General features: G+C 71.4%; 163 protein-coding genes, 5 tRNA genes, 3 pseudogenes and 2 riboswitches (1 of these 173 cut by a window edge). Of the genes and pseudogenes, 89 read left to right on the forward strand and 82 right to left on the reverse strand.

All coding sequences use genetic code 11. From position 1 onward, the window contains the following. A riboswitch (adenosylcobalamin (AdoCbl) riboswitch) is annotated at positions 1 to 73 on the forward strand (it extends 77 nt beyond the left edge of the window). 8 nt (positions 74 to 81) lie between these two features. The 6 genes from IE136_RS19690 to IE136_RS19710 all read left to right on the forward strand — a co-directional run bounded on the left by IE136_RS19690 (position 82) and on the right by IE136_RS19710 (position 4,444). Beyond that, positions 82 to 1,050 (forward strand): ABC transporter substrate-binding protein, encoded by a 969-nt coding sequence (locus tag IE136_RS19690; protein ID WP_189600971.1) that lies wholly within the window; start codon positions 82 to 84, stop codon positions 1,048 to 1,050. Then, positions 1,047 to 2,135, forward strand: coding sequence for a FecCD family ABC transporter permease (locus tag IE136_RS19695; protein WP_189600972.1), 1,089 nt, complete (start codon positions 1,047 to 1,049; stop codon positions 2,133 to 2,135). Before IE136_RS19690 ends, IE136_RS19695 begins: the two co-directional genes overlap by 4 nt. Further along, positions 2,132 to 2,926 carry an ABC transporter ATP-binding protein gene (locus IE136_RS19700; protein ID WP_158987695.1) on the forward strand — a complete coding sequence of 265 codons (795 nt, stop codon included), beginning with the start codon at positions 2,132 to 2,134 and terminating at the stop codon, positions 2,924 to 2,926. Before IE136_RS19695 ends, IE136_RS19700 begins: the two co-directional genes overlap by 4 nt. A gap of 44 nt (positions 2,927 to 2,970) precedes the next feature. Beyond that, positions 2,971 to 3,087: a putative leader peptide gene (locus tag IE136_RS36760; RefSeq protein ID WP_332836496.1), complete on the forward strand. Its 117-nt coding sequence runs from the start codon at positions 2,971 to 2,973 to the stop codon at positions 3,085 to 3,087. 122 nt (positions 3,088 to 3,209) lie between these two features. Then, positions 3,210 to 3,488 carry a MoaD/ThiS family protein gene (locus IE136_RS19705; protein ID WP_158987693.1) on the forward strand — a complete coding sequence of 93 codons (279 nt, stop codon included), beginning with the start codon at positions 3,210 to 3,212 and terminating at the stop codon, positions 3,486 to 3,488. 5 nt (positions 3,489 to 3,493) lie between these two features. Next, the gene (locus IE136_RS19710) at positions 3,494 to 4,444 is read left to right on the forward strand and encodes a PLP-dependent cysteine synthase family protein (protein ID WP_158987691.1); all 951 of its coding nucleotides are present in this window, start codon (positions 3,494 to 3,496) and stop codon (positions 4,442 to 4,444) included. A 39-nt stretch (positions 4,445 to 4,483) separates the two neighbouring features. Here the strand turns inward: IE136_RS19710 and IE136_RS19715 are convergent, their stop codons facing one another. Beyond that, entirely contained in the window at positions 4,484 to 4,966 is a 483-nt protein-coding gene (locus IE136_RS19715; RefSeq protein WP_189600973.1) for a type II toxin-antitoxin system PemK/MazF family toxin, read from the reverse strand. 242 nt (positions 4,967 to 5,208) lie between these two features. Here IE136_RS19715 and IE136_RS19720 point away from each other — a divergent pair, with 242 nt between their 5' ends. After that, on the forward strand, positions 5,209 to 5,961 hold the full coding sequence (locus tag IE136_RS19720; RefSeq protein ID WP_189600974.1) for an MBL fold metallo-hydrolase: 753 nt from the start codon (positions 5,209 to 5,211) through the stop codon (positions 5,959 to 5,961). Between the two features lie 79 nt (positions 5,962 to 6,040). On the opposite strand, the gene IE136_RS19725 is transcribed toward IE136_RS19720, so the two are convergent. Both IE136_RS19725 and IE136_RS19730 read right to left on the reverse strand, forming a co-directional pair. Beyond that, on the reverse strand, positions 6,041 to 7,306 hold the full coding sequence (locus IE136_RS19725) for a PTS transporter subunit EIIC (protein WP_158987685.1): 1,266 nt from the start codon (positions 7,304 to 7,306) through the stop codon (positions 6,041 to 6,043). Between the two features lie 245 nt (positions 7,307 to 7,551). Continuing rightward, entirely contained in the window at positions 7,552 to 8,817 is a 1,266-nt protein-coding gene (locus tag IE136_RS19730) for a PTS transporter subunit EIIC (RefSeq protein WP_189600975.1), read from the reverse strand. 238 nt (positions 8,818 to 9,055) lie between these two features. On the opposite strand from IE136_RS19730, the gene IE136_RS19735 reads away from it, so the two are divergent. From IE136_RS19735 to rdgB, 4 genes are all read left to right on the forward strand, one after another. Continuing rightward, the gene (locus tag IE136_RS19735; RefSeq protein ID WP_093660495.1) at positions 9,056 to 9,289 is read left to right on the forward strand and encodes a PTS sugar transporter subunit IIB; all 234 of its coding nucleotides are present in this window, start codon (positions 9,056 to 9,058) and stop codon (positions 9,287 to 9,289) included. Positions 9,290 to 9,388: 99 nt separating this feature from the next. Next, entirely contained in the window at positions 9,389 to 10,120 is a 732-nt protein-coding gene (gene rph / locus IE136_RS19740) for a ribonuclease PH (RefSeq protein WP_189600976.1), read from the forward strand. A gap of 123 nt (positions 10,121 to 10,243) precedes the next feature. Then, positions 10,244 to 10,621: a hypothetical protein gene (locus IE136_RS19745; RefSeq protein WP_158987679.1), complete on the forward strand. Its 378-nt coding sequence runs from the start codon at positions 10,244 to 10,246 to the stop codon at positions 10,619 to 10,621. A gap of 112 nt (positions 10,622 to 10,733) precedes the next feature. After that, positions 10,734 to 11,336, forward strand: coding sequence for an RdgB/HAM1 family non-canonical purine NTP pyrophosphatase (rdgB, locus tag IE136_RS19750; protein ID WP_158987677.1), 603 nt, complete (start codon positions 10,734 to 10,736; stop codon positions 11,334 to 11,336). Positions 11,337 to 11,416: 80 nt separating this feature from the next. Here the strand turns inward: rdgB and IE136_RS19755 are convergent. The 3 genes from IE136_RS19755 to bcp form a co-directional block, all read right to left on the reverse strand. After that, positions 11,417 to 11,500: transfer RNA gene (locus tag IE136_RS19755), tRNA-Leu, on the reverse strand. 46 nt (positions 11,501 to 11,546) lie between these two features. Further along, positions 11,547 to 13,043 carry a glycine betaine/L-proline transporter ProP gene (gene proP / locus IE136_RS19760; RefSeq protein WP_189600977.1) on the reverse strand — a complete coding sequence of 499 codons (1,497 nt, stop codon included), beginning with the start codon at positions 13,041 to 13,043 and terminating at the stop codon, positions 11,547 to 11,549. Positions 13,044 to 13,154: 111 nt separating this feature from the next. Then, positions 13,155 to 13,628 carry a thioredoxin-dependent thiol peroxidase gene (gene bcp / locus IE136_RS19765; protein ID WP_158987675.1) on the reverse strand — a complete coding sequence of 158 codons (474 nt, stop codon included), beginning with the start codon at positions 13,626 to 13,628 and terminating at the stop codon, positions 13,155 to 13,157. A 122-nt stretch (positions 13,629 to 13,750) separates the two neighbouring features. On the opposite strand from bcp, the gene IE136_RS19770 reads away from it, so the two are divergent. From IE136_RS19770 to IE136_RS19780, 3 genes are all read left to right on the forward strand, one after another. Next, entirely contained in the window at positions 13,751 to 14,071 is a 321-nt protein-coding gene (locus IE136_RS19770; protein ID WP_158987674.1) for a DUF3618 domain-containing protein, read from the forward strand. Positions 14,072 to 14,117: 46 nt separating this feature from the next. Then, positions 14,118 to 14,456 carry a GroES family chaperonin gene (locus IE136_RS19775; protein WP_189600978.1) on the forward strand — a complete coding sequence of 113 codons (339 nt, stop codon included), beginning with the start codon at positions 14,118 to 14,120 and terminating at the stop codon, positions 14,454 to 14,456. Positions 14,457 to 14,528: 72 nt separating this feature from the next. Beyond that, positions 14,529 to 14,610, forward strand: a riboswitch (guanidine-III (ykkC-III) riboswitch). A 33-nt stretch (positions 14,611 to 14,643) separates the two neighbouring features. After that, complete coding sequence (locus tag IE136_RS19780; protein ID WP_158987673.1) at positions 14,644 to 14,964, forward strand: DMT family transporter; 321 nt, start codon at positions 14,644 to 14,646, stop codon at positions 14,962 to 14,964. Between the two features lie 60 nt (positions 14,965 to 15,024). Here the strand turns inward: IE136_RS19780 and IE136_RS19785 are convergent, their stop codons facing one another. After that, the gene (locus tag IE136_RS19785) at positions 15,025 to 17,163 is read right to left on the reverse strand and encodes a transglycosylase domain-containing protein (protein WP_189600979.1); all 2,139 of its coding nucleotides are present in this window, start codon (positions 17,161 to 17,163) and stop codon (positions 15,025 to 15,027) included. Between the two features lie 154 nt (positions 17,164 to 17,317). On the opposite strand from IE136_RS19785, the gene IE136_RS19790 reads away from it, so the two are divergent. The 4 genes from IE136_RS19790 to IE136_RS19805 are packed head-to-tail and all read left to right on the forward strand — an operon-like array spanning position 17,318 to position 21,456. Then, entirely contained in the window at positions 17,318 to 18,118 is an 801-nt protein-coding gene (locus IE136_RS19790) for an ABC transporter permease (protein WP_189601079.1), read from the forward strand. Then, the gene (locus IE136_RS19795; RefSeq protein ID WP_373309096.1) at positions 18,111 to 19,034 is read left to right on the forward strand and encodes an ABC transporter permease; all 924 of its coding nucleotides are present in this window, start codon (positions 18,111 to 18,113) and stop codon (positions 19,032 to 19,034) included. Before IE136_RS19790 ends, IE136_RS19795 begins: the two co-directional genes overlap by 8 nt. 2 nt (positions 19,035 to 19,036) lie before the next feature. Continuing rightward, positions 19,037 to 20,062, forward strand: a complete 1,026-nt coding sequence (locus IE136_RS19800; protein WP_189600980.1) for an ABC transporter ATP-binding protein — start codon at positions 19,037 to 19,039, stop codon at positions 20,060 to 20,062. A gap of 17 nt (positions 20,063 to 20,079) precedes the next feature. Continuing rightward, entirely contained in the window at positions 20,080 to 21,456 is a 1,377-nt protein-coding gene (locus IE136_RS19805; protein WP_158987670.1) for a DUF445 domain-containing protein, read from the forward strand. Between the two features lie 139 nt (positions 21,457 to 21,595). Here the strand turns inward: IE136_RS19805 and IE136_RS19810 are convergent, their stop codons facing one another. The 11 genes and pseudogenes from IE136_RS19810 to IE136_RS19860 form a co-directional block, all read right to left on the reverse strand. Beyond that, a complete protein-coding gene (locus tag IE136_RS19810) occupies positions 21,596 to 21,898 on the reverse strand; it encodes a hypothetical protein (protein ID WP_158987669.1) in 303 nt (100 codons plus the stop codon). Positions 21,899 to 21,949: 51 nt separating this feature from the next. After that, positions 21,950 to 22,687 carry an excalibur calcium-binding domain-containing protein gene (locus tag IE136_RS19815; protein ID WP_229818969.1) on the reverse strand — a complete coding sequence of 246 codons (738 nt, stop codon included), beginning with the start codon at positions 22,685 to 22,687 and terminating at the stop codon, positions 21,950 to 21,952. Positions 22,688 to 22,913: 226 nt separating this feature from the next. Further along, a pseudogene (locus IE136_RS19820) lies at positions 22,914 to 23,243 on the reverse strand (adenylyl cyclase); the annotation flags it as partial. A 96-nt stretch (positions 23,244 to 23,339) separates the two neighbouring features. Continuing rightward, positions 23,340 to 24,692, reverse strand: a complete 1,353-nt coding sequence (locus IE136_RS19825; protein WP_189600981.1) for a DNA cytosine methyltransferase — start codon at positions 24,690 to 24,692, stop codon at positions 23,340 to 23,342. 9 nt (positions 24,693 to 24,701) lie between these two features. Further along, positions 24,702 to 26,420, reverse strand: coding sequence for a DNA cytosine methyltransferase (locus tag IE136_RS36600; RefSeq protein WP_308432432.1), 1,719 nt, complete (start codon positions 26,418 to 26,420; stop codon positions 24,702 to 24,704). Further along, on the reverse strand, positions 26,420 to 27,223 hold the full coding sequence (locus tag IE136_RS35825; RefSeq protein ID WP_229818970.1) for a hypothetical protein: 804 nt from the start codon (positions 27,221 to 27,223) through the stop codon (positions 26,420 to 26,422). Before IE136_RS35825 ends, IE136_RS36600 begins: the two co-directional genes overlap by 1 nt. An 89-nt stretch (positions 27,224 to 27,312) precedes the next feature. Next, positions 27,313 to 29,070, reverse strand: coding sequence for a hypothetical protein (locus IE136_RS19840; protein WP_189600982.1), 1,758 nt, complete (start codon positions 29,068 to 29,070; stop codon positions 27,313 to 27,315). Between the two features lie 206 nt (positions 29,071 to 29,276). After that, on the reverse strand, positions 29,277 to 30,305 hold the full coding sequence (locus tag IE136_RS19845) for a PD-(D/E)XK motif protein (RefSeq protein ID WP_189600983.1): 1,029 nt from the start codon (positions 30,303 to 30,305) through the stop codon (positions 29,277 to 29,279). Further along, positions 30,302 to 32,857, reverse strand: coding sequence for a Z1 domain-containing protein (locus IE136_RS19850; protein ID WP_189600984.1), 2,556 nt, complete (start codon positions 32,855 to 32,857; stop codon positions 30,302 to 30,304). The genes IE136_RS19845 and IE136_RS19850 overlap by 4 nt, the downstream gene beginning before the upstream one ends. Before the next feature lie 210 nt (positions 32,858 to 33,067). Beyond that, the gene (locus tag IE136_RS19855; RefSeq protein ID WP_308432433.1) at positions 33,068 to 33,574 is read right to left on the reverse strand and encodes a very short patch repair endonuclease; all 507 of its coding nucleotides are present in this window, start codon (positions 33,572 to 33,574) and stop codon (positions 33,068 to 33,070) included. A gap of 28 nt (positions 33,575 to 33,602) precedes the next feature. After that, entirely contained in the window at positions 33,603 to 34,613 is a 1,011-nt protein-coding gene (locus IE136_RS19860; RefSeq protein ID WP_189600986.1) for an SEC-C domain-containing protein, read from the reverse strand. A 63-nt stretch (positions 34,614 to 34,676) separates the two neighbouring features. On the opposite strand from IE136_RS19860, the gene IE136_RS19865 reads away from it, so the two are divergent. From IE136_RS19865 to IE136_RS19880, 4 genes are all read left to right on the forward strand, one after another. After that, positions 34,677 to 35,477 carry a class E sortase gene (locus tag IE136_RS19865; RefSeq protein WP_189600987.1) on the forward strand — a complete coding sequence of 267 codons (801 nt, stop codon included), beginning with the start codon at positions 34,677 to 34,679 and terminating at the stop codon, positions 35,475 to 35,477. 49 nt (positions 35,478 to 35,526) lie between these two features. Then, complete coding sequence (locus IE136_RS19870) at positions 35,527 to 35,835, forward strand: DUF6412 domain-containing protein (protein WP_229818972.1); 309 nt, start codon at positions 35,527 to 35,529, stop codon at positions 35,833 to 35,835. A gap of 82 nt (positions 35,836 to 35,917) precedes the next feature. Beyond that, on the forward strand, positions 35,918 to 36,595 hold the full coding sequence (locus tag IE136_RS19875; protein WP_158987665.1) for a YidC/Oxa1 family membrane protein insertase: 678 nt from the start codon (positions 35,918 to 35,920) through the stop codon (positions 36,593 to 36,595). 225 nt (positions 36,596 to 36,820) lie between these two features. Further along, the gene (locus IE136_RS19880; RefSeq protein ID WP_189600988.1) at positions 36,821 to 37,678 is read left to right on the forward strand and encodes a fumarylacetoacetate hydrolase family protein; all 858 of its coding nucleotides are present in this window, start codon (positions 36,821 to 36,823) and stop codon (positions 37,676 to 37,678) included. 74 nt (positions 37,679 to 37,752) lie between these two features. Here the strand turns inward: IE136_RS19880 and IE136_RS19885 are convergent, their stop codons facing one another. Both IE136_RS19885 and IE136_RS19890 read right to left on the reverse strand, forming a co-directional pair. Next, positions 37,753 to 38,241, reverse strand: a complete 489-nt coding sequence (locus IE136_RS19885) for a heme-degrading domain-containing protein (RefSeq protein ID WP_189600989.1) — start codon at positions 38,239 to 38,241, stop codon at positions 37,753 to 37,755. Then, complete coding sequence (locus IE136_RS19890) at positions 38,238 to 39,320, reverse strand: Gfo/Idh/MocA family protein (protein ID WP_158987662.1); 1,083 nt, start codon at positions 39,318 to 39,320, stop codon at positions 38,238 to 38,240. The genes IE136_RS19885 and IE136_RS19890 overlap by 4 nt, the downstream gene beginning before the upstream one ends. Positions 39,321 to 39,404: 84 nt before the next feature. On the opposite strand from IE136_RS19890, the gene IE136_RS19895 reads away from it, so the two are divergent. From IE136_RS19895 to IE136_RS19915, 5 genes are all read left to right on the forward strand, one after another. Next, a complete protein-coding gene (locus IE136_RS19895; protein ID WP_373309097.1) occupies positions 39,405 to 40,586 on the forward strand; it encodes an ROK family transcriptional regulator in 1,182 nt (393 codons plus the stop codon). A 122-nt stretch (positions 40,587 to 40,708) separates the two neighbouring features. Further along, positions 40,709 to 41,770: a hypothetical protein gene (locus IE136_RS19900; protein WP_189600991.1), complete on the forward strand. Its 1,062-nt coding sequence runs from the start codon at positions 40,709 to 40,711 to the stop codon at positions 41,768 to 41,770. 563 nt (positions 41,771 to 42,333) lie between these two features. Next, on the forward strand, positions 42,334 to 43,113 hold the full coding sequence (locus tag IE136_RS19905; RefSeq protein WP_158987658.1) for an HAD-IIA family hydrolase: 780 nt from the start codon (positions 42,334 to 42,336) through the stop codon (positions 43,111 to 43,113). 95 nt (positions 43,114 to 43,208) lie between these two features. Then, the gene (locus IE136_RS19910) at positions 43,209 to 43,883 is read left to right on the forward strand and encodes a hypothetical protein (protein ID WP_189600992.1); all 675 of its coding nucleotides are present in this window, start codon (positions 43,209 to 43,211) and stop codon (positions 43,881 to 43,883) included. Between the two features lie 2 nt (positions 43,884 to 43,885). Next, positions 43,886 to 44,554 carry a class F sortase gene (locus IE136_RS19915; RefSeq protein ID WP_158987654.1) on the forward strand — a complete coding sequence of 223 codons (669 nt, stop codon included), beginning with the start codon at positions 43,886 to 43,888 and terminating at the stop codon, positions 44,552 to 44,554. Between the two features lie 59 nt (positions 44,555 to 44,613). Here IE136_RS19915 and IE136_RS19920 read toward each other — a convergent pair. Next, positions 44,614 to 44,687 (reverse strand) — tRNA-Lys (locus IE136_RS19920). 182 nt (positions 44,688 to 44,869) lie between these two features. On the opposite strand from IE136_RS19920, the gene IE136_RS19925 reads away from it, so the two are divergent. The 8 genes and pseudogenes from IE136_RS19925 (at position 44,870) to IE136_RS19955 (ending at position 55,208) form a co-directional block, all read left to right on the forward strand. Beyond that, positions 44,870 to 46,288 carry a peptidoglycan-binding protein gene (locus IE136_RS19925; protein ID WP_189600993.1) on the forward strand — a complete coding sequence of 473 codons (1,419 nt, stop codon included), beginning with the start codon at positions 44,870 to 44,872 and terminating at the stop codon, positions 46,286 to 46,288. A 1,068-nt stretch (positions 46,289 to 47,356) separates the two neighbouring features. Next, positions 47,357 to 49,222, forward strand: coding sequence for an SPFH domain-containing protein (locus IE136_RS35835; RefSeq protein WP_189600994.1), 1,866 nt, complete (start codon positions 47,357 to 47,359; stop codon positions 49,220 to 49,222). A gap of 148 nt (positions 49,223 to 49,370) precedes the next feature. Next, complete coding sequence (locus IE136_RS19935; protein ID WP_189600995.1) at positions 49,371 to 49,961, forward strand: lytic polysaccharide monooxygenase auxiliary activity family 9 protein; 591 nt, start codon at positions 49,371 to 49,373, stop codon at positions 49,959 to 49,961. 102 nt (positions 49,962 to 50,063) lie between these two features. Further along, positions 50,064 to 50,283 (forward strand): annotated as a pseudogene (locus IE136_RS35840) (acyl-CoA synthetase); the annotation flags it as partial. Between the two features lie 723 nt (positions 50,284 to 51,006). After that, positions 51,007 to 51,588: a carbonic anhydrase gene (locus IE136_RS19940; RefSeq protein ID WP_189600996.1), complete on the forward strand. Its 582-nt coding sequence runs from the start codon at positions 51,007 to 51,009 to the stop codon at positions 51,586 to 51,588. An 11-nt stretch (positions 51,589 to 51,599) separates the two neighbouring features. Continuing rightward, on the forward strand, positions 51,600 to 53,081 hold the full coding sequence (locus IE136_RS19945) for a SulP family inorganic anion transporter (protein ID WP_189600997.1): 1,482 nt from the start codon (positions 51,600 to 51,602) through the stop codon (positions 53,079 to 53,081). A gap of 232 nt (positions 53,082 to 53,313) precedes the next feature. Beyond that, positions 53,314 to 54,615, forward strand: coding sequence for a sensor histidine kinase (locus tag IE136_RS19950; RefSeq protein WP_189600998.1), 1,302 nt, complete (start codon positions 53,314 to 53,316; stop codon positions 54,613 to 54,615). Further along, positions 54,546 to 55,208, forward strand: a complete 663-nt coding sequence (locus IE136_RS19955; protein WP_158987640.1) for a response regulator — start codon at positions 54,546 to 54,548, stop codon at positions 55,206 to 55,208. Before IE136_RS19950 ends, IE136_RS19955 begins: the two co-directional genes overlap by 70 nt. A 69-nt stretch (positions 55,209 to 55,277) precedes the next feature. On the opposite strand, the gene IE136_RS19960 is transcribed toward IE136_RS19955, so the two are convergent. The 6 genes from IE136_RS19960 to ehuB all read right to left on the reverse strand — a co-directional run bounded on the left by IE136_RS19960 (position 55,278) and on the right by ehuB (position 59,305). Then, positions 55,278 to 55,351 (reverse strand) — tRNA-Lys (locus tag IE136_RS19960). Positions 55,352 to 55,491: 140 nt separating this feature from the next. Then, complete coding sequence (locus tag IE136_RS19965) at positions 55,492 to 56,250, reverse strand: IclR family transcriptional regulator domain-containing protein (RefSeq protein ID WP_158987638.1); 759 nt, start codon at positions 56,248 to 56,250, stop codon at positions 55,492 to 55,494. A gap of 167 nt (positions 56,251 to 56,417) precedes the next feature. Next, positions 56,418 to 57,158 carry an ectoine/hydroxyectoine ABC transporter ATP-binding protein EhuA gene (gene ehuA / locus IE136_RS19970; RefSeq protein WP_229818975.1) on the reverse strand — a complete coding sequence of 247 codons (741 nt, stop codon included), beginning with the start codon at positions 57,156 to 57,158 and terminating at the stop codon, positions 56,418 to 56,420. Continuing rightward, complete coding sequence (gene ehuD / locus IE136_RS19975) at positions 57,151 to 57,798, reverse strand: ectoine/hydroxyectoine ABC transporter permease subunit EhuD (RefSeq protein WP_158987636.1); 648 nt, start codon at positions 57,796 to 57,798, stop codon at positions 57,151 to 57,153. The genes ehuA and ehuD overlap by 8 nt, the downstream gene beginning before the upstream one ends. Beyond that, positions 57,795 to 58,454, reverse strand: coding sequence for an ectoine/hydroxyectoine ABC transporter permease subunit EhuC (ehuC, locus tag IE136_RS19980; RefSeq protein ID WP_158987634.1), 660 nt, complete (start codon positions 58,452 to 58,454; stop codon positions 57,795 to 57,797). Before ehuC ends, ehuD begins: the two co-directional genes overlap by 4 nt. Continuing rightward, complete coding sequence (gene ehuB / locus IE136_RS19985; RefSeq protein ID WP_158987632.1) at positions 58,451 to 59,305, reverse strand: ectoine/hydroxyectoine ABC transporter substrate-binding protein EhuB; 855 nt, start codon at positions 59,303 to 59,305, stop codon at positions 58,451 to 58,453. Before ehuB ends, ehuC begins: the two co-directional genes overlap by 4 nt. Before the next feature lie 153 nt (positions 59,306 to 59,458). On the opposite strand from ehuB, the gene IE136_RS19990 reads away from it, so the two are divergent. After that, positions 59,459 to 60,538 carry an LLM class flavin-dependent oxidoreductase gene (locus tag IE136_RS19990; RefSeq protein ID WP_189600999.1) on the forward strand — a complete coding sequence of 360 codons (1,080 nt, stop codon included), beginning with the start codon at positions 59,459 to 59,461 and terminating at the stop codon, positions 60,536 to 60,538. 246 nt (positions 60,539 to 60,784) lie between these two features. Further along, entirely contained in the window at positions 60,785 to 62,473 is a 1,689-nt protein-coding gene (locus IE136_RS19995; RefSeq protein ID WP_158987628.1) for a glycosyl hydrolase family 18 protein, read from the forward strand. On the opposite strand, the gene IE136_RS20000 is transcribed toward IE136_RS19995, so the two are convergent. Continuing rightward, positions 62,470 to 64,479 (reverse strand): putative bifunctional diguanylate cyclase/phosphodiesterase, encoded by a 2,010-nt coding sequence (locus IE136_RS20000; protein ID WP_268247943.1) that lies wholly within the window; start codon positions 64,477 to 64,479, stop codon positions 62,470 to 62,472. The two genes, IE136_RS19995 and IE136_RS20000, sit on opposite strands and share 4 nt — an antisense overlap. Before the next feature lie 406 nt (positions 64,480 to 64,885). Here IE136_RS20000 and IE136_RS20005 point away from each other — a divergent pair, with 406 nt between their 5' ends. Next, positions 64,886 to 66,112, forward strand: a complete 1,227-nt coding sequence (locus tag IE136_RS20005; protein ID WP_229818988.1) for a M6 family metalloprotease domain-containing protein — start codon at positions 64,886 to 64,888, stop codon at positions 66,110 to 66,112. A 129-nt stretch (positions 66,113 to 66,241) separates the two neighbouring features. On the opposite strand, the gene IE136_RS20010 is transcribed toward IE136_RS20005, so the two are convergent. The 4 genes from IE136_RS20010 to IE136_RS20025 all read right to left on the reverse strand — a co-directional run bounded on the left by IE136_RS20010 (position 66,242) and on the right by IE136_RS20025 (position 68,261). Next, positions 66,242 to 66,315, reverse strand: a tRNA-Lys gene (locus IE136_RS20010). Then, positions 66,306 to 66,977 (reverse strand): bifunctional DNA primase/polymerase, encoded by a 672-nt coding sequence (locus IE136_RS20015; protein WP_189601001.1) that lies wholly within the window; start codon positions 66,975 to 66,977, stop codon positions 66,306 to 66,308. Before IE136_RS20015 ends, IE136_RS20010 begins: the two co-directional genes overlap by 10 nt. 218 nt (positions 66,978 to 67,195) lie before the next feature. Beyond that, positions 67,196 to 67,552, reverse strand: a complete 357-nt coding sequence (locus IE136_RS20020; protein ID WP_158987622.1) for a DUF8844 domain-containing protein — start codon at positions 67,550 to 67,552, stop codon at positions 67,196 to 67,198. 94 nt (positions 67,553 to 67,646) lie between these two features. Beyond that, entirely contained in the window at positions 67,647 to 68,261 is a 615-nt protein-coding gene (locus IE136_RS20025; RefSeq protein WP_189601002.1) for a TetR/AcrR family transcriptional regulator, read from the reverse strand. A gap of 71 nt (positions 68,262 to 68,332) precedes the next feature. On the opposite strand from IE136_RS20025, the gene IE136_RS20030 reads away from it, so the two are divergent. Further along, entirely contained in the window at positions 68,333 to 68,947 is a 615-nt protein-coding gene (locus IE136_RS20030) for a peroxiredoxin-like family protein (RefSeq protein ID WP_189601003.1), read from the forward strand. Positions 68,948 to 69,132: 185 nt separating this feature from the next. Here IE136_RS20030 and IE136_RS20035 read toward each other — a convergent pair whose 3' ends face one another. From IE136_RS20035 to IE136_RS20050, 4 genes are read right to left on the reverse strand one after another with little or no spacing between them, the layout of a single operon-like run. Next, positions 69,133 to 70,461 carry an AAA domain-containing protein gene (locus IE136_RS20035; RefSeq protein WP_158987616.1) on the reverse strand — a complete coding sequence of 443 codons (1,329 nt, stop codon included), beginning with the start codon at positions 70,459 to 70,461 and terminating at the stop codon, positions 69,133 to 69,135. Continuing rightward, on the reverse strand, positions 70,458 to 72,053 hold the full coding sequence (locus IE136_RS20040) for a hypothetical protein (RefSeq protein WP_158987614.1): 1,596 nt from the start codon (positions 72,051 to 72,053) through the stop codon (positions 70,458 to 70,460). The genes IE136_RS20035 and IE136_RS20040 overlap by 4 nt, the downstream gene beginning before the upstream one ends. After that, the gene (locus IE136_RS20045; protein ID WP_158987612.1) at positions 72,044 to 73,156 is read right to left on the reverse strand and encodes a hypothetical protein; all 1,113 of its coding nucleotides are present in this window, start codon (positions 73,154 to 73,156) and stop codon (positions 72,044 to 72,046) included. Before IE136_RS20045 ends, IE136_RS20040 begins: the two co-directional genes overlap by 10 nt. Beyond that, positions 73,089 to 73,958, reverse strand: coding sequence for a phosphatase PAP2 family protein (locus IE136_RS20050; RefSeq protein ID WP_158987610.1), 870 nt, complete (start codon positions 73,956 to 73,958; stop codon positions 73,089 to 73,091). The genes IE136_RS20045 and IE136_RS20050 overlap by 68 nt, the downstream gene beginning before the upstream one ends. Before the next feature lie 148 nt (positions 73,959 to 74,106). On the opposite strand from IE136_RS20050, the gene IE136_RS20055 reads away from it, so the two are divergent. Then, positions 74,107 to 74,700 (forward strand): histidine phosphatase family protein, encoded by a 594-nt coding sequence (locus IE136_RS20055; protein ID WP_158987608.1) that lies wholly within the window; start codon positions 74,107 to 74,109, stop codon positions 74,698 to 74,700. Between the two features lie 43 nt (positions 74,701 to 74,743). Here the strand turns inward: IE136_RS20055 and IE136_RS20060 are convergent, their stop codons facing one another. After that, a complete protein-coding gene (locus IE136_RS20060) occupies positions 74,744 to 76,030 on the reverse strand; it encodes an NsdA family TPR-like regulatory protein (protein ID WP_158987606.1) in 1,287 nt (428 codons plus the stop codon). Between the two features lie 176 nt (positions 76,031 to 76,206). On the opposite strand from IE136_RS20060, the gene IE136_RS20065 reads away from it, so the two are divergent. Next, a complete protein-coding gene (locus IE136_RS20065) occupies positions 76,207 to 76,692 on the forward strand; it encodes a hypothetical protein (RefSeq protein WP_373309098.1) in 486 nt (161 codons plus the stop codon). A gap of 295 nt (positions 76,693 to 76,987) precedes the next feature. Next, the gene (locus IE136_RS20070; protein ID WP_158987602.1) at positions 76,988 to 77,851 is read left to right on the forward strand and encodes a spermidine synthase; all 864 of its coding nucleotides are present in this window, start codon (positions 76,988 to 76,990) and stop codon (positions 77,849 to 77,851) included. An 18-nt stretch (positions 77,852 to 77,869) separates the two neighbouring features. Here the strand turns inward: IE136_RS20070 and IE136_RS20075 are convergent, their stop codons facing one another. Beyond that, the gene (locus IE136_RS20075) at positions 77,870 to 78,439 is read right to left on the reverse strand and encodes a hypothetical protein (RefSeq protein ID WP_189601004.1); all 570 of its coding nucleotides are present in this window, start codon (positions 78,437 to 78,439) and stop codon (positions 77,870 to 77,872) included. A gap of 78 nt (positions 78,440 to 78,517) precedes the next feature. Here IE136_RS20075 and IE136_RS20080 point away from each other — a divergent pair, with 78 nt between their 5' ends. The 5 genes from IE136_RS20080 (at position 78,518) to IE136_RS20100 (ending at position 86,642) form a co-directional block, all read left to right on the forward strand. After that, positions 78,518 to 79,258, forward strand: a complete 741-nt coding sequence (locus IE136_RS20080) for a response regulator transcription factor (protein WP_189601005.1) — start codon at positions 78,518 to 78,520, stop codon at positions 79,256 to 79,258. Continuing rightward, on the forward strand, positions 79,255 to 80,667 hold the full coding sequence (locus tag IE136_RS20085; protein ID WP_158987596.1) for a sensor histidine kinase: 1,413 nt from the start codon (positions 79,255 to 79,257) through the stop codon (positions 80,665 to 80,667). Before IE136_RS20080 ends, IE136_RS20085 begins: the two co-directional genes overlap by 4 nt. 174 nt (positions 80,668 to 80,841) lie before the next feature. Then, on the forward strand, positions 80,842 to 82,326 hold the full coding sequence (locus IE136_RS20090) for a glycoside hydrolase family 18 protein (protein ID WP_189601006.1): 1,485 nt from the start codon (positions 80,842 to 80,844) through the stop codon (positions 82,324 to 82,326). A 282-nt stretch (positions 82,327 to 82,608) separates the two neighbouring features. Further along, positions 82,609 to 85,299, forward strand: a complete 2,691-nt coding sequence (locus IE136_RS20095) for a cellulose binding domain-containing protein (protein WP_189601007.1) — start codon at positions 82,609 to 82,611, stop codon at positions 85,297 to 85,299. Then, positions 85,284 to 86,642, forward strand: coding sequence for a glycoside hydrolase family 10 protein (locus tag IE136_RS20100; protein ID WP_158987590.1), 1,359 nt, complete (start codon positions 85,284 to 85,286; stop codon positions 86,640 to 86,642). Before IE136_RS20095 ends, IE136_RS20100 begins: the two co-directional genes overlap by 16 nt. Here IE136_RS20100 and IE136_RS20105 read toward each other — a convergent pair. The 6 genes and pseudogenes from IE136_RS20105 to IE136_RS20130 all read right to left on the reverse strand — a co-directional run. After that, positions 86,629 to 86,895 (reverse strand): annotated as a pseudogene (locus IE136_RS20105) (rhamnogalacturonan lyase family protein); the annotation flags it as partial. The gene IE136_RS20100 and the pseudogene IE136_RS20105 overlap by 14 nt on opposite strands. 13 nt (positions 86,896 to 86,908) lie before the next feature. Continuing rightward, the gene (locus IE136_RS20110) at positions 86,909 to 87,052 is read right to left on the reverse strand and encodes a hypothetical protein (RefSeq protein ID WP_189601008.1); all 144 of its coding nucleotides are present in this window, start codon (positions 87,050 to 87,052) and stop codon (positions 86,909 to 86,911) included. Positions 87,053 to 87,200: 148 nt separating this feature from the next. Continuing rightward, positions 87,201 to 87,273: transfer RNA gene (locus IE136_RS20115), tRNA-His, on the reverse strand. Positions 87,274 to 87,378: 105 nt separating this feature from the next. Continuing rightward, positions 87,379 to 87,981, reverse strand: a complete 603-nt coding sequence (orn, locus tag IE136_RS20120; protein WP_158987586.1) for an oligoribonuclease — start codon at positions 87,979 to 87,981, stop codon at positions 87,379 to 87,381. A 123-nt stretch (positions 87,982 to 88,104) separates the two neighbouring features. Then, positions 88,105 to 89,265: a helix-turn-helix domain-containing protein gene (locus IE136_RS20125; RefSeq protein WP_158987584.1), complete on the reverse strand. Its 1,161-nt coding sequence runs from the start codon at positions 89,263 to 89,265 to the stop codon at positions 88,105 to 88,107. A gap of 397 nt (positions 89,266 to 89,662) precedes the next feature. Continuing rightward, positions 89,663 to 90,118, reverse strand: a complete 456-nt coding sequence (locus IE136_RS20130) for a hypothetical protein (protein WP_158987582.1) — start codon at positions 90,116 to 90,118, stop codon at positions 89,663 to 89,665. Between the two features lie 322 nt (positions 90,119 to 90,440). Between IE136_RS20130 and IE136_RS20135 the strand changes: the two genes are divergently transcribed. After that, entirely contained in the window at positions 90,441 to 90,962 is a 522-nt protein-coding gene (locus IE136_RS20135; RefSeq protein WP_158987580.1) for a universal stress protein, read from the forward strand. Positions 90,963 to 91,122: 160 nt separating this feature from the next. Next, positions 91,123 to 91,689: a GPR1/FUN34/YaaH family transporter gene (locus IE136_RS20140; RefSeq protein WP_189601009.1), complete on the forward strand. Its 567-nt coding sequence runs from the start codon at positions 91,123 to 91,125 to the stop codon at positions 91,687 to 91,689. A 124-nt stretch (positions 91,690 to 91,813) separates the two neighbouring features. Here the strand turns inward: IE136_RS20140 and glmS are convergent, their stop codons facing one another. Continuing rightward, positions 91,814 to 93,631, reverse strand: a complete 1,818-nt coding sequence (gene glmS / locus IE136_RS20145) for a glutamine--fructose-6-phosphate transaminase (isomerizing) (RefSeq protein ID WP_158987576.1) — start codon at positions 93,629 to 93,631, stop codon at positions 91,814 to 91,816. Between the two features lie 33 nt (positions 93,632 to 93,664). Then, positions 93,665 to 93,940, reverse strand: coding sequence for a hypothetical protein (locus IE136_RS20150; RefSeq protein WP_158987574.1), 276 nt, complete (start codon positions 93,938 to 93,940; stop codon positions 93,665 to 93,667). A 187-nt stretch (positions 93,941 to 94,127) separates the two neighbouring features. Between IE136_RS20150 and IE136_RS20155 the strand changes: the two genes are divergently transcribed. Further along, on the forward strand, positions 94,128 to 95,762 hold the full coding sequence (locus tag IE136_RS20155; protein ID WP_158987572.1) for a beta-N-acetylhexosaminidase: 1,635 nt from the start codon (positions 94,128 to 94,130) through the stop codon (positions 95,760 to 95,762). A 273-nt stretch (positions 95,763 to 96,035) separates the two neighbouring features. Here the strand turns inward: IE136_RS20155 and IE136_RS20160 are convergent, their stop codons facing one another. The 6 genes from IE136_RS20160 to IE136_RS20185 form a co-directional block, all read right to left on the reverse strand. Continuing rightward, entirely contained in the window at positions 96,036 to 97,808 is a 1,773-nt protein-coding gene (locus IE136_RS20160; protein ID WP_158987570.1) for an IucA/IucC family protein, read from the reverse strand. After that, positions 97,805 to 98,344: a GNAT family N-acetyltransferase gene (locus IE136_RS20165; protein ID WP_189601010.1), complete on the reverse strand. Its 540-nt coding sequence runs from the start codon at positions 98,342 to 98,344 to the stop codon at positions 97,805 to 97,807. Before IE136_RS20165 ends, IE136_RS20160 begins: the two co-directional genes overlap by 4 nt. Then, entirely contained in the window at positions 98,341 to 99,624 is a 1,284-nt protein-coding gene (locus IE136_RS20170; RefSeq protein WP_158987566.1) for a lysine N(6)-hydroxylase/L-ornithine N(5)-oxygenase family protein, read from the reverse strand. The genes IE136_RS20165 and IE136_RS20170 overlap by 4 nt, the downstream gene beginning before the upstream one ends. Further along, positions 99,611 to 101,083 carry a pyridoxal phosphate-dependent decarboxylase family protein gene (locus tag IE136_RS20175; RefSeq protein WP_189601011.1) on the reverse strand — a complete coding sequence of 491 codons (1,473 nt, stop codon included), beginning with the start codon at positions 101,081 to 101,083 and terminating at the stop codon, positions 99,611 to 99,613. Before IE136_RS20175 ends, IE136_RS20170 begins: the two co-directional genes overlap by 14 nt. 148 nt (positions 101,084 to 101,231) lie before the next feature. Further along, a complete protein-coding gene (locus IE136_RS20180; protein ID WP_189601012.1) occupies positions 101,232 to 102,074 on the reverse strand; it encodes a siderophore-interacting protein in 843 nt (280 codons plus the stop codon). Between the two features lie 4 nt (positions 102,075 to 102,078). Continuing rightward, positions 102,079 to 103,131: an ABC transporter substrate-binding protein gene (locus IE136_RS20185; RefSeq protein WP_189601013.1), complete on the reverse strand. Its 1,053-nt coding sequence runs from the start codon at positions 103,129 to 103,131 to the stop codon at positions 102,079 to 102,081. 222 nt (positions 103,132 to 103,353) lie between these two features. On the opposite strand from IE136_RS20185, the gene IE136_RS20190 reads away from it, so the two are divergent. Beyond that, complete coding sequence (locus IE136_RS20190; RefSeq protein WP_189601014.1) at positions 103,354 to 104,202, forward strand: helix-turn-helix domain-containing protein; 849 nt, start codon at positions 103,354 to 103,356, stop codon at positions 104,200 to 104,202. Continuing rightward, positions 104,162 to 104,440, forward strand: coding sequence for a DUF397 domain-containing protein (locus IE136_RS20195; RefSeq protein ID WP_189601015.1), 279 nt, complete (start codon positions 104,162 to 104,164; stop codon positions 104,438 to 104,440). Before IE136_RS20190 ends, IE136_RS20195 begins: the two co-directional genes overlap by 41 nt. Positions 104,441 to 104,589: 149 nt before the next feature. Here IE136_RS20195 and IE136_RS20200 read toward each other — a convergent pair whose 3' ends face one another. From IE136_RS20200 to IE136_RS20215, 4 genes are read right to left on the reverse strand one after another with little or no spacing between them, the layout of a single operon-like run. Continuing rightward, positions 104,590 to 105,750, reverse strand: a complete 1,161-nt coding sequence (locus IE136_RS20200) for an acyl-CoA dehydrogenase family protein (protein ID WP_158987554.1) — start codon at positions 105,748 to 105,750, stop codon at positions 104,590 to 104,592. An 8-nt stretch (positions 105,751 to 105,758) separates the two neighbouring features. After that, complete coding sequence (locus tag IE136_RS20205) at positions 105,759 to 106,694, reverse strand: hydroxymethylglutaryl-CoA lyase (RefSeq protein WP_189601016.1); 936 nt, start codon at positions 106,692 to 106,694, stop codon at positions 105,759 to 105,761. 20 nt (positions 106,695 to 106,714) lie between these two features. Then, the gene (locus IE136_RS20210; RefSeq protein ID WP_158987550.1) at positions 106,715 to 108,640 is read right to left on the reverse strand and encodes an acetyl/propionyl/methylcrotonyl-CoA carboxylase subunit alpha; all 1,926 of its coding nucleotides are present in this window, start codon (positions 108,638 to 108,640) and stop codon (positions 106,715 to 106,717) included. 7 nt (positions 108,641 to 108,647) lie between these two features. Continuing rightward, positions 108,648 to 110,255, reverse strand: coding sequence for a carboxyl transferase domain-containing protein (locus IE136_RS20215; RefSeq protein WP_189601017.1), 1,608 nt, complete (start codon positions 110,253 to 110,255; stop codon positions 108,648 to 108,650). Positions 110,256 to 110,342: 87 nt separating this feature from the next. Here IE136_RS20215 and IE136_RS20220 point away from each other — a divergent pair, with 87 nt between their 5' ends. From IE136_RS20220 to IE136_RS20235, 4 genes are all read left to right on the forward strand, one after another. Continuing rightward, positions 110,343 to 110,939 (forward strand): SACE_7040 family transcriptional regulator, encoded by a 597-nt coding sequence (locus tag IE136_RS20220; protein ID WP_158987546.1) that lies wholly within the window; start codon positions 110,343 to 110,345, stop codon positions 110,937 to 110,939. A 193-nt stretch (positions 110,940 to 111,132) separates the two neighbouring features. Then, a complete protein-coding gene (locus IE136_RS20225) occupies positions 111,133 to 111,585 on the forward strand; it encodes a hypothetical protein (RefSeq protein ID WP_189601018.1) in 453 nt (150 codons plus the stop codon). Between the two features lie 71 nt (positions 111,586 to 111,656). Beyond that, entirely contained in the window at positions 111,657 to 111,995 is a 339-nt protein-coding gene (locus IE136_RS20230) for a hypothetical protein (RefSeq protein WP_158987542.1), read from the forward strand. 151 nt (positions 111,996 to 112,146) lie between these two features. Beyond that, on the forward strand, positions 112,147 to 112,920 hold the full coding sequence (locus IE136_RS20235) for a phosphatase (protein ID WP_158987540.1): 774 nt from the start codon (positions 112,147 to 112,149) through the stop codon (positions 112,918 to 112,920). A 324-nt stretch (positions 112,921 to 113,244) separates the two neighbouring features. On the opposite strand, the gene tesB is transcribed toward IE136_RS20235, so the two are convergent. The 3 genes from tesB to IE136_RS20250 form a co-directional block, all read right to left on the reverse strand. Then, entirely contained in the window at positions 113,245 to 114,111 is an 867-nt protein-coding gene (tesB, locus tag IE136_RS20240; protein ID WP_158987538.1) for an acyl-CoA thioesterase II, read from the reverse strand. Further along, positions 114,112 to 115,269, reverse strand: a complete 1,158-nt coding sequence (locus IE136_RS20245; protein ID WP_189601019.1) for an acyl-CoA dehydrogenase family protein — start codon at positions 115,267 to 115,269, stop codon at positions 114,112 to 114,114. A gap of 142 nt (positions 115,270 to 115,411) precedes the next feature. Continuing rightward, a complete protein-coding gene (locus IE136_RS20250) occupies positions 115,412 to 116,560 on the reverse strand; it encodes a helix-turn-helix domain-containing protein (protein ID WP_189601020.1) in 1,149 nt (382 codons plus the stop codon). Positions 116,561 to 116,723: 163 nt separating this feature from the next. On the opposite strand from IE136_RS20250, the gene IE136_RS20255 reads away from it, so the two are divergent. Then, positions 116,724 to 117,332 (forward strand): hypothetical protein, encoded by a 609-nt coding sequence (locus tag IE136_RS20255; RefSeq protein WP_158987532.1) that lies wholly within the window; start codon positions 116,724 to 116,726, stop codon positions 117,330 to 117,332. A gap of 648 nt (positions 117,333 to 117,980) precedes the next feature. Here the strand turns inward: IE136_RS20255 and IE136_RS20265 are convergent. Together IE136_RS20265 and IE136_RS20270 are read right to left on the reverse strand one after the other, a co-directional pair. Beyond that, on the reverse strand, positions 117,981 to 118,193 hold the full coding sequence (locus tag IE136_RS20265) for a DUF397 domain-containing protein (RefSeq protein WP_189601022.1): 213 nt from the start codon (positions 118,191 to 118,193) through the stop codon (positions 117,981 to 117,983). Beyond that, a complete protein-coding gene (locus IE136_RS20270) occupies positions 118,186 to 118,980 on the reverse strand; it encodes a helix-turn-helix domain-containing protein (protein ID WP_189601023.1) in 795 nt (264 codons plus the stop codon). The genes IE136_RS20265 and IE136_RS20270 overlap by 8 nt, the downstream gene beginning before the upstream one ends. Positions 118,981 to 119,181: 201 nt before the next feature. Between IE136_RS20270 and IE136_RS20275 the strand changes: the two genes are divergently transcribed. Then, positions 119,182 to 119,499 carry a hypothetical protein gene (locus tag IE136_RS20275; protein WP_189601024.1) on the forward strand — a complete coding sequence of 106 codons (318 nt, stop codon included), beginning with the start codon at positions 119,182 to 119,184 and terminating at the stop codon, positions 119,497 to 119,499. After that, positions 119,496 to 119,810: a hypothetical protein gene (locus IE136_RS20280; protein ID WP_189601025.1), complete on the forward strand. Its 315-nt coding sequence runs from the start codon at positions 119,496 to 119,498 to the stop codon at positions 119,808 to 119,810. Before IE136_RS20275 ends, IE136_RS20280 begins: the two co-directional genes overlap by 4 nt. Positions 119,811 to 119,832: 22 nt before the next feature. Here IE136_RS20280 and IE136_RS20285 read toward each other — a convergent pair whose 3' ends face one another. Further along, positions 119,833 to 121,284: a PucR family transcriptional regulator gene (locus IE136_RS20285; protein ID WP_158987522.1), complete on the reverse strand. Its 1,452-nt coding sequence runs from the start codon at positions 121,282 to 121,284 to the stop codon at positions 119,833 to 119,835. Between the two features lie 162 nt (positions 121,285 to 121,446). Here IE136_RS20285 and IE136_RS20290 point away from each other — a divergent pair, with 162 nt between their 5' ends. The 3 genes from IE136_RS20290 (at position 121,447) to IE136_RS20300 (ending at position 126,077) form a co-directional block, all read left to right on the forward strand. Further along, positions 121,447 to 122,940 (forward strand): sodium:solute symporter family protein, encoded by a 1,494-nt coding sequence (locus tag IE136_RS20290; protein ID WP_189601026.1) that lies wholly within the window; start codon positions 121,447 to 121,449, stop codon positions 122,938 to 122,940. 83 nt (positions 122,941 to 123,023) lie between these two features. Further along, positions 123,024 to 124,019, forward strand: coding sequence for an agmatinase (speB, locus tag IE136_RS20295; protein WP_158987518.1), 996 nt, complete (start codon positions 123,024 to 123,026; stop codon positions 124,017 to 124,019). Between the two features lie 375 nt (positions 124,020 to 124,394). Further along, positions 124,395 to 126,077, forward strand: coding sequence for a thiamine pyrophosphate-binding protein (locus tag IE136_RS20300; RefSeq protein WP_189601027.1), 1,683 nt, complete (start codon positions 124,395 to 124,397; stop codon positions 126,075 to 126,077). Between the two features lie 49 nt (positions 126,078 to 126,126). Here IE136_RS20300 and IE136_RS20305 read toward each other — a convergent pair whose 3' ends face one another. Next, on the reverse strand, positions 126,127 to 126,498 hold the full coding sequence (locus IE136_RS20305) for a hypothetical protein (RefSeq protein ID WP_158987514.1): 372 nt from the start codon (positions 126,496 to 126,498) through the stop codon (positions 126,127 to 126,129). Positions 126,499 to 126,720: 222 nt separating this feature from the next. On the opposite strand from IE136_RS20305, the gene IE136_RS20310 reads away from it, so the two are divergent. From IE136_RS20310 to IE136_RS20325, 4 genes are all read left to right on the forward strand, one after another. Beyond that, a complete protein-coding gene (locus tag IE136_RS20310; protein ID WP_189601028.1) occupies positions 126,721 to 130,512 on the forward strand; it encodes an ABC transporter ATP-binding protein in 3,792 nt (1,263 codons plus the stop codon). Between the two features lie 71 nt (positions 130,513 to 130,583). Beyond that, the gene (locus IE136_RS20315; RefSeq protein ID WP_189601029.1) at positions 130,584 to 130,964 is read left to right on the forward strand and encodes a hypothetical protein; all 381 of its coding nucleotides are present in this window, start codon (positions 130,584 to 130,586) and stop codon (positions 130,962 to 130,964) included. A 65-nt stretch (positions 130,965 to 131,029) separates the two neighbouring features. Beyond that, complete coding sequence (locus IE136_RS20320; protein ID WP_158987510.1) at positions 131,030 to 131,434, forward strand: hypothetical protein; 405 nt, start codon at positions 131,030 to 131,032, stop codon at positions 131,432 to 131,434. A gap of 98 nt (positions 131,435 to 131,532) precedes the next feature. Beyond that, on the forward strand, positions 131,533 to 132,999 hold the full coding sequence (locus IE136_RS20325; RefSeq protein ID WP_189601030.1) for a serine protease: 1,467 nt from the start codon (positions 131,533 to 131,535) through the stop codon (positions 132,997 to 132,999). A 65-nt stretch (positions 133,000 to 133,064) separates the two neighbouring features. On the opposite strand, the gene IE136_RS20330 is transcribed toward IE136_RS20325, so the two are convergent. Then, positions 133,065 to 134,900 (reverse strand): glycoside hydrolase family 3 protein, encoded by a 1,836-nt coding sequence (locus IE136_RS20330; RefSeq protein WP_189601031.1) that lies wholly within the window; start codon positions 134,898 to 134,900, stop codon positions 133,065 to 133,067. A gap of 126 nt (positions 134,901 to 135,026) precedes the next feature. Next, positions 135,027 to 135,938, reverse strand: coding sequence for a LysR family transcriptional regulator (locus IE136_RS20335; RefSeq protein ID WP_189601032.1), 912 nt, complete (start codon positions 135,936 to 135,938; stop codon positions 135,027 to 135,029). A 106-nt stretch (positions 135,939 to 136,044) separates the two neighbouring features. Between IE136_RS20335 and IE136_RS20340 the strand changes: the two genes are divergently transcribed. Next, positions 136,045 to 137,025: an EamA family transporter gene (locus IE136_RS20340; RefSeq protein ID WP_229818976.1), complete on the forward strand. Its 981-nt coding sequence runs from the start codon at positions 136,045 to 136,047 to the stop codon at positions 137,023 to 137,025. A gap of 29 nt (positions 137,026 to 137,054) precedes the next feature. On the opposite strand, the gene IE136_RS20345 is transcribed toward IE136_RS20340, so the two are convergent. After that, positions 137,055 to 138,110: a LacI family DNA-binding transcriptional regulator gene (locus IE136_RS20345; protein WP_189601033.1), complete on the reverse strand. Its 1,056-nt coding sequence runs from the start codon at positions 138,108 to 138,110 to the stop codon at positions 137,055 to 137,057. Between the two features lie 128 nt (positions 138,111 to 138,238). Between IE136_RS20345 and IE136_RS20350 the strand changes: the two genes are divergently transcribed. The 3 genes from IE136_RS20350 to IE136_RS20360 are packed head-to-tail and all read left to right on the forward strand — an operon-like array spanning position 138,239 to position 141,356. Beyond that, positions 138,239 to 139,390 (forward strand): Gfo/Idh/MocA family protein, encoded by a 1,152-nt coding sequence (locus IE136_RS20350; protein WP_158987500.1) that lies wholly within the window; start codon positions 138,239 to 138,241, stop codon positions 139,388 to 139,390. After that, positions 139,387 to 140,553, forward strand: coding sequence for a dihydrodipicolinate synthase family protein (locus IE136_RS20355; RefSeq protein WP_158987498.1), 1,167 nt, complete (start codon positions 139,387 to 139,389; stop codon positions 140,551 to 140,553). Before IE136_RS20350 ends, IE136_RS20355 begins: the two co-directional genes overlap by 4 nt. Further along, positions 140,550 to 141,356, forward strand: coding sequence for a sugar phosphate isomerase/epimerase family protein (locus tag IE136_RS20360; protein ID WP_229818977.1), 807 nt, complete (start codon positions 140,550 to 140,552; stop codon positions 141,354 to 141,356). Before IE136_RS20355 ends, IE136_RS20360 begins: the two co-directional genes overlap by 4 nt. Before the next feature lie 56 nt (positions 141,357 to 141,412). Here IE136_RS20360 and IE136_RS20365 read toward each other — a convergent pair whose 3' ends face one another. Further along, complete coding sequence (locus IE136_RS20365) at positions 141,413 to 141,877, reverse strand: DUF937 domain-containing protein (protein ID WP_158987496.1); 465 nt, start codon at positions 141,875 to 141,877, stop codon at positions 141,413 to 141,415. Positions 141,878 to 141,999: 122 nt separating this feature from the next. On the opposite strand from IE136_RS20365, the gene recD2 reads away from it, so the two are divergent. Both recD2 and IE136_RS20375 read left to right on the forward strand, forming a co-directional pair. Continuing rightward, positions 142,000 to 144,282, forward strand: a complete 2,283-nt coding sequence (recD2, locus tag IE136_RS20370) for an SF1B family DNA helicase RecD2 (protein WP_229818978.1) — start codon at positions 142,000 to 142,002, stop codon at positions 144,280 to 144,282. A 179-nt stretch (positions 144,283 to 144,461) separates the two neighbouring features. Further along, a complete protein-coding gene (locus tag IE136_RS20375) occupies positions 144,462 to 145,751 on the forward strand; it encodes a citrate synthase (protein WP_158987494.1) in 1,290 nt (429 codons plus the stop codon). A gap of 420 nt (positions 145,752 to 146,171) precedes the next feature. Here IE136_RS20375 and IE136_RS20380 read toward each other — a convergent pair whose 3' ends face one another. The 3 genes from IE136_RS20380 to IE136_RS20390 all read right to left on the reverse strand — a co-directional run bounded on the left by IE136_RS20380 (position 146,172) and on the right by IE136_RS20390 (position 149,677). Then, positions 146,172 to 148,463, reverse strand: coding sequence for a heavy metal translocating P-type ATPase (locus IE136_RS20380; protein WP_158987492.1), 2,292 nt, complete (start codon positions 148,461 to 148,463; stop codon positions 146,172 to 146,174). A gap of 73 nt (positions 148,464 to 148,536) precedes the next feature. After that, a complete protein-coding gene (locus IE136_RS20385; protein ID WP_158987490.1) occupies positions 148,537 to 148,848 on the reverse strand; it encodes a heavy-metal-associated domain-containing protein in 312 nt (103 codons plus the stop codon). 169 nt (positions 148,849 to 149,017) lie between these two features. After that, the gene (locus IE136_RS20390) at positions 149,018 to 149,677 is read right to left on the reverse strand and encodes a TetR/AcrR family transcriptional regulator (RefSeq protein ID WP_189601034.1); all 660 of its coding nucleotides are present in this window, start codon (positions 149,675 to 149,677) and stop codon (positions 149,018 to 149,020) included. 164 nt (positions 149,678 to 149,841) lie between these two features. Here IE136_RS20390 and IE136_RS20395 point away from each other — a divergent pair, with 164 nt between their 5' ends. Together IE136_RS20395 and IE136_RS20400 are read left to right on the forward strand one after the other, a co-directional pair. Further along, positions 149,842 to 152,151, forward strand: a complete 2,310-nt coding sequence (locus tag IE136_RS20395; RefSeq protein WP_189601035.1) for an MMPL family transporter — start codon at positions 149,842 to 149,844, stop codon at positions 152,149 to 152,151. 41 nt (positions 152,152 to 152,192) lie between these two features. Then, on the forward strand, positions 152,193 to 153,248 hold the full coding sequence (locus tag IE136_RS20400; RefSeq protein ID WP_158987484.1) for a zinc-dependent alcohol dehydrogenase family protein: 1,056 nt from the start codon (positions 152,193 to 152,195) through the stop codon (positions 153,246 to 153,248). Positions 153,249 to 153,368: 120 nt separating this feature from the next. On the opposite strand, the gene IE136_RS20405 is transcribed toward IE136_RS20400, so the two are convergent. Both IE136_RS20405 and IE136_RS20410 read right to left on the reverse strand, forming a co-directional pair. Beyond that, on the reverse strand, positions 153,369 to 153,566 hold the full coding sequence (locus IE136_RS20405; RefSeq protein WP_158987482.1) for a helix-turn-helix transcriptional regulator: 198 nt from the start codon (positions 153,564 to 153,566) through the stop codon (positions 153,369 to 153,371). A gap of 237 nt (positions 153,567 to 153,803) precedes the next feature. Next, positions 153,804 to 154,712 (reverse strand): sugar phosphate isomerase/epimerase family protein, encoded by a 909-nt coding sequence (locus IE136_RS20410; RefSeq protein ID WP_158987480.1) that lies wholly within the window; start codon positions 154,710 to 154,712, stop codon positions 153,804 to 153,806. 136 nt (positions 154,713 to 154,848) lie between these two features. On the opposite strand from IE136_RS20410, the gene iolC reads away from it, so the two are divergent. From iolC to mmsA, 5 genes are all read left to right on the forward strand, one after another. Continuing rightward, positions 154,849 to 155,838, forward strand: a complete 990-nt coding sequence (gene iolC, locus IE136_RS20415; RefSeq protein WP_158987478.1) for a 5-dehydro-2-deoxygluconokinase — start codon at positions 154,849 to 154,851, stop codon at positions 155,836 to 155,838. A 239-nt stretch (positions 155,839 to 156,077) separates the two neighbouring features. Beyond that, positions 156,078 to 156,956 (forward strand): Cgl0159 family (beta/alpha)8-fold protein, encoded by an 879-nt coding sequence (locus tag IE136_RS20420; RefSeq protein ID WP_158994302.1) that lies wholly within the window; start codon positions 156,078 to 156,080, stop codon positions 156,954 to 156,956. A gap of 20 nt (positions 156,957 to 156,976) precedes the next feature. Beyond that, positions 156,977 to 157,783, forward strand: a complete 807-nt coding sequence (iolB, locus tag IE136_RS20425; RefSeq protein ID WP_189601036.1) for a 5-deoxy-glucuronate isomerase — start codon at positions 156,977 to 156,979, stop codon at positions 157,781 to 157,783. Further along, entirely contained in the window at positions 157,780 to 159,651 is a 1,872-nt protein-coding gene (gene iolD, locus IE136_RS20430; RefSeq protein ID WP_189601037.1) for a 3D-(3,5/4)-trihydroxycyclohexane-1,2-dione acylhydrolase (decyclizing), read from the forward strand. Before iolB ends, iolD begins: the two co-directional genes overlap by 4 nt. A gap of 22 nt (positions 159,652 to 159,673) precedes the next feature. Continuing rightward, on the forward strand, positions 159,674 to 161,176 hold the full coding sequence (gene mmsA, locus IE136_RS20435) for a CoA-acylating methylmalonate-semialdehyde dehydrogenase (RefSeq protein WP_158987472.1): 1,503 nt from the start codon (positions 159,674 to 159,676) through the stop codon (positions 161,174 to 161,176). 52 nt (positions 161,177 to 161,228) lie between these two features. On the opposite strand, the gene IE136_RS20440 is transcribed toward mmsA, so the two are convergent. Then, the gene (locus IE136_RS20440; protein WP_189601038.1) at positions 161,229 to 162,245 is read right to left on the reverse strand and encodes a VOC family protein; all 1,017 of its coding nucleotides are present in this window, start codon (positions 162,243 to 162,245) and stop codon (positions 161,229 to 161,231) included. Positions 162,246 to 162,351: 106 nt separating this feature from the next. Here IE136_RS20440 and IE136_RS20445 point away from each other — a divergent pair, with 106 nt between their 5' ends. Beyond that, complete coding sequence (locus tag IE136_RS20445; protein ID WP_158987468.1) at positions 162,352 to 162,957, forward strand: DUF4291 domain-containing protein; 606 nt, start codon at positions 162,352 to 162,354, stop codon at positions 162,955 to 162,957. Positions 162,958 to 162,974: 17 nt separating this feature from the next. On the opposite strand, the gene IE136_RS20450 is transcribed toward IE136_RS20445, so the two are convergent. Together IE136_RS20450 and IE136_RS20455 are read right to left on the reverse strand one after the other, a co-directional pair. After that, positions 162,975 to 164,174, reverse strand: a complete 1,200-nt coding sequence (locus IE136_RS20450; protein WP_189601039.1) for a S8 family peptidase — start codon at positions 164,172 to 164,174, stop codon at positions 162,975 to 162,977. A 111-nt stretch (positions 164,175 to 164,285) separates the two neighbouring features. Next, positions 164,286 to 164,723, reverse strand: a complete 438-nt coding sequence (locus IE136_RS20455) for a GNAT family N-acetyltransferase (protein WP_158987466.1) — start codon at positions 164,721 to 164,723, stop codon at positions 164,286 to 164,288. A gap of 297 nt (positions 164,724 to 165,020) precedes the next feature. Here IE136_RS20455 and IE136_RS20460 point away from each other — a divergent pair, with 297 nt between their 5' ends. Beyond that, the gene (locus IE136_RS20460) at positions 165,021 to 167,663 is read left to right on the forward strand and encodes an alpha/beta fold hydrolase (RefSeq protein WP_189601040.1); all 2,643 of its coding nucleotides are present in this window, start codon (positions 165,021 to 165,023) and stop codon (positions 167,661 to 167,663) included. Further along, positions 167,660 to 168,526: an ABC transporter permease gene (locus IE136_RS20465; protein WP_158987462.1), complete on the forward strand. Its 867-nt coding sequence runs from the start codon at positions 167,660 to 167,662 to the stop codon at positions 168,524 to 168,526. The genes IE136_RS20460 and IE136_RS20465 overlap by 4 nt, the downstream gene beginning before the upstream one ends. 24 nt (positions 168,527 to 168,550) lie before the next feature. On the opposite strand, the gene IE136_RS20470 is transcribed toward IE136_RS20465, so the two are convergent. Next, positions 168,551 to 169,264: a helix-turn-helix domain-containing protein gene (locus IE136_RS20470; RefSeq protein ID WP_189601041.1), complete on the reverse strand. Its 714-nt coding sequence runs from the start codon at positions 169,262 to 169,264 to the stop codon at positions 168,551 to 168,553. A 266-nt stretch (positions 169,265 to 169,530) separates the two neighbouring features. Here IE136_RS20470 and IE136_RS20475 point away from each other — a divergent pair, with 266 nt between their 5' ends. Together IE136_RS20475 and IE136_RS20480 are read left to right on the forward strand one after the other, a co-directional pair. Next, positions 169,531 to 171,072: a vWA domain-containing protein gene (locus IE136_RS20475; protein WP_189601085.1), complete on the forward strand. Its 1,542-nt coding sequence runs from the start codon at positions 169,531 to 169,533 to the stop codon at positions 171,070 to 171,072. Positions 171,073 to 171,117: 45 nt separating this feature from the next. Further along, a complete protein-coding gene (locus tag IE136_RS20480; protein WP_189601042.1) occupies positions 171,118 to 171,585 on the forward strand; it encodes an anthrone oxygenase family protein in 468 nt (155 codons plus the stop codon). 5 nt (positions 171,586 to 171,590) lie between these two features. Here the strand turns inward: IE136_RS20480 and IE136_RS20485 are convergent, their stop codons facing one another. Then, complete coding sequence (locus IE136_RS20485; RefSeq protein ID WP_189601043.1) at positions 171,591 to 172,547, reverse strand: ScbA/BarX family gamma-butyrolactone biosynthesis protein; 957 nt, start codon at positions 172,545 to 172,547, stop codon at positions 171,591 to 171,593. A gap of 365 nt (positions 172,548 to 172,912) precedes the next feature. On the opposite strand from IE136_RS20485, the gene IE136_RS20490 reads away from it, so the two are divergent. The 4 genes from IE136_RS20490 to IE136_RS20505 all read left to right on the forward strand — a co-directional run bounded on the left by IE136_RS20490 (position 172,913) and on the right by IE136_RS20505 (position 176,513). Further along, complete coding sequence (locus IE136_RS20490) at positions 172,913 to 173,608, forward strand: HAD family phosphatase (RefSeq protein WP_229818979.1); 696 nt, start codon at positions 172,913 to 172,915, stop codon at positions 173,606 to 173,608. Positions 173,609 to 173,731: 123 nt separating this feature from the next. Next, complete coding sequence (locus IE136_RS20495; protein WP_158987454.1) at positions 173,732 to 174,502, forward strand: glucose 1-dehydrogenase; 771 nt, start codon at positions 173,732 to 173,734, stop codon at positions 174,500 to 174,502. Between the two features lie 158 nt (positions 174,503 to 174,660). Then, entirely contained in the window at positions 174,661 to 175,320 is a 660-nt protein-coding gene (locus IE136_RS20500) for a ScbR family autoregulator-binding transcription factor (RefSeq protein ID WP_162467829.1), read from the forward strand. Between the two features lie 329 nt (positions 175,321 to 175,649). Continuing rightward, positions 175,650 to 176,513 (forward strand): AfsR/SARP family transcriptional regulator, encoded by an 864-nt coding sequence (locus IE136_RS20505; RefSeq protein WP_189601044.1) that lies wholly within the window; start codon positions 175,650 to 175,652, stop codon positions 176,511 to 176,513. A gap of 94 nt (positions 176,514 to 176,607) precedes the next feature. On the opposite strand, the gene wrbA is transcribed toward IE136_RS20505, so the two are convergent. The 5 genes from wrbA to IE136_RS20530 form a co-directional block, all read right to left on the reverse strand. Next, on the reverse strand, positions 176,608 to 177,225 hold the full coding sequence (gene wrbA, locus IE136_RS20510) for an NAD(P)H:quinone oxidoreductase (protein ID WP_158987450.1): 618 nt from the start codon (positions 177,223 to 177,225) through the stop codon (positions 176,608 to 176,610). A gap of 140 nt (positions 177,226 to 177,365) precedes the next feature. Next, positions 177,366 to 178,226, reverse strand: a complete 861-nt coding sequence (locus IE136_RS20515; RefSeq protein ID WP_189601045.1) for an arylamine N-acetyltransferase family protein — start codon at positions 178,224 to 178,226, stop codon at positions 177,366 to 177,368. A 31-nt stretch (positions 178,227 to 178,257) separates the two neighbouring features. Continuing rightward, positions 178,258 to 179,127 carry an MIP/aquaporin family protein gene (locus tag IE136_RS20520; protein WP_158987446.1) on the reverse strand — a complete coding sequence of 290 codons (870 nt, stop codon included), beginning with the start codon at positions 179,125 to 179,127 and terminating at the stop codon, positions 178,258 to 178,260. A gap of 130 nt (positions 179,128 to 179,257) precedes the next feature. Continuing rightward, positions 179,258 to 181,114 (reverse strand): asparagine synthase (glutamine-hydrolyzing), encoded by a 1,857-nt coding sequence (asnB, locus tag IE136_RS20525; RefSeq protein ID WP_158987444.1) that lies wholly within the window; start codon positions 181,112 to 181,114, stop codon positions 179,258 to 179,260. Positions 181,115 to 181,176: 62 nt separating this feature from the next. Then, entirely contained in the window at positions 181,177 to 182,907 is a 1,731-nt protein-coding gene (locus IE136_RS20530; RefSeq protein ID WP_189601046.1) for a carboxylesterase family protein, read from the reverse strand. 259 nt (positions 182,908 to 183,166) lie between these two features. On the opposite strand from IE136_RS20530, the gene IE136_RS20535 reads away from it, so the two are divergent. Continuing rightward, positions 183,167 to 183,709, forward strand: coding sequence for an SRPBCC family protein (locus IE136_RS20535; protein WP_158987440.1), 543 nt, complete (start codon positions 183,167 to 183,169; stop codon positions 183,707 to 183,709). Positions 183,710 to 183,831 lie beyond the last annotated feature (122 nt).

The following is a 183,831-nucleotide window of genomic DNA, read 5'->3' on the forward strand; positions in this document are numbered from 1 at the left end:
GGGACGGAAGCCAGGAACTGACCTGCCGCCTCTCACCACCGACCGGGGACGTGGAAATCCCCGTCAGGAGGCCCGTCCGTCATGATCTGGCGCCGCCGTTCCGTGCTGCCCGCCGCCGTCCTCGTCCCGCTGCTCGGCGCCTGCGCGGCCCCGGCCCCCGCTCCCTCCGGGAAGGCCGCACCGGGATTTCCGTACACCGTCGCCAACTGCGGTGTGACCACCACCTACCAGGCCCCGCCCCAGCGGGCGGTGACCATGAACCAGCACGTCACCGAGGTCATGCTGGCGCTCGGCCTGGAGAAGTCCCTGGTCGGCACGGCCTACCTGGACGACCGGATCCTCCCCGCGTACAAGAAGGCGTACGACACGGTGCCGGTGCTCGCGAAGGAGTACCCCTCCAAGGAGGCGCTGCTCGCCGTGAACCCGGACTTCGTCTACGGGGGCTACGGCTCCGCGTTCGACGCGAAGGCCGGCCGGAGCCGGGACGACCTGAAGGCCGCCGGCGTCGACACCCGCCTCAACATGGAGTACTGCCCCTCCGGCGCCTCCTCGCTCGTCGACCTCTACCGGGAGGTCGACGAGGTCGCCCGGACCTTCGGCGTCCCGGAGCGCGCCGCGACCTGGACGACGCGGGCGAGGGAGACGGTCGCGCGGACGGAACGCACGGTGCGCGGCGAGCGGCCGGTCTCCGTCTTCGTCTACGACAGCGGCGACAAGACCGCGTTCACGGCCGGCGGCAAGGGCATCGGCAACGAGCTGATCAGCCGCGCCGGCGGCCGCAACGTCTTCGCCGACCTCGACAAGCCCTTCGGCGACGCGACCTGGGAGCAGGTCGTCGCCCGCGCGCCCGAGGTGATCGTCATCTACGACTACGGCGCCACGACCGTCGAGCAGAAGAAGAAGCGCCTCCTGGAGGACCCGGCCCTCAAGGACGTCCCGGCGGTCAGGAACCGGCGGTTCGCCGTCCTGCCCCTCTCCGACGCTGTCCTCGGCGTCCGCGTCCCGGCCGCCGTCCAGAAGCTGGCCGCCCAGCTCCACCCGGCACGGTGAAGGCGCCCGCCGCCGGGTCCTCCGCCACCCGGTCACCGGCCACCCGGCCCTCCGCCGGCCGGTCACCGGCCACCCGGTACGGCCTCGTCGTCACCGGCCTCCTCGTCGCCCTGGCGGTCGCGGTCGTCGCCGGCGTCGCCCTCGGGTCCGTACGGATACCCGTGGGCGAGGTCGTCCCGATCCTCACCGGCCGCGCCGCCCCCTCCCCGTACCGCACGATCGTCCTCGACGTCCGGCTGCCCCGGGTCCTGCTCGGCGCGGTCGTGGGCGGCGGACTCGCCGTCGTCGGCGCCGTCCTGCAGGCCCTGGTCCGCAACCGCCTCGCCGACCCCTTCCTGCTGGGGATCTCCTCCGGGGCCTCCGCCGGAGCCGTCCTCGTCCTGGTCCTCGGCGTCGGTGGCGGCGTCGGGATCACCTCGGCCGTCGCCCTGCCGGCCGGGGCCTTCGCCGGGGCCCTGCTCGCCCTGGTCCTCGTCTACGCCCTGGCCCGCAGGGGCGCCACGATGACCGGCGCCGGGCTCGTCCTGGCCGGCGTCGCCGTCTCGTACATCCTGGCCGCCCTCACCACCCTGCTCCTCGTGCTCGCCGGGCGGCCCGAGCACTTCCAGGAGGCGATGTTCTGGTCCCTCGGCGGCCTCGGCAGCGCCCGCTGGGACACCCTCGCCCTGCCGGCGGTCGTCCTCGCCCTGGGCATCGCGGCCCTGCTCACCCTCGCCCGCCCCCTCGACCTGCTCCTCGTCGGAGAGGAGGGCGCGACCGTCCTCGGCCTGGACACCGCACGTTTCCGCGCCGCCGTCTTCGTCCTCGCGTCGCTGGTCACCGCCGTCATGGTCGCGGCCAGCGGGGCCGTCGGCTTCGTCGGCCTGATGGTCCTGCACGCCGCCCGGATGGCCGTCGGCGCCCCGCACCGCCGCCTGCTGCCGGTCGCCGCTCTCGGCGGCGCGCTCGCCCTGGTCCTCGCCGACCTCGCGGCCCGTACGGTCGCCGCGCCGCAGGACATCCCCGTCGGCGTCCTCACCGCACTGACCGGCGGCCCGTTCTTCCTCTGGCTCATGCGCCGCCGCGCCGAAGGGAGCCCGGTATGACCGAACTGCGCCTCGAGGCCCTCTCGTACGGGACCAGGCTGCGCGAGGTCGATCTCACCGCGCGTCCGGGCGAGACCGTCGGGCTCGTTGGCCCCAACGGCAGCGGCAAGACGACCCTGCTGCGCTGCGTCCAGGGAATCCTCACCCCCACCTCCGGCCGGGCCCTCCTCGACGGGGACGACCTGCACACCCTCACCCCCAAGGCGCGCGCCCGGCGGATCGCCGGCGTGCCGCAGGACAGCTCGTCCGAGTTCGAACTGACCGTCCGCGAAGTGGTGGCCCTCGGCCGCTCCCCGCACAAACGCTTCTGGGAGACGGACACCGCAGAGGACCGGGCGCGGGTCGAGCGGGCGCTGACCCGCGTCGGCGTCGCCGAGCTCGCCGACCGCCCGTACCCCACCCTCTCCGGCGGCGAGCGCCAGCGCGCCCTGGTGGCCCGGGCCCTCGTCCAGGACCCGGCCCTGCTGGTCCTCGACGAGCCGACCAACCACCTCGACATCCGCCACCAGCTGGACGTCCTCGGCCTCGCCCGCCGACTGGGCGCACGGGGCACCACTAACATCCTCGCCCTGCACGACCTCAACCTCGCCGCCGCCCACTGCGACCGTCTCTACGTCCTGGAACGCGGCCGGGTCGTCGCCGAGGGGCCGCCCGGGGAGGTCCTCACCCCGGCCCTGCTCGCGGCCGTCTACGGGGTCGCGGCCGAGGTCATCCCCCATCCGACGACCGGCACACCGACCGTCCTCTACCTGCCCGGTCCGCCTGTCGAGCACGATCTGTCCGCCATGTGAGATCACATTCCGGAACCCGGACCGGGAATCGATACGATGACCGCATGGTTTCCCATGACGTGAGCGAACAGACGCCGGGCACACCCCTGCTCGTGGCCCGTCTGCACGTCGACCTGTGCCGCCTCGCCAGCGCGATGTGTACGTCCCGCGCTGCGCTCTGAGCACCGATCGAAGCACCGAAGCACCGATCCGCCGGCCCGAGCGCATTTCCCAGTACGACCCCCCTCGCGCGGGGGCCCACGCCGCGCCCCCCACCACGCCACTCCCGACAGGAGCCCACGCCATGGCCATCGAGGTCCGCATCCCGACCATCCTCCGCACCTACACCGACGGTGAGAAGGCCGTCGAGGGCAGCGGGGAGACCCTCGCCAAGCTCTTCACCGACCTGGAGACGCGCCACCCCGGCATCGAGGCCCGCATCGTGGACGACGGCAAGCTGCGCCGCTTCGTCAACGTCTACCTCAACGACGAGGACGTGCGCTTCCTGAACGGCATCGACACCGAGCTCACCGACGGCGACAGCGTCACGATCCTGCCGGCCGTCGCCGGCGGCATGGTCTGATCCAGATGCGTTACGACTCCCCGCTGGCGGCGGTCGGCAACACGCCCCTGGTCCGCCTGCCCCGGCTCTCGCCCTCGGACGACGTCCGCATCTGGGCGAAGCTGGAGGACCGCAACCCCACCGGCTCCGTCAAGGACCGGCCCGCGCTCCACATGATCGAGCAGGCGGAGAAGGACGGCCGGCTCACCCCCGGCTGCACGATCCTGGAGCCCACCAGCGGCAACACCGGCATCTCGCTGGCCATGGCCGCCCGGCTCAAGGGCTACAAGATCGTCTGCGTGATGCCGGAGAACACCAGCGAGGAGCGCCGCCAGCTGCTCGCCATGTGGGGCGCGGAGATCATCTCGTCCCCGGCGGCGGGCGGGTCGAACACGGCGGTACGGGTCGCCAAGGAGCTGGCGGCGGAGAACCCCACGTGGGTGATGCTCTACCAGTACGGCAACCCGGACAACGCGGGCGCCCACTACGCCACCACCGGCCCCGAGATCCTCGCCGACCTGCCCTCGATCACCCACTTCGTGGCGGGTCTGGGCACCACCGGCACGCTCATGGGCGTCGGCCGCTACCTGCGCGAGCACAAGCCGGGCGTCAAGATCGTCGCCGCCGAACCGCGCTACGACGACCTGGTGTACGGGCTGCGGAACCTGGACGAGGGCTTCGTCCCCGAGCTCTACGACGCCTCGGTCCTCACCACCCGCTTCTCGGTCGGCTCGGCCGACGCCGTGACCCGTACCCGGGAACTCCTCCAGCAGGAGGGCATCTTCGCGGGCGTCTCGACGGGCGCGGCGCTGCACGCGGCGATCGGGGTCGGCAACAAGGCCGTGAAGGCGGGCGAGAGCGCGGACATCGCCTTCCTCGTCGCGGACGGCGGCTGGAAGTACCTGTCGACCGGCGTCTACACGGCGGCCACGACGGAAGAGGCCATCGAGACGCTCCAGGGCCAGCTCTGGGCGTAGCGCCCGACCTGTCCCCGTCCCTCTCCCTGTTCGAGGGATCTACGACAGATGGCGGACCTGGTCCCACACGACCGGGTCCGCCGTTCCCACTCTCCGGCGGAACTCGCCCACCGGTACCTCCCGCAGCTCGTCCGTCTCCAGGAAGCTCGGCCGTCCGTGCGCGTCCCCGACGGAGCCCGGCGGCAGCGCGATCACTCCCGGCCGCTCGTCGTGGTACTTGCTGGTGATCTTCGCGACCAGCGCGTGGTCACCCCGCAGCGAGAGGACCAGGCACGGCCGGTCCTTGGAGCCGGGGCCGTCCTCGTAGGGCACGTCCGCCCACCAGATCTCGCCCGACCGGGGGAGCCGCGCGGGCGCCCGCCCCGGCGTCCGGGTCGGAGTCCGTCCCGGGGCGGCGGGCCGTCCGGGCGGCCGGGTCCGGTCCCGGGGGCGCCGTCGCGAGCGCTGCCGGCTGTCCGCGAGCGCGACGACCAGCGCGAGCACCACGACCGCGAGCACGGCCGGCCACCATGACGTGTCCATACCCCATGACGTTACCGGCGGGCCGCACCCCGCGCCCACCCGCCCCAGGTCCATCCGAACCGGTGACAGAGCCCGTGAGTTCGCCCACAACGGGCCGATGCGGAGGAGCGACGGAGCCCCCCGCGCCTTACGCTCGTCAGATCGCACGACCTCCCTCTCAGGACCCCTCAGGACCCCTCAGCGTCTCCCCAGCGACTGTCCCGCACCGTCCACGGACACCCTTCCACGGAGGTTCACGCTCCATGAAGCTCACCGTCGTCGGCTGCTCCGGGTCGTTCCCGTCCGCGGAATCGGCCTGCTCGAGCTACCTCGTAGAGGCCGACGGCTTCCGGCTGCTCCTCGACATGGGCAACGGCGCCCTGGGCGAGCTGCAGCGCCACATCGGTCTGTACGACCTCGACGCCATCTTCCTCAGCCACCTCCACGCCGACCACTGCATCGACATGTGCGGATATTTCGTCGCGCGCTACTACCGCCACGAGGGCGGTCGTTGCGAGGCGATCCCGGTCTTCGCCCCCGAGGGCGCGGAGCAGCGGCTGACCACGGCCTACGCGGACTCGCCGTCGGACAAGGCGATGAGCGAGGTCTTCGACTTCCGGACGCTGAAGTCGGGCTCCTTCCAGGTCGGCCCGTTCTCCGTCCGTACGGAGAAGGTCTGCCATCCGGTGGAGGCGTACGGCATCCGGATCGAGCACGGCGGCCGTTCGCTCACGTACTCCGGCGACACGGGAGTCTGCGACGCGCTGCACGAACTCGCGGTCGGCGCCGATCTGTTCCTGTGCGAGGCCTCCTTCACCCACGGCAAGGAGGACATCCCGGCGCTCCACCTCAACGGCCGCGAGGCGGGGGCCGAGGCGGCCCGCTCCAGGGTGGGCCGCCTGGTCCTGACCCACATCCCCCCGTGGACGGACGGCGCCCAGAACCTGGCGGACGCCCGGGCGGTGTACGACGGCCCCGCGGAGCTGGCACGGCCGGGCGCGGTCTACGAGATCTGACGACGGACGGCCGAAGCCCCTGCCCTCGGTGAAGGGCAGGGGCTTCGGTCTAACGGCGTCGGCCTTACGGCGTCCGGGCTTACTTCGCCTCGGCCTTCTGCAGCTCGGCGAGTTCCTCGTCGGACTCGCGGCCCGGCGTCGGCAGGTTGAACTTGATGATCGCGAAACGGAAGACGGCGTAGTAGACCGCCGCGAAGCACAGGCCGACCAGTGCCAGGCCCCACGGGTTGGACGCGATGCCCAGGTTGAGCAGGAAGTCCACCGCGCCGGCGGAGAAGCCGAAGCCGTCCCGCATGCCCAGAGCCCAGGTCAGCGCCATGGAGACACCGGTCAGGACCGCGTGGATCGCGTAGAGCACCGGCGCGATGAACATGAAGGTGAACTCGATGGGCTCGGTCACGCCGGTGACGAAGGAGGTCAGCGCGAGGGAGAACATCATGCCGCCGACGACCTTGCGGCGCTCCGGCCGGGCGCAGTGCACGATCGCGAGGCAGGCCGCCGGGAGGGCGAACATCATGATCGGGAAGAAGCCGGTCATGAACTGTCCGGCGGTCGGGTCACCGGCGAGGAAGCGGGCGATGTCGCCGCTCTTGCCCTCGTACGAGCCGGCCTGGAACCAGGGGAAGGAGTTCAGCAGGTGGTGCATGCCGACCGGGATCAGCGCGCGGTTGGCGACACCGAAGATGCCCGCGCCGACGGCGCCGGAGTTGACCAGGCTCTCACCGAACCAGTGCAGGCCCGAGCCGAGCCACGGCCAGATCAGCCCGAAGACGATGCCGGCGAGCAGACCGGCGAAGGCGGACAGGATCGGGACGAGACGGCGGCCGCCGAAGAAGCCCGCCCAGTCGGGCAGCTTGGTGCGGTAGAAGCGCTGGTAGAGCAGCGCCACGATGATGCCCATGACCACGCCGCCGAGCACCTTGGCGTCGACCGCCTGCTCCACCATGACGATCTTGCCGTCGACTATGGCTTCCTTCTTGGGCAGGCTGCTGTCCGTGAAGGTGCCGAGAACGGCCTTGAAGACCAGGTAGCCGACGACGGCGGCCAGCGCGGTGGAGCCGTCGGACTTCTTGGCGAAACCGATCGCGATGCCGACGGCGAAGAGCAGCGCCATGTTGTCGAGCAGGGCGCCGCCACCGGCGGCCATGTAGCCGGCGATCTTGGTGACGAAGGTCGGGAACGACTCCCTGCCGAGCATGTCGGGCTGGCCGAAACGCACCAGGAGCGCGGCGGCGGGCAGCACCGCGACCGGCAGCATGAGGCTGCGGCCGATGCGCTGCATGACAGCCATCGCGCCCGCGCCCTTCTTCTTGTCGGCCGCGGGAGCGGCGCTAGCCGTGGACACAACTTCCTCCAGTGGGCACGGCGCCGCCAGAGGACAGGAAAACGGGGGTGACGGCGGCGTCAGGGAACGCGGTGGACTGGACCGCGTGGTCTACACCAATGAGTGGTGTAGACCAGTTTTAGCACGTGAGACTTAGATAAGGAACCTGCGAATTCTGCGTGCCCGCGCCATAGCGGAATGTGAACGACGAAGGCCCCGGGACCTGAGGTCCGGGGGCCTTGTCGACCTTCGAAGCGGGGGCGCGGTCACGGCTTCGTGGTGTCCCGCTCCATCTCCTCCTCGACTTCCTTCGGCTCCCGCCCCGGAGTCGGGATGTCGAACTTCGTGATCGCGAAGCGGAAGACCACGTAGTAGACGACGGCGAAGCCGAGCCCGATGGGAATGATCAGCCAGGGCTTGGTGTCGAGGTGCCAGTTGACGACGTAGTCGATCAGTCCGGCCGAGAAGCTGAAGCCCGCGTGCACCCCGAGCGCCCAGGTGATCGCCATCGACGCGCCCGTGAGCAGCGCGTGCACGCCGTACAGCAGTGGCGCGGCGAACATGAAGGAGAACTCCAGCGGCTCGGTCACGCCGGTGACGAACGACGTGAGGGCGACGGAGATCATCAGGCCCGTCACCTCCTTGCGGCGCTCGGGGCGGGCGGTGTGCGCGATGGCCAGCGCGGCGGCCGGAAGGCCGAACATCATGATCGGGAAGAAGCCCGACATGAACTGGCCCGCGGTCGGGTCCTCGGCGAAGAAGCGGGTCAGGTCGCCCTGGACGACGGTGCCGTCCGGCTTCGTGAACTCGCCGGCCTGGAACCAGAAGAACGTGTTCAGGAACTGGTGCATGCCGATCGGGATCAGCAGCCGGTTGGCGACACCGAAGATGGCCGCGCCCCATGCCCCGAGGTCGATCAGCTGCTTCGCGAACCAGGTCAGGGCGTCGCCGACCGGTTCCCAGAGCAGCCCGAACAGCACGCCGAGTACGACGCAGAGGAACGCCATCATGATCGGGACGAGGCGGCGGCCGTTGAAGAAGCCCAGCCAGTCGACCAGCTTGGTCCGGTGGAAGCGCTGCCAGATGACCGCGGTGAGCAGGCCGATCAGGATGCCGCCGAGCACGCCCGGGTTCTGCGGCACGCCTTCCGGAACGTCCGCCGTCACCGTGCCTTCGCGCGGGAAGGCCTTCAGGACGTTGAAGTAGACGAGGAAGCCGACCACCGCGGCGAGCGCCGTGGAGCCGTCCGCCTTCTTGGCGAAGCCGATCGCGACACCGATGCAGAAGAGAAGGGGCAGGCCGAAGGAACCGTCCAGGATCGCAGTGCCGCCCTGGAGCAGCACCGCGGAGGTCTTGTCCCAGAAGGCGCCGTGCAGATAGGCGGAGAAGAGATTGCCCAGACTGACGAGCAGGCCGGCCGCCGGCAGCACGGCGACGGGGAGCTGGAGGCTGCGGCCGACCTTCTGGAGCCCTTGGAAGAGGCTGTTCCGCCGGTTCCCGCGCGGCGCGGCGGCGGCGCTGTCGCTACTCATCGGCTTCCTCCCTGCCCCGGAACAAGCCGGGCCCGGCTTACGTTGCACACTGGTGTAGACCAGTTGCGATAGGCTCCCCGGGGCCCGTTGAGGGCAGGGCGCCGGTGATCGTCATCCTTCGGCAGAACCAGGGCACCCGCTCGCGAAGTTGGGCCAACCGTGGGTTACCGTGACAAAGCGGACCTTCGGTGCGCCGGGACTCACGTTCTCCAAACGGAACGGACAGGGAGAGACACACATGGCCAGCAAGGCTGAGAAGATCGTCGCCGGGCTCGGCGGCATCGACAACATCGAAGAGGTCGAGGGCTGCATCACCCGCCTGCGCACCGAGGTCGTCGACCCCTCCAAGGTGGACGAAGCCGCGCTCAAGGCCGCCGGCGCCCATGGCGTCGTGAAGATGGGCACCGCGATCCAGGTCGTCATCGGCACCGACGCCGACCCGATCGCCGCCGACATCGAAGACATGATGTGAGAGTGCCGTGAGGCATGGTGTGAGCCCCGCGCTCACCTGAGGCAGGGCCCGTTCCGGCAGGGGAACGGGCCCTCCTCCATGTACGGATAGGCTCGATACATGTCTCGTATCGACGGCCGTACCCCCGAACAGCTCCGCCCCGTCACCATCGAACGCGGATGGAGCAAGCACGCCGAGGGCTCCGTCCTCGTCTCCTTCGGCGACACCAAGGTCTTCTGCACCGCCTCTGTGACCGAGGGCGTCCCTCGCTGGCGCAAGGGCAGTGGAGAGGGCTGGGTCACCGGCGAGTACTCGATGCTGCCGCGCTCCACCAACACCCGCGGCGACCGGGAGTCCGTCCGCGGCAAGATCGGCGGCCGCACCCACGAGATCTCCCGCCTCATCGGCCGCTCCCTGCGCGCCGTCATCGACTACAAGGCGCTCGGCGAGAACACCATCGTGCTCGACTGCGACGTCCTCCAGGCCGACGGCGGCACGCGCACGGCCGCCATCACCGGCGCGTACGTCGCCCTCGCCGACGCCGTCGCCTGGGCCCAGGCCAAGAAGCTCGTCAAGGCCGGCCGCAAGCCCCTCACCGGCACCGTCGCCGCCGTCTCCGTCGGCATCGTCGACGGCGTCCCCCTCCTCGACCTCTGCTACGAGGAGGACGTCCGCGCCGAGACCGACATGAACGTCGTCTGCACCGGCGACGGCCGCTTCGTCGAGGTCCAGGGCACCGCCGAGGCCGAGCCCTTCGACCGCAAGGAGCTCAACGCGCTCCTCGACCTGGCCTCCGGTGGCTGCGCGGAGCTGGCCGACATCCAGCGCAAGGCCCTCGAAGGCACGCTCTGACGCTCCGTCGCCCGGCGCCCTGACGCGCCGGGCAACCGGGGGCGCCCCGCGCGGCGTCCTCGACAACACGGGCGCACGGTCCGAACCGTGCGCCCGTTCCGTACACCAGGGGAGGACCCGACCTTGAAGAGCCGTCTCGCACTCGCCGTGGCCACGGCCGCCGCGCTCACCACCCTCGTCGGCTGCGGAGCCCTCGACAAGGCGATGGACTGCGTCGCCACCGCCGACGCGATAGCCACCAGCGTCGACAGGCTCCAGCAGGCCGCGTCCAGCGCCTCCAACGACCCGACGCAGCTCAACGAGGCCCTGAACGACATCTCCACCGAGCTCGACAAGCTCCAGGACACCACCGACAACGCCGACCTCTCCAAGGCCGTCGACGACCTCACCAAGGGCGTCGAATCCGTCCGTACGGCCGTCAAGGAGGGCGACACCACCCCGGACATCAAGCCGATCACCGACGCCGCCACCGAGATCGGCAAGGTCTGCACCCCCGGTTAGGCGGCTTGTGGATCTTGCTTGCCGGGCTCCGGCCTGATCCACAAGACACCCCCAGCAGCTGCCCGGCACCGGTCACCTCCGGCCGCCCCGTCGGCCACGGATAATCGGACCCATGACCCGTCTGATCCTCGCCACCCGCAACGCCGGAAAGATCACCGAGCTCCGCGCGATCCTCGCCGACGCAGGCCTGCCCCACGACCTCGTCGGCGCGGACGCCTACCCGGAGGTCCCCGACGTCAAGGAGACCGGCGTCACCTTCGCCGAGAACGCCCTCCTCAAGGCGCACGCCCTGGCCCGGGCCACCGGCCTCCCCGCCGTCGCCGACGACTCCGGCCTCTGCGTCGACGTCCTCGGCGGCGCCCCCGGCATCTTCTCGGCCCGCTGGTCCGGCACCCACGGCGACGACCGCGCGAACCTGGAGCTCCTCCTGGCCCAGCTCGCCGACATCGACGACACCCACCGCGCCGCCCAGTTCGCCTGCGCGGCGGCCCTCGCCCTCCCCGACGGCACGGAACGCGTCGTCGAGGGCCGCATGCCCGGCATCCTCCGCCACGAGCCGATCGGCACGAACGGCTTCGGCTACGACCCGATCCTCCAGCCGGACGGATACGAGGTGACGTGCGCCCAGCTCTCCCCGGAGGAGAAGAACGCGATCAGCCACCGCGGAAAGGCCTTCAGGGCCCTGGTCCCTGTCGTACGGGAGCTCCTGGGCTGAGCGACCCCGCCGGAAGCCCCGCCCCCCGCACGCGAGAAGGGCCGCACCCCGTCCAGAGAGTGCGGCCCTTCCGCATGCCGTGCGGCCGGAGGGACTCGAACCCTCACGGGTGTTACCCCACTGGGACCTAAACCCAGCGTGACTGCCAGTTCCACCACGGCCGCGTGCGCGCCCATCGTAGTAGGCGGCCCCGGGGGGCGGGCGGGAGCCTCAGAACTTCGGCTCCGGCGTCTGGGCCAGCACCAGCTCCGCCGCCTCCTCCGGCGTCTCCACAGAGGGCGGCGAGCCCTCCAGGGGACGCTGCGCGGTCTCCTTCATGCAGGCCACCGCGACCACCCCGACGAGCGCCGCGCCCATCGCGTAGTACGCGGGCATCAGATTGCTGCCGGTCGCGCCGATCAGGGCGGTGATGACGAGCGGCGTCGTGCCGCCGAAGAGCGAGGTCGAGAGGTTGTAGCCGACCGAGAGGGAGCCGTAGCGGACATCGGTCGGGAAGAGCGCCGGGAGCGCCGCCGACATGGTGCCGAGCATGCAGACCAGCGACAGGCCGAGCATCAGTGTGCCCGCCGTGATCGCCGGAACGCCGCCCTGGCCGATCAGCAGGAACGCCGGCAGCGAGAGGAAGAGGAACCCGAGCATGCCCGCCATCAGCACCGGCTTGCGCCCGAACCGGTCGTTCAGCCGCCCCACCTGAGTGACGATCAGCATCAGGAAGACCATCACGAGCAGCAGGACGAGCAGACCGTGCGTCTCGCTGTAGCCGAGTTCGTCGGAGAGGTACGTCGGCATGTACGACAGCAGCATGTAGTCGGTGATGTTGTACGCGCCCACCAGCGCGACGCACAGGATCAGCGTCGGCCACTGCTGCCGGAAGATCCTGGCCAGATCCCCCTTCGCCGAGGTCTCCACCGCGTCCGCGGCCTCCGAGGCGCGCGCCGACTCGTTCTCCAGCTTCCGGAAGGCGGGCGTCTCGTCGAGCCGCATCCGCAGATAGAGGCCGACCAGGCCCAGCGGACCGGCCACCAAGAACGGCACACGCCAGCCCCAGGCCTCCATCGCGTCGGAGCCGAGCCAGGCGGTGAGGGCCGTGACCAGTCCGGCCGCGCCGACGTAGCCGGCGAGGGTGCCGAGCTCCAGGAAGCTCCCGAAGAAGCCGCGGCGCCGGTCGGGCGCGTACTCGGCGATGAAGGTCGAGGCGCCGCCGTACTCGCCGCCCGTGGAGAACCCCTGGAGCATCCGGAAGAAGACCAGCAGGACCGGCGCCCAGAAGCCGATCGAGGCGTACGACGGGATCAGGCCGATCGCGAAGGTGCCCACCGCCATGAGGATCATGGTCAGTGCCAGGACCTTCTTGCGGCCGATCCGGTCTCCCATCGGGCCGAAGACCATGCCGCCCAGGGGGCGGATCAGGAACGCGACCGCGAAGGTGGCGAACGAGGACAGCAGCTGGACCGTGTCGTTCCCGGACGGGAAGAAGACATGGCCGAGGGTGACGGCGAGATATGCGTAGATGCCGAAGTCGAACCACTCCATGGCATTGCCGAGAGAGGCCGCCTTCACGGCCCGCCTGACCGCCGCCTCGTCGGTCACCGTGATGTCCGATCGCCGCAGCCTGGGCTGTTGCCGCCGGGTGATGGCCCTGAACAGCCGCGGGTGGCGCCTGCGGGCATCGGGGTCGGCCGCGTTGTCGCGGTCGGTGGCCGACATGACCGTACGTCCTTTCTCGGGGCTGAACTCCAAGAGGAACATCTGCACGGTCATGCCGTTCGCAAACGAAAGTCCCCGGACGTGGGACCGTCGTCACGTGCGGGAAGGACCTCAGTCCTGGATCTTCAGGTCCTTGAGGATCTTGGCGACGTGGCCGGTCGCCTTCACGTTGTAGAGGGCGCGCTCGACCTTGCCGTCCTCGTCGACGATCACGGTCGAGCGGATCACGCCCGTCACGGTCTTGCCGTACAGCTTCTTCTCGCCGAAGGCGCCGTAGGCCTCCAGGACCTCCTTCGACGGGTCCCCGACCAGAGTGACCTTCAGCGACTCCTTCTCACGGAACTTCGCCAGCTTCTCCGGCTTGTCCGGCGACACGCCGATCACGTCGTAACCGGCGCCGGCCAGCACGTCCAGGTTGTCGGTGAAGTCGCAGGCCTGCTTCGTGCAGCCCGGGGTCAGCGCCGCCGGGTAGAAGTAGACGATGACCTTGCGGCCCTTGTGGTCGGCGAGCGAGACCTCGTTGCCGTCCGCGTCGGGCAGGGTGAAGGCGGGGGCGGTGTCACCGGGCTGAAGTCGCTCGCTCATGGCTCTCCTCGGAGGATGTGTGCGTACGCCAGAAGAGCCTAATGGGGGTCGGGGACGACCTGCGGACCGCGAAGCTGAGAGACTGACCGTCAACGACCGATTACGACTACGGAGGCAGCGCGGTGTCGGACGCCAGGACCCCTGCGCAGATCGAGGCGGACATCGTCCGCCGGCGCGAGCAGCTCGCCGTCACTCTCGACGAGATCGGCATTCGAGTACACCCCAAGACGATCGTCGGGGACGCCAAGGCGAGGGTCGCCTCCACGGTCGACCAGACCGCCGGGCGCGCCTTCGTCGCCGTCAACCGGACCGTGTCCGACGTGAAGGCCCGCTTCACGACCGAGGACGGCGCGCCGCGTCTGGAGAGGGTGGTCCCGGTGGCACTCGTCGCCGTGGCCCTCGTCGGGCTGCTCGCGGTCTCGGCCCGCAAGCGCAGGGGATGACCCCTCCCGGGTACGGGCGACGCGCCCGGGCAGGTAGGTTCGAGTCGTGAGCGAGAACACCCACGACAAGCTGCCCATCCGGATGCTCCACGACCGTGTCCTGGTCCGGACCGACTCCCCCGAGGGGGAGCGGCGTTCGGGCGGCGGCATCCTGATCCCGGCGACGGCCGCGGTCGGCCGCCGACTGGCCTGGGCCGAGGTCGTCGCGGTCGGTCAGAACGTCCGTACCGTCGAGACCGGGGACCGGGTTCTGTACGACCCCGAGGACCGGGCGGAGGTCGAGGTGCGGGGTGTCGCGTACGTCCTGATGCGGGAGCGCGACCTGCACGCGGTGGCCGCGGACCGGTTCGAGGGCTCCAAGGACACCACCGGCTTGTACCTCTAGGGCCCGTGGGGCGACGGCCCCGTTCCACGGAAAGACCTGGTGACCGGTGTCACCAGGTCTTTCGCATGTCCTGAATGTCTTTTGTTAGCCTGGAGAAACCCGACGAGACGCGCCGTACCGGGCCCACTGCGGTGGTAGGCAAAGACGACGCACCCCTGTTGATCCGTCTCGCGGAGGTGTCGTCGTCATGGCCTGGGTTCTTCTGATCATCGCCGGTCTGCTCGAGGTCGGCTGGTCGATCGGTATGAAGTACACCGACGGCTTCACCCGCCTCTGGCCCAGTGTCTTCACGGGCGCCGGGATCGTCGCCTCCATGATGCTGCTGTCGCACGCCGCGAAGACGCTGCCGATCGGTACGGCGTACGGCGTCTGGGTCGGTATCGGCGCGGCCGGTGCGGCGGTGCTCGGCATGGTGGTGCTCGGTGAGCCGGCGACGGCCGCCCGGATCTTCTTCGTCTGTCTGCTGCTGGTGGCGGTGGTCGGGCTGAAGGCGACCTCCGGCCACTAGGCCGTGTCCGTGCGGTCCCGCCTGCCCTGCGGGCAGACGGCGCTACCTTCCGGACCGGACCTAGCGGTCCTCTCCCCCTCCCTCGCTTCCTTCTCCCTCTCCTTCTCGTCCTACTTCCTCCGCCGGCTGCCGCTGCCAGGGTGCGTCGGGCGGCGACGGCTCCATGGGGTCGAGCGGCTCCTCCATCCCTTCCGGCAGCTGGAGTTCGAACTCCCGCGCCTCCGTGCCTGCCAGCGCCTCACGCGTGAACTGGCCCCAGATCTCCGCCGGCGTCCCGCCTCCGTTGATCCGGGGACGGCCGAGCGCCCCGTACAGCGGCTTCTGTTCGCCCGTCCCCGGGTCCTGGCCCATCATCGCGACCACCGTCGCCAGGTCCGGGGTGTAGCCCGCGAACCAGGCCGCCTTGTCGTCCTCGGCCGTGCCCGTCTTGCCCGCCGCCGGCCTGCCCGCGGACAGCGCCGCCGTACCCGTACCGCTCTGCACCACACCGCGCAGGACCGACGTCACCGTGTCGGCGGCCTCCCGTCGGACCACCTGCCTGCTCTCCGAGGTCGGCAGCGCCAGCTCCTCGCCGTCCTTGCTGATCGAGTCGACGAGGGAGTACGTCCCGTGCCTGCCGTGGTTGGCGAGGGTGGCGTACGCCTCCGCCATGTCCAGAACGCTCGCGGTGGCGGGGCCCAGGGCGATCGAGGGGGAAGGATTGAGGTCGGGAGTGTTCGCGGGCAGTCCCAGCGCGACGGCGATGTCCCTGACCTTGGCGGGGCCGACGTCCACCGCCATCTGGGCGTACACCGTGTTGACCGAGCTGTCGGTGGCGTTGCGGACGGAGATGTCGCCGTACGACATGTCGTCCTCGTTGGCCGGGTCGTACACGGCGCCGGTCCAGCCCTGCACCGGACGCTTGTTGCTGCCGTCGTAGTAGGTGTTCGGGGTGATCGGCTCGCCCTCCTGCGTCTGCGCGGCGCTCTCGACGGCCGCCGTGAGGACGAAGGGCTTGAAGGTGGAGCCGACCTGGTAGTCGCGACGGGTGGCGTTGTTGACGTACTGCTTGGTGTAGTCGACGCCGCCGTAGAGGGCGAGGACCCGGCCGGTCGCCGGGTCGATCGCCGCGCCTCCGACCCGTACGAAGCGGTCGGCCGGATGCCGTGCCGGGTCGAGCTTCGACATCACCTGGTCCTCGACGGCGGTGACGAAGGCGTCTTGCTTGGCCTTCTCCAGGGTGGTGGTGATCCGGTGGCCGCCGCCGGCCAGGGTCTTCTCGTCGAGGAGCCCGTTGCCGATGAGGTACTGCTCGACGGCCTGCACGATGTAGCCGCGCTGCCCGGAAAGCCCGGTCGAGGGCCGGGCGGGCTCGGGGGTGGGGAAGCGGGCGACGGCCCGGTCGGCGCGGGAGAGCCACTTCTCCTTGACCATGCCGTTCAGGACGTAGTGCCAGCGGGCGACGGCCCTGGCGCGGTTCTCCGGGCGGGTGGCCACGTCGTAGGCGCTGGGCGCGTTGAGCAGCGAGGCGAGGTACGCGCCCTCGGTGACGTCGAGCTCACCGGCGTCCTTGCCGTAGTAAGCGCGGGCGGCGGCCTGGATGCCGTAGGCGTTGCGGCCGAAGTAGCTGGTGTTGAGGTATCCCTCGAAGATCTCGTCCTTGCTCTTCTCGCGGTTGAGCTTGATGGCGATGAAGAACTCCTTCACCTTGCGGGTGACGGTCTGCTCCTGGACCAGGTAGTAGTTCTTGACGTACTGCTGGGTGATGGTGGAGCCGGACTGCTTGCCCTTGCCGGTGACGGTGTTCCAGGCGGCGCGGACCATGGCCTTGGGGTCGACGGCCCGGTCGGAGTAGAAGTTCCGGTCCTCGGCAGCGAGAACGGCGTGCTGGACGGGGGCGGGGACGCGCGCGAGGCGGATGTTCTCGCGGTCGATCTCGCCGTCGCGGGCGATCTGGGTGCCGTCCTGGTAGAGGTACACGTTGCTCTGCGCGGTCGCGGTGGCGTTGGCGGGCGGAATGTCGACCAGCAGGTATCCGGCGATGAATCCGCCGGTCAGGAGCAGGGCGGTGAGCAGGAACGTGCCGAGCAGCCACCGCAGGACGCGTCGCCTGGGCCGCTTCCTGTCATTGGTCCAGACTTTGGAGGGGGCGGGCGGTGCGGCGGGGAGGGTGGGGTCCCTCGGCTCCCAGCCGGGCCGCGCTGGCTGACCGTCGCTCATGGGCGGAGCTCCCGTACCGGATGAAGGAGGCATGGAAACCCATATTGCACGTAGCAGGACAGAAGCCTGGATTACGACTCGAAATCCACTCGCGATGGCGGTACGAGCCCCGCTAGGGTCGTGGGCTTTGGTGTCGACCGGAGGGGGCGGGATGCTGCGGCTCTACATGACTGTTGCCGCGGGTGGGTTCCGACGCCATGCCACGTACCGCATGGCCACCGCCGCGGGGGTGTTCACCAACACCGTCTTCGGCTTCATCCTGTCGTACACCTATATCGCCCTGTGGGACGAGCGGCCGCACCTGGGCGGGTACGACCAGGCGGACGCGCTCGCCTACGTGTGGATCGGTCAGGCGCTACTGGCCACCTGCGCGCTGATGGGTGGTGGGTTCCAGGAAGAGGTGATGGAGCGGATCCGGACGGGCGACATCGCGGTCGATCTCTACCGCCCCGCCGACCTCCAGACCTGGTGGTTCTCGGACAACCTGGGCCGGTCCGCGTTCCACCTGCTCGGCCGTGGGGTGGTGCCGATGACGGTCGGAGCGATCGCCTTCGACATCACCCTGCCCTCGCGCCCCTCGACATGGCCGGCGTTCCTGCTGGCGGTGGCGCTCGGCTCGATCGTCAGCTTCTCCATCTGGTACCTGGTCGCGATGAGCGCGTTCTGGCTCCTCGACGGTCAGGGCGTGGCGCAGGTGGCCTGGCTGGGCGGGCTGTTCTTCTCCGGGATGCTGCTGCCGCTCAACGTCTTCCCGGGCGCGCTGGGGGAGGTGGCGCGGGTGCTCCCGTGGGCGTCGATGCTCCAGGTCCCGGCGGATGTGTACCTGGAGAAGTACGAGGGGTGGGGGCTGCTCGGGGCGTTCGCGTTCCAGGGCTGCTGGGCGGTGGTGCTGCTGGCGGCGGGGCGGGTGGCGCAGACGCTGGCGACGCGGAAGGTGGTGGTGCAGGGTGGCTGAACACCCGGTGGACGCGGGGACGGTCCAGACCGAGGGAGCGGTCGAGGGGCCGGCCGAGGGGCGGGGCGACGGACCGGTCGAGGAGTTCGCGCCGGTCCTCGGAGGGTCGCTCCTCGGTGAGTCCTGGCGTACGTACCGGATGGTCGCGGGCATGTGGATCCGGTCGACGATGACGTACCGCGCATCCTTCGCGCTCACCCTCTTCTCCAGCTTCACCGTCACCTTCTTCGACTTCGTCGTCATCCTGCTGATGTTCGGTCAGGTGCGGGGGCTCGGTGGCTTCTCCTTCCCCGAGGTCGCGTTCCTGTACGGCACCACCAGCACGTCGTTCGGCCTCGCGGACCTGACGATGGGCTCGCTCCAGCGGATGGGCAGACGGGTGCGTCTCGGCTCGCTCGACACCTTCCTGCTGCGCCCGGTGCCGGTGCTCGCGCAGGTGGCGGCGGACCAGTTCGCGCTGCGGCGGCTGGGGCGGGTGTTGCAGGGCCTGCTGGTGCTGGTCTGGGGGCTGGTGCTGCTCGATGTGGAGTGGACGGTGCTGAAGGTGCTCCTGCTGCCGGTGATGCTGGTGTGCGGGGCGCTGATCTTCTCGGCGGTGATGGTGATCGGCGCGTCGGCGCTGTTCTGGGCGCAGGACGCGGCCGAGGTCACGAGCTCCTTCACGTACGGCGGGAACACGCTGCTGCAGTACCCGCCGTCGATCTTCGCGCAGGACCTGGTGCGGGGCGTCGTGTACGTGGTGCCGCTGGCCTTCGTGAACTGGGTGCCGGCGCTGTACATCCTCGGGCGGCCCGCCCCGGCGGGGGTGCCGGCCTGGACCGTGTTCGCGTCGCCGCTGGTGGCGGTGGTGTGCTGCGTGCTGGCGGGCCTCGCGTGGCGGGCGGGACTTCGTTCATACCGATCGACAGGGAGCTGAGCATGACTTTCAGCGGGGCCTTCGGCGAGGCCGGCAGCGGGGCCCTCAGCGGGTCCTTCATCGAGCTGGAGAACGTCGAGAAGGTCTTCTCGGTGCGCCGGAAGGCCGGACTCGTACGGAGGGAGAAGTCGGAGGTCCGGGCGGTCGACGGCATCAGCTTCGGCGTGGAACGCGGCGAGATGGTCGGCTACATCGGCCCGAACGGCGCCGGCAAGTCGACCACGATCAAGATGCTGACCGGCATCCTCACCCCGAGCGGGGGCAGGCTGCGGGTGGCCGGTATCGATCCGTCGAGGGAGCGGACCCGGCTCGCGCAGCGGATCGGGGTGGTGTTCGGGCAGCGGACGACGCTGTGGTGGGACCTGCCGCTGAAGGACTCGTACCGCCTGATGCACCGGATGTACCGGATCCCGGACGACCGCTTCGCCGCGAATCTGGCGCGGTGCGTGGAACTGCTGGAGCTGGGTGAGCTGCTGGACGTCCCCGTACGCCAGCTCTCCCTCGGCCAGCGGATGCGCGGGGACATCGCGGCGGCGCTGCTGCACGACCCGGACGTGCTCTACCTGGACGAGCCGACGATCGGACTCGACGTGGTGTCCAAGGCGCGGGTGCGGGAGTTCCTGCGGGAGCTCAACGCCACGCGGGGCACGACGGTGCTGCTCACCACCCACGACCTGACCGACATCGAGCAGCTCTGCAAGCGGGTGATGGTGATCGACCACGGGCGGCTGATGTACGACGGGGCGCTCGGCGGGCTGCACGAGGCGGGGGAGAGCGAGCGGCTGCTGGTGGTGGACCTGGAGCGGGAGCTGCCGCCGATCGAGGTGGCAGGGGCCCGATTCGTACGGGCGGAGGGTCCGAGGCAGTGGCTCGCCTTCCCCTCGTCGGCGTCGGCGGCCCCGGTGGTGGCGGCGGTCGCGGCGGCGTACCCGCTGGTGGACCTGTCGGTGCGGGAGCCGGACATCGAGGCCGTGATCGCGAAGATGTACGGGGAACGGGAACTCGGCGCGCGGGCGGGGAGTCCCTGAGGTAGGGAGGTCAGGTGATGAGCGACACGAGGGGTCAGGACGTGAGGCGGTCGGACGGTGGGGACGGGAGCCCTGTGGAGCCGTCGGGCGGCGGTGGGGCGGCCCGGGAGGGCGGCAGAATCCCCCTCGTGGCGTTCTCGTACACGGCGGCGGACGCGGAGCGCCAGCGCGGAGTGCGGCGTATGAAGACCTTCGCGACGGGCCTGCTGATCGCTGTCGCCGTCGTCTACGTCCTGGCGACATGGGCGGAGAAGGCGGGTCTCGGCGCCTGGGCCGGCTATGTGGCGGCGGCGGCGGAGGCCGGCATGGTGGGCGCGCTGGCGGACTGGTTCGCGGTGACGGCGCTGTTCCGGCGACCGCTCGGTCTCCCGATCCCGCACACCGCGATCATCCCGACGAAGAAGGACCAGCTGGGGGCCACGCTGGGGTCGTTCGTCGGCGAGAACTTCCTGTCGGCGGACGTCGTACGGGGACGGCTGCACGCGCTCGGGATCGCCGGCCGGCTGGGGGCGTGGCTCGCCGAACCGGCCCACGCGGACCGGGTCACCGGGGAGCTCGCCACGGCGCTGCGGGGCGCGCTGACGGTACTGCGGGACTCCGACGTCCAGGCGGTCGTCGGGGAGGCGATCACCCGACGGGCGGAGGCGGCGGAGGTGGCGCCGGGCATCGGCAAGACCTTGGAGAGGATCGTCGCGGACGGGGCGCACCACCGGGCCGTGGACCTGGTCTGCGCGCGGGCGCACGACTGGCTGGTCTTCCACGCGGACTCGGTGATGGACGCGGTACAGGGCGGGGCGCCGGGCTGGACGCCCCGTTTCGTGGACCGCCGGGTGGGCGAGCGGGTCTACAAGGAGCTGCTGCGCTTCGTGACGGAGATGCGCGACATGCCGGCGCACCCGGCGCGCGGCGCGATCGACCGCTTCCTGACGGACTTCGCGGCCGACCTGCAGGGAGACACGGACACGCGCGCGCGGGTGGAACGCCTGAAGGGGGAGCTGCTGGCCCGCCCGGAGATCCAGGACATCATCGCGTCGGCCTGGTCGTCGGTCCGCGGCCTGATCATCGCGGCGGCTGAGGACGACCACAGCCAGCTGCGCCTGCGGGCGAGGGCCTCGCTGATCTCCCTGGGCGGGCGCCTGGTGACGGACGCCCGGCTGCAGGCGAAGGTGGAGGGCTGGGTGGAGGACGCGGCGTCGTACGTGGTGACGACGTACCGGAACGAGATCACGTCCCTGATCAGCGACACGGTGGCGGGCTGGGACGCCAACCAGACCTCGAAGAAGATTGAGGCGAACATCGGCCGGGACCTGCAGTTCATCAGGATCAACGGCACGGTGGTGGGCGCGCTGGCGGGCCTGGCGATCTACACGGTGAGCCACGCGCTGGGCGGCTGAGTTCCGGCTCAGCCACCCAGCGCCGGTGGACCGCGCACGGGGGGTGGTAGGGGGCCCGTGCCGTGCGCGGCGGGGGAGGTGCCGGTTAATACGCGCGCCGCACCCGGAGCGTTCAACCCTCCCGAGAAATCCTCGGCCCTCAGCCCTTGTTCCGGGTGACGGCCCAGGAGGCGCCGGCCATCCCCCCGGCGACGGCGAACACCGCGGGCCATGCCCCGACCTTCTTGGCGAGCGGATGCGACCCGGCGAACGCGGCCACATACCCCGCCGCGAGCCCGGCGGCCCCCATCCCTCCGACCTCCCGCCGCCACTCCCGCACGGCCACCCCACCGGCGGCCGCGAGCACGACGCCCCCGAGCGCCCGCTTCTGGGTCCAGCGGGCGACGGCGTACCCCCCGACGAGACCGACGGCGGCTATGGCGGGGGAAGGGATGCGGGGCATGGGATCGCCTTTCGTGCGCTTTCCGTCTTTCTGCTTCCTACGAGCCTAACTTCAGCCCTCGCAGCCGACCCCGTCCCCGTCCCGGTCGAGGTGCCGCCCGTACCCGGGGTCACCCCGGTGCACGGGAGCGGCGCCGGCGGCGCGGGCGGCGGAGCAGTTCTCGTAGGAGGTACTGCCACCGCCTCCACCGGTCGACCCCCCGGACCCGGAGCCGGAGCCGGACCCGGACCCGGAGCCGGACCCGGAGCCTCCGGAGTAGGGCTCACATCCCACCCCGTCCCCGTCCCGGTCGAGATGGCTCCCGTATCCGGGATCACCCTGGTACACGGGGGCGGCACCCGCGGCCCGGGCGGCATCACAGTTCTGGTAGGAGACCGCGGGAGGCGTTGTTCTCTTCGTACGGGTAGGGGCGGGTGTGGGTGTCGGCGTGGGGCTGGGCGCGGTGACCGTGATGCGTACGACGGCGGTGCCCCCCGCCGTACCGGGGTCCTTCGGCTCCACCCGGTAGACGAACTCGTCCTCACCGCTGTACCCGGCCTCGGGCGTGTACTGGACGGTGACGCCGTCGACTTCGACGCTGCCGTGGCCGGGTTCCGAATGGACGGTCAGCTCGTATTCACTCTCCTCCAGGACGCTCGTGAGCGGCTTGTGCTCCCCACCCGCGACCTTGGCCGCGGTGTCGTTGGCCAGCACGGCGATGACAAGCCGCGCGCCCTGCGCGCTCTCCTCGTCGTCGACCAGCTTGAGCGTGCCTCCCGCCGTCGGCGCAGCACTCGTTGCCGCACTCACCGACGTGGCCGCAGCCGGCTTGGCATCACTGCCCCCGCCGCCCCCACCACACCCCGCGAGCGCCCCCACGGCTACAGCCGACGCGATCAGCGCTCTCTGGCAGCGACGTATCTCTCCCGCACGCACAACAAGCCCCCCAAGGCCTTCCGGTAATGGAGAAGCCACCGATGCTGCCACGGATGAGGGCGAGCCGAGGTGGAATCGTGAACTTCTCGTGAAGCTCAATTCATCGTGGCAGTTCAGACGCTGTCTGTCCGCAGTCGACACCAGTAAAGAGGAGGGTGGGCTCGGCGAGGATGTCGCGGCCCGCTTCACTCTTGTAGATCTCGTCGACGCTACCGAAACGCGCTTCCGAGTAGTCCAGTTCGAGCAGGGCCGCCGCCTGCCGGACCGATGCCTCGTCGGGACCTTCGATCTCCAAGAAGGTGGGCAGGTCGGGCCAGGTGTCGAGGTCGAAGGCGACCTCGCCCAGGCGCCACTCCTCGCGGTAGTTCTCCTGGTAGCGGACCTCGGTGAGGCCGAGTCGGCGAAGGATGTCGGCCATGGAGTGCAGATCGAGGCAGTTGCGGTCGGTAGCAGACGGCGTTCCGCGCGGCTGGGTGCAGTTGGACGCATCGGGAATTGCCGACGCACCCGACCTCGCCAGCCACTGTCAGCCGCGGAGGAAGTCGTAGATGGAGGACGCTATGGCCTTGCCGAGGGGAATAGGTACGGCGTTTCCGATCTGCGTAGCGATCTCCGTCTTGGAGCCGCACCAGCGGAATTCGACGGGGAATCCCTGGATGCGGGCGGCTTCGTAGTGGGTGATCGGCCGCCCGTCCTCCGGATGCAGGTAGCGCCCCTTCTCGGGCTTGAAGAACTCGGTCCTGATCGTGACCGAAGGCTGACCAAGGCGTAGGCGTCCCATGACGTCACCGGTGCCGGTGTTGTGATTGTCCCAGCTCTCGGTCGAAAGGTACCTCACCGGGGTCTTCACGCCCGATGGAGTCGGCGAAGTGAAAAATACAATCTTGCCGGACTCGTCGACGGTGTACCACTTGTTGCGCAGATCCTTGCGGTTTCCCCCTTCGGGGATGGCGAGGTAGCGCGCGATTGAGAGTGTCTCCGGATTGCGGCCGAAGTGTAGATCCCTTGTAGTGAAGACTCCGGGGACGACAGCGTCGACCTCCGAAATGTGATCTTTGCCGTCTGGCAACTCGGTGCCACTTATGTCGAGTTCCTTCGACTCGTCGAAGACGCTGTCCACGGCCCTCCAATAATCGAGCCCTCCATCGATCCCGGGAAACTGCTGACCCGGAATCCGCTCTACATTCTTGGGGCGTCGTACATGCGTCCGCGAGGGATAGGTCATGGCCCGGCCGTTGTCGATATCGCGACGTACGCCGATGACGATGGCGCGGCGACGAGCTTGAACAGCACCGTAATCTGCGGCGTTGAGGAGGTAGCGCTTGGTCTTCTGCTCCTCGGTGTCGGACGGCTGATGGCCGGGAGGATCGACAAGCCGGTATTCGGCCAGCAGCCCTCCTGTCCCCACCTCGCGAAGCAGGTTCTGGAACTCGCTCGACTTGAGGAAGCGATCGACGTTCTCGATGACGAAGACCTTCGGACGGATCGTGGCGACGATCCGAACGTATTCCTCCCAAAGGCGGTTGCGCTCGCTGCCCTTTTTCTTGCGGTTCAAGGCGGAGAAGCCCTGACAGGGAGGGCCTCCGACGACGACATCCGCTTGGAGATCGCCCGGCTGCGGCTTCCAACCCTCGATATCGCCGTAGTAGACCCGGGACTCCGGAAGGCTCTTGTCGGGACGACCGCTTCCGAAGTTCACCGCGTAGGTGGCGGCTGCCGCCCGGTTGTGTTCTACCGCGGCGATGCTGTGGAAGACCGGGCCAACTTCCTGCGCCCCGACCGGACGGAACTCGTGAAATCCCTGGGTGAAGCCACCGCAGCCTGCGAAAAGATCTAGAACGGTGATGGGCTCATGGATGGTGGGACGGGGCGCGCGCATGGAGCGATCTTAGCTGCGCAAGGCCGATGCGAGGGCATGTCCGACGGCGGTCGCGAGAGGAGGCGGCATGGCATGGCCTATCTGACGGTATCTTGAGGTCTTGCCACCGGCGAACCGCCAGCCCGTCGGGAACGACTGGATCTTCGCAGCCTGCTCGACGGTCAGCTTCGGGTGATCGCCGACGGGGAAGTCCGGCCCCGGTGGTTCATCGCCGAGGCTGTTTCCATTCACCCCCAGAGCAGCCCAGGCTTTCTTGCTACCGGTGGGACCGAGATCGGCTCCTCCTCGCCTGTCCGATCCCCCAACCAGGGCGGGGGCGATCCGGTCGGCCTTCTTCATCCACTGTTCTCCCCCCGGCCAGCCGCGGGAGGCCATTGAAGGCCCGAGCGCGTTCCCCACCGTCGGGGGCGGCGTCCCGTGGGCTTCCGGCCAGGAGAATCGAGAGAAGTAGGGCTCTTGCATGGCGACCAGGAAACCGCTGCTTCGGTTCTGCGGCACGCCGAAGTCCGAGGCGTTAAGCACCCGCCAGGTCGAGCGATATCCGGCGCTTTGAAGCGATTCCTCGATCCACGCACGATCGGCCTCGAACGACGGACTCATGACGAGATCCGGCACATTCTCCAGGAGTACGGACTTCGGCCTGATGCTGTGGACCAGATCGATCGCCGCCCGAAGTACTCGAAACTCCTCCAGATCTTCAGAACGCGCTGCGGTGGCAGGTGACCTCACTCGGGGGAGCCCACCGCTGAGCAGGTCGACTCCGGAAATATCCGGGCGCATGCTCGGATGGAAGTCCACGATGTCCATGCATACGACATCCCACGCAGGACGGTTGAGATCGATGGTGAAGCAGGCGTCGGCCTTGCTGTCGATGAGGAGAAGCGGGTCGAAGCCCGCCTGCTCGAGGCCGAGGGCCTGTGCTCCCGCGCCTGCGCAGATTTCGAGCGAAGTGAAGCGCTGGGGGTTCAGGGCGGAGGCAGGGCGTAGGGCCTCGACCGACTCCAGCGCCACGGCGCGCAGCTCCTGCTCAAGGGCCGCCCCGTCGATCCCGTCGAAGAGGACGAAGGGCGCGAGACGGAGGAGTCGCTTTAGGAAGTCGCGGAGCGTCTCCCGCTCGTTACGGCCGCGTAGGTCTAGCTCCTTCCATACATGGAGAATCGCCCGGACCGTGTGAGGGCTTCCGCCCAACGCCGCACGACGGGCGTAGATCTGATCGAAGGCGGCCTCGCCGAGGATGCTCAAAGCGCTGTAGGGATCCGGATCGCCGGAGGAACGGACGAGCTGTGCGCGCCACCACAGCCGGCCGAAGACGTGCCGCGTCAGGTCTGTTCCGAGGATCCGGTCCCGGGGGGGATTCGGGTAACGCCAGAACGCGACATCGGGGAGCAGTACGAGCGCGAGGAATGCCCACACGTCCCGAGACGCGGCCTCGGCCGGCACCATGCCCATCTCTGAATGCAGGAGTGCAGCGAGGCGAAGGTCGAACTCGGTGTTGCGAGTTCGGTCCGCGGCATCGGGGAAACCAGCATGCTTGGCGAGGTCCACGACATTCGCGCGCAGTTCTCGCAGTCGCTCGACGCGAACCCGGTCACCGCCGGTAGCTACGTATACGGATGATTCGTGAGTGAGAGCCGCCCGGTCGCCCAGTTCACGTAGGGTGAGCGTTCGCAACTCCTCGAAAAGGGTCCGGGCTTGGGGGGCGAGCAACCGGGGGTAGAGGAAGCTCATCATGGCACCTCGAATATCTTGACCGCCGCCTGCAGATCTGAGGCGAAGAGAGCAGAAGACTGCCGCCGGCGCAGTCGGACGTCGGTGATGGTCTGTCCTGGGAAGAGCTGATCGAACAGGCTCAGTAGCGTGGCGCCCAGGGAACCGTCGGGGAAGTCGGAGTCTTCCGCGAAGTCCTGGTTGTCGAGCGCATGCTCGATCATGCTCCGGGCGACGTCCGCGTAGACCGCGGAGAGCACGATTCGGTCGACGGGGCGGGGTCGGTGAGCGTTCTCGAACGCGACGGCCGTCACCTTGTTCTGCTCGTTGACGAGGAGTAGAAGCGAACCCATCGTGGCGTTGTCGAGCTCGCCACTGATCTGCAGATGCCAGGCAGCGCCCTCGGGGAACGAAGTGCGCGCGAAGTCGATCACGGCCATGGGGAACTGAGGTGCGTCGCCTTGCAGGCGAAGCGACTCCCGATCGCTCCAGAGCACGGAGCCGGCGCGCCGGGGAGACGACGGGCGGGCATCGCTGCGGCGTGCCGCGAGCACGAGGGCCGTGTCCAGGAGGAGCAGCCCTCCGAGATCGGCACCCGAGAGTCGGAAGCCGATCTCTATGTCCTGCACTCCGCCCTCGGACAGACGGAGATGTTGTGCCGGTCCGCTGAGGTTGGAACCTGTGGCCGTCCATACAGTCGAGAGCATGAGCAGTGCGTTGCCGGGGAGCCCGGACTGGGCGCGCGCGCGATCGAGATCCACATGCACGGTCCGCCGAAGTGTGAGGTCCGTGTTGTAGTCCCAGTGGGGCAGTGCCTCCGGCATTGCCACCTCTCCGTCCTCGACGACCAGTCGCCACGCGCCGGCTGCGACAACGTCTTGGGAGGGGACCCGATAGGGGAGAATACGTCGAGTCACTGGTGATGCACCGCCTCCACACGGATGGCGATCTCGGTCACGGTGTCCGGTGCGGGACGTACGAGGGCACGCCAGGGAGTCTCGCCGCCTTCGACCACACACGTCTCGGAGGCGTGGAGGCTCCCGTCACCGTCCTCCCAACCGATCAGAGCGGGCATGCTCGCCCCGATCGGCGGATCCGTCTCGCGGCCTCCGGTTCCCGGTAGTGCGACGGCCAGATCAGCCCGGACCCGCTGAAGCCCCGACACAGGCAGATGAAACTCCTGGACGAGGACGGAGACATCGCCCCTCTCGTCGAAATAGGGGTCGCCGACGTACACCACGCGTGGGCGTCGCGGGTGTGGGCCGTTTTCGCCGTCGACGTGTCCCCGTGCGGAGCCGGTTCCGGAGGTCTCAAGTTCCGTCGTCGGCGATGCCGCCGAGTCGGCCGAACGGGACAGCGCGCCGGCTCCGCCCGCAGACGAACCCCTCCCCGACTCGGCAGCCTGTGCGGAACGGGACTCTGAGCCTGGCGTGGTGTACGCCGTGGCCCCTCCGATTCCCCACGCGCCCCCCACTAGACCGGAGAAGAGCGAGGAGGCTGCACCCAAGGCGACGTTGCTGGCTCCCGGTCGTGCGACGCCTTCGAGGGAGAGCAGACCGTCCAGCGCCTCGTCGATACGTCGGAACGTGGTCTGGACAAAGGTGCTTCCCGGTCTCTCCAGCGACTGCGGGTTCCAAGAGTCGTGCGTGGGAGGCTCTGCCTTCGCGTAGACCTCGTCGAGAGCCTCGTCTGCTCGGAAGACACCTGCGTAACCCTGGTTCTCGCTAGGAGGCTTCGGACCGGGCCGGTAGGTCACGACGAGTTCGGCGGGGCGCATCAGGCAGACGTGATGCACGAGGTTGTCGATGTCCAGCAGAAGCGATGCGCGGCTTGGTTCCATAGGAGGTCTGATCCGCTTCACGAGTCCCAGACGCCCGAGATGCCGCTTGGGCTTACGGCACTCAAGGTCGAGTCCCTCGGGACCCGTCATCGCCTCGTACGCCGCGACGAACATGTCGAGGGGGCGGGTTTCGCGCGGATCCGGAACGGCGCGTTCGACTCCGTCACAGGACACGGAGAAGCGCATGGCCGGCGGTCGATCGCCGACGGCGATCATTTTGGGCCAAAGGTGCCAGGTGATCGTCTCGGCGAGGTAGTCGACAGCGTCGGTCGGGGTGAGCTCGTCCAGGTTCGGATCGACGACGATCAGGCTGGTCCCCGTCTCATCGGCGCCGAAGGACTTCAATCCGAGGCGGTGGGCCATGACTTCGGCCTCATTGCCCACCAGCGGCTCTACGACGTCACCTGACGTGTCGCCCCACCAGTGCCGCCCCGTGAACCGGCGATCGCCGTTCCCCTCGACCGCCACGTAGCTCTCCCAGAGAGTGCAGCCGATCAATCGCGTCTCGAACCCGCCCTTCGGCGTGCGGCAGCGCGTGTGGACGAGAACAGTCCCCGGCTTGGACAGCAGATAGAAGATGCCCTTGCCGAATCCGTAGGTACCGCCGCCCAGTACCTTGTCCCGAGGCTCCCCGATATTGCGGATGAACGAAACGAAATCCCTCTCCGGCCCTACGGCCTTGTCCGCCCGGGTCGGACCGCCAAGGCCCCTTGTTCCGCGGTCGGAGACGGCGAGTACGCGAACCGAACCATTCTTGATCGTCTCGCGGAGGGGGAAGTTCTCCGTGCCGGCGGGCGCTCCGGCCAGCAGAGCGTCGCGCCACGTGCTCATATGCGCCGGACCAACGGTCCAAATGTCGATTCGGTAGTCGACGGGAGTGGGCGACAAGGTGAGACGTGCGTCCCAACTGTTTTGGGCCGACTCCCGTACCAGGACGGTGAGTAGATCGAGTTCGGGGCTCCCGAGCTGTTTGCGGATTCCCTCCGCGGCGCTCGCCCCTTCGGGCGGATAGGGCTGGGAGTACCAGCGCGGCGACGTCACCCCGACTCCCGGAGCATGTCTTCGACCACCTGGGACACCTCGGTGTGTGTGAGAGGCGAGATGGCCTCGCCGGACAGATCTATCGTGTACTCGACATCCATCGCAGACAACGGCAGGCCGGCGGCGAGGAGGCGCCCGGTCGTCAGCCCCGGGAAGTCGGATGTGACGTCGTACCACCTCTCCTCTGCGACCGCGAAGCCTTCCCCGCGGTAACGCTCGGCGTCCGACGGGTGGTATCCGGCGGCTGCGAGGAGTTCGAGGAGCGATCCTTCGTCGTCGCAGAGTCGCAGCGCGCGGTCGATCAGCTCGACGAAGGGAATGCCCGAGCCGGAGCCGGTCGACCGCGACAGGCGGAGCCACACCAGGCTCAGACTTCCGTCGCTCGGGACATCCAGCTGATCGAGTCCATGGATGCGCGGCCTCCGACCTTCCGCGGAGGTGCTGGACTTGATCTCGAGAGCTGTGCGGCCTGATGAGAAGTCGTGTCGATGCCCTGTGGGGCCCTGCCAGAGCCGATGCGCGCTCGGGTCCCTCGCGAGCAGACGGTTGAGAACCGTCAGCTCTCCGAAGAGCCCGGCGAGTCGCTCGCCGGTCAGCGGCGCTCCCTGCATCTGAAGGAGCGCTCTCCATCTGTCGAGGACATGGTGCAGGGCCTTGACCGGGTTCTCGGGCAGTCTCTCAGCCGCTTCGACCACGTCGACGCACAGTTCGGTGAAGAGATCGTTCAGGTCGCTGCGCAGACACGCGAGATCCGCGTAGGTCTGGTAGCTATCCTCGTCCTCCAGTGACCGTCTGCGCAGACGGAGCACAGGGCCGTCGATCCCGGGTCGGACCTTCCGGTTGGCGGTGATGGGGACCAGCACATGACGGCATCCGTTGTGGTCGATTCCGACCGCCAGCGGGCTGCCGTGCTCGACCGCGACGGGAAGTTGGGCAACGCGCAGCCGCCCCTCATCGGAGGGCTGCGCGGCTTCGAGCGCCGACCATCTCTCCTCGACGAGGTCGCGGAGTATGTCCTCGTTCACGCGTCCTCGCTGTCGAGCATGCTGTAGTCCTCGTCCTCAAGTCCCACGCTGGACAAGTCTGCGGAGATGTACTTCTCCACGGTGCTGTCGCCGTGAAGAGGCGCGGGAAAGACCAGGCCGACTCCGATGACGTGCTCCTCGGCGTTCAGCGGCGCACGTGCCCTTTTCTTCGACGGGGCGGGCTCGGAGATCTTGTCGATGGGGTACAGGACCAGCAGACCGGTGTCGGGGAGCTCAAGGCGACGCCGGTCCATGATGCCCTTCTCGTTGAGCTTCGCGATGTCTCCGCTCAGATCGATCGCGGCGTCCCGGGGGCTCATCAGGGTCTTGATGTCGGCGAAGTCCGGCGTGGGATGGGACAGGGCCAGACGGGCACGGCTGTTGCGGCCCACAGTCACACCGGGCGCGAACGTGAAGTCGTCTCCCCTCATGCTGCCGACGATGGCGACGTTCCAACGACGCAGTGAATCGGCGGTGGCCACACGCTTTCGGATGTAGCCAGTGAGCAGTTCCGCGTCGTTCTCGGGAGATTTCTCGTGGAATCGGTAGGTGGATAGGAAGTCGATCACGAGGTCGTATGGCACATCGCGGAAGATGAACCTGCTCTCATTAGGGCGTTCCTCCGCTCTTACCGCGTTCGCAACCGACGCCGCGACGAGCGAGCGTGCCGCATCGATGTTGCCGCGCAGCCATGCAGCATCGGTGTGGAAGTAGTGGGTCTGCACCCGCTTGCCGCCATACGAGGAGGCGGCTGTGACCGCGTCGCGCATCTTGGCGGCGGCGGTCACTCGCAGCGCCGGATGCGTCCGCAGACGTACCGCGAAGGTAAGCGGAGTCTCGTCTTCGGTCATGTAGACATCAATGTCGCGGCGCATTTCGGTCTCGACGGTCGCCAGGTGGCGGAACCACTCCGCGAGTTCATCCGTCATCCAGATGCGAGGGAGGTCGGCGTATCCGTTGCGGAAGCCGAACCAGCGCCCCATCTGCAGCAGGGTGTCGTATGCCGAAACCGCGCGAACGAAGTAGCTGACCGACAGCCCCTCCAGCGTCAGACCTCGCGACAGCGTGTTGCCGCCTACGGCGATCGCCACGACGGGGCCGTTCTCGTAGTCCAGACGATCCTCACTGCTGGAGTTGTCCATGATGACGCGGCAGCTGTCGAGGACACCTGGCAGTTCGAGGAGAAGCCGATCGAAGGGCACTTTTGTCTCGCCGAACTCCTCGGCGGAAACCCGGGCCGTCTCGCGGTTCCACAGGTCACGCAGCCGGGAGACGAGAACCGGGTCCGCCAGGGAGTCCGCCGTCCGCTCTCGAAGGTGCTCAAGGGGCCTCTTGAAGCTGTTGTGCACCGTTGTGTTGACGCTGGTGTGAATCAGCATCGTGTTGTGGGGGTTCCCGGTCCCGCGCACGCGGCGGGCGGCCGTGGCAAGCCAGAAGTACTCGATTGCCGATCGAAGGGTGTCCGTGAGTACCGGCTCGAACCCCTCGACGTCTGCCTTCGTCGCCGGACGAACGCACGGGATGTCGTCCTTCGGGACCGACCTGATCATGTCGTGCCCATCGTCGACCTGGTCCGGGTCCTCGCCGTCCAACGCGTAGCGGCCGAAGAGCACCTCGGTGCCGAAGTGCCCTTCAGGCTTCGGCAGGTTGACGACAAAGTCTTTGGGGTAAAGGTCTGCGGCACTCGGATCAATGAGCAGGTTCGCGAACGGCGATGCCGTGTAGCCGACATACGCGCTCTTCGGCAGCGAATCCATGATGCTGAGAATCAGCGGGTTGATCGACTTCGTGGCGACGGTCGCCTGGTCGGCCTCATCGTCGATGATGAGAGCCGGACAGTCCTGGAGGTAGTCGGACGCCTTCTCGAGCCATTGAGCCAGCTTGAGCAGGACCGTAGCGTTCTTCTTGACCACGCAGAGCACGCGGGTCTTGTTGCTCTTCCCGAAGTAGGACGCCGGGTTCTCCTGCGGAGTGAAGTCCCTGTCCAGACCGGTCAACTGCGACCACATGGCAGGATTTGGCTCCACAAGCTGCTGCACCAGTCGAGCCTGTGTCTGACGCCTCAGTCCGTTGTGAACGCCGGCGAGAACGATGAACAGCTTGTATCCACGGTCGGCGGCCTTGGCTATGACCGAGGTGAAGTTCGTGGTTTTGCCGGACTGGACGTATCCGACGACGAGACCCCGAGTCGAGAAGGCCCGTTCCTTGGGATGGTTGAGGAGGGAGACCACTCGGGTGGAAGAGTCGTCGAGGCTCTTGATCGCGGGACTCTCCGGCCAGCCGTCCTTACGGAGGATCTCCACGATCGCCGGCCAGCATTTGTCTTTCGCCTGCGGGCCGGTGTACCACGTGTCTCGGTTTCCCAGGACGACCGCCTGGGGCTCCTCAAGCTCCCGGATGCGTATGGTCTGCTGCTCGTGTCGATCACGGATTCGTTGGATCGTCTGCGCGTCGATGCCGAACTGTTGCAGTCGCTTGACCGCTTCCGAAGGGGGAAACGTATCGAGGAGAGCCTTGAAGGTCTCGTACATGTCGTCGATCGTGCCGGTCATTGAGGTGACCGCCCCCCGTCATCACTCGTTCTGGTCTGCCGAACCAGGGGTCGCTCCAGTCATCGACACCAATGGCGGTGTGTAACCGGTACGTCACCATCGTTCAGGAAGCAACAATACGAGGCGCGACCGGCATCGAAACAGGGCGGCGATCTTGCCAGCCGGCGCGATTCTGCTCGCCCACGCGCCCACTATGGGCCGATATGCGGATCAGGTTCGCTTTTGGCTGCGCTCGCCAATACGGCTGTCGTACAGCTGTCGCACGCGAGCGGCCGCTTCCCGAGGATTCTCGTGCTCCCACACGCGCAACACGGCCCAGCCCGCTTCCTGAAGAAGGCGATCCGTCTGCCTGTCCCGTGCGGGGTTCTGCTTCGCCTTCGTCGCCCAGTACTCCGCGTTGGTCTTGGAGACCGTGAAGTGCTCCGGGCACACGTGCCAGAAGCATCCGTCTAGGAATACGGCCAGACGCGCACGCGTGAAGACGAGATCGGCTGTGCGCCTCACTGTGGGGATGGGCCGTTTCGAGACCTGGTACCGGAGCCCCAGGGCATGCACGGCGCTCCTCAGAGCGAGCTCGGGTCGTGTGTCGCGGCCCCGGTTCGACTGCATGCTGCGCCGTGTCCCCGTGCTTGAAGCCCACGACGCACTTGGGGATTCTTCTTTGGCGGCCATCTGTTTCCTCATGGCGAGTATGCCCAGGCCGGGCCAGGGCGTCATCCTCGGCTCGAGCCAGGGGCCTCCTTTGCTACTCAGTGCCCCCGTGGCACTCGCCGTACGTCCTCCCCGAGCCGCACCAGCACGGGGCGCTGCGGGACGGGGGCCAGGCCAGGGCGCGGCCGCGGGCGGCCAGGGTGGTGGCGTATTGGGGGAGGAGGTCCGCGTTGGCCGGGGAGGAGGCTTCGGAGGCGGCGAAGGCCTCGTAGGAGGGGACCGTGGCCGGGACGATGCCGAGGTTGGGCGTGCCGGCCTGGGCCAGTTCGCGCAGCGAGGCCTCGATGTCCGTGAGGTGGGCGCGGTAGGTGGGGTACTCGGATTCGAGTTCCGGGTACGACGCCAGGAGCTCGTCCAGTTCCGCTTCCGGCCAGTGGAGGACCGCCACCGGGAAGGGGCGGGAGAGGGCCGTGCGGTAGGAGCCCAGTTCGCTGCGGAGCCGGATGATCTCGGCCTGGAGTTCCGCCGGGTCCGAGGAGCCCAGGGACCACAGGCGCTTCGGGTCGTGCAGCTCGTCCAGGGGGACGTCCGCCGTGTGGAGGGTGTCCGCCAGGGTGTCCCAGTCGTCGTGCGGGAGCGCCAGCATCCGGCGGACCCGGTGGCGGCTGGTCAGCAGCGACCTGGTCGGGTGCGGAACCTCTCGTACGTCCTTCACCGAGCGCATCAGGAGCCGCGCCGCCTCCGAGAAGATCTCCTCCGACGACTCCAGCTCGTCATGGGATTCGAGGGTCTCCGCCACGATCTCCCACGGGGCCGCGTCGAGCGGCCCCGACGCCCGGACGCCCTCGATGATCGCCCTCGCCTCGGCCTCGTGGCCGTACTCCCACAGGTTCGCCGCCTTCAGCGCCCGGATCAGGTGCGGCTGCGAAGGGTCGGCGGAGAGGAGGGTGTCGTACAAGTGCGTCGCCCTGGGCCGGTCGCCCGAAAGTTCCAAGTGGGCCGCGGCCTGGAGGAGCAGCGGCTCCTGGTCCTCGGGGTACTGCGCGGCGGTGCGCAGCAGGCGCTCGGCTTCGGTGGTGTGGTCGGCAGGTGTGTCGGGGCGCATGCCGACCACCGTACTGCTGTACGGCCCTGGAGAGTTGGCGCGTCAGCGCTTATCGTGCCCCGCGTGCGGGACAGGGTGCGGGACCGAGTGCCGGTCGTCGTCCAGACGGGCGGGGTGCGCGGTGTGCCCGCCCGCGTCCTCTGGGCGTGCGCCGAGACCGTCGTCACCTGCGGCGTCGTCCTCCTTCTCCTGGTCGTCCACCAGCTCTGGTGGACCAACCAGCAGGCCCGCGCGCAGGCCACCGAACAGGTCCGTGTCCTCGAGCGGGAGTGGGAGGGATCACCCGGCCCCGAGCCCGAGGCGAAGGAAGAGCCGGAGCCGGAGCAAGGACCGGGGCCGAAGCCGGTGCCGGAGCCCCGGCCCGAGGTCGTCACGAGTCCGTCAGTCACGGAGCCCACGGCCACCCCCTCCCGTGCCGCCTACGCCGTCCTCCGCATCCCCCGCATCGGGCTCACCGTCCCCGTCGCCCGCGGCATCGGCAAGCGGTCCGTCCTCGACAAGGGGTACGTCGGTCACTACCCCGGGACCGCCGCGCCCGGACGTGCCGGGAACTTCGCCCTCGCCGGGCACCGCAACACCCACGGCGAGCCCTTCCGGTACATCAACCGGCTCCGGGCGGGCGACGAGATCAGTGTGCGGACCAGGCAGAGGGAGTACGTCTACCGCGTCGATCAGGTGCTCCCGCAGACCGCTCCACGCGACACCGGCGTCATCCAGCCCGTCCCCCGCTCCCTCGTCAAGCCCTCCTACGGCTACTCCGCCCCCGGTTCCTACCTGACTCTGACCACCTGCACGCCCGAGTTCAGTTCCGTCTACCGGCTCGTCGTCTGGGCCAAGCTCCTTCGCACGGATGATCGTATGTAGATCGTGTATAACGGCTGAGAGACAGAGAACGGCGAAAGGAGGGCGCGGCGTGGTCAGGGATCTGTTCCCGCGCGTGCTCGGGACGCTCGCCCCGCTCCTCTTCCTGCTCGCCGTCACCGACCTGCTTCTCTCCGACGGGCCCGGCGGCTCGGTCTCCGCCGCCTTCGCCCTCGCCGCGGCCGCCGTCGTCTCCGCCCTCGTCGGTGCCACGGCGCCCGCGTCCGTCCCCCCGACGCGGGTACGGACCGCCCTGCGCGACCGCGAGCGACGTACCGCCTTCCTGCCGCAGCGCGACCCCGACGCCGCGGGCCGCAGCCGCCCCCGAGCGCCCGGCCGTCCCCTCCCGACGGCCGCGTAGCGAACGAGAGAAACCTCCTGCGCGGTTCCGTCATGCCGACCCGTACGTCTTCCGGCACGACGAGACCCCTCGGAGGGCTCCCATGTCCGTTTTCGCCACCCTGGTCGAGCGCCTCGCCGACCTGCTGCAGCCGCTGTTCGCCACCGCCGCGACCGCCGCCGCGATCGTCCTGTTCACCGCGCTCGTCCGGCTCGCCATCCACCCCCTGTCACGGGCCGCCGCCCGTGGCCAGAAGGCCCGCACCCGCATCGCCCCGCAGCTCGCCGCACTGCGGGAGAAGCACGGCAAGAACCCCGAGCGGCTGCGCAAGGAGGTCGGCGAGCTCCACGCCCGCGAGAACGTCTCGCCGTTCTCCGGGATGCTGCCGAGCCTGTTCCAGCTCCCCGCGTTCCTTCTCATGTACTACCTGTTCGCCGGCGACCGGATGGCCGGGCACAGCCTGTTCGCCGCCCCGCTCGGCGACCGCTGGACCGACGCGCTCACCGCCGGCGGCCCCTTCGGCCCCGCCGGACTCGTGTACGTCGCGCTGTTCGCGATCGTCGCCGCCGTGGCCACGTACAGCTTCCGGCGTACGAAGCGGCAGATGGCCGAGACGGCGGGAACCCTGCCCGAGGGACCGGGCGCCGCGACCCTCGCCAAGGTGATGCCGCTGCTCGCGTACGGGACTCTCGTCACCGTGGCCGTCGTACCGCTCGCCGCCGCGCTCTACATCGTGACCAGCACCACCTGGACCGTCGTCGAGCGGGCGCTGCTGCTCTGACCCTCCGCCCGGGAAGCCGGGAAGCCGGGAAGCCGGGAAGCCGGGAAGCCGGCAAGGGGAGAGCTACCACTCGGTAAGGGTCCAGGGTGTGAACGGGGTCTTGCCGAGTGGTCGTATCTCTTGGAGGATCGACCAACCCTCCGATCCATCCGATGGCCGCACTCCATCGGCCGGGGCTCACCAGGGCCCGCTCCCCGGGCCCACCTCGACCACAGGGAGAAGACCATGAAGCTGCTGCGAGTCGGTCCGGCGGGTGCCGAGCGTCCCGCTCTGCTCGACCAGGACGGAACCCTGCGAGACCTGTCCGCCCTGGTCGACGACGTCGACGGCGGCCTGCTCGCCGACGCGTCCGCACTCGACCGGATACGGGCCGCCCTCGCCGCCGGCGTGCTTCCCGCACTCGACGCGACCGGACTGCGGATCGGGCCGCCGGTCGGCCGGATCGGCAAGGTCGTGTGCATCGGGCTGAACTACCACGGCCACGCCGCCGAGACCGGCGCGGCCACCCCGGCCGAACCGGTGGTGTTCCTCAAAGCCCCCGACACCGTCGTGGGCCCCGACGACACCGTGCTCGTACCCCGCCGCAGCACGAAGACGGACTGGGAGGTCGAGCTGGCCATCGTCATCGGCCGTACGGCCCGCTACCTGGAGAGCGACGAGCAGGCCCTCGCCCACATCGCCGGCTACGCGGTGGCCCACGACGTCTCCGAGCGCGAGTTCCAGATCGAGCGCGGCGGCACCTGGGACAAGGGCAAGAACTGCGAGACCTTCAACCCGCTCGGCCCGTGGCTGGTCACGGCCGACGAGGTGCCCGACCCGCAGGTGCTGTCGCTCAAGCTGTGGGTCAACGGCGAGCTGAAGCAGGACGGGAACACCTCCGACCAGATCTTCCCGGTCGCGGAGGTCGTACGGTACGTCAGCCAGTTCATGACCCTGCACCCCGGCGACATCATCAACACCGGTACGCCGGCGGGCGTGGCGATGGGACAGCCGGAGCCGAAGCCCTACCTGCGCGCCGGTGACGTCGTGGAACTGGAGATCGAGGGGCTCGGGCGCCAGCGTCAGGCGCTCAAGGACGCCTGAAACCGAAACCCTGGGTCGTGTCCGGAAAGTAGCGCCGTCTGCCCGCAGGGCAGGCGGGACCTTACGGACACGGCCTAGGACGTCAGGTCGCCGAGCAGGCGCTCCAGTGCCTCGACCACCATCGCGTGGTCCTCGGCCTGGGGCAGCCCCGACACGGTGACCGAGCCGATCACCCCCGCGCCCTCGACCGCGACCGGGAACGAACCGCCGTGGGCGGCGTACCGGTCGGGGTCGAGGCGCGAGGACTGCTCGAACGTCGTGCCCTTGGCCCGGAAGCGGGTGCCGACGAGGAGCGAGCTCTCGCCGTACCGCTCGACGACCCGCCGCTTGCGGTCGATCCAGGCGTCGTTGTCCGCGCTCGACCCCGGCAGCGCGCAGTGGAAGAGCTGCTGCGCGCCGCGCCGGATGTCGATCGCGACGGGTGCGCGGCGCTCGCGCGCCAGGCCGACGAGGATGCCGCCGAGCGTCCAGGCGTCCTCGTACGTGAAGTGGGGGAGGGTCAGGCGCGCTTCCTGCGCCTCCAGCTCGGGGATCCCCGGGACCTTCGGGGCGTCGGTGCTCACAGCGTCACCGTGATTCCCTCGCGGGCGGAGCGCTTCGCCGCCTCCAGGACGTCGAGCGCGGCGGCGGCCTCATGGGCGGTGACCGGGTTGTCCCCGGAGCCACGCAGGGCGGCGGCGACGCCGGCGTAGTACGCCGGGTAGTCGCCCGGCAGGGTCTCGACCGGTGTACCGCCGCCGGTGAGCGGGGACTCGCCGGCGCCGAGGACGCCCCACATCGACTCCGGCTCCACGCCCCACGCCGCACCCGGCGTGGGACGCAGTCCCTCGCGCAGGGCGGCCTCCTGGGGGTCGAGGCCGTACTTCACGTATCCGGCCCGGGAGCCGAGAACCCGGAAACGGGGGCCGAGCTGGGCGGTCGTGGCGCTCACGTAGAGGTGGGAACGGACGCCGTTCGCGTGCGTGATCGCGAGGAACGTGTCGTCGTCGGCCTCCGCGCCCGGGCGGCGGACGTCCGACTCGGCGTAGACGCGCACGGCGGGGCCGAACAGGACCAGCGCCTGGTCGACGACATGGCTGCCCAGGTCGTACAGCAGGCCGCCGATCTCCTCCGGCGCGCCCGACTCGCGCCAGCCGCCCTTGAGCTGCGGGCGCCAGCGCTCGAACCGGGACTCGAAGCGCTGGACGTCCCCGAGCGAGCCGTCCGCGACGAGGGCGCGGAGAGTGCGGAAGTCGTTGTCCCAGCGGCGGTTCTGGAAGACGGAGAGAAGCAGGCCCCGCTCCTCGGCGAGGGCGGCGAGCGCGCGCGCCTCGGCGGCGGTGCCGGCGACCGGCTTGTCCACGACGACGGGGAGACCGGCCTCGAGCGCGGCGGTGGCGACCGGGACGTGCGTCTTGTTCGGGGAGGCGACGACGATCAGATCCAGCTCGTCCGCCCGCGCCCACAGCTCCTCGGGCGACTCGGCGACCCGGACTCCGGGGTACGCGGCGCGCGCCTGGGCCTGGCGCTCCGGGTTGCCGGTCGTGACCGTGTCGAGGGCGAGGCCCTCGGTGGCGCTGATCAGCGGGGCATGGAAGACGGAGCCCGCGAGGCCGTAGCCGACGAGTCCGACGCGGAGGGGGGCGGGGTCGGTGCCAGTCATGGATCCACTTAAGCAACGCTGTTGCCAAAGTGCAAGCGCGGGGGACAATGGCCTCGTGAACAGGCGTGTGAGGGGCGTGAGGGCGTGAGAGAGGTACGGAGTGTGGGGGGAGCGGGCGGGGTGAATCTGCCGGCTCTGCGCAGTCACAACGCCGCGCTCGTGCTCGATCTGCTGCGTACGGCGGGAGAGGACGGGATCAGCCGTCTGGAGCTGGCGGAGCGGACCGGCCTCACCCCGCAGGCGGTCAGCAAGATCACGGCCCGGCTGCGGGCGGAGGGGCTGGCCCGGGAGGCGGGCCGTCGCGCCTCGACCGGCGGCAAGCCCCGTACGGTCCTGCGGCTGGTGCCGTCGGCGGCCTACGCGGTCGGAGTGCACCTGGACCGCGACGAATTGACGGTGGTCCTGGTGGACCTCGCGGGCGTACGGGTCGCGAGGCGGCGGACGTCGCTCGACCTGGGGGCGGGCGTGGACGTCGTCCTCGACGCGATCGGCACGGAGGTCGAGGCGCTGCGGTCGGCGACGGCGGTAGCGACGGAGACGGCGACGGCGACGGCGGCAGTGAAGAGGGCAGCGACGGCGACGGAGACGGAGAGCGGGATCGAGGCCGGGGACGAGGCTCCCGCCCCGGCGCCAGCGCCCGCCCTCCTCGGTGCCGGTGTCGCGATGCCCGGGCCGCTCGACCACCTCACCGGCACTCCCGGGCGGGTCACCGGTCATCCGCACTGGGAGGGCGTGCCGCTACGGGACGAGCTCGTACGGCGGCTCGGTCTGCCCGTCGAACTCGACAAGGACACCAACGCCACCGCCCTCGGACTCGCCCTCCACGCTCCGGTCCCCGACTCGTTCGCGTACCTCCACCTCGGTACGGGCCTCGGTTGCGGCCTCGTCCTCGATGGCGCCCTCCACCGAGGCGCCAGGACCGGGGCGGGGGAGTTCGGGCACCAGACCGTTCAGCTCGACGGACCCCTCTGCGGCTGCGGGGGGCGGGGCTGCCTGGAGGCCTTGTGTCTGGCGGCCGTCGCCCGCGGCGACATCCCGGAGGCGGCGCGGATCCTCGGCACCGGCGCCGCCAATCTCGTACGGCTCCTCGACATCGACCGTGTCGTCCTCGGCGGCCGGGTCGTCCTCGCCGCCCCCGAGGAGTTCGCCCGCGGTACGCGCGAGGTGCTCGCCGGGCTGGGCCTCGCGGCGGGGGTGGCCGTCACGCCGTACGCCGTCGCCGAGGGCGCGGCCCAGCTGATCCTCGCACCGACCTTCGGAAAATAGGCTGATCGGGTGGTCGTACGGGTCGTTCGGGGGGTCCGTCGCGTGGCTGCGCGGCCCGTGCGCGTCCGCGTGGAAGCGTCGCGCACGTTCCGTACGCCCGCGAGCAGCAAAGGCACCCGCCCATGCGACGTCCCACGCGACTGCGCGACGCCCTGGCCCTCGGCGTGACCACGGCGACGACGACCGGAACCGCCGTCCTCGCGCTCGCCTGCCCCTCAGCCACCGCCGCTTCCGCCTCCGTCGGCCCCGCCGCCTTCGGACCCGGCCCCAGCCCCCAGCCCTCCTCCCGGCCCGGCTCCGAGCGTGCCGCCAAGCCCCCCACCTGCGGCAAGGCGTCCGACCCCGACTTCCCCATCGACACCCGCATCCACGGCGGCCCCACCGCGTACGTCCCCGGCGGCGGCCCCCGCTCCTTCGCCGTCGACCTCACCAACACCACCGCCGAGCCCTGCCGCGACATCCATCCGGTCCTGGCCCTCGCCGACCGGGACCGGATTCTTCAGCCCGCGCAGATCCGGCTCGACTTCTACGACGCCGAGGCGCGCCGCTGGCGGCCCGTCCCCTTCGAGGAGACCGAGGAGGACGAGAACGTCGGCGTCTTCACCGGTTTCCCGGGCTTCGAGGTTCCGGCGGGTGCCACGCTCACCGTCCCCCTGCGGCTCGCCTTCCGGGCCGACACCGCTCCCAACGAGGTGGTCGCCGGCGCGGCGATCGTGCAGCGCCGGGGCGACGACGGCGACTGGGTCGGCGAATCCGGCGACTACCGCCTCACGATCGGCCCCGACAGCCCCGACAGCCCCGACAGCCCGGACAGCCCCGAGGCCCTGGAAGAGCCCCCGGACAGGGACGCGGAGAAGGATGTCGGCAAGGAGGCGGCGCCGGACCCGGAGGAGACGGCCGAGGGGGCGACCCCCCTCCCCGAGGCGACGGCCCCGCTCCCCGAGGCGACGGCCCCGCTCCCCGAGGCGACGGCCCCCCTCCCCGAGGCGACGGCCCCGCCACGGGGCGACAGCGGCCTGCCGCCGACCTGGCAGCGCCCCGAACTCGCCCAGACGGGCGACGAGTCGTCCCCCACCACGCTCGCCCCCGTCGCCGGCGCCCTCCTCCTCGCCGGCGCCGCACTGCTGGTCGCGACTGCCCGCAGACTGACTTACCGGCACAAAGACGGGAGCCCCCGGTCATGACGCCCGCGGCGCACCGGCCCTCTGCCACGTGACCTCGGGCGGGGCCCGCCGCCGGCTCCCGCTACCTCGACGCCATCACCGTCCAGGACGCCTACCTCGGCCGGCTCGTCGACGTCGCCGCCGCCGACTTCCACCAGCTGGCCCTCGTCCCCGACCCTCCGGGGGCTGGACGGAAAACCGATCCGGCAGCGGTCCACCGACCCCTTCACCGCGCTGTACGGCTCGCTCTCCGGCCGCGTCGACGAGACCGGCGTCCCCGCCGGCGTCTTCGGCGGCAGCCAGAGCGCGCCCAGGTGCTCGCTGAGCTTCAACGGCGGCCCCCGCCCCTCGTCAAGAGCTGCACCGCCCACCTCGTCTGCCAGCCCCAGTCCCTCACCGTCCCCCTCCCCACCGGCGCCTCCGACGTGAGCTTCCGCTTCCGCTGCACCGGCTCCGGATCACTGGTACCGGGTGATCGGCGGGGTCAAGATCCAGGCTTCCTGATTAGGGTGGGGGCGTCGCCACAGCGCTGTCGCGGCGCCCCAGCACATCGCACGTTGTTCGTACGGCAGGAGTCCCCGCACATGGCAGAGCGCAAGCCGATCGAATCCTGGCTCACCGACATGGACGGCGTCCTCATCCACGAGGGTGTCCCGATCCCCGGCGCCGACGCCTTCATCAAGAAACTGCGGGAGACCGGGAAGCCGTTCCTGGTCCTCACGAACAACTCGATGTACACCGCCCGCGACCTGCACGCCCGCCTCGCCCGCATGGGCCTGGACGTGCCCGTCGAGAACATCTGGACCTCGGCGCTCGCGACCGCCCGGTTCCTCGACGACCAGCGCCCCGGCGGCACGGCGTACGTCATCGGTGAGGCCGGTCTGACCACCGCGCTGCACGACATCGGCTACGTCCTGACCGACCACGCCCCCGACTACGTGGTGCTCGGCGAGACCCGGACGTACTCCTTCGAGGCCATGACCAAGGCGGTCCGGCTGATCAACGCCGGTGCCCGGTTCATCTGCACCAACCCGGACGAGACCGGCCCCTCCCTCGAAGGGCCGCTCCCGGCCACGGGCTCCGTCGCCGCGCTGATCACGAAGGCCACCGGCAAGGACCCGTACTTCGCGGGCAAGCCCAACCCCCTGATGATGCGCACCGGCCTCAACGCGATCGGCGCCCACTCGGAGTCGAGCGCCATGATCGGCGACCGGATGGACACGGACATCCTCGCCGGACTGGAGGCGGGCATGCAGACCTTCCTGGTGCTCACGGGCCTGACAGGCCTGGCGGAGGTGGACCGCTACCCGTTCCGTCCGTCCAAGATCGTCGACTCGATCGCCGACATCGTGGACCGCGTCTGAGTCCGGCCGGATCCGAGGGGGGAGTCCCCCGACCGCGCCCCTGCGGATGCGAAACGACCGGAACCGGGTGACCCTGCCATTACCAGGAGGTCACGATGCGTTCAGGTCCCATTGCTCTTCGTGCCGCAGGGGCGGCGGCCCTGCTGGTACTGGCACCCACGGCCGGTACCGCGTCCGCCCATGACGGGGTGAAGGTCACCGTCACGCCGTCCACCGCCAAGCCGGGAACGGATGTCGACATCCGCGTCCACGGCTGCAAAGGCACGACCGGCGCCGCCAGGTCCAAGGCGTTCGTCGCCGAGGCCGAGCTCACCGGCCGTGACGGCGGCGACTTTCCGCTGTTCGGCGACACCATGATCAAGTCTGATCTGGTCGAGGGTACGTACAAGGTGAGCGTGACCTGCGACGGTCACGACCACCGGGACGTCGGCACGGTCCGGGTCCAGCACCGCAAGCCGGAGCCGACCCACAAACCCACCCACAAGCCGACCCACCAGCCCACGCACCACGAGCCCACCCACAAGCCGACCCACCACCGGCCCACGTACCACCCGACCCCGATCGCCCCGGTCCGGGCCGGAGGCGGCGGCGCGGCCCTGGCCGTACCGGCGGGACCGGTGGCCCCCGGCGTCGCGCAGACCGCGAGCGAGAGCGGTCTCGGCACCCCGTACACCCTCGTCGGCCTGGGCATGGCCGCGGTCGCCGCGGTCGCCGTCGCCGTCCGCAGCGCGCGCCGCCGCCGGACGGACTCGGCCCCGGGCGCGGACTGACCATGTCCTCCGGATCCGGAACCCGTCCGGCGGGCACCGGACGGATGATGACCGGTGTGGCCTGGGCGGTCCTGCTCCTGGCGCTGTGGCTGTGGGGCCGTGAGGTCACCGAAGGCCCCGGCGGCAGCTCGGCGCCGACCCACGGTGACATCGCCGCGGTCGGCCGCCCCCTGGGCGTCCCGCTGCCCCCGGCGCACCGGCCCCTCGAGGCCGCGGAGCCCCGCCGAGTCGAGATCCCCTCGCTCGGCATCACGGCGCCGGTCGTCGCGCGCGGCCTCGACCGTACGGGGGCGGTGGACCCGCCGCCGTACGAGATGCCCCACTCGGTCGGCTGGTTCCGCACCGGCACGCGGCCGGGAGCGGAGGGCGCCGCCCTCTTCGTCGGCCATGTCGACACCGAGACCCGGCCCGCCGTCTTCTACGGGCTGAGCTCCGCCCGCCCCGGCGCCACCGTGAAGGTCACCCGCGCGGACGGCTCGGTCGCCGAGTTCACCATCGACGACGTCCAGGTCTTCCCGCGCGAGCGGTTCGACGCGCGGAAGGTGTACGGGCAGCGGGTGGCCGACCGGGCCGAGCTGCGCCTGATCACCTGCGGCGGCAGCTTCGACCGCACCTCCGGCACGTACACGGCGAACGTGGTCGTCTCCGCCTACCTCACGGGTACTGCTTGAACCGGAGGCGCGTACGACCGAGGCCCCCTCACCGATGGTGAGGGGGCCTCGACTCTGCGTGCGCCGCCAGGGACTCGAACCCCGGACCCGCTGATTAAGAGTCAGCTGCTCTAACCAACTGAGCTAGCGGCGCCTGCTGACCTGCATAACTCTACCGGACGCCAGCGGGTGCTCCTGACCATTGGTGGCCACTCCCGGCCTGTCGGATGGTCCTTTCTTAGCTTCGATCCGTCAAAATGTGATTTGTCCAGACAGTTGAGACACTGACGCCCACTACGGCGCCAAAAGATCTTGACGAGTGTGGAGGGGAATCGCATGAGTGTGCCGGTCTTCGAGGAGTTCGAGCCCGCGGTCGACTGCGGCTGCGCGGGCTGCGCCCACCAGCGGCGCGATCATGCCCTTGGCATGCCCGTACGGGCAGGCGGTCACCCGGCGGCGCACGGAGCGCGCCGCGCGCTGGTCCTGGTGACCGCGGCGGGAGTCGTCCTGGGCGGAGGAGGCCCGAGCGCCTTCGCCCGCCCTCCGGACGCCCGCCTCCCCGGCACCCCGGCGGACGTCACCGATATGACGAGCGTGGCGGACGTGGCGAGTGTGGTGGACCGGGCGAGCAGGGCGGAGTCGGCGGAAGCCGTCGCTCCCGGCCCGGACACGCCCCAGGGTGGCGCCGGCCCGCTGCACGGAGCGCCGGGCCCCGGCCCCCAGCCGGCCCCCGGGGCCACCCCGACGGACAGCCAGATCACCGTCCAGTCCCTGCGCAAGACCACCCGCACCGAGATCATCAACCGCGCCAAGCTGTGGGTGCGGGCCCAGGTTCCGTACTCCATGGAGAAGTACTGGACGGACGGATACCGCCAGGACTGCTCCGGCTACATCTCGATGGCGTGGAACCTGCGGGCCAACGAGTGGACCGGAAGCCTCGACCGCTTCGGCGAACGGATCGAGCGCACCGAGCTTCAGCCCGGCGACATCCTGCTCTTCCACAACCCGGCCGACCCGACCAAGGGCTCGCACGTCACGGTCTTCGGCGGCTGGACGGACTACACCCACACGTCGTACATCGCGTACGAGCAGGTGAAGCCGCGTTCGCGCAAGCAGGCCACGCCGCTGGCGTACTGGACGCACTCCGACCGCTATACGGCCTACCGCTACAAGGGGATCGTGAGCGGGGGCGGTGGCAGCGGTGCCGGAGGCGGTTCGTCCGCCGCGGTCGCGTATCCGGGCACGTCGAAGTTCGGGTCCGGCGCGAACAACGCGCACGTGACCCGGCTCGGGAAGCTGCTCGTCCAGCGTGGCGGCAAGAAGTACTACAGCCAGGGGCCCGGGCCGCGCTGGGGCGAGGCGGACCGCCGGGCGACCCAGGCGTTCCAGCGGGCACAGGGCTGGAAGGGCGAGGAGGCGGACGGGCTGTCCGGGCCGCATACCTGGCGGCTGCTCGTGAACGGCCAGGGCAGGAGCATCGGCGGTTCGAGTGGTTCGAGCGGTCCGAGCGCGAATGCGCCGGGGTTCCCCGGGCGTGGCTACTTCCGTCCGGGCCGATCCAGCGCATATGTGGAGAAGCTGGGCAAACAGCTGGTGAAGCGGGGCTACGGCAAGCACTACCTGTCGGGTCCCGGTCCGCGCTGGTCGGAGGCGGACCGTCGCAATGTCGAGGCGTTCCAGCGGGCGCAGGGATGGCGCGGCGGCGCGGCCGACGGCTACCCCGGCCCGGAGACCTGGCGGCGTCTGTTCCGATGACCCCGAGAGCATGAGGTGGACCGAATGACCCGATCGACCCCGAACCCGCTGGGCCCGATGCCAGGGGAATCCGGCGCGGCGGCCACGCGCGACGCGGCCCGCACGGCAAGACGCCTGACCACCGAGCCCCGCAGGTCGCGCCCAAGGCCGCCGGGGGCGGGGGCCGGCGGCGAGGCGCGGTCGGAGGGCCCGCCGGCCGACGCGCCCGGCCACGTCCCCCCGGAGACCCCCGCGGGTGCGGAGGACTCCGCCGCGACACCTGCGCCCCCGCCCGCCTCGGCCGCGGGCACGGCTTCCCCGCCGGCCGCGGCGGGCGTGGGGGCCGGTACGGGGACGGCTCCGGCCGGCGGAGAACCCGCCCCCGATACGGCTCCGGCGGCCGGTGACCCCGACCTCGGTACGGCTCCGGTTGTTTCCGAGCCGGGCACCGGTACGACCCCGGCCCCCGCGGCGCCCGGCACGCCGGCGGCTGCGGTTGCCTCGGCCCCCGGTACCGGTGCGACTCCGCCAGCTGATGGCCCCGGTCTTGGTGCGGCCCCGTCCGGTTCGGAGCCGGGCTCCGGTGCGGTTCCGGCAGGTGGAGGTCCCGGCCTCGGCGGGGGCTACCGCCCTGGGTCGGCCCCGGTCGGTTGGGCGCCCGGCGCGGCGATGGCCCTGGCGGGTTCACAGCCCGGCGGGGGTGCGGTTCCGGCGTGCGGAGGCCCCGGTCTTGGTGTGGCCCCGGACGGTTCGGCGCCCGGCGCGGGTGCGGTTCCGGCAGGTGGAGGTCCCGGCCTCGGCGGGGACTACCGCCCTGGGTCGGCCCCGGCCGGCTCGGCGCCCGGCGCGGCGATGGCCCTGGCGGGTTCACAGCCCGGCGCGGGTGCGGTTCCGGCGTGCGGAGACCCCGGTCTTGGTGCGGCCCCGGACGGTTCGGCGCCCGGTACGGCGTGCGGAGGCCCTGGTCTTGGTGCGGCCCCGGCCGGCTCGGCGCCCGGCACGGGCGCGGCTCCGGCAGACGAAGGTCCCGGCCTTGGCGGGGATTACCGCCCTGGGTCGGCCCCGGCCGGCTCGGCGCCCGGCGGGGCGATGGCCCCGGACGGTTCGGCGCCCGGCGCGGGTGCGACTCCGGCAGCTGATGGCCCCGGTCTTGGTGCGGCCCCGGCCGGCTCGGCGCCCGGCACGGGCGCGGCTCCGGCAGACGAAGGTCCCGGCCTTGGTGGGGATTCCCGCTCTGGGGCGGCCACGACCGGTCTGGAGCCCGGACCGGGTTCGGCTCAGGGGGGCGGTGGTCCCCGTCTCGGTACGGCCGGCGCCGGTTCGGAGCCGGGCTCCGGTGCGGATCCGGCAGACGGAGGCCTTGGCCTCGGTACGCCCCCCGCCGCTGCGGATTCCGGCGCGAGTACGGCTCCGGCGGGCGGGAGCCCCCGGCCCGGGGTGGCCCCGGCCGGCTCTGAACCCGGCGGCGGTGCTGCTCCGGCAGGTGGAGGGCCCCGCTCGAACGCGGGTCCCCGCCCAGGGTCGGCCTCGGCGGGTTCGGAGGCCGGTACAGGTACGACTCCGGCGGGCGGGAGCCCCCGTCCCAGGTCGGCCCCGGCCGGTTCGGAGCCCCGGGCCGGCGGCGCGGTAACCGCCGGGGAAGGCGCCTCGCATCACACCGCCCCCGGGCGGGCTCGGGCCAAGGAGGCCGGGGACGAGGTTCCGGCCATCGCGGGCGTGCGGATCGGGGGTGTCGCCGTGCCGGCCGCCGACGAGGCCGGCCCGGCCCCGGCCCCGGCCCCGCCGGCGCGGGCAGGAGGCCGACGGAAGACGATCATCGGGACCGAGACGACCGGGTCGATCCCCGTGCACCTGCTCTTCCGGGACGAGCCGGAACCGACCGGCCGAGACCACCCCCGCCCCGCGGACGACGACGACGGCCCCGCCACCGTCGCCTTGGCCGGCCGCGTGGTGGCCACCGCGACCGCGACCCCCACCCTCGCGCCGCTCAAGGCGGTCATCCCCGGTCCCGCCCGGCCCGCCGCCCCCTCCCGCCCCGCCCCCACCGCCGACCCTCAGCTCGTCGAGCGGCCCGGGACCGCCCTGCCCGGGTGGATGGGGGTCGTCGGCGGGATGCTGGCGCTCACCGCGTGCGCGGCCATCGTGTGGGAGGCCGGGGCGGTGCCCGATTCGGTCGCCCGGATGCTCCGGCTGCCCCCACGCCCGTACCACGGCATCCACCTCGGCCAGTGGGCGCTGCTCGCCCTCGGGGTCCTGGCCACCCTCTTCGCCTTCGGTGGTCTCGGCCGTGGCCGGGTCGGCTACGCCTGGGTCCTCACCCTCTTCGGTGACTACCGCGGCAGCGTCCGCCGTACCGGTCTCCTCTGGGTCAACCCCCTCCTCCTGCGCCGCCGGGTCGACGTCCGCCTCCGCCACTGGCGGAGCGAGCCGCTCTCCGCGGTGGACGCCAAGGGCACCGCGCTCCACGTCGTCGTCCTCGTCGTCTGGCGCATCCGGGACACCGTCCGTGCCGCGCTCGGGGTCGACGGCCACGAGGAGTACCTGCGCGAGCAGGTGGAGGCGGCCATGGCCCGGGTCCTCTCCCAGCTCCCGGCCGACGCCTTCCACGAGGACGCCCCGACCCTGCGCGACGCCGAGGCGGTCGGCGAGGCCCTGACCCGGATGCTCTCCGCGGAGTGCGCCCCCGTCGGCCTCGACGTCTTCTCGGCGCAGCCGACCCGTATCGAGTACGCCCCCGAGATCGCGGCGGCGATGCGGCGCCGCCGGATCGCCGCGATCGACGCCAAGCACCGGGACAGCGTCCTGACCGCCGTCGTGGACTCGGTGGACGACGTGGTCCACCGGCTGACCACGCGTGGTCTGGTCGAGCTGGACGACTACGAGCGCAAGTCGCTGGTCAAGGACCTGACGGTGGCCTTCTACACCGGTCGCTCCACGTCGGGGGAAGGCGCGTGAGTGGTATGGACAGGTTCAACTTCCGTCAATACTTTGGTACTTGGTCTAGACCGGAATAGGCACTACCGCGGAACGCGCACGACCAGCAATACCCGCACGCGTGCAGCACGGCTCATCGAACTCCCCCACGTTCACCAGGAGCGACAGCATGCGCAAAAAGATAGGTGTGGCGGCGGTGGCGCTCGGCGTCGCCGGCGCCTCCCTCTTCGCCACGACCAGTGCCAGTAGCCACGGCTACACCGACTCCCCGATCAGCCGGCAGAAGCTCTGCGCCAACGGCACCGTGACCAACTGCGGCTCCATCCAATGGGAGCCGCAGTCGGTCGAGGGCCCCAAGGGCTTCCCGTCCGCAGGACCCGCCGACGGCAGGATCTGCTCCGCCGGCCTCACCCAGTTCGCTCAGCTCGACGATCCGCGTGGCGGCAACTGGCCCGCCACCCAGGTCACGGCGGGCCAGAGCTACAGCTTTCGCTGGCAGTTCACCGCCCGTCACCGCACCTCCGACTTCCGGTACTACATCACCAAGAACGGCTGGGACCGGACCAAGCCGCTCACCCGGGCAGCCCTCGACTCCCAGCCCTTCCTGACCGTCCCGTACAACAGTCAGCAGCCGCCGGCCACGCTCTCGCACTCCGGGACCATCCCGGCGGGCAAGACCGGAAAGCATCTGATCCTGGCGGTCTGGACGGTCGCGGACACCGCGAACGCCTTCTACGCCTGCTCGGACGTCCAGTTCTGACCCGCCAGTTCTGACCCGCCAGTTCTGGTCAGCCAGTTCTGACCTGTCGAGCCTGACCGGTTCAGTCCTCACGGGTGGCCGGCAACTGTTCGGCGTAAGACCGTGGCGGAGCTCGTGCAGGCGTCGGCGGGGCGACCACCGGATCGGACCGAGGAGCCGGCACCTGGTCGTCGCGGTAGCCGCCGCGCGGGCTGCGCTGCTCGTCGATCTGCCGCCCCGAGGTGCCGAGCCGCACCTCGGGGTGCTCCTCGACAACACGCCGGAGTTCCCGCTCCGGCTCGGCGCGGCGGCCCTCGCGAGGGCCGCCGTACCGAGGCGGCGATCTGCGCCCCGGGCCGGCCCGCGGCGGCGGGCCGCTCTCCGCGATCGGTACGCCACCCCGGGCGCCCTCTGTCGCCGTCGCGGGGTGCGCTGCCGCGCCGACGAAGCTAGGTTTTCGGGCGCTCTTCGGCTCGTAACGTTCGGTTAACCCCGCAAACGACTTTGCCGAGTTATCGTCATCCTTGACCGGTCGTTGACCAACTGTTGGTCTGCGCCTGAGGTTGTGAACCGCGGGGAGGGGGGCGTATGCGCCGAGGTGCGACGGCCAGGACCGTGTTCTCGTTCCTCGCCGCCGTCCTTCTCGCCTTCCAGCTCATCGTGTCGACAGCGTCCTTCGCATATGCGCATACGGCACGTCATGCCGTGGCCAAGGCTCAACCCGCAGTCAAGCCCGCGGGCGAGGCCACGCGCGACGAGATCGTCACCTGCCACGGCCCCGGCCGGCCGGGGGACCCGACCGGTCCTCTGCGTACGCGCGACCGGTCGCGCACCGCCGACAACCCAGGGATATCCGAGCGGCCGTTGCCGGCGCACCACACCTCCGTAGCGCCGGAATCGGCCGCCTCCGGCTCCCCACGGCACCACGCGTCGAGACCCTCGAGAGCACACGCCCCCGCCGTGCTCCAGGTGTTTCGCTGCTGAGCGGTGGAGCAGCCCCCCACGCATCACATCTGCCCCGCACACCGACGCGTCCCCACGACGCGCCAGGAGGAATCGCCACGTCATGCAGCCCCTCATCGACAACGCCCGCATGTTCGGACAGCGCCCTGAGGAGTTCGCCAAGCTGGCCGAAGGCCAGTCCCCCGAGGTCCTCTTCATCACCTGCGCCGACTCCAGGGTCGTACCCGCCCTGATCACCGGTGCCCGGCCCGGCCAGCTCTTCGAGCTGCGCACCGCCGGCAACATCGTTCCGCCGTACCGCTCCGGCACCCCCACCGGGGAGGCGGCCACCATCGAGTACGCCGTGGAGGTCCTCGGCGTCGAGCACATCGTGGTCTGCGGCCACTCGCACTGCGGCGCCGTGGGCGCGGTGGTGCGCGGCGACGACCTGAACACCGTCCCCGCCGTACGCGACTGGCTCGCGCACGCCGCGGAGGAGCCCCAGTGCTCCGACCCGGCCGACCCGACGGTCGCGGAGGCCGTGCAGCACCACGTCCTGACGCAACTGCTGCGGCTGCGCTCCTACCCCTGCGTCGAGAAGCGGCTGGACTCCGGCCGACTCAGCCTGCACGGCTGGTACTACGAGGTCCACACCGGCGCCGTGCGCGAACACCGCGCGGCCACCGACACCTTCGAAGCGCTGTGAGGGAGGGCCGTATGAGCAGGTTCCCCTATCTCCGGCAGGACTTCGCCGCCTCCCTCGTCGTGTTTCTGGTGGCCCTGCCGCTGTGCGTGGGCGTCGCCGTCGCCTCCGGCGTCCCCGCCGAACTCGGCCTCGTCACCGGCATCGTCGGTGGCATCGTCACCGGTCTGCTGCCGGGCAGCAGCCTTCAGGTGTCCGGGCCGGCCGCCGGCCTGACCGTGCTGGTCTTCGAGGCGGTCAGCGAGTTCGGGCTCCCCGCCCTCGGGGTGATCGTGCTGGCCGCCGGACTGCTCCAGCTCCTCATGGGCGCCCTGAAGCTGGGGCGCTGGTTCCGCGCGATCTCCCTCTCGGTCGTCGAGGGAATGCTCGCCGGCATCGGCCTGGTGATCATCGCCGGCCAGCTGTACGCGGCGGCCGGCCTGAAGGCTCCGGCTTCCGGCATCGACAAGATCCTGGGTCTGCCGGCCGCCGCCGTCGACGCGATCGGCAGCCCCGGGGCCCTGGCGTCGCTGGCGATCGGCGCGGGAACCGTCGCCGTGATGGTGGGGTGGACGAAGCTGCCGAAGAAGGCCCGGACCGTGCCCGGCGCGCTCGTCGCCGTCATAGTGGCGACGGTGGTCGCCTCGGTGTTCAGCCTGCCGGTGGCCACCGTCGAGGTGAACGGCCTGATCGACTCCCTGCGACTGCCCGGCGCCGACGCCCTCGGCGGCCTGGCCACCCCGGCCCTCCTCGGCACGATCCTCGCGTTCACCCTGATCGCCTCCGCCGAGAGCCTGTTCAGCGCGGCTGCCGTGGACCGTCTGCACGACGGTCCGCGCACCCGGTACGACAAGGAGCTCATGGCGCAGGGCGCGGGCAACGCGCTCTGCGGTGTGCTCGGCGCACTGCCGATGACCGCGGTGATCGTGCGCAGCTCCGCCAACGTGGCGGCGGGCGCCAGGACCAAGGCGTCCCGGGTCCTGCACGGCGTGTGGCTCCTGCTGTTCGCGGCACTGCTCCCCGCGGCCCTCGCCCTGATCCCGCTGCCCGCGCTCGCCGGAATCCTGGTCCACGCGGGCTGGAAGCTGATCCCCTTCCGAGGGGTCACCTCGCTGTGGCGGGCGCACCGGGGCGAGGCGCTGATCCTGGTCGTCACCGCCGTGGCGATCGTCGTGGTCAACATGTTCGAAGGCGTGCTGATCGGTCTGGCCCTGTCCGTGATCAAGACCGCCTGGGAGACGTCGCACATCAAACTGGAGGTCATCGACAAGGGGGCGGGCCCGATCCAGGCGCGCCTGTCGGGCAACGCCACCTTCCTGCGGCTGCCGAAAATACTCGACAGCCTGGAGGCGCTGCCCCAGGACCGGCCGGTCGAGCTGGACACGTCCGGCCTGCACCACCTCGACCACGCCTGCCGCACGGCGCTGGACTCCTGGGCCGAACGGCACAGCGCGGCCGACACGGAACCCGTGAAGTTCACCGCACTGGTGAAGGCCGCTTCTCCCGAGCCGGTCTGAAGGCCGTCCCGCCACAGGGGCCCTGACCATCCGTGAGACGCGGGCGGGACCGCCCGGCCGGAGGCACGACCCGAGCCTCCGGCCGGCGGTCCCCCGAGGCTCCGGCCGGGCACGGCGTCGGCGCCCGCTCGTCGCGTGACCGTCGTCCCCGCGCGGGGTAGGCCCAGCCCCACCTCCCGGACGCCCTCCACCACCATGGTCCCGCCGCCAACCGCCGCCTACCGTGAGGCGCATGCAGCCTCGAACCCCCTGGCAGGCCCTGACCCGGCCCCGATACCTCCGTACCGCCTGGCCCTGGCGGTCCGCCGGATATCTGGCGAGCGGGGTCGTCACCGGTGCCCCCGCCCTGCTCGTGCTGCTCCTGCTCCTCGTCTTCTCGTTCGTCCTCGTCGGGCTCCCGCTTCTGCTCCTCGCCGGAGTCGCCCTCGGCGGCCTCGAGCGGCGGCGGCTCAGGCTCGTCGAGCTCGACCCCGCCGCCGATCCGCACCGCGTCCCCGAGGCCCCCGGCCTGGCCGCCTGGCTCCGCGTACGCGTGCGGGAACAGGCAACCTGGCGGGAGCTCGCGTACGCCGTCCTGCACGCCACCGTCCTGTGGCCGCTCGACCTGATCGTCCTCGCGGTCGCCCTCGGCCTGCCCGCCCTTCTGATGGCCGCGCCCGTCCAGCTCGCCATGGACGGCGAGGAGGTCCGGGTCGCCAAGGGGCCGCTGGTCACGACGTATCCGGCGGCCTTCGCGGCCGCCGCCCTCGGTGTCGTCCTGCTCCTTGCGTTCCTCCATCTCCTCGCCGCCCTCGCCGGGGCCCGCGCCGCACTCAGCCGGGCCCTCCTCGCCCCCCGCGAGGCCGAGCTGCGGGACCGGATCGGCGAGGTGACCGCCTCCCGCGCCCGGCTCGTCGGCGCCTTCGAGGCCGAGCGCCGCCGGATCGAGCGCGACCTCCACGACGGCGCCCAGCAACGCCTGGTCGCCCTCACCATGACCCTGGGCCTCGCCCGGCTCGACGCCCCGCCGGGGCCGCTCGCCGACCAGCTGACCCAGGCCCACCAGGAGGCCGGCCGGGTCCTGACCGAGCTGCGGGAACTCATCCACGGCATCCACCCGCAGGTACTGGCCGACTACGGCCTCGGCGCCGCCCTCGCCGACGCCGCCGACCGCTCCGCCGTCCCCGTCCACACCGGCATCGACCTGCCACGGCTCCCCACCGCCGTGGAGAGCGCCGGCTACTTCGCCGTCTGCGAGGCCCTCGCCAACATCGGCAAGCACAGCGGCGCCACCGAGGTCCGGATCACCGCCCGGTGGGAGAACCGGACGCTGCGGATCGAGGTGTACGACAACGGCGGGGGCGGCGCCGACCCGGCCGCCGGCTCCGGTCTGACCGGACTCGCCGACCGGATCGCCGTGCTCGATGGCACACTGACGATCATCAGCCCGACGGGCGGGCCGACCGTCCTACGAGTGGAGATCCCGTGCCGACCGCTGCCCGCCCCCTCCGTGTCGTCCTCGCCGAGGACAGCGTCCTCCTCCGCGAAGGGCTGATCGGGCTCCTGGCGCGTTTCGGCCATGAGGTCGTCGCCGCGCTCGGTGACGCCGACGGCCTGCGCGCGGCCGTCGAGGAGCACGATCCGGACATCGTCGTCACCGACGTACGGATGCCGCCCGGCTTCCAGGACGAGGGGTTGCGCGCCGCCGTCGCCCTGCGCGCGGAGCGCCCCCGGCTGCCGGTCCTCGTCCTGAGCCAGTACGTGCAGCGCACCTACGCCGCCGATCTCCTGGACGCGGGCGACGGCACCGGCGTGGGCTACCTCCTCAAGGACCGGGTCGGCCAGGTCGAGGAGTTCCTGGACGCCCTGACCCGGGTCGCGGACGGCGGCACGGTCGTCGACCCCGAGGTCGTGCGCCGGCTCCTGCGTCGGCACCGCGATCCGCTGGCGGCGCTCACCCCGCGCGAGCGTGAGGTGCTGGCGCTGGTCGCCGAGGGGCATTCGAACGGGGAGATCGCCCGTCGTCTCGTGGTCACCGAGGCGGCCGTGGGCAAGCACATCGGCAACATTCTGGGGAAGCTGAACCTGCCGCCCGCCGAGGACACCCACCGCCGGGTCCTCGCCGTCCTCGCCTACCTCCGCGCCTGACGATGCCGGGGCCGGGGACAGGGAAGCACGAAGAAGCCCCCCGCCTGCGCGAGGGGCTTCTTCCGTCTGTGCGCCGCCAGGGACTCGAACCCCGGACCCGCTGATTAAGAGTCAGCTGCTCTAACCAACTGAGCTAGCGGCGCCTGCTGACAGAGAAAATACTACCTGGTCCCCGAGGGTGCTCGTGACCACCCCGGCGCGGGCCTCGCCCGGGGCTCTGATCAGGCCGTTTCCCGGCCCAGCGGGCGCAGCCGGCCGAACGGCTCCGGCGGGGCCCTTCGGCTCAGATCGCCAGCGACAGCACCACCGGGGCCGCCCGTCGGTTCAGGGTGTCCGCCGCCGAGCGCAGCCGGTGGGCGTGCTCGATGGGCAGGGACAGCGCCAGACAGCCCACGGCCGCGCCGGCCGTCAGCGGCACCGCCGCGCAGACCGTGCCCACCGCGTACTCCTGGAGGTCGAGCACGGGCACGGTGGGCGGCTGGCTGTCCAGCTTGGAGAAGAGCACCTTCTCGTTGGTGATCGTCCGGGAGGTGAGCCGGGCGATCTTGTGGCGGGAGAGGTGGTCCCGGCGGCCGTTCTGGTCCAGCTGGGTCAGCAGACACTTGCCGACCGCGCTGGCGTGCGCGGCCGAGCGGAAGTCCACCCACTCGTTGACCTTGGGCGTGCGCGGGCCGTCCGCGAACTGGGTGATCTTCACCTCGCCGTCGATGTACCGGCTGATGTAGACCGCGGCGCCGACGGAGTCGCGCAGCTCGGTCAGGGTCTCCTGGAGCTTGCCCTCCAGGGCCTCGCGGCGTGTCATGCCGGAGCCGAGGAGGACCAGCGAGTCACCGATCACGTAGGCGCCGTCGGCGACCTGCTCGACGTACCCCTCGCGGCGGAGCATCAGCAGCAGGGACGAAAGGTGGGCGAGGGGCAGACCGGCCTCACGCGCGATCTGGACATCCGTCACCCCGCCACCGTGCCGCGAGACCGTCTCGAGGACGCGCAGGGCGTATTGCACCGAGTGGAACGGCGCGGTGGGCTCGGGCTTCAGCGCCACGGTTTCCCCCTACCAGGTTGTGACCGCAAGCTTCTGTACCACGATAGCCTTCAAGAGCCGTTTGCGGGGCGGCTGTTGGCGAGAATGATGCGGCGCCCCAGCGCCGTACGCTGGGGCGCACCACTCTGGCATATGCCAGGGTCACACCTGCTCGACAGAGTCTCAGGTCAGAGCACCGCGCCGAGGAACTCGCGTGTCCGCTCGTGCTCCGGATCCGAGAAGATTTTCTCGGGAGAACCGGACTCGATCACCCGTCCACCGTCGAACATCAGTACCTCGTCCGAGATGTCCCGGGCGAAGTTCATCTCGTGCGTCACGCAGATCATGGTGATGTCCGTGGTCCTGGCGATCTCCCGCAGCAGATCGAGTACGCCCGCCACCAGCTCCGGGTCGAGCGCCGACGTCACCTCGTCCAGCAGGAGCACCTTCGGCTCCATCGCCAGCGCCCGCGCGATGGCCACCCGCTGCTGCTGGCCGCCGGAGAGCTGTGCCGGTCTGGCCTCGTACTTGTCGGCCAGACCCACCATCTCGAGCAGCTCGCGCCCGCGCGCCTCGGCCTCCTCCCGGCTCTTCCCGAGGACCCGTATCGGGGCCTCGGTGATGTTGCGCAGCACGGACATGTGAGGGAAGAGGTTGAAGTGCTGGAAGACCATGCCGATCTTCTTGCGGACCTCGCGCCGGTGCTTCTCGTCCGCCGGGTGCAGCTTTCCGCCGTTCACCCGGATGGTCCCCGCGTCCGGCTTCTCCAAGGTCATGAGCAGCCGCAGGATCGTCGTCTTGCCGGAACCGGAAGGTCCGATCAGGGTGACGTGCTGCCCCGCGCGCACCGAGAAGCAGAGATCGTCGAGGACGGTGTTCTCCCCGAAGCGCTTGGTGACGTTCTCGAATCGGATCAGTTCTTCAGACAAGGCGGCGCTCCAGGGAACGGACGAGCAGGGAAGCGGGATACGCGATCAGGACAAAGGCCACACCGACCACTGTGAGCGGCTCGATGTACTGGAAGGTGGCGGCGCTCTCCAGTCGGGACTGCTGCAGAAGCTCCAGCACACTGATTCCGGCCAGCAGGGGCGTGTCCTTCAGCATCGCGATGACGTAGTTGCCGAGCGCCGGCGCGATCCGCCGCAGCGCCTGCGGCAGGATCACCGTCAGCCAGGTGCGGTGGCGGGGCAGGCTGAGCGCCGTCGCCGCCTCCCACTGCCCGGCCGGGACGGCGTCGATGCCGGCCCGGTAGACCTGGGCGGTGTACGTCGAGTAGTGCAGTCCGATCGCGAGCGTGCCGGTGGTCATGGCCGAGAACTGCACGCCCCACTCCGGCAGGACGAAGAAGAGGAAGAAGAGCTGCACGAGCAGCGGGGTGGTACGGACGAACTCGGTGACGGCGTGCACCGGCCACCGGACGAAGCGGCTCGGCGCCCGGAAGCCCAGCGCCCACACCAGGCCCAGCGTGAAGGAGAGCACGGAGCCGAGCACCAGCACCTGAAGGGTGACGAGGAGCCCGTCCCAGAAGCGCGGCAGGAAGTCCACCACCGCGGCCCAGTCCCAGTTCACTTGGTCACCACCCCCAGATTCGCCTTGGTCCGTCGTTCCAGTGCCTTCATCGAGCGGGTGATGACCAGCGCGATCACGAAGTACACGAGGAGGGTGACGGTGTAGATCGTGCCGCTCTCCTGCGTCGCGAGCCGCACCAGATAGGCGGCGAAGGACACGTCGCCGACGCCGAGCAGCGACACCAGGGCCGTGCCCTTGAGCAGCTCGACCAGCAGATTGCAGAAGGAGGGGATCATCTCGGGCACGGCCTGGGGCAGCAGCACGAGGCGCAGCCGCTGCCAGGGCGTGAGGCTGAGCGCGATGCCCGCCTCGCGCTGCGTCTTCGGCACGGCGTTCAGGCCGCCGCGCACGATCTCGGCGCCGTAGGCCCCATAGCAGAGTCCGAGTGCGAGGATCGCCGCCCACATCGGAACGAGCTGCCAGCCGACCAGCGGCGGCAGGACGAAGAAGAGCCAGAACATCAGGATCAGCGCGGAGGTGCCGCGGAAGACCTCGGTGTAGAGCCCGGCGAGGAAGCGGACGGCGCGGGAGCGGTGGGTACGGGCCGTGCCGACGGTGAAGGCGACCAGCGCGCCCAGCGCGGCGGAGGCGATCAGGAGCTGGAGGGTGATCCAGATGCCGGGCAGGACCCAGTTCTGCCAGAGTCCTGCGGTCATCGGCACAGCTCCTCGGCGGTCAGGGTGGTCATCTCGGCCTCGGTGAAGCCGAAGCGCCGCAGGATCCGGAAGAGTTCGCCGCTCTTCTTCATCCGGTGCAGTTCGGTGTTGAAGGCGTCCCGCAGGGCGGCGTCGGTGGGGCGGAAGGCGAAGCCGCCGCCGTCGATCTTCTTCTTGCCGTCGACGACGGCGGAGAAGGGTTCGACGGCCTCGGCCCTGGTGGACTTGCGGACGACCGAGCGGGCGGTGAGGGCGGTGGCGGCGAAGGCGTCGACGCGGCCGGACTCGACCGCGTTCAGACCGGCCACCTGGTCCTGGAGGACGACGATGTCCTTCTCCGGGTAGCCGGCGGCCACGGCGTGACCGATCTGCGCGTATCCACTGCCGGCGGCGAAGAGGGCCTTGGTGCGGACCACGTCCTCGTACGAGCGCAGGTTCTTCGGGTTGCCCTTGCGGACGATGAAGGAGTCGAGCATCTGGTACTCGGGGTCGGCGAAGAGGACCTGCGCGCAGCGCTCCTTGTTGATGTACATCCCGGCCGAGACGACGTCGAACTGCTGGGAGTTGAGGCCGGGTATGAGGGAGGCGAAGTCGGTGGCCACGGGCTGGACGCGCTCGATGCCGAGCCGCTGGAAGACGACCCGGGCGAGCTCGGGGGCCTCGCCGGTGAGGGCGCCGTGTTCGTCGACGTAGCCGTAGGGCACCTCGCCGGCGATGCCGAGGCGGACCGTGCGCTGGGATCTGAGGCGGCCGAGGGTGTCGCCGGAGGCGACGCGGGCACAGCCGGCGGTCCCGGCGGCCGCCGCGACGGCCGCCCCGGCGGTGCCGAGGAGCATTGTGCGGCGGTTCATCTGTTCTGTCCATCTCGGGCGAGCTGTTCGAGCCATGGGCGCGCGGCTACCCGAAGCCGCACCGGCCATTCCTGAGACCTTCCGGAATAACCGGAGACACCCTCCTGTTCTCCTCGGTCGTACGTACGTCTTTGCGCAGAAGGGTCGTCAACGGTGAGCGACGCGATTCGGGGCACGGCACACGGGGATTCGCCCGTACCGCTGTCCGTACTGGACCTGGTGACCGTCGGCAGCGGGCGGACCGCGAGTGAGGCGCTGGCCACCAGTGTCGAGATCAGCAAGCTCGCCGAGCGGCGCGGCTACCACCGCCACTGGGTGGCCGAACACCACTCCATGCCCGGTGTCGCCTCCTCCTCGCCAGCCGTGATCCTGGCCCATCTCGCCGCGCACACCCGCCGCATCCGGCTCGGCTCGGGCGGGGTCATGCTGCCCAACCACGCTCCGCTGGTGATCGCGGAGCAGTTCGGCACCCTGGAGGCGTTCGCCCCGGGCCGGATCGACCTGGGACTCGGCCGCGCGCCCGGCACGGACGGGGCCACGGCCGCCGCCCTGCGCCGCACGCAGACACTGGGCGAGGGTGCGGACGACTTCCCCCAGCAGCTCGCCGAGCTGACCCGCTTCCTGGACGACGACTTCCCCGAGGGCCACCGCTACTCCCGGATCCACGCCGTCCCCGGACCGGTGCAGGGCCCGAAGGGCCGCCCGCCGATCTGGCTGCTCGGCTCCTCCGGCTTCAGTGCCCGCCTCGCCGGAGCGCTCGGCCTCCCCTTCGCCTTCGCCCACCACTTCTCCGCGCAGAACACCCTGCCCGCGCTCGACCTCTACCGGGACTCCTTCCGGCCCTCGGAGGTCCTCGACGCGCCGTACGCGCTGATCGGCGTCTCCGCGCTGGCGCACGACGACCCGAAGGAGGCGCGGCGCCAGGTCCTCACGGGCGCGCTGTCGATGCTGCGCCTGCGGACGGGCCGCCCGGGCCTGATCCCGACGCCGGAGGAGGCGGAGGCGTACGCCTTCAGCGCGGCGGAGGAGGACTTCGTGAGCGGCTGGCTCTCCAACGTCGTCCACGGCACGGCGGACGAGGTACGGACGGGCCTGGACGATCTGCGCCGGCGGACCGGCGCCGACGAGCTGATGATCACGGCCAACGCGCACGGCGGTGATGTCCGGCTGCGGAGCTACGAGTTGATCGCCGACGCCTACGGACTGCCGGAAGCGGGCGTTCCGGCGGAGTGAAACCTGGATGTCGCGGGCGGGCTGGTCCACTCGCGAACCGCCCGCCGGGCGATCCCTAAGTGAACCTTAAACCGCTCGTCACCTGTGGTGGCAAGCGGTTCCGCTTTCTGCTGCACGCCTCTGACAAGGGCTTTCCCGCTCGAATTGGTCTAGTCCTCAATTTGGTTCAGACCATTGACGTGCTGTTCACGCGGGGGCTATCACTGCACCATCTCCCGTACCGCGTCATCCCCTCGGAGGCCGCTCGTGCACCCCCGCAAACCCCTTCTCGCCGCGCTGCTCAGCTCGGCCCTCGCCGCCGGTGCGCTGGCCGCGACCGTCGGCCTCGGCTCGGCCCAGGCGGCCGACACCGCCGCCGCCCCCTCGACCGGCGGCGTGAAGATCGCGTACTACGACCAGTGGAGCGTGTACGGGAACGCCTTCTACCCCAAGCACCTCGACACCCGGGGTATCGCGGGCAAGCTCGACATCATCAACTACTCGTTCGGCAACATCCACCCGACCGAACTCACCTGTTTCGAGGCCAACAAGGCGGCCGGCGACGACGCCAACCCCAACGCCGGTGACGGCGCGGGCGATTCGTACGCCGACTACCAGCGCTCCTTCTCGGCCGCGGACAGTGTCGACGGCGTGGCCGACAAGTGGGACCAGCCGATCGTGGGCGTCTTCAACCAGTTCAAGGAACTGAAGGCGAAGCACCCGCACCTGAAGATCAACATCTCGCTCGGTGGCTGGACGTACTCGAAGTACTTCCACGACGCGGCGAAGACGGACGCGAGCCGCAAGAAGTTCGTGGCGTCCTGCGTCAAGCAGTACATCGCGGGCGACCTGCCCGTCGAGGGCGGTTACGGCGGTCCGGGCACGGCGGCCGGCGTCTTCGACGGCATCGACATCGACTGGGAGTACCCGGGCTCGCCCGACGGTCACCTCGGCAACCACTACGGCCCCGAGGACAAGGCCAACTTCACCCTGCTCCTCGCCGAGTTCCGTAAGCAGCTCGACGCGTACGGGGCGGCGAACGGCGGCAAGAAGTACCTGCTGACCGCGGCCCTCCCGGCCGGCCAGGACAAGATCAAGCACATCGAGACGGACAAGATCGGCGCGTACCTCGACTACGCGAACATCATGACGTACGACATGCACGGCGCCTGGGACGGCGACGGGCCGACGTACCACCAGTCGCCGCTGTACTCCGGCGCCAACGACCCGACCGACCCGATCGCGCCGGGCACCGAGAAGTACTCGATCGACAACGCCATCGACTCCTGGATCGACGGCAAGCCGGCCTACGGCATCGCGGGCGGCTTCCCGGCGAACAAGCTGACGCTCGGCTACGAGTTCTACTACCGCGGCTGGAAGGGCGTCCCGGCCGGGACCGCGAACGGCCTCGCGCAGCCGGCCACCGGCGCCTCGGCGGCCCGCCCGGTCAGCCAGCAGGCGGGCATCGCGCACTACAAGGAGCTCGGCGGCATCGTCGACAACGCGGCGACGACGTTCTGGGACGACCGGGCGAAGTCGGCGTACTTCTACAAGGACGGCGAGTTCTTCACCGGCCTCGACAAGCGGACCATCCAGGCCCGCGCCGACTACGGCCACCAGCGGGGTCTCGCGGGCGCGATGATGTACTCGCTCCTCGGCCTGGACGCCAACGCGACCCTCTTCAACGACATCGTGACCGCCGTCGGTTCCTCCCCGACGACGCCTCCCACCACCCCGCCCACGACGCCTCCGACGACCACGCCCCCCACCACCCCGCCGACGACGCCGCCGACCACCGGCTGCACCTCCCCGGCGTACGTGGCCGGCACGGTCTACACCGGCGGCTCGCTCGTCTCGCACAAGGGCCGCACCTGGAAGGCCCAGTGGTGGACCCAGAACGAGGAGCCGGGCACGACCGGCGAGTGGGGCGTCTGGAAGGACCAGGGCGCCTGCTAGTCCGGTACTCCTTCGGTAGTCCGAAGCCGCACCCCCGATGACCACCGCCCCCGCCCGGATGTCCCTCCGGCCGGGGGCGGTTCCATGCCGTCCGCGCGGAGGGGCAGGTCCGCTCCGGTCGCCTCAGACGGGCAGCGGTGTGCGCCCAGGAGTTCGGCGATGCGGTCCGGGGTGACCGCGCGGGAGTAGAGCCAGCCCTGGCCCGTGTCGCAGCCGATGCGGCGAAGGCGGGTCGCCTGGCCCGATGTCTCCACGCACTCGGCGGTGACCGTGAGGCCCAGCCGGTGGGCCAGCTGGACCAGGGCCTCCACGATCAGCTCGTCCGCCGGGTTGGCGTGTGCCTCGTCCTGGAAGCCTCGGACGAACGATCCGTCCAGCTTCAGGACCGACACCGGCAGCCGGCTCAGATAGGCCAGGTTCGAGTAGCCCGTGCCGAAGTCGTCGATCGCGATCTGCACGCCCATGTCGCTCAGCGCCTGGAGCGCCTGGAGCGGCCGGCCCGCCGAGCCCATCACCGCGGACTCGGTCAGCTCCAGCTGGAGCAGGTGCGGCGGGAGCCCGGTCTCGGCCAGGATCCCCGCGACGTCCGCCACCAGGTCCGAGTCCCAGACCTGCCGTACCGCCACGTTGACGCTCACGAACAGCGGCCGTCTGTGTGGGTGGTCCTGCTGCCACTGCCGCGCCTGGCGGCACGCCGTCCGCAGCACCCAGCGGCCCAGCTCGACGATCGAGCCGTCCTCCTCGGCGATGCCGACGAACCGATTCGGCGCCAGCGTCCCGAACTGCGGATGGTTCCAGCGCACCAGCGCCTCGACTCCGCGCACCGCCCCGTCCGCCATCCCCACCAGCGGCTGGTACTCCAGCGCGAACTCCCCGCGCTCCACCGCCGGTCGCAGCGTCGAGGAGAGCGCCTGCCGGGTCATCCGGTGTGCGTTGCGCTCGGGGTCGAACAGCGTCCAGCGGGCCTTGCCGTCCGCCTTCGCCCAGTACAGCGTGGTGTCGGCGGCCTGCATCAGACCGGTCGCCGTCGTGCCGCGGGCGCCCCGCTCGACCACGCCGATCGACGCCGACACCGAGAGCCGCTGCCCGGCCAGGTCGAAGGGCTGCTGGAGCGCGCACAGCACCGACTGGGCCAGGTCCGCGAGCTGTTCCGTCCCCGTGGACTCCTCGACGAGGATCGCGAACTCGTCGCCGCCGAGCCGCGCCACCAGATGTCCGCCGCTCCTGGTGTACCCGTCGCTGTCCGCGCACTCGGTCAACCGGGCGGCCACGGCGGCGAGAAGCCGGTCGCCGACCCGGTGCCCCAGGGTGTCGTTGACCGCCTTGAAGCCGTCGAGGTCCAGGTAGCAGAGACCGATCCGCCCTGTTCCGCCATGCCCGTACGACTCGTACGATCCGCTCTCCGGCGTCTCGTCGTCCTGGGCGGCCGTCTCCAGGGCCGCCGAGAGCCGCTCGAAGAAGAGGGTGCGGTTGGGCAGCCGGGTCACCGGATCGTGCATCTGGAGATGGCGCAGCCGCGCCTGCAGCTCGCGGCGGTCGCTGATGTCGGCGATCGCGAGCAGCACCCGACGGCTGTCGGGGACCGGGGAGACGGTGACCTCGGCCCAGAGCGAGCGGCCGTCGGGGTGCTTGAGGCGGCGCGTGCAGCGGAAACGGGAGCGGCGGCCGCGCAGCACCTCGCGGTACGCGTGCCAGGTGCGGCCGTCGGAGGCGAGGTCCACGAGGTCGGCGGCGGCCTGCTCCCGCAGCGCGCCGGCCTCGGTGCCGAAGAGGATGCCGAGCGCGTCGTTGGCGGAGACGACGAGGCCGTCCTGGTCGACGACGGCCATGGCGAGCTGGGCGGCGCGGAAGGCGGCGCGGTAGTCGCGGAGTTCGGTGGCGCACCGGTCGACGGCGTGGTGCTCCTCGTCGACCGGATGGTCGTGATCACGCTCCGTGACCGGGGGCGCGTGCTCCCGTGCTGCCGAGAGCTGCGTGTGCACCGGTCCTTCGGGGGTTCCGCTCACCGCTCGCTCCCGTAGTGCAGTTGGGCCGTACAGACGTGGTCGGGATGGGGTCGGCCAAGGAAAGTGTGCCGATCATAGAGGCTGGCCCGGGGGCCGTTCCAGCTCCGTGGGCGCCGTCCCGCCCTGCGGACGCGGTGAGCCGGCCCGCCGCCCACTCTGCCCGATCGTTTCTGCGCGGGTCTGACGCGGGACGACGGGGCCTGACCGATTGTGACGTTCCGTGAGTCATCGAGGGCTCGTGTCGCGTCGACCCCGTGTCGCCCGCTCACTCGACTGGGGCAGCGGAAAAGTGCGAAATGCCGCAAATCATCACAAGGTGGGTGAGGTGTCCCGCATTCCGGAGCCGGAGGTCTACGTGAGGGGTCAGCAGCCACCCGAGGGAGTGGCCGGTGGAGTGGCCGGGGGAGTGGATCGCGCCCGGCTCCGCGCCGGAGCGGCGGCCTTCACCTCCCTCGTGGCGCTCGCCGCGACCGGACTCGTGGCGGGCCCCGCCGTGGGCGCCCCCTCGGCCGGCCCCTGCGCCCTGCCGCGTACCGCCGCCCACCACTCCCTGGGCCTGGACACCTGGAACGACTCCTACCCGCAGCCCCGTCGCTCCCTCGACGCGGCCATGATCTTCCTGTCCTTCCCGGACTCCACCCCGCTGACCACCCCCGAAGAACTGGCCGCCGACCACTTCCCCGGCACGAGCGACTTCTTCCGGCGGGCGTCATACGGGCGTTTCACGCTCCACCCGCACCCGCGGCGCGAGTGGACCCGCATGCCGCAGTCCTCCACCGCGTACGCCATACGGCGGGACTGGGACGCCGTGAAGCGCACCGCGTACCTGCGCGACGCGCTCGCGGCGGTGGACGACGAGGTCGACTTCTCGCGGTACGACATCGTCTATCTCGTGGCCGACCCGGACGCGCCGGGCGTGGACTCCGACGCCACGAAGGTGGTCAACCTGGAGCACCCGCTGACGGTGGACGGTACGGAGATCGACCGCGTCGTCACCGTCTTCGAGCGGCACCCGCCGGACCGCAACGTCCTCGCCCACGAGACCGGCCACGTCTTCGACCTGCCGGACCTCTATCACCGGCCCACGGACGGCAAGGGGGACTGGGACACCCATGTGGGGGACTGGGACGTCATGGGCAGCCAGTTCGGCCTCGCCCCGGACCTCTTCGGCTGGCACAAGTGGAAGCTGGGCTGGCTGGAGCGCCGCCAGGTGAGCTGCGTCCAGGGGGAGGGCACCCATCTGCTCAGCCTGGAGCCGCTGGCGGCGGCGCCGGTGGCCGGCGGCACGGTCGGCACCCGCCTGGCGGTGGTCCGGACGGGGCCGGGGACGGCGCTGGCGATCGAGGCGCGCGGCTCGACCGGCAACGACGGGGACACCTGTACGGAGGGTGTGCTGATCTACCGCGTACGGAACGAGGTGGCGTCGGGGGAGGGGCCGGTCGAGGTCGTGGACACGCATCCGCGCACCGAGGCGTGCTGGGACCGCTCGGTGTACCCGCCGCTCGCGGACGCTCCGCTGCGGGTCGGGGAGACGTTCACGGTGCCGGGTGAGAACACCCGGGTGGAGGTGGCGGACCGGACGCGCACGGGCGCGTGGACGGTGAAGGTGACGGTGGAGGGCCGCCGCCCCTGACCCGGGCACCGAATGCGTGATCGACGGGTGCGGATCGAGGGGGCACGGATCCGAAGCGCAGATCCACGAGCGCAGATCCACGAGCGAACGAAAAAGCCCCCCGCTTCCGCGAGGGGCTTTCTCCGTCTGTGCGCCGCCAGGGACTCGAACCCCGGACCCGCTGATTAAGAGTCAGCTGCTCTAACCAACTGAGCTAGCGGCGCCTGCTGACGTCGTAGACCTTAGCATCCTGATCGGCGGGAGGAAAAATCGATATCCGCACGTCGGCGGCGGAGGCCGCCCGGACCGCCCGGACGCAGGCCCAGAGCATGACCTCCGGCCCGGGAAGCCACGGGTGACGGGTGTCGGGGGCGACGACCCAGCGGGCGCCGGTCGGCTCGCGAGCAGTGAGCGGGGGGATGGTCACGGCGTCGCCGGTGCCGTGACAGAGCGGCGGCGGGACGGCGTCGCCCCACTCCTCCCAGTCGAGGAGGGAGGGTAACCGCTGCGCCGTCCCGGGGGCTGCGAAGAGGAGCATCCGGCCCCGGTGGAGGGCGACGGGCCCGGATCCCGGGCCCTCCGACCAGAGCCGGTCGAGCATGCGCCGGCCGAAGATCGTGTCGACGTTCACGACGTCGAAGACGGTTCCGCAGGGGAGCACGGCGGGGGCGGTCGGGCGCGCCTCCCAGAGCGCGAGCGTGGAGCGCGGATACGCGGCGGCGGAGGCGAGCCAGCCGGCCCCGGCCGCGGTGACGCGCGCGGCGTGGTTGCGCCCCTCCTCCCGGTCCCGGAGGAACCGGAAGATGTCGGCCCGGCCGGTCCGCCGCTCGTCGGTATCGCTCTGGGCGGGGCTCAGGGGGGTCTCGTCTCGCAGCCATGCGCTCATGCGGCAAGATCTACCGCCAGTCACCACACCGTTTCAGAGAGTTGAGGAAAACTCGGACACGGCGGGTGCGAGAGGAGTATCTTCCGCCCCGGCATATGCCACACGGGTGGAGACGCGGCGCCCGAGCGGGGGGCGCACGGGGCTCACCATCCGGCGCACCCCCGGCTCACTCTCGCCCGGCGCGGGGGTGACCGCCTTCATCCCCGCGCCGACGTGACTCACTCCTCCGGCGGGCGGCCGCCCGAGCGGATCAGGTCGCGGCCGAACTCGATCATCTTGCGGGCGTAGTCCTCGGTCCACTCCGCCCGCTCGGCGACGTCCGCGGGCGTCAGCCGGTCGAAGCGGCGCGGGTCGGCGAGCTGCGCCGCCGCGATCGCCTGGAACTCGACGGCCCGGTCCGTCGCCGCCCGGAAGGCGAGCGTCAGCTCGGTCGCCCGGGACAGCAGCTCGCGCGGGTCCTCGATCGACTCCAGGTCGAAGAAGTGCTCGGGGTCGGCGGTCGCCTCGGCAGGCTCGAAGATCAGCGGTGCGGGCCGGAGCCGCCGCTGCCCGTTCCGCTCCGCGGATTCCGCCATCGTCCTTCTCCTCCTCGCACACACGCGGCCCGGACACCCGGGCCGCTTTCCATTCTCCCGCCTCGCGCAAGAGGGCGGTGGGGCCGGCCGGGAATCAGCCGCCGAGGCCGCGCAGATACACCGCGAGCCCACCGAAGAACTCCCGGTCGGCATCGATTCCGCGTGCCTGCCGGCCGGCCTCCGCCATGTACGGGAAGCGGTCCCGCGGCAGTTCGGAGATGGTCACGGTCCCCGCGCCGGAGAGGGAACCGAGGTGTTCGAGCTGGATCGCCCCGACGACGTAGCTGATCAGGCCGCGCAGGGCGACGACCCGCTGCTCGCCCTCGACGCCCGCCTCGGCGAGCAGGCCGAGCATCGACTCCGACCAGCGCAGCAGGCCGGGCAGCCGGTGCCGGTGGGTCATGGTCAGCGGGACGGCCGCCGGGTGGGCGCTCACGCTGTCGCGGAGCCGCCGGACCATGATCTCGATCCGGTCCCGCCAGGGCGCGTCCGTGGCGGGCGGGCTGGGGTCGACGGTGCTCAGGACGCGCTCGACGACCAGCCCCTCCAGTTCGTCGCGGTCGGCCACGTACCGGTAGAGCCCCATCGTGCTCATGCCGAGTTCCTTGGCGACCGCGCGCATGGAGAGGCCGGCGAGCCCGTCGCGGTCGATGACGGCGAGGGCGGCGGCGGCCAGCTGGTCCTGGGTGAGCGAACGGGGGCGGGGCATGACGGTTGACAGCGTACGACATACGCCTACGCTGTTAGGAGTACGCCGTACGCCTACGTGAGAGGTGCTCCATGCGCATGCCCCGAGGGTTGCTGAAGCCCGGCTCCTCCGCCCCCGTCCAGACGCTCGACCCGCTCATCGGCCCGCCCGTCGCCGTCCTCGGCCCCGATCCGGCACGGCTGGTCCATCTGCAGTTCCGGCGCTTCGCCGGCTGCCCCGTCTGCCATCTGCACCTGCGCTCGGTGGTGCGGCGGTACGAGGAGATCGCGGCGGCCGGCGTGCGCGAGGTCGTGGTCTTCCACTCGCCGCCCGAGGAACTGCGCCCGCACCTGGACGGCCTGCCGTTCCCGGTCGTCGCCGACCCCGACAAGCTGCTCTACACCGCGTTCGGGGTGGAGTCGACCCCTTGGGCCCTGCTCGCCCCCCGGGCGTGGGGGCCGATGGTCCGGGCCGTCCTCGTCGGCACCTGGGGAATGCTGCGCGGCCGCGAGAAGCCGCCGGTGCTCCGCCCCCGGGGCGGACGGCTCGGGCTCCCCGCCGACTTCCTGATCGGGAGCGACGGACGGATCGTCGCCGCGAAGTACGGCGAACACGTCGACGACCAGTGGTCGGTGGACCAACTGCTCGCCCTCGCGGGGGCCGCGTCCCACACCCCGGCCCCCGCGCCCGCCACGCCGGCCGGCTGACGGACCGGCCGGGAGGTCACGGCGCCCACACCACGCGGTGTTCCCGTCAGGTGCGAGAGGACCGCGTGGTTCGCCTCCCAGCCGTCGGGGCTGGGACCACTGGCCGCCGGCGGCGTGCCGGACTCCGTCCGGCGGATCGGGCGGCGTCGGGCTGATCGCCTGCCGGGCAGGTGACGGAGCGGCGGTCAGGGACGCCAGCTCACCCGGTGCTCCGTCAGGTGCGAGAGGACCGCGTGGTTCGCCTCCCAGCCGTCGGGGAACTTCACCGTGACTCCCAGCTGCACGGGCTCCGTCGACGGATGTTCGTCCAGCAGTTCCGCCACGCCCGCGCGGCAGACCACGATGCAGGCGTGGCGGTGACGGGACGCCAGTACGCACAGGCGGCCCGTCTCCAGATGGAAGGCCGTGGCGTCAGGGCGGCCGGAGAGCGGGTGGAGGACCACCGTCACGTCGTACTCGCGGCCCTGGAGACGGTTCGCCGTGTCCACGGTCACCCCCGCGACCCCCAGCTCCGCCAGCGCCGCGCGGATCGCCGCCGCCTGGTCGCGGTGGGCCGTGCCGACCGCGATCCGGTCGGGCGTCAGGGGCACGGGGTCGGGGGCGCGTTCGGATACCGCGGCGCCGCCCCGGTCCAGCAGCCGGCGCACCACGAGCGCCACCGCCCGTACCGCCTCCGGGTCGGTGCGCGGGGTGCGTCGGGCCGGCAGTTCCAGCAGGCCCCAGCCCGACTCGGCCGCTTCGTCCAGGACCCGGTCGGGGCCGGAGCCGTCCGACGCCACCCCGAACGTCAGGCGCCGGTCGCCGTGGTCCGTGCCGCTGCGGAACCGCGTGTACGGGTAGAACGCGTCGGACACCAGCGGCGCCGCCGACGCCGGAAGCCGCCAGGACACCGGAAGCCGGTGCTGGGGCAGATCCGGATTGTGGGCGAGGAGCGTCGAGACCGCGCTCGCCGACGGGTCGTAGGACAGCCCCGCCCACTGCTCCGCGCCGACCACCGAGAAGGGGTCCAGCTGCCCCGGGTCGCCCACGAACAGCGCCCGCTCGAACAGCCCCGCCACCGCGAGCAGCGCGTCCGAGCGCATCTGGTAGGCCTCGTCCACGATCGCGTGCGCCCACGGCTCCACGTTCTTCACGTGCGCCCACTTCGCGGCCGTCGAGATGACCACGTCGAGCCCGGCGAGATCCCCCGCCTTCGACGACTTCCGCACGTTCTCCAAGTCGTCGAGCGCCTTGTCGTACGGGTCGCTGTCGTTGGAGTGCAGCCGGCCCACCGGAAGCTCCGGCTCCTTCTCCGCGAGCCGCAGAACCAGATCGTCCACCTGCGCGTTCGTCTGAGCCACCACCATCAACGGCCGGCCCGCCGAGGCCAGTTCCAGCGCCGCGCGCACCACGAGCGTCGACTTGCCCGCGCCCGGCGGGGAGTCGACGACCACCCCACGGGCGTCCCCGTGCAGGGTGTCGGCCAGGATGCCGGCCGTCGCGCGGGCGGCCTCCGCACCGGGATCGAAACTCACAGCAGGTCCTCCGGGGTCACGGCGTCGGGCAGTTCGGGGTCGGGGGTGTCGGAGCGCGGGGGGCCGCCGTGCGTCCAGGGCGTCTCCTCCCGCTCCGGCAGCTTCGCGCCCACCCGCTGGTCGTGCTCGAACAGCGTCCAGGCGATCCGCTCGCCCTTCTCCGGCACGGACCCCGGAGCGGGCTCCTTGGACCGCCCCATCCGGTCGGTGATCCGCAGCACGAGCGAGCCGTCCTCCTCGGACCGTACGAACTCGGCGGTCTGGGGCTTGCCCTCCAGCGAGCGGTACACCTTCGTCCCCTCGCCCAGATGCGGCCGGTCGTCGGTGCGGACCGTCAGCAGCGGGCGCGGCGAGGGCCGCTTCGACTCCGACCAGGCCATCGTCACCTCCACCACCTCGGCGACGAACGCCTCACCCGCGAGCCGCCGCCCCGCGAGGACCAGCGGGTCGTCGAGCGCCTCCTGCGCCTCCAACTGGCTCTGCGCGGACTCCCGGGCCGCCAGCTTCTGCGCCGCCGTCACGGCGTCGTCGCGGCGCGGCTGCGGCGGTTCGCCCGCCACGATCCGGTCGCGGTGGCCCGTGAAAGACCAGCGGTCCCGCGTCCAGCGGTCCGCCACCCGCTCCCCGGCCGGCAGCTCCCGCAGCAGCTCGACCGACCGCCACACCGCGTCCCAGGTCGGCCTGAGCTGCGAGAGGATCAAGCGGCGGATCTCCCGCTCGGCCACGTGCAGTTCGCCGAGGCGCTCGTCCGCGCTCTCGCCGTCCTCCGCCGAGGCCAAGGCCTGCCGGGCCCGGTCGAAACGCTCGATCGCGGGCGCCAGCAGCCGGTTGTCGAAGGCCGGATCCGTCGCCGGACCGGCCGGCGGGCAGAACAACTGCCCCTGCGGGTCCCGCCCCAGCTCGGCCCGCAGCGCCGCCTCGGCGCCCGACTCCGGACCGTCGGCGTCGATCCAGGCGAGCAGCGCGCCCAGGTGCTGGTCCTCCAAGGAGGACTGACCGGTCGCCCAGTGCCGGTTCAGCAGATCCGTCGCCGACAGCAGCAGCGAGGAGCCCGGCACCCGCGCCCGCTCGCCGAAGTGCGTCAGCCAGCGCCCGAGCAGCGGCACCCGTGGCGGCGCCGGGAACGGCGTCTCCGGGTCCTGCTCCGCCGTCCGCCGGAAGCGCATGGAACGCCCCAGGAGCCGTACGTACTCGATGCCGGCCCTGCTCGGCACGATCACCTGCGGCGCGTCCGCGCACAGGTCGACCTCGACCTTGACCTTCTTGCCGGTCTCCGGATCCGTCTCGCTCCGCTCCGCCGCCTCGACGACGTCGGTGAACGAGTCGACGTACGGAAGGACCTCCTCGGCCAGGTCGGCGAGGAACGCGAACCGCAGATCCCGGTCGCGCGGCTGCGCCACCACCAGCAGCCGCGGCTCCCCGGGGTCCGTCCCGACCAGCGCCCCGAGCGGCGCTCCGGCCTCACCGGCGGTCGTCAGCGGTACGAGCACGAGGGGCCGGTCGGACAGATGCCGGTGCCGGACCGTGGCCAGCGGCTGCGCCCGCCCCGACTCGACGGCCTCCAGTCGGGCGAGCGTGGAGATCAGCGACATGCGAGCGCCTCCGCCCGGAGGGCCGCCGCCCGGCGCAGGGCCTCCACCGTCGGATCGTCCGCGTCGCCCTCCTCGCCGCGGGCCGCCGCCAGGACGTCCCCCACCGTGGTCAGACCGCCCAGCTCACCCCGGACCGAGCGGCCGAGCGCCTCCACCGCGCCCGCGCCGCGCGCCCGCTCCCGGCAGTGGAAGGCCAGCTCGCAGGCGGACAGACACTCCGGCGCGTATGCGTGCGGCACCGACTCCACCGCCGCCTCCAGCTCCCGCGCCGAACACCCCTCCACGTCGAACGTGACCCCGTCCGGCAGCGCGGCGGCGATCTCCTCGATCCGGGTCAGCCGGGCCAGCTGCCGGCGGGTCACCGACAGCTGCTTGCGGACGTCGACGACCGAGGCCGTCGGCAGATTGGAGAAGTCCTTCGGACAGACCAGGAGCACCGAGTGCGCCACCTCCGCGCCCCGGGTCAGGGCCGCGACCCGCTCCAGGGCCAGCACGTACACCGCCGACTGACGGGCCGCCGCACCCACCTTCGAGGCGTCCGCCGCGCCGTCGATCATCGGGAAGGACTTGATCTCCACGACCGTCCACCGCCCGTCGGGGTGCACCACGACGGCGTCCGGCTCCAGGTGCGCGGGGGAGCCCGCCACCTCCAGGCTGAGCAGGGGATGGTCGAGCAGCGCCCACGTCCCGGCCTCGGTCGCCTCGCGCAGCGCGAGCGCGGTGCGCGCCACCCGGCCCTCCGGCCCGGCCGCCGCGAGCTCCGGAACCCGTACGGTGCCCGGCTCCGCGATGCCCAGCAGACGCAGCAGCTCCCGCCCGCCGTCCGCCTTGACCTTCGCCTCGAAGGCGTTGCCCCGCATGAACGCGAACTGGGACTGCCCGAAGGCCGCCGGCGAGCCGAGCTTCGACGCCAGCGCTGTCTTGTCGACCCCGGCGCCGTCGAGCAGCGCACGCCGCCGGCAGCCGGGGTTGGCGGCCAGCGCCGCCAGTGCCCGCGCGTCCAGCGGATGCGGCACGACGGCCGGTCCGCGCAGCTCAGCGAGCCGGTGCCGGAGTGTCGTCTGCGGAGGCCGAGGAGCTCCGCTGCCCAGGGATTCGCTCACCCGCGGAAGTCTCCCATCCGCCACCGACAATCGGTGCCCGGTTCCCCACGAAGGGGCGGCGCAAGCGGTCGGCGAGCCGGGTCGCGGGCCCGGTGAGCAGCAGCCCGAGGCCCATCACGGCCGCCCCCGCGACCGCGTCCAGGAAGTAGTGGTTCGCCGTGCCCATGACGACCACCGTGGTGAGGAGGGGGTAGGCGACACCGAGCGCCTTGAACAGCGGCGTACGCCCGTACCGCCAGAGCATCACCCCGCACCACAGCGCCCAGCCGACGTGGAGGCTCGGCATCGCCGCGTACTGGTTGGTCATCGCCCCCATCCCGCGCGGCGCGCTGGCCTCGGCGCCCCACCAGCCGTACGAGCTGAACTGCGCCATCGTGTCGACGAAGCCGTGACCGGCGTCCAGGAGCCGGGGCGGGCAGGTGGGCAGGAGCGTGAAGCCGACCAGGCCGAGCAGGGTGGAGACCATCAGCCAGGTGCGGGCGGCCCGGTAGTGGCCGGGGCGGCGGCGGAAGAGCCAGACGAGGACGGCCGGGGTGACGAGGTAGTGCAGGGAGGCGTACGCGAAGTCGGCGGGGATGCCGAGGGCGGGCGTGTCGGTGAAGAGCCGGTTGAGCGGGTGCTCGGCGTTCAGACCGAGGGACTTCTCCAGGCGCAGGATGGCCAGACCGTGGTCGACGGCGGTCGCCACGTCTCCCCGGGCGAGCAGCCGGCCGCAGGAGTAGGCGGCGTAGACCACGGCGATCAGCAGCAGCTCGGCCCACCAGCGCGGCCTGCGCCCGGGCTGGGCGGCTCTCTCCGTCATACGTGTGTTCCCCCTCGGTCTCGGACTGGGGGACGCCGGGAGGAGGGCGGGGGTTGCCCGCGCGTTGCCGCGAATTCAGGTGGGCGATGATGGGAGTGCACGTCGATACGAAGATCCAATGAACACCGATGAACACCAGGGAGCCTTCATGGCACCGCGCATCCTGCTGGCACGGCACGGCCAGACGGAATGGTCGCTGCTCGGCCGTCACACCGGCAGGACGGACATCCCGCTGCTCGACGAGGGCCGGCGCGGGGCCAAGCTGCTCGGCGAGCGGCTGCACCGGGCGCCGTGGAGCGGACTGCCCGACCTGGAGATCCGCACCAGTCCGCTGGCACGCGCGCGTGAGACCTGCGATCTCGCCGGCTTCGGCGAGCGGGCGCGGGAGTGGGACACGCTGATGGAGTGGGACTACGGGGCGTACGAAGGCCTGACCCCGGCCCAGATCCAGGAGCTGCGCCCCGGCTGGCTGCTGTGGCGCGACGCGGTGCCGGAGGGCGAGAGCCTGGCCCAGGTCTCGGCGCGGGCCGACGAGGTCGTGGAGTGGGCGCGCTCGGCGGAGCGGGACGTGCTGGTCTTCGCGCACGGCCACATCCTGCGGTCGCTCGCGGCGCGCTGGCTCGGCGAGGACCTCTCCTTCGGCGCCCGCATCCGACTCGACCCGACAAGCCTCTCGGTCCTGGGCTGGGCCTACGGCGCCCCGGCCCTGGAACGCTGGAACGACACCGGCCACCTGGAGTAGGGGGCCGGGGCGGCCACGCGGCGCGGGACCGGCGGTGGTCCGGTCAGAAGGTGGAGAGGAGCCGGCGGGTTTCGGTCACCATGCGGCGGACGCGGCTCGACTGGACGTCGCCGAGCGAGTCCACCACCCGGCGGGCCTCCACCGCGGCCTCGTCCCGGCGGCCCGCCTGGGCCAGGTCGCCCGCCAGCTGGGCGCGGTAGAGGGCGAGATTGCGGGCGAAATGAGGGTTCTGCAGGACGGTCGCGCGGTGGGCGTGCCGGGCCGCGCGACCCCACTCCCCGAGCGCCGACCAGCACTGCGCCTCCAGCGCCTCCAGCTCCGGCTCCCCGAAGAAGCTCATCCACTCCGGGTCGCTGTCGCCCGGCCCCCGGCCGAAGTGGGTGTGCGCGCGGCCGAGGGCCTGCTCGCAGGCGGCCCGGTCGCCGAGCCCGGCCCACGCGCCCGCCTCACGCAGCGAGAGCAGCGAGAGCAGCCGGGCCGAGGCGAGCGGCTGCGCCGCCCGCAGCCCCGCCTGCGCTGCTCGGACCGCCTCGCGGTACCGCCCCGCGTCCCTGGCCAGGAACGACGTGTTGCAGAAGGCGTGCGCCTCCAGGCCCGGATCACCGGTCACGCGCGCGGTGGCGAGGGCCTCCGCGTAGTGCGAGCGGGCGTCGTCGAGGCGGCCCGAGTCGTGGGCCAGCCAGCCGACGGAGATGGCCAGCTCGCCGGCGCCCGCGTGCAGGCGGTCCTCGGTGGAGCGGCGGGTCGCGACACCCGCGTCGAGCAGGGCGTACGCCGCCCGCAACGGCTGCGCGGCCGACTGGTACAGCCCGTCGGCGCCGTGCCGGTCGTCGAGCAGCCGGATCTGCCGTACGGCCTCCTCGACGGCCCTGACCTCGGGCTCGCCGATCCGGTGGGTTCCCCGAGGGGCCGGGATCGCGACGGCGGAGCCGCCGAGTCCCAGCGAGGCGGCCGCCACGGTGGCGGTGCCGCTCGTCATGAATGCGCGACGCAGCACGTCGCTCTCCTCATCGTTCCGGGTCGTGATGGCGGGTGGAGGAGGCGCCCCTGCCGTGGCGGCGGGCCGTCGGCCGCGTACCGCCTCCCGCGCCGAGAAGCCCAGGTCCGCCAGGCCGAGACCGGGGAACATGTGCAGGAACACCCGTTCGTACGCGTAGTTGGGGCAGCGGATCTCGCCCGCCTCCACGCGCCCGATGTAGCGGGCGTCGCAGGCCACCTGCTCGCCGATCTCCCGCGCCGCCCGGCGGACCGCCGCGGCGAACTCCGCCGGCGAGAGCTGTCCGCGGAGCCTGCGGAAGGCGAGATTGGGAACTGCCCGTGACATCGCCATGGCCGAGCCCTCTCCTGTGCTGCCGGTGTTCCGGCGGGCAAGAACGTACCTGCTGTGACCGAGCGCGTACGCAGAGTTTGGCTACAAAACGGATATCTCGCGCGGGATCTGCCATGAACTGCCATCCTTTGCGGCGGCGTGCCGCCGTAGCCGTTGACGCGCACGGGCGTTGAACCATGGGGAGAGACGGAACGTGTCTTCTCAGGAGCGAGGAGGGGTCCCCTTTGTTGGAGATCGGATCGCAGTCGACCGCACGGCATGCACCCACCCCGGACGCCGGCGCACCGCACGGCGAAGCCTGCGACCTGGTGACCGTGCCCGTCCGACAGGGCCTGGAGGCCGTCGACATCCTGCGCCGCGGCGGTGCCCCCGTGGTGGGCCCGGTGCTGCACGACGGGGCGTGCGACACCCTCGGATTCCTGGTCCCGCCCGGAACGGCGGCGGGCTGGGACATGCCGGGCAGCGCCTGTACGCAGACCTCGGGCCGGGGTCTGCGCATCCCCCAGCTGCCGGAACTCCCCGAGCCGGCCGGTGACGTGCCCCGCCCCGCGGGCTGGCTGCTGCCGCCCGGCGACACGGGTGCGGTCACCGACCCGGCGATGCTGCGAGAGGCCCTCGGCCAGGCGGCCCGCCTGATCGAAGCAGCCGACGGCTGTCGCTAGCTCGAAGCGGCGGACGGCTGTCGCTAGGCCGTGTCCGTGAAGTCCCGCCTGGCCCGCGACGCCTGGCACGCACTCTCGCCGCGTTGTCGTGATCACCCGAGTACGCCCGGTACGAGGGCGACCCTCCGCCTTGCGATCGCAGGCACCAGACGCCGCGGGCCCTGCCCTGCGGGCAGACGGCGCTACTTTCCGGACACGACCTAGCCGTCCAGCTCTTCGGCCAGGCAGCTTGTGCGCCTCCTCACCCCGTCGGCTCATCGGGCGGGGCATCGGCGCGAGCGCCGATAATGGGCTCGTGGCCAGGAACAGACAGCGTGATCGGGCGGCGTCCGCCGCCGTCGTCGAGACCGTCGACGGCGGGCTCGCGGAGCTCATACCCGACCCCGAGCGCCCGCGCGGCTGGACGCTGTTGATCGACGGCGCCCCGCAGTCGCACGTCGATCTCGACGACCCGGCCCATCTCTCCTTCGAGTACCAGCGGCGCCTCGGCCACATCGCCGACCTCGCCGCCCCGCCGAACCGGCCCCTCCAGGCCGTCCACCTCGGCGGCGGAGCCTTCACGCTCGCCCGCTACATCGCCGCCACCCGGCCTCGCTCCACCCAGCAGATCGTGGAGCTCGACGGCCCGTTGGTCCAGCTCGTCCGCCGGGAGCTCCCCCTCGACTCCGGCGCCCGCGTCCGCGTCCGCTCCACCGACGCCCGGGCCGGACTCGCCAAGGTGCAGGACGGCTGGGCGGACCTGATCATCGCCGATGTGTTCAGCGGCGCCCGCACGCCCGCGCATCTGACGAGTACGGAGTTCCTCGCCGAGGTCCGCCGGGCGCTGAAGCCCGGCGGCTTCTACGCCGCCAACCTCGCCGACGGGCCGCCCCTGGCCCATCTGCGCGGCCAGATCGCGACCGCCGCGACCGTCTTCCCCGAACTGGCGCTGACCGCCGACCCGACCGTGCTGCGCGGGCGCCGCTTCGGCAACGCCGTGCTGCTCGCCTCCGACCGCGAGCTGCCCGTCGCCGAGCTGACCCGCCGGGTGGCGACCGACCCGCACCCGGGGCGCGTGGAACACGGCAAGACGCTCGCGGACTTCACCGGCGGAGCGGCGCCGGTCACCGACGCCGGCGCCCGGCCCTCACCCGTACCGCCGGCTTCCGCCTTCCGCTGAGCTGACGCGCCCGACCGTTCAGCGGTCGTCGATCTCCACCCGGGGCGCGGTGTCGTGCCACACGCAGAAGACCGACAGCTCGCGGCCGTCCCGGGTGAAGGTGACCCGGATCCAGGTCGGCTGCTTCCACACCTGCATCTGCCAGCCGGAGGCCGGGGTCGCCGAGACCAGTTCGGCGGAGGTCTCACCCAGGTCGAAGACGACCCGGCCGCCGTCGACGGCGTAGCTCTTGACCGTGCTCTTCGCGTCGGCGCCGTCGGCGCCGTCCGGTCGCTTCGTGGCGGCGGCCGGCGGGCGGGACGGGGTGGAGGACGGGGACTTCGGGGGAGCGCCGGTCGTCCTCGACGGAGAGGCCGTGGACGAAGGGCCGGAGGAGCCGCTCGGGCGCGGGGTGGCGGAGGCCGACGGGTCGCCGCTCGTGACGGCCGTCCCCTCGCCGCCGCCGGCCGGAATGGGCAGTGCGCGCGGCGGGTCGTAGACCGTACCGGCCAGCACCGTGTGCACACCCCACCACGAGAGAGTGACCGCCGCGCCGGTGGCGAGCGACCACGCCATGACGTGAACAAGTCCTCTACGCATCCGGGCCATAGTGCACCACGGCGCGCGCCGGCGGAGGGCGGGGTGGACCTTGCCTCGGCTTCCCTCGTATGGCGTACGGTGCGGCCCATGGCAAGTGTGCTTGTGGTCGAGGACGACCAGTTCGTGCGCTCGGCCCTCATCCGGCATCTGACCGACGCCTCGCACACCGTACGGAGCGTCGGCACGGCCCTGGAGGCGCTGCGCGAGGTCGCCCATTTCCGTTTCGACGTGGTCGTCCTGGACCTCGGACTGCCCGATCTGGACGGGTCCGAGGCGCTGAAGATGCTGCGGGGGATCACCGACGTGCCGGTGATCATCGCGACCGCGCGGGACGACGAGACCGAGATCGTCCGGCTCCTCAACGACGGGGCGGACGACTATCTGACCAAGCCCTTCTCGGTGGAGCACCTGTCGGCACGGATGGCCGCCGTGCTGCGGCGCTCGCGGGCCGCCGCCGGAGAGGCACCGCCGTCGCGGGTGATCCAGGTGGGCGGTCTCTCGATCGACCCGCTGCGGCGCCAGGCCGAGCTCGACGGGGCCGCTCTCGACCTGACCCGCCGGGAGTTCGACCTGCTGGCCTTCCTCGCCGGTCGGCCCGGGGTGGTCGTGCCCCGCAAGGAGCTGCTCGCCGAGGTGTGGCAGCAGTCGTACGGGGACGACCAGACCATCGACGTTCATTTGTCATGGCTGCGGCGGAAGTTGGGTGAAACGGCCGCCCGGCCCCGCTATCTGCACACACTGCGCGGGGTGGGTGTGAAGCTGGAGCCGCCGTCCGACCCTCAGGAGACGCCTCAGACGCCTCAGACGCCCCGGGGGACCCGGCCGTGAGATGGGCCCTCGTCAAGGTGTCGCTGGCCGTCACCGCCATGGTCGTCGTCGCCTTCGCCGTACCCCTCGGCCTCGTCGTCAAGGAGATGGCGCGTGACCGTGCCTTCTCCAACGCCGAGCGACGCGCCGCCGGGCTCGCGCCCGTTCTCGCCATCACCACCGACCGCGAGGAGCTCGACCGGGCGGTGGCCACCACCGAGGACGGGGCCGCCGGGCGGATGGCCGTCCATGTCCCCGCCGCCGACGAGCCGGGCGGGAAGGCGCTGGAGATCGGCACCCGCCGGGCCGGCGCGGAGGACCTGCGGACCACCCGGCGCCTGGGGCGGGCCACCATCGCCGAGGTGCCGGGCGGATCCGTGCTGCTCCAGCCCACCGCGCTCAGCTCCGGACAGGTCGCCGTCGTCGAACTCTTCGTTCCCGAGGGCGAGGTCACCAACGGTGTCGCCACCGCCTGGCTGGTCCTCGCGGGGGTCGGCATCGCCCTGATCGTGGGCTCCGTGGCCGTCGCCGACCGGCTCGGCGTCCGGATGGTCCGGCCCGCCCAGCGGCTCGCGGGCGCCGCCCACGACCTGGGCGAGGGCCGGCTCGGCGCGCGCGTCCCCGAGGAGGGGCCGCCGGAGCTCAAGTCCGCGGCGATCGCGTTCAACTCCATGGCCGACCAGGTCGTCCAGCTCCTCGCCAACGAGCGCGAACTGGCCGCCGACCTCTCCCACCGGCTGCGCACCCCGCTGACCGTGCTCCGCCTCAACGCGGCCTCGCTCGGCTCCGGTCCGGCCGCCGAGCAGACCCGGGCCGCCGTCGCGCAGCTGGAGCGCGAGGTCGACACCATCATCCGTACGGCCAGGGACGCCAAACCCCAGACGCAGGCGACCGGTCCGGGCGCGGGCTGCGACGCCTCCGAGGTCGTACGGGAGCGGATGGACTTCTGGTCCGCGCTCGCCGAGGACGAGGGCCGCAAGGTGCGGGTGGCGGGCGTCGAGCGTCCGGTACGCATCCCGGTCGCCCGGCCCGAACTGGTCGCGGCGCTCGACGCGTTGCTCGGCAACGTCTTCCGCCACACCCCCGAGGGGACGGCCTTCTCCGTCGACGTCCACAACGGCGAGGACGCCGTCATCGTCCTGGTCTCCGACGCCGGTCCCGGCATCCCGGACCCGGCCGCCGCGCTGACCCGGGGCAACAGCGGCCACCGTGACGGATCCACCGGTCTCGGCCTCGACATCGTGCGCCGGATGGCCGAGTCGACGGGCGGTGACGTCCGCATCGGCCACTCGGTCCTCGGCGGTACGGAGGTCCGCGTCTGGATCGGTCTCGACGCCCGCCGCTCCGGCGGTACGGGAGGCCGGCGCGGCCACCGCGTGGTCCGCCGCCGACGGGGCGCCACAGGCTCCCGGCGCAGCGTGGAATCGTAGGGACGGCTCTGAGACTGCTCTCCGGAGGCCCGAACCTTTCGCCCTCCCGATGGCTTCCTTAAGCGGACCCTAAGAATCCTCGATCCCCTCCCTTCCAGGTCATTTGTCCGATTCCGGCTCGCTAGCGTGCTGCCGCACCCCACACCACCCCCGGCACACAGAGGCAGGCACGCGATGGGCACCAGTTCGCACCGGCGCAGGGCGAGCGGCACGACCAAGGCCGTCGGCGCGGTCGTCGCCGCGGCGGTGATCGGCGGCGCGGCCTTCGCGCTCACCGGCACCGCGCAGGCCGCGGCCGTCGGCGCCGCGTACACCAGGACAAGCTCCTGGAACGGTGGCTACACGGCTCAGTACGTGGTCACCAACGAGACCTCCAGCGTCCAGTCGGGGGGCTGGACGCTGGAGTTCGACCTGCCCGCCGGGACGAGGATCGGCTCCCTGTGGAACGGCGAGCACACCGTCTCCGGACAGCACGTCACCGTGAAGCCGGCCGGCTGGAACAAGGAGCTCGCTCCCGGCCAGTCCGTCACCGTCGGCTTCGTGACCTCGGCGACCGGCGATGCGGGCGACCCGGCCAACTGCCTGATCAACAAGGCCACCTGCTCCGCCGGCGGCGCCACTCCCACGCCCAGCGGCCGCCCCACCGGACAGCCCACCGCCACGACCACCCCCACGGCCCCGGCGACGCCCACCTCGAAGCCGACCGTGACCGCGACCGCCTCTCCGAAGCCCACCGCGACCGCCACCCCCACCGGCGCCCCGGGCGCCGCCGCGAAGTTCGCGCCCTATGTCGACACCTCCCTCTACCCGTCGTACGACCTGATCGCGACCGCCGACGCCACCGGCGTCAAGGAGTTCAACCTCGCCTTCATCACCTCCGGCGGCGCCTGCGCCCCACTGTGGGGCGGTGTCACCGACCTGGCGAACGACAAGGTGGCCTCCCAGATCGGCGCCCTGCGCGCCAAGGGCGGCGACGTCCGGGTCTCCTTCGGCGGCGCCGCCGGTCACGAACTGGCCCTGAACTGCTCGACCTCCTCCGCCCTCGCCGCCGCGTACGGCAAGGTCGTCGACCAGTACAGGCTGACCAAGGTCGACTTCGACGTCGAGGGGGCGGCCCTGCCGGACACCGCCGCCAACACCCGCCGCTCGCAGGCCATCGCGCAGCTGCAGAAGTCCCACCCCGGCCTGAACGTCTCCTTCACGCTGCCGGTCATGCCCGAAGGCCTGACCCAGCCCGGAGTGGACCTGCTCGCCGACGCGAAGAAGAACGGGGTCCGCGTCGACGCCGTCAACATCATGGCGATGGACTACGGGCCGGCCTACAGCGGTGACATGGGCCAGTACGCGATCCAGGCCGCGACCGCCACCCAGGCCCAGATCAAGGGCGTCCTCGGCCTCTCCGACGCGGCCGCCTGGAAGGCCGTCGCGGTCACCCCGATGATCGGCGTCAACGACGTCACGACCGAGATCTTCCGCGTCGACGACGCCACCCAGCTGGTCGATTTCGCGAACTCCAAGGGCATCGGCTGGCTGTCGATGTGGTCCTCCACCCGCGACAAGCAGTGCGCGGCCGGAGCGGTGAACCACGCCGACGCCACCTGCTCCTCGATCCTCCAGCAGCCGCTGGCCTTCACCAAGGCGTTCTCCGCCTACCGGTAGACCGCCCCGATCCCCCCACACGCGCGCCCCGGACGGACCCCCACCCCGTCCGGGGCGCGCTCCTCCCTCAGGTCTGCGGGTCCACCGGCTCGTAGTTCCTCCCCAGGAAGTCCGCGAAGCCCTTCGCCCGATGAACCGGATCGCTCGGCCTGCGCGGGAGCCCGGCACGGCCGCCGCACGGGTGAGCTGTCGAACGTCTTCGACCGCGTACGCGTCTTGACCGTGTTCTGACGGCCACTCAATAGTGGGAGCGCTCCCATACCGGCCTTCGAGGGGATCTCCATGCGCGCAGGACGACAATTACTGGCGGGGCTCGCCCTGACCGCCGGACTGCTCACGGGCGCGGTGCCACCGACCGCCGCCGTCGCCGCCGAACCGGCCGAACCGGCCGGAACCCGGGCCGCCCCACCGGCCGAACCGGCCGGAACCCGGGCCGCCGACACGTACAGCTGGAAGAACGTCCGGATCGACGGCGGCGGCTTCGTCCCCGGCATCGTCTTCAACCGGACCGAGAAGAACCTCGCCTACGCCCGGACCGACATCGGCGGCGCCTACCGCTGGGAGCCGTCCACCAAGACCTGGACCCCGCTGCTCGACGCGGTCGACTGGGACCACTGGGGCCACACCGGCGTCATCGGCCTCGCCTCCGACTCCGTCGACCCCGACCGCGTCTACGCGGCCGTCGGGACGTACACCAACGACTGGGACCCGGGCAACGGCGCCGTGCTGCGCTCCGCCGACCGGGGCGCCACCTGGCAGCGGACCGACCTGCCGTTCAAGCTCGGCGGCAACATGCCCGGCCGGGGCATGGGGGAGCGCCTCGCCATCGACCCGCACCGGAACAGCGTGCTGTACCTGGGCGCGCCCAGCGGCAAGGGCCTGTGGCGCTCCACCGACTCCGGTGCCACCTGGTCGCAGGTCACCGCCTTCCCCAACCCCGGGAACCACCAGGAGAACCCCTCGGACACCAGCGGCTACGGCTCCGACAACCAGGGGATCGTCTGGGTCACCTTCGACGAGTCCACGGGCACGGCCGGCGCCGCGACCCGGACCGTCTACGTCGGTGTCGCCGACAAGGAGAACGCCGTCTACCGCTCCACGGACGCGGGCGCCACCTGGACCCGGCTGCCCGGCCAGCCCACCGGGTACCTCGCCCACAAGGGCGTGCTCGACACCGAGAGCGGCCACCTCTACCTCGCGTACAGCGACAAGGGCGGCCCGTACGACGGCGGCAAGGGCCGGGTCTGGCGGTACGCGACGGCCACCGGCACGTGGACGGACATCAGCCCCGTCGCCGAGGCCGACACCTTCTACGGCTTCAGCGGCCTGACCATCGACCGGCAGCGGCCCGGCACCGTCATGGTCTCCGGCTACAGCGCCTGGTGGCCCGACACCCAGATCTTCCGCTCGACGGACAGCGGCGGCACGTGGACCAAGGCCTGGGACTACACCTCGTACCCCAGCCGCACCAACCGCTACACCATGGACGTCTCCTCCGTGCCGTGGCTGACCTGGGGCGCGAACCCCTCGCCGCCCGAACAGAGCCCGAAACTGGGGTGGATGACGGAGGCCATGGAGATCGACCCCTTCGACTCGGACCGGATGATGTACGGCACGGGCGCGACGGTCTACGGCACCGAGAACCTCGGACAGTGGGACGCCGGCGGCACCTTCACGATCAAGCCGATGGTCCGGGGTCTGGAGGAGACGGCGGTCAACGACCTCGTCTCCCCGGCCTCCGGGGCGCCGCTGCTCAGCGCACTCGGCGACATCGGCGGGTTCCGCCACACCGACCTCACCAAGGTCCCCTCGATGATGTTCACCTCGCCGAACTTCACCAGCACGACCAGTCTCGACCACGCCGAGACCGACCCGAACAGGGTGGTGCGGGCGGGCAGCGTGGACAGCGGCCCGCGCATCGCCTTCTCGTCGGACAACGGCGCCACCTGGTCGCCGGGCGTGGACCCTTCGGGCGTCACGGGCGGCGGCACGGTCGCGGCGGCGGCCGACGGCAGCCGCTACGTCTGGAGTCCGGACGGTACGGGCGTGCACAGCGGGACGGCGGCGGGGAGCGCCTGGACGGCGTCGACCGGCATCCCGGCGGGAGCGGTCGTCGAGTCGGACCGGGTGGACCCGAGGACGTTCTACGGCTTCAAGTCCGGCACCTTCTACGTCAGCAGGGACGGCGGTCTCTCCTTCACGGCCAAGGCGACCGGACTCCCGGCGAAGGGGAACGTCCGCTTCAAGGCGGTCCCGGGCGCTGCCGGCGACATCTGGCTCGCGGGCGGCGCGCGCGACGCCACGTACGGCCTGTGGCACTCCACCGACGCGGGCGCGAGCTTCACCCGTGTCGGCGGGGTCGAGCAGGCCGACACGATCGGCTTCGGCAAGGCGGCGCCCGGCGCCACCTACCCGGCCCTCTACAGCAGCGCGAAGGTCGGTGGCGTACGCGGCATCTTCCGCTCCACGGACGCGGGCGCGAGCTGGGTCCGGATCAACGACGACGCCCACCAGTGGGGCTGGACGGGCGCGGCCATCACCGGCGACCCGCGGATCTACGGGCGGGTGTACGTCTCCACCAACGGCCGGGGCATCGTCTACGGCGACACGGCCGGGACCGGCGGCGGCACGGAACCGCCGCCGCAGCCGAGCGGGGCCTGCGCCGTCACGTACCGGATCACCAACCAGTGGCAGGGCGGTTTCCAGGCGGACGTGACGCTGAAGAACACCGGCACGGCCGCCTGGAACGGCTGGGCGCTCAGCTGGGACTTCGCCGGAGGCCAGACCGTCGGCCAGATGTGGAACGCCACCCCGGCCCAGAGCGGCAGGTCCGTCACCGCGCGGAACGCCGGCTGGAACGGGGCCGTCGTTCCCGGCGCCTCGGCGTCCTTCGGCTTCACCGGCAGCTGGTCGGGCACGAACCCCGCCCCGACCGCCTTCACCGTGGGAGGTGCCCCGTGTTCCGTCGCCTGATCACCACCGCGGCGCTGCTCGCCGCGGCCCTGACCGCCGTCCCCGCGAGCGCGGCGGAGACGGCCTCGGAGGCGACCTCCCTGCGGGAGCTCGCCGACGCCCGTGGGGTCTACCTCGGCACGGCGGTGACCGCCTCCCGACTCACGGGCGGGTACGCGGAGGTCGCCGCGGCCCAGTTCGGCTCGGTCACCCCCGGCAACGAGATGAAGTGGTCCTCCGTGGAGCCCGTGCGCGGCGGCCACGACTGGGTCGGCGCCGACCGGGTCGTCGCCTTCGCCGAGGCGAACGGCCAGAAGGTCCGCGGCCACACCCTCGTCTGGCACAGCCAGTTGCCGTCCTGGCTGACCGGCGGCAGCTTCACGCCCGACGAACTGCGCCGGATCATGACCGACCACATCGCGGCCGAGGCCGGCCGCTACCGGGGCCGGATCCACCACTGGGACGTGGTCAACGAGCCACTGAACGAGGACGGCACGCTCCGCCAGTCGCTGTGGGGCGCCCGGCTCGGCGAGTCGTACATCGCCGACGCCTTCCGCGCCGCCCGGGCCGCCGACCCGGCCGCGAAGCTCTACCTCAACGACTACTCCACCGACGGCGTCGGCGCGAAGAGCGACGGCATGTACGCCCTGGTCAAGCGGCTCCTCGCGCAGGGCGTACCGATCGACGGGGTCGGCTTCCAGGCCCACCTCGTCCTCGGCCAGGTGCCGGCCACGCTGGAGCAGAACCTCCGCCGCTTCGCCGAGCTCGGCGTGGACGTCGCCCTCACCGAACTCGACATCCGCATGCGACTGCCCGCGACCCAGGCGCAACTGGACCGGCAGAAGCAGGAGTACGCCTCGGTCGTCCGCGCCTGCCTCGCCGTCCCCCGCTGCGCGGGCGTCACCGTCTGGGGCTTCACCGACGCCGACTCCTGGATCCCGGACTTCTTCCCAGGCCAGGGCGCGGCGACCCCGTACGACGAGAACCTGGTCCCGAAACCGGCGTACCACGGGATCGCCGAAGCCCTGGCCGTGGCCCCGGAGGTCCCGGCCGTCGCCTGCTCCGCCACCTACACCGTCCAGAACCGGTGGACGACGGGCTTCACGGCCCAGGTCTCGGTCCGTAACACGGGTACCGCCCCGCTGAACGGCTGGACGCTTCGCTGGACGTACGCGGCCGGCGAGCGTGTCACCCAGGCCTGGAACTCCACGGTGACCCAGTCCGCCGCGGAGGTGACGGCCTCGCCCCTCTCGTACAACGCGGCGCTACCGGCGGGCGGTTCGGCCGCCTTCGGATTCAACGGTGCCTGGTCGGGGGCGCATCCGCCCCCGGCCGGCATCAGGTGCGACGCTACGGCGTCGTGACGAGCGGCCTGGGCGCGGGCCTCATGCCCGCGCCCAGGTGGAAGCTCGGGTGCGGGGGCTGGTCGTAGGCGGTGTTCTGCCAGGCGAGGCCCGCGCGGTACATGGTGTCGTGCAGCAGCGTGGTGATCCTCGTGCCCGTCTCGTACGGCGTCGAGTGGATCCGCAGCGCGCGGTTGTCCGTCGTGCGCCACACGACCTCCTCGCGCCAGTCGCCGAGGATGTCACCGGAGAGCGCCGGGGTCGCCCTTCGACCCGGCACGTCCTTGTCACCGCTCGGCCTGCCGCGCGGTCGCGGTGGCGGCGGCGGTCGCCGTGCCGGCCGTGGTGGTGAGGGTCAGCCCGACGCCGGCGAGGCCGGCGGCCGCCGTCAGCGCGGCCAGGGCGGTGCGGGGGAGCTGCGTGAGCTGCACGAATCCTCCTGCGGAGAAGAGAGACGTTGCGTACCTCACAGTCGCCGCCGGTCCGGACGGGTTGCCCACCCCCCGTACGCCCCTGCCGTACGTCGCCCCATATGCGTCAAGGCCCCGGTTCCGAAGAACCGGGGCCTTGACCCTCAAGGGTGAGTGACGGGACTCGAACCCGCGGCATCCTGGACCACAACCAGGTGCTCTACCAGCTGAGCTACACCCACCATGACCGGCGGTTTTCCCGAAGGTTTCCCCGACCGGCCGAGAAGAAGTCTACAGGGTCCGAGGGGGTGCTCGCGCCCGCATTGACGGCGGGCGCGAGCGCGGCCTCATTCCACGGGCAGGACGTGGCGCGCGGCGATCTGCTTCGCCGTCTCCGAGTCGGGGCCGGGCTGCGGGACGAAGATCGCCTCGCGGTAGTAGCGGAGCTCGGCGATGGACTCACGGATGTCGGCGAGCGCGCGGTGGTTGCCGCTCTTCTCCGGACTGTTGAAGTACGCCCTCGGGTACCAGCGGCGGGCCAGCTCCTTGACCGAGGAGACATCGACGATCCGGTAGTGCAGATGGCGCTCCAGAGCCGGCATGTCCCGGGCGAGGAAGCCGCGGTCGGTGGAGACCGAGTTCCCGCACAGGGGCGCCTTGAGGGGCTCCTTCACGTGCTCGCGTACGTAGGCGAGGACCTGCGCCTCGGCGTCGGCCAGGGTGGTGCCGTCGGCGAGAGCGTCGAGGAGGCCGGAGGACGTGTGCATCCGGCGCACGATCTCGGGCATGGTCTCCAGCGCCGCGTCCGGCGGGCGGATCACGATGTCCACCCCTTCGCCGAGCACGTTCAGTTCCGAGTCGGTGACCAGCGCGGCCACCTCGATGAGTGCGTCGTCCGTCAGCGAGAGCCCGGTCATCTCGCAGTCGATCCACACCATGCGATCGTTCATGCGTCCTACCTTATGGGTTCGGTGGGTGATCGGAGCCGGTGCGCGGTCGGGGGGACGACGACGGGCGCCCGGAGTGGTGTCCCCGGACGCCCGTCGTGCGGTGCGCGGCTTGTGGCGCGCGGTCTACGGAGCGCTCCGCTGGCCCGGCAGGGCCGCTCGGCCGGACGCGTACATGTCCGACTGCGGCCTACCCGGCTCCATGGGGCGCCGCCCGCCGGACGACACCTGGGCGGGCACGACCGGGTCGAGCACCGCCGTCGCCGTCTCGGCCTGCGGGCGCCGTGCCCGGTAGGCCGCCCGGTAGGCGGCCGGCGATGAGCCGAGCTGCCGCCGGAAGTGGCCACGCAGCGCCACCGGGGACCGGAAGCCGCAGCGCCCCGCGACCTCGTCGACCGAGTAGTCGGAGGTCTCGAGCAGCCGCTGCGCCTGCAGCACCCGCTGGGTGATCAGCCACTGGAGCGGGGCGGACCCCGTCAGCGAGCGGAACCGGCGGTCGAAGGTGCGCCGTGACATGTACGCCCGAGCGGCGAGCGTCTCCACGTCGAACTGCTCGTGGAGGTGCTCCAGCGCCCAGGCGACGACCTCCGCGAGCGGGTCGGAGCCGATCTCCTCCGGTAAAGACCTGTCGAGATAGCGCTCCTGGCCGCCGGTGCGCCGCGGCGGGACGACCAGCCGGCGCGCGAGCGCGCCCGCGGCCTCCGCGCCGTGGTCGGTCCGCACGATGTGCAGACAGAGATCGATTCCGGCCGCGGTCCCGGCCGATGTCAGTACGTCCCCGTCGTCGACGAAGAGCTCCCGCGGGTCCACGTGGACCGACGGGTAGCGCTTGGCGAGCGTCGGCGCGTACATCCAGTGTGTGGTCGCCGGCCGGCCGTCCAGAAGTCCGGCGGCGGCCAGGACGAAGGCCCCGGTGCACAGCCCGACGATCCTGGCCCCCTCCTCGTGCGCCCGGCGCAGCGCGTCGAGCGCCTCCGGCGGCGGCGGCGAGGTGATCGACCGCCAGGCCGGTACGACGACGGTGCCGGCCCGGCTGATCGCGTCCAGGCCGTACGGCGCGGTCAGTTCGAGGCCCCCTGTGGTCCGCAGCGGGCCGTCCTCGCCGGCGCACACGAGCAGCCGGTAGCGGGGTACTCCCGCGTCCTGCCGGTCGATTCCGAACACGGAGAGCGGGATGGAGCTCTCGAAGATGGGGCCGCCGCTGAACAGCAGCACCGCGACGACTTCGCGACGGCGGCGCCCGGACAGTTTCCGTGCGGCCTCCGGTGCGGCGGAGTCCTGGCTCATGACGCTAAGCCCCCCTCGGTGTTCGCGTCTCCCTGGTCCTGTCGCTCCTGCACGTTTCCCCTCGGTTTTGCACGAGACCCCAGTCTTCGATACCCATGATCGAATCTACTGCGTTCCGTGGCGCCGGCGTGACAAGTTCTCCATCCGGCACATTGTCGACAAGGCAACTTGGCGCGAAGCATTCGATCACGAAGCGTTCCACTCGGGAGCCGCGCAGGGAAGTGCGCCGTGCGCGCATGGCCCGTCCCCGTAGGGTGTGAGCGACCCTCGCGGGGCTTTCATGCCTGGTGGCAGGGGGGTTGAGGGGTCATTCCGCCAAGGAATCGCCGGTCAGTGGAAGTTGGCTGAAAACCTACGGGTGTGGGTGTGCGAACCCGTCAGCTCCACGAGGGGTCCGTCAGGTCCGGCCGGGTCGGACCCGGTCGGACGGGGGCCGGTTCGGGGCCGAGTCTGTCAGGTCGGGCCGGTCGGAGCGGTGGTAGCGGGCGCCGTGGGCGTGCCGGGCGGGACGTCCCGCCGCCTCCGCGCGCAGACCGCGCTCCGAGCGGCGCAGCAGCACCCGGCAGACGGCCGTCACCACGACGAGTCCGAGGGCCGTGCCCGCGGCCCCGCCCAGTGAGGTGCCGTAGACGAGGAGGACGACGGGGACGAGGACGCAGCAGAACACCGCCCAGCGGACGACCTCCCCCGCCGACTCGGCCGCCGGTCCCCCCGCACCCGCCGCGCCTCCCGCGGACCCCGCCGTCGACGGCCGGCCGGGGGCGCGGCGCCGGCCGCGTGACGGGGCGGGCTGGGCGGTCGGGGCGGAGGCGTGGACGGCGGTGTGGGCGGCGGTGGCCGACGGTGCGGGCACGGGCGGGCTCCCTGCGGCGGTGGGGTGGACCTGTGGGAACGAGGAGTGGAACGTTCCGGTCACTGGGCGAGGCGTCCGTTCGGCCCCCGTACGGACGGCTGTAGGACACAACCGGCATTGCCATATCGGGACGGGCTCGTGCATGCTCCCTTGAACGCCGCGCGAGCGGCGTGCGCGGCACGGCTGGCTCTGGGCGGGAGAGGAGTGTCGCCGTACCCTTGGGGGTATGGGCTTGGGAAGATGATTCCCGGACACAGCTCCACTGCCAAGCGTTGTTCGTCCCCCGCTCCTTCCCACGAGGATCTTCTTCGCCGAGACACCGATGGCCGGTCACGAATTCCCCGAACCCGCGGACCGCAAGCGCGTCGCCGACTCCACGGTCGACCCCCTCGCGGCCGAACAGCCACGTCACTCCTGTGATCCCGCCTTCCGGCACGGAGTGGTCGTCGGCTTCGACGGCTCGACGTCCAGCGAGCGAGCCCTCGCGTACGCGATCGGCATGGCCCGCCGCTCCGGCTCCGGGCTGATCATCGTCCATGTCGCCAACCGGCTGCCCACCACCGTCTGGGCGGGCTGCGAGCCGCCTGTCTTCGTCGACGTACCGGACCACCGCACCGAGGTGCTGGGCCTGGAGCTGGCCTGCGCGGACTACCTCGCCGAGGTCCCCTGGATCCTCGTCGAGCGGGGCGGCGACATCTGTCATGAACTGGAGGAGGTCGGCCGTGAGTACTCGGCCGACGCGATCGTGGTCGGCTCCACGCACGGCATCGTCGGCCGCATCTTCGGCTCGGTAGCCGGACGGCTCGCGAAGCGGGCGCAGCGTCCGGTCGTCGTCATTCCGTAGCCTTCTCACCGGGGCCCCGTCTCCCGACGCCCCGTCAACTCCCTTGCCCTCGCGATAAATCACGCCGTCGTGAGGTGATTTGTGTGCTTGTGAAGGGTAGATAAAGGTCACCGGAACAAGCAGCTCAGCGGCAACACCGCGCACCTGAAGGGAGCCCGCCGTGGACAACGAAGTCGCCGCGGGGAACACCGCCTCCACTCTCGGCCACCTCGCGCTCGGACTGACCCTGCTGGCCTTCGGCCTCGGCAGCACCGGCGTGATCGACAACGTCGCGGCGTCGGACGCCGCAGCCCTCGCCACCTGGGTCGGCGGAGTGGCGCTCTTCCTGGTCGGCCTGCTCGCCCTGCGCGCGGGCGACGGCGTTACGGGCACGGCCCATGCGGCTCTCGGCGCCTTCTGGTTCACCTGGGGGACCGGCGTCGGCGGTGGCACGTCGGCCGAGGCGGCCGGCCTGTTCCTGCTGCTGTGGGCGCTGCTCGCCCTCACGCTGACGATGGCCGCGAAGGGCAGCGGTCTGTTCGGACAGGGCGTGTACGGGCTGCTGTTCGTGGCGTTGCTGCTGCTCGGCACAGGCGCCTTCGCCGACCACGGCGGTCTGGCCAAGGCGGGCGGCTGGCTCGCCGCGGTCGCCGGCCTCGCCGCCTGGTACGGCGCGACGGCGGCGGTGGCCCACTGGCCGACCTCCCTCGGCCGCGTCGCCCGGCGTGGCGCCCCGGCCGCCGGCTGACACCCGGAAGAACGGCGAAGCGGTCCCCGCGCACATGGCGTGCGCGGGGACCGCTTCTTTGTCAGGCCGAGGCTTCGGGGGACAGGCCCGAAGGCGGCGCTCCGGGGGACAGGCCCGGAGGCTGCTACTCGACCGTGACGGACTTGGCCAGGTTGCGCGGCTTGTCGATGTCGCGGCCCATGGCGAGCGCCGTGTGGTAGGCGAAGAGCTGGAGCGGGATGCCCATCAGGATCGGGTCCAGCTCGTCCTCGTTCTTCGGCACGACGATGGTGTGGTCGGCCTTCTCCTGCGGCTGGTGGGCGACCGCCAGGATGCGGCCGCTGCGGGCCTTGATCTCCTCCAGGGCGGCGCGGTTCTTCTCCAGCAGGTCGTCGTTCGGGACGATGGCGACCGTCGGCAGGGCCGGCTCGATCAGCGCGAGCGGGCCGTGCTTCAGCTCGGAGGCCGGGTAGGCCTCCGCGTGGATGTAGGAGATCTCCTTGAGCTTCAGGGAGGCCTCCAGGGCCACAGGGTAGCCCCGCACGCGGCCGATGAACATCATCGACTGGGCGCCCGCGTACTGCTCGGCCAGCTTCTTGATCTCTTCCTCGGACTCGAGGATCTCGCTGATCTGCGCGGGCAGCTTGCGCAGGCCCTCGATGATCCGCTTGCCGTCGGTCACCGACAGGTCGCGGATGCGGCCGAGGTGCAGGGCGAGCAGCGCGAAGGCGACGACCGTGTTGGTGAAGCACTTGGTGGAGACGACGCAGACCTCGGGCCCGGCGTGGACGTACACGCCGCCGTCGGCCTCGCGGGCGATCGCCGAGCCGACGACGTTGACGACGCCGAGGACACGGGCGCCCTTGCGCTTGAGCTCCTGGACCGCGGCCAGCACGTCGTAGGTCTCACCGGACTGGGAGACGGCGATGTAGAGGGTGTCGGGGTCCACGACCGGGTTGCGGTAGCGGAACTCCGAGGCCGGCTCGGCGTCGGCGGGGATGCGGGCCATGGACTCGATCAGCCCGGCGCCGATGAGGCCGGCGTGGTACGAGGTGCCGCAGCCGAGGATCTTGATCCGGCGGATGGTGCGGGCCTCGCGGGCGTCCAGGTTCAGGCCGCCGAGGTGGACGGTGGAGAAGCGGTCGTCGATCCGGCCGCGCAGCACGCGGTCGACCGCGTCGGGCTGCTCGGAGATCTCCTTGTGCATGTACGTGTCGTGGCCGCCCATGTCGTAGGAGGCGGCCTCCCACTCCACGGTCTCGGGGGTGGCGGTCGTGGTCGCGCCCGAGGTCGTGTACGTGCGGAAGTCGTCGGCCTTGAGGGTGGCCATCTCGCCGTCGTCGAGGGTGACGACCTGGCGGGTGTGAGCGATCAGGGCGGCCACGTCGGAGGCGACGAACATCTCCTTCTCGCCGATGCCGAGGACGACCGGGGAGCCGTTGCGGGCCACCACGATGCGGTCGTTGAAGTCGGCGTGCATCACGGCGATGCCGTAGGTGCCCTCGATGACCTTGAGCGCCTCGCGGACCTTCTCCTCCAGGGAGGTGGCCTGGGAGCGGGCGATGAGGTGCGTGATGACCTCGGTGTCGGTCTCGGAGGCGAAGACGACGCCGTCCGCCTCCAGCTTCGCGCGCAGCTCCTGCGCGTTGTCGACGATGCCGTTGTGGACGACCGCGACCTTGTTCTCGGGGTCCAGGTGCGGGTGCGAGTTGATGTCGCTGGGGGCGCCGTGGGTGGCCCAGCGGGTGTGGGCGATGCCGGTGGTGCCGGTGAAGCGCTTGGGGACGCGGGCCTCCAGGTCACGGACCCGGCCCTTGGCCTTGACCATCTTCAGGCCGGCGGCCTTCGGGCTGGTGATGACGATGCCGGCGGAGTCGTACCCCCGGTACTCCAGCCGCTGCAGCCCCTCAAGGAGCAGCGGGGCCACGTCGCGCTTTCCGATGTAACCGACAATTCCGCACATAAAGGTGTAACCCCTCCAAGTCAGTGGGTGTGCTCAGCCGTAGACGATGCGGCGCAGTTGCCGGAGCGAGAGCTCCGGCGGCGCCACGGCGCGGTACGGCAGCTCGGCCGCGATGCGTTCGAAGATCTCGGCGTTCACGGCGCCGCCGGACTGCAGTTCGCGGTGACGGCGGCGGACGAAGTCCTCGGTCGACTCGTCGAAGTACGCCAGCACGTCGAGCACCACCCGGGCGGCCTCACCGCGCTGGAGCGCGGTGCTGCGCACCAGGTGGTCGATGAGGTCGTCATGCGACGGGCGGCGTTCGAGCACCCGTGAATACTGAGGGGTACCGGGGGGTCTACGCAAGATTCCTGCCCGGAATCGGGCAGACCCCTCCTTGATCGCCGCCCCGACGGGCCGAATTGGTCTACACCTTGACCCCGGGAGAGGCGCACGGTACGCATGGTGACTGTTCGGTTACGCATACCCGGAGTCGCGAAGCCCGTCGAAAGGGACCATGCCCGTGAGACAGCGCAGAACGTTCCCGCGTGTTCTCGGTGCCCTGCTGCTCGTCACGGCGGCAGGCCTCTCCTGCGCCGCGGCAGCCCCCACCGCCCGCGCCACCACCGCCGACCGGAGCGCCGCGCCCGACGTCCGGCCCCTCGGCCAGATCGTCCCCGCCCCCGCCTCCGTGAGCCCCGGCGGAGCCCCGTACGCGATCACCGCCGCCACCCGCATCCGCGTCGACGAGGACTCCCGCGAGTCCCGCGCCGTCGGCGACTACCTCGCCGGACTGCTCCGCCCCTCCACCGGCCACCCGCTGCCCGTCGTGGACGAGGACGAGGCCCGCGGCGGCATCCTGCTCCGCCTCAGCGCCCGTGACCGGGCGCTCGGTGACGAGGGCTACCGACTCCAGTCGGGCCGCGGCGGCATCACCCTGACCGCGCACCGGCCCGCCGGCCTCTTCCGCGGCGTCCAGACCCTGCGCCAGCAGCTCCCCGCCGCCGTCGAGAAGGACACCGTGCAGCCCGGCCCCTGGAAGGTCGCGGGCGGCTCCATCACCGACACCCCGCGCTACGCCTACCGGGGCGCCATGCTCGACGTCTCCCGCCACTTCTTCACCGTCGACCAGGTCAAGCGCTACATCGACCAGCTCGCCCTCTACAAGGTCAACAAGCTGCACCTGCACCTCTCCGACGACCAGGGCTGGCGCATCGCGATCGACTCCTGGCCGCGCCTGGCCACCTACGGCGGCTCCACCCAGGTCGGCGGCGGACCCGGCGGCTACTACACCAAGGACGACTACAAGGAGATCGTCCGCTACGCGGCCTCCCGCCACCAGGAGGTCGTCCCCGAGATCGACCTGCCCGGCCACACCAACGCCGCCCTCGCCTCCTACGCCGAGCTGAACTGCGACGGCGTCGCCCCGCCGCTCTACACCGGCACGAGCGTCGGCTTCAGCTCGCTGTGCGTGCCGAAGCCCGTCACGTACGACTTCGTGGACGACGTGATCCGGGAGATCGCCGCGCTCACCCCGGGCGAGTACCTCCACATCGGCGGCGACGAGGCGCACTCCACCACCCACGCCGACTACGTGGCCTTCATGGAGAAGGTCCAGCCGATCGTCGCGAAGTACGGCAAGACCGTCGTCGGCTGGCACCAGCTGACCGGGGCCACACCGGCGAAGGGCGCGCTCGCGCAGTACTGGGGCCTGGACCGGACCTCGGACGCCGAGAAGGCACAGGTCGCCCGGGCCGCGCGGAACGGCACCGGACTGATCCTGTCGCCCGCCGACCGGGTCTACCTCGACATGAAGTACACCAAGGACACCAAGCTGGGCCTGGCCTGGGCGGGCTACGTGGAGGTCCAGCGGTCCTACGACTGGAACCCGGCGGCCTACCTGCCGGGCGCGCCCGCCGAGGCGGTCAAGGGCGTCGAGGCGCCGCTGTGGACGGAGACCATCTCCGAGGACGCCCACATCGACCAGATGGCCTTCCCGCGCCTGCCGGGCGTGGCGGAGCTGGGCTGGTCCCCGGCGGCCACCCACGACTGGGAGACGTACAAGGTGCGGCTCGCGGCGCAGGGGCCGAGGTTCGAGGCGCTCGGGATCGACTACTACCGCTCGCCGCAGGTCCCGTGGCCCGCGCGGTAGTCCCGTAGAACGCACGGAGCGGGTGCCCCGGGCCCGCGACGCAGCCGCTTGTGGACTGCCGCGTACCTCCGGGGCACCCGCCGTTCTGCCGGGCCGACCAGGCCGTGTCCGTAGAGTCCCGCCCGGTCCGCGACGGCTGGCACGCACGCTCGCCGCGTTGTCGGGATCACCCGGGTACGTCCGGTACGAGGGTGCCCCTCCGCCTTGCGATCGCACGCACAGACGCCGCGGGCCCTGCCCTGCGGGCAGACGGCGCTACCTTCCGGACACTATCTAGCGCGCGTAGCGCGCGATCGGGTTGACCAGGTCGCCGACGAGCTGGAGCGCCGCCGACGGGTCCGCCAGGTCCACCATCTGCTTGTTGTTGCGCAGCTGGAGCCGGTTCAGCGCCGAGAGCGCGAAGGTCTCCGCGAACATGTCGTACTGCGCGAAGCGGTCCGCCAGTTCCGGATTCGACTCCTGGTAGCCGCGCACGCACTCCGCGACCGTCCGCCAGAAGTCGTCCTCGTCGAGGACGCCCTCCGCCGCCAGCCCGGCCGCGAGGAAGCGGAAGAAGCAGTCGAAGACATCCGTGAAGATCGACAGCAGCTTCATGTCCTCGGGCACCTCGGCCCTGATCCGCTCCACCGCCGGCGGCAGGACCGCGTTCGGGTCCATGACGCAGATCTCCTCGGCGATGTCCTTGAAGATCGCCCGGGCGACCGCGCCCCGCTCGTCGAGGACCAGGATCACGTTCTCGCCGTGTGGCATGTAGACCAGGTCGTACGCGTAGAAGCAGTGCAGGATCGGCAGCAGGTACGCGTCCAGGTAGCCGCGCAGCCACCGCGCCGGCGCCAGGCCCGACTCCTTGATCAGGGCGCCCGCGAAGGACGCGCCCTCGTGGTCGACGTGGAGCAGGGAGGCCATCGTCGCGAGCCGTTCGCCCGCCGCGAGGGTGGGCACGGGGGACTCGCGCCAGAGCGCGGCGAGCATTTTGCGGTACGGCGAGTAGCGGTCGGTCGCGGCCTCGTACTCCAGGTGCCGGTAGCCGATCGCGGCCCGCTCCCGGATGATCGAGAACCGGGCGGCCTTCAGGACCGAGTCGGCCTCGATCAGCCCCGCCAGCCAGTCGTTGATCGCCGGGGTGGCCTCCATGTAGGCGGCCGAGAGCCCTCGCATGAAGCCCATGTTGAGGACGGACAGGGCCGTCTTCACGTAGTGCTTGGCCGGGTCCGATGCGTTGAAGAAGGTACGGATCGACTGCTGGGCCAGGTAGGCGTCGTCGCCCTCGCCCAGGTAGACCAGGCGCTCCTGGGCGACCTCGGCGGCGAAGGTGACGGACAGCTTGTTCCACCACTGCCAGGGGTGGGCCGGCATCAGCAGGTAGTCGGCGAGGTCCAGACCCCGCTCGGCGAGGGTGGCGGCGAAGCCATCGACGGCCTTGTCGCCCAGCTCGGCCCGGATGAAGGTCTCGTACTCGATGCCCGCACCGGCCGTGAAGGTCGTGCGGTCGCGGCGCGCGGCCAGCCAGATCAGGTGGATCGGGGACGCGGCCTCGGGGGCGTACGCGCGGTACTCGTCCACGCCGAAGCCGAGCCGCCCGTTGTTGGCGACGAAGCAGGGGTGGCCCTCGGTCATCCCCGTCTCGACGGCCTGGAAGTCCGCGCGCGCCAGCTCGGCGGCGGAGACCCGCGGCTTGGTCGACTTGTACGCCGTACCCGCCAGGGTGGAGGAGATCTCCTCCAGGTAGACCGGCAGGATCTCGTCGCTCAGCCCCAGCGCGCCGCGCAGGTCGGTGATGAACCGCAGGCCGTCGAGCGGGAGCTGCTCGTCGCCCCGGTGGCAGCTGATGGAGTCCGGATAGACCTGCCAGTGGTCGAGCGCGAACCGGTCGGCGGTGAAGCGGTACTCGGTGGCGCCGTCGTCGCTGAGGACCCGGTAGCGGCTCTCACCCAGCTCCTGGGGGTCGAGCAGACGCTCGTGCGCGAACTCGGCGAGGCCCTTGCGGATCAACGCGCGGTTGGCGTCGGCCCAGCGGGCGGGGGTGAGGTGGGCGACGGGGTTCACAGGGCGGCTCCCACGGGCCCCACGGCGGCCTCGAACTGCTCGCGGCTGCAGAAGCTGAGCAGCGCGGTCTTCTCCGGCTTCTCGATCTCCCGCTCCGGCACGAAACCGACGGCCGCGTTCAGCGCGTGCACGGCCTTGTTGCGCACATCGGGCTCGACGACGACCCGGAGGGTCGCCGGGTCGGCGAACAGCTCGGCCATCACGGCGGTGATCACGGACCGGGTGAAGCCGTGCACGGGCGTGTCGGTCGGCGCGACGAGGAAGTGCATGCCGACGTCGCCGGGCTGCGGCTCGTACAGGCCGACCAGCTCGACCTTGGACGGGTCGTACCGCTCCATGAGGAAGGCCGGCTCTTCGTCGACCAGGCCGATGAAGGCGTCGTGGTGCGGGTTGGCGGCGATCGCCATGTACTCGCGCTCGACGTCCTGGAGTCTGGCGTCCTGCATCATCCAGAAGGCGGCCTTGGGGTGGGTGACCCAGGGGTGTATCAGCTCGGCGTCTGCCAGCGGATCGAGGGGACGGACACGGAACGTCATACGGCGAACTCCTGGAACGCGATGGTCTTCTCGACGGGGTAGTACTCGGTGCCCAGCATCGCTCCGATGATGTACGCGTTGCGGTACGCCCCCATGCCCAGGTCGGGCGAGGTGATGGAGTGCGTGTGCACGCCGGCGTTCTGCAGGAAGACGCCACGGCCCGTCGTGTCGATCGAGTAGTTGCGGGCCACGTCGAAGCGGCCCTGTCCGTCCCACTTGAGGCGGTCCCGGACCGGCTCGAGGAAGGCGGGGACGGCGTACTTGTAGCCGGTGGCGAGGATCAGGCCCTCGGTCTCCAGCGTGAAGTCCTTCTCCTGCTCCTCCTGGTGGAAGCCGAGCGTGTACGTGCCGCTCGTGTCGTCGTACGCGGCGGAGCGCAGGGCCGAGTTCGTGAGAAGCCGGGTGGGGACCGGGCCCGTCAGGTTCTTCTGGTAGAGCAGGTCGAAGATGGCGTCGATCAGCTCGCCGTCGATGCCCTTGAAGAGGCCCTTCTGCTGGGTCTCCAGGCGGTAGCGGGTCTGCTCGGGCAGCGCGTGGAAGTAGTCCACGTACTCCGGCGAGGTCATCTCCAGCGTCAGCTTGGTGTACTCCAGCGGGAAGAAGCGCGGGGAGCGCGTCACCCAGTTGAGCCGGTAGCCGTGCACGTCGATCTCGGACAGCAGGTCGTAGTAGATCTCCGCCGCGCTCTGGCCACTGCCGACCAGGGTGATCGACTTCTTCCTCTGCAGGGCGGCCTTGTTCTGGAGGTAGCGCGAGTTGTGGATCAGGTCGCCGCCGAGGCCCTGGCAGGAGTCGGGGACGTACGGCGGGGTGCCGGTGCCCAGCACGATCCGGCGGGCGCGGAACGTTTCTCCACCCTCGGTCGCCACCACGTACAGCTCGCTGCCCTCGTCGTAGGAGACGGAGGAGACGGTGGTGGAGAAGCGGATGCTGCTCAGTTTGGCGGCGGCCCAGCGGCAGTAGTCGTTGTACTCGGTCCGCAGCGGATAGAAGTTCTCGCGGATGTAGAACGAGTAGAGCCGGCCCTTCTCCTTCAGGTAGTTGAGGAAGGAGTACGGGGAGGTCGGGTCGGCCATCGTGACCAGGTCCGACATGAACGGCGTCTGGAGGTGGGCGCCCTCCAGGAACATGCCGGAGTGCCACTCGAAGTCCGGCTTGGACTCCAGGAAGAGACCGTTCAGGTGGCCGATCGGCTCGGTCAGGCAGGCGAGGCCGAGGTTGAACGGACCGAGCCCGATGCCGATGAAGTCGTACGTGTCGGTCGTATCAGGCGTGGACAAGGGTCTCTCCCAGGTACTGCTCGGCGTGGCCGGCTATCAGGTCAAGGACGGCGGCGATGTCCGCTGTCGTGGTCTCGGGGTTGAGCAGGGTGAACTTCAGGTACTGGCGGCCGTCGACCTTGGTCCCGGCGACGACGGCCTCGCCGGAGGCGAAGAGCGCCTTGCGGGCGTACAGGTTGGCCCGGTCGATCTCGGCGGGGGAGGTGACGGCCTCGGGGATGTAGCGGTAGACGAGGGTCGACAGCTGCGGCTCGACGACCACGTCGTAGCGCGGATCGGCGGCGAGCAGTTCGAAGCCGGCCGCCGCCAGGTCGCAGACCTCGTCGAAGAGCTCGCCGACGCCGTCGGCGCCCATCACGCGCAGGGTCATCCACAGCTTGAGCGCGTCGAAGCGGCGGGTGGTCTGCAAGGACTTGTCGACCTGGTTGGGGATCTTCCCCCACAGTCCTTCGGACGTGGGAGGTGCCTCCATGGCCACCGGCTGGCGCGGGTTGAGGTAGTCCGCGTGATAGGTCGCGTGGCGCAGGGTGGAGCCGTCACGGACCAGGACGGCGGAGGAACTCACCGGCTGGAAGAAGGACTTGTGGTAGTCGACCGTGACGGAGTCGGCCCGCTCGATGCCGTCCAGGAGGTGACGGCGGGTGGGCGAGGCGAGCAGTCCGCAGCCGTAGGCCGCGTCCACGTGCATCCAGGCGCCGTACTCGGAGGCCAGTGCGGCGATCTCGGGCAGCGGGTCGATCGAGCCGAAGTCCGTGGTGCCGGCGGTGGCCACGATCGCCATCGGGACCAGGCCCTCGGCGCGGCAGGCCTCCAGCTCGGCGGCGAGGACGACGGACTGCATGCGCTTGGTCCGGTCGACCGGGACGGAGATGACGGCGTCGGCGCCGAGGCCGAGGAGGGTGGCCGACTTCTGGACGCTGAAGTGGCTGCACTCGGAGGAGAAGATGCGGAGTTTCGCCAGGTCGTCCGTCTTGGCCTCCTCGCGGGCGAGGAGGAGAGCCTGCAGGTTGGACTGCGTGCCACCGCTGGTGAAGACGCCGTCGGCGGCGGGGCCGAGGCCGATGCGGCTGGTGGTCCAGTCGATGAGCTTGCGCTCGATGAGGGTGCCGCCGGCGCTCTGGTCCCAGGTGTCCAGCGAGGAGTTGACCGCCGAGAGGACGGCCTCGCCGAGGACGGCGGGGATCACGACCGGGCAGTTGAGGTGGCCCAGGTAGCGCGGGTGGTGGAAGTAGACGGCGTCACGGAGGTAGACGCTCTCCAGCTCGTCGAGCGCGGCGGAGGTGTCGCCGAGCGGCTTGTCGAGGTCGACGGCGTCGATGACGGGGGCCAGGTCGGCGGGGGTGACGCCGGTGAACGGGCGTCGCGTCGTGGCGAGTTTGTCCGCCACCCGCTCGACTCCTTCGATGACGGAGCGTCGATAGCTCTCCGCCGTGGCGTCGTTGAGCAGGTGCGAGCGCATGCGGGGTCCTCCCGGGACAGGGACTCGGTCGGCCCCTCCGGACAGGAAAGAGGGGGCGAGGGGGCGACGTATGAACTTAGGTTAGCCTAACCTAAGTTCAACTCGCAACGTCCCTCGCCCCCCTCGGGGCGCAGTGGTTGCCTTCCGGCTACGCGTCGTCCTCCGGCGCCTCGCGCAGGGCGTCCTCGGACAGACCCTTGCGCCAGTAGCCGACGAACGTCACACGCCGGCGGTCGAGCTGACGCTCGTTCACGAAGTGACGGCGCAGCGCCTTCACGGAGCCGGACTCCCCCGCCAGCCAGACGTACGGCGCCTCGCCGGGCAGCTCGGCACCGCGCACCGCGTCCACGGCGGAGGGCGCGCCCTCCTCCCGTACGAGCCACGTGACGGTGGCGTCGGCCTCGGTCGCGAGCTCCGCCCGGTCCCCGGAGTACGGGACTTCGAGGTAGACCTTCGCCCGGGTCTCCGCCGGCAGCCACTCCAGGATCGCGGAGGCGGCCGGCAGTGCCGTCTCGTCCGCCCAGATCAGTACGGAGTCGGCGTCGGCCGGCAACTGGAAGCGGACGCCGGTGTTCGCGGAGACCGCCGGGCCGAGCACGACCACCTTGTCACCCGCTTCGGCGTGCTGCGCCCAGCGGCAGGCGGGGCCGCCGTCCTCGTGCAGCGCGAAGTCGATGTCGACCTCGGGGCGCGGCTCGGTGCGCTGCTCCCGGACGGTGTACGAACGCATCACCGCGCGCTCGTCGTCGGGCATCGCGCGCCAGGCGCCCAGGATCGCGTACATGTCCGGGTTGTCCAGCGGCGGCAGGACGGGCGCCTCCTGGCCGGGGTGCGGCAGGAAGAGGGAGAGCGACTGGTCGCGCCCTCCGGAGGCGAAGGCCTTCAGGTCCTCACCCGTGAAGGTGACCCGGACCAGGGACGGACCGAGCCGCCTCGTCCGGTCGACCTGGAGCGAGAAGAACTGGAACGGGGCGGTCTCGGTGGTCGTCATCGGGTCAGGACACCTTCTTCGCGTTCTCCAGGGCCTTGGCCAGGTCCTCGAGCAGCGGGGCGCACTTGGCGTAGGAGTAGATCGGCTCGGTCACGCGCGGGATGACCTGGCCGGCCTTGACGGCGGGCAGCGCGGCCCACGTCGGCTTGGCCTTCAGGGCCTCCGGCTGCAGGGCCGAGGTGCGGTTGTCGAGCATGATGACGTCGGCCGCGTACTTGTCGACGTTCTCCCAGCTCAGGCCCTCGAACCAACCGCCCTGGTCCAGCTTGGTCGGGACGACCAGGTTGACGCCCAGCTCCTTGAAGAAGAGCGTGTCGGTCGGGCGGACCGGGGTGGAGACGTAGAACAGGTCGGGCGAGCCGGAGCCGATCAGGACCTTGATGTCCTTCTTGCCCTTGGCGGCCTGACGGACGCGCTCGGCGGCCGCCTCGAAGCGGGCCTTGTCGTCCTGGATCTGCTTGGTCTTGACGTCGGCGCCCAGCGAGGCGGCGAGGTCGGCGTGACGCTGGAGCACGGCGGGCATCGACTTGTCGGCGGCCCACAGAGCGACGCTCGGGGCGATCTTGAGGATCTTGTCCTTCTGCTCGGCCGGGACGTACCAGAGGTCGTTCTTCTCCCACATGTCCGTGATGAGGAGCTCCGGGCTGAGCTTGAGGTACTCCTCGATCTTGAACTCGCCCCAGACGTTGCCGATGACCTTGACCTTCGTGGTGTCGAGGTCGCCGGCCTGGACGTCCGGCTTCTTCTCCTTGGTCTTCGGGTCCTCGACGTAGGTCGGGCCGAAGACGCCCTTGACCTCGATGCCGAAGTCCTTCAGGGCGGCAGCGGTACCGGTGAAGGCGACGATGTTCTTCGGGGTGGACTTCGCCTCGACGGCCGTACCGCGGTCGTCGGTGAACCTCCACGGCCCGGCCTTCCCGGTCGCACCGGCGGAGGAGCTGCCACTGCCCTTGGTCTCGCTGCCGCAGGCGGCGAGAGCGGCGCCGAGCCCGAGGGCGCCGCCTGCGGCGAGAAGGCCGCGACGGGTGAGGTGAGTGGCTCGGGCGTTGCTGGGCATGGCGAAGTCGCTTTCGGTACGTGCCGGGTGGTTCGGCCTGATCAAGTCGAGGGTAGGTTAGCCTAACCTCAGGTGGATCAGTAGGGGTGGGGCCCTGGGCTGTACGTCACACAACCCGCTGGTCAGTCGCGTGATTCGTGCCACCGGGGCGGGATGGGGTGGTTACGCTCGACTACGGACCGAAATGGGCGCAGTGATGCGTAACTTGGGGGTGACCTCGTCGTGGTCAACATCCGCAGCCTGGATCCGAGCGCCTCGCCGCTGGACTACTACGGCTCCGAACTCCGCCGCCTGAGGGAAGAGGCGGGGCTCAACCAGGCGCAGTTGGGGGAGATCGTCTTCTGTACGGCGTCGCTGATCGGTCAGATCGAGACGGCGAAGAAGGTGCCGACGCGGCGCTTCTCGGAGCAGCTGGACGCGGCTCTGATGACGGGCGGGGTGTTCACGCGGCTGGTGGGGCTGGTTCTGAGAAGCCAGTTGCCGAACTGGTTCCAGCCGTACGCGGAGATGGAGGCGAAGGCGACCTGCATCTACTCGTTCCAGGCGCAGCTTGTCGACGGCCTGCTCCAGACGCCCGCGTACGCGCGGGCGGTCCTCGGCGCCCGGACCGATGACGACCTCGACGCCAAGGTAGCCGCCCGTGTCGAACGCCAGCGGATCCTGGACCGGGACACTCCGCCGTTGGTCTGGGTGGTGATGGGTGAAGCGGTACTGCACCAGGAGATCGGCGGAGGGGCGGTCATGCGGAACCAGCTCGCCCATCTGTTGGCGTTGCGGAAGCGGGAGTGGGTGAAAGCCCAGATCCTCCCGTTCACGGCTGGGGCACATGCGGGGCTACCGGGATCGTTCAACCTTCTGCGCTTCGAGGATGACCCCGACATCGTCTACACGGAGGACTTCGTCCAGGGGCACATGACGGCCAATCCGGCGGCCATCAAAGAAGGTTCGCTCCGTTACGATCACCTTCAGGCCGCCGCCCTCTCCGTGGAGGACTCGGCCGCACTGATCGCCCGCGCAATGGAGGATCGTTATGGGGACCAACCAGAACCTGACGAGCGCGCGCTGGCGTAAGTCGTCGTACAGCTCCGACACTGGCGGGCAGTGCGTCGAGTGCGCCCCGCTTGGCGCCGCCGCTTGGCGCAAGTCCTCCTACAGCGGCGACACGGGCGGCGACTGCGTCGAGGTCGCCGACCTCACCGCCCACGTCGCCGTCAGGGACTCCAAGGACCCCGAGGGTCCCGCCTTCCTGGCCACGCCGGCCGCGTTCACCGCGTTCGTGACCGCGACGGCCGAGGGGCACCTGGGCTGACCGTGGCCCCTGGGCTTCTGTCGGGTGGCGCGGGCGCGAGGGCGGCCACCACCAGAAGCTCGCGGGCCCCGAGGCCCGGAAGACCATCGCCCGTCACCCCGAACCGGGGTGACGGGCGATCGGCCCGCACTGGCGACGTAGGCGGACCGTCAGGCCGAGAGGCCCAGCTCCCGGGCGATCAGCATCCGCTGGACCTCGCTCGTGCCCTCGCCGATCTCCAGGATCTTGGAGTCGCGCCACATCCGGGCCACCGGGTACTCGTTCATGAAGCCGTATCCGCCGTGGATCTGGGTCGCCTCGCGGGCGTTGTCCACCGCCACGGTGGAGGAGTACAGCTTCGCCAGCGCCGCCTCCTTCTTGAACGGCTCCCCGAGCACCAGCCGGGAGGCCGCGTCCCGCCAGCCGATCCGGGCCATGTGCGCCCGCATCTCCATATCAGCGATCTTGAACTGGATCGCCTGGTTGTCGCCGATCGGCCGGCCGAAGGCGTGACGCTCCTTCGCGTACTTCACCGACTCGTCGACACAGCCCTGCGCGAGTCCCGTCGCCAGCGCCGAGATCGCGATCCGCCCCTCGTCCAGGATGCGGAGGAACTGCGCGTATCCGCGCCCTTCCTCGCCCAGCAGGTTGGCGGCCGGGACCCGTACGTCGTCGAAGGAGAGCTCGCGGGTGTCCGAGGCGTTCCAGCCGACCTTGGAGTAGGGCGCGGCCACCGTGAAGCCCGGGGTGCCGGAGGGCACGATGATCGAGGAGATCAGCGGTCGGCCGTCGGGCTTGCGGCCGGTGACGGCGGTGACCGTGACCAAGCCCGTGATGTCCGTACCCGAATTGGTGATGAAGCACTTCGAGCCGTTGATGACCCAGTCGTCGCCGTCGCGCACGGCCGTGGTGCGGGTGCCGCCCGCGTCCGAGCCCGCGCCCGGCTCGGTGAGGCCGAACGCACCCAGGATCTCGCCGGAGCACATCCGGGGCAGCCACTCCTGCTTCTGCTCCTCGGTGCCGAAGCGGTAGACCGGCATCGCGCCGAGCGAGACGCCCGCCTCCAGGGTGATGGCCACGGAGGAGTCGACGCGGGCCAGCTCCTCCAGGGCGATGCCGAGGGCGAGGTAGTCGCCGCCCATGCCGCCGTACTCCTCGGGGAACGGCAGCCCGAACAGGCCCATGCGGCCCATCTCGCGGACGATCTCGTACGGGAACTCGTGACGCTCGTAGTAGTCGCCGATCTTGGGGGCGACGACGTCGTGGGCGAACTCCTCGACAGTGCGGCGGAGTTCCTCGTGCTCTTCGGAGAGCCGGTGGTCGAGGGACATGGGTTTCGTCACTCCTTGTGGGAGAGGGCGCGGACGGTACGGGAAGGGCTCGGTCGGCCCAGTTGTCCGGCCATCCAGACGCTTGTGGCGGTGAGGGCGGTCAGGTCGACCCCGGTCTCGATGCCGAGGCCGTCGAGCATCCACACGAGGTCCTCGGTGGCGAGGTTGCCTGTCGCGCTCTTCGCGTACGGGCAGCCGCCGAGGCCCCCGGCGGAGGCGTCGACGGTGGTGACGCCGTGCCGCAGCGCGGCGAGCGTGTTGGACAGGGCCTGGCCGTAGGTGTCGTGGAAGTGCACGGCGAGACGGGAGGTGGGGACCCCCGCCTCGTTGAGCGCCGTCAGCAGGGCCTCCACATGGCCGGGGGTGGCGACGCCGATGGTGTCGCCGAGGCTCAGTTCGTCGCACCCCATCTCGGCGAGTGCCTTGGTGACGCGGACGACCTGACCGACCGGGACCGCGCCCTCCCAGGGGTCGCCGAAGCACATGGAGAGATAGCCCCGGACCTTCAGCCCCTGCTCTATGGCACGGGTGACGGTCGGCGCGAACATCGCGAGGGCCTCGTCGACGGTCCGGTTGAGGTTGGCCTTGGCGAACGACTCGGTGGCGGAGGCGAAGACCGCGATCTCGCGCGCGCCGAGGGCCAGGGCCCGGTCCAGACCGCGCTCGTTCGGCACGAGGACGGGAAGCCGGGCCGGGATGCCGCGCAGGAGCGGGAAGAGTTCCTCGGCGTCGGCCAGTTGGGGCACCCACTTGGGGTGGACGAAACTGGTCGCCTCGACCGTCGAGAGCCCGGCGTCGGCGAGTCGCCGGACGAACTCCGCCTTGACGGCGGTCGGTACGACCGTCTTCTCGTTCTGGAGCCCGTCGCGCGGCCCGACCTCGTGGATCCGGACGCGGGCGGGGAGCCCGGGCGCGGGCATCCGCATGGGCAGACCCGTGGTCATGGTTCCTTCTCCGCCCGTCGTCATGATTCCTCCCTCGGGGTCACCACGGCGAGGACCTGGTCCATGGCGACGGTCGCGCCGGGCGTGACGTCCAGCTCGGTGACGGTGCCGGCGTGCGGAGCGGAGATGACGTGCTCCATCTTCATCGCCTCGACGACGAGCAGACTCTGGCCGGCCTCCACCTCGTCCCCGACGCCGACCTTCACGACGGTGACGGTCCCGGGCATGGGGGCGGCGAGCGCGTCGGCCCCGGAGTGCGCGGCGCCGCTGAGGGCGGTGGCGACGGGGTCGTGGTCCTGGACGTGCCAGGAGTCCCCGTCGCGGCCGAGCCAGGCGCCGGCCCGGTGGAAGCGGTGGACGAGGCCGTCCACGGTGACGGTGACCGACGTGTCCGTGACCGTCGCGCCGGCGGGCGCGGGCGCCGTGACGGGGTCGAGCCCGGACACGCGCAACGGGAAGACGAGAGGTGCCGGTTCGCCGCCCAGGCGCCAGCCGCTCGGCACGGAGAAGGGGTCGGTCCAGCCGTCCCGGGGCGTGGGGGCCAGGCCCGCGAGGCGGACCGCCGAGGCCGCCGCGTAGACCTCGTCCGGTACGGACTTGGGGACCAGGCTCTCCGCCTCGCGCTCCACCAGACCGGTGTCCAGGTCGCCCGAGACCACTGACGGGTGGGCGAGCAGGCGACGCAGGAAGCCCGCGTTCGTCGGGACGCCGAGGGTGACCGTGTCCGCGAGGGCCGCGCGCAGCTTGCGCAGCGCCGTGGGCCGGTCCTTCGCGTGCACGATGACCTTGGAGAGCATCGGGTCGTACAGGCTGCCGACCTCCGTGCCCTCGCTCAGGCCCGAGTCCGTGCGGATGCCGTCGCCCTGCGGCTCGCGCAGCGACAGGACCGTGCCGCCGGAGGGCAGGAAGCCGCGGGAGGGGTCCTCCGCGCAGATCCGGGCCTCGATCGCCCAGCCGTCGAGACGGACGTCCGCCTGCCCGAACGACAGCGGCTCGCCCGCCGCCACCCGCAGCTGCCACTCGACCAGGTCGACGCCGGTGATCAGCTCGGTCACCGGGTGTTCCACCTGGAGGCGGGTGTTCATCTCCATGAAGTAGTACGAGGAGGGGTCGACGCCCGGGACGATGAACTCCACGGTGCCCGCGCCGACGTAGCCGCAGGAACGGGCCGCCTCCACCGCCGCCGCGCCCATCCGCTCGCGGATCTCCGGCGTCAGCAGGACGCTCGGCGCCTCCTCGATGATCTTCTGGTGGCGTCGCTGGAGCGAGCACTCGCGCTCGCCGAGGTGGACGACGTTCCCGTGGGCGTCGGCGAGCACCTGGATCTCGATGTGGCGCGGCCGGTCGATCCACCGCTCCACCAGCAGCGTGTCGTCGCCGAAGGAGGATCGCGCCTCGCGCCGCGCCGCCGCGATCTCCTCCTCCAGCGTCGACAGGTCGCGCACCAGGCGCATGCCCTTGCCGCCGCCGCCCGCCGAGGGCTTCAGCAGCACGGGCGCGCCCAGTTCCCGGGCGGCGGCCTCCAGTTCGGGATCGGCGGCGCCCGGCACGACCGGCACGCCCGCCGCCTTCACGGTCTCCTTCGCCCGGATCTTGTCGCCCATCAGCGAGATCGCCGAGGCCGGCGGACCGATGAAGACGAGACCGGCCTCCGCGCACGCCTGGGCGAAGGCGGCGTTCTCCGCGAGGAAGCCGTACCCCGGGTGGACCGCCTGCGCGCCGGTCCGCCGCGCGGCCTCGATCAGCCGCTCCGCGGAGAGGTAGGACTCGGAGGCGGGCGCGGGGCCCAGCCGTACCGCCGTGTCGGCCTCCCGTACATGACGGGCGTCCGCGTCCGCGTCGCTGTAGACGGCGACCGAGCGGACGCCGAGCGCGCGCAGCGTACGGATGACGCGGACGGCGATCTCGCCGCGGTTGGCGACGAGAACTGTGTCGAACATGGTCATCTGTCACTCACATCCGGAAGACGCCGAAGGCGGGGTCGCCGATCGGGGCGTTGGCGCAGGCGGTGAGGGCGAGACCCACCACCTGTCGGGTGTCCAGGGGGTCGATGACCCCGTCGTCCCACAGCCGGGCGGTCGCGTAGTAGGCGTTGCCCTGGGTCTCGTACTGCGCGCGGATCGGGGCCTTGAACTCCTCCTCGTCCTGCGCGCTCCACTCGTCCCCGAGCTGGTCGCGCTTGACCGTCGCGAGCACGGACGCGGCCTGCTCGCCGCCCATCACGGAGATCTTGGCGTTGGGCCACATCCACAGGAAGCGGGGGGAGTACGCCCGGCCGCACATCGAGTAGTTGCCCGCGCCGTACGAGCCGCCGACGACCACCGTCAGCTTCGGTACGCGGGTGCATGCCACGGCCGTCACCATCTTGGCGCCGTGCTTGGCGATGCCGCCGGCTTCGTAGTCGCGGCCGACCATGAAACCGGAGATGTTCTGCAGGAAGAGCAGCGGGATGCCGCGCTGGTCGCACAGCTCGATGAAGTGCGCGCCCTTCTGGGCGGATTCGGAGAAGAGGATGCCGTTGTTGGCGACGATCCCGACCGGGTGTCCGTGGATCCGGGCGAAGCCGGTGACCAGCGTCTGGCCGTACTCCGCCTTGAACTCCTGGAAACGGGAGGCGTCGGTGATCCGCGCGATGACCTCGCGGACGTCGTACGGCGTGCGGGAGTCGACCGGCACCGCTCCGTACAGCCCCGTCGGGTCCACCTTCGGCTCCTCGACCGGCTCGACCGACCAGGGGAGCGGGCCGCGCTCCGGGAGGGTGGAGACGATGTTGCGGACGATGCGCAGGGCGTGGGCGTCGTCCTCGGCGAGGTGGTCGGTGACGCCGGAGGTACGGGAGTGGACCTCGCCGCCGCCCAGCTCCTCGGCCGTGACGACCTCGCCGGTCGCGGCCTTCACCAGCGGCGGGCCGCCCAGGAAGATCGTGCCCTGGTTCCGTACGATCACGGCCTCGTCGCTCATCGCCGGGACGTACGCGCCACCGGCCGTGCAGGAGCCGAGGACGGCCGCGATCTGCGGGATGCGGGCGCCGGACATCCGGGCCTGGTTGTAGAAGATCCGGCCGAAGTGCTCGCGGTCGGGGAAGACCTCGTCCTGCATGGGCAGGAACGCGCCGCCCGAGTCGACGAGGTAGAGGCAGGGGAGACGATTCTCCAGCGCCACCTCCTGCGCCCGCAGGTGCTTCTTCACGGTCATCGGGTAGTACGTGCCGCCCTTGACGGTGGCGTCGTTGGCCACGATCACGCACTCGCGGCCGGATACCCGGCCGATGCCCGCGATGACTCCGGCGGCCGGTGCCTGGTCTCCGTACATCCCGTTCGCGGCCAGCGGGGCCAGCTCCAGGAACGGCGACCCCGGGTCGAGGAGGGTGTCCACACGGTCCCGCGGCAGCAGCTTGCCGCGCGCGGTGTGCCGTGCGCGGGCCTTCTCGCCGCCGCCGAGCGCGGCCGCGGCGAGCTTGGCCCGAAGGGTCCCGACCAGCTCGTGGTGGGCCGCCTCGTTGGCTTGCCAGGCCGGCGACGCGGGATCTGCCGCGCTCGTCAGCACAGGTGCCTGCTGCATCGACTGAGCTCCCTTGCTCGGTTAATGAGCGTTAACGTATGCCGCTCAGGTTAACGACCGCTAACCGCATTGTCTAGAATCGTTTCCATGACCACCACCGCCAGGGCCGACGCCCCCACGCGACGCGAGCAGATCCTCAAGGAGGCCGCCCGCCTCTTCGCCGAGCGCGGGTTCCACGGGGTCGGCGTCGACGAGATAGGAGCGGCGGTCGGCATCAGCGGACCCGGCCTGTACCGACACTTCCCCGGCAAGGACGCGATGCTCGCGGAACTCCTCGTCGGGATCAGCGAGCGCCTGCTCGACGGCGGCCGGCTGCGGGTGGGCGACACGGCCGGCGACCCGCGCGCGCTCCTCGGCTCCCTCATCGACGGGCACATCGACTTCGCGCTCGACGACCGGCCGCTGATCACCCTGCACGACCGGGAGCTGGACCGCCTCAAGGACGAGGACCGCAAGCGCGTGCGGCAGCTGCAGCGCCAGTACGTCGAGCTGTGGGTCGCGGTCGTACGCGAGGTGTACCCGGCGGCGGGTGAGCCGGAGGCACGGGCGGCGGTGCACGCGGTCTTCGGGCTCCTGAACTCGACGCCGCACCTGGCGGCGCTGGGGCGGACGGCCATGGAGGAACTGCTGCGGCGCCTCGCGCACGGGGCGTTCAGCTCCCTGGGGGAGCTTTCGGCGGCGTGATCCGCACCCCGGGGGGCGGTACGGGGCGCGCCAGCGTCCCCTCGTGTCCGGGACAGTCACCGGGCCGCGTCTTCGACCAGCGCGGACATGGACACGACTGTCCGGGACAGCCGAGTTCCGTTGTCCCGCCGAACCCCGCGCTCGTAGCGTGCGGCTCACCGATCTGGACCGACCAACAGAGGGGTGGAGGACCATGAGAACGGTGAAACCCACATGGCGCACGCTCGTCGCCGCGGCCTCGGTGACGGCCGCGCTCGTCCTCACGGCCGCGGCGCCGGCCACGGCGGCTGACGGGTGGCAGCGCACCGGGGATGTGTCCGAGAGCGCGTACGGCAACGGCTACGCGAAGAAGTGCGCCAGAACGGGCTACGGGGAGGCCTGCTTCCAGGGCTACGGGGAGTGGATCTGGCTGCGCGACCTGTACGCCAACGGAAGGCCCGTGGCGATGGATTGGTACTACAACGGCCCCAGTGGCCTCCGCTCCGGCGTCGCTTACTGGGACGGCAGCGCCACGGCCGGCTGGACCAACCTGAACAAGAGCTTCGACGAGGACGGCGACTTCAACTTCCGGGTGTGCGAGGTCGACCTGGGAGCCGGTGACGTCGTCAGGGACACCTGTAGTCCCTGGACGTGGGTGTCGACCTGATGACGTCACCTGACCGCGTCCACTCGACACGCGTCCACTCGACACGCGTCCACTCGACAAGGGGGAACCACATGCGTGGACTTCGGCCCGCATTGATCGGCGCCGGCATCGCCGGTGCACTGATGGCCGCCGCCTCGACAGCACCGGCCCAGGCCGTCAGCAGTCCTGCCGCCGCCACCCACGTCAGCCCCGCAAGGGCGTTGCTGTGGATCCCGTCCACGGGAGGCTGGATCAAAACCTGCAAGGAATCCACCTGCTCCAAGGTCGTGTACGCGGCGAACCGTGACCAGCTCTGGGGTATTCGCTACGAGAACAACCGTTTCGGCAACCGGTGGTACCAGGTGGTGACCGTGGCAGGCGACAGGGGTTGGATCTGGTGCGGAAACACTGAGGCCCCGTGCCACGACTGAGGCGGCCGTTCGCGCCCCGGAGCCCCCGCTTCACGAGGGGGGCTCCGGGGTCCCGGATTCCCGGGGAGCCGGTCACGGCGCACGCGTGGGTGAGCGTCCAGGAGGCGGAATGGCGCAGCCACGGTGCGAGGCGGGCGGCACAATGAGCACCATGCCGATACTCAGCCGCCCCGCCCTCGTCGAGCACCTCGTCCGCACCCGGATCGCGGGCGATGTCGCCACCCCGCGCGACAACAACCTCTCCCACTACCGCAAGCTCGCCAACGGCGACCGGCACTACTGGCTGGGTCTGGAGCTCGGCGACCGCTGGACGGACGAGCAGGACGTGCTCGCCGTGATGGCCGAGCGGTGCGGCGTGAACGACGACCCCGCGCACCGGTCGGGACAGGACACCATCGACCCCGACCTGACCGTCGACGCCCTCGACCGGATGGCCGCGCGCCTGCGGAAGGCCGCCGCCGGCAAGGAGTGCGTGCTCTTCGCGACCGGCCACCCCGGCGCGTTGATCGACGCCCACAGCCGGGTCGCCGCGGCGCTGCGGGCGGCGGGGTGCGAGATCGTACGGATCCCCGGCGGGCTCATCGCCGACGAGGGGTACGTCGTGCAGTTCGCGGACGTGGCCGTCTTCGAGCGGGGCGCCAGCCTCTGGCACACGCACTCGCCGGAGCCCATGAACGCGATCCTGGACGCGCTCGGCGAGGACGGCCGGCCCGACCTGGTGGTGGCGGACCACGGGTGGGCGGGGCGGGCGGGCCAGCGGGGGATCGACTCGGTGGGCTACGCGGACTGCAACGACCCGGCGCTCTTCATCGGCGAGGCGGAGGGCACGATGCAGGTCACGATCCCCCTCGACGACCACGTCCTGGACCCTCGCTACTACGAGCCGCTCACCGACTACCTGCTCGACGCGTCCGGCCTGCTCTGACGCGGCGAGGCGACGTGAGGCGGCGGCAGCCGACCGCGCGCTCCGGGCTCAGGCGGTCTGTGCGGCCGAGCACGGACCCGCGCACGAGGAATCCGCTCGCACCGTCGAGGAGGAGCGGCATGGACGGCAGGCCACATGCGGGGGAGGCTCGCCCGTGACAAGCAGGTCGCCGAGGGGAGCGGTGAGGGAGCTGGGCGGGACCATGCCGACGCTGCCGCTGCCGACCCGGCCGGCACGGGCGATGGACGCGACCCTCGGAACCGGAGCCGGCCGGGGGCACCTCCCGCGTCGCCCACCGCACGCACCACCGCCGCCTGATCCGCCTCAGTCTCGTCGCGGAACGCGAACGACACCCTCCTGGATGACGGAGATCGCCAGCTTCCCGTCCTGCGTGTAGATCCGGGCCTGGCCCAGGCCCCGCCCGCCCGAGGCGGAGGGGGACTCCTGGTCGTACAACAGCCACTCGTCCGCACGGAAGGGCCGGTGGAACCACATCGCGTGGTCCAGCGACGCCCCGACCACGTCGCCCACCGCCCAGCCGCCCCGCCCGTGGGCGAGGAGCACCGAGTCCAGCAGCGTCATGTCCGAGACGTATGTCGCCAGACAGACGTGCAGCAGGGGATCGTCGGCGAGCTTGCCGTTCGTACGGAACCACACCTGCGAGCGCGGCTCGCGCGGCTCCCCGACGGAGCCCCACGGCGGCACGTCGGCGTACCGCAGGTCCACCGCCGCGCGCGCGTCGACCAGCCGCGCGGCTACGTCCTCCGGGAGGTGCCGGGGCAGCATCTCGGCGGCCGTCGGCAGGGTCTCCGGATCCGGAGCGGCCGGCATGTCGTCCTGGTGCTCAAGCCCCTCCTCGTACGTCTGGAAGGACGCGGAGAGGTGGAAGATCGGCTGGCCGTGCTGGACGGCGACGACCCGCCGGGTGGTGAAGGAGCGGCCGTCCCGGATCCGGTCGACCTGGTACACGATCGGCGCGCCCGGGTCCCCGGCGCGCAGGAAGTACGCGTGCAGGGAGTGCGCGAGCCGGTCCTCGGGGACGGTCCGCCCGGCCGCCACCAGCGCCTGGGCGGCCACCTGGCCGCCGAAGACGCGGGGGACGAGGGCCGAACGGGACTGCCCCCGGAAGAAGTTCTGCTCGATCTGCTCCAGGTCGAGCAGATCGAGCAGATCGTCGAGCGCTTCGGGCACTTACAGACCCATCGACTTCGCGATGATCGACTTCATGATCTCGCTGGTGCCGCCGTAGATGCGGTTCACGCGGTTGTCCGCGTACAGGCGGGCGATCGGGTACTCGTTCATGTAGCCGTAGCCGCCGTGCAGCTGGAGGCAGCGGTCGATGACGCGGTGCGCGACCTCGGTGCAGAAGAGCTTGGCGCTGGCGGCCTCGGCCGGGGTCAGCTCGCCCGCGTCCAGCGCCTCCAGGGCGCGGTCGGCCACGGCCTCGGCCGCGTCGACCTCGGCCTGGCAGGCGGCCAGCTCGAACTTCGTGTTCTGGAAGTGCGCGACCGGCTTGCCGAAGACCGTGCGCTCCTGCACGTACTGCTGCGCGAAGCGGACGGCGGCCTTGGCCTGCGCGTAGGCGCCGAAGGCGATGCCCCAGCGCTCGGAGGCGAGGTTGTGGCCGAGGTAGTAGAAGCCCTTGTTCTCCTCGCCGAGCAGGTCCTCGACGGGCACCTTCACGTCGACGAACGCCAGCTCGGCGGTGTCGGACGTGCGCAGGCCGAGCTTGTCCAGCTTGCGGCCGATGGAGTAGCCCTCGGACTTGGTGTCCACGGCGAAGAGGGAGATGCCGTGACGGCGGTCCTCGGCCGTCGGGGCGGACGTACGGGCGCAGACGATCACACGGTCGGCGTGGACGCCACCGGTGATGAAGGTCTTGGCGCCGTTGAGGACGTAGTGCGTGCCGTCCTCGGAGAGCTTGGCGGTGGTCTTCATGCCCGCGACGTCGGAGCCGGTGCCCGGCTCGGTCATCGCCAGCGCCCACATCTCGTCGCCGGAGACGAAGTTCGGGAGGTAACGCTTCTTCTGCTCGTCGGTGGCGAGCATCTTGATGTAGGGCAGGGCGAGCAGCACGTGCACGCCGGAGCCGCCGAAGTTCACGCCCGCGCGGGAGGTCTCCTCGTAGAGGACGGCCTCGAACTTGTGGGTGTCCAGGCCCGCGCCGCCGAACTCCTCGGGCACGTTGATGCCGAAGATGCCCAGCTCGCCGAGCTTGCCGTAGAACTCGCGCGGCGCCTGGCCCGCGGCGAACCACTCGTCGTAGACGGGGACGACCTCGGCCTCGATGAAGGCGCGGATGGTCTCCCGGAACGCCTCGTGGTCCTCGTTGAATACGGTACGGCGCACGAGCCGCCTCCTTCGGAGTCCTGGGTGCCTGGGGCCTGGATGCCTGACGCGATATGCCTAAGCGCTTGCTCAGTCAAGTTACCGGTGGGTTCGCGCCGCTGTCCAGATCTGGGGCGCTCGGGGTTGCCCAGATCACGTCCGCTCACTCCTCGGGCACCTCGCCGCGGACCCAGCGGAGGCCGACGGAGTCGTACCCGTACACGGGCCGCCCCTTCGCCCCGCTCGTTCGAAAGGGTGCGCCGTCCTCGTCCCCGATCCGGACCGTGCCCCGGCGCCCCTCCGAGCTCCACTCCAGCTCCAGGTACCAGCGGCAGTCGCACCCCGCCGCCCCCGCCGAGACCAGCAGCTCCTCCGGCTCGGCGGCGCTGACCGCGTACGGGAAGGAGACCGCCGGGAGCGTCCGGCCCTCCTCTCCGGAGGCGTCGTACCCGTCCAGCGCCCGCGCCACCGGCCGCGGCCGGTCCAGGTCCACCTCGAAACGGCGCGGCGTCACCGCCCCGCCGCACCCGTCGTCCATCCGGTACGCCGCCCACGGCAGCGGCGCGCCCCGCTCCACCACCCGCACGTGCAGCGCCTGGAGCACCACCGCCGCCGCGCCCTTCCCCTGCACCGACACCCGCACCAGCGTCTCCCCGCCGTCCACGGCCCCCTGCGCCGCCGCCCAGCTCCGCGCGTCGGCCGACTCCGGCGGGGGAGGGGGCGTCCGCTCCATGAGGTAGGTGTGCCCGCACCCGTTCTTATAGATGTGCGAGGCGACCGTCCATGTCAGCGGTGCCGGTGGTTCGGCGGCCCGCTCCCGGGTCTTCCCGGGCAGGAGTATGGCCCCGAGCGTCACCGTCCCCACGACCGCCAGCGTCCCGCCGACCAAGCCCAACCACCCCCAGCGGCGTCTCCGCCGCTCGGACGGGAGGCCCGGCACGCGCGCGTGCACGGGTTCCAGCTCGGGCTCGGACGCAGGCTCCGGGGCCGGCTCGGGCTCCGGAGCCGGCTTCGGATCCGGGCCGGGCTCGGGCTCCGCGTCGGGCTCCGGCACCGGAGGGCGACGGGTGCGGTCCGCGCGGCTCCAGGCCACCTCCAGGGACCGCCGCTCCTCCTCGTCCGCCCCGCACAGCAGGGCCAACCGGTCGACCACGGCGAACTCCTCCGGGACGGTCGCGCCCGAGCAGTAGCGGTGGAGGGTGGACGCGCTGACGCTCAGGCGCCGGCCCAGCGCCTCGTAACTGCGCCCGTCCCGCGCCTTCAGCGCGCGCACGAGCCGCGCGAACTCCTCGACGGCGGCGTCCTTCGGCATTCCATCCCCCTCGACCCTGCGTCCCACCCTTCACGTCCTTGCACGTCAGCGGGGGTGGAATGGTTCCGGGACGGGTGGAGGGCGCGTCACCGTTGCAGGCGGCGGGCGCCGGCCCGACGCTGGTGGAGCACTGACCGAACGACCCGACGGGGGATCCACCACCATGAACAAGCTCCGTACCGCACTCGCCACCGCCGCCGCTGCCGCCCTGGGCCTCGCGGCCCTCGCCACGGCCCCGGCGCAGGCCGCTGCCCAGCCCGCCTTCCTCGCCGCCTCCCAGATGCCGCCGTCGTCGACGCCGTGGACCGCCACCCAGGTCTTCACCGGCATCCCGGAGAACGGCGGCGCCCTCTGCGCCCCGTACAAGATCCCGGCGCAGAACACCCGCTACCGCGAGTTCAACACCGAGCTCGACACCAACGGCGTCCAGATCACCACCGTCGCACGCACCGAGGCCGACGCCGTGAAACTGGTCGACACCCTTCGCAAGGCCCTCGCCGGCTGCGGCCCCCTGCTGGAGCGGCAGAACCCGGGCCTGCAGGCCGTCAGCGCCTCCCACGGCAAGCTCGCCGTCGAGGAGGGCGCCTGGGTCTACAGCCTGGACACCGCCGACCCGCAGATCGGCATCACCGACATCCACCTCTTCTCCGTCGGCCGCGACGGCCGCACCGTCACCCTCGTCCGCTGGGGCCAGATGGGCGACTTCGAGGACGCCCCGCTGACCGCCTTCCGCACCACGACGAAGACCGCCGTCAACAAGCTCTGGCCCTGAGGACTGGACGGGTCGCGCTCTGCCTCCCGCGGCGCCGGGACGTCGGCTCGGGGTTCTGCTCAGCAGGTGAGTCCCTGAGAACGAAGCCACTCGCACTGCGTCTCGCCCGACGTCCTGCCCCCGTCGTACGCCCGGGGATCCCGGTAGCCGGGCCCGACGGGTTCGTGGTCCTCGAACACGCCGTCTCCATCCAGATCCCCGCCATGGGGGTCGATCCTGCCGCCCGGGTTTCGACAGTTCGCCCGGTCGGCAGGGTCGGTGGTGCAGAGACCTCGACCGTCGGAAGGCGGCCTTGTGGGCGACGGGGACTCGGTGATCTTCTCCGCGGTCTCCTTGGCCTTCGCTGCCTTCTGTGCCGCCGCGTGCTGCGCTGTGGCTTGGCGCTCCAGGCTCTCGCCCACGGCGCCGGCCTCGACGACGAACGAGACCGGAGCCCTCTGGCTGCCCTGCCGCGCGGGCTCCGGTGTGCCCGATCCGCAGGCTGTCAGGGGTACGGAGAGGAGACAGGCGGTGGCCGCGACGATGCCAAGGGCGGACCGCGCCGACTTCCGCGTGTCTGGGTTGGTGCTCATATCGGCCCCGCTGACAGGTCAGGCTTGGGTCAAACGCTACGGGTGGGCATCGCACCGGTCAAAGGGGGTCAGATGTCTACTGCCCGGCCTTGAGGCCCGCGACGAACGAGGTCCAGCCGGCCGTGGCGAAGACGAGCGCGGGGCCGTGAGGGTTCTTCGAGTCGCGGACCGGAACCCCGGAGGGGTAGTTGTCCAGGATCTCGACACAGCTGCCGCCATCCCCACTGCTGTACGACGACTTGCGCCAGCCGCTCAGTGCGGCCGCGTTCGGGATGATGCGGTCAGTCATGGCGCTCGTATTCCTTTGCCGTCGCCCTCAGCAGGGCCAGCGATTCCTTGCGGGGGAGGGCGTCGCCCAAGGCGAGAGTGTAAGTGCGCTGCATGGTCTCGACCAGAGCGGGCGAGTCGTGCAGCTTGCCCATGAGCACACCCTCGCCGTAGGCGACCGGAGGCTGGTCGTCGAACATCATCAGCGACAGCATCCCCTGAAGCAGCGGGTGATAGCCCGCCCCGAAGGGGAGTACGTGCACGCGAACACGCTCGCACTCGACCATGCCGATGATGTGGGTCAGTTGTTCCGCCATGATCTCCGGGCTCCCGACGTGGCGGCGCAGTACCGCCTCGTCCACGAGAGCGCAGAACAGCGGAGTGACGGGGTCGGAGAGGATCTTTCCTCGCTCCAGCCGTGTGACAAGGAGCCTGTCACATTCCTCTTCACTCCGGGGAGTGACGCTCGGCCGCAGAACCGCACGGGCGTACCCCTCCGTCTGGAGGACGCCCGGCACGAGGGACAGCGCGAACTCCTGGATCACCGTCGCCTGTTGTTCGAGTTCCAGCGCCGCCTCGAAGTAGTCCGCGACCGCCACGTCCTGCTTCGGAAGGAAGCTCTGCAGGACATCGCCCGTGCTCAGCGCCCTGTCCAGCCTGCGGGCGTCCTCCTGTGAGGGAATTCGGCGCCCCGCCTCGATGTGGGCGATGTGCGAGCGGGTCATGATCGTGCGGTCTGCCAGCTCCTGTTGAGTGAGGCCGGCGGCCTCGCGTTGCGCCTTCAGCCACTCGCCGTAGACGTTGGTCATCGTCAACTCCCTTGTGACAAACGCTCCGTCACACCGAACCCCCTGGTCAGCCTAGCCCTGCCGGTCTCACGCTGTGAGGGAATCGCTACAGAGCGCAGTTCCGGCGAGCGGATGAGCCCGGCGGAGCCGCCCACGCGAGACCCCCGCGACCGAGGTGAACGGTCCGGGGGCGTGGCCATCCACAACGCAGGAGCTGACGACGTGTTGCGCTGTATCGCCCGGATGATCGACCCGCTGCTGCGGCTCCTGTGGCCTCCGCCGAGCGGACGCCACCGCCCGCCGCGCACCCACACCGTCCCCGTACACCCTCCGACCCCAGCTGAACCCCCACCCGCTCCGACCCCCGAGCCGTATCTCCGGGGAGAGGACAGCCCCCTCGTCCGGCCCTACCTCCTCGCCCATGAGCGCCGTCAGGCCGAGACGCGGAGTCAGCGACGCCGCCGACGTGCCCTCTGGCTCGCCGTGCACGGCATCGACATCGGCCCCCGCGTCATCCACGGCAGGGAGGTCGCGGCGTGATCCGGCCCGCCACGGAAGCCGCCCGTCTCCTGCCCTGGACCGGCGAGGAGGGGAAGCCCTGTTATCTCATCGGTGACGGCGAGGGCTACGTCTCCCGCGTCGCCGACAACATCGAGAGCGTGCAGCTCGGCATGGCCGCCGACCTCCTCGGCCATGTCCAGGACCTGCTGAGCGACCGCTCGGCCACCCCCGAGCAGCTCCGCTACGTCGTCGCCCGGCTGTCCGAGTCCCTGCGCGAGGTGCACCGTGTCGCACGGAGCCGGGGCGCGCGGCTCGCAATGGCCGCCATTCGCGCCGATCGCCCCGAATAGTCGGTACGGAGTCGACTCCGGGTCACAGAGCGCCGAGGGCGAACCACAGCTCCATCCGTACGTCCGCGTCGTCCAGGTCCCTGTCCAGGAGCGCGGCGCAGCGGGCGATGCGCTGGCGGACGGTGTTGCGGTGGATGTCCAGGGCGACGGCCGTGCGGTCCCAGTTGCCGTGCAGGGAGAGCCAGGTGCGCAGCGTCTCGGTCAGCGGCTCGGAGAGGGGCGCGAGGAGAGTCCGGGCGTACGCGGCCGCCTCCTCCCGGTCCATCAGCCCGCTGAAACCGGCGGGCTGATGGCGCACCAGGGCCACGCGGGTCGCCTCCGCCCGCCGTAGCGCCCGCGTGGCCTGTGCGTCCGCGGCGGCCAGGTCCCGGGCCTCGACGGGGGCGGCGGCCCCGAGGACCCAGCCCGGCTGGGGCTCGACCTCCCGCCCCGCGGGCAGCAGGAGCCGTACCGCACCCTCGGCCGGCGCGTCGACCAGCGGGGTGCCCAGGGCGGACGCCAGTGTGGCCGCGGCGAAGGGGGTGCCGTCGCCGCCGTGGGCGTGGACCACCGTCCAGGGGCCCGGGCCCAGGGCGGGGGCCGCCTCGGCCGGGGGCATGCCGAGCAGCAGGCGGACCAGGGCCGCGTCCCGGGCCGAGACGTCCGCGCCACGGTGCGGTGCGGTCAGCAGGGAGAGCAGGACGACCGCCACCCCGGCGATGGTGTGGTCCCCGGCCTCCCGCCGCTCGGCCGCCGTGCCCAGCGCGAGCCCGTCGCCGCCGCCCAGGGCATAGGCCGCCAGCCGCATCCCCCCGCCGTCCCCGCTCGCGGACGCCGGGCCGCCGGGGCGCGGACCCACCACCCCTGCCAGGTCCCGCAGCGCCGCCTCCACCTCGGCCCCGATCGCCCGGCCCGCCGCCGCGTACTCCGTGCCGTCCGCCGCATAGAGCACCGCACGCCCGCTGAGCCGGGACGCCAGCGCGCCGAGGACCGCCGGGACCGGGGCGGGCCGGGCGGCCGCCGTGGCCAGCGACTGCTGCGCCTCGGTCACCCGGCGCAGCTCGCGGTGCCGGGCCTCCGCCATCAGCCGCCACACCGCCCGGGCCACGGCCGTGAACGGGGTGTGCGGGGGCACTTCGAGCAGCGGCAGCCCGTGGCGCTCGCAGGCCGCGACGAGCCCCGCCGGCACCGTGTCGTACACCGGCGTGACCCCGAAACCGAGCGCCGCCGCCCCCGCCTCCACCATCCGCTCGACGTAGTGCGCCGGGTCGGAGAGCTGCACGCCCGCCGTCATCAGGAGCTCGCCCCCGAGCAGATAGGGATAGGGGTCGGCCATCTCGGAGGTGTGCACCCAGTGCACGAAGGCGTCCTCCGGTCCGGCCAGTAGCCGCAGCCCCAGGTCCCGGCGGCCGAGCAGCGCGGCCAGCGGGACCGGCGGTGCCGGGGGAGTGGGGGTGGGCTCCTGCGCGGGCATGGGCATGGACCCTTCGTACATCCAGAGCGTGGCCAGTGGAGGAAACGTACACTTCAGCGTCGCTTTCCGGCCACCTACTGTCGACCCATCCAGCGGCCGCGGGTACGGGCGGATGTCCCCGCGATCAGTCACTGGAGTCACTCCACCGCACGACACGCCACCGAAGTGAACGAGGGAGGGCCCATGGCCGTCGACTACACAGTGATCGTCGTGTACTTGGCCGGCATGCTCGCGATGGGCTGGTGGGGCATGCGCCGCGCCAAGTCCAAGAGCGAGTTCCTGGTCGCGGGCCGCCGGCTCGGGCCCTGGATGTACTCCGGGACCATGGTCGCCATCGTCCTCGGCGGTGCCTCCACCATCGGCGGCGTGGGCCTCGGCTACAAGTACGGCCTCTCCGGCGCCTGGATGGTCTTCACCATCGGCCTGGGCCTGCTCGCCCTCTCCGTCTTCTTCTCCGCGCGCATCGCCCGGCTGAAGGTCTACACCGTCTCCGAGATGCTCGACCTGCGCTACGGCGGCAGGGCCGGCGTCATCTCGGGCGTCGTCATGTGGGCGTACACGCTGATGCTCGCGGTCACGTCGACCATCGCGTACGCCACCATCTTCGACGTCCTCTTCGACCTGCCCCGCACGGTCGCGATCGTCCTCGGCGGCGCCATCGTCGTCGCGTACTCGACACTTGGCGGCATGTGGTCCATCACCCTCACCGACATGGTGCAGTTCGTGGTGAAGACCATCGGCGTGCTGATCCTGCTGCTGCCCATCGCCGTGATCAAGGCCGGCGGCTTCGCCGAGATGAAGGCCCAGCTGCCCACCGAGTACTTCGCGCCGCTCGGCATCGGCGGCGAGACGATCTTCACGTACGTGCTGATCTACACCTTCGGCATGCTCATCGGTCAGGACATCTGGCAGCGGGTCTTCACCGCGCGCACCGACAAGGTCGCCAAGTGGGGCGGCACGGTCGCCGGTACGTACTGTCTCGTGTACGCGCTGGCCGGCGCCGTCATCGGCACGGCCGCCAAGGTGCTGTACCCGAAGCTGCCCAGCGCCGACGACGCCTTCGCGACCATCGTCAAGGACGAGCTGCCCATGGGCGTGCGGGGCCTGGTGCTCGCCGCGGCCCTGGCCGCCGTCATGTCGACCTCCTCCGGCGCGCTGATCGCCTGCGCCACCGTCGCCAACAACGACATCTGGTCGCGGCTGCGCGGCCTGGCCACCGGCAACGGCGGCGAGGAGCATGACGAGGTGAAGGGCAACCGCCTCTTCATCCTGCTCATGGGCGTCGCCACCATCGTCATCGCCATCGCCCTGAACGACGTGGTGCAGGCCCTGACCGTCGCCTACAACCTGCTGGTCGGCGGACTGCTCGTGCCGATCCTCGGCGGCCTGCTGTGGCGCCGCGGCACCGTGCAGGGCGCGCTGGCCGGGGTCACCGTCGGCGGCCTGTCCGTCATTGGCCTGATGTGGGCTTACGGAATCTTGGCAAATGAGCCTGTTTACTATGGTTTGTTGGCCTCGCTCGCCGCGTATGTGATCGTTTCCCTGGCGACCCGCCCGACGGACGCCGCCGTGCTCGCGAACTGGCGGGCCCGGCTGGCGGGCCAGGACCCCGAAGCCGCCGAAGGCGGCGAGGCCGACGAGACGCCGGAGACCGTGCCGGCCGCCCCGACCGGCTGACGCACCGCAGACTCCCGGCCGGGGGCCCCGAGACCCGAGGCCCCCGACCGGACCCCACCGATACACCCCAGGAGGACCCGACCATGAGCAGCAGCGACCAGAACGCGTTCCGCGGCCCGATCGACTCGTCCCGCATCCCGCGGTACGCCGGCCCCGCGACGTTCGCCCGGCTGCCGCGACTCGACGAGGTCGGCACCGCCGACGTCGCCGTGGTCGGCGTCCCCTTCGACAGCGGCGTCTCCTACCGCCCCGGCGCCCGCTTCGGCGGCAACGCGATCCGCGAGGCCTCCCGCCTGCTCCGCCCGTACAACCCGGCGCAGGACGCCTCGCCGTTCGCCCTCGCGCAGGTCGCCGACGCCGGTGACATCGCCGCCAACCCGTTCAACATCAACGAGGCCGTCGAGACCGTCGAGGCCGCGGCCGACGAGCTGCTCGGCACCGGCGCGCGGATGATGACGCTCGGTGGCGACCACACCATCGCGCTGCCCCTGCTGCGCTCCGTCGCCAAGAAGCACGGCCCGGTCGCCCTGCTCCACTTCGACGCGCACCTCGACACCTGGGACACGTACTTCGGCGCCGAGTACACCCACGGCACCCCGTTCCGCCGGGCCGTCGAGGAGGGCATCCTCGACACCGAGGCGCTCTCCCACGTCGGCACCCGCGGCCCGCTCTACGGCAAGCAGGACCTCACCGACGACGAGAAGATGGGCTTCGGCATCGTCACCTCGGCCGACATCTACCGCCGCGGCGCCGACGAGGTCGCCGACCAGCTGCGCCAGCGCATCGGCAACCGCCCGCTGTACATCTCCATCGACATCGACTGCCTCGACCCGGCCCACGCGCCCGGCACCGGCACCCCCGAGGCGGGCGGCATGACCTCCCGCGAACTCCTGGAGATCCTGCGAGGCCTGTCCTCCTGCAACCTGGTCTCGGCCGACGTCGTCGAGGTCGCCCCGGCGTACGACCACGCGGAGATCACCGCCGTCGCCGCCTCCCACACGGCGTACGAGCTGACGACGATCATGTCCCGCCAGATCGCGGAGAGCCGCGCCGCCGGCGCGGAGCCGACCGCGAAGTAGCACCTCGACGCCGGACCGGCCCGGCGGCCGCGCCCCCGTGTGGGCCCGCCGGGCGGCCGGCGGTCGGCGGCCCGGCACGGCGAGCGCAACCGCGCTGCTCGGGCGCAGGGCCGGGTGGGGCAGCACCCACCGCGGAGGGTGGGCTGGACATCCCCACCCGGCGCCGAGGCCTCCGGTGCACCGCCGGTCCCCGGACCGCCGGGCCCGGGCCCGGGCCCGGCGGATCGGGTGGGGACGGACCTGCCGCCCGCGCGGGTGGCCCCTTGCCCGCAGGCCCAGGTGGCCGCCCCCACCGCCCCGCCGCACCATCCGGTGCGGCGCCATTCGACCGTCCGGGCCGCACCGACACACACGCCACTCGCGAGGGGGACCCCCATGACCCACGACCACGACCTGGTGCTGCGGCCGACGGTCGCGCAGACCGAGGCCGCCCTCAACCCGCCCGCAGGGCGCAACGGCGGCGACCTCGTCGTCGAGACCCTCTCCGGCCTCGGCGCGACCACCGTCTTCGGCCTCCCCGGCCAGCACGCCCTCGGCATGTTCGACGCCCTGCGCCGGTCCTCCCTCAGGTACGTCGGGCTGCGCGTCGAGAACAACGCGGGCTTCGCCGCCGACGCGTACGGCCGGATCACCGGCGAGGCCGCCCCGCTGCTGCTCTCCACAGGCCCGGGCGCCCTGATGTCCCTCGCCGCGCTCCAGGAGGCGGCCGCCGCCTCCGCTCCCGTCCTCGCGATCGGCAGCCAGGTCCCGGTGGCCGGGCTCGGCGGCGGGCGCCACGGCTACCTGCACGAGCTCCGCGACCAGCAGGCGTCGTTCCGGGACATCGTGAAGTCCGTCCACACCGTCCGTACGCAGTCCCAGATCCCGTCCGCCCTCGCGGCGGCCTGGGAGTCGGCGCTGACGGCGCCGCACGGGCCGGTCTGGGTCGAGATCCCGCAGGACGTGCTCCTGGCCGAGACGACGCTCCCCGTCGTCACGGCGATGGACGCGACCCCGGAGGAGGTCGTGCCGCGCCCCGAGCTGACCGCCGTGGCGGCGCACCTCCTCGCGAACGCCGAGCGGCCCGCGATCATCGCGGGCGGCGGAGTCGTCCGCTCCGACGCCTCGGGCAAGCTCCGCGCGCTCGCCGAGCGGATCCAGGCCCCGGTCGTGACGACCTTCGGCGGCAAGGGCGCCTTCCCCTGGGAGCACCCGCTCTCGCTCCAGTCCTGGCTGGAGGACCGGCACACCACCGACTTCCTCGAGGACGCCGACGTGCTCCTCGTCGTCGGCTCGGGCCTCGGCGAGCTGTCCTCGAACTACCACACCTTCGCCCCGCGCGGCCGGGTGATCCAGATCGAGGCCGACGCCGGGAAGCTGGAGTCCAACCACCCGGCCCTCGGCATCCACGCCGACGCGCGCCTGGCGCTGTCCGCGCTGCTCGAAACGGTGGCGGTACGGGAGGACCCGACGGCCCCGGAGCGGGTCTCGGCCGTACTGACGAAGGTCCGTGAGCGGATCGCTGCCCAGGACCTGGGCCTGGAGCAGCGGATCGTGGCCTCGGTCCGCGAGGCCCTGCCGGACACGTCCCCCAGCTTCTGGGACATGACGATCCTCGCCTACTGGGCCTGGTCGGCCTTCGACGCCCGCCACCCCAACACCATGCACTCCGCGCAGGGCGCCGGCGGCCTCGGCTACGGCTTCCCCGCCGCCCTCGGCGCGGCGGCGGCCGACCCGACGCGACCGGTCCTCGCGGTGTCCGGCGACGGCGGCGCGATGTACTCGATCGCCGAGCTGGCGACGGCGAAGCAGTACGGCTCGAACGTCACCTGGCTGATCGTCGACGACGGCGGCTACGGCATCCTGCGCGAGTACATGACGGACGCCTTCGGCGAGGCCACGGCCACCGAACTCGCCCGCCCCGACTTCGTCGCCCTGTCGGAATCCTTCGGCGTCCCGGCCGTCCGCACGACCCCGGACTCCCTGACGGCCGACCTCGCCAAGGCCCTTTCCACCCCGGGCCCCTCGGTCGTCGTCCTCCCGGCCCTCCTGCGCATGTTCGAACCGACGCATCTGTGACCCACGCGTCCGGGCCGGAGCGATCCGCTCCGGCCCCGGACGCCGGGCGTCACACGAACAGCGCCCCGTACTTCTCCTTGTACAGGCTGAGCTGCTCGTTGTACCCGTCGCTGAACAGCGCGGAATCCCGGTTGTCGAGGGCGCCCGACGGCAGGCCCTTCGCCGGGATGAACGCGGGTATGCCCTGAAAGACCTCGCGCGCCGCCGCCGCGTGCGCCCCACCCCGCGCCACGGCCGCGAGGATGTGTTCGCCCGCCGCCTTGAGGTGCTTCCGCAGTTCGTTCTGCGGCGACCGGGCCGCCTGGTACAGCGAGTGGGCCTCCGCCAGCCTGTTGGTCCGAGCCCCGATGTTCTCCAGCGCGCGCAGCGCCGCGTGCAGCTGCCCGCACAGATACGCCGGCCTGTGTTCCGTCTCCGACACCCTCGCCCCCTCCTGACGTTCCGGCCGTCGTACGGCGGCCCGTGACTTCCTACCCCTTCGCTCGCGGCGGGAACACCCGTCCGCGGTGCGCCGGGGGCGCACCGGGCGCAGGGGTCCTAGGACCCTGGACCGGTCCTGCCCCGGAGTTTGTTGCGGCGGGATGAAATCCCACCTCAGCCGCGTTGGGCCTTCCGGTAGAGCAGGACGAACGGGAGGCACCACGTGGCGGCGGATCCGAAGCGAGAGGGCTGGGCCCGCAGGCTGGCCGGTTACGCGTGGCGGTACAAGAAGAACGTCGTGCTCGCGCTCGGGTCCTCGCTCGCCGGCATGGCCGTCCTCGCCCTCGTACCGCTGATCACCAAGGTGATCATCGACGACGTCGTCACCGCCCGGACCCGCTCCCTCGCCGTGTGGACCGGCCTCCTCATCGCCGCCGCCGCCGTCGTCTACGTCCTGACCTACATCCGCCGCTACTACGGCGGACGCCTCGCCCTCGACGTCCAGCACGACCTCCGTACCGACATGTACGGCACCATCACCCGGCTCGACGGCCGACGGCAGGACGAGCTGTCCACGGGGCAGGTCGTCGGACGGGCGACCAGCGACCTCCAGCTCATCCAGGGCCTGCTCTTCATGCTCCCGATGACCATCGGGAACGTCCTGCTCTTCCTGATCTCCCTCGCCGTCATGGCCTGGCTGTCGATCCCCCTCACCCTCGTCGCCCTCGCCGTCGCCCCCGCCCTCTGGTTCATCGCCAAGCGCAGCCGGACCCGCCTCCACCCCGCCACCTGGTACGCCCAGCAGCAGGCCGGCACCGTCGCCGGCGTCGTCGACGGGGCCGTGACCGGCGTCCGGGTCGTCAAGGGCTTCGGGCAGGAGGACCAGGAGACCGGGAAGATCCGCGAGGCCAGCCGCAAGCTCTTCGCCGGGCGGCTGCGCACGATCCGGCTCAACTCCCGCTACACCCCCGCGCTCCAGGCGGTCCCCGCCCTCGGCCAGGTCGCCGTCCTCGCCCTCGGCGGCTGGCTCGCCACCCGCGGCCAGATCACGCTGGGCACGTTCGTGGCCTTCTCCGCCTACCTCGCCTCGCTCGTCGGCCCGGTCCGGATGCTCGCCATGGTCCTCACCGTCGGCCAGCAGGCCCGCGCCGGCGTCGACCGCGTCCTGGAGCTCATCGACACCGAGCCCGTGATCAAGGACGGGACGAAGGAGCTGCCCGCCGACGCCGAGGCCACCGTCGAGTTCGACGACGTGAGCTTCGCGTACGAGGACGGCCGCCCGGTCCTCGACGGCTTCTCCCTGGAGATCCGCTCGGGCGAGACCGTCGCCGTCGTCGGCGCCTCCGGCAGCGGCAAGTCCACCGTCTCGCTCCTTCTGCCGCGCTTCTACGACGTCACCCACGGCGCCGTCCTCGTCGGCGGCCACGACGTCCGCGAGCTGACCCTCGACTCCCTGCGCGCCGCCATCGGGCTCGTCCCGGAGGACAGCTTCCTCTTCTCCGACACCGTCCGCGCCAACATCGCGTACGGCCACCCGGACGCCACCCGGGAACAGATCGAGACCGCCGCGCGCGCCGCCCAGGCGGACCGTTTCATCACCCACCTGCCCGAGGGGTACGACACCAAGGTCGGCGAGCACGGCCTCACCCTCTCCGGTGGCCAGCGCCAGCGCATCGCCCTCGCCCGCGCCATCCTCACCGACCCCCGGCTCCTCCTCCTCGACGACGCCACCTCCGCCGTCGACGCCCGCGTCGAGCACGAGATCCACGAGGCCCTCGCCTCCGTGATGGCCGGCCGCACCACCCTCCTCATCGCCCACCGCCGCTCCACCCTCAACCTCGCCGACCGGATCGCCGTCCTCGACGACGGCCGGCTCTCCGACATCGGCACCCACGAGGAGTTGCAGGAGCGCTCCGCGCTCTACCGGCAGCTGCTCACCGACCCCGACGAACTCGGCGGCGTCTCGCCCGGACACACCATGGCGACGGAACTCCCCGAGGACCGCACCCTGCGCGCCGAACTCGACGCCGAGTTCGACGCCGAGCGCGGCATCACCCCCACCCTGTGGGGACGGGAGGAGACCGCCGAGGAGCCCCAGGCGCCGGGGGGCACCTCCCCTGCCGAAGGCCACGGGGGAGCCACCCCCGAACTCCTCGCCGCCCTCGAGGCACTCCCGCCCGCCACCGACGCCCCCGACATCGACGAGGCCCGCGCCGTCGCCCCCGAGGACGACCGGGGCACCTCCCGTGCCGGAGGCCACGGGGGAGGACTGCGCCGCCTGCTGCGCGGCTTCGGCGTCCCGCTCCTCGTCAGCCTCGGTCTGGTCGCCGTCGACACCGGCATGGGCCTGCTGCTGCCCGTCCTGATCCGCCACGGCATCGACGAGGGCGTCAACCAGCTCGCCGTCGGCGCCGTCTGGGTCGCCTCCGCCCTTGCCCTGGCCACCGTCCTCGTCCAGTGGATCGCGCAGACCGGCGAGATCCGGATGACCGGCCGCACCGGCGAACGGGTGCTCTACGCGCTCCGCCTGAAGATCTTCGCCCAGCTCCAGCGGCTCGGTCTCGACTACTACGAGCGCGAACTGACCGGCCGGATCATGACCCGGATGACGACGGACGTGGACGCCCTGTCCACCTTCCTCCAGACGGGTCTCGTCACCGCCTTCGTCTCCGTCGTGACCTTCTTCGGGATCATGGTCGCGCTGCTCGTGCTCGACCTCCAGCTCGCCCTGGTCGTCTTCGCGGCCCTCCCGGTCCTCGCCGTCGCCACGTACTTCTTCCGCCGCTCCAGCGTGAAGGCGTACGAGCTGGCGCGCGAACGGATCAGCGTCGTCAACGCCGACCTCCAGGAGTCCGTCTCCGGGCTCCGCATCGTCCAGGCCTTCCGCCGCGAGCGCTCGAGCGCGGCCCGGTTCGCCGCGCGCAGCGACGAGTACCGCGAGGCACGCGTCCGAGGCCAGTGGCTGATCTCGATCTACTTCCCCTTCGTCACCCTGCTGTCCTCCGTCGCCGCCGCGGCCGTCATGATCGTCGGCGCGCAGCGCATCGAGGCGGGCACCCTGACCACGGGCGCGCTCGTCGCCTACCTCCTCTACATCGACCTCTTCTTCGCCCCCGTGCAGCAGCTCTCGCAGGTCTTCGACGGCTACCAGCAGGCCGCCGTCTCGCTGAAGCGGATGCAGGAGCTCCTTCAGGAGCCGATCTCGACGGCCGAGGCCGACAAGCCCCTCGACGTGCTGTCGCTGCGCGGCGAGATCGCCTTCGAGGACGTGTCCTTCGGCTACGGGAGGGGCGACGGGGACGGGCACGGAAGCGGGGAGGCGGCCCTCACGGGCATCGACCTGCGCGTCCCGGCCGGGCAGACGGTCGCCTTCGTCGGCGAGACCGGCGCCGGGAAGTCCACCCTGGTCAAGCTGGTCGCGCGGTTCTACGACCCGACGAGCGGCCGGGTCACGGTGGACGGCACCGACCTGCGGGACCTGGACCTCACCGCGTACCGTCACCGTCTCGGGGTCGTGCCCCAGGAGGCGTACCTCTTCGCCGGGACGGTCCGCGACGCCATCGCCTACGGCCGGCCGGAGGCGACCGACGCCGAGGTCGAGGCGGCGGCCCGCGCGGTCGGCGCGCACGACATGATCGCGACCCTGGACGGCGGCTACCTCCACGAGGTCGCCGAACGCGGCCGCAACCTCTCCGCCGGTCAGCGTCAGCTGATCGCCCTGGCCCGCGCCGAGCTCGTCGACCCGGACATCCTCCTCCTCGACGAGGCGACCGCCGCCCTCGACCTCGCCACCGAGGCCCAGGTCAACCAGGCCACCGACCGCCTCGCGGGCCGTCGGACGACGCTGGTGGTCGCCCACCGGCTCACCACGGCCGCCCGCGCCGACCGGGTGATCGTCATGGCCGACGGCCGGGTGGCGGAGGACGGCACCCACGACGAACTCCTCGCGCGGGACGGGCGGTACGCGCGGCTGTGGCGAACGTTCATCGGCGAGGAAGAGCCGGAGCGGGTGTGAGTACGTGGCCTCCGACGGTTGAGTAGTCCGGCGCATCCCGCCCCGTCCCCGGACGGGATCGAATCGGCTCCATGCCCCTGAGCCACCCCCACCCCGCCTCCGACGACGCTCCCACCGCCGCCCTCGCCCCGGACCGCCCGGGCGGGGCCGCCCGGCGGCTGCGCACCCGCGCCCTGTGGGCCGGGCTCCTGCTGGTCCCCGCGACGGTGCTCGTCGGTGTCCTCGGCCTGGCCTCGGAGAACGCCGGCCGCTGCGTCGGCTACGGCGAGGGCTGCTCCGGCACCCCCGGCTGGGTCCACCTCGCCTCCCTCGCCGTCGCGGCCGTCGCCTGGATCCACGCCCTCTCCACCCCGGACGGCCCCGCACCCGCGACCTCCCGCACGGCCGCGTTCTGGACGACGATCGGCGCCGAGTGCGTGTTCCTGCTGCTCGTGGCCACCGCCTTCGGATGAAGGCAACCGCTCGGGCCTCTCGTGCGTCGTACGCATGTACGGCACCGAGGCAGGAGGGGAACCAGATGTTCGACGGGACGAAGCGGGCGGGTGCCGGGCGGCTGCTCGCGCATCTGCTCACGATGGTGCTCGGCGTCGGCGCCCTGACCCTCGCGGGGCCCGGCGTCGCCACCGCCGACGCCGCCTCCCTCTGCGCCGGCCGCCCCACCAAGACGATCGCCTTCGCCACCGGAGAACTGCGCCTCCACAAGAGCCGCCAGTACGTCTGCGCCGTCACCGTCGCCAAGAACCCCGGCGCGCGCCGGCAGATGTCCGTCTCCCTCCAGCCCCGCGGCGGCCGCCCCGCCGTCGACTCCGGCCGCTTCACCCGCCAGGCGGGCCCCGTCACCGTCCACGCCCTCAACCGCTGCGTCCGCGCGACCGGCATCGTCGCCGGCCGGAGCGGCTCGACCGGATGGATCCTGTGCTGATGCGGAGGAAATCCCAAAGGTAAGGCCCAAGCAGGTCTGGCGGCACGCACGTTGCCCCGCTAGGTTCGCGACACCGTTGTGAATCAAGGGGAGGGTCAATGCGCAAGTCGCTGAGATGGCTGGCGTCGCTCACGGTGCTCATAGGCACCGTCGGTGCGTCCGGCGCGGCTACCGCCGCGGAGCCGGCCACCGGCACGTTCGGCGGTACGTCTGTCGACCGTACGTCCGTCACCGCAGACAGCACCGACATCAAGGACCGCATCCTGGCGATCCCCGGGATGAGCCTGATCGAGGAGAAGCCGTACGCCGGTTACCGCTTCTTCGTTCTCGAGTACACCCAGCCGGTCGACCACCGCCGCCCCTGGGCGGGCACGTTCAAGCAGCGGCTCTCCGTCCTCCACAAGGACACCGACCGTCCGACCGTCTTCCACACCAGCGGCTACGGGCTGAGCACGAACCCCAGCCGCCGTGAGCCCACCCGGATCATCGACGGCAACCAGGTCTCCATGGAGTACCGGTACTTCACGCCGTCCCGGCCGCAGCCCGCCGACTGGGCCAAGCTGGACATCTGGCAGGCCGCCAGCGACCAGCACCGCATCTTCACCGCCCTCAAGAAGGTCTACGGCAAGAACTGGATCTCCACCGGAGCCTCCAAGGGCGGCATGACGGCGACGTACTACGAGCGCTTCTACCCGCGTGACATGGACGGCGTCGTCGCCTACGTGGCCCCCAACGACGTGGTCAACAAGGAGGACTCGGCCTACGACCGGTTCTTCGAGACCGTCGGGACCAAGGAGTGCCGCGACCGGCTGAACGCGCTGCAGCGCGAGGCGCTGATCCGCCGCGAGCCGCTGCAGAAGAAGTACAAGGAGTGGGCCGCCTCCGAGGGCGCCACCTTCAACACCGTCGGCTCCCTCGACAAGGCATACGAGGCCGTCGTCCTCGACTTCGTCTGGGGCTTCTGGCAGTACTACGGCGAGGACGTCTGCGGCTCCGTCCCGGACGCGAAGACCGCGAGCGACGACGAGGTCTACGAGACCATCGACGCCTACTCCGGCTGGTCCTTCTACACCGACCAGGGCCTGGATCCGTACACGCCGTACTACTACCAGGCGGCGACCGAGCTCGGCTCGCCCAGCATCAAGCTGCCGCACCTGGACGGCCTGACCCGGTACGGCTACCAGCCCGCCCGGAACTTCGTACCGCGCGAGATCCCGACGACGTTCAAGCCATGGGTCATGCGGGACGTGGACGACTGGGTCCGCAAGAACGCGCACCAGATGCTGTTCGTGTACGGCGGCAACGACCCGTGGGGTGCCGAGCCGTTCCGCCTCGGCAAGGGCGCCCGTGACAGCTACGTCTACACGGCCCCCGGCGCCAACCACGGCGCCCAGGTCGCCGGTCTCGTCGAGGCCGAGCGCGCCAAGGCCACGGCGCGCATCCTCGCCTGGGCCGGGGTCGACGCCCCGAAGGCGGCGGCCGCGCAGCCGCTGGCCCGCTTCGACGCCCGCCTCGACAAGGCGGCCGACGACGAGCTGAGCCGGGAGCACGGCGTCCGTCCGTGACCTGGCGGGGGCTGTGCCCGCCGGCCGTGAAGGCCGGCGGGCACAGCCCCCCGCCCGTGGTCGGGTCAGGCGTACGACAGGCCGTGGCCGACGGGGTACAGCACCCGCGCCGGGTCGTCCGCCCGCTGCACGGGGACGGGCAGCCGGCCCTTGGGCCGTGCCGCGCCCGCGATCACCCGGACCGCGGCCCGGAGTTCGACGTCGGTCCAGGAGTACGCGGCGACGGTCGCCCGCTGCCCGCTCAGGTGGGCGATGTCGTACGGGTTGCGGATCGCGACCGTGACCACGGGCACCCCGGTCGCCACCAGCCGCGCGACGAGCGTGCGTTGCGGGCTGGTCGCCGAGACGTTGTAGGTGCCGACGACGACGACGTCCTTGCCGGCCGCGGCGGCCACCGCCTGCTCGATCTTCGCCGCCGTCGGGGTGACCCCGGTGGACAACGCCGTCGCGGTGAAGCCCAGTTCGGTGAAGGCCGTGGCGAGGGTCGTGGTCGGCGGCCCCGTCGTGCCGGAGGGTGAGGCGGGGTCGGCGCCCACCACGAGGACGTCACCGTGACTGCGGCGGGACAGGGGGAGCAGTCCGCCCTCGTTGAGGAGCAGCGTCGTGGTCGCCTCGGCGATCCGGTCGGCGTGGGCCAGATGCGCGGCGCCGCCGACCGTACGGTTCACGTCGGAGACGCTCACGTACGGCTCCCTGAACAGCCCCAGCTTCGTCTTGAGGCGCAGGATCCGCAGGATCGACGCGTCGAGCCGGGCCTCGGTGAGCTCACCGTCCTCGACCGCTCTGAGGACGGCGTTCCAGGCGATGTCGAGCTTCGGCGGGTTGAGCAGCTGGTCGACGCCGGCCTTGAGCGCGAGGACGGGCACACGCTCGTCGCCGTACTTCGTCCGTACCCCCTCCATGCCGAGCGAGTCGGTCACCACCACACCGTCGTAACCGAGTTGCTCGCGCAGGATGCCGGTCAGGATGGGGCGGGAGAGGGTCGCCGGGTCCTCGCTCGGGTCGAGCGCGGGGACGACGATGTGCGCGGTCATGATCGAGTCGATGCCGGCGGCGATGGCCGACCGGAACGGCGGGGCGTCCAGCTCTGCCCACTGCGCACGGGTGTGGGTGATGGTCGGCAGGCCGTAGTGGCTGTCGACGGCGGTGTCTCCGTGTCCGGGGAAGTGCTTGGACGTGGCGGCGACCCCGGCGCCCTGGTAGCCCTTGACCTGCGCCGCGACGAGGGCGGCGACGGCCTGCGGGTCCGAACCGAAGGAGCGGACGCCGATGACGGGATTGGCGGGGTTGACGTTGACGTCGGCGACCGGCGCGTAGTTCTGCCGGATGCCGACGGCGGCCAGTTCGGCGCCCGCGATCTGCGCGGCCTTACGGGTGTCGGCGTGCGAGCCGCCCGCGCCGAGCGCCATGGCGCCCGGGACGAGGGTGGCGGGCTTGCCGACCCGGCAGACGATGCCGTGTTCCTGGTCGGTGGAGATGAGCAGGGGAAGGGGGGTCGGCTGGGCGAGACCGGCCCGCTGGATGCCGTTGGAGAGCTCGGCGATCTGCCGCGGGTCACGGGTGTTGTGCGCCCAGGCGAAGTAGATGATCCCGCCGACGTGGTAGCGCTCGACGAGCTCGGCGGCCGTGCGGACGCCGATCTCCTTGAGGTTGGCGTCGATGTCGGCCTGGTCGGGGGCGGTCGCGGAGTGGCCGTACACCCGCATGACGAAGAGCTGGCCGACCTTCTCTTCCAGGGACATGCCGGCGATGAGCCGACGGAGCTTCTCGTCGCGGGCCGCGGGTGCGGCGTCGTCGTCGCTGAGGGCGCGAGCGGGTGTGCTGACGCCGGTGACCGCCGCCGCGGCTGCGGCGGCGGTGACGGTGAGGAGGGTGCGTCTGGAGGTGGCGCGGTGGTGCACTGATGCTCCTTCCGGCCGTGCGGGGTTGAAGGAAACTTCCAAGGTGCCACGGATAGCCCGAAAGTAACTGCCAGGTCAAGCATCTGGGCAGGATCCGCGGCGCGCCGGGCGGAGGCGGACGGGGCGTCAGCCGGCCGCGGACACCGAGGGCCAGAGCTCCTGGAGCGTGCGGACGGTCCCCGTGATCGAGGGACGCCGGGCCGCTCCCGTGCGCCACAGGGCGCGCAGCCGGCGCATCGGCACTGGGTCCAGACGGACGGGTGTCACCTCGGGCGGCAGCGGCCCCCGGCCCAGGCGCGGCACGAGCGCGATACCGAGACCGGCCGCGACCAGGGCGACCTGCGTGGGGTTCTCCTCCGCCTGATGGACGATGCGCGGCTCGTACCCGGTCGCCCGGAGGGTCCGTATCAGCCAGTCGTGGCACACCGTGCCCGGCGGCTGCGAGATCCACCGCTCGTCCGCCAGCTCCTCCCGCCGTACCGACTCCCGTCCCGACAGCGGGTGATCGCGCGGGACGAGGATGTCGCACAGGTCGTCGCCGATGACCGCCTGCTCCACGCCCGGTGGGGTCGCCATCGGTGCGATGTCCCAGTCGTGCGCGACGGCCAGGTCGATCACGCCGCGCGAGACCAGCTCGATCGAGACGTGCGGGTCCACCTCGGTGAGCCGGGCGTCGAGGGAGGGGTGACGCCGGGCCAGTTCGGCCAGCACCCGGGGCATGAGCCCGCGCGCCGCGCTCGCGAAGCAGCCGATCGCCAGACGTCCGGCGGGCAGCCCGCGCCGCTCCTCCAGGCGCACCTCCGCCTCCTCGACGAGGGACAGCAACTTCTCTGCCGTCGCCGCGAGTTGGTGTGCCTCGTCGGTGAGCCGGACTCCGCGCCCCCGGCGTTCGAGCAGCGTCGTGCGGGTCTCCCGCTCCAGCTTGGCGATCTGCTGGGAGACGGCGGACGGGGTGTAGCCGAGCGCGGCGGCCGCCGCGCCCACGGTCCCGTGGACGGCGACGGCGTGGAGGGCCCGCAGGCGCCCGAGGTCGAGCACGGAGCACTCCTCAAGGGGGCGAAGAGGTTGGATGAAGCATTGCTTCATCCAACCATGAAGGAATCCGTGCTGGTGCTACACGGTCCGGGGCGAGATGCTCGCTCGCATGCGCCCCGCCCACATCGCCCTCGCCGCGCTCGTCGCCGCGGTCTGGGGAGTCAACTTCGTCGTCATCGAGATCGGCCTCGACCACTTCCCGCCCCTGCTCTTCTCCGCCCTCCGCTTCCTCGTCGCCGCCCTCCCCGCCGTCTTCCTCGTCGGCCGTCCCACGGTGGCCTGGAAGTGGATCCTGGCCGTCGGTCTCGTCCTCGGCGTCGCCAAGTTCGGCCTGCTCTTCACCGGCATGGACCTGGGAGCACCGGCCGGGCTCTCCTCCCTGATCCTCCAGGTCCAGGCCGTCTTCACGGCCCTGTTCGCCTTCGTCGCGCTCGGGGAACGGCCGGGGAGGGTGAAGATCGCCGGCATGGCGGTGGCGCTCGCGGGCATCGCCGTCGCGGCGGCCGACGAAGGCGCTTCGGGCCCGCTCGCCGGCTTCGTGCTCTGCGTCGCGGCAGCGGCCTGCTGGGGCGTCTCCAACGTCCTGACCCGCAAGGCATCCCCGCCCGACGCCCTCAACTTCATGGTGTGGGTCAGCACCGTCCCCGTACTGCCGCTGCTCGCCCTGTCGTTCGTCCTGGAGGGGCCGGAGCGGGACCTGGCCGCGCTGCGGGGGCTCGACTGGACCGGCGTGGGCGTCATCGTCTACGTCGCGTGGATCACGACCGTCTTCGGCTTCGGCGCCTGGGGCCTGCTCCTGCGCCGCTACCCCGCCTCCTCCGTCGCCCCCTTCTCCCTCCTGGTCCCCGTCTTCGGGATGTCCTCGGCGGCCCTGTTCCTGAACGAGACCGTCAGCCCGCTGCGCTGGTGCGCGGCGGCGCTGCTGGTCGGGGGCGTTGCGCTGACCTCCCTGACGCCGGGCGGCGGGAGACGGGCGGGCGGGCGAGCGGACGGCCGGGCGACGGCGTACCGTGCCGGTCCCGACGCCCACCCGGCCCGGGAGGCCCAGGTCCCGCCGGTGGTGCCGCGTCCTGGGCGGCCCTCCGTGTGACGTCGCTTCCTGCGGTAGCGGTCGCGGGCTCAGCTCCGTGGAGGCGCCGTCGAGTCCCTGACCATCAGCTCCGCCGGGATCGTCGTCACGCCCCCGGGCGGGGCCTCCTCCGTCGCCATCGCCAGGCGGCCCGCGCGGGCGCCCGCCTCGTGGAGGGGGAGGCGTACCGTCGTCAGGGCGGGGACCGCGTCGACCGAGAACGGCAGGTCGTCGAAGCCCGCCACCGACACGTCCCCCGGAATGCTCAGCCCCCGGTCCCGCAGCGCCGCGCACGCGCCCAGCGCGACCGTGTCGTTCGCCGCCACGATCGCCGTCAGGGACGGCTCCCTGCGCAGCAGTTCGAGCGTCGCGTCGTACCCCGCTCCCCGGTCGTACGCGCCGTGCACCGTCAGCGTCTCCTGACCGTCGGCCAGACCAGCCGCCGCCATCGCCTCCCGGTGTCCCTCCAGCCGGTGCCGAGTCGTCGTCCGGTCCGCGGGCCCCGCCGCGTAACCGATCCGCCGGTGCCCGAGCGACAGCAGGTGCTCGGTGAGCCGCCGCGCCCCGGACCGGTTGTCGAAGGTGAGTGCCGCGACGCTCGCGTCCCCCGGTACCGGAGGCCGTCCACACAACACGACCCGGGTGCCCGCGTCCGCCAGCTTCGTGAGCTTGGAGGCGACCGCCGCCATGTGCTCCTCGTCCTCCAGCGACCCGCCGGTGAGGATCACCGCGGCCGCCCGCTGGCGCTGCAGCAGCGTGAGATAGGTCAGCTCGCGCTCGGGCGAGCCACCCGTGTTGCAGACCACGGCCAGTTTCTCGCCGCCCGCCCGCCCCGACGCACCTTCACCTATCGCGCTCTGCGCCGCCCCCGCCATGATCCCGAAGAAGGGGTCGGCGATGTCGTTGACGAGGATGCCGACCAGGTCGGAGGTGGCCGCGGCGAGCGAGCTCGCGGGCCCGTTCAGCACGTAGTCCAGCTCGTCGACCGCCCGCAGCACCCGCTCCCGCGTCGACGCGGCGACGGGGTAGTTGCCGTTCAGGACGCGCGAGACCGTCGCCGGGGAGACCCGGGCCCGCGCGGCCACATCCGCCAGCGTGACTGTCATCGCGTACCTCCGGGAGAGTCGGGCCGCCCCCTTGTCCGGGGTGTTGTCGGCAGGCTAGCGTCATTCCCAGTAGAAAGCGCTTTCTGTCATCTCGGCCGGAGGCGCGCATCGCCCATGGAGGGAACTTCGTGACACGCAGGACAGTCCGCATCGCCATGAACGGCGTCACCGGACGGATGGGATACCGCCAGCACCTCGTCCGCTCGATCCTCGCCCTGCGCGAACAGGGCGGCCTCGACCTCGGCAACGGCGAGACCCTCTGGCCCGAGCCCGTCCTCGTCGGCCGCCGCGAGCACGCCCTGCGCGCCCTCGCCGAGCGCCACGGCCTCACCGAGTGGTCCACCGACCTCGACGCCGTCCTCGCCGACGAGACGATCGACCTCTACTTCGACGCCCAGGTCACCTCCGCCCGCGTGGAGGCGATCAAGAAGGCCGTCGCCGCCGGCAAGCACGTCTACACCGAGAAGCCCACCGCCACCGACCTCGAAGGCGCCCTGGAGCTGGCCCGCCTCGCCGAGGCCGCCGGCATCAAGCACGGCGTCGTCCAGGACAAGATCTTCCTGCCGGGCCTGCTGAAGCTGAAGCGCCTCATCGACGGTGGCTTCTTCGGCCAGATCCTCTCCGTGCGCGGGGAGTTCGGCTACTGGGTCTTCGAGGGCGACTGGCAGGACGCCCAGCGCCCCAGCTGGAACTACCGCGCCGAGGACGGCGGCGGCATCGTCGTCGACATGTTCCCGCACTGGGAGTACGTCCTCCACGAGCTCTTCGGCCGGGTCACCGGCGTCACCGCCCAGGTCGCCACCCACATCCCCCAGCGCTGGGACGAGCAGGGCAAGCCCTACGGAGCCACCGCCGACGACGCCGCGTACGGCATCTTCCAGCTGGAGGGCGGAATCGTCGCCCAGATCAACTCCTCCTGGGCGGTCCGCGTCCACCGCGAAGAACTGGTCGAGTTCCAGGTCGACGGCACCCACGGCTCGGCCGTCGCCGGCCTGCGCGGCTGCCGCGTCCAGCACCGCTCGGCCACCCCGAAGCCCGTCTGGAACCCGGACATCCCGGTCGCCGAGTCCTTCCGCGACCAGTGGCAGGAGGTGCCGGACAACGCCGAGTTCGACAACGGCTTCAAGGCGCAGTGGGAGCTCTTCCTCCGGCACGTCGTGCTGGACGAGCCGTACCACTGGGACCTGCTCGCGGGCGCGCGCGGTGTGCAGCTGGCCGAGCTGGGGCTGCGGTCCTCGGCCGAGGGCCGCCGCCTGGAGGTCCCGGAGATCGCGCTGTGATCCGCCTGCCGAACGCCGGGGGAGGGGTACGGGAGTACACCCCGCGCCCCGCACCGGACCCCGAGCCCTCCGAGAGCACCGCTCTGACTTCCCGTACGGTCTTCTCCGCCGCCCACGTGGTCGCCGACCCGTACGCCGACACCACCCCCGACTCGCCCGCCGCCGTCGACTGGGACGCGACCCTCGCCTTCCGTCGCCACCTCTGGTCGCACGGCCTCGGCGTCGCGGAGGCCATGGACACCGCGCAGCGCGGGATGGGCCTGGACTGGGCCGGAGCGGCCGAACTGATCCGCCGCTCGGCGGCCGAGGCCAAGGCCGTCGGCGGCCGGATCGCCTGCGGCGTCGGCACCGACCAACTCCCGGGCCCGGCCGACCTGAAGACGGTCCGCCAGGCGTACGAGGAGCAGCTCGCCCTCGTCGAGGAGACCGGCTCCCAGGCCATCCTCATGGCGTCCCGCGCCCTCGCGGCCGCCGCCAAAAGCCCTGACGACTATCTCGACACGTACACCCATCTCCTGCGCCAGGCGTCCGAGCCGGTGATCCTGCACTGGCTGGGCCCGATGTTCGACCCGGCGCTGGAGGGCTACTGGGGCTCCGCCGACCTCGACACCGCGACCGACACCTTCCTGGAGGTCATCGCGGCCCACCCGGACAAGGTCGACGGCATCAAGGTCTCGCTGCTGGACGCCCAGCGCGAGATCGACCTGCGCCGCCGCCTCCCCGAGGGCGTGCGCTGCTACACGGGTGACGACTTCAACTATCCGGAGCTGATCGCGGGGGAGGAGCCGGCGGCGGGAGGACGCTTCAGCCATGCCCTGCTCGGCATATTCGACCCGCTGGGTCCGCTGGCGGCACGGGCGGTCCGGAAGCTGGACACCGGCGACACCGAGGGGTTCCGCAAGATCCTCGACCCGACGGTGGAGCTCTCCCGCCACCTCTTCCAGCCCCCGACGCGCTTCTACAAGACGGGTGTCGTCCTGCTCGCCTGGCTGGCGGGCCACCAGGACCACTTCGCGATGGCCGGCGGTCTGCAGTCGGCGCGCTCGCTGCCGCACCTGGCGCGGGCGTACGAACTGGCCGACGGCCTCGGCCTGTTCCCCGACCCGGAGCTCGCGGAGTCCCGGATGCGGTCCCTGCTCACGGTGTACGGAGTCCCCCGGTGAACCCCCTCTCCCGCTTCAGCGTCAACCAGATGACGGTGAAGCAGCTGTCCCTGCCGGAGCTGGTGGAGCAGTGCGCACGGCTCGGCGTCCCCGGCATCGGCCTGTGGCGCGAGCCGGTCCAGGCGTACGGGCTCGAGGCCACGGCCAAGCTCGTCCGCGACGCCGGGCTGACCGTCACCACCCTGTGCCGGGGCGGTTTCTTCACCACCGCGTCCTCGCTGGACGACAACCGCGCCGCGATCGACGAGGCGGCGGCGCTCGGCACCGACACCCTCGTCCTGGTCTCAGGCGGCCTCGCCCCGGGCAGCCGCGACCTGGCGGCCGCCCGAGCCCGGATCACCGAGTCGATCGCCGAGCTCGCGCCGTACGCGGGGGAGCGGGACGTACGGCTGGCGATCGAACCGCTGCACCCGATGTACGCCTCGGACCGCTGTGCGGTCTCCACCCTGGACCAGGCTCTGGAGATCGCCGGACACTTCCCGGCGGAGCAGGTCGGCGTGACCGTCGACACCTACCACATCTGGTGGGACGACCGAGCCCCGGCGGCGGTGGCCCGGGCGGGCGCGGCCGGCCGCATCCACACCTTCCAACTGGCCGACTGGACCACCCCTCTGCCGGCCGGCGTCCTCAACGGACGGGGCCAATTGGGCGACGGGGTGATCGACCTGCGGGGGTGGTGCGACCTGGTGGACGGAGCCGGGTACACGGGCCCGATCGAGGTGGAGCTGTTCAACGACGAGCTGTGGGGGAGGGAGGGCGCGGAGGTACTGGAGGAGACGCTGGCGCGGTATCTGGCGGTGTGAGGGGGAGGCGAAGGCAGTGAGGGGCCGGGGCGCGCGTGCGGGTGCCGTGGCCCGTCCTACTTCTTCGCGCCTCCGCCGAGGACGTCACCGAGGCCGCCGCCCTTCTCGGTGGTCGCCCGCTTCGTGAGTACCGCCAGGACCACCGGCACCAGCGTCTCGACCGCCCGGCTCACCGCGGCCGGCGGCAGCCCCGTCTTCTTGGCGACGACGTCCGCCGCCGGCCGCGCCAGCTTCCGGAGAACTCCGGCCATGAGCCCGCCGCCCACCAGCCCTCCGAACGCGGCCACGCCCTGGAGGGGAGGCTCGGAGGTCGTCACCTCGTCGACGGCCTGGCGCACCTCGTCGGCGCTCGCGGGTTCGGCCGCCGCCCGCCGCAACTCACCCGACAGCGCGTCCGCCGAACTCCCGACGACCTCCTGAGCCCTGGCCGCGTCCGTGCCGAGCACCCCGGCGATCTCCCGAAGCCTGTCGTCGCCGAGTTCACGCAGCACGTCCTGCTGAAACGAAGATTCGTCACTCATGCCGGAAACGCTACGGTCCCGGCCGAGCCCCGGCATGTCGGGCGAAGCCGGTTCGGCCTTGAGCCCGCGGCGCTTTCCACAGGGCCCGCCCCGCTGTCCGACCCCTTCGCTACCTTCGGTGCATGTCCAACCAGGGTCAGGCACAGGGGCGGGCGCAGGCACCGGCTCCGGCAGCGGCACAGGCACCGCGCCAGGCAGTCGTCGAAGGTGTCCTCGAGCGGATCACGTATGCCAACGAGGAGACCGGCTACACGGTGGCCCGGGTCGACACCGGCCGGGGCGCCGGGGATCTGCTCACCGTCGTCGGCTCGTTGCTCGGGGCGCAGCCCGGTGAGTCGCTGCGCATGGAGGGGCGCTGGGGCTCCCACCCGCAGTACGGCAAGCAGTTCACGGTCGAGAACTACACGACCGTCCTGCCCGCCACCATCCAGGGCATACGCCGCTACCTCGGCTCGGGCCTCATCAAGGGCATCGGCCCGAAGATCGCCGAGCGGATCGTCGAGCACTTCGGCACCGACACCCTCGACGTCATCGAGCAGGCGCCCGAGCGGCTCGTCGAGGTCCCCGGGCTCGGGCCGAAGCGGACCCGGCTGATCGGAGCGGCCTGGGAGGAGCAGAAGGCGATCAAGGAGGTGATGGTCTTCCTCCAGGGCGTCGGCGTCTCCACCTCCATCGCGGTGCGGATCTACAAGAAGTACGGCGACGCCTCGATCTCCGTCGTGCGCAACCAGCCCTACCGGCTGGCCGCCGACGTCTGGGGCATCGGCTTCCTCACGGCCGACAAGATCGCTCAGGCCGTCGGCATCCCGCACGACAGCCCGGACCGGGTCAAGGCCGGACTCCAGTACGCCCTCTCGCAGTCCACCGACCAGGGGCACTGCTTCCTGCCCGAGGAACGGCTGATCGCCGACGCGGTCAAGCTGCTGCAGGTCGACACGGGCCTGGTCATCGAGTGCCTCGCCGCGCTCGCCGAGGATCCCGAGGGCGTCGTACGGGAGCGTGTCCCCGGTCCCGAGGGGCAGCCGGTCACGGCCGTCTATCTGATCCCGTTCCACCGCGCCGAGCTTTCCCTCGCCGCCCAGCTCACCCGCCTCCTGCGCACGGAGGAGGACCGGATGCCGGCCTTCCGGGACGTCGCCTGGGACAAGGCCCTGGCATGGCTCGCCGACCGGACGGGGGCATCGCTCGCGCCCGAGCAGGAGGAGGCCGTGCGGCTGGCGCTGACCCGCAAGGTCGCCGTGCTGACCGGCGGGCCCGGCTGCGGGAAGTCGTTCACGGTCCGCTCGATCGTGGAGCTGGCCCGGGCCAAGAAGGCCAAGGTGGTCCTCGCCGCGCCCACCGGCCGGGCCGCGAAACGGCTGGCGGAACTGACGGGAGCCGAGGCCTCCACCGTCCACCGCCTCCTGGAGCTCAAGCCGGGCGGGGACGCGGCGTACGACCGGGACCGCCCCCTGGAGGCCGACCTGGTCGTGGTGGACGAGGCGTCCATGCTCGACCTGCTGCTCGCCAACAAGCTGGTGAAGGCCGTGGCACCGGGTGCCCACCTGCTCCTGGTCGGGGACGTGGACCAGCTGCCCTCGGTGGGGGCCGGGGAGGTGCTCGGCGACCTGCTGGCTCCGGACAGCCCGGTGCCGGCCGTCCGGCTGACCCGGATCTTCCGGCAGGCGCAGCAGTCGGGGGTGGTCACCAACGCCCACCGGATCAACGCCGGTCTCGCACCCGTCACCACAGGTCTGCCGGACTTCTTCCTCTTCGCGGAGGACGAGACCGAGGACGCGGCGCGGGTCACCGTCGAGGTCGCGGCGCGACGGATTCCCGCCAAGTTCGGTCTCGATCCGCGCCGGGATGTTCAGGTCCTGGCGCCCATGCACCGGGGCCCGGCGGGCGCCGGCGCGCTCAACGGGCTCCTCCAGCAGGCCGTCACCCCGGCCCGCCCCGACGTCCCGGAGAAGCGGTTCGGCGGCCGGGTCTTCCGTGTCGGCGACAAGGTGACCCAGATCCGGAACAACTACGAGAAGGGCGCCAACGGCGTCTTCAACGGCACGGTCGGCGTCGTGACCTCGCTGGACACCGTCGAGCAGCGGCTGACCGTACGGACCGACGAGGACGAGGAGGTGCCGTACGACTTCGACGAGCTGGACGAACTGGCCCATGCCTACGCGGTGACCATCCACCGCTCGCAGGGCAGCGAGTACCCGGCAGTGGTGATCCCGGTCACCAACAGCGCCTGGATGATGCTCCAGCGGAACCTGCTCTACACGGCCGTCACCCGGGCCCGGAAGCTGGTGGTCCTGGTCGGCTCCCGCAAGGCGATCGCCCAGGCCGTCCGTACGGTCTCGGCGGGCAGACGGTTCACCGCGCTGGCCCATCGGCTCGCGGGAGTCGGCGGGCACTCGGGCGTGTGAAAGAGCACCCCGGACTTCCGGAAGCGGGGCGAAGGGGGCAAGATGAGCAGGTTGGCGGCACTGAGTGCCGCCACATGGCCCAATGGTCGACCCCGAGTGCACTCTCCTGAGCCAAATGGGGGATGGTAGAGACAGTCAGGGCACCTCGAAGAAGAGGCACTACGTCGGTGAGGGATGACGTGAGCGACAACTCTGTAGTACTGCGGTACGCGGACGGTGAATACACCTACCCGGTGGTCGAGAGCACCGTCGGCGACAAGGGCTTCGACATCGGGAAGCTCCGAGCCCAGACCGGTCTGGTCACCCTGGACAGCGGATACGGCAACACCGCCGCCTATAAATCCGCCATCACCTACCTGGACGGCGAGCAGGGCATTCTGCGGTACCGCGGTTACCCCATCGAGCAGCTGGCCGAGCGCTCCACCTTCCTCGAGGTGGCGTACCTGCTGATCAACGGTGAGCTTCCGAAGGTCGACGAGCTGTCCACCTTCAAGAACGAGATCACCCAGCACACGCTGCTGCACGAGGACGTCAAGCGCTTCTTCGACGGCTTCCCGCGTGACGCCCACCCGATGGCGATGCTCTCCTCGGTGGTCTCCGCGCTGTCCACGTTCTACCAGGACAGCCACAACCCGTTCGACGAGAAGCAGCGTCACCTCTCCACGATCCGGCTGCTCGCCAAGCTGCCGACGATCGCGGCGTACGCCTACAAGAAGTCGATCGGTCACCCCTTCGTCTACCCGCGCAACGACCTCGGGTACGTCGAGAACTTCCTGCGCATGACCTTCTCGGTCCCGGCGCAGGAGTACGAGCTCGACCCGGTCGTGGTCTCCGCGCTCGACAAGCTGCTGATCCTGCACGCGGACCACGAGCAGAACTGTTCGACGTCCACCGTGCGTCTGGTCGGCTCCTCGCAGGCGAACATGTTCGCCTCGATCTCCGCCGGCATCTCGGCCCTGTGGGGCCCCCTGCACGGTGGCGCCAACCAGTCGGTCCTGGAGATGCTGGAGGGCATCCAGGCCAACGGCGGCGACGTCGACTCCTTCATCAGCAAGGTGAAGAACAAGGAGGACGGCGTCCGCCTGATGGGCTTCGGCCACCGGGTGTACAAGTCCTTCGACCCCCGCGCCAAGATCATCAAGGCTGCGGCGCACGACGTCCTCTCGGCCCTCGGCAAGTCCGACGAGCTGCTGGACATCGCGCTCAAGCTGGAGGAGCACGCCCTCTCCGACGACTACTTCGTCTCGCGCAACCTGTACCCGAACGTGGACTTCTACACGGGTCTGATCTACCGCGCGATGGGCTTCCCGACCGAGATGTTCACCGTGCTCTTCGCGCTCGGCCGCCTCCCGGGCTGGATCGCCCAGTGGCACGAGATGATCAAGGAGCCGGGTTCCCGCATCGGCCGCCCGCGCCAGATCTACACCGGCGAGGTCCTGCGCGACTTCGTCCCCGTCGAGAGCCGCTGAACCTCGGCGCATCGCGGCGCGTGCCGCCGCGGTGCGGCCCGGGCCGCCCGGGACCGCTGAGCCCAACGAAAAGCGCCCCGCTTCCGATCCCCCCACGGGTCGGCGAGCGGGGCGCTTCCCATATCCCCGGTGCGGATTCCCCCCACGGGATCCGGGCCGGGCGTCTGCCGTGTCAGCAGAAGCTCAGTGGGCTACGCGGTCTGCCGGGGTACGTACGTACGGGAGGGCCGCTCAAAGCTCCCCGGTGCACGTGCCCCGGCCAACGCTTGCCTGGGACGTCCCCCAAGACATCCCGTGAACGTCCCCCAAGACGTTCTTGGCATCGCCCACTTAGACTCGCGAACGGCCCGAATGGTTACCCCCAAATATCTGTGATCTAGGTCTCTTTGTGAAGGTCCTGTGCGTCACGTGTAGGTGAATTCAGGTGAATCGCCGAAGCCGCAGGCTGTTGGACACGACGAAAACGGACGAAAAGGCCATGGCCAGGCCCGCGATCATCGGGTTGAGGAGTCCCGCGGCGGCGAGGGGAAGGGCGGCGAGGTTGTAGCCGAACGCCCAGCCGAGGTTGCCCTTGATCGTCGCCAGCGTCCGGCGGGAGAGGCGGATGGCGTCCGCGGCGACCCGGAGGTCCCCGCGCACCAGCGTCAGGTCGCCCGCCTCGATGGCGGCGTCCGTGCCGGTCCCCATGGCCAGGCCCAGATCGGCGGTGGCGAGCGCGGCCGCGTCGTTCACGCCGTCGCCGACCATCGCGACCGTCCGGCCCTCCGCCTGCAGTCGCCTCACCACGGCGGCCTTCTCCCGCGGCAGCACCTCGGCGAAGACCCGGTCCGCGTCGATGCCGACCTCGGCCGCCACCGTCTCGGCCACGGCCCGCCCGTCGCCGGTCAGCAGGACCGGCGTCAGACCGAGGGCCCGCAGCCGGGCGACCGCCTCGGCGCTGGTCTCCTTGACCGCGTCGGCGACCGTCAGCAACCCGCGGACCCGGCCGTCCCAGGCGACCTGGACGGCCCCCGGCTCAGGTGCCGAGGCGGTCTCGATCCCTTCGGCCTTCAGCAGGGCCGGGCGACCGACCAGGACCCGGTGCCCGTCGACCGAGCCGCGCACGCCGAGCCCCGGCACGTTCTCGAAGGACGTCGGCACGGGCAGCTCCGCCACCGGCAGCCCGAGCCGCTCGGCGGCGCCGGTCGTGACCGCCCGGGCCACCGGATGCTCGGAGGCGTGCTCCAGGGCGCCGGCGAGCCGCAGCAGCTCGGCCTCGTCCTCCCCCTCGTACACGTACACCTTCGACAGCGTCATCCGGCCGGTGGTGACCGTGCCCGTCTTGTCGAGGACGACGGTGTCGACGCGGCGGGTGGACTCCAGGACCTCCGGGCCCTTGATCAGGATGCCGAGCTGCGCGCCGCGGCCGGTGCCGACCAGGAGGGCGGTCGGAGTGGCGAGGCCGAGGGCGCAGGGACAGGCGATGATCAGGACGGCGACGGCGGCCGTGAACGCGGCCGTCGTGTCGTCCGTCGCGAGCAGCCAGGTCACCAGGGTGCCGAGCGCGATCAGCAGCACCACGGGTACGAAGACGGCGGAGATCCGGTCCGCGAGGCGCTGGACCCGTGCCTTGCCGTTCTGCGCGTCCTCGACCAGCTTCGCCATCCGCGCGAGCTGGGTGTCCGCGCCGACCCGGGTGGCCTCCACGACGAGACGTCCGGAGGTGTTGACGCACCCGCCCGTCACGGCGTCCCCGGCCGCCACGTCGACCGGCAGCGACTCGCCGGTGAGCAGGGCGGCGTCGACGGCGGAGGCGCCTTCGGTGACGGTGCCGTCGGTCGCGATCTTCTCGCCGGGCCGTACGACGAAGAGGTCGCCGGTCCGCAGGGCGGCGACCGGGATCCGTACCTCGGCGCCTCCCCTCAGCACCGCCACGTCCTTGGCGCCCAGCTCCATCAGCGCGCGCAGCGCGGAGCCGGCCTTCCGCTTGGCGCGGGCCTCCAGGTAGCGGCCGAGGAGGATGAAGGTGACGACCCCGGCCGCCACCTCCAGGTAGATCGTGGCGGCGCCGTCGGCGCGGCCGGCGGTGAGGCCGAAGCCGTGGCGCATGCCGGGCATGCCGGCGCTGCCGAGGAACAGGGCCCACAGCGACCAGCCGAAGGCGGCCAGGGTGCCGACCGAGACGAGGGTGTCCATGGTGGCCGCCCCGTGCCGGAGGTTGGCCCAGGTGGCGCGGTGGAAGGGCAGCCCGCCCCAGATCACGACGGGTGCGGCGAGAGTGAGCGAGAGCCACTGCCAGTTCTCGAACTGGAGGGCGGGGATCATGGCCAGGAGGACGACGGGGGCGGAGAGGACCGCGGAGACGGTCAGGCGCTGCCGTAGGGAGTCGAGCTTGGGATCCCGCTCGGACGGTTCCCCGGTCGGCGGCTCGGTGCGCGGCTCGTGTTCCGGCTCAGGCTCGGAGGTTGCCGGCAGCGGCTCGGGCTCCGGTGGCGGGGGCTTCTCGGCGGTGTAGCCGGTCTTGACGACCGTCGCGATCAGATCGTCGATCCCTACCTCGGCCACGTACTCGATCCGCGCCTTCTCCGTCGCGTAGTTGACGGTGGCCGTGACGCCGTCCATGCGGTTGAGCTTCTTCTCGACGCGGGCGGCGCAGGAGGCGCAGGTCATCCCGCCGATGGTCAGCTCGGTGGTGAGGACGGGCGCCGGGGCGGCGGTGGAGCTGGAGGTCATGTGCGGTTCCAAAGGAGAGCGGGGCCGTACCGTCGTAACGGTACGGCCCCCGCCGGGTATGCCGGAGGCAGGCTCAGGCCTGGCCGACCAGCTCGTAGCCGGCCTCGTCGACGGCGGCGCGGACGGCGGCCTCGTCGAGCGGGGCCTGCGAGACCACGGTGACCTGGCCGGTGGCGGCGACGGCCTTGACGGAGGAGACGCCGGCGATCTCGGAGATCTCGCTCGTGACCGCTCCCTCACAGTGCCCGCAGGTCATGCCCTTGACCTGGTAGACGGTGGTGACGCCGTCCTGCCGGGCCTCGGCCGCGCTGTCCTGGCACGAGCCGGTCGACGAGCAGCAGCTGCCGGTGACCTGGGGCAGTTCGGTCTTCGTCTCGGCGCTCATGACGGTCTCCTCTTCGCGGGTGGTGCTGGTTCAGGGTCGTACTGACTCGTACTGAAGCACAGGGTATACCCCTAGGGGGTATGAATTCCACTGTCGCCCCGGCCGGTGCCGCGCGAAGTCCGCGCGAGCTGGGTCGCCGTTCCGGGGCGCGGGCCGGGCGGAGGGGGAGTCAGGGGCGCGGGGGTGGCTCCGGGGCGCCCGCGGCATCGCCGACGACCGGGTCGAGGTAGCGCACGAGAACCCTCTTCAGCTCGACGATCGTGGCCTCCCGCTCGGGCCCCTCCGGGGCGGCGAGGACCAGGGCGAGGCCGCCCTTGAAGACCGCGAAGGTCATGTCGGCGATGCGGGCCCGCTCGTCGGACGGGATGTCCGGCACGTAGTGGCCGATCAGATCCCCGACCCGGGCGAGCAGCGAGGCGTGCAGCTCGTCGTGCTCCTCCGCGATGCGGCCCGGGATCTCGGAACCGTGCATCAGGGCGAGGAAGACGGGGTTCTGGCAATTGAACTCGATCAGCGGGTCGACGACCGCGTCGATCAGGTCGGGCAGCGGCAGTTCGAAGTTCTCCGGCGTGAACGCCTGGCCGTGGGCCTCGCGCATCTCGTGCATGAGGCGGCCGCCGAGTTCGACGGCGATGGCCTCCTTGTTCGGGAAGTACTGGTAGAGCGTGCCGGGCGAGACGCTCGCCTCGCGGGCGATCGCGTTGGTGCTGGCCGCGGTGTAGCCGGTCGTGCAGAAGACGTTCGCGGCGGCCTGGAGCAGCTGCGCGATGCGGCGCTCGCCGCGGGCCTGGCGGCGGCGCGGCTTGGGCTCGGCGAATCCCTCGGACATGGCTGTCCCCAGCTTTCATGAACGCGGTTGACAAACACGAGACATCGCTCGCATTCTTGAGAAACGCGAGTGATCACTCGTGTTTGCCAGTCTATGGCAAAGGGCGACCCATGCGGCCTGCCGGGAAGCGAGCGCATGGGTCATGGTGAAGGGGACACCGCGTCATGGCCGAAGTCAAGAATTCAGGGCCCGCCCGGGGCGGGGGGTGGACGCGGTTCGTCACGGCCAGGCCACGCCTGTCACTGCTGGCCGCTCTCGTGATCACCGCACTCGCCGTCTTCGCCGGCAGCGGGGTCGCGGATCGGATGGGCAGCGGCGGCTGGGAGGACCCGGACGCCGAATCCACCTTCGCGACCCAGGTCCTGGAGCGGGAGTTCCCCGCCTCCCAGCCCAATCTGCTCCTCCTCGTCGACGCGGGCACGGCCGGGGTCGACGCCCCCGCCGTCGTCGCGGAGGCGCGCCGGATCGCCGAGCGTCTCGACGCGGAGCCGGGGGTGAGCGGCGTCGGCTCCTACTGGGGGACGGGATCTCCCGCCCTGCGGTCCGAGGACGGCCGGCAGGCCGTGATCGCCGCCCGCGTCGAGGGCGAGGAAAGGGCGGCCGGCGAGCTGCTCCAGAAGATCGCCCCCGAGTACCGCGGCACGCACGGACCGGTCGAGGTGTCCGTCGGCGGCCCCCTGGCGGTACGGCACGAGATGCAGACGATCATCCAGGAGGACCTCCTGCGGGCCGAACTGATCGCCCTGCCGGTGACCCTCGTCCTGCTCGTCATGGTCTTCGGCAGCGCGGTCGCGGCCCTCCTGCCGCTGGGCATCGGGATCGTGGCCATCCTCGGGACCAACGCGGTGCTGCGCGGAATCACCGAACTCACCGATGTCTCCGTCTTCGCCCAGAACCTCACGACCGCCCTCGGACTCGGCCTCGCGATCGACTACGCGCTGTTCGTGGTCCGCCGCTTCCGCGAGGAGCTGGCCTCGGGAGCCGACACCCGCACGGCCGTGGGGACCACCCTGCGCACGGCCGGGCGGACCGTGCTCTTCTCCGCGCTGACGGTGGCCGTCTCACTCGCCGCGATGCTCGTCTTCCCGCAGTACTTCCTGCGCTCCTTCGCCTACGCGGGAATCGCGGTGGTCCTGCTCGCCGCGGCGGCCGCGCTGATCCTGCTGCCCGCGGCGCTGATGCTGCTCGGAGAGCGGGTCAACTCCTTCGACCTGCGACGCCTCTTCACCCGGCGCCGATCCAGCGAGCGGTCCGAGGGGGGCGCGAAGACGGACAGGGACGCGAAGGCCGACGCCGGGAGCGGTGCCGGCTGGGCGCGTACGGCCGCGCTGGTGATGCGGCGGGCCCCTGTCTTCGCCGTGGCCACCTCCGCCGGACTCGTGCTCCTGGGCCTGCCCTTCCTCGGCGTGACGTTCGGTACGGCCGACGACCGGCAGCTGCCGGTCACGGCGGAGTCCCGGGTGGTCCAGGACCAGCTGCGGGACGGCTTCCCCGGCAACCCGGGCGGCGGGCTCACCGTGCTCGCCGAGGGCTCCGCCACACCGGCCCAGTACGCCGACTACCGCGAGCGGATCGAGGCGCTGGACGGAATCGCCCAGGTGGAAGGGCCGGTGACCTCGGGCAGCGGACCCGAAGCCGCAGCCGGGGACGGCTCCGGGACGTACGCCTACTTCGTCGTGGTGCCGGAGGGCGAGGCCGTCGGCACGACCGCCCAGAGCGCGGTGGGGGAAGTGCGCGCCCAGGAAGCCCCGTTCGACACCTCGGTGACCGGCGCGGCCGCCGTCCTGGTGGACTCCAAGGACGCCATAGCCGACCGACTGCCCTGGGCGGTGGGGATCATCGTCGTGGCCACCCTCATTCTGGTCTTCCTGCTCACCGGCAGCGTGCTGATACCCCTCCAGGCCGTCGTCCTGAACGCCCTCAGCCTCACGGCGATGTTCGGCGCGGTCGTCTGGGTCTTCCAGGAAGGCCATCTTTCCGGGCTGCTCGGCTTCACCCCCACCGGTGACATAGAGACGACCCTCCCCGTGCTGATGTTCTGCGTCGCCTTCGGGCTCTCCATGGACTACGGAGTGTTCCTGCTCTCCCGGATCAAGGAGGAGTACGACGCCACGGGCGACCACGAGCACTCCGTCCGGTACGGGCTGCGCCACACCGGCGGGCTCATCACCGCCGCCGCCGTGATCCTCGCCGTCGTGATGGTGGCGATCGGCACCTCCCGGGTCACCAACACCAAGATGCTGGGCCTCGGCGTCGCGCTCGCCGTGCTGATGGACGCGATGGTGGTGCGCAGCCTCCTCGTCCCGTCCGTGATGAAGCTGACCGGGCGCCTCACCTGGTGGGCCCCGGGACCGCTGCGCCGCTTCCACGACCGCTTCGGGATCAGCGAGGGCGGCACGGAGACCGCCGTCCCGGCGCTGCCCGACCGGGACGCCATGGAGCCCGCCCGGGACAAGGAGCCGGTCGGGGGTTAGGTTCGAAGGCCGGACAGAGGTACGGCGGTGGAGGGCGGGGCATGAAAGCGGTGGTGTTCGAGCGGTACGGACAGGACGCGGAGGTACGGGAGGTTCCGGACCCCGCTCCCTCCGCCCACGGTGTGGTCGTCCGGGTCGAGGCGACCGGGCTCTGCCGCAGCGACTGGCACGGCTGGATGGGACACGACCCCGACATCGCCCTGCCACACGTGCCCGGGCACGAACTCGCCGGTGTGGTGGAGGCGGTGGGCGCGGACGTGGGCCGGTGGAAGACCGGCGACCGCGTCACGGTGCCGTTCGTCTGCGCCTGCGGGAGCTGTCCGTCCTGTGCGGCCGGCGACCAGCAGGTGTGCGAGCGGCAGACCCAGCCCGGCTTCACCCACTGGGGCTCCTTCGCCGAGTACGTGGCCCTGGAGCACGCGGACGTGAACCTGGTCGCGGTGCCGGACGAGCTGTCCTATGCGACGGCGGCCGGGCTCGGCTGCCGGTTCGCGACCGCGTTCCGGGCGGTCGTCGCCCAGGGGCGGGTGGCGGCCGGCGAGTGGGTGGCGGTGCACGGGTGCGGGGGTGTCGGACTCTCGGCCGTGATGATCGCGGCGGCCTGCGGGGCGCGCGTGGTAGCCGTCGACGTGGCGCCCCGCGCCCTGGAGCTGGCCCGGGCCTTCGGGGCGGCGGCGTGTGTCGACGCCTCCGTCCTGGCGGGGACGCCTGGCGGGACGCCGGACGCCGTGAGGGAGTTGACCGGCGGGGGAGCCCATCTCTCGATCGACGCCCTGGGGTCCCCGCTCACCTGCGCCGCCTCGGTGGAGAGCCTGCGGAGCAGGGGACGCCACGTCCAGGTCGGACTGCTGCCCACGGCCGCCGGTGATCCCGTCGTGCCGATGGCCCGGGTGATCGGTCTCGAACTGGAGATCCTCGGCAGCCACGGCATGGCCGCGCACGCCTACGGCCCGATGATGGAGATGGTCCGCGCGGGCAGCCTGCGCCCCGACCGGCTCGTCACCTCCACCATCCCGCTGGCGGCGGCCCCCGCCGCACTGGCGGCGATGGGGTCGACGCCCGGATCAGGTGTGACGGTCATTCACCCCTGGGCCTGAAAGCCCCCGGCCCTCCGGGGCGGGTGGCCGGGCTCCTGGCTCCGGCCCCGGGCATGCCGAGGGCCCCGCGCCAGGGGAGCCGCGGGGCCCGGGGGAGGGGACGGCGGCCGGCGGAGGAGGTCACTCCCGGCGGCTCCGGTTGCCAGGCCGGTTGGCCACCCAGGTCAGGATCGTGTCCGCGTACCAGTAGGGCTTGCCCGACTCGAAGTGGTCGGGCGTCGGCAGGAGGCCGTGCTTCCGATAGGAGCGGACCGTGTCCGGCTGCACCTTGATGTGAGCGGCAATGTCCTTGTACGACCAGAGCCTTCTGTCCGTCATGCGGGGCACCTCCCTGCGCGCCTCGCAGCGGCGGCGGGGGTGCCGTTCGGGGGAGCTGCGGGGACGAGCGCTGGCGATCACTGAGCCTGTGCCCGTTTGAACGACGCTTCGTGACGGCAGGAGAGCGGCTGTCGAGTGGCTGTGACAGAAAGCCCGCGTAATGGAGATATGTGTGACCACAGGGGGACGGACGTGACGTAACTGCCGCATACTCGCCACGCCGCGCCCGTGGGGCGCCTAAGCCCCGCAGGAGCGGAGGAAACGGCGGGTGCGGACCGCGATCGGATACGGCCGGTCCGGGTCGCAGGGGTACATGTCCTGCTCGACGATGGCGAACAGTTCCACGCCCAGGGCCTGAGCCGCCGCCAGGACCGGTTCCAGGGCGGGGACACCGGAGGGCGGTTCGCACATCACGCCCCGCGCGACGGCGGGACCGAACGGCACCTCGTCGGCGACGACCCCGGCCAGGATCTCGGGGTCGACCTGCTTGAGGTGGAGGTAGCCGATCCGCTCGCCGTAGGTCTCGATCAGCTTGACGCTGTCGCCGCCGCAGTAGGCGTAGTGCCCGGTGTCCAGGCAGAGCGACACCAGCTCCGGATCGGTGGCGTCCAGGAACCGGGCGACGTTCTCCTCGCTGTCGACATGGGTGTCCGCGTGCGGATGGACGACGATCCGCAGCCCGTAGCGCTCGCGCACCTCCCGGCCCAGACGCTCGGTCAGACCGGTGAGATCGCGCCACTGTCCGGCGGTGAGATCGCGGTCCTCCAGGACCGCGCCGGTCTTGTCGTCCCGCCAGAAGGAAGGGATGACGACCAGGTGCTCCGCTCCCATGGCCTGGGCCAGGGCGGCGTTGTCGGCGACATGGGCCCAGGTCTTCTCCCACACGGCCGGGCCGTGGTGCAGCCCGGTGAAGACGGTTCCGGCGGAGACCTTCAGACCCCGGCGGCCGGTCTCCTCGGCCAGCACGGCCGGATCGGTGGGCAGATAGCCGTACGGGCCGAGTTCGATCCACGTGTAGCCCGCCCCGGCGACCTCGTCGAGGAAGCGCTGCCAGGGGACCTGCCGGGGATCGTCGGCGAACCAGACTCCCCAGGAGTCCGGGGCGGAGCCGATACGGATACGGGACAGAGGCGACGGCTTCGTCATGCGGCCACCTTGACCGGGCCCGGATCGACGCGTCAAGACGCTCGTCCGAATGTAAGGACATAGCGTTGACAGGGTTCGGGACGGACGGATAGACCTGGGTCCGGGGCCGAGGCGAGCCGGGCGAGAGGTGACGTGCATGGAGACGGAGCCGGGGACGGAGCCGTACGACCTGATCACGATGGGGCGCATCGGCGTGGATCTGTACCCGCTCCAGGTCGGGGTGGCCCTGCCCCAGGTCGAGAGCTTCGGGAAGTTCCTGGGCGGGTCGCCCTCGAACGTGGCCGTGGCGGCGGCGCGGCTCGGCCGCCGTACGGCCGTCGTCACCCGCACCGGCGCCGACCCCTTCGGCGCCTATCTGCACCGGGAACTGCGGGCGTTCGGCGTCGACGACCGGTGGGTCTCCGCCGTCGAGGCGTACCCCACGCCCGTCACCTTCTGCGAGATCTTCCCGCCCGACGACTTCCCCCTCTACTTCTACCGGCAGCCCCGCGCCCCCGACCTGGAGATCCACCCGCATGAGCTGGACCTGGCGGCGATCCGCGCGGCGCGCGCGTTCTGGGTGACGGGGACGGGGCTGAGCGCCGAGCCCAGCCGGACGTCGACGCTCGGGGCGCTGCGGGAGCGGGGTCGCGAGGGACTCACCGTCCTCGACCTGGACTGGCGCCCCATGCTCTGGCCCGACCCCCGCGAGGCCCCTGCGCTCTACCGGGCCGCCCTGGCCCACGCCACTGTCGCCGTCGGCAACCTCGAGGAGTGCGAGGTCGCCACCGGCGAGCGGGAGCCGTACGCCGCCGCCCGCGCGCTGCTCGCCGCCGGGGTCCGGCTCGCCGTCGTCAAACAGGGCCCCAAAGGGGTGCTCGCGATGAACGCCGCCGGCGAGAGCGCGGAGGCGGAGCCGCTGCCCGTGGAGGTGGTCAACGGCCTCGGCGCCGGTGACGCGTTCGGCGGGGCGCTGTGCCACGGGCTGCTCGCCGGCTGGGACCTGGACCGTACGATCCGGGCCGCGAACGCCGCGGGTGCCATCGTCGCCGGCCGCCTCGCCTGCTCGCCCGCGATGCCGTACGCGGACGAGATCGGCCTGGCCCTCGCGAGAGGCACCGGCTCGATCCCGGAGCGCACGCCATGACCGACGACGTGACCGACGACTTCGCCCCCGACGAGGACCTGGCGAACGCCGGGTCCGCCACCCCGGGCCCTCCCTCCGCCCCGGACGACGGGACCGCGCCGCCCGAAGGCCCCCACGTCGAAGTTCCGTACGCCGTCGCCGCGGCCCCCCGCCCCCACCCGGCCCGCCGCACGTCGTCCACCCACATCGACGCCGACGCCGACGCCGACGCCGACGCCGACATCGACGTCGGCGTAGACGTGGACCGGCTCGTACGGATTCGCGCGCACCATCCGGAAGCCGTCGCCGAAGCAGCCGCGCGGCGGCGGACCCGCCCGTTGTTCCGGGAGCGCGACCGGCTGCTGATCGTCGCCGCCGACCACCCCGCCCGCGGGGCGCTGTCCGTCGGTGACCGGCCGTACGCCATGGCCAACCGCGCCGATCTGCTCGGCCGGCTCTGCCTGGCGCTGTCCCGGCCCGGCGTCGACGGAGTCCTCGCCTCCGCCGACATCCTCGACGACCTGCTCCTCCTCGGCGCCCTCGACGACCGCCTCGCCGTCGGCTCCCTGAACCGTGGCGGACTCGCCGGGGCCGCGTTCGAGCTCGACGACCGCTTCACCGGCCACCGGCCCCAGGACCTCGCCCGTCTCGGGTTCGACGCCGGCAAACTCCTCCTGCGGATCGACCCGGAAGACCCCGGTTCCCTCGCCACCCTCCACTCCGCCGCCCGCGCCGTCGACGAGATGGCGGGCCTGCGGCTGCCCCTCTTCGTCGAGCCCTTCCACTGCCGCCGCGACGCCGCAGGACGGCTCCACAACGACCTGTCCGCCGAAGCCGTCATCACCTCCCTCGCCGTCGCCTCCGGCCTCGGCGGCACCTCCGCCTACACCTGGCTCAAGGTCCCGGTCACCGAGCACCCTGACGACATGGCCCGCGTCATGGAGACCACCACCCTGCCCGCCGTCCTCCTCGGCGGGGACCCGGGCACCGGCCCGGACGCGCAGGACCTGGCGTACGAGAAATGGCGCGGCGCGCTGCGCCTGCCCACCGTCCGGGGCCTGGTCGTCGGACGCTCCCTGCTCTATCCGCCCGACGGGGATGTGGCCGGAGCCGTCGATACGGCGGCAGGTCTGCTGTAAGAAGGGGTAAGTCACCGACCATGAACTCCTTGCACCTGCCCGCCGGGACCGCCTCCCACGGGCCGTACGCCCTCCACCTCGACCCCGAACGGGCCGGCTGGAGGTACGCGGCACTGAGCGTCCTCGAACTCCGCCCGGGGGACACCCACCTCCTGGACTCCGGCGACAGCGAATGGATCGTGCTTCCGCTCACCGGCGGCTGTACGGTTCAGATCGACGGCGAGGTTTTCCAACTCCTGGGCCGCGACAGTGTGTTCGGCGGAGTGACCGACTTCGCGTACGTGCCCCGCGACGCCCGGGCCCAGATCGCCTCCGGTGCGGGAGGCCGCTTCGCTTTGGCAGGAGCGAAGTGCGAGCGACGACTCCCCGCTCGCTACGGCCCCGCGCCGGAGGTACCCGTCGAAGCCCGCGGCAGCGGCGACCAGGCCCGGCAGGTGCGGAACTTCGCCGCCGCCGACGTCTTCGACTGCGACCGGCTGATCGCCGTCGAGGTCGTCACCCCCGGCGGCAACTGGTCCTCCTACCCGCCCCACAAGCACGACGAGCACCGCCCCGGCGCGGAGTCCGAACTGGAGGAGATCTACTACTACGAGATCCAGGACGCCGGCCTTGGCTACCAGCGGATCTCCCCCTCCCGTCCGGGCGGCGCCGATCTCCTCGCGGAGGTCCGCACCGGTGACGCCGTCCTCGTGCCCGACGGCTGGCACGGCCCCTCGATCGCCCAGCCGGGCCACGCCATGTACTACCTGAACGTGATGGCGGGGCAGGGGCCGGAGCGCGAGTGGAAGATCTGCTTCCACCCCGACCACACGGAGGGATACCGATGACCCGGCTGACGGTCGCCCAGGCACTGGTGCGGTTCCTCGCCGCCCAGCACACCGAACGCGACGGCGCGCGCCGCCGGTTGATCGGCGCGACCTGGGGCATCTTCGGTCACGGCAACGTCGCCGGGATCGGCCAGGCCCTGGTCGAGTACGCCGACGAGATGCCGTACCACCAGGGGCGCAACGAACAGGCCATGGTCCACGCGGCCGTCGGCTACGCGCGCCAGTCGAACCGGCTCTCCACGCACGCCGTGACCACGTCCATCGGCCCCGGCGCCACCAATCTGGTCACCGGCGCCGCCCTCGCCACGATCAACCACCTGCCGGTGCTGCTCCTGCCCGGCGACACCTTCGCGACCCGCCCCGCCGACCCCGTGCTCCAGCAGTTGGAGGTCCCGTACGCGGGCGAGGTGTCCGTCAACGACTGCCTGCGGCCGGTCTCCCGGTACTTCGACCGGATCAGCCGCCCCGAGGCGCTGATCCCCGCCGCGCTCGCCGCGATGCGGGTCCTCACCGACCCCGTCGAGACCGGGGCGGTCACGCTCGCCCTGCCGCAGGATGTGCAGGCACAGGCGTACGACTGGCCGGAGGAGTTCTTCCGCGAGCGGGTCTGGCGGGTGCGCAGGCCGCGTCCCGACACGGCCGAACTGGACGCGGCCGTACGGGCGATCAGGACAGCCACCCGCCCCCTCGTCGTCGCGGGCGGCGGAGTGAAGTACAGCGGCGCCGAGGCCGCGCTCCGCACGCTCGCCGAGCGGGCCCGTATCCCCGTCGCGTCCACCCAGGCCGGCAAGGGAGCCCTTCCGTACGACCACCCCTGCGACGTCGGCGGCATCGGCCACACCGGCACCGCCACCGCCGACGCGCTCGCCGCCACCTGCGATCTCGTCATCGGCGTCGGCACCCGCTACACCGACTTCACCACCGCTTCCGGAACCCTCTTCCCCGAGGGCGTCCGGTTCGTGAACCTGAACATCGCCGGATTCGACGCCCACAAACTGGGCGCGCTGCCGCTCGTCGCCGACGCCCGCGAGGGTCTCACCGCACTGACCGAGGCGCTCGACGGCAACGGCGTCGACGGATACCGCACGGACAACCTCTCCTGGGTGTTCTCCAAGGAGGAATGGCAGGAGCGGACCGCCGCCGCCTACGCCGCACCGGACGAGGACGCCCGCCCCACACAGCCACAGGTCCTCGGCGTACTCGACACTCTGATCGACGCCGACGACATCCTGATCAACGCGGCAGGATCGCTCCCCGGGGACCTCCACAAGCTCTGGCGGACCCGGTCCTCGGACCAGTACCACGTCGAGTACGGGTACTCCTGCATGGGATACGAGATCCCGGCCGCGATCGGTGTCGCGCTCGCCGCGCCGGGGCGGCCGGTCTGGGCGCTCGTCGGCGACGGTACGTATCTGATGAACCCCACCGAGATCGTCACCGCCGTCCAGGAGGGGCTGCCGATCAAGGTGGTCATCCTGCAGAACCACGGGTACGCCTCCATCGGAGGGCTCTCCGAGTCCGTCGGCGGTGAGGGGTACGGCACCGCCTACCGCCACCGGGCCCCCGACGGCACGTTCACGGGAGCGCCCCTCCCCGTCGACCTGGCCGCCAACGCGGCCTCCCTCGGGATGCGGGTCCTGACCGCCCGTACCGTACGTGACCTGCGAGAAGCCCTCGCGCATGCCCGCTCCTCGACCGTTCCCACATGTGTCTATGCCGAGACCGAAACGGCAGACACAGTGTCGGGCGCGCCCCCTGCCCAGGCGTGGTGGGATGTGCCCGTGGCCGAGACCGCGACCCGCTCGTCGGCGGTCAAGGCCCGGGAGGAGTACGACCGGCACGTCACCGCCCGACGCCGCCACCTGTAACAGCCAGAAGGAGCATGTCGTCATGACGAAGACCGTCAACCACTGGATCGGTGGCAAGACCGTCGAGGGCACGTCGGGCAACTGGGGCCCGGTCACCGACCCGGCCACCGGCGCCGTGACCACGCGGGTGGCCCTCGCCTCGGTGGAGGAGGTCGACGCGGCCGTCGCCGCCGCCAAGACCGCGTACCAGACCTGGGGCACGGCGTCGCTGGCCCAGCGCACCACGATCCTGTTCAAGTTCCGGGCCCTGCTCGACGCCAACCGCGACGCGATCGCCGAGCTGATCACCGCCGAGCACGGCAAGGTCCACTCGGACGCGCTGGGCGAGGTCGCCCGCGGTCTGGAGATCGTCGACCTCGCCTGCGGCATCACCACCCAGCTGAAGGGCGAGCTCTCCACCCAGGTGTCGAACCGGGTGGACGTGGCCGCGATCCGCCAGCCGGTCGGCGTCGTCGCCGGCATCACGCCGTTCAACTTCCCGGCCATGGTGCCGATGTGGATGTTCCCGATCGCCATCGCGTGCGGGAACACCTTCGTCCTCAAGCCGAGCGAGAAGGACCCCTCCGCCTCGCTGAAGATCGCCGAGCTGCTCGCCGAGGCCGGGCTGCCGGACGGCGTCTTCAACGTCCTGCACGGTGACAAGGTGGCCGTCGACCGGCTCCTGGAGCACCCGGACGTCTCGGCGATCTCCTTCGTCGGCTCGACCCCGATCGCCCGCCACATCCACGCCACCGCCTCCGCCCACGGCAAGCGCGTCCAGGCGCTCGGCGGCGCGAAGAACCACATGCTGGTGCTGCCCGACGCGGACCTGGACGCGGCGGCGGACGCGGCGGTCTCGGCGGCGTACGGCTCGGCCGGCGAGCGCTGCATGGCGATCTCCGCGGTCGTCGCGGTCGGCTCCATCGCGGACGAGCTCGTGGAGAAGATCCGCGAGCGCGCCGAGAAGATCAAGATCGGCCCCGGCGACGACCCGACCTCCGAGATGGGCCCGCTGATCACGGCCGTCCACCGCGACAAGGTCGCCTCGTACGTGAAGGGCGCGGCGGCCGAGGGCTGCGAGGTGGTCCTCGACGGCACGGACTACACGGTCGACGGCTATGAGAACGGCCACTGGATCGGCCTCTCGCTCCTGGACCGGGTGCCGACCTCGGCGAAGGCGTACCAGGACGAGATCTTCGGCCCGGTGCTGTGCGTGCTGCGCACGGAGACGTACGAGGAGGGTGTCGCCCTCATCAACGCGTCGCCGTTCGGCAACGGCACAGCGATCTTCACGCGCGACGGCGGCGCGGCCCGCCGCTTCCAGATGGAGATCGAGGCGGGCATGGTCGGCGTGAACGTGCCGATCCCGGTCCCGGTGGGTTACCACTCCTTCGGCGGCTGGAAGGACTCCCTCTTCGGAGACCACCACATCTACGGCAACGACGGCGTGCACTTCTACACCCGCGGCAAGGTCGTCACCACCCGCTGGCCGGACCCCTCGGAGACCCCGGCGGGCGTGGACCTGGGCTTCCCCCGCAACCACTGACGCCATCCACGCGTAGGCGACCCCCGCCGGCCCGGCCGACGGGGGTCTCTGCTCACCGCCGAGGCCGTGAATCCCCAGGCGGTCGTGGTGCGGGGCGGAAGACGACAGCGGTGCCCAGAGCGGCGTCGGCCGGGACGAACATGTCGCCGGACGGCGTCTCGCGCAGGGGGAGACCGTTGCCGCGCAGCAGGTCGCGGGTGACGGCGAGGTCGCGTACCGCGACGGTGCAGCCGACGAGCGCCGGGAGCGCGGCGGGCCGCTCGCCCGGCAGGAACGCCGCGAGCCCGGACGCGGGCACGAGAGTCAGGGCGGCGCCCTCGAGATCGAAGACCTGAGCCGGGCCTTCCTGCCGCGCCGGCCTGCCGAGATACGTCCCGTAGCGCTGCTGAACTGCGGCCAGTTCCCGGTCGGCCACGCAGAGGATCGCCTCGACGAGTCCGACGGCGCCGTTGGGGTGGTCGAGGTCGCGGGAGCCTTGGACGTCCGCGTCCATGTCGGCGACGACGCCCACCCGTCCCTCTGCGACCGCGCCCGGTCTGTCGCCGGGCGCGTCACCGTCGATCTCCAGATATCGGACGGTCTCCACCGGGACCTTCGCGCCGTGGGGTGCGGCCCGCCGCACCGTGTTGACCCCGCCGTGGCGGACGCCGGCGGCGGTCAGTCGCGCGGCTGCCTCGTCGATGGCGGGCGAGGAGAACATGAGGATGTGCAGTCCCTCGAAGCGGTCCAGGCACGCCGCCAGGTTGGCGCTGGTCTCGCCGATCCGTTCCACGAGCACGGGCAGCACCTCGGCCGGCGCTTCCAGGGGGACGAGACGTGCATCGGCGGGCAGACCGCGGCTTGTGTCGCCGTCCTCCACGCAGGTCGCGAGTTCGAGGAAGGAACTCGGGAAGTCCGCGTGGGTGTTGGCGGCACCGAAGGGTTCGGGCGCCGCGCCCTCCTGTCGGGGCATCGCGGGACAACTGGGCGGTGGCACGACGAAGCCCAGCCGCTCGTACAGACTGATCGCCTGTGCCATGTCCTCGACGATGTGGCCGACGTGGTGCAGGCGGGCGATGTCGTGACCCATGGCCGCCACCGTAGGGAGGCCTCGTCCGCCGGTCAACGGATCCCAGCGGTGCCATGGCTTCCATAACCAGTGGCCTCAGGGGCGCGCGACCGCGCAGGCTGGGGGCATGTCTGTTGTGTCGATGCCGCCGAAGTATCAGATCCGGGCCCTCTACGGCGAGGGGACGGTGACCGTCTATCAGGCGTACGACCCCTCGATCGGGCTCCCGGCCGGGCGGGACGGGCGGTTTCCGGGGACGTGGAAGCGAGGGCGGATGACCTGGGTCAAGCCGTCGTTCCTGTGGATGATGTACCGCTGCGGGTGGGGGCTGAAGGAGGGGCAGCAGACGGTTCTCGCGGTCGAGATCAGCCGTGAGGGTTTCGAGTGGGCGTTGCGGAACGCCTGCCTCTCGCACCATGTGCGCGGCTTCCATGCCGATCAGGCCGCCTGGAAGCGGGAGTTGCGGGAGGCTCCGGCGCGGGTGCAGTGGGATCCCGAGCGGGATCTGCGGCTCGGTGCGCTGCCGTACCGGTCGCTTCAGCTCGGGCTCGCGGGCGAGGCGGCCCGGCGGTACGCGGACGAGTGGATCGTCGGGATCCGGGACGTCACGCCGCTCGCGCACGAGATCCACGCGCTGGTGCGGGCCGGCCGGCTGGACGAGGCCGAGGCGCGGTTGCCCGAGGAGCGGCCGTACCCGGCCGGTGCGGAGCTCCTCGGGCGGTTGGTGGCGTAGCCCGGCCGGTGCGGAAGCTAGAAGACCGAGTGCAGCAGCTTGTTCGGGGAGCCCGTCCTCGGGTCCTGCACCTTGCCGCTCGTGGCGTTGTTCACCAGGGCGTCGCGGACCTGCGCCGGGCTCGCCGTCGGGTTCGCCGACAGGTAGAGGGCGGCCACGCCCGCCGTGTGCGGGGTCGCCATCGACGTGCCCGAGATGGTGTTCGTCGCCGTGTCGTTGTCCTTCCACGCCGAGGTGACGGAGACACCCGGGGCGAAGAGGTCGACGCACGTGCCGTAGTTGGAGAACGACGCCCGCTTGTCGGCCGAGTCGGTCGCGCCGACCGTGATCGCCGCCGGGACGCGGGCCGGCGAGTAGTTGCACGCGTTCGCGGGCCAGCCCAGGATGTTGCCGTTGCCCGCCGCGACCGCGTAGCTGACGCCGGACGCGATGGAACGCTTCACCGCGTCGTCCAGCGAGGTGTTCACCCCGCCGCCAAGGCTCATGTTGGCCACGGCCGGCTTGACCGCGTTGGCCGTCACCCAGTCCACGCCGGCGATGACGCCGGCCGTCGTACCGGACCCGGTGCAGTCCAGGACTCGTACCGCCACCAGCTTCGCGGCCTTGGCGACGCCGTACTTCGCGCCGCCGACCGTGCCCGCCACATGGGTGCCGTGGCCCTGGCAGTCCTGGCCGTTCTGGCCGCCGCCGACCGTGTCCGTGCCGACCGTCGCCCGGCCGCCGAACTCGCTGTGGGAGGTGCGGATGCCGGTGTCGATGATGTAGGCGGTGACGTTGGAGGCCGTCCTGCTGTACGTGTACGTCGTCGACAGCGGCAGGTCCCGCTGGTCGACCCGGTCCAGGCCCCAGGTCGCGCCGGGCTGGGTCTCGGCGACGCGGACGGTCGCGTTCTGCTCGACGTACGCCACGCGCGGGTCGGCGGCCAGCGAGGCGGCCTTCGCCCGGGACATCGTGGTCGAGAAGCCCTTGAGAGCCGTGCGGTACACGTGCTTGGGGGTGACGCCGAGGTCGGTGGCGTGCGTCGAGCCGTCCTTGAGGACGACGATCCAGCTGTTCTCGACGGCGAGCGAGGCGGGGGCGAGCCGGAGGTCGCCGGCGGGAGCGCCGGCCTGGGCGGTGGGGGCGCCCTGGGCGGTGGGAGAGGCGGCGAACTGCAGGCCGGCGGCGAGCGCGAGGACGGGGACGAGCGCTCCGACGCGGCGGGATATTCGGGTCATGTGGTGGGGCACCTGAACCTTTCGTTGTCCGGGTTACCGGCAAGTACGGGCGTGCGTGGTGCCAAAGGTTCCCGCGTTGACATGTGTCGTACAAGAGGGCGACAGGTCCCCTCACCGGTCCTTCACGTCGAACTCCCACGTCAGCATGGTGAACACACCGTCGTCGCGGGCCCCCGCCGCCCGGTATGTCGCGAGGGCCGGCCCGTTGTCCGTGTCCACGCCCACCCACGCGTCGTAGCAGCCGCGCGCCCGCGACTCGGCCAGCAGAGCCTCGGTCAGCGCCCGCCCGACGCCCTGCCGTCGGTACGCCTCGTCCACCGACAACTCGTACAGGCACATCTCCACGCCCTTGTCGGGGTGGAGCATCTCGATGCCGCTCACCAGGCCCGCCGGGAAGCCGTCCGCCGTCCCGTCCTCGGCGTACGCGATCAGCATCAGATGGCCCGGCGCCGCCAGGAACCGCTCCGCCCACGCGGCACGCGGCGGATGGTCGTAGAGATGCTCCGCCGCCATCAGCTCAGCCACCGTCGTCGCCCGCCTGATCTCCAATGCCCGCTCTCCTTCTCGGCCTCGGTTCGCCTCCCGGCGCCTTCAGCGTGCGGCGACGGCCGAACTCCCCCCATGCCCTGCGGCGTGGGAGGTGCCCCCGCTCGCCGGCTCGTTCCTCGCCGCCACCGGGCGCTCTCCGTTTCGACGCCCACGGCGCCCTTCGGCTCACTCGCCACGGTCTGGGACACATGTACCGCGTCTGGTGTACGGGACGGTACTGCGTACGCCTCCGGGAGGTCCGGGACTTCCGCCCCTGGGCAGCGGTGGTCCACCGGCGGGGCGCCTAGGCTCGGGAGCATGCCATTCCGACTTCCCCGGTGGGCCGCGGTCACCGCCGCCCTCGCCGTGCTCGCGGGCGCCGGCACCTGGACCGCCGTCGCCACGGACGAACCCCCGCCCGTGCACCGCGCGGACCAGGTGCTCGACATGCCCGGGGCACGGATCGACACCTCCTACTTCACCGACGGCGGCGGTGGCCGCCGGCCCGCCGTCCTCCTCGGGCACGGCTTCGGCGGCTCCAAGGACGACGTCCGGGCCCAGGCCGAGAAGCTCGCCCGCGACGGATACGCCGTGCTGACCTGGTCCGCGCGCGGATTCGGCGCCTCCACCGGGCGGATCGGACTCAACGACCCCGACCACGAGGTCAAGGACGTCCAGAAGCTGATCGACTGGCTCGCGAAGCGCCCCGAGGTCCAGCTCGACAAGGCCGGCGACCCGCGCGTCGGCGTCACCGGCGCCTCCTACGGCGGCGCCGCCGCGCTGCTCGCCGCCGGACACGACGGCCGCGTCGACGCGATCGCCCCGCAGATCACCTACTGGAACCTCGCCGACGCGCTCTTCCCCGACGGCGTCTTCAAGAAGCTCTGGGCCGGCATCTTCTTCTCCACGGGCGCCGAGCCGGGCAAGGCCGACGGGTGCGGCCGCTTCACCCCCGAACTCTGCACCCTCTACCAGCGTGTCGCCGTCGCCGGAAAGCCCGACGCCGCCGCCCGTACCCTTCTCGAAGCCCGCAGCCCCTCCGCCGTCGGCGACCGCATCAAGGTCCCGGCCCTGATCGTCCAGGGCCAGACCGACTCCCTCTTCCCGCTCGCGCACGCCGACGCCATGGCGCGCACCATCGGCGCCGGCGGCGCGCCCGTCGCCGTCGACTGGATCGCGGGCGGCCATGACGGCGGCAACCGGGAGACCGACCGGGTCGAGGCCCGCATCAGCACCTGGTTCGACCGCCACCTCAAGCAGGACAAGGGCGCCGACACCGGACCCGGGTTCCGGGTCAGCCGCACCGGCGGAGTCGACTCCACCGACGGGCAGGCGCTGCTGCGCGGCGCGAGCGCCGACCGCTACCCCGGCCTCGCCGGTGAGGACCGGCGCACCCTCGCCCTCGGCCCCGCCCGCCCGCAGTCCTTCGCCAACCCCGCCGGGGCGGTCCCGCCCGCCATCTCCGCCGTCCCGGGTGTCGGCGGCGGACTCTCCCAGCTCTCCTCGCTCGGCGTCGGCCTCTCCCTCGACTTCCCGGGCCAGTACGCCGCCTTCGAGGCGAAGCCGCAGGCCGAACCGCTGCGGATCACCGGCTCGCCGACCGTCCGCGTCAAGGTCACCTCCGACAGCCCCGACGGCTCGGCCGTCCTCTTCGCCAAGGTGTACGACGTCGGGCCCGACGGAAGGCAGCAGGTGCTGCCCGCCCAGCTCGTCGCCCCCGTCCGGACCGAGGGCGCCAAGGCCGGGAAGTCCGTCGAACTGACCCTGCCCGCGATCGACCACGAGGTCGAGGCCGGGCACCGGCTGCGGCTCGTGCTCTCCGCCACCGATCTCGGTTACGCCTCCCCCGCGGCGCCCGCCGCCTACACCGTCGCCGTCGAGAGCGGACTCGCCGTACCGACCGCGCCCGCCGTCACCACCCAGGCCGCCGCGATGCCCTGGTGGGTGTGGGGGCTGCCGTTCATCGGTGTCCTCGTCGCCGCCGCGCTGCTGCTCACGGCGCGCCGCCGGGTCGCCGCACCCGCCCCGGACCCCGCACTGGCCGCCGTGCCCCTGCAGATCACCGGACTGACGAAGAAGTACGCCGCCTCCTCGGACCGGTATGCCGTACGGGACCTCTCCTTCCGCGTCGAGCAGGGCCAGGTCCTCGGTCTGCTCGGTCCCAACGGGGCCGGGAAGACCACCACCCTGCGGATGCTCATGGGTCTGATCACCCCCGACGGCGGAGAGATCCGGGTCTTCGGCCAGGCGATCCGCCCCGGCGCCCCGGTCCTCTCCCGGGTCGGCGCCTTCGTCGAGGGCGCGGGCTTCCTGCCGCACCTGTCCGGGCGGGACAACCTGGAGCTGTACTGGAAGGCCACCGGCCGCCCGGCCGAGGACGCGCACATCGAGGAGGCACTGGCGATCGCCGGCCTCGGCGACGCGCTCGCCCGCGCGGTCCGGACGTACTCGCAGGGCATGCGGCAGCGGCTCGCCATCGCCCAGGCCATGCTCGGCCTCCCGGACCTGCTCATCCTCGACGAGCCGACCAACGGACTCGACCCGCCACAGATCCGCGAGATGCGGGACGTGATGATCCGGTACGCGGCCGGGGGCCGGACCGTCATCGTCTCCAGCCACCTCCTCTCGGAGGTCGAACAGTCCTGCACCCACCTCGTCGTCATGGACCGCGGGCAGCTGGTCCAGGCGGGACCGGTCGCCGAGATCACCGGAGCGGGCGACGCCCTGCTGGTGACGCTCGGGGAGAGCGTTCCCGACCCGCTCGTCGAGAAGATCGGCGCGCTGCCGGGGATCGGCTCGGCGCAGCGGACCGAGGGCGGACTCCTGGTCCGCCTCGACGGCGCCGACGCCACCGCGCTGATCGGCGAACTCGTCCGCCTGGACGTACCCGTGACCGGTGTGGGCCCGCACCGGCGCCTGGAGGACGCGTTCCTCACCCTGATCGGAGGAGGATCCGCATGAGCACGACCGCGGAACTGGTGGACAGCGCCCCCGGCTACCGGGCACGCCACACCCTGCCGCTGCGCGTCGAGGCGCTGCGGCAGCTGAAGCGGCGCCGCACACTCGTCATGGGCGTGGTGCTCGCGGCCCTGCCCTTCGTCCTGATCATCGCGTTCGCCATCGGCGGCGGTCCGGACGGCGACCGGAACGGCCGGATCACGCTGATGGACACGGCGACCGCCTCGGCGGCGAACTTCGCCGCGACCTGTCTCTTCGTCTCGGCCGGATTCCTCCTCGTGGTGCCGGTGGCTCTGTTCTGCGGGGACACCGTGGCCTCGGAGGCGAGCTGGTCCTCGCTGCGCTACCTCCTGGCCGCGCCCGTGCCCCGCGCCCGGCTGCTGTGGTCCAAGCTGGCCGTGGCGCTCGGCTTCAGCGCGGCCGCGATGGTGCTGCTGCCGCTGGTGGCGCTCGCGGCGGGCGCCGTCGCCTACGGCTGGGGTCCGCTGAAACTGCCCACCGGCGGAGCCCTGCCCGCCGCCGAGACCCTGCCCCGGCTCGCGCTCGCCGTCGCCTTCATCTTCGTCTCCCAACTGGTCACCGCCGGACTGGCCTTCTGGCTCTCCACCCGGACCGACGCCCCGCTGGGCGCCGTCGGAGGGGCGGTCGGCCTGACGATCATCGGCAACGTCCTGGACGCGGTCACGGCGCTCGGCTCCTGGCGCGACTTTCTGCCGGCGCATTGGCAGTTCGCCTGGGCCGACGCGCTCCAGCCTCAACTGGAGTGGGGCGGGATGGCGAGGGGTGCGGCGGTCTCGGTGACGTACGCGCTGATCCTTTTCGCGCTCGCCTTCCGGGGCTTCGCGCGCAAGGACATCGTGTCGTAACGCCCGGGGCCGGCGACATCGGCGTCACAGCCAACCCCGTCGAGCCGCTTCCGCACCCGCGCGGAAGCGGCTTGTCGTGCCCAGGGCGTGCATCAGCTCGCCGACCCGCCGGCTGTAGGTGCGGCTCGACATGCCGAGACGGGCGGCGGCCGTCTCGTCCGTCAGCCCGGCGAGCAGGGCTTCGAGTACCGGCCGCAGCTGCGCGGGGAGTTCACGCGGCTGCGGTGCGATGGCGTCGGCGAACTCCTCGGCCGCGTCCCAACTCGTGTGGTGCGCCCGAACCAGGGCCTGGACGACGACCTGGTCGCGGATCAGCAACAGCCCGTTGTACAGCAGCTCCAGATCGAGCGGGATCGCCGCCACCGTGCGGTCGACGATGATCATCTTGAACGGGATCGAGTCCGCGAAGCGGGCCCGGCCCGGCGTCCGGACAGAGCCCGCCACATGAGGGAGTGCGTGGCGCGGCACGATCCGTCTGACCTCCGAGGCCCGTTCCACCGCGGCCCGCATGCACGCTCCCGCCAGCTCGAGGAACGGCTCGGGAATCGCCCGGCCCGCGGAGGCGGCCGGGTCGTCGAAGGTCAGCAACTCGTGCCGGGTCGAGGCCGCGAGCCCGGCCAGCGCCGCGCTGATACGGCGCGTGCCACGGACCGGGCGTCCCGGTGGCCGCTGCGCCTCGGCCACGGCCCGGTTCATCGCCGATCGGGCGAGCATCACGGAGCCCGCAGTCTCTGCCACCGCTGCCACCCCCGCCCGATCGGTGTGCCACTCCATGTACGCACGCGAATGCACACGGTGACAACCCCTGTTGAGGAGGATGGCGAGTCCATGCCACACAGGCCGGCGCGTGTCGCCGTTGCCGCATCGAGATCCATCCGCAACGCCTTCGTCTGCTCCTTCCCGGCTCCCCGCACGTCACATTCACCAGTGCCGAACGATGAGGGGGAGATGACGTGAAGCGACGACACAGGGCGCGGCTCGCGGCCGGGATCCTGGCCGCCGGGATGTTCCTGACGGGATGTGGCGGCAACTCGAACATCGAGCGCGCGTCGGACAGGGGCAGTGGCGGTGCCAGTGCCAGCGGCGGTGGCAGTGGCGGCGGAAACCACGCTCCGGACGCGCGCCCGCGCCAGGACGACGGCCCCGAGGGCGAGCAGCGGTCCCGGCCGCCGGCCCCCGACCACCTCTCCACCTTCGCCCTGGACGTGGACACCGCCTCGTACGGTTACGCCCGCCGCACCCTGGCCGACGGCCGGCTGCCGGACCCGACGACCGTACGGCCGGAGGAGTTCGTCAACAGCTTCCGGCCGGACTACCGGCGGCCCGAGGGCGACGGGTTCGGCGTGACGGTCGACGGCGCGCGCAGCGCGGACGACGGCTGGTCGCTCGTCCGGGTCGGCCTCGCCACCCGCGCCGCCGAGCGGCAGGGTCCCCGGCCGCCCGCCGCGCTGACCTTCGTCGTCGACATCTCCGGCTCGATGGCCGAACCGGGCCGGCTCGACCTGGTCAAGGAGTCCCTCGGCATCCTCACCGACGAGCTCCGCGACGACGACTCCGTCGCCCTCGTCACCTTCAGCGACCAGGCCGAGACCCGGCTGCCCATGACGAGGGTGGGGAAGAACCGCGGCCGCGTCCACGACATCGTCGACGAGCTGGCGACCACGTCCTCCACCAACGTCGAGGCCGGCGTCCGCACCGGATACGACGTGGCCGTGGAAGGCCACCGCAAGGGCGCGACCAACCGGGTCGTCCTGCTCTCCGACGCCCTTGCCAACACCGGTGACACGGAGGCGCGGTCGATCCTGAACCGGATCGACAGGGAGCGCCGTCAGTACGGCATCACCCTCTTCGGGGTGGGCGTCGGCAGCGACTACGGCGACGCGTTCATGGAGCAGCTCGCCGACAAGGGCGACGGCCACACCACGTACGTCTCCACCACCGAGCAGGCCCGCAAGGTCTTCGTGGAACAGCTGCCGGCCCACGTCGAGCTGCGTGCCCGCGACGCCAAGGCGCAGGTGGCCTTCGACCCCAAGAACGTCGAGAAGTTCCGGCTGATCGGCTACGAGAACCGGGAGGTCGCCGACGAGGACTTCCGCGACGACCGGGTCGACGGCGGCGAGGTCGGCGCCGGGCACACCGTGACCGCGCTGTACGCGGTGAAGACCCGCCCCGGCCGTACCGGCCATCTGGCCACGGCCACGGTCCGCTGGCTCGACCCGAGGACCCGCGCCCCGCACGAGCGGTCCGGGACGGTGGGGACGGCCGCGCTGACCTCCTCGGTCTGGGGCCCCGGCCACGACAGCCTGCAGCTGACCGCCATCGCCGCCTACTTCGCGGACAGGCTGCGCGGCGGGGATCTGCCGGGCGCCCCGCGGCTCTCGGAGCTGGCGCGGTACTCCACCGCGATCGCCGAGCGCTCGGGTTCGAAGGTGGTCGGGGAGCTGACGGAGGCGATCCGGCAGGCGGACCGTCTGCTCGGCCCGGACGGGAACGCGAGCCGGGACGCGGATGGGGGTGAGGCATCGGGCGATCCGTACGGCGGTTGATCCACAGCCCCTGCGCGGAGGCCATGGGCCCGCCATCATGGGCCCATGGCCACCCTGTTGCTCGCGCTCGCCGTCGGTTCCACCGGTCTCTACGCCGGCTTCATGCTGATCTTCCTGACGGGGATCATGCCCGCGCTCGCCCGGCTCGACGACGCCGCGTTCGTGGACGCGATGCGGCGGATCAACGAGTACGTGCCCAGGGCGGTGTTCCTCGTGGTGTTCCTGGGGGCCGTGGCCTTCCCGGTCGCCGCGTACTTCGTGCCGGTCGAGGAGCGCGGCGACACCCAGAAGTGGCTGGTTCTGGCCGGCCTCGTCTGCGCGGTCCTCAACCACCTGGTCACGGTGGCCGGCAACATTCCGCTCAACAACGCGCTGGCCGCCTCGGAGAGCACGGGGGAGTCCCCGGCTGCGGCCCGGGCGGCGTTCGAGAAGCGGTGGAACGCCTTCCATCTGGTCCGTACGGGGCTGATCACGGCCGCCTTCGGCCTCTTGACCGCCGCCGCCCTGAACTGAGTGAGCTATGCGGTCGGGAGGTCCGCCACCGTCGTGATCGAGGTGAAGAGGATCTCGCCGTCCTGCCGGCCCGTGACCCGGACCAGCCGCTCGGCGCTGCCGGGGTAGCCGACGGCCGGCTCGGTCTCGATCCAGCAGGGACTGTCGAACTCGGCGTACCGGTGGAAGGTCGCGTCCATCGCCACCGGCAGGACCGCCCGGCCCTCCGGCGCGAGCGTGTGGACCGCCTGGCGGGCCGCCTCCAGGAGGACCATCCCGGGTATGTGGTCGCCGGGGTGGTCGAAGAGGATCGGGTGGCGGGTGTCGACCCGCAGCCGCCAGCGGTCGTCCCGCTCGGTGGGGGAGAGCACCACGTCGAAGTCGTCGCGCCGGCCGACGCGGCGCGGCGCCACGGGAGCGGTGGGCGCCGGGGCGGCCAAGGGCTCGGCGAGCCGGTCGGCGCGCAGTCGGCGGTAGACCTCGGGGCTGGTGCAGGTGTACCGGGCGTCACCGCCGGCGATCTCCCGGCCGTTCTCGCTGAGCAGGACCTCGTAGCGCAGCCCCGTCAGCCGGCCGGCGCGGCGGCGGATGTCGGAGCAGGTGACGTCCAGGCGCAGCTCGGCCGGCGCGCCGCCGACGGGCAGCCGCGAGGGCTGCACACGGTAGTTGAGCTCCCACATGAGGAACTGGTGGCCCAGCGGCACGTCGAACCCGACGTGGGCGAGCAGCGCCCCCACCTGGCGGATCGTTTCGGCGGCCAGCATCGGGTCGTAGTGCGTCCCGCCCACCGGGCCGAAGAAGGAATGTCCCCGCGGCCACTGGGCTTTCATCGTGAAGTGAGCCTCGTCCGTACGGGACCAGTCGGCGGTCAGGAAGACCTCGGCGAGCGCGGCCCGGTGGACGTACTCACGCGGAGCCGTCGTGGTGGGCCGCACGCGGGCATCGGTGGCCGCTATGTCGGTCGGAGCGGGCGTGTGCAGCATGAGATCCCTCAACTAGGGCCCTACTCGGAAGATTCGGGCAGCTGGGCAGGGCGGAAGTTACGAACCCATGGGTCGGTTTCGCAAGTCGCCGGGTACGGTTCTGTCAGGTCGGCGAGGGGGCGGTGCGGAGCCTGATCGGTCATGTACGCGGCCAACAGCGCCTGTCAGAGGGGTAGATGTCCGACTCATGAGACCCCAGGGTTCACGAGGGGGGTGGCTTCGGGTATCTTCCAGCTGCCGGAAATCTGTACCGCCAGGTTTGTTTCTCGGGCATCCGAGACGCCGGTTCGGGCGGACGCGTCACCATTCGAGTGATTCGACCCGATGTGCCTCGGCTCGCCGACCGGCTGCCTCTTGGAGACTCCGTGGAACAACTGCGCCAGATATCCCTCGCCGCCGTCAACATCGACGGCGTGCTGCTGAACGACACGTTCAGTCCGGTGATCCACCGGTTCGTCACCAGCCGCGGCGGGCGTTACGACGCCGAGGTGGAGTGGGAGATCTTCTCCCAGCCCCAGCTCATCGCGGCCAAGGCCCTCGGCGCCGCCGCCGGACTCGACGGGAGTCCCGAGGACGTGCTGACCGCCTACTTCGAAGAGCGTGAGGCCTACCTGGCCGAGCACCCGCTGCGGCTGCTCGACGGCGCCGCCGCCCTGCTGCGGCGGTTGCGCGGGCTTGGGCTCAGGACGGTCTGCTACGGCGGGCTCGGCAAGTCCCACTTCGACCGGCACCTGGGCGAGCTGGCCCACCTCTTCGACGGCCCCGGCTACGTCTGCACCAACGACATCCGTCCCGGTCTGCACGAGATCACCACGGAGATCTTCGGCCTCCGCCACGACCAGGCCCTCTTCATCGACGACGTCGCACGCGTCGCCGAGGCCGCCAAGGAACTCGGCGTCCCCTTCATCGGCCACCCGAGCGACTTCGCGCACGGTTTCCAGGGCGAGCTGATGCGGCGAGTGGGCGTCCGCCACCTGGTGGGCTCGCTCGACGAGATCGACGAGCCCCTGCTGCGGACCCTCGACGCCGAGGCCGCGGCCGGCCGCGGCCGGAACGGCTGAGACTGCCGTGGCGTACCCCTTCGCGGGGGCGGCCCGCGCGGCCGCCGTGATCCCGACGGGCCCGACGACCTCGACGCCGCACGCAGGTGTCACCCATCCGACTACTGAGGAGACGACCATCCCATGACTGCCGACCACCGTCTGCTGACCGAGAAGGTCGCCCTGATCACCGGCGCCAGCAGCGGAATCGGGGCGGCGGCCGCCCGGGTCTTCGCCCGCGAGGGCGCCCGGGTGGTTCTCACCGCCCGCCGCGAGGACAAGCTGAAGGCCCTGGTGGCCGACCTGCGCGAGCAGGGCGCGGAGGCGGAGTACGTGGTGGCGGACATGACCCGTCGTGCGGACACCGCCGCCGCCGTGGCGCATGCCGTGGAGTCGTACGGACGGCTCGACCTGGCGTTCAACAACGCCGGGTGGGGCACGGGCCGTGAACCTCTGCACGAGATGGACGACGAGCTCTACGACCGCATCATGGACGTCAACGTGCGCGGGGTCTGGAACTGCCTGCGCGACGAGATCGCCGCGATGCTGCCGACCGGCGGCGGCGCGATCGTCAACACCAGCAGCGTCGGCGGGCTGATCGCGACCCCGGTCGCCGCCCCGTACGTCGCCGCCAAGCATGCCGTCATCGGTCTGACCAGGGCCGCCGCGGCCGAGTACGCGGCCCGGGGCATCCGCGTCAACGCCGTGGCGCCCGGCACGACCAGGACCGAGGTGGTGACCGAGTGGTTCGCCGCCGTACCGGGGATGGAGGAGGCGCTGCACGCGGCGACCCCGCAGCCGCGCACCGCCGAGCCCGAGGAGATCGCCGAGGCCGCGGCCTGGCTCTGCAGTGACCGAGCGTCGTTCGTCACCGGTGCGATCATGCCGGTGGACGGCGGCTTCACGATGGTGTGAGCCGGATGAGGCCCGGCCGAACGGCCTGCGTGCGATGTCTTGTGTCCTCTGCACGTATCCGTCCATACTTGCTGTTTTCGACCGTGAAGTGCGAGCGAGCACGGAGCGAGCGCGAGGGCCCCGCGGGGCATCGGGCTATGAGAGGGACGTGACCCCCAATGGCGAAGCAGGATCGCGCGATTCGGACGCGCCAGGCGATCTTGGAAGCGGCCGCGACCATCTTCGACGAGCGTGGTTACGAGGCCGCGAAGCTCACCGACATCCTCCAGTTGGCCCAAGTCACCAAGGGCGCGCTCTACTTCCACTTCGACTCCAAGGAGGACCTCGCGCACGCGGTGATCGACGCGCAGGTCTCGGCCGCCCCGATGCCGATGCCGCAGGTCTCCAAGATGCAGGAGTTCGTGGACATCGGCATGGTCTTCGCGCACCGGCTGACCCACGACGGGCTGCTGCGCGGCAGCGTGCGACTCACCCTGGACCAGGGCGGCCACGAGCTCAACCGCAGCGGCCCCTACCGGGAGTGGACCGAACTCAATCTTCGGGTGCTCAACGAGGCCAAGGCGTGCGGCGAACTGCTGCCGCACGCCGACCCGCAGGAGGTGGCCCCGCTCGTCGTGGGCTCCTACGCCGGCCTGAACCTGATGACCCAGGCGCTGGGCAGCAACCGGTCCGAGATGGACCGGTGGGCCTCGGCGCTCTACCGCCACATCCTGCCCAGCATCGCCGTGCCCGCCGTGCTCGCGATGCTCGACATGGAGCCCGGGCGGGGCGCCAGAGCTCTGGAGGCGGCAGGGGCCGCGGAGGCCGCCGCAGGCTGAGCGGGGCCGTTCAGACCTCTTCAGGGCCGCTCTGGAGCTTCAAACCATACCCGCCGGACGGTTTTATGCGAATGACACGAACGCGCCATCTTTTCTTCGCCTGAAATCGACCTGACAAAGCGTACCCGCAGGTCCAGATCCTGGAGTCGCGGGTACGCTTCTTTGTGCCGTTCACGGAATCTTGATGACGGCAAATCCCCTCGATCCAGGCATTTTTCCCGGTTCTTGCGGCAGGAGATTCCATACCCTACGGTTTCTTATTGACATGCCTCCGGGTCTCTTTTCTAATCATCCAGGGCCATGCCGCGCACAGACACTGAGGGGGCAAAGTGGACGTCCGCATCCTGGGGGGACTGTCGGTACGCGAGAACGGGGTGTCGGTCACGCCGACGGCCGCGGCACCGCGGCAGCTGCTCGCGCTGCTCGCGGCCAATGCGGACCAAGTGGTGCCCGTGACCGTCCTGATGGAGGAGCTGTGGCCGTCCGGGGCGCCACGCGGAGCGCGCGTCGAACTCCAGTCCCACATCCTCGATCTACGCGCCTTGATCTCCACGGCGCTGCGCGGCGCCGAGCCCCCGGACCCCGGCGCCGCCTGGCTGGAACGCCACACCGCGGAGTCCGTGCTCGTCTCGCTCCCCGGCGGTTACCGGCTCGACACCGGCGGGGGCTCCAACGACGCATGGCAGTTCGAACGGGCCGCCGGAGCCGGATACCGGGCCATGGAGGCCGGGGACCTGCAGCGCGCGGCGCGCCGCCTCCAGGAGGCGCTCGCCCTCTGGCACGGCGACCCCTACGCGGGCGTCGCGGCCGGACCTCATCTGCGCATGGAGATCGAGCGCCTGGAGGCCTCCCGGCTCAGCGCCCTCGACCAGTGGGTCGAGGCCCAGCTGCGGCTCGGCCGCCACTTCGAGATGATCTCCGACCTGGCCGAACTCGTCGCCCAGTACCGCACCAACGAGCCCCTGCACGGCCAGTTCATGGTCGCGCTGCTGCGCTGCGGCCGGCAGGACGAGGCCCTGGAGGTCTACCAGCGGCTGCGCAACGGCCTGAAGAAGGAGACGGGCATGGAGCCCTCCGCGCGGCTGCGCCGGCTTCAGCGCTCGATCCTGACCGTACGGGACGTGGCCCGCCCCGCGTTCGGCCGCCAGACGTCCGTCAGGACCCGTCTCGTACCGGCCGGCTCGGTGGTCTGACCGAGCCGGGCCCGGCGCCCCCGGTGGACAGAACGGCGGAAGAGGAGGGGCGGGACGCCCGAAGCGTCCCGCCCCTCCTCTCGTGTCGCGGCCGTCAGACGGCGGCGAGGCCCTTCTTCAGCGCCGTGGCGATCTCGACGGCACGGCGGGTCTGGAACTCGATCGCGGCGAGGTTCTCCCCTGCCACGTTGTTCGCCTCGTTCGCCGAGACACTGCTGGTGCCGTACGGGTTGCCGTTCGCCGGGGCGAACTGGACCGGGTCCGCGTAGCCGGGCGCCACGATGACCGCCCCCCAGTGGTAGAAGGTGTTGTTCAGCGCGAGCAGCGTCGACTCCTGGCCGCCGTGCGCGGTCGAGGTCGAGGTGAACGCCGAGGCGACCTTGTTGACGAGCTTGCCCTGCGCCCACAGGCCACCGGTGGTGTCGATGAACTGCTTGATCTGCGCGGCCGGCAGGCCGAAGCGGGTCGGCGTGCCGATCAGCACGACGTCCGCCCACTCCAGGTCCTCGGGCGAGGCGATCTCGATGTCACGGGTGGCCTGGACGTGCTCGGCCCACTCCGCCTTCGTGTCGATCACCGACTGCGGGGCCAGCTCCGCCACCTTCCGCAGCCGCACCTCCGCACCGGCCTTCTCCGCGGCGTTCGCGGCGGCGGTGGCCAGCGCGTGCACATTGCCGGTCGACGAGTAGTAGATGACAGCGACGTTGGTCATGACAGACCTGCTCCTTGGCTTCGGACGACGGGGGGAAGAGCGGGCCGCGGCCACGGCCTGGGCCCGTCGCGACCTTCTCCGAACGGCATGGCGGCGCTCCACGGGCCCGGGGAAAGTCCGTCAAGTCCGGCCCCCGGTTGTCACTTTCCGGCGAAGAACCGCAGCAGGGCCCGCTCGTCCTCGTCGTTCAGTTCGACTCCGAACAGCTCGTCGAGCGCGCACACCGTCTCCGCCGCGCTCAGCTCACGCCGCTCGACGCGTCCGTCCGCGTACTGGATCTCCAGCGACTTGTCCCGCAGCAGCCGGCGCTCCTTCTCCGTCTCCTTCTGCGCGACGAGCTGACCGACGAACGGCGACCCCGGGCGGGTGGAGGAGAGATAGTGCGCCGCCTCGAAGTCGATCCGGAACTGCGGCTCCTGACGGAAGGAGTACATGCCGAACCAGCCGCCGTCCCCGTCCGGGATCTCCACGACCCAGTCGGGACCCTGGGCCACCAGGCGCCAGGTCCAGTCGGCGACCGACGACGTCGCACCGTCCTCCAGCGGCAGCGCCTCCATCAGCCCGCTGTAGCCGTACCCGGCGTCGGCCAGCCACACCCGGTCGTCGGCGCGCACCAGCAGCACCGTGTGCGTACGGAAGCGGCGGCGGGTCTCGCCCTGCCGGATGCGGGCGAGCAGCCGGGTCACCGGGAAGCCGAGCCGGTCCAGGGCGGCGGCCAGCAGCAGGTTGTTCTCGTAGCAGTAGCCACCGCGCCCCGCCCGTACCAACTTCTCCTGGATCCGGTCCAGATCGAGCGAGACCGTGCGCCCCAGCGCGATGTCGACGTTCTCGAAGGCGATCGCGGACATGTGGCCGCGCAGGACGCGGTGCAGGGTGTCCGCGGTGGGGGTGCGGGGGCCGGTGAAGCCGATCCGGCCCAGATAGGCGTCGAGGTCGAGGCGGTCGCTCTGCCACTCCGGATCGGTCTCGACCGTCACGGGCAGGCCGTACGTTCCCAGCATGAGGTCTCCTTGGGCTCTGGCTCTTGCTCTGTCAGATGCGGTGCGGGTCGTCGTCCCGCAGCAGCTCGGGAGGGATGGTGTCCGGGCAGACGGTCCCCTCGGCGGCCGGTGACGCGGACGCGTCCGGGGGAAGGGAGGGGTCCAGCGATACGGGAGGGGCCGGCGCCCTCAGAGCCGCGGCGAGGGCGGCCGCGAGCGCCGCGCCGAGGACCGGACCGATCAGATACGCGGCCAGGAAGCCGAAGTTCCCCGCCCACAGCGCGGGCCCGAACTGCCGCGCCGGGTTGACCGAGCCGCCCGAGAGCGGCCCGAGGATCATGATGAAACCGCTGATGCACAGCCCGACCACGCCCGGGATCAGCCACTCCCAGCGCGGCCTGAGCAGCAGCGCGGCCACCAGTGTCATACAGATCAGCTGGCCCACCGTCTCGGCGGTCAGCACGCCCCAGAACCCCCAGCCGGGCTGTGGCGCCACCGCCGCCCAGCCGACCTGGGGCAGCCCCACGGGCGCGCCCCATACCAGCCGGGCCAGACCGACGCCGGCCACGGCCCCGGTCATCTGCGCCAGACAGAACGGCAGCACGTCCCGGCCGGGGAAGACCCGCAGCATCCACAGCCCGATGCTCACCGAGGGGTTCATGTGCCCCGCCGTCTTGCGGGACATCGAGTAGTGGATGATCACCGTGTTCACGACGCCGAAGAAGATGCCGAGCGCGACGAACGCCGCCCGCCCCTTCAGGACCGACCCGAGCGGCGCGTCCGGAGCGAAGATCCAGCGGGAGGTGGTGACGATCAGGAAGAGGATCCCCGCCGTGATCAGGAACTCCAGGACGACGGTGCGGGCGCGCGGCGAGAGGTACGCGGGCCGGCGTGCGGCGCGGTGACGACTCCTGTGGGTCATGGTGACCAGCTCCCAGCTGCGATGCGGTTGGAACAGGTGGTGCGGGTGGTACGGGGCGTACACATGCGTCCGCGGCGCCGCGCACGGCCCGAAGGCCGCGCACGACGCCGCAGTGGGGCGAACGTGCAGGTCAGAGCTCGATGCGTACCTGATATGCGAGCGCCCAGGCGTTGAACTCCACCAGCCGCTCCATCACCGCCCGTGTCCCCCAGAGCCCGCCGAGCGCCGCGTACTCCTCCAGCGGTTTGTCGAGGAGTTTCTGGATCCCCTCGCGCGGGACGAGCCGCAGCACCGGCGCGTCCTCGGCGAGCAGCTCCTCGACCTTGGCGCGCAGTGCGGTGACGTACTCGACGTCCTGCGTGGAGGGGTACGGGCTCTTCTTGCGCTCGAGCACCGACTGGGGCAGCACGTGCGCGGCGGCCGCGCGCAGCAGGCTCTTCTCCCGGCCGTCGAAGTTCTTCATCTCCCACGGCACGTTGTAGACGTACTCGACGAGCCGGTGGTCGGTGAACGGGACCCGGACCTCCAGGCTGGTGGACATCGAGATCCGGTCCTTGCGGTCCAGCAGGAACTTCTCCCAGTGCGTGATGTTGAGCCAGGTCAGCTCCTTCATCCGCTCCTCGTGCCGGGAGTCGCCGGCCAGACGCGGCACCGCCTCCAGGGACTCGGCGTAGCGCCGCTTGACGTACTCCTCCATGGAGAGCCGGTCCCAGAGCCCGATCTCCTTGATGGTGTCCAGGCCGCCGAGCCGCCGCCAGGCGTCGTACCAGGGGAAGGTGTCCCCGTTCACGGCCTCCTCGTCGAAGAACCAGTTGTAGCCGCCGAAGATCTCGTCGGCCGCCTCGCCCGAGAGCGCCACGGTGACGCGCTCCTTGAGCGCCTTGCACAGGTGGTACAGCGAGTGCTCCATGTCCCCGGTGGAGACCGGCAGATCCTGGGCGCGCAGCACGGCGGCGCGGACGTCCTCGTCGAGGATGTCGGTGTTCTCCAGCTCCACGATGACGTGCTCGGCGCCCGCGTGCTTCGCCACGTCGACGGCGTAGGGGGTGTCCGGGTCCATCCAGATGCCGTTGTCGCGGAAGGTCTCGCCGTGGTCCTTGAAGTCGACCGAGAAGGCGGTGATCCGCTCGTCGGAGCCCTGGTCGCGCAGCACCTTGGCGGCGAGCGCGGTCACGGCACTGGAGTCGAGGCCGCCGGAGAGCAGTGTGCCGACCTTCACATCGGCGATGAGCTGCCGCTCGATGATGTCCTCGAGCAGTTCGCGGACGGTCGCGATGGTGGTGTCGAGGTCGTCCGTGTGCGGAAGGGCCTGGAGCGTCCAGTACGTCCTGGTCGTCGTGCCGGCCCGGGAGAAGCGGACGGACGTGCCGGGCACCACCTCGCGCATGCCCTTGAAGACGGCGTGGCCGGGGGTGTTGATGATGGCGAAGATCTCCGCCAGACCCTCGGCGTCGACGACTGCCTCCGCCTCCGGGTGGGCCAGGATCGACTTCGGCTCGGAGCCGAAGAGGACGCCGTCGGAGGTGGGGTAGTAGTAGAGCGGCTTGACGCCCATCCGGTCGCGGACCAGGAGGAGTTCCTCGGTGCGCGGGTCCCAGATGGCGAGCGCGTACATGCCGTTGAGCCGCTCGGCGAACTCCTCGCCCCACTCCAGATAGGCGTGCAGCACCACCTCGGTGTCGGACGCGGTACGGAAGGTGTGTCCCAGTTGGGCGAGTTCGGCCTTCAGCTCGCGGAAGTTGTAGACCTCACCGGTGTAGACGAGGACGGGCTGCCCGTCGTCACCGGGGACGGCGTGCATGGGCTGCTTGCCGTTCTCCAGGTCGATGATGGAGAGCCGGCGGTGGCCGAGGGCGGCGTGGCGGGAGAGCCAGATACCGCCGTCGTCCGGGCCCCGGCACTCCAGGGTCCGGGTCATGGCATCGGCGGTGTCGCCGCCGAGTGTCAGGTCGCGGTCGTAGGCGACCCAGCCGGTGAGTCCGCACATGGCGCCTCAGGTCCTTTCTCGAATGATCAGCAGATGGCGGGATGGCGGGATGTACGGAGGAGTCAGGGGCGGGAGGCCGTGGGCGCGGGTGCCTCGGGCGAGAGACGGGCCGGAGCCGCCGCGGGCTTCGGGACCGGCACCCAGCCGGCGGTGTCCCAGTACGCGAGCTGACGCAGCGCCGAGCGCTCGCCGATCCGGGCCACCCGCTCCCCGCCGAGGATCAGCGTGGAGGGCCGGTCCGGCGAGAACCGGGGCACGGCGGGCGCGTTCGGGCTGCTCGGTGCCCGGCCGCGGGCGAAGGAGGCGATCAGGTCGATGAAGGTGTCCGAGACCAGGCGCTCCAGGGGGCCGTCGCCGTAGTGCGGGGCGTTCACCGCGGAGCCGTAGGTGCCGAAGAGGAACTTGGACGTCGCCTCGTGCGGGGTGCCGGTCAGCGGCGGGGCGACCGGGTGCGCGAACTCCATCAGATAGCTGGGTACCCCGGGCCGCTCCCGCGCCTGCCGTTCGGCGAGCCGGGTGATCTGGTAGCGGAAGAGGCTGTCCCCCCATATCGCGCCCCAGATCGACACGGGGTCCTGCGGCAGTCCGTCGATGGCGGCGGCCCGGCGGTACGCGGAGACCGCCGCGTCCACCTCGGTGTCGGCGACGTGGACCGCGCCCTTGTGGAGCACCGCCCGGACGGCGGTGCGCAGGCTCTCGTCGTCGGTGGGATGAGGGCCGGGGAAGGGGTAGCCCGGACCGGTGGTGAAGAAGGTGCCCTCGGTCCGGCCGTAGATCGCCAGGGTGGGAAGGTCCGGGGTGGGCAGCTCGAAGTCGTGGCCGAGCATCCAGCGGTCGTCGACGACCGGGCCCTGGTACTCCCGCCAGGTGGTGACCTCGCGGTCGGTGGGACTGCCCGAGAAGATCTTCTCCCAGGTCTCCTTCAACCGGTCCGCCGGGACGGTGCGCAGACCCCGGACGGTGGTGCCGAGCTTGCGGGCCACCAGTTCGAAGACCCGATGGGAGTCCTCCCGGCTCATCGAACTGGCCGGTTCCCACACGTGCTTCACGCTGATCGGGACGATCCGCCGCACGGTCCCGCGCAGCTCGGGGAGGAGTCCGAGCTGCCAGGTGGAGGAGCCGCCGGCGGAGGTGCCGACGAGCGTGATGTTCTCCGGGTCGCCGCCGAAGGCCGCCGCGTTGCGGCGCACCCAGTGCAGCAGCGCCACCTGGTCCTGCAGGCCCCAGTTGGAGTACCCGCCGGTGCGCTCGTCGAGGAGATCCTCATGTAGGCCCCAACCGAGGGCGCCCAGGCGGTAGTTGAAGGTGACGACGACCATGTCGCCGTGGGAGGCGGGGCGCGCGCCGTCGAAGTCCGGCTCACTGCCGGCGCCCAGGAACCAGCCGCCGCCGTGGATGTAGACGACGACGGGCCGGGAGCCGCCGGTGTCCGGTGTCCAGACGTTCGCGTACAGGCTGTCCTCGCTGGAGCCCGGCAGATACGACTGGTACGAGACGGGCGCGAACGCTGTGGCGTCCCGTACCCCGGTCCACGGGGTGACCGGGCGCGGCGAGCGGTAGCGCAGCGCGCCGACCGGGGGAGCGGCGTAGGGGACCCCGCGGAAGACGGACAGACCGCCGCTCCGCTCGCCCCTGACCAGGCCGCCGCCGACGCGGGTGACCACGCCGGTGGTCTCCTCGGGGGAGGTGGCCGCCTCCCTGGTGGACGCGGTGCCGGCCGCGGCGGCGCCCGGCACGGTCACCGCGGTCGCCACCGCTGCGGCGGCCGCGACGACCGTACGTCTCCGTGGCATATGTGGCGGCTCATGTCCAACTCCCGACCGGTCCATAAACAAAACTCCCCGGGTATGCGAATGCCGAAAGACGGCACGTCGAAGAGTGACGACGGTGTGAGGGTGCCGTACGCTCCTGCCTCGGCCAATGCGCTTCGGCGTACTCAGTCAGGTCACTTCGGCAGCCTCGGCCGGGCCGGTGGAAGCGGTGTCACGGTGACCTGACGGATTCACACCCGAACCTTTGAGCACAGCAGCGGAGGATCGGCAGGATCCAGGCATGACAACGTCGATTCTGGACTCCCGCCCCCTTTTCGAGCTGGGCGCCGAGATTCACATCGCGGCCTCCGCCGACAAGATCTACTCGATCGTCAGCGACATGAAACGGCATTCCGAGTGGAGCTCGGAACTCCAGGACGGCAAGTGGCTGTCCGGAGAGCCGGGACAGGTCGGCTCCATCTTCGAGGGAGAGAACTTCCGCAGCGACGACATCGTGTCCTGGGCCCCGCTCATCCGCGGCATCTGGCACACGAAGTCGGAAGTCGTGGAGACCACTCCGGGTCGCGCGTTCCGCTGGAAGATCCACTCGAAGACCGGTGAACCGCAGGAGCTCACCTGGTCCTTCCTGATCGAGCCCACCGAGGGCGGTGCCACGCTTTCCCAGACGTTCCGCATGGGATACGCCTCGCCCGGAATCCACGAGATCACCAAGGACATGGACGAGGCCGACAAGCGGAAGTTCATCGCCGACTGGACGGCGAAGATGACCCGGGACATCACCGAGACCCTGGGCAAGATCAAGGTCGTCGTCGAGAAGGACTGACGCCCACCTCCCGCACCGCACCAGGAACGACGCAGCGACGGGCCGGCCCCCCATCGGGGCCGGCCCGTCGCACGCCCTGCCCCGCCGCGTGACCGGCGGCGGGGCAGGGGCCCCACGAGCCC

This window comes from Streptomyces lateritius (assembly GCF_014649715.1).
Lineage (GTDB): Bacteria > Actinomycetota > Actinomycetes > Streptomycetales > Streptomycetaceae > Streptomyces > Streptomyces lateritius.

What these genes read in the sequence shown, in the direction of transcription:
- IE136_RS19690 (WP_189600971.1), top strand. Translation starts at nt 82, where the DNA reads ATGATCTGGCGCCGCCGTTCCGTGCTGCCCGCCGCCGTCCTCGTCCCG.
- IE136_RS19700 (WP_158987695.1), top strand. Translation starts at nt 2,132, where the DNA reads ATGACCGAACTGCGCCTCGAGGCCCTCTCGTACGGGACCAGGCTGCGC.
- IE136_RS36760 (WP_332836496.1), top strand. Translation starts at nt 2,971, where the DNA reads ATGGTTTCCCATGACGTGAGCGAACAGACGCCGGGCACACCCCTGCTC.
- IE136_RS19705 (WP_158987693.1), top strand. Translation starts at nt 3,210, where the DNA reads ATGGCCATCGAGGTCCGCATCCCGACCATCCTCCGCACCTACACCGAC.
- IE136_RS19710 (WP_158987691.1), top strand. Translation starts at nt 3,494, where the DNA reads ATGCGTTACGACTCCCCGCTGGCGGCGGTCGGCAACACGCCCCTGGTC.
- IE136_RS19715 (WP_189600973.1), bottom strand. Translation starts at nt 4,966, where the DNA reads ATGGACACGTCATGGTGGCCGGCCGTGCTCGCGGTCGTGGTGCTCGCG.
- IE136_RS19720 (WP_189600974.1), top strand. Translation starts at nt 5,209, where the DNA reads ATGAAGCTCACCGTCGTCGGCTGCTCCGGGTCGTTCCCGTCCGCGGAA.
- IE136_RS19730 (WP_189600975.1), bottom strand. Translation starts at nt 8,817, where the DNA reads ATGAGTAGCGACAGCGCCGCCGCCGCGCCGCGCGGGAACCGGCGGAAC.
- IE136_RS19735 (WP_093660495.1), top strand. Translation starts at nt 9,056, where the DNA reads ATGGCCAGCAAGGCTGAGAAGATCGTCGCCGGGCTCGGCGGCATCGAC.
- rph (WP_189600976.1), top strand. Translation starts at nt 9,389, where the DNA reads ATGTCTCGTATCGACGGCCGTACCCCCGAACAGCTCCGCCCCGTCACC.
- rdgB (WP_158987677.1), top strand. Translation starts at nt 10,734, where the DNA reads ATGACCCGTCTGATCCTCGCCACCCGCAACGCCGGAAAGATCACCGAG.
- proP (WP_189600977.1), bottom strand. Translation starts at nt 13,043, where the DNA reads ATGTCGGCCACCGACCGCGACAACGCGGCCGACCCCGATGCCCGCAGG.
- bcp (WP_158987675.1), bottom strand. Translation starts at nt 13,628, where the DNA reads ATGAGCGAGCGACTTCAGCCCGGTGACACCGCCCCCGCCTTCACCCTG.
- IE136_RS19780 (WP_158987673.1), top strand. Translation starts at nt 14,644, where the DNA reads ATGGCCTGGGTTCTTCTGATCATCGCCGGTCTGCTCGAGGTCGGCTGG.
- IE136_RS19785 (WP_189600979.1), bottom strand. Translation starts at nt 17,163, where the DNA reads ATGAGCGACGGTCAGCCAGCGCGGCCCGGCTGGGAGCCGAGGGACCCC.
- IE136_RS19800 (WP_189600980.1), top strand. Translation starts at nt 19,037, where the DNA reads ATGACTTTCAGCGGGGCCTTCGGCGAGGCCGGCAGCGGGGCCCTCAGC.
- IE136_RS19805 (WP_158987670.1), top strand. Translation starts at nt 20,080, where the DNA reads ATGAGCGACACGAGGGGTCAGGACGTGAGGCGGTCGGACGGTGGGGAC.
- IE136_RS19810 (WP_158987669.1), bottom strand. Translation starts at nt 21,898, where the DNA reads ATGCCCCGCATCCCTTCCCCCGCCATAGCCGCCGTCGGTCTCGTCGGG.
- IE136_RS19825 (WP_189600981.1), bottom strand. Translation starts at nt 24,692, where the DNA reads ATGCGCGCGCCCCGTCCCACCATCCATGAGCCCATCACCGTTCTAGAT.
- IE136_RS36600 (WP_308432432.1), bottom strand. Translation starts at nt 26,420, where the DNA reads ATGAGCTTCCTCTACCCCCGGTTGCTCGCCCCCCAAGCCCGGACCCTT.
- IE136_RS35825 (WP_229818970.1), bottom strand. Translation starts at nt 27,223, where the DNA reads ATGCCGGAGGCACTGCCCCACTGGGACTACAACACGGACCTCACACTT.
- IE136_RS19840 (WP_189600982.1), bottom strand. Translation starts at nt 29,070, where the DNA reads ATGAGCACGTGGCGCGACGCTCTGCTGGCCGGAGCGCCCGCCGGCACG.
- IE136_RS19850 (WP_189600984.1), bottom strand. Translation starts at nt 32,857, where the DNA reads ATGACCGGCACGATCGACGACATGTACGAGACCTTCAAGGCTCTCCTC.
- IE136_RS19855 (WP_308432433.1), bottom strand. Translation starts at nt 33,574, where the DNA reads ATGACGCCCTGGCCCGGCCTGGGCATACTCGCCATGAGGAAACAGATG.
- IE136_RS19860 (WP_189600986.1), bottom strand. Translation starts at nt 34,613, where the DNA reads ATGCGCCCCGACACACCTGCCGACCACACCACCGAAGCCGAGCGCCTG.
- IE136_RS19875 (WP_158987665.1), top strand. Translation starts at nt 35,918, where the DNA reads ATGTCCGTTTTCGCCACCCTGGTCGAGCGCCTCGCCGACCTGCTGCAG.
- IE136_RS19880 (WP_189600988.1), top strand. Translation starts at nt 36,821, where the DNA reads ATGAAGCTGCTGCGAGTCGGTCCGGCGGGTGCCGAGCGTCCCGCTCTG.
- IE136_RS19890 (WP_158987662.1), bottom strand. Translation starts at nt 39,320, where the DNA reads ATGACTGGCACCGACCCCGCCCCCCTCCGCGTCGGACTCGTCGGCTAC.
- IE136_RS19900 (WP_189600991.1), top strand. Translation starts at nt 40,709, where the DNA reads ATGCGACGTCCCACGCGACTGCGCGACGCCCTGGCCCTCGGCGTGACC.
- IE136_RS19905 (WP_158987658.1), top strand. Translation starts at nt 42,334, where the DNA reads ATGGCAGAGCGCAAGCCGATCGAATCCTGGCTCACCGACATGGACGGC.
- IE136_RS19910 (WP_189600992.1), top strand. Translation starts at nt 43,209, where the DNA reads ATGCGTTCAGGTCCCATTGCTCTTCGTGCCGCAGGGGCGGCGGCCCTG.
- IE136_RS19915 (WP_158987654.1), top strand. Translation starts at nt 43,886, where the DNA reads ATGTCCTCCGGATCCGGAACCCGTCCGGCGGGCACCGGACGGATGATG.
- IE136_RS19925 (WP_189600993.1), top strand. Translation starts at nt 44,870, where the DNA reads ATGAGTGTGCCGGTCTTCGAGGAGTTCGAGCCCGCGGTCGACTGCGGC.
- IE136_RS35835 (WP_189600994.1), top strand. Translation starts at nt 47,357, where the DNA reads ATGGCCCCGGACGGTTCGGCGCCCGGCGCGGGTGCGACTCCGGCAGCT.
- IE136_RS19935 (WP_189600995.1), top strand. Translation starts at nt 49,371, where the DNA reads ATGCGCAAAAAGATAGGTGTGGCGGCGGTGGCGCTCGGCGTCGCCGGC.
- IE136_RS19940 (WP_189600996.1), top strand. Translation starts at nt 51,007, where the DNA reads ATGCAGCCCCTCATCGACAACGCCCGCATGTTCGGACAGCGCCCTGAG.
- IE136_RS19945 (WP_189600997.1), top strand. Translation starts at nt 51,600, where the DNA reads ATGAGCAGGTTCCCCTATCTCCGGCAGGACTTCGCCGCCTCCCTCGTC.
- IE136_RS19950 (WP_189600998.1), top strand. Translation starts at nt 53,314, where the DNA reads ATGCAGCCTCGAACCCCCTGGCAGGCCCTGACCCGGCCCCGATACCTC.
- ehuC (WP_158987634.1), bottom strand. Translation starts at nt 58,454, where the DNA reads ATGACCGCAGGACTCTGGCAGAACTGGGTCCTGCCCGGCATCTGGATC.
- ehuB (WP_158987632.1), bottom strand. Translation starts at nt 59,305, where the DNA reads ATGAACCGCCGCACAATGCTCCTCGGCACCGCCGGGGCGGCCGTCGCG.
- IE136_RS20015 (WP_189601001.1), bottom strand. Translation starts at nt 66,977, where the DNA reads ATGAGCGCATGGCTGCGAGACGAGACCCCCCTGAGCCCCGCCCAGAGC.
- IE136_RS20020 (WP_158987622.1), bottom strand. Translation starts at nt 67,552, where the DNA reads ATGGCGGAATCCGCGGAGCGGAACGGGCAGCGGCGGCTCCGGCCCGCA.
- IE136_RS20025 (WP_189601002.1), bottom strand. Translation starts at nt 68,261, where the DNA reads ATGCCCCGCCCCCGTTCGCTCACCCAGGACCAGCTGGCCGCCGCCGCC.
- IE136_RS20030 (WP_189601003.1), top strand. Translation starts at nt 68,333, where the DNA reads ATGCGCATGCCCCGAGGGTTGCTGAAGCCCGGCTCCTCCGCCCCCGTC.
- IE136_RS20040 (WP_158987614.1), bottom strand. Translation starts at nt 72,053, where the DNA reads ATGTCGCTGATCTCCACGCTCGCCCGACTGGAGGCCGTCGAGTCGGGG.
- IE136_RS20050 (WP_158987610.1), bottom strand. Translation starts at nt 73,958, where the DNA reads ATGACGGAGAGAGCCGCCCAGCCCGGGCGCAGGCCGCGCTGGTGGGCC.
- IE136_RS20055 (WP_158987608.1), top strand. Translation starts at nt 74,107, where the DNA reads ATGGCACCGCGCATCCTGCTGGCACGGCACGGCCAGACGGAATGGTCG.
- IE136_RS20060 (WP_158987606.1), bottom strand. Translation starts at nt 76,030, where the DNA reads ATGGCGATGTCACGGGCAGTTCCCAATCTCGCCTTCCGCAGGCTCCGC.
- IE136_RS20065 (WP_373309098.1), top strand. Translation starts at nt 76,207, where the DNA reads ATGGGGAGAGACGGAACGTGTCTTCTCAGGAGCGAGGAGGGGTCCCCT.
- IE136_RS20075 (WP_189601004.1), bottom strand. Translation starts at nt 78,439, where the DNA reads ATGGCCCGGATGCGTAGAGGACTTGTTCACGTCATGGCGTGGTCGCTC.
- IE136_RS20080 (WP_189601005.1), top strand. Translation starts at nt 78,518, where the DNA reads ATGGCAAGTGTGCTTGTGGTCGAGGACGACCAGTTCGTGCGCTCGGCC.
- IE136_RS20090 (WP_189601006.1), top strand. Translation starts at nt 80,842, where the DNA reads ATGGGCACCAGTTCGCACCGGCGCAGGGCGAGCGGCACGACCAAGGCC.
- IE136_RS20095 (WP_189601007.1), top strand. Translation starts at nt 82,609, where the DNA reads ATGCGCGCAGGACGACAATTACTGGCGGGGCTCGCCCTGACCGCCGGA.
- orn (WP_158987586.1), bottom strand. Translation starts at nt 87,981, where the DNA reads ATGAACGATCGCATGGTGTGGATCGACTGCGAGATGACCGGGCTCTCG.
- IE136_RS20125 (WP_158987584.1), bottom strand. Translation starts at nt 89,265, where the DNA reads ATGAGCCAGGACTCCGCCGCACCGGAGGCCGCACGGAAACTGTCCGGG.
- IE136_RS20135 (WP_158987580.1), top strand. Translation starts at nt 90,441, where the DNA reads ATGGCCGGTCACGAATTCCCCGAACCCGCGGACCGCAAGCGCGTCGCC.
- glmS (WP_158987576.1), bottom strand. Translation starts at nt 93,631, where the DNA reads ATGTGCGGAATTGTCGGTTACATCGGAAAGCGCGACGTGGCCCCGCTG.
- IE136_RS20155 (WP_158987572.1), top strand. Translation starts at nt 94,128, where the DNA reads ATGCCCGTGAGACAGCGCAGAACGTTCCCGCGTGTTCTCGGTGCCCTG.
- IE136_RS20165 (WP_189601010.1), bottom strand. Translation starts at nt 98,344, where the DNA reads ATGACGTTCCGTGTCCGTCCCCTCGATCCGCTGGCAGACGCCGAGCTG.
- IE136_RS20175 (WP_189601011.1), bottom strand. Translation starts at nt 101,083, where the DNA reads ATGCGCTCGCACCTGCTCAACGACGCCACGGCGGAGAGCTATCGACGC.
- IE136_RS20180 (WP_189601012.1), bottom strand. Translation starts at nt 102,074, where the DNA reads ATGACGACCACCGAGACCGCCCCGTTCCAGTTCTTCTCGCTCCAGGTC.
- IE136_RS20185 (WP_189601013.1), bottom strand. Translation starts at nt 103,131, where the DNA reads ATGCCCAGCAACGCCCGAGCCACTCACCTCACCCGTCGCGGCCTTCTC.
- IE136_RS20195 (WP_189601015.1), top strand. Translation starts at nt 104,162, where the DNA reads ATGGGGACCAACCAGAACCTGACGAGCGCGCGCTGGCGTAAGTCGTCG.
- IE136_RS20200 (WP_158987554.1), bottom strand. Translation starts at nt 105,750, where the DNA reads ATGTCCCTCGACCACCGGCTCTCCGAAGAGCACGAGGAACTCCGCCGC.
- IE136_RS20205 (WP_189601016.1), bottom strand. Translation starts at nt 106,694, where the DNA reads ATGACCACGGGTCTGCCCATGCGGATGCCCGCGCCCGGGCTCCCCGCC.
- IE136_RS20210 (WP_158987550.1), bottom strand. Translation starts at nt 108,640, where the DNA reads ATGACCATGTTCGACACAGTTCTCGTCGCCAACCGCGGCGAGATCGCC.
- IE136_RS20215 (WP_189601017.1), bottom strand. Translation starts at nt 110,255, where the DNA reads ATGCAGCAGGCACCTGTGCTGACGAGCGCGGCAGATCCCGCGTCGCCG.
- IE136_RS20220 (WP_158987546.1), top strand. Translation starts at nt 110,343, where the DNA reads ATGACCACCACCGCCAGGGCCGACGCCCCCACGCGACGCGAGCAGATC.
- IE136_RS20225 (WP_189601018.1), top strand. Translation starts at nt 111,133, where the DNA reads ATGAGAACGGTGAAACCCACATGGCGCACGCTCGTCGCCGCGGCCTCG.
- IE136_RS20230 (WP_158987542.1), top strand. Translation starts at nt 111,657, where the DNA reads ATGCGTGGACTTCGGCCCGCATTGATCGGCGCCGGCATCGCCGGTGCA.
- IE136_RS20235 (WP_158987540.1), top strand. Translation starts at nt 112,147, where the DNA reads ATGCCGATACTCAGCCGCCCCGCCCTCGTCGAGCACCTCGTCCGCACC.
- IE136_RS20250 (WP_189601020.1), bottom strand. Translation starts at nt 116,560, where the DNA reads ATGCCGAAGGACGCCGCCGTCGAGGAGTTCGCGCGGCTCGTGCGCGCG.
- IE136_RS20255 (WP_158987532.1), top strand. Translation starts at nt 116,724, where the DNA reads ATGAACAAGCTCCGTACCGCACTCGCCACCGCCGCCGCTGCCGCCCTG.
- IE136_RS20265 (WP_189601022.1), bottom strand. Translation starts at nt 118,193, where the DNA reads ATGACTGACCGCATCATCCCGAACGCGGCCGCACTGAGCGGCTGGCGC.
- IE136_RS20270 (WP_189601023.1), bottom strand. Translation starts at nt 118,980, where the DNA reads ATGACCAACGTCTACGGCGAGTGGCTGAAGGCGCAACGCGAGGCCGCC.
- IE136_RS20285 (WP_158987522.1), bottom strand. Translation starts at nt 121,284, where the DNA reads ATGTACGAAGGGTCCATGCCCATGCCCGCGCAGGAGCCCACCCCCACT.
- IE136_RS20290 (WP_189601026.1), top strand. Translation starts at nt 121,447, where the DNA reads ATGGCCGTCGACTACACAGTGATCGTCGTGTACTTGGCCGGCATGCTC.
- speB (WP_158987518.1), top strand. Translation starts at nt 123,024, where the DNA reads ATGAGCAGCAGCGACCAGAACGCGTTCCGCGGCCCGATCGACTCGTCC.
- IE136_RS20300 (WP_189601027.1), top strand. Translation starts at nt 124,395, where the DNA reads ATGACCCACGACCACGACCTGGTGCTGCGGCCGACGGTCGCGCAGACC.
- IE136_RS20315 (WP_189601029.1), top strand. Translation starts at nt 130,584, where the DNA reads ATGCCCCTGAGCCACCCCCACCCCGCCTCCGACGACGCTCCCACCGCC.
- IE136_RS20320 (WP_158987510.1), top strand. Translation starts at nt 131,030, where the DNA reads ATGTTCGACGGGACGAAGCGGGCGGGTGCCGGGCGGCTGCTCGCGCAT.
- IE136_RS20325 (WP_189601030.1), top strand. Translation starts at nt 131,533, where the DNA reads ATGCGCAAGTCGCTGAGATGGCTGGCGTCGCTCACGGTGCTCATAGGC.
- IE136_RS20340 (WP_229818976.1), top strand. Translation starts at nt 136,045, where the DNA reads ATGCGCCCCGCCCACATCGCCCTCGCCGCGCTCGTCGCCGCGGTCTGG.
- IE136_RS20345 (WP_189601033.1), bottom strand. Translation starts at nt 138,110, where the DNA reads ATGACAGTCACGCTGGCGGATGTGGCCGCGCGGGCCCGGGTCTCCCCG.
- IE136_RS20365 (WP_158987496.1), bottom strand. Translation starts at nt 141,877, where the DNA reads ATGAGTGACGAATCTTCGTTTCAGCAGGACGTGCTGCGTGAACTCGGC.
- recD2 (WP_229818978.1), top strand. Translation starts at nt 142,000, where the DNA reads ATGTCCAACCAGGGTCAGGCACAGGGGCGGGCGCAGGCACCGGCTCCG.
- IE136_RS20380 (WP_158987492.1), bottom strand. Translation starts at nt 148,463, where the DNA reads ATGACCTCCAGCTCCACCGCCGCCCCGGCGCCCGTCCTCACCACCGAG.
- IE136_RS20385 (WP_158987490.1), bottom strand. Translation starts at nt 148,848, where the DNA reads ATGAGCGCCGAGACGAAGACCGAACTGCCCCAGGTCACCGGCAGCTGC.
- IE136_RS20390 (WP_189601034.1), bottom strand. Translation starts at nt 149,677, where the DNA reads ATGTCCGAGGGATTCGCCGAGCCCAAGCCGCGCCGCCGCCAGGCCCGC.
- IE136_RS20395 (WP_189601035.1), top strand. Translation starts at nt 149,842, where the DNA reads ATGGCCGAAGTCAAGAATTCAGGGCCCGCCCGGGGCGGGGGGTGGACG.
- IE136_RS20400 (WP_158987484.1), top strand. Translation starts at nt 152,193, where the DNA reads ATGAAAGCGGTGGTGTTCGAGCGGTACGGACAGGACGCGGAGGTACGG.
- IE136_RS20405 (WP_158987482.1), bottom strand. Translation starts at nt 153,566, where the DNA reads ATGACGGACAGAAGGCTCTGGTCGTACAAGGACATTGCCGCTCACATC.
- IE136_RS20410 (WP_158987480.1), bottom strand. Translation starts at nt 154,712, where the DNA reads ATGACGAAGCCGTCGCCTCTGTCCCGTATCCGTATCGGCTCCGCCCCG.
- iolC (WP_158987478.1), top strand. Translation starts at nt 154,849, where the DNA reads ATGGAGACGGAGCCGGGGACGGAGCCGTACGACCTGATCACGATGGGG.
- iolB (WP_189601036.1), top strand. Translation starts at nt 156,977, where the DNA reads ATGAACTCCTTGCACCTGCCCGCCGGGACCGCCTCCCACGGGCCGTAC.
- iolD (WP_189601037.1), top strand. Translation starts at nt 157,780, where the DNA reads ATGACCCGGCTGACGGTCGCCCAGGCACTGGTGCGGTTCCTCGCCGCC.
- mmsA (WP_158987472.1), top strand. Translation starts at nt 159,674, where the DNA reads ATGACGAAGACCGTCAACCACTGGATCGGTGGCAAGACCGTCGAGGGC.
- IE136_RS20440 (WP_189601038.1), bottom strand. Translation starts at nt 162,245, where the DNA reads ATGGGTCACGACATCGCCCGCCTGCACCACGTCGGCCACATCGTCGAG.
- IE136_RS20445 (WP_158987468.1), top strand. Translation starts at nt 162,352, where the DNA reads ATGTCTGTTGTGTCGATGCCGCCGAAGTATCAGATCCGGGCCCTCTAC.
- IE136_RS20450 (WP_189601039.1), bottom strand. Translation starts at nt 164,174, where the DNA reads ATGACCCGAATATCCCGCCGCGTCGGAGCGCTCGTCCCCGTCCTCGCG.
- IE136_RS20460 (WP_189601040.1), top strand. Translation starts at nt 165,021, where the DNA reads ATGCCATTCCGACTTCCCCGGTGGGCCGCGGTCACCGCCGCCCTCGCC.
- IE136_RS20465 (WP_158987462.1), top strand. Translation starts at nt 167,660, where the DNA reads ATGAGCACGACCGCGGAACTGGTGGACAGCGCCCCCGGCTACCGGGCA.
- IE136_RS20475 (WP_189601085.1), top strand. Translation starts at nt 169,531, where the DNA reads ATGTTCCTGACGGGATGTGGCGGCAACTCGAACATCGAGCGCGCGTCG.
- IE136_RS20480 (WP_189601042.1), top strand. Translation starts at nt 171,118, where the DNA reads ATGGCCACCCTGTTGCTCGCGCTCGCCGTCGGTTCCACCGGTCTCTAC.
- IE136_RS20485 (WP_189601043.1), bottom strand. Translation starts at nt 172,547, where the DNA reads ATGCTGCACACGCCCGCTCCGACCGACATAGCGGCCACCGATGCCCGC.
- IE136_RS20495 (WP_158987454.1), top strand. Translation starts at nt 173,732, where the DNA reads ATGACTGCCGACCACCGTCTGCTGACCGAGAAGGTCGCCCTGATCACC.
- IE136_RS20500 (WP_162467829.1), top strand. Translation starts at nt 174,661, where the DNA reads ATGGCGAAGCAGGATCGCGCGATTCGGACGCGCCAGGCGATCTTGGAA.
- wrbA (WP_158987450.1), bottom strand. Translation starts at nt 177,225, where the DNA reads ATGACCAACGTCGCTGTCATCTACTACTCGTCGACCGGCAATGTGCAC.
- IE136_RS20515 (WP_189601045.1), bottom strand. Translation starts at nt 178,226, where the DNA reads ATGCTGGGAACGTACGGCCTGCCCGTGACGGTCGAGACCGATCCGGAG.
- IE136_RS20520 (WP_158987446.1), bottom strand. Translation starts at nt 179,127, where the DNA reads ATGACCCACAGGAGTCGTCACCGCGCCGCACGCCGGCCCGCGTACCTC.
- asnB (WP_158987444.1), bottom strand. Translation starts at nt 181,114, where the DNA reads ATGTGCGGACTCACCGGCTGGGTCGCCTACGACCGCGACCTGACACTC.
- IE136_RS20530 (WP_189601046.1), bottom strand. Translation starts at nt 182,907, where the DNA reads ATGCCACGGAGACGTACGGTCGTCGCGGCCGCCGCAGCGGTGGCGACC.
- IE136_RS20535 (WP_158987440.1), top strand. Translation starts at nt 183,167, where the DNA reads ATGACAACGTCGATTCTGGACTCCCGCCCCCTTTTCGAGCTGGGCGCC.